Annotated in this window: 204 protein-coding genes, 1 pseudogene, 1 CRISPR repeat array and 1 riboswitch (2 of these 207 running past the window's edge); of the genes and pseudogenes, 140 read left to right on the plus strand and 65 right to left on the minus strand. The window is 65.2% G+C overall.

Features of this window, described 5'->3' with window-relative positions; genetic code table 11:
- The 10 genes from P9A16_RS15905 to P9A16_RS15950 form a co-directional block, all read left to right on the plus strand.
- Window positions 1–95, plus strand: partial view of an ABC transporter permease gene (locus tag P9A16_RS15905; protein WP_023515424.1) — the end only. 895 nt of this gene lie to the left of the window's left edge; 95 of the gene's 990 nt are visible here — the last part of the coding sequence; its start codon lies beyond the left edge, outside the window; it ends in the stop codon at window positions 93–95.
- A 1-nt stretch (window position 96) separates the two neighbouring features.
- Entirely contained in the window at window positions 97–1104 is a 1008-nt protein-coding gene (locus P9A16_RS15910) for a sugar-binding transcriptional regulator (RefSeq protein WP_023515425.1), read from the plus strand.
- Entirely contained in the window at window positions 1101–2096 is a 996-nt protein-coding gene (locus P9A16_RS15915) for an aldo/keto reductase (RefSeq protein WP_023515426.1), read from the plus strand. The genes P9A16_RS15910 and P9A16_RS15915 overlap by 4 nt, the downstream gene beginning before the upstream one ends.
- A 12-nt stretch (window positions 2097–2108) precedes the next feature.
- Window positions 2109–3857, plus strand: coding sequence for a glycerol-3-phosphate dehydrogenase/oxidase (locus P9A16_RS15920; protein ID WP_023515427.1), 1749 nt, complete (start codon window positions 2109–2111; stop codon window positions 3855–3857).
- Complete coding sequence (locus P9A16_RS15925; RefSeq protein WP_023515428.1) at window positions 3830–4672, plus strand: class I fructose-bisphosphate aldolase; 843 nt, start codon at window positions 3830–3832, stop codon at window positions 4670–4672. The genes P9A16_RS15920 and P9A16_RS15925 overlap by 28 nt, the downstream gene beginning before the upstream one ends.
- Before the next feature lie 30 nt (window positions 4673–4702).
- Window positions 4703–6232, plus strand: coding sequence for an FGGY-family carbohydrate kinase (locus P9A16_RS15930; RefSeq protein WP_023515429.1), 1530 nt, complete (start codon window positions 4703–4705; stop codon window positions 6230–6232).
- Window positions 6233–6249: 17 nt separating this feature from the next.
- Entirely contained in the window at window positions 6250–7854 is a 1605-nt protein-coding gene (locus P9A16_RS15935; protein ID WP_156032095.1) for a GMC family oxidoreductase, read from the plus strand.
- A gap of 71 nt (window positions 7855–7925) precedes the next feature.
- Window positions 7926–8174 carry a hypothetical protein gene (locus P9A16_RS15940; protein WP_024271381.1) on the plus strand — a complete coding sequence of 83 codons (249 nt, stop codon included), beginning with the start codon at window positions 7926–7928 and terminating at the stop codon, window positions 8172–8174.
- The gene (locus tag P9A16_RS15945; RefSeq protein ID WP_023514809.1) at window positions 8171–8584 is read left to right on the plus strand and encodes a type II toxin-antitoxin system VapC family toxin; all 414 of its coding nucleotides are present in this window, start codon (window positions 8171–8173) and stop codon (window positions 8582–8584) included. Before P9A16_RS15940 ends, P9A16_RS15945 begins: the two co-directional genes overlap by 4 nt.
- Window positions 8585–8810: 226 nt before the next feature.
- Window positions 8811–10859 carry a putative bifunctional diguanylate cyclase/phosphodiesterase gene (locus P9A16_RS15950; protein WP_023514810.1) on the plus strand — a complete coding sequence of 683 codons (2049 nt, stop codon included), beginning with the start codon at window positions 8811–8813 and terminating at the stop codon, window positions 10857–10859.
- A 12-nt stretch (window positions 10860–10871) separates the two neighbouring features.
- Here P9A16_RS15950 and P9A16_RS15955 read toward each other — a convergent pair whose 3' ends face one another.
- Entirely contained in the window at window positions 10872–11534 is a 663-nt protein-coding gene (locus P9A16_RS15955; RefSeq protein WP_023514811.1) for a GntR family transcriptional regulator, read from the minus strand.
- A gap of 244 nt (window positions 11535–11778) precedes the next feature.
- Between P9A16_RS15955 and P9A16_RS15960 the strand changes: the two genes are divergently transcribed.
- The 5 genes from P9A16_RS15960 to P9A16_RS15980 all read left to right on the plus strand — a co-directional run bounded on the left by P9A16_RS15960 (window position 11779) and on the right by P9A16_RS15980 (window position 18046).
- The gene (locus P9A16_RS15960) at window positions 11779–13044 is read left to right on the plus strand and encodes an NRAMP family divalent metal transporter (RefSeq protein WP_023514788.1); all 1266 of its coding nucleotides are present in this window, start codon (window positions 11779–11781) and stop codon (window positions 13042–13044) included.
- A 74-nt stretch (window positions 13045–13118) separates the two neighbouring features.
- Window positions 13119–13886, plus strand: coding sequence for a LamB/YcsF family protein (locus tag P9A16_RS15965; protein WP_023514789.1), 768 nt, complete (start codon window positions 13119–13121; stop codon window positions 13884–13886).
- A 9-nt stretch (window positions 13887–13895) separates the two neighbouring features.
- Entirely contained in the window at window positions 13896–14705 is an 810-nt protein-coding gene (locus tag P9A16_RS15970) for a putative hydro-lyase (RefSeq protein WP_023514790.1), read from the plus strand.
- A 7-nt stretch (window positions 14706–14712) separates the two neighbouring features.
- Window positions 14713–16305: a 5-oxoprolinase/urea amidolyase family protein gene (locus tag P9A16_RS15975; RefSeq protein ID WP_023514791.1), complete on the plus strand. Its 1593-nt coding sequence runs from the start codon at window positions 14713–14715 to the stop codon at window positions 16303–16305.
- A 10-nt stretch (window positions 16306–16315) separates the two neighbouring features.
- Complete coding sequence (locus tag P9A16_RS15980; RefSeq protein ID WP_278025756.1) at window positions 16316–18046, plus strand: acetyl/propionyl/methylcrotonyl-CoA carboxylase subunit alpha; 1731 nt, start codon at window positions 16316–16318, stop codon at window positions 18044–18046.
- Window positions 18047–18086: 40 nt separating this feature from the next.
- On the opposite strand, the gene P9A16_RS15985 is transcribed toward P9A16_RS15980, so the two are convergent.
- The 19 genes from P9A16_RS15985 to P9A16_RS16075 all read right to left on the minus strand — a co-directional run bounded on the left by P9A16_RS15985 (window position 18087) and on the right by P9A16_RS16075 (window position 34800).
- Entirely contained in the window at window positions 18087–18932 is an 846-nt protein-coding gene (locus P9A16_RS15985; RefSeq protein WP_023514793.1) for a cupin domain-containing protein, read from the minus strand.
- 28 nt (window positions 18933–18960) lie between these two features.
- Window positions 18961–19527, minus strand: a complete 567-nt coding sequence (locus tag P9A16_RS15990) for a TetR/AcrR family transcriptional regulator (protein ID WP_023514794.1) — start codon at window positions 19525–19527, stop codon at window positions 18961–18963.
- 32 nt (window positions 19528–19559) lie between these two features.
- Window positions 19560–20645: a Gfo/Idh/MocA family protein gene (locus P9A16_RS15995; RefSeq protein WP_023514795.1), complete on the minus strand. Its 1086-nt coding sequence runs from the start codon at window positions 20643–20645 to the stop codon at window positions 19560–19562.
- A gap of 29 nt (window positions 20646–20674) precedes the next feature.
- Entirely contained in the window at window positions 20675–21514 is an 840-nt protein-coding gene (locus tag P9A16_RS16000) for a carbohydrate ABC transporter permease (RefSeq protein WP_023514796.1), read from the minus strand.
- Between the two features lies 1 nt (window position 21515).
- Entirely contained in the window at window positions 21516–22424 is a 909-nt protein-coding gene (locus P9A16_RS16005) for a carbohydrate ABC transporter permease (protein WP_023514797.1), read from the minus strand.
- A 1-nt stretch (window position 22425) separates the two neighbouring features.
- Window positions 22426–23499 (minus strand): ABC transporter ATP-binding protein, encoded by a 1074-nt coding sequence (locus tag P9A16_RS16010; protein ID WP_023514798.1) that lies wholly within the window; start codon window positions 23497–23499, stop codon window positions 22426–22428.
- Window positions 23496–24440, minus strand: coding sequence for an ROK family protein (locus P9A16_RS16015; protein WP_024271380.1), 945 nt, complete (start codon window positions 24438–24440; stop codon window positions 23496–23498). The genes P9A16_RS16010 and P9A16_RS16015 overlap by 4 nt, the downstream gene beginning before the upstream one ends.
- Window positions 24437–25222 (minus strand): 6-phosphogluconolactonase, encoded by a 786-nt coding sequence (locus P9A16_RS16020; RefSeq protein ID WP_024271379.1) that lies wholly within the window; start codon window positions 25220–25222, stop codon window positions 24437–24439. Before P9A16_RS16020 ends, P9A16_RS16015 begins: the two co-directional genes overlap by 4 nt.
- Window positions 25219–26094: a sugar phosphate isomerase/epimerase family protein gene (locus P9A16_RS16025; protein WP_023515410.1), complete on the minus strand. Its 876-nt coding sequence runs from the start codon at window positions 26092–26094 to the stop codon at window positions 25219–25221. Before P9A16_RS16025 ends, P9A16_RS16020 begins: the two co-directional genes overlap by 4 nt.
- Before the next feature lie 126 nt (window positions 26095–26220).
- Window positions 26221–27489, minus strand: coding sequence for an ABC transporter substrate-binding protein (locus P9A16_RS16030; RefSeq protein ID WP_023515409.1), 1269 nt, complete (start codon window positions 27487–27489; stop codon window positions 26221–26223).
- A 143-nt stretch (window positions 27490–27632) separates the two neighbouring features.
- The gene (locus P9A16_RS16035) at window positions 27633–28808 is read right to left on the minus strand and encodes a glycerate kinase family protein (RefSeq protein ID WP_024271378.1); all 1176 of its coding nucleotides are present in this window, start codon (window positions 28806–28808) and stop codon (window positions 27633–27635) included.
- 145 nt (window positions 28809–28953) lie between these two features.
- Window positions 28954–30432, minus strand: coding sequence for an SLC13 family permease (locus P9A16_RS16040; protein ID WP_024271377.1), 1479 nt, complete (start codon window positions 30430–30432; stop codon window positions 28954–28956).
- A gap of 34 nt (window positions 30433–30466) precedes the next feature.
- Window positions 30467–30814 (minus strand): hypothetical protein, encoded by a 348-nt coding sequence (locus P9A16_RS16045; RefSeq protein WP_023513822.1) that lies wholly within the window; start codon window positions 30812–30814, stop codon window positions 30467–30469.
- A gap of 178 nt (window positions 30815–30992) precedes the next feature.
- Complete coding sequence (locus P9A16_RS16050) at window positions 30993–31709, minus strand: DUF6065 family protein (protein ID WP_023513821.1); 717 nt, start codon at window positions 31707–31709, stop codon at window positions 30993–30995.
- 89 nt (window positions 31710–31798) lie between these two features.
- Window positions 31799–32107, minus strand: a complete 309-nt coding sequence (locus P9A16_RS16055; RefSeq protein ID WP_023513820.1) for a DUF6958 family protein — start codon at window positions 32105–32107, stop codon at window positions 31799–31801.
- Entirely contained in the window at window positions 32100–32636 is a 537-nt protein-coding gene (locus P9A16_RS16060; RefSeq protein ID WP_023513819.1) for a GFA family protein, read from the minus strand. The genes P9A16_RS16055 and P9A16_RS16060 overlap by 8 nt, the downstream gene beginning before the upstream one ends.
- Window positions 32587–33267, minus strand: coding sequence for a TetR/AcrR family transcriptional regulator (locus P9A16_RS16065; protein ID WP_023513818.1), 681 nt, complete (start codon window positions 33265–33267; stop codon window positions 32587–32589). The genes P9A16_RS16060 and P9A16_RS16065 overlap by 50 nt, the downstream gene beginning before the upstream one ends.
- Window positions 33268–33520: 253 nt before the next feature.
- Window positions 33521–34261, minus strand: a complete 741-nt coding sequence (locus P9A16_RS16070; RefSeq protein ID WP_024271376.1) for an anti-sigma factor family protein — start codon at window positions 34259–34261, stop codon at window positions 33521–33523.
- Entirely contained in the window at window positions 34258–34800 is a 543-nt protein-coding gene (locus P9A16_RS16075) for an RNA polymerase sigma factor (RefSeq protein ID WP_023517513.1), read from the minus strand. Before P9A16_RS16075 ends, P9A16_RS16070 begins: the two co-directional genes overlap by 4 nt.
- 110 nt (window positions 34801–34910) lie before the next feature.
- On the opposite strand from P9A16_RS16075, the gene P9A16_RS16080 reads away from it, so the two are divergent.
- Complete coding sequence (locus P9A16_RS16080; RefSeq protein ID WP_024271375.1) at window positions 34911–36299, plus strand: S8 family serine peptidase; 1389 nt, start codon at window positions 34911–34913, stop codon at window positions 36297–36299.
- Here the strand turns inward: P9A16_RS16080 and nadE are convergent.
- The 6 genes from nadE to P9A16_RS16110 form a co-directional block, all read right to left on the minus strand.
- Window positions 36296–37285: an NAD(+) synthase gene (gene nadE, locus P9A16_RS16085; RefSeq protein WP_023515751.1), complete on the minus strand. Its 990-nt coding sequence runs from the start codon at window positions 37283–37285 to the stop codon at window positions 36296–36298. The genes P9A16_RS16080 and nadE overlap by 4 nt on opposite strands.
- Window positions 37282–38808 (minus strand): class I adenylate-forming enzyme family protein, encoded by a 1527-nt coding sequence (locus P9A16_RS16090; RefSeq protein WP_023515752.1) that lies wholly within the window; start codon window positions 38806–38808, stop codon window positions 37282–37284. The genes nadE and P9A16_RS16090 overlap by 4 nt, the downstream gene beginning before the upstream one ends.
- Before the next feature lie 13 nt (window positions 38809–38821).
- A complete protein-coding gene (locus P9A16_RS16095) occupies window positions 38822–39076 on the minus strand; it encodes an acyl carrier protein (protein ID WP_023515753.1) in 255 nt (84 codons plus the stop codon).
- A gap of 2 nt (window positions 39077–39078) precedes the next feature.
- The gene (gene asnB, locus P9A16_RS16100) at window positions 39079–41034 is read right to left on the minus strand and encodes an asparagine synthase (glutamine-hydrolyzing) (RefSeq protein WP_023515754.1); all 1956 of its coding nucleotides are present in this window, start codon (window positions 41032–41034) and stop codon (window positions 39079–39081) included.
- A gap of 3 nt (window positions 41035–41037) precedes the next feature.
- Window positions 41038–42114: a hypothetical protein gene (locus P9A16_RS16105; RefSeq protein WP_245290449.1), complete on the minus strand. Its 1077-nt coding sequence runs from the start codon at window positions 42112–42114 to the stop codon at window positions 41038–41040.
- A 180-nt stretch (window positions 42115–42294) separates the two neighbouring features.
- A complete protein-coding gene (locus P9A16_RS16110; RefSeq protein ID WP_023517106.1) occupies window positions 42295–43077 on the minus strand; it encodes a glutaredoxin family protein in 783 nt (260 codons plus the stop codon).
- Window positions 43078–43128: 51 nt separating this feature from the next.
- Here P9A16_RS16110 and P9A16_RS16115 point away from each other — a divergent pair, with 51 nt between their 5' ends.
- The 8 genes from P9A16_RS16115 to P9A16_RS16150 all read left to right on the plus strand — a co-directional run bounded on the left by P9A16_RS16115 (window position 43129) and on the right by P9A16_RS16150 (window position 52511).
- Window positions 43129–43533: a MerR family transcriptional regulator gene (locus tag P9A16_RS16115; RefSeq protein ID WP_023517105.1), complete on the plus strand. Its 405-nt coding sequence runs from the start codon at window positions 43129–43131 to the stop codon at window positions 43531–43533.
- A 231-nt stretch (window positions 43534–43764) separates the two neighbouring features.
- Window positions 43765–44883, plus strand: coding sequence for a sugar ABC transporter substrate-binding protein (locus tag P9A16_RS16120; RefSeq protein ID WP_023517104.1), 1119 nt, complete (start codon window positions 43765–43767; stop codon window positions 44881–44883).
- Between the two features lie 59 nt (window positions 44884–44942).
- Window positions 44943–46493: a sugar ABC transporter ATP-binding protein gene (locus P9A16_RS16125; protein WP_023517103.1), complete on the plus strand. Its 1551-nt coding sequence runs from the start codon at window positions 44943–44945 to the stop codon at window positions 46491–46493.
- Between the two features lie 3 nt (window positions 46494–46496).
- Entirely contained in the window at window positions 46497–47468 is a 972-nt protein-coding gene (locus tag P9A16_RS16130) for an ABC transporter permease (RefSeq protein ID WP_023517102.1), read from the plus strand.
- Between the two features lie 12 nt (window positions 47469–47480).
- Window positions 47481–49016: an FGGY-family carbohydrate kinase gene (locus P9A16_RS16135; protein ID WP_024271373.1), complete on the plus strand. Its 1536-nt coding sequence runs from the start codon at window positions 47481–47483 to the stop codon at window positions 49014–49016.
- Complete coding sequence (locus P9A16_RS16140) at window positions 49013–49789, plus strand: DeoR/GlpR family DNA-binding transcription regulator (protein WP_023512106.1); 777 nt, start codon at window positions 49013–49015, stop codon at window positions 49787–49789. Before P9A16_RS16135 ends, P9A16_RS16140 begins: the two co-directional genes overlap by 4 nt.
- Window positions 49790–49827: 38 nt before the next feature.
- Window positions 49828–51516 (plus strand): glycerol-3-phosphate dehydrogenase/oxidase, encoded by a 1689-nt coding sequence (locus P9A16_RS16145; protein ID WP_051758789.1) that lies wholly within the window; start codon window positions 49828–49830, stop codon window positions 51514–51516.
- On the plus strand, window positions 51513–52511 hold the full coding sequence (locus P9A16_RS16150; RefSeq protein ID WP_023512108.1) for a hypothetical protein: 999 nt from the start codon (window positions 51513–51515) through the stop codon (window positions 52509–52511). Before P9A16_RS16145 ends, P9A16_RS16150 begins: the two co-directional genes overlap by 4 nt.
- An 82-nt stretch (window positions 52512–52593) precedes the next feature.
- Here P9A16_RS16150 and P9A16_RS16155 read toward each other — a convergent pair whose 3' ends face one another.
- From P9A16_RS16155 to P9A16_RS16165, 3 genes are all read right to left on the minus strand, one after another.
- On the minus strand, window positions 52594–59379 hold the full coding sequence (locus P9A16_RS16155) for a beta strand repeat-containing protein (RefSeq protein ID WP_278025757.1): 6786 nt from the start codon (window positions 59377–59379) through the stop codon (window positions 52594–52596).
- Window positions 59380–59566: 187 nt separating this feature from the next.
- A complete protein-coding gene (locus P9A16_RS16160; RefSeq protein WP_023512110.1) occupies window positions 59567–61582 on the minus strand; it encodes a beta-N-acetylhexosaminidase in 2016 nt (671 codons plus the stop codon).
- 5 nt (window positions 61583–61587) lie between these two features.
- The gene (locus P9A16_RS16165; protein ID WP_023512111.1) at window positions 61588–62064 is read right to left on the minus strand and encodes a GNAT family N-acetyltransferase; all 477 of its coding nucleotides are present in this window, start codon (window positions 62062–62064) and stop codon (window positions 61588–61590) included.
- A 163-nt stretch (window positions 62065–62227) separates the two neighbouring features.
- Here P9A16_RS16165 and P9A16_RS16170 point away from each other — a divergent pair, with 163 nt between their 5' ends.
- Window positions 62228–64522: an FdhF/YdeP family oxidoreductase gene (locus P9A16_RS16170; protein ID WP_023512112.1), complete on the plus strand. Its 2295-nt coding sequence runs from the start codon at window positions 62228–62230 to the stop codon at window positions 64520–64522.
- Complete coding sequence (locus P9A16_RS16175; RefSeq protein WP_023512113.1) at window positions 64519–64806, plus strand: hypothetical protein; 288 nt, start codon at window positions 64519–64521, stop codon at window positions 64804–64806. Before P9A16_RS16170 ends, P9A16_RS16175 begins: the two co-directional genes overlap by 4 nt.
- On the opposite strand, the gene P9A16_RS16180 is transcribed toward P9A16_RS16175, so the two are convergent.
- The 8 genes from P9A16_RS16180 to P9A16_RS16215 all read right to left on the minus strand — a co-directional run bounded on the left by P9A16_RS16180 (window position 64799) and on the right by P9A16_RS16215 (window position 77217).
- Window positions 64799–66889 (minus strand): caspase family protein, encoded by a 2091-nt coding sequence (locus P9A16_RS16180; RefSeq protein ID WP_197032960.1) that lies wholly within the window; start codon window positions 66887–66889, stop codon window positions 64799–64801. The genes P9A16_RS16175 and P9A16_RS16180 overlap by 8 nt on opposite strands.
- A gap of 86 nt (window positions 66890–66975) precedes the next feature.
- Window positions 66976–68853: a methyltransferase domain-containing protein gene (locus P9A16_RS16185; RefSeq protein ID WP_024271372.1), complete on the minus strand. Its 1878-nt coding sequence runs from the start codon at window positions 68851–68853 to the stop codon at window positions 66976–66978.
- Between the two features lie 8 nt (window positions 68854–68861).
- Window positions 68862–71081 carry a glycosyltransferase gene (locus P9A16_RS16190; protein ID WP_023514740.1) on the minus strand — a complete coding sequence of 740 codons (2220 nt, stop codon included), beginning with the start codon at window positions 71079–71081 and terminating at the stop codon, window positions 68862–68864.
- Window positions 71078–71461 carry a hypothetical protein gene (locus P9A16_RS16195; protein ID WP_156032092.1) on the minus strand — a complete coding sequence of 128 codons (384 nt, stop codon included), beginning with the start codon at window positions 71459–71461 and terminating at the stop codon, window positions 71078–71080. Before P9A16_RS16195 ends, P9A16_RS16190 begins: the two co-directional genes overlap by 4 nt.
- A 170-nt stretch (window positions 71462–71631) precedes the next feature.
- Window positions 71632–73248 (minus strand): heparinase II/III domain-containing protein, encoded by a 1617-nt coding sequence (locus P9A16_RS16200; RefSeq protein WP_023514738.1) that lies wholly within the window; start codon window positions 73246–73248, stop codon window positions 71632–71634.
- Window positions 73249–73691: 443 nt separating this feature from the next.
- Complete coding sequence (araH, locus tag P9A16_RS16205) at window positions 73692–74642, minus strand: L-arabinose ABC transporter permease AraH (RefSeq protein WP_023514737.1); 951 nt, start codon at window positions 74640–74642, stop codon at window positions 73692–73694.
- Window positions 74639–76153 (minus strand): L-arabinose ABC transporter ATP-binding protein AraG, encoded by a 1515-nt coding sequence (gene araG / locus P9A16_RS16210; protein WP_023514736.1) that lies wholly within the window; start codon window positions 76151–76153, stop codon window positions 74639–74641. The genes araH and araG overlap by 4 nt, the downstream gene beginning before the upstream one ends.
- Before the next feature lie 80 nt (window positions 76154–76233).
- Window positions 76234–77217, minus strand: a complete 984-nt coding sequence (locus tag P9A16_RS16215) for an arabinose ABC transporter substrate-binding protein (protein WP_024271371.1) — start codon at window positions 77215–77217, stop codon at window positions 76234–76236.
- Between the two features lie 188 nt (window positions 77218–77405).
- Here P9A16_RS16215 and P9A16_RS16220 point away from each other — a divergent pair, with 188 nt between their 5' ends.
- Genes P9A16_RS16220 through P9A16_RS16230 form a run of 3 tightly spaced genes read left to right on the plus strand, consistent with a single transcriptional unit; the run spans window position 77406 to window position 80148 of the window.
- A complete protein-coding gene (locus P9A16_RS16220; protein ID WP_050744842.1) occupies window positions 77406–78176 on the plus strand; it encodes a FadR/GntR family transcriptional regulator in 771 nt (256 codons plus the stop codon).
- Between the two features lie 35 nt (window positions 78177–78211).
- Window positions 78212–79360 (plus strand): galactonate dehydratase, encoded by a 1149-nt coding sequence (dgoD, locus tag P9A16_RS16225; protein WP_278025758.1) that lies wholly within the window; start codon window positions 78212–78214, stop codon window positions 79358–79360.
- Window positions 79361–79371: 11 nt separating this feature from the next.
- Window positions 79372–80148, plus strand: coding sequence for an SDR family oxidoreductase (locus P9A16_RS16230; RefSeq protein ID WP_023516309.1), 777 nt, complete (start codon window positions 79372–79374; stop codon window positions 80146–80148).
- A 243-nt stretch (window positions 80149–80391) separates the two neighbouring features.
- On the opposite strand, the gene P9A16_RS16235 is transcribed toward P9A16_RS16230, so the two are convergent.
- On the minus strand, window positions 80392–81597 hold the full coding sequence (locus tag P9A16_RS16235; RefSeq protein WP_023516310.1) for an ROK family transcriptional regulator: 1206 nt from the start codon (window positions 81595–81597) through the stop codon (window positions 80392–80394).
- A 220-nt stretch (window positions 81598–81817) separates the two neighbouring features.
- On the opposite strand from P9A16_RS16235, the gene P9A16_RS16240 reads away from it, so the two are divergent.
- From P9A16_RS16240 to P9A16_RS16265, 6 genes are all read left to right on the plus strand, one after another.
- Window positions 81818–83056, plus strand: a complete 1239-nt coding sequence (locus tag P9A16_RS16240) for an extracellular solute-binding protein (protein ID WP_023516311.1) — start codon at window positions 81818–81820, stop codon at window positions 83054–83056.
- 69 nt (window positions 83057–83125) lie between these two features.
- The gene (locus P9A16_RS16245; RefSeq protein ID WP_023516312.1) at window positions 83126–84010 is read left to right on the plus strand and encodes a carbohydrate ABC transporter permease; all 885 of its coding nucleotides are present in this window, start codon (window positions 83126–83128) and stop codon (window positions 84008–84010) included.
- Window positions 84010–84855 carry a carbohydrate ABC transporter permease gene (locus P9A16_RS16250; RefSeq protein ID WP_278025759.1) on the plus strand — a complete coding sequence of 282 codons (846 nt, stop codon included), beginning with the start codon at window positions 84010–84012 and terminating at the stop codon, window positions 84853–84855. The genes P9A16_RS16245 and P9A16_RS16250 overlap by 1 nt, the downstream gene beginning before the upstream one ends.
- 2 nt (window positions 84856–84857) lie before the next feature.
- Window positions 84858–85874: an SIS domain-containing protein gene (locus tag P9A16_RS16255; protein WP_023516314.1), complete on the plus strand. Its 1017-nt coding sequence runs from the start codon at window positions 84858–84860 to the stop codon at window positions 85872–85874.
- On the plus strand, window positions 85875–86798 hold the full coding sequence (locus P9A16_RS16260) for a carbohydrate kinase family protein (RefSeq protein WP_023516315.1): 924 nt from the start codon (window positions 85875–85877) through the stop codon (window positions 86796–86798).
- Window positions 86795–87859 (plus strand): ABC transporter ATP-binding protein, encoded by a 1065-nt coding sequence (locus P9A16_RS16265; RefSeq protein ID WP_023516316.1) that lies wholly within the window; start codon window positions 86795–86797, stop codon window positions 87857–87859. The genes P9A16_RS16260 and P9A16_RS16265 overlap by 4 nt, the downstream gene beginning before the upstream one ends.
- A gap of 3 nt (window positions 87860–87862) precedes the next feature.
- Here P9A16_RS16265 and P9A16_RS16270 read toward each other — a convergent pair whose 3' ends face one another.
- The 5 genes from P9A16_RS16270 to P9A16_RS16290 form a co-directional block, all read right to left on the minus strand.
- A complete protein-coding gene (locus P9A16_RS16270) occupies window positions 87863–88768 on the minus strand; it encodes a siderophore ABC transporter substrate-binding protein (RefSeq protein ID WP_278025760.1) in 906 nt (301 codons plus the stop codon).
- 44 nt (window positions 88769–88812) lie between these two features.
- Entirely contained in the window at window positions 88813–91122 is a 2310-nt protein-coding gene (locus tag P9A16_RS16275) for a TonB-dependent receptor (RefSeq protein WP_023516318.1), read from the minus strand.
- A 133-nt stretch (window positions 91123–91255) separates the two neighbouring features.
- Window positions 91256–92227, minus strand: coding sequence for a FecR family protein (locus P9A16_RS16280; protein WP_278025761.1), 972 nt, complete (start codon window positions 92225–92227; stop codon window positions 91256–91258).
- 93 nt (window positions 92228–92320) lie between these two features.
- Complete coding sequence (locus P9A16_RS16285; protein ID WP_023514760.1) at window positions 92321–92833, minus strand: RNA polymerase sigma factor; 513 nt, start codon at window positions 92831–92833, stop codon at window positions 92321–92323.
- A gap of 229 nt (window positions 92834–93062) precedes the next feature.
- Window positions 93063–93938: a helix-turn-helix transcriptional regulator gene (locus P9A16_RS16290; protein WP_081870759.1), complete on the minus strand. Its 876-nt coding sequence runs from the start codon at window positions 93936–93938 to the stop codon at window positions 93063–93065.
- 189 nt (window positions 93939–94127) lie between these two features.
- Here P9A16_RS16290 and P9A16_RS16295 point away from each other — a divergent pair, with 189 nt between their 5' ends.
- The 18 genes from P9A16_RS16295 (at window position 94128) to P9A16_RS16380 (ending at window position 112896) form a co-directional block, all read left to right on the plus strand.
- Complete coding sequence (locus tag P9A16_RS16295) at window positions 94128–96329, plus strand: TonB-dependent siderophore receptor (RefSeq protein ID WP_023514758.1); 2202 nt, start codon at window positions 94128–94130, stop codon at window positions 96327–96329.
- On the plus strand, window positions 96329–97936 hold the full coding sequence (locus P9A16_RS16300; RefSeq protein ID WP_278025762.1) for an alpha/beta hydrolase-fold protein: 1608 nt from the start codon (window positions 96329–96331) through the stop codon (window positions 97934–97936). The genes P9A16_RS16295 and P9A16_RS16300 overlap by 1 nt, the downstream gene beginning before the upstream one ends.
- Window positions 97937–98035: 99 nt before the next feature.
- A complete protein-coding gene (locus P9A16_RS16305) occupies window positions 98036–98335 on the plus strand; it encodes a DUF2218 domain-containing protein (protein ID WP_023514756.1) in 300 nt (99 codons plus the stop codon).
- A gap of 33 nt (window positions 98336–98368) precedes the next feature.
- Window positions 98369–99271, plus strand: coding sequence for a siderophore ABC transporter substrate-binding protein (locus P9A16_RS16310; protein WP_023514755.1), 903 nt, complete (start codon window positions 98369–98371; stop codon window positions 99269–99271).
- Entirely contained in the window at window positions 99268–100245 is a 978-nt protein-coding gene (locus tag P9A16_RS16315) for an ABC transporter permease (RefSeq protein WP_023514754.1), read from the plus strand. The genes P9A16_RS16310 and P9A16_RS16315 overlap by 4 nt, the downstream gene beginning before the upstream one ends.
- Complete coding sequence (locus tag P9A16_RS16320) at window positions 100238–101179, plus strand: iron chelate uptake ABC transporter family permease subunit (RefSeq protein WP_024271431.1); 942 nt, start codon at window positions 100238–100240, stop codon at window positions 101177–101179. The genes P9A16_RS16315 and P9A16_RS16320 overlap by 8 nt, the downstream gene beginning before the upstream one ends.
- Entirely contained in the window at window positions 101176–101934 is a 759-nt protein-coding gene (locus P9A16_RS16325) for an iron ABC transporter ATP-binding protein (RefSeq protein WP_023515916.1), read from the plus strand. The genes P9A16_RS16320 and P9A16_RS16325 overlap by 4 nt, the downstream gene beginning before the upstream one ends.
- A gap of 66 nt (window positions 101935–102000) precedes the next feature.
- Window positions 102001–103281 carry an NAD(P)/FAD-dependent oxidoreductase gene (locus P9A16_RS16330; protein WP_023515915.1) on the plus strand — a complete coding sequence of 427 codons (1281 nt, stop codon included), beginning with the start codon at window positions 102001–102003 and terminating at the stop codon, window positions 103279–103281.
- A gap of 107 nt (window positions 103282–103388) precedes the next feature.
- Window positions 103389–104162, plus strand: coding sequence for an SDR family NAD(P)-dependent oxidoreductase (locus P9A16_RS16335; protein ID WP_024271430.1), 774 nt, complete (start codon window positions 103389–103391; stop codon window positions 104160–104162).
- Between the two features lie 10 nt (window positions 104163–104172).
- On the plus strand, window positions 104173–104922 hold the full coding sequence (locus tag P9A16_RS16340) for an SDR family NAD(P)-dependent oxidoreductase (protein WP_024271429.1): 750 nt from the start codon (window positions 104173–104175) through the stop codon (window positions 104920–104922).
- 108 nt (window positions 104923–105030) lie between these two features.
- The gene (locus tag P9A16_RS16345; RefSeq protein ID WP_278025763.1) at window positions 105031–106119 is read left to right on the plus strand and encodes a D-TA family PLP-dependent enzyme; all 1089 of its coding nucleotides are present in this window, start codon (window positions 105031–105033) and stop codon (window positions 106117–106119) included.
- A 73-nt stretch (window positions 106120–106192) separates the two neighbouring features.
- A complete protein-coding gene (locus P9A16_RS16350; protein ID WP_023513952.1) occupies window positions 106193–106585 on the plus strand; it encodes a RidA family protein in 393 nt (130 codons plus the stop codon).
- A 199-nt stretch (window positions 106586–106784) separates the two neighbouring features.
- Entirely contained in the window at window positions 106785–107324 is a 540-nt protein-coding gene (locus P9A16_RS16355) for a flavin reductase family protein (RefSeq protein WP_023513953.1), read from the plus strand.
- A gap of 123 nt (window positions 107325–107447) precedes the next feature.
- Entirely contained in the window at window positions 107448–108800 is a 1353-nt protein-coding gene (locus P9A16_RS16360; RefSeq protein ID WP_037409281.1) for an LLM class flavin-dependent oxidoreductase, read from the plus strand.
- 9 nt (window positions 108801–108809) lie between these two features.
- On the plus strand, window positions 108810–109661 hold the full coding sequence (locus P9A16_RS16365; RefSeq protein WP_023515041.1) for an ABC transporter permease: 852 nt from the start codon (window positions 108810–108812) through the stop codon (window positions 109659–109661).
- Between the two features lie 35 nt (window positions 109662–109696).
- A complete protein-coding gene (locus tag P9A16_RS16370) occupies window positions 109697–110671 on the plus strand; it encodes an ABC transporter substrate-binding protein (RefSeq protein WP_023515040.1) in 975 nt (324 codons plus the stop codon).
- A gap of 8 nt (window positions 110672–110679) precedes the next feature.
- Window positions 110680–111450, plus strand: coding sequence for an ABC transporter ATP-binding protein (locus tag P9A16_RS16375; protein ID WP_023515039.1), 771 nt, complete (start codon window positions 110680–110682; stop codon window positions 111448–111450).
- A 129-nt stretch (window positions 111451–111579) separates the two neighbouring features.
- Complete coding sequence (locus P9A16_RS16380; RefSeq protein ID WP_023515038.1) at window positions 111580–112896, plus strand: replication-associated recombination protein A; 1317 nt, start codon at window positions 111580–111582, stop codon at window positions 112894–112896.
- Window positions 112897–112899: 3 nt separating this feature from the next.
- On the opposite strand, the gene P9A16_RS16385 is transcribed toward P9A16_RS16380, so the two are convergent.
- A complete protein-coding gene (locus P9A16_RS16385) occupies window positions 112900–113496 on the minus strand; it encodes a CDP-alcohol phosphatidyltransferase family protein (RefSeq protein WP_023515037.1) in 597 nt (198 codons plus the stop codon).
- A gap of 119 nt (window positions 113497–113615) precedes the next feature.
- On the opposite strand from P9A16_RS16385, the gene P9A16_RS16390 reads away from it, so the two are divergent.
- The 5 genes from P9A16_RS16390 to P9A16_RS16410 are packed head-to-tail and all read left to right on the plus strand — an operon-like array spanning window position 113616 to window position 118707.
- Window positions 113616–115352: a bifunctional alpha/beta hydrolase/class I SAM-dependent methyltransferase gene (locus P9A16_RS16390; protein WP_023515036.1), complete on the plus strand. Its 1737-nt coding sequence runs from the start codon at window positions 113616–113618 to the stop codon at window positions 115350–115352.
- A 7-nt stretch (window positions 115353–115359) separates the two neighbouring features.
- A complete protein-coding gene (locus tag P9A16_RS16395) occupies window positions 115360–116694 on the plus strand; it encodes a phosphatase PAP2/dual specificity phosphatase family protein (protein WP_023515035.1) in 1335 nt (444 codons plus the stop codon).
- Window positions 116691–117128 carry a hypothetical protein gene (locus P9A16_RS16400; protein WP_023515034.1) on the plus strand — a complete coding sequence of 146 codons (438 nt, stop codon included), beginning with the start codon at window positions 116691–116693 and terminating at the stop codon, window positions 117126–117128. Before P9A16_RS16395 ends, P9A16_RS16400 begins: the two co-directional genes overlap by 4 nt.
- Window positions 117125–117778 (plus strand): lysophospholipid acyltransferase family protein, encoded by a 654-nt coding sequence (locus P9A16_RS16405; RefSeq protein WP_023515033.1) that lies wholly within the window; start codon window positions 117125–117127, stop codon window positions 117776–117778. Before P9A16_RS16400 ends, P9A16_RS16405 begins: the two co-directional genes overlap by 4 nt.
- Window positions 117778–118707, plus strand: a complete 930-nt coding sequence (locus P9A16_RS16410; protein ID WP_050744871.1) for a phosphatidate cytidylyltransferase — start codon at window positions 117778–117780, stop codon at window positions 118705–118707. The genes P9A16_RS16405 and P9A16_RS16410 overlap by 1 nt, the downstream gene beginning before the upstream one ends.
- Before the next feature lie 27 nt (window positions 118708–118734).
- Here P9A16_RS16410 and P9A16_RS16415 read toward each other — a convergent pair whose 3' ends face one another.
- Together P9A16_RS16415 and P9A16_RS16420 are read right to left on the minus strand one after the other, a co-directional pair.
- Window positions 118735–119646, minus strand: coding sequence for a carbon-nitrogen hydrolase family protein (locus P9A16_RS16415; protein WP_023515031.1), 912 nt, complete (start codon window positions 119644–119646; stop codon window positions 118735–118737).
- Between the two features lie 20 nt (window positions 119647–119666).
- Window positions 119667–120209, minus strand: a complete 543-nt coding sequence (locus P9A16_RS16420) for an Lrp/AsnC family transcriptional regulator (RefSeq protein WP_023515030.1) — start codon at window positions 120207–120209, stop codon at window positions 119667–119669.
- 279 nt (window positions 120210–120488) lie between these two features.
- On the opposite strand from P9A16_RS16420, the gene P9A16_RS16425 reads away from it, so the two are divergent.
- The 18 genes from P9A16_RS16425 to cas2 all read left to right on the plus strand — a co-directional run bounded on the left by P9A16_RS16425 (window position 120489) and on the right by cas2 (window position 141579).
- Window positions 120489–121982 (plus strand): APC family permease, encoded by a 1494-nt coding sequence (locus tag P9A16_RS16425; RefSeq protein WP_024271428.1) that lies wholly within the window; start codon window positions 120489–120491, stop codon window positions 121980–121982.
- The gene (locus P9A16_RS16430; protein ID WP_023517218.1) at window positions 121979–122851 is read left to right on the plus strand and encodes a universal stress protein; all 873 of its coding nucleotides are present in this window, start codon (window positions 121979–121981) and stop codon (window positions 122849–122851) included. Before P9A16_RS16425 ends, P9A16_RS16430 begins: the two co-directional genes overlap by 4 nt.
- A gap of 97 nt (window positions 122852–122948) precedes the next feature.
- On the plus strand, window positions 122949–123902 hold the full coding sequence (gene speB, locus P9A16_RS16435) for an agmatinase (RefSeq protein ID WP_023517217.1): 954 nt from the start codon (window positions 122949–122951) through the stop codon (window positions 123900–123902).
- A 2-nt stretch (window positions 123903–123904) separates the two neighbouring features.
- A complete protein-coding gene (locus P9A16_RS16440) occupies window positions 123905–125527 on the plus strand; it encodes a 5-guanidino-2-oxopentanoate decarboxylase (RefSeq protein ID WP_278025764.1) in 1623 nt (540 codons plus the stop codon).
- Window positions 125528–125537: 10 nt separating this feature from the next.
- Complete coding sequence (locus P9A16_RS16445; RefSeq protein ID WP_278025765.1) at window positions 125538–126983, plus strand: aldehyde dehydrogenase family protein; 1446 nt, start codon at window positions 125538–125540, stop codon at window positions 126981–126983.
- A gap of 118 nt (window positions 126984–127101) precedes the next feature.
- On the plus strand, window positions 127102–128556 hold the full coding sequence (locus tag P9A16_RS16450; RefSeq protein WP_037409276.1) for a biotin carboxylase: 1455 nt from the start codon (window positions 127102–127104) through the stop codon (window positions 128554–128556).
- Between the two features lie 6 nt (window positions 128557–128562).
- Window positions 128563–129579 (plus strand): C45 family autoproteolytic acyltransferase/hydolase, encoded by a 1017-nt coding sequence (locus P9A16_RS16455; protein WP_023514075.1) that lies wholly within the window; start codon window positions 128563–128565, stop codon window positions 129577–129579.
- 123 nt (window positions 129580–129702) lie between these two features.
- The gene (locus tag P9A16_RS16460; RefSeq protein WP_023514074.1) at window positions 129703–130950 is read left to right on the plus strand and encodes a D-amino acid dehydrogenase; all 1248 of its coding nucleotides are present in this window, start codon (window positions 129703–129705) and stop codon (window positions 130948–130950) included.
- 57 nt (window positions 130951–131007) lie between these two features.
- The gene (locus tag P9A16_RS16465) at window positions 131008–132801 is read left to right on the plus strand and encodes an alanine racemase (protein ID WP_023514073.1); all 1794 of its coding nucleotides are present in this window, start codon (window positions 131008–131010) and stop codon (window positions 132799–132801) included.
- 22 nt (window positions 132802–132823) lie between these two features.
- Window positions 132824–133162: a RidA family protein gene (locus tag P9A16_RS16470; protein WP_023514072.1), complete on the plus strand. Its 339-nt coding sequence runs from the start codon at window positions 132824–132826 to the stop codon at window positions 133160–133162.
- Between the two features lie 180 nt (window positions 133163–133342).
- On the plus strand, window positions 133343–135595 hold the full coding sequence (locus tag P9A16_RS16475) for a CRISPR-associated helicase/endonuclease Cas3 (RefSeq protein WP_023514071.1): 2253 nt from the start codon (window positions 133343–133345) through the stop codon (window positions 135593–135595).
- 28 nt (window positions 135596–135623) lie between these two features.
- The gene (gene cas5c, locus P9A16_RS16480) at window positions 135624–136292 is read left to right on the plus strand and encodes a type I-C CRISPR-associated protein Cas5c (RefSeq protein WP_023514070.1); all 669 of its coding nucleotides are present in this window, start codon (window positions 135624–135626) and stop codon (window positions 136290–136292) included.
- Entirely contained in the window at window positions 136289–138061 is a 1773-nt protein-coding gene (cas8c, locus tag P9A16_RS16485) for a type I-C CRISPR-associated protein Cas8c/Csd1 (protein ID WP_023514069.1), read from the plus strand. Before cas5c ends, cas8c begins: the two co-directional genes overlap by 4 nt.
- Window positions 138058–139008 (plus strand): type I-C CRISPR-associated protein Cas7/Csd2, encoded by a 951-nt coding sequence (gene cas7c / locus P9A16_RS16490; protein ID WP_023514068.1) that lies wholly within the window; start codon window positions 138058–138060, stop codon window positions 139006–139008. The genes cas8c and cas7c overlap by 4 nt, the downstream gene beginning before the upstream one ends.
- A gap of 241 nt (window positions 139009–139249) precedes the next feature.
- Complete coding sequence (locus P9A16_RS16495; RefSeq protein ID WP_024271425.1) at window positions 139250–139423, plus strand: YegP family protein; 174 nt, start codon at window positions 139250–139252, stop codon at window positions 139421–139423.
- 185 nt (window positions 139424–139608) lie between these two features.
- The gene (gene cas4, locus P9A16_RS16500; RefSeq protein WP_023516716.1) at window positions 139609–140250 is read left to right on the plus strand and encodes a CRISPR-associated protein Cas4; all 642 of its coding nucleotides are present in this window, start codon (window positions 139609–139611) and stop codon (window positions 140248–140250) included.
- Complete coding sequence (cas1c, locus tag P9A16_RS16505) at window positions 140247–141281, plus strand: type I-C CRISPR-associated endonuclease Cas1c (protein WP_023516715.1); 1035 nt, start codon at window positions 140247–140249, stop codon at window positions 141279–141281. Before cas4 ends, cas1c begins: the two co-directional genes overlap by 4 nt.
- A gap of 7 nt (window positions 141282–141288) precedes the next feature.
- Window positions 141289–141579: a CRISPR-associated endonuclease Cas2 gene (gene cas2 / locus P9A16_RS16510; protein ID WP_023516714.1), complete on the plus strand. Its 291-nt coding sequence runs from the start codon at window positions 141289–141291 to the stop codon at window positions 141577–141579.
- Window positions 141580–141786: 207 nt separating this feature from the next.
- A CRISPR array of direct repeats spans window positions 141787–143722; the repeat unit is 31 nt; unit sequence GTCGCCTCCTTGCGGAGGCGTGGATTGAAAC.
- Window positions 143723–143808: 86 nt separating this feature from the next.
- On the opposite strand, the gene P9A16_RS16515 is transcribed toward cas2, so the two are convergent.
- Complete coding sequence (locus P9A16_RS16515; RefSeq protein ID WP_024271424.1) at window positions 143809–145125, minus strand: aspartate aminotransferase family protein; 1317 nt, start codon at window positions 145123–145125, stop codon at window positions 143809–143811.
- A 2-nt stretch (window positions 145126–145127) separates the two neighbouring features.
- Entirely contained in the window at window positions 145128–146177 is a 1050-nt protein-coding gene (locus P9A16_RS16520; protein ID WP_023514361.1) for a phosphotransferase, read from the minus strand.
- A 183-nt stretch (window positions 146178–146360) separates the two neighbouring features.
- On the opposite strand from P9A16_RS16520, the gene P9A16_RS16525 reads away from it, so the two are divergent.
- The 6 genes from P9A16_RS16525 to P9A16_RS16550 all read left to right on the plus strand — a co-directional run bounded on the left by P9A16_RS16525 (window position 146361) and on the right by P9A16_RS16550 (window position 152368).
- Window positions 146361–147041: a GntR family transcriptional regulator gene (locus P9A16_RS16525; RefSeq protein ID WP_023514360.1), complete on the plus strand. Its 681-nt coding sequence runs from the start codon at window positions 146361–146363 to the stop codon at window positions 147039–147041.
- Window positions 147042–147113: 72 nt separating this feature from the next.
- On the plus strand, window positions 147114–147854 hold the full coding sequence (locus P9A16_RS16530; protein ID WP_023514359.1) for an SDR family NAD(P)-dependent oxidoreductase: 741 nt from the start codon (window positions 147114–147116) through the stop codon (window positions 147852–147854).
- A gap of 231 nt (window positions 147855–148085) precedes the next feature.
- Entirely contained in the window at window positions 148086–149114 is a 1029-nt protein-coding gene (locus P9A16_RS16535) for an ABC transporter substrate-binding protein (RefSeq protein WP_051758797.1), read from the plus strand.
- Between the two features lie 219 nt (window positions 149115–149333).
- Window positions 149334–150407: an ABC transporter ATP-binding protein gene (locus tag P9A16_RS16540; RefSeq protein ID WP_051758796.1), complete on the plus strand. Its 1074-nt coding sequence runs from the start codon at window positions 149334–149336 to the stop codon at window positions 150405–150407.
- Window positions 150404–151582, plus strand: a complete 1179-nt coding sequence (locus tag P9A16_RS16545; RefSeq protein ID WP_023514356.1) for an ABC transporter permease — start codon at window positions 150404–150406, stop codon at window positions 151580–151582. The genes P9A16_RS16540 and P9A16_RS16545 overlap by 4 nt, the downstream gene beginning before the upstream one ends.
- Before the next feature lie 3 nt (window positions 151583–151585).
- Window positions 151586–152368: an ABC transporter permease gene (locus P9A16_RS16550; RefSeq protein ID WP_023514355.1), complete on the plus strand. Its 783-nt coding sequence runs from the start codon at window positions 151586–151588 to the stop codon at window positions 152366–152368.
- Here P9A16_RS16550 and P9A16_RS16555 read toward each other — a convergent pair.
- Window positions 152365–153765, minus strand: a complete 1401-nt coding sequence (locus P9A16_RS16555) for an aminotransferase-like domain-containing protein (RefSeq protein WP_023514354.1) — start codon at window positions 153763–153765, stop codon at window positions 152365–152367. The two genes, P9A16_RS16550 and P9A16_RS16555, sit on opposite strands and share 4 nt — an antisense overlap.
- A gap of 196 nt (window positions 153766–153961) precedes the next feature.
- On the opposite strand from P9A16_RS16555, the gene P9A16_RS16560 reads away from it, so the two are divergent.
- From P9A16_RS16560 to P9A16_RS16570, 3 genes are all read left to right on the plus strand, one after another.
- Entirely contained in the window at window positions 153962–154825 is an 864-nt protein-coding gene (locus P9A16_RS16560) for a DMT family transporter (protein WP_037409247.1), read from the plus strand.
- A gap of 130 nt (window positions 154826–154955) precedes the next feature.
- Complete coding sequence (locus P9A16_RS16565) at window positions 154956–155975, plus strand: GlxA family transcriptional regulator (RefSeq protein ID WP_023514352.1); 1020 nt, start codon at window positions 154956–154958, stop codon at window positions 155973–155975.
- Between the two features lie 88 nt (window positions 155976–156063).
- A complete protein-coding gene (locus P9A16_RS16570) occupies window positions 156064–156390 on the plus strand; it encodes a hypothetical protein (protein WP_023514351.1) in 327 nt (108 codons plus the stop codon).
- Window positions 156391–156490: 100 nt separating this feature from the next.
- Here P9A16_RS16570 and P9A16_RS16575 read toward each other — a convergent pair whose 3' ends face one another.
- Window positions 156491–156796: a hypothetical protein gene (locus P9A16_RS16575; RefSeq protein WP_023514350.1), complete on the minus strand. Its 306-nt coding sequence runs from the start codon at window positions 156794–156796 to the stop codon at window positions 156491–156493.
- Between the two features lie 174 nt (window positions 156797–156970).
- Here P9A16_RS16575 and P9A16_RS16580 point away from each other — a divergent pair, with 174 nt between their 5' ends.
- The 3 genes from P9A16_RS16580 to P9A16_RS16590 are packed head-to-tail and all read left to right on the plus strand — an operon-like array spanning window position 156971 to window position 162358.
- A complete protein-coding gene (locus tag P9A16_RS16580; RefSeq protein ID WP_024271423.1) occupies window positions 156971–157732 on the plus strand; it encodes an ImuA family protein in 762 nt (253 codons plus the stop codon).
- Window positions 157644–159167, plus strand: a complete 1524-nt coding sequence (locus P9A16_RS16585) for a DUF6504 family protein (RefSeq protein ID WP_037409245.1) — start codon at window positions 157644–157646, stop codon at window positions 159165–159167. The genes P9A16_RS16580 and P9A16_RS16585 overlap by 89 nt, the downstream gene beginning before the upstream one ends.
- Complete coding sequence (locus P9A16_RS16590) at window positions 159164–162358, plus strand: error-prone DNA polymerase (RefSeq protein WP_023517171.1); 3195 nt, start codon at window positions 159164–159166, stop codon at window positions 162356–162358. The genes P9A16_RS16585 and P9A16_RS16590 overlap by 4 nt, the downstream gene beginning before the upstream one ends.
- 55 nt (window positions 162359–162413) lie before the next feature.
- Here the strand turns inward: P9A16_RS16590 and P9A16_RS16595 are convergent, their stop codons facing one another.
- Window positions 162414–164414, minus strand: coding sequence for a CocE/NonD family hydrolase (locus P9A16_RS16595; RefSeq protein ID WP_023517172.1), 2001 nt, complete (start codon window positions 164412–164414; stop codon window positions 162414–162416).
- Between the two features lie 241 nt (window positions 164415–164655).
- On the opposite strand from P9A16_RS16595, the gene P9A16_RS16600 reads away from it, so the two are divergent.
- The 19 genes from P9A16_RS16600 (at window position 164656) to P9A16_RS16690 (ending at window position 186328) form a co-directional block, all read left to right on the plus strand.
- Entirely contained in the window at window positions 164656–165927 is a 1272-nt protein-coding gene (locus P9A16_RS16600) for an ABC transporter substrate-binding protein (protein WP_023517173.1), read from the plus strand.
- Between the two features lie 88 nt (window positions 165928–166015).
- Entirely contained in the window at window positions 166016–166900 is an 885-nt protein-coding gene (locus tag P9A16_RS16605; RefSeq protein WP_081870758.1) for a carbohydrate ABC transporter permease, read from the plus strand.
- 1 nt (window position 166901) lies between these two features.
- On the plus strand, window positions 166902–167747 hold the full coding sequence (locus P9A16_RS16610; RefSeq protein ID WP_023513660.1) for a carbohydrate ABC transporter permease: 846 nt from the start codon (window positions 166902–166904) through the stop codon (window positions 167745–167747).
- A complete protein-coding gene (locus P9A16_RS16615; protein ID WP_023513661.1) occupies window positions 167744–169780 on the plus strand; it encodes a DUF5107 domain-containing protein in 2037 nt (678 codons plus the stop codon). The genes P9A16_RS16610 and P9A16_RS16615 overlap by 4 nt, the downstream gene beginning before the upstream one ends.
- A complete protein-coding gene (locus P9A16_RS16620; RefSeq protein ID WP_278025766.1) occupies window positions 169780–170916 on the plus strand; it encodes an ABC transporter ATP-binding protein in 1137 nt (378 codons plus the stop codon). The genes P9A16_RS16615 and P9A16_RS16620 overlap by 1 nt, the downstream gene beginning before the upstream one ends.
- The gene (locus P9A16_RS16625) at window positions 170913–171788 is read left to right on the plus strand and encodes a DeoR/GlpR family DNA-binding transcription regulator (protein ID WP_050744894.1); all 876 of its coding nucleotides are present in this window, start codon (window positions 170913–170915) and stop codon (window positions 171786–171788) included. Before P9A16_RS16620 ends, P9A16_RS16625 begins: the two co-directional genes overlap by 4 nt.
- On the plus strand, window positions 171785–173848 hold the full coding sequence (locus P9A16_RS16630) for an ROK family protein (RefSeq protein ID WP_278025767.1): 2064 nt from the start codon (window positions 171785–171787) through the stop codon (window positions 173846–173848). The genes P9A16_RS16625 and P9A16_RS16630 overlap by 4 nt, the downstream gene beginning before the upstream one ends.
- Entirely contained in the window at window positions 173845–175137 is a 1293-nt protein-coding gene (locus P9A16_RS16635) for a class II D-tagatose-bisphosphate aldolase non-catalytic subunit (RefSeq protein ID WP_278025768.1), read from the plus strand. The genes P9A16_RS16630 and P9A16_RS16635 overlap by 4 nt, the downstream gene beginning before the upstream one ends.
- Entirely contained in the window at window positions 175134–176279 is a 1146-nt protein-coding gene (gene nagA / locus P9A16_RS16640; RefSeq protein ID WP_130514498.1) for an N-acetylglucosamine-6-phosphate deacetylase, read from the plus strand. The genes P9A16_RS16635 and nagA overlap by 4 nt, the downstream gene beginning before the upstream one ends.
- 394 nt (window positions 176280–176673) lie before the next feature.
- Window positions 176674–177405 carry a FadR/GntR family transcriptional regulator gene (locus P9A16_RS16645; RefSeq protein WP_023513667.1) on the plus strand — a complete coding sequence of 244 codons (732 nt, stop codon included), beginning with the start codon at window positions 176674–176676 and terminating at the stop codon, window positions 177403–177405.
- Window positions 177406–177407: 2 nt separating this feature from the next.
- A complete protein-coding gene (locus P9A16_RS16650) occupies window positions 177408–178607 on the plus strand; it encodes a mandelate racemase/muconate lactonizing enzyme family protein (RefSeq protein ID WP_023513668.1) in 1200 nt (399 codons plus the stop codon).
- A gap of 72 nt (window positions 178608–178679) precedes the next feature.
- On the plus strand, window positions 178680–179372 hold the full coding sequence (locus tag P9A16_RS16655; protein ID WP_023513669.1) for a GntR family transcriptional regulator: 693 nt from the start codon (window positions 178680–178682) through the stop codon (window positions 179370–179372).
- Window positions 179373–179418: 46 nt separating this feature from the next.
- A complete protein-coding gene (locus P9A16_RS16660; protein ID WP_037409257.1) occupies window positions 179419–180393 on the plus strand; it encodes a sugar ABC transporter substrate-binding protein in 975 nt (324 codons plus the stop codon).
- A gap of 68 nt (window positions 180394–180461) precedes the next feature.
- Entirely contained in the window at window positions 180462–181445 is a 984-nt protein-coding gene (locus tag P9A16_RS16665; protein WP_023513671.1) for an ABC transporter permease, read from the plus strand.
- Window positions 181442–182173, plus strand: a complete 732-nt coding sequence (locus tag P9A16_RS16670; protein ID WP_023513672.1) for an ATP-binding cassette domain-containing protein — start codon at window positions 181442–181444, stop codon at window positions 182171–182173. The genes P9A16_RS16665 and P9A16_RS16670 overlap by 4 nt, the downstream gene beginning before the upstream one ends.
- A gap of 7 nt (window positions 182174–182180) precedes the next feature.
- The gene (locus P9A16_RS16675) at window positions 182181–182936 is read left to right on the plus strand and encodes an SDR family oxidoreductase (protein ID WP_024271420.1); all 756 of its coding nucleotides are present in this window, start codon (window positions 182181–182183) and stop codon (window positions 182934–182936) included.
- Window positions 182936–183829 (plus strand): aldose 1-epimerase, encoded by an 894-nt coding sequence (locus P9A16_RS16680; protein ID WP_023512328.1) that lies wholly within the window; start codon window positions 182936–182938, stop codon window positions 183827–183829. Before P9A16_RS16675 ends, P9A16_RS16680 begins: the two co-directional genes overlap by 1 nt.
- A gap of 199 nt (window positions 183830–184028) precedes the next feature.
- Window positions 184029–185183 carry a CaiB/BaiF CoA transferase family protein gene (locus tag P9A16_RS16685; RefSeq protein ID WP_023512329.1) on the plus strand — a complete coding sequence of 385 codons (1155 nt, stop codon included), beginning with the start codon at window positions 184029–184031 and terminating at the stop codon, window positions 185181–185183.
- Window positions 185183–186328, plus strand: a complete 1146-nt coding sequence (locus P9A16_RS16690) for an extracellular solute-binding protein (RefSeq protein ID WP_024271419.1) — start codon at window positions 185183–185185, stop codon at window positions 186326–186328. The genes P9A16_RS16685 and P9A16_RS16690 overlap by 1 nt, the downstream gene beginning before the upstream one ends.
- 45 nt (window positions 186329–186373) lie before the next feature.
- On the opposite strand, the gene P9A16_RS16695 is transcribed toward P9A16_RS16690, so the two are convergent.
- Entirely contained in the window at window positions 186374–187165 is a 792-nt protein-coding gene (locus P9A16_RS16695; RefSeq protein WP_023514812.1) for an IclR family transcriptional regulator, read from the minus strand.
- A 158-nt stretch (window positions 187166–187323) separates the two neighbouring features.
- Here P9A16_RS16695 and P9A16_RS16700 point away from each other — a divergent pair, with 158 nt between their 5' ends.
- The 10 genes from P9A16_RS16700 to P9A16_RS16745 all read left to right on the plus strand — a co-directional run bounded on the left by P9A16_RS16700 (window position 187324) and on the right by P9A16_RS16745 (window position 197029).
- The gene (locus tag P9A16_RS16700; protein ID WP_023517358.1) at window positions 187324–188640 is read left to right on the plus strand and encodes an ABC transporter substrate-binding protein; all 1317 of its coding nucleotides are present in this window, start codon (window positions 187324–187326) and stop codon (window positions 188638–188640) included.
- A 293-nt stretch (window positions 188641–188933) separates the two neighbouring features.
- Window positions 188934–189830 carry a carbohydrate ABC transporter permease gene (locus P9A16_RS16705; protein WP_023515204.1) on the plus strand — a complete coding sequence of 299 codons (897 nt, stop codon included), beginning with the start codon at window positions 188934–188936 and terminating at the stop codon, window positions 189828–189830.
- Window positions 189831–189845: 15 nt separating this feature from the next.
- Entirely contained in the window at window positions 189846–190712 is an 867-nt protein-coding gene (locus tag P9A16_RS16710) for a carbohydrate ABC transporter permease (RefSeq protein WP_023515205.1), read from the plus strand.
- A gap of 3 nt (window positions 190713–190715) precedes the next feature.
- Window positions 190716–191813: an ABC transporter ATP-binding protein gene (locus P9A16_RS16715; protein ID WP_023515206.1), complete on the plus strand. Its 1098-nt coding sequence runs from the start codon at window positions 190716–190718 to the stop codon at window positions 191811–191813.
- A gap of 1 nt (window position 191814) precedes the next feature.
- A complete protein-coding gene (locus P9A16_RS16720; protein ID WP_023515207.1) occupies window positions 191815–192933 on the plus strand; it encodes a mandelate racemase/muconate lactonizing enzyme family protein in 1119 nt (372 codons plus the stop codon).
- Window positions 192934–192936: 3 nt separating this feature from the next.
- Entirely contained in the window at window positions 192937–193266 is a 330-nt protein-coding gene (locus tag P9A16_RS16725) for an L-rhamnose mutarotase (RefSeq protein WP_023515208.1), read from the plus strand.
- Window positions 193267–193439: 173 nt separating this feature from the next.
- Window positions 193440–194507, plus strand: coding sequence for a Gfo/Idh/MocA family protein (locus P9A16_RS16730; RefSeq protein ID WP_023515209.1), 1068 nt, complete (start codon window positions 193440–193442; stop codon window positions 194505–194507).
- A gap of 13 nt (window positions 194508–194520) precedes the next feature.
- Window positions 194521–194970, plus strand: coding sequence for a MaoC/PaaZ C-terminal domain-containing protein (locus P9A16_RS16735; RefSeq protein WP_023515210.1), 450 nt, complete (start codon window positions 194521–194523; stop codon window positions 194968–194970).
- A gap of 19 nt (window positions 194971–194989) precedes the next feature.
- On the plus strand, window positions 194990–195724 hold the full coding sequence (locus P9A16_RS16740; protein ID WP_023515211.1) for an SDR family oxidoreductase: 735 nt from the start codon (window positions 194990–194992) through the stop codon (window positions 195722–195724).
- Between the two features lie 30 nt (window positions 195725–195754).
- Window positions 195755–197029 carry an L-fuconate dehydratase gene (locus tag P9A16_RS16745; RefSeq protein WP_023515212.1) on the plus strand — a complete coding sequence of 425 codons (1275 nt, stop codon included), beginning with the start codon at window positions 195755–195757 and terminating at the stop codon, window positions 197027–197029.
- 44 nt (window positions 197030–197073) lie between these two features.
- Here the strand turns inward: P9A16_RS16745 and P9A16_RS16750 are convergent, their stop codons facing one another.
- The 6 genes from P9A16_RS16750 to P9A16_RS16775 form a co-directional block, all read right to left on the minus strand.
- The gene (locus P9A16_RS16750; RefSeq protein WP_278025769.1) at window positions 197074–198117 is read right to left on the minus strand and encodes a C45 family autoproteolytic acyltransferase/hydolase; all 1044 of its coding nucleotides are present in this window, start codon (window positions 198115–198117) and stop codon (window positions 197074–197076) included.
- Window positions 198107–198835 carry a glutamine ABC transporter ATP-binding protein GlnQ gene (gene glnQ / locus P9A16_RS16755; RefSeq protein WP_023515214.1) on the minus strand — a complete coding sequence of 243 codons (729 nt, stop codon included), beginning with the start codon at window positions 198833–198835 and terminating at the stop codon, window positions 198107–198109. Before glnQ ends, P9A16_RS16750 begins: the two co-directional genes overlap by 11 nt.
- Window positions 198832–199488 (minus strand): glutamine ABC transporter permease GlnP, encoded by a 657-nt coding sequence (gene glnP / locus P9A16_RS16760; protein ID WP_023515215.1) that lies wholly within the window; start codon window positions 199486–199488, stop codon window positions 198832–198834. The genes glnQ and glnP overlap by 4 nt, the downstream gene beginning before the upstream one ends.
- Window positions 199489–199602: 114 nt before the next feature.
- Complete coding sequence (gene glnH / locus P9A16_RS16765) at window positions 199603–200343, minus strand: glutamine ABC transporter substrate-binding protein GlnH (protein WP_023515216.1); 741 nt, start codon at window positions 200341–200343, stop codon at window positions 199603–199605.
- A 21-nt stretch (window positions 200344–200364) separates the two neighbouring features.
- Complete coding sequence (locus P9A16_RS16770) at window positions 200365–201702, minus strand: aspartate aminotransferase family protein (protein ID WP_023515217.1); 1338 nt, start codon at window positions 201700–201702, stop codon at window positions 200365–200367.
- A complete protein-coding gene (locus P9A16_RS16775) occupies window positions 201699–202583 on the minus strand; it encodes a MurR/RpiR family transcriptional regulator (RefSeq protein ID WP_023515218.1) in 885 nt (294 codons plus the stop codon). Before P9A16_RS16775 ends, P9A16_RS16770 begins: the two co-directional genes overlap by 4 nt.
- 91 nt (window positions 202584–202674) lie before the next feature.
- Here P9A16_RS16775 and P9A16_RS16780 point away from each other — a divergent pair, with 91 nt between their 5' ends.
- Window positions 202675–203514, plus strand: coding sequence for a 3-keto-5-aminohexanoate cleavage protein (locus P9A16_RS16780; RefSeq protein WP_024271639.1), 840 nt, complete (start codon window positions 202675–202677; stop codon window positions 203512–203514).
- 249 nt (window positions 203515–203763) lie between these two features.
- A pseudogene (locus tag P9A16_RS16785) lies at window positions 203764–205179 on the plus strand (NAD(P)-dependent oxidoreductase); the annotation flags it as partial.
- A gap of 50 nt (window positions 205180–205229) precedes the next feature.
- Here P9A16_RS16785 and P9A16_RS16790 read toward each other — a convergent pair.
- The 4 genes from P9A16_RS16790 to P9A16_RS16805 are packed head-to-tail and all read right to left on the minus strand — an operon-like array spanning window position 205230 to window position 209196.
- Window positions 205230–206366 carry a DmpA family aminopeptidase gene (locus tag P9A16_RS16790; RefSeq protein WP_023517317.1) on the minus strand — a complete coding sequence of 379 codons (1137 nt, stop codon included), beginning with the start codon at window positions 206364–206366 and terminating at the stop codon, window positions 205230–205232.
- Between the two features lies 1 nt (window position 206367).
- Entirely contained in the window at window positions 206368–207198 is an 831-nt protein-coding gene (locus P9A16_RS16795) for an ABC transporter permease (protein WP_023517316.1), read from the minus strand.
- A gap of 11 nt (window positions 207199–207209) precedes the next feature.
- Complete coding sequence (locus P9A16_RS16800) at window positions 207210–208112, minus strand: ABC transporter permease (RefSeq protein ID WP_023517315.1); 903 nt, start codon at window positions 208110–208112, stop codon at window positions 207210–207212.
- 1 nt (window position 208113) lies between these two features.
- Window positions 208114–209196, minus strand: coding sequence for an ABC transporter ATP-binding protein (locus P9A16_RS16805; RefSeq protein ID WP_024271638.1), 1083 nt, complete (start codon window positions 209194–209196; stop codon window positions 208114–208116).
- Between the two features lie 164 nt (window positions 209197–209360).
- Between P9A16_RS16805 and P9A16_RS16810 the strand changes: the two genes are divergently transcribed.
- The 7 genes from P9A16_RS16810 to P9A16_RS16840 all read left to right on the plus strand — a co-directional run bounded on the left by P9A16_RS16810 (window position 209361) and on the right by P9A16_RS16840 (window position 215848).
- Window positions 209361–210431, plus strand: a complete 1071-nt coding sequence (locus tag P9A16_RS16810; protein ID WP_023516422.1) for a polyamine ABC transporter substrate-binding protein — start codon at window positions 209361–209363, stop codon at window positions 210429–210431.
- A gap of 56 nt (window positions 210432–210487) precedes the next feature.
- Complete coding sequence (locus tag P9A16_RS16815; protein ID WP_023516423.1) at window positions 210488–211342, plus strand: MurR/RpiR family transcriptional regulator; 855 nt, start codon at window positions 210488–210490, stop codon at window positions 211340–211342.
- 26 nt (window positions 211343–211368) lie between these two features.
- Window positions 211369–211601: riboswitch (cobalamin riboswitch) on the plus strand.
- A 156-nt stretch (window positions 211602–211757) separates the two neighbouring features.
- Window positions 211758–212801, plus strand: a complete 1044-nt coding sequence (locus P9A16_RS16820; RefSeq protein ID WP_023516424.1) for an ABC transporter substrate-binding protein — start codon at window positions 211758–211760, stop codon at window positions 212799–212801.
- Window positions 212798–213826 (plus strand): FecCD family ABC transporter permease, encoded by a 1029-nt coding sequence (locus P9A16_RS16825; protein ID WP_023516425.1) that lies wholly within the window; start codon window positions 212798–212800, stop codon window positions 213824–213826. The genes P9A16_RS16820 and P9A16_RS16825 overlap by 4 nt, the downstream gene beginning before the upstream one ends.
- The gene (locus tag P9A16_RS16830) at window positions 213823–214626 is read left to right on the plus strand and encodes an ABC transporter ATP-binding protein (RefSeq protein ID WP_023516426.1); all 804 of its coding nucleotides are present in this window, start codon (window positions 213823–213825) and stop codon (window positions 214624–214626) included. Before P9A16_RS16825 ends, P9A16_RS16830 begins: the two co-directional genes overlap by 4 nt.
- Window positions 214623–215072, plus strand: a complete 450-nt coding sequence (locus tag P9A16_RS16835; protein ID WP_023516427.1) for a pseudoazurin — start codon at window positions 214623–214625, stop codon at window positions 215070–215072. Before P9A16_RS16830 ends, P9A16_RS16835 begins: the two co-directional genes overlap by 4 nt.
- Window positions 215072–215848, plus strand: a complete 777-nt coding sequence (locus tag P9A16_RS16840) for a class I SAM-dependent methyltransferase (protein WP_023516428.1) — start codon at window positions 215072–215074, stop codon at window positions 215846–215848. Before P9A16_RS16835 ends, P9A16_RS16840 begins: the two co-directional genes overlap by 1 nt.
- Here the strand turns inward: P9A16_RS16840 and phnF are convergent.
- Entirely contained in the window at window positions 215826–216581 is a 756-nt protein-coding gene (phnF, locus tag P9A16_RS16845; RefSeq protein WP_023516429.1) for a phosphonate metabolism transcriptional regulator PhnF, read from the minus strand. The two genes, P9A16_RS16840 and phnF, sit on opposite strands and share 23 nt — an antisense overlap.
- A gap of 105 nt (window positions 216582–216686) precedes the next feature.
- On the opposite strand from phnF, the gene phnG reads away from it, so the two are divergent.
- The 14 genes from phnG (at window position 216687) to phnN (ending at window position 229091) form a co-directional block, all read left to right on the plus strand.
- Window positions 216687–217154 (plus strand): phosphonate C-P lyase system protein PhnG, encoded by a 468-nt coding sequence (phnG, locus tag P9A16_RS16850; protein WP_024271637.1) that lies wholly within the window; start codon window positions 216687–216689, stop codon window positions 217152–217154.
- A complete protein-coding gene (gene phnH / locus P9A16_RS16855; RefSeq protein WP_023514469.1) occupies window positions 217154–217762 on the plus strand; it encodes a phosphonate C-P lyase system protein PhnH in 609 nt (202 codons plus the stop codon). The genes phnG and phnH overlap by 1 nt, the downstream gene beginning before the upstream one ends.
- Window positions 217763–217765: 3 nt before the next feature.
- Window positions 217766–218866 carry a carbon-phosphorus lyase complex subunit PhnI gene (locus P9A16_RS16860; protein ID WP_023514468.1) on the plus strand — a complete coding sequence of 367 codons (1101 nt, stop codon included), beginning with the start codon at window positions 217766–217768 and terminating at the stop codon, window positions 218864–218866.
- Window positions 218863–219747: an alpha-D-ribose 1-methylphosphonate 5-phosphate C-P-lyase PhnJ gene (locus tag P9A16_RS16865; protein ID WP_023514467.1), complete on the plus strand. Its 885-nt coding sequence runs from the start codon at window positions 218863–218865 to the stop codon at window positions 219745–219747. The genes P9A16_RS16860 and P9A16_RS16865 overlap by 4 nt, the downstream gene beginning before the upstream one ends.
- The gene (gene phnK, locus P9A16_RS16870) at window positions 219744–220520 is read left to right on the plus strand and encodes a phosphonate C-P lyase system protein PhnK (protein ID WP_023514466.1); all 777 of its coding nucleotides are present in this window, start codon (window positions 219744–219746) and stop codon (window positions 220518–220520) included. The genes P9A16_RS16865 and phnK overlap by 4 nt, the downstream gene beginning before the upstream one ends.
- A gap of 2 nt (window positions 220521–220522) precedes the next feature.
- Complete coding sequence (phnL, locus tag P9A16_RS16875) at window positions 220523–221230, plus strand: phosphonate C-P lyase system protein PhnL (RefSeq protein WP_023514465.1); 708 nt, start codon at window positions 220523–220525, stop codon at window positions 221228–221230.
- Window positions 221227–221841 (plus strand): DapH/DapD/GlmU-related protein, encoded by a 615-nt coding sequence (locus P9A16_RS16880; RefSeq protein ID WP_023514464.1) that lies wholly within the window; start codon window positions 221227–221229, stop codon window positions 221839–221841. The genes phnL and P9A16_RS16880 overlap by 4 nt, the downstream gene beginning before the upstream one ends.
- Before the next feature lie 164 nt (window positions 221842–222005).
- Window positions 222006–222854 (plus strand): phosphonate ABC transporter ATP-binding protein, encoded by an 849-nt coding sequence (phnC, locus tag P9A16_RS16885; protein ID WP_023514463.1) that lies wholly within the window; start codon window positions 222006–222008, stop codon window positions 222852–222854.
- Window positions 222855–222936: 82 nt separating this feature from the next.
- Window positions 222937–223842, plus strand: coding sequence for a phosphonate ABC transporter substrate-binding protein (gene phnD / locus P9A16_RS16890; RefSeq protein ID WP_023514462.1), 906 nt, complete (start codon window positions 222937–222939; stop codon window positions 223840–223842).
- Between the two features lie 219 nt (window positions 223843–224061).
- A complete protein-coding gene (gene phnE, locus P9A16_RS16895; protein ID WP_037409650.1) occupies window positions 224062–225024 on the plus strand; it encodes a phosphonate ABC transporter, permease protein PhnE in 963 nt (320 codons plus the stop codon).
- Window positions 225025–225033: 9 nt separating this feature from the next.
- Window positions 225034–226536: a phosphonate ABC transporter, permease protein PhnE gene (phnE, locus tag P9A16_RS16900; protein ID WP_023514460.1), complete on the plus strand. Its 1503-nt coding sequence runs from the start codon at window positions 225034–225036 to the stop codon at window positions 226534–226536.
- 104 nt (window positions 226537–226640) lie between these two features.
- Window positions 226641–227348, plus strand: coding sequence for a DUF1045 domain-containing protein (locus P9A16_RS16905; RefSeq protein WP_023514459.1), 708 nt, complete (start codon window positions 226641–226643; stop codon window positions 227346–227348).
- Window position 227349: 1 nt separating this feature from the next.
- Window positions 227350–228489 (plus strand): alpha-D-ribose 1-methylphosphonate 5-triphosphate diphosphatase, encoded by a 1140-nt coding sequence (locus tag P9A16_RS16910; RefSeq protein ID WP_023514458.1) that lies wholly within the window; start codon window positions 227350–227352, stop codon window positions 228487–228489.
- 2 nt (window positions 228490–228491) lie between these two features.
- A complete protein-coding gene (gene phnN / locus P9A16_RS16915; RefSeq protein ID WP_023514457.1) occupies window positions 228492–229091 on the plus strand; it encodes a phosphonate metabolism protein/1,5-bisphosphokinase (PRPP-forming) PhnN in 600 nt (199 codons plus the stop codon).
- A 65-nt stretch (window positions 229092–229156) separates the two neighbouring features.
- On the opposite strand, the gene P9A16_RS16920 is transcribed toward phnN, so the two are convergent.
- Both P9A16_RS16920 and P9A16_RS16925 read right to left on the minus strand, forming a co-directional pair.
- On the minus strand, window positions 229157–230596 hold the full coding sequence (locus P9A16_RS16920) for a cryptochrome/photolyase family protein (RefSeq protein WP_023514456.1): 1440 nt from the start codon (window positions 230594–230596) through the stop codon (window positions 229157–229159).
- Window positions 230597–230603: 7 nt separating this feature from the next.
- Window positions 230604–230686, minus strand: partial view of a YbaN family protein gene (locus tag P9A16_RS16925; protein ID WP_023514455.1) — the 3' portion only. 283 nt of this gene lie beyond the right edge of the window; only the last 83 of its 366 coding nucleotides appear in the window; its start codon lies off the right edge, out of view — the gene reads right to left on this strand; the stop codon is at window positions 230604–230606.

Consider the following 230686-nt stretch of genomic DNA (forward strand, 5'->3'; position numbering starts at 1 on the left):
ACGTCTCGGTCTACTGGCAGGACATGATCAAGGGCTGCATCCTGCTTTCCGCCGTCTCGATCGACCATTTCCTGCACAAGCGGAAGGCTTCCTGACATGCCGATCGCCAAGCTGAAACCCAAGACGACAGCGGCGCGTGAAGAGATCGTCATCGCCCGCCAGATGCACCAGGCGCTCGTGCTGCATTTCCTGGAAGGCCTGACGCAGGCGCAGATCGCCGACCAGCTCGGCCTGTCGCACGCCACCGTCAATCGCCTCATCAAGCGCGGCCGCCAGCTCGGCCTCGTGGAAATCAAGATCAAGTCGCCGGTCGAGCCGCTGGTCGATATGGAGGAACGGCTTCTGGCGCTCGGCGGCATCAGCCGCGCCGTCGTGGTGCCGACCGTCTCCGACAACCCGCAGACCGCCTTGCAAGCGGTGGGGGAGGCCGCAGCCCGGCTGCTGCTCGAAGAGATCGCCGATGGCGACACGATCTGCATCACCGGCGGCAAGGGCGTCAGCGCCGTCGTTGCCGGTCTGCAGGCCGCGCGACGCTTCGATGTCGAGGTCATTCCCGCAACGGGCTGTGTCCAGGGCAAACACTATACGGACGTCAACCACGTCTCGACGCTGATGGCCGAACGGCTCGGCGGGCGCTCCTACCAGATCCACGCACCGCTCTTTGCCGACGATGCCGAACAGCGCGCAATGCTGATGAACATGCGCTCCGTCGCCGACGTCTTCCAGCGGGCACGCGAGGCGAAGGTGGCGGTCGTCGGCATCGGCTCGATCATGAGCACGGATTCGACCTATTACGACCTGCATCCCTCATCGAGCGAAGACCGCAAGGCGATCGAGCATTCCGGCGCAAGCTCGGAGCTGCTGGCCCATCTGCTCGACGGCGAGGGCCGGATCTGCGACTACAGCCTCAACCGTACCCTGGTCTCGCTGACGCTTCCGGAGTTCGCCTCCATCCCGACGAAGATCGGTGTCGCGAGCGGCTTCAACAAGGCCGGTTCCATTCTCAGCGTCCTGCGCGGCGATCATCTCGACACGCTCGTCACCGACGAGGCGACCGGTGCGCGCATTCTTGAACTGGCATCCGAAGAAGGAGTTTCCGCATGAGCGGCGAACAATTGATCCGCGACATCGGGCGCTCCGGCGTCAAGGCCTCGGCCGTCGGCCTCGGCACCTGGGCGATCGGCGGCTGGATGTGGGGCGGCACGGACGAGGCGCAATCCATCGCCGCGATCCAGTCCTCGCTTGATGCCGGCGTAACGCTCATCGACACGGCCCCCGCCTATGGCCTCGGCCGCTCGGAGGAAATCGTCGGCAAGGCCATCGCCGGGCGCCGCGACAAGGCCGTCATCGCCACGAAATGCGGTCTCGTCTGGCACACGCAAAAGGGCACTCATTTTTTCGAACAGGACGGTAAGCCGGTCCACCGCTATCTCGGCCGGGATGCGATCATCCATGAGGTGGAGGAGAGCCTGCGCCAGCTCGGCACGGACTACATCGACCTCTACATCACCCACTGGCAGGACGCGACGACGCCCATCGGGGAGACGGTTGCGGCGCTCGAGGACCTGAAGAGAGCGGGCAAGATCCGCGCCATCGGTGCAAGCAACGTCAATAGGTCGGAGCTTGCGCAGTATATCGAAACAGGGTCGCTCGATGCGATCCAGGAGCGGTTCAGCATGATCGATCGCGAGATCGAGGCGGACCTGCTGCCGTTCACTGTTCCAAACGGCGTGTCGACGCTCAGCTATTCTTCGCTGGCGCTCGGCCTGCTCTCCGGCAGGATCGGCCCGGATCGCGTGTTCTCCGGCGACGACCAGCGCAAGGACAATCCGCGCTTCTCCGTCGCCAACCGGCAGAAGGCGAAGGCCTTTTCCGATGCGATTCGCCCCGTCGCCGAGCGCCATGGCGCGAGCATCGCCCAGGTCGTGATCGCCTGGACGCTGGCGCAGGAGGGCGTGACCTTCGCGCTCTGCGGCGCCAGGAACCCGGCACAGGCGCTCGACAATGCGCGGGCCGGCACGCTGCGGCTTACGGCGGACGATCTGGCGGCCATCGACACCGCCATCGCGGCACACCTCGTCTCCATGGACGGATAACGGACTGCCATCATGAACCGGAAACAGACTTTGGACGGGCTCCGCCAGAGCCCGAAGGTGGACGTGTGCGTCCTCGGCGGCGGCATCAACGGGCTCAGCGTCTTTCGCGAGCTGGCGCTGCAGGGCGTCAACGTGCTCATCGTCGAGAAGGCTGACTACTGTTCCGGTGCGAGCGCCGCCCTCTCGCGCATGGTGCATGGGGGGCTGCGCTATCTCGAAAACGGCGAGTTCAGCCTCGTCAAGGAATCTCTCGCCGAGCGCGACCGCCTCTTGCGCAATGCGCCGCATTACGTCGCGCCACTGCCGACGACGGTGCCGGTCTTCGACATCTTTTCGGGCCTTGCCAATGGCATCGTGCGTTTCCTCGGCCTCACCCGCCGCCCCAGTCGCCGCGGCGCGATCGCCATCAAGGCGGGACTCGGCATCTACGATTTCCTCACGCGCAAACGGGCGCTGATGCCGAAGCACCAGTTCCGCAGCCGCAAGGCGACCCTTGGAAAGTGGCCGGCGCTCAATCCGGCGATCCGCAACTCGGCGACGTACTACGACGCCTGGGTCAGCCATCCCGAGCGTATCGGCATCGAGCTTCTGCGCGACGGCCTTTCCGGCGGCGAGCAGGCGCGGGCTCTCAACTACGCGACGATCGAGGAGGCGAGCGACGGGCGTTACAGGCTGCACGACGGCCTCACCGGGGAGACACTTGCCCTCCAGCCGCGGCTCATCGTCAACGCGACGGGCGGCTGGATCGACATTGCCAATGCCAGCCTGTTTCCCGCGGAGGCACGGCCCGAGCCGCTGATGGGCGGCACGAAGGGCTCGCACCTCATCATCGACAATCCCGCGCTGCGCGACATGCTCGACGGGCACATGATCTACTACGAGAACGAGGACGGGCGCATCTGCATCCTCTTCCCCTATCTCGGCAAGGTGCTGGTGGGCTCGACGGATATCCGCGTCGACGATCCAGGCATGGTGCGCTGCGAGGCGGACGAACGGGACTACATCCTGCAATCGCTGGCTTTCGTTCTGCCCGGCATCCGCATCCGTCCGGAGGAGATCGTCTTCCAGTTTTCCGGCGTACGCCCGCTGCCGGCGAGCAAGGACAGCTTTACCGGCCGTATCCCCCGCGACCATTTCTGCACCGTCCTCGAAGGGCGCGACGGCGGGCCGCCGGTGCTCTGCATGATCGGCGGCAAGTGGACGACGTTCCGTTCCTTCGGTGAACTCTCCGCCGACATGGCGCTCGACAGGCTCGGCCTGCCGCGCCGCATCGACACGGCGGAACGCCCGCTCGGTGGCGGCCGGGACTACCCCGAGAATGGTGGTGACTGGACGCGGGCGCTCTCGGCCTCTACAGGCCTTCCCGCAGAACAGACAGCGGCGCTGTTTTCGCGCTACGGCACGGATGCGCGTGACATCGCCCGCTTCATCGCCGCCGGGCCGGATCACGTCCTGCCTCATCCGGCCTACAGCGCTCGCGAACTTCTCTATCTCATTCGCTCCGAAGCCGTCGAGCATCTGGACGACCTCCTTCTGCGCCGCACCGCGCTCGCCGTTACCGGCGAACTCTCGCTTGCCATGGCGGAGGCCGCGCTCGACGTGCTGGCAGCCGAAAAAGGCTGGCCCGCGGCGCGCAGGGCCGAGGAGCGCACCCGTTTTCTGACCCTCATGCGCGAGCGCCACGGCGTCGCGGAGGAAAACCTTTCCGCAAGGAACGAACAAAGGAGTGATGTATGCGAAACAACCGCAAGGTCCGGATGAACCGGCTGTTCGGCAACGGTCGTTGCCTGGACGTGGCGATCGATCACGGCGTGTGCAACGAGCCGTCCTTCCTCGACGGGCTGGAGAATATGCCGGCCGTGGTGAAGGCGCTGGTCGATGCGAGGCCCGATGCGATCCAGATGAACTACGGCCAGGCCGACCTTTTGCAGGGCCTTCCCGGCAAGGACAAGCCTGCCCTCGTCATGCGCATCGACATGGGCAATCCCTATAACCGCATTCGACACCGCGACATGTGGGCTGTCCTGCAGAACGAGGCGGAACCGCTGATCGGTGCGCTGGAGATGGACGCCGCCTGTGTGGTGGTCAACCTTTTCATGCTGCCGGACGAGCCCGATCTTTTTCGCCAGTGCGTGCAGAATATCGCGCGCGTCCGAGCGGATTGCGAGAAGTACGGCATGCCGCTGATGATCGAGCCGCTCGTCATGCAACCCGTCACGGAGCGCGGCGGCTATATGGTTGACGGTGATGCGGAGAAGATCGTCACCCTGACGCGGCTTGCCCGCGAGATGGGTGCGGATATCATCAAGGCGGATCCGACAACGAATGCCGAGGATTTCCACCGGGTCGTCGAGGCGGCGCGTTGCCCGGTCCTCGTGCGCGGCGGCGGCAAGGAGGATCTTCGCGCCGTCTTCGACAAGTCCGCAGCCTTGATGCGGCAGGGCGCCGTGGGCATGGTCTATGGACGCAACATCTACCAGCACGCCAACCCGAGCGCCGTGGTGCGCGGGCTGATGGCGATCATCCATGCGGATGCGAGCGGCGAAGAGGCTTTCGCGCTCTATCAGCAGGGGTAAGATAGACCAGAACCTTGGGAGGGGTTCAGCATGCAGGAATATCTGTTGGGGCTCGATGCGGGCAACACCGTGATCAAGGCGGTGATCTTCGACCGGACGGGCCGGGAATTGGCGCATGCGGGCGAAGAAGGCCATAGCCGCATGCCGAGTCCCGGCCATGTCGAGCGCGATCTCGGGGAGCTCTGGGCCAATGCGCGGCGTGTCATCCGTACCTGCCTCGACCGGGCGGGCATTGCGGCGGGCGACATTGCCGCCATCGGCTGCGCCGGCCATGGCAACGGGCTCTATGCGCTCGATCGGGCGGGCGAGCCGCTTGTCGGCATCCAGTCGCTCGACACGCGGGCGACCGGCCTCGTCGAGTCATGGCTGGCAGAAGGCGTCGGCGAACGGACCTATCCGATCGCTCGCCAACGCCCCTGGCCGTCGCAGACGCCGACCCTGCTCTCCTGGCTGAAGCGTCACCGGCCGGAACTCTTCAAGCGCATCGGCACGGTGTTCTTCTCGAAGGACTTCGTCGTCAATCGGCTGACCGGCCAGCGTGTCAGCGAGGTCTCGGATATGTCCGGCGCCGGCCTGCTCGATCTTGCCGCGCGTCGCTACGACAAGGCGTTGATGGAGGCCTATGGCCTCGGTGACTGCATGGATCTCCTGCCGCCGCTCATCGAAAGCGCCGATATTGCCGGGTACGTGACGGAGGCGGTGGCCGCGGAGACTGGCCTTGCCGCCGGCACGCCGGTCATCGGCGGGCTCTTCGACGTCGTCGCTTCGGCACTCGGTTCGGGCGTCTCGCGCACCGGCAGCGCGTCCGTCATCGCCGGCACCTGGAGCATCAACCAGGTCGTCATCGACGGCCCGGATCTTAACGGTCCGGTCTTCATGTCGTCGACCTTCGATCGTACCCGCTATATGGCGATGGAAAACAGCGCCACCTCGGCCGCCAATCTCGAATGGCTGGTGCGGGAGTTCTTCGAAGACGACCACACCGCCGACGTCTCGCCCTTCGACGCCTGCTGCGCGCATGCCGCGGCGGTGGAGCCTGCAGCGGATGATCCGCTCTACCACCCCTATCTCTACGGCGCCCAACAGGACGGCCATGCGCGGGCGGGCTTCTACGGCATTGCCGGCTGGCACACCAAGGGACATCTGGTCCGTGCCCTGCTCGAAGGCGTCGCCTTCGGTCATCGCCAGCATGTCGCGACGATCCGCAAGGCCGGGGCGACGTTCGAGGAGGCGGTCCTGTCGGGCGGCGGCTCGCGCAGCAGGCTCTGGCCGCAGATCTTCGCCGACGTGCTCGGCGTCCCTGTCTCCGTCGCCATGTCACGCGAGACGGGCGCGCTCGGTGCGGCGATTGCGGCAGGCACCGGGGTCGGTCTCTTTGCCGATTTCACCGCAGGCGCCAATGCCATGGTGCGGACCGACCGGCACTACAGGCCGAATGTCGCGCTTGCCGCCCACTACGACCGTCGCTACGCCCTCTACAGGGATATTGGCGAGGCCATGACGCCGCTTTGGCGGCGCCTTACAGCTTCGCAGGAGATGGCAGCAGGAGTTGCAGCGTGACCGTCAGGGAACAGGAAATGCCGGTGGACGAGGGCAGCTACGACTTCATCGTCGTCGGTGCCGGCTCGGCCGGCTGCGTTTTGGCGAACCGGCTTTCGGCCGACCCGAAGAACCGGGTGCTGCTCATCGAGGCCGGCGGCTCGGACCGCTACCACTGGGTTCATGTGCCGATCGGCTATCTCTATTGCATGGGCAATCCGCGCACGGACTGGATGATGAAGACGGCCGCAGAGGCTGGTCTCAACGGCCGCGCGCTCAATTATCCGCGCGGAAAGGTGCTTGGCGGCTGCTCGTCGATCAACGGCATGATCTACATGCGCGGCCAGGCCGCCGACTATGACGGCTGGCGGCAGGCGGGCAATGCCGGTTGGGGCTGGGACGACGTGTTGCCCTATTTCCTGAAGTCGGAAGACAATTATCGCGGAAAAACCGGCATGCACGGGGCCGGCGGGGAGTGGCGCGTCGAGCGCCAGCGACTTTCCTGGCCGATCCTCGACGCCTTCCGCGATGCGGCCGAGGAACTCGGCATCCCGAAGACCGACGATTTCAACGACGGCGACAATGAGGGCTCCGGCTATTTCGAGGTCAACCAGCGCCGCGGGCTGCGCTGGAACACGACGAAGGCTTTCCTGCGGCCGGCGATGAAACGGCCGAACCTGCGTGTCCTCACCGGCGCGGAAACCGAGCGGCTGGAATTCGACGGCCGGGCGGTGACGGGCGTGCGCTTTCGTCAGGGCGGGCGTGCCCGCCTTGCTCGCGCCACGCGGGAGGTCGTGCTGTCGGCGGGCGCGATCAATTCCCCGAAAATCCTGGAGCTGTCGGGCATCGGCCGGCCGGAATTGCTTTCCGCGCTCGGCATTCCCGTTCACCACGCGCTGCCCGGCGTCGGCGAGAACCTTCAGGATCATCTGCAGATCCGCACGGTCTTCCGGATCGAGGGTGCGCGCACGCTGAACCAGCTCTACCACAACCTGTTCAGCCGTGCCGGCATGGGGCTGCAATATGCCTTCCGCCGCTCCGGCCCACTCTCCATGGCACCGAGCCAGCTCGGCATCTTTGCCAAGAGCGATCCTGCCGTCGCCACGGCCGATCTCGAATATCACGTCCAGCCGCTCAGCACCGACCGGCTCGGCGAGCCCCTGCATCGCTATCCCGCGGTCACCGTTTCGGTGTGCAATCTCCGGCCGGAAAGCCGCGGCACGGTGCACATTGCGACCCGCGACCTCGCTCTTGCGCCGGAAATCCGGCCGAACTACCTCTCGACGGTCGGTGACCGTTTGCTCGCCGCAAAATCCATCCGCCATGCGCGCAGCCTCATGCAGGCAAAGGCCATTGCGCCCTTCCGTCCGCAGGAAATGCTGCCCGGCCGGGAGTATGACAGCGACGAGGAGTTGATCCGCAAGGCTGGCGACATCGCCACGACCATCTTCCACCCCGTCGGTACCTGCAAGATGGGAAGCGATCCGATGGCAGTGGTCGATACGAAGCTCCGTGTGCACGGCCTGGACCGGCTGCGCGTCGTCGATGCCTCGATCATGCCGACCATCGTTTCCGGCAACACCAATTCGCCTGTGATCATGATTGCGGAAAAGGCGGCGGAGGCGATTCTGGCACACGCTTGATGGCTTGCCATCCCCTGCCATCTTGATGGCGTGAAGGCGAGGGGTTATATTTCCCCTCGAAGGAGACCGTCATGGCAGAACCGCAACTTTCCGTCCGCAGCGCCCGCGCCCGCGATCTCGCTCATCGCCTTGCCCGGCGGGAAAACCGCACGGTCGCCGACATCGTCGAGCGGGCGCTGGAGGCCTATGAGGTGCGGGAGGCCGGCAGTGAGCCGGCGGCCCATTTCTACCGCCGGCTTGCCGCCGATTTCGGCGCGGAAGTCGACTTGGAGGCCGTGATCCGCGAGCATCGCACGCCGCACAAGGGTCTGGACCTTTGATCTTCCTCGACACGAATGTCGTGTCCGAGACGCTGAAGAAGGCGCCCTCGGAAAACGTGCTCGCCTGGCTCGTGCGTTTCGACGCCGAATTGGCGCTGCCGACGGTGACGATTGCCGAGATCGCCTTCGGCATCCAGAAGATCAGGCCGGACGAGCGGGCCGTGAGGTTGGAGCAGGGGCTGGCCGAATGGCGGCGGCGCTTTGCCGGGCGGATTTTCGGCCTGACCGAGGCGGCGGCCCTTGCCTATGGCGAGATCATGGGGCAGGCGGTGCGGGAAGGACGCCCGATGTCGGCGCCTGACGGTATGATTGCCGCGATCGCCCGCGTCAACGGCGGTCGGCTTGCGACCCGCAACACGCGTGACTTTACCGGCACCGGCATCGAGGTCGTCGATCCCTGGGCCTTCTAGCGTCCCGAACCGGGGCGCAAACGTGTCGATAGGGTGCAATCTCGTGGTTGTATTAGGGGTTTTCTCACACTCTTGTGTTCCACTCGTCCGTACCGAAGCGATGGTGCGGTTGCCGGTTTCCGGGCGCCTGCGCGCAAGGGACAAATGTGGTGAGACGGGTACGGCCTTTGGACAGGACGACAGCGATCGCGAATGACGGGGTGTGCCGCATCGGGGTCGAGGTCATATGCCCGCACACGAGCCGGGCCGCACGGTGCCGGTCATGATGCGGTCTCCTCGAAGCACGCTTCGCCTGATTTCGGTCGCCTGGCCCTTCGTGCTGATCGTTGTGCTGCAGACCGCGCTTGCCACGTTCAGCCTGCAGGTCAGCACGTCGCTGCGCGCCTTTGTGACGGGTGAGAGCCTGTGGTCGAAGGGTCAGCACGACGCGCTCTATTACCTCAACCGCTATGCCGACAGCGGCAACCGTTCCTTCGTCGATCGCTATCGGCAGGCGATGGCCATCCCGCTCGGCGACCGGGCGGCACGGCTCGCGCTCGAGGCCGATCAGCCCGACATCCAGGCGGCCTATCAGGGTTTCCTGAAGGGCGGCAACCATCCGGATGACATTCCCAACGTGATCTGGTTGTTCCGTTATTTTCGCTGGCTTCCGGTGATGGAGGCCTGCGTGCGCGACTGGCGCACGGCGGAAGGGGTGCTGATGCAATTGTTGCCGATCGGCGAGGCGATCGACACGTCCCCCCATATCAGCGAGGCCGACCGCCGCGACATTACCCGCCAGCTCGACGAGATCAACGCGCTTGTCACGCCACTCACCAAACGTTTCTCCGATCGCCTTGGCGAGGGAACGCGGCAGGTCCAGACGGTGCTTCTTGCGGCCAATGTGGCGATGGCACTGCTCTTCATCGTGCTGACCGTCTGGCGGCTCAACAGTTTCCTCATCCACCGGCGCAGGATCGAGGAGCAATTGTCTTTCAGCGCCAATCACGACGATATGACGGGGCTTGCCAACCGCCGGTTGTTCGAGCTTGAGCTGGAGCGCATGCTGGCAGGGCCGAAGACCCGCCACGCACTGATGTTCATCGATCTCGACCAGTTCAAGGCCGTCAACGACAATGGTGGCCATGCGGCCGGCGACGCGCTGCTGCGCCGGGTTTCGCGCGATCTCGTCAACGCCATCCGGGGTACGGATCTTCTGGCACGGCTGGGTGGCGACGAGTTTGGCATCATCCTGCCGAACTGTGTGCCGGAGGATGGGCTGCGCATTGCCATGCGCCTGCGCGAGATCACGGAAGCGATCGACTTCGTCTGGAACGGCCATCGCTATTCGATCAGCGCCAGCATCGGTGTGGTGCATCTGGCCGGGCGCAACTACACGCTTGAGGAGGCGCTGCGCGCCGCCGACATTGCCTGCTACATGGCCAAGGAAAAGGGCCGCAACCGCGTGCACGTCTTCGAGACGACCGATGCGGCACAGACCCAGTTCACGGCCAATCTCAACTGGGTACAGCGCCTGCACCGGGCGCTGGAGGAGGACCGCTTCCGGCTGTTTTCGCAGGCCATCGCCACCCTGCGGGAAGGTGGCGAGACGGGCGAGCATTGCGAGATCCTGCTACGCCTCGAAGAGGACGGCACGCTGCTGTCGCCCGGCGCGTTCATCCCCGCTGCCGAACGTTTCGGCCTGATGCCGGCGCTCGACCGCTGGGTCGTGCGCCATGCGCTGGACATCATCGGTCGCCGCAAGGGCGCGGCTTCCGGCACCTATTCCATCAATCTCAGCGGCCTGACGCTGAAGGACGAGACCTTCCTGCCATTCCTGCGGGAAGCCCTGCGCCGCAGCCGGGTGCCGGCCGAAGTGCTCTGCTTCGAGATCACCGAAACCAGCGCGATCGAGAATCTTGACGAAGCCATCGCCTTCATGAACGCCATGCGCGCCATGGGCTGCCGTTTCGCGCTTGACGATTTCGGCGTCGGCATGTCCTCGCTCACCTATCTCAAACGCCTGCCGGTGGACTATGTGAAGATCGACGGCAGTTTCGTGCGCGACATGCTGGCGGACAAGGCGGACTGGATGACCGTCGAGATGATCAACCAGATTTCTCACCTCGCCGGCCGCAAGACGATCGCGGAGTTTGTTGAAAACACGGAGATTCTTGCCGCGCTGCGCACGATCGGCGTGGATTATGCGCAGGGCTTTTCCATTGGTCGCCCGGAGCCCTTCCTGCCGGAAACGACAGGCCTTGCCGCACCGCTGCGCCGCGCCGACGTCGCATAGGTTCCACTGGCGCTAGGCCAGTTCCGAAGCCCGCTCGAGTGCCTTGAGCATCGTGCGTTCGGCGAGGTTCAGATAGATCTCCATCTGCGCCGCAGCCTCATGCGGCTGGTTCTTTTCGACGAGAGTCGTAATGGCGTCGTTCATGTCGACGAAGGGCGCGTGCAGGTGTTCCGGGTCGTTGAGAAGGCCGAAGCAGAGGCGCAGCTCCGCCGAGATCCGCTCATAGAATTCGTTGAGCCGCGCGCTATCGGAAAGGTCGATGACGGCGGTGTGGAACATCATGTTGGCGCTGCCGACACCGATCCAGTCGCCCTCGATACGCCGCTCCCGGGCCATCTCCACCGCCGCGCGCATGGCCCGGATTGCCGGATGCTTCTGCCAGGCCTGGCGCAGTGCGCCGCATTCCAGCATGCGTCGCACGCGGTAGATGTCGATGATCGAGGCCATGGAGGGCACGGCGACGAAAACACCGCGATTGGCCTCGTGGCGCAGCAGGCCATCCTTGGTGAGCAGGCGGAAGGCCTCGCGCAGCGAATTGCGCGAGACGTCGAAACGGTCGCTGAAGGCGGCTTCCGAGAGACGCTGGCCGGGGGAGAGTTCGCCCGAGATCAGAAGCGTGCGAATGCGCCGCGCCAGTCGATCCGCCAGCGGCAGGCCTTCTCCGTCATCGGTCATGGTCTTCTCCCCGGCCCGATTCCGTTTGCTTCGGGCACCCTCTTTCCTGGCTGGGCATAGCATGAATGGGTGAGCGATGGGGCCGAAAAGTGTGGCGAATCCAGTGCTATGTGATTGGTAAAACGGCAGGAATAAGGAACGATATGGAAATATTGTTGAACAATCTTGACATTTTTGTGTAGCGGTTCATCATTTAACGATGAACCACTCGCGAGGGGCGGGTGCGTGAGAGCGGAGAAATCTCATGGAACAGAATGCTGCTGTGCCTGCCGGCCAGAGTGTGGTCGCGCAGGGCCTTCAAACCGTCAAATCCCGTCGCTCGGCGCTGATCGCCGCGATCTTCCTGATGGCGACCTCCGCCATCGGCCCAGGCTTCATCACCCAGACGGCGACTTTCACCACGAAGCTTGGCGCTGCCTTCGCCTTCGGCATCCTCGCCTCCATCCTCATCGACTTCGTCGTGCAGCTGAACATCTGGCGCATCGTGACGCTGACGCGCATGCGGGCTTCCGACGTCGCCAATGCCGCCATTCCCGGCTCCGGCTACCTTCTGGCCATTCTCGTCATCGTCGGTGGCCTGTTCTTCAACATCGGCAATATCGGCGGCACCGGCCTCGGCCTCAATGCGGTCTTTGGTCTCGATCCGAAGATCGGCGGAGCGATCAGCGCCGTATTCTCGATCGGCATCTTCCTGTCGAAGCGCGCCGGCCTTGCGGTCGACCGCTTCATCATCTTCGCCGGCATCCTGATGATCGTGCTGACGCTCTACGTCGCCTTCGTGTCCGGCCCGCCGGTCGGCGACGCGCTGTTCCAGACCGTCCTGCCCGACACGATCGACTTCGCCACGATCACCACCATCGTCGGCGGCACGGTCGGCGGCTACATTACCTATTCCGGCGCACACCGCCTGCTCGACCGCGGCATGGTCGGCCAGGAGCACCTGCCGGCTGTCACCCGCGCCGCGCTCACCGGCATCGCCGTGACCGGTCTCATGCGCTACGTCCTCTTCCTCGCCATCCTCGGCGTCGTCGCCAGTGGCGTCGTCATCGACACGGCGAGCCAGGCCGCCAACCCGGCCGCCCAGGCCTTCCAGGCGGCAGCAGGCGATGTCGGTCTGCGCCTCTTCGGCATCATCTTCTGGGCAGCGGCCATCACCAGCGTCATCGGCGCGGCCTATACCTCGGTTTCGTTCATCACCGTCTTCAAGCAGGATATCAGCGAACACGCCCGCAATATGGCGACGGTCGTCTTCATCGCCATCTCGCTGGTCTCCTACCTGCTGATCACCACGCCACCGGCGGCCATGCTGGTCTTCGTCGGCGGTCTCAACGGCCTCATCCTGCCGATCGGCCTCAGCATCTTCCTTTTTGCCGCCTGGAAGCGCGAGGACCTGATGGGGGGCTACCACTATCCGCGCTGGCTGCTCGCCCTTGGCGTCCTGGTCTGCCTGTTGACATGGTATATGGGCTACAAGTCGGCCGGCACCATCTTCGGACTGCTTGGTCTCTAGAGCTATTCCAGCAAACGTGCGAAGCGGTTTTGCGTTCGGAACAGCGGCAAAACTTAAGAAAGGGAGAGGAAACAATGGCAGCGATCGACCTCAACAGCGATCTCGGTGAGAGCTACGGTGCGTGGCGCATGGGCGATGATGCGGCGATGCTCGCTGTTGTCTCCTCCGCCAACATCGCTTGTGGTTTCCATGCGGGCGACCCGGCGGGCATCTACCGCACGGTGCAGGCTGCCGCGAAAAACGGTGTCGTCATCGGCGCCCATGTCTCCTATCCCGATCGCGTCGGCTTCGGCCGACGCGACCTCGACGCCACGTCCGAGGAGCTGATCGCCGACGTGATCTACCAGATCGGCGCGATCAAGGGCGTCGCCGCTGCGGCCGGCACCACCGTGCGGTACGTCAAGCCGCATGGCGCGCTCTACAACCGCATCGCCTATGATGCCAGGCAAGGCCAGGCCGTTATCGACGGCATCAAGGCGGTCGATGCCTCGCTGATCCTGATGGGCCTTGCCAATGCGCCAATCCTCGATCTCGCCCGCAAGGCCGGCCTTGCCGTCGTCGCCGAAGCCTTCGCCGACCGCGCCTATACGCCGAAGGGCGAGCTCGTCTCGCGCCGCGAGCCGGGTGCCGTGCTACACGACGAGGCGACGATCGCCGACCGCATGGTGCAGCTCGCCCGCGAGGGCACGCTGGAAGCCATCGACGGCAGCACGATACGCATCGAGGCGCAGTCGATCTGCGTGCACGGCGACAGCCCCGGCGCGGTGGCGATTGCAGAGGGGATCCGCCGCCGCTTCGAGGCGGAAGGCATCGCCATCCGCTCCTTCGCTGACAAGGCGTAAGGAGCGGCCATGACGATCCCGACCGCCTTCCTGGATCATGCCGACGCCACGGCCGCCCGCAAAGCGCGGTCCACCTACCGGGATGGGCTCGTTGCGCCCACTTCCGGCATTGCACCAGGCTTTACACAGGCCAACATGATAGTACTGCCGCGCGACTGGGCGTTCGATTTCCTGCTCTACGCGCAGCGCAACCCCAAACCATGCCCGGTGCTCGATGTCTCTGACCCCGGCTCGCCGACGACGCTTTTGGCGCCCGGCGCGGACCTGCGCACCGACCTGCCGCTCTATCGTATCTGGCGTGACGGCAAGCTTACCGAGGAAACGCCGGATGCGTCGGCGGCCTGGGCGGAGCGCGACGATCTCGTCGCCTTCCTCATCGGCTGTTCCTTCACCTTTGAAACGCCGATGGTCGAGGCCGGCATCGAGATCCGCCACATGACGGACAAGACCAACGTGCCGATGTACCTGACCAACAAGGCCTGCCGGCCCGCCGGCCGCCTCAAGGGCAACATGGTCGTCTCCATGCGGCCGATCCCGGCCGCGCGCGTTGCCGACGCCGCCACCATATCCGGCCGCTTCCCGGCGGTGCACGGCGCGCCGGTTCATGTCGGCGCACCCGAAGACATCGGCATCAGCGACCTCGCAAAACCTGATTTCGGCGATGCGGTGCGCATCGAGCCCGGCGAAGTGCCGGTCTTCTGGGCCTGCGGCGTCACTCCGCAGGCGGCCGTGATGGCATCGGGCGTGCCCTTTGCCATCACCCATGCGCCGGGCCACATGTTCATCACCGATATCCCCGATTCCGCCTATCACGCGTGAGGGTTCGATGCGCTTTCTTCCCGTCAGCCTGACCACCATCCTCGTCGAGCTCGCCAATCTCGACGAGACGCTTGCTCTCTTTGCTGCACTCCAGGCCGATCCCATCGATGGCATCGAGGAAATGGTGCCGGCCGCGCGCACGCTGATGATCCGCTTCCGCCCGGAAAAGGTGGCTGCGGCGGATCTTGCAGCCCGGATCGGCATTCGCGACCTTTCTGCCAAGATCGCACCGTCGGAGCATCTGGTCGAAATTCCCGTGCGGTATGACGGCGAAGACCTGCGCGATGTTGCGGAGCTGACCGGCCTCAGTGTCGAGGAGGTCGTCCGCCGGCATACGGAAAGCGAATTCACCGTGGCTTTCTGCGGCTTTGCGCCGGGTTTCGGCTATCTCGTCGGCGGCGATCCGGCCTTGCATGTCCCGCGCCGCAAGAGCCCGCGCACCCGCATTCCGGCCGGCTCGGTCGCCCTTGCCGGCGCCTTCAGCGGCGTCTACCCGCAGGCAAGCCCCGGCGGCTGGCAGATCATCGGCACGACGCCGGTGAAGATGTGGGACATCGATCGCGAGCCTGGTGCACTGTTCCAGCCCGGCTATCGTGTGCGCTTCTTCGATATGGAGGCGACGGGCCGGACGGTCAGCCTTCCCGTACCGGCCGCCAAGGCGGATCGCACCGTCGTGGCGGATGCGCCGCAGTTCAGGGTTCTGGCCGCACCGATGCCGGCTCTCTTCCAGGATCTTGGCCGCTTCGGCCAGACGGGGCAGGGTGTTTCCGCCTCCGGCGCACTGGATCGCGGCGCGTTCAATGCCGCGGGCCGCGTCGTCGGCAATCCGGCCAACACGCCGGCGCTCGAACTCACCCTCGGCGGCTTCTCCTTCGAAAGCAACGTGCGCGCCGTGATCGGTCTTGCCGGTGCCGCCTGTCCCGTGACAGTCCGCGATGTGGACGGCCGCGCCCAAGACTTTTCGATCCTGCAGCCTATCGCGCTGGAGCCGGGCGACGTCGTGACGATCGGCCATCCGAAGGCGGGCATGCGGGCCTATCTTGCCGTGCGCGGCGGCTTCGATGTCGCGTCGATCCTCGGCAGCGCGGCCACCGACACGCTGGCCGTCGTCGGCCCCGAGCCGGTCACGGCCGGGACGGTGCTCGCGCTGGGTGGCCGCAAGGATGGACTGGCGAGCGTTTCGACCGATGAGCTTCCCGCTCTCGGGCTGCCCTCGGCCGGTGATGTGGTGGTGCTCGACGTGGTGCTCGGCCCGCGAACGGACTGGTTCACGCAGAAGGGCATCGAGACGCTGACGAGCCAGCTGTGGCAGGTGACGCCGCAATCGAGCCGCGTCGGCATCCGCCTTGCCGGCGAGGCGCCGCTGGAGCGCAAGGACAGCGCGGAGCTGCCGAGCGAAGGCACGGCGACGGGCGCCATCCAGGTGCCGCACAGCGGCCAGCCGGTGCTCTTCCTCGCTGACCATCCGCTGACTGGCGGCTATCCCGTCATCGGTGCCGTCGCCGAATACCATCTGGACCTCGCCGGCCAGATCCCGATCAATGCAAAAATCCGTTTCCGCCCGATCGGCCCCTTCGCCGACATTGCCGCGACCCGCTAGGAGAACCGCCATGAAGAAAGTGCTGATTGCCAATCGTGGCGAGATCGCCGTGCGCATCGCGCGCGCCTGCCAGGACCATGGCCTCCAGTCCGTGGCCGTCTATGCGGATCCGGATGCGGACGCGCTGTTCGTGCGCCTCGCCGACGAAGCCTATGGGCTCGGCGGCGTGCGTCCGGCGGAAACTTATCTCGATATCGAGAAGTTGATCGCTGTCGCAAAACGTGCCGGCGCGGATGCAGTTCATCCCGGTTACGGTTTTCTCTCCGAGCGTGCCGAATTCGCACGGGCCGTGCAGGACGCGGGCCTCATCTGGATCGGCCCCGATCCGTCCGTCATCGAAGCGCTCGGCGACAAGGTCGAGGCACGGCGTATCGCGCAGAGCGTCGGCGCACCGCTGGTCGCCGGCAGCGATGGCCCGGTGTCCTCTGCAGCCGAGGTCGTCGCCTTTGCGGAGCTGCACGGCCTGCCGGTCGCCATCAAGGCCGCGCATGGCGGCGGCGGGCGCGGCCTCAAGGTGGCCTGGAAGATGGAGGAGGTCGCGGACCTCTACGAATCCGCCGTGCGCGAGGCAACGGCGGCCTTCGGGCGTGGGGAGTGTTTCCTCGAGCGCTTCCTCGACCGGCCGCGCCACATCGAGGCGCAGGTCATCGCCGACAAGCACGGCAACGTGTTGGTGCTCGGCACCCGCGACTGCTCGGCCCAGCGCCGCAACCAGAAACTCATCGAGGAGGCGCCGGCGCCCTTCCTCTCGGACGAACAGCGCCAGAAGATCCACACCTCGGCAAAGGCGATCTGCGCCGCCGCCGGTTACTCCGGCGCCGGTACCGTCGAGTTCCTGCTCGGCGTCGACGGCACGATCTCCTTCCTGGAGGTGAACACCCGTCTCCAGGTCGAGCATCCTGTCACGGAAGAGACGACCGGTATCGATCTCGTCATCGAACAGTTCCGCATCGCCGAAGGGCTGCCGTTGCGTGTGCTGGAAACGCCGGAACCGCGCGGCCACTCCATCGAGTTCCGTATCAACGCGGAAGACCCCGGCCGCGGCTTCCTGCCGACGCCGGGCGCGATCACGGTCTTCGATCCGCCCTCCGGCCCGGGCGTGCGCCTCGACAGCGGCGTCGTCAGCGGCTCCACCGTACCCGGTGTCTTCGATTCGCTGGTCGCCAAGCTGATCGTGACCGGCGCGACGCGCGACGAGGCCCTTCGCCGCGCCCGCCGTGCGCTGAAGGAGTTCCGCATCGAGGGTGTCGCGACGGTCCTGCCGTTCCACCGTGCCGCCATCGACACGGCTGACTTCATCGGCACGGATGGGTTCAAGGTGCATACGCGCTGGATCGAGACCGATTTTGCCGCCATGCCTGATGCCATGGCCCGGCCGGAGCCGACCGAAGACTCCACGCTGGTCCGCACCCATCTCGAAATCGACGGCAAGCGCGTGTCGCTCGCCCTTCCGAGCGTGCTGCTCGCCGGCCTCGGCGCGGCAGGGCAGGGCGCTGCATCGGCCGCAGGCAAGGGCGGGCGTCCTGCCGAGGACGGCATCGCCGCTCCGGTTTCCGGCACGCTGCAGGCGTTCAAGATCGCCGATGGCGCCACCGTCGCGGAAGGCGACCTTGTGGCTGTCATGGAAGCGATGAAGATGGAAACGCAGGTCCTCGCCCCCAAGGCCGGCCGGCTTCGCCTGCGCGTCAAGGAAGGTGACTACCTTCAGGCTGGCGATACGCTGATGGTGTTCGAAGGCTGAAACAAAAAGGGCTCTCGGTTTTCGAGAGCCCTTTTTCAGATCAGAAATCCGGCGCCACGCCGAAGACGAATTCGCAAGGCGTGTGCGACATGTTGAAATACTGGTGGTCGAACCCGGCGGGGATGTAGAAGCCGTCGCGCGGGTTGAGTTCGAACCAGGCCTGGCCCTCGGCATCCGGGATATGGATGTTGAGCACGCCGGAAACGACATACAGGCATTCGTCGCCCTTGTGGCGTTCGATGCGGGTGCGCTTGCCGCCGAGCACCGTCGTCTTGCCGACCGTCAGCTGGTCCGTCGCGCAGTAGAACCCGGTATAGGCGCCCTGCGTTGCGGCATCGAGGCTCCAGAGCATGTCGGCATCGCGCTTGGGATGGATGGTGCGGGCCTTCTCCTGCGCGGCCGCCTCCATCGGCCAGCGACCGAGGAATTCGTCCTGGATGTAGCGGTTTTCCGATAGCAGCGGCTTGGTGCGGGCATAGGGGCCCGACGTGCCCTTGGCCGGCGGCGGGGCAAAGAATTCGAGAACGCGCACCTGCTCCTCGCCGAGATTGAAACCGTGATGCCAGGTGTCCTTACGGAAGAACAGTGCTTCGCCCTGTTTGGCGATGCAGACTTCGCCTGTTTCCGGATTGGCGAGCCCCAGCGTGCCGCTGATCACATAGAGCAGCTCGTCGGCGCCAAAAATGGTGCGGAAGGCATCGGTGTGCTTGAAGCAGCCGCCGGGCTGCATGCCGAAGACGATCTGGTGGATGTTGTCCGTCGAGGCATAGATCCAGTCGTCGACGAGGCCGGCATTCTCCTCGCCCCACAGATGGCGTGTCACGCCGGCATAGGGAATGTGGCTTGGCCGGTCGAAGACGGGGCGGGGGGACGGCTTGTAGCCCATGGAAATCTCCTCTTCATGATATGGAAAGCTAGGGGGCGGCGCCCGCCGGGCGCGTGCGCGCAATCAGCCGGTCGATGACGGCCTGTTTCGTGGCGGGGTCGAGATGCATGACGTTGAACACTTCGGCCATCCACATGCCCTCGATGGCGAGGCGGATGATCGTCGCTTCGATCGGGTCCAGGCCGTCCGCTTCGACGGAAGCCTGGCAACGGATGTTCTGCTGGTGGACGATTTCGAGCAGGTCGGGAAAGTTCGACAGCGCTGCGGTGATGCTGGCGCCGAGACGGTCGTACTGGTCGCCGGTGCTGGCGGCCCCGCCCATGGTGGCCTTCACATAAGCGCGGGTGTAGCGGCCATGGGGTTCCTCGTCCTCACCTTCGAGGCCGGAAAGACCGGTCTCGAAGCGATAGACGAAGCGTTCGACCATGGCGCGCACCAGCGCATCCTTGCTGGCGAAGTGATAGAGGATGCCGCCCTTCGAAAGCCCGGTCACCTCCGCCACCTTGTCGAAAGTGAGCGAGGAAACGCCTTCCTTGACGATGATTTCCTCAGCGGCGCTGAGAATGCGTTCCCGGGCGGTGCCACGTCTTGCCATGTCGAACCTCGATGCTGTTGCTGGTCTTCCCGCTATAGCGACGAACTTTCGCGCAGGCGACCGACGATTTCCGCCATCAAAGCAAGGTCCTGGCGGGAATCGCCGAGTGTCGTCTTCGGCGCCGTGCCGTTCACGAGATGATCGTGGAAGGCGCGCAGTTCGATGGCGAAGGGGTCGGTATAGTTCGGGCCGAAGGTGCGGGTTTCGGTTTCCGTGTCGGTCGAGTCCGTGACCTCCAGCGATGTCGGCAGGTTGCGGATGTACGGCGTGTCATAGCCGAAGCTGAGACGGCGGCGGTCGGAATAGACCTCGATGCGGGCGTCGAAACGCGCGACATTGTCGATCAGCGCTTCGTAGATCGCAGTGAAGTGGCCGTAGTCGAAGAGCGCGACGATCTGCTCGCCGTTCTGCTTGTGATGGGCGGCGATGACCCGCTGCGGCAGGCCGATCAGTTCGCGCATGGCCGAGAGGCTGTGCGAGGAGAGGCCGGTCAGCACCTGGTAGGCGCGCATCAGGCTGGGTGAAGCGTCCTTGCCGGCGACGTCGCGCAGAAGCGCTTCGGTCTCGGCGCGGGACTGTGCAAGGAAGGCGCCATCCAGGTCGTTGGGGTAGAAGATGTTGCGCGTCTGGCGGATGAAGAACGGGCCTTCACAGATGAGGTCGCGCACGCGCACATAGCGCAGCTCCTCCTGCGCCGGCATCATCTCCCTGGCCTTCAGGAAGCTTGCCGAATAGCGCCGCATATAGGCGACGAAGACGAGGCGGCCGGATTTTTCGGCAAGCGGCAGGACGTCGTCGATCTCGCCGAGCGTCAGGCAGGCGGGCTTTTCGAGGAAGACGTCCTTGCCGGCCTTCAGCGCCAGGTCGAGATAGTGGCGGTGCGTCTGGTCGGGCGTCAGGATGAAGACGGCGTCGATATCCGATGCCGCGAGCAACGCTTCGGCGCTCTCATACGCGCGGGCGCCCGGATAACGGCCTGCGCAGTGCGCGGTGAGGCTCGGCGAGACATCGAAGACGCCGGCGACCTCGAAGAGGTGACGATGATCGGCGAGGATCGGCAGGTGCATGAGCTGGCTCACCTCGCCAAGGCCGATGAGGCCGACACGGACGATACGCATGGAAAAGACCTTTCTGCCCCGGAAGGGGCCTATCCCTTGACCGCCCCGGCCGTGAGGCCGGAAACGATGTATTTCTGGAAGAGCAGTGCCAGCACGATCAGCGGCACGGTGACGATGGTCGACGCGGCCATGATCGCGCCATAGGGGAACTCGTAGCGGCTGGAGCCTGAAATGAGGGCGATGGCCACCGGTACGGTGCGGTTTTCGTCCGTGAGGATAAAGGTCAGCGCGAACAGGAACTCGTTCCACGAGGCGATGAAGGCGAGCAGGCCCGTCGAGATCAGCGCTGGCCCCATCATCGGCAGGAAGATGCAGCGCACGATGCGCAGCGGCGAGCAGCCGTCCATGATGGCGGCCTCCTCGATCTGTCGCGGCAGGCTGCGCATGAAGGTCGTCAGCACCCAGATGTTGAAGGGCAGCGTGAAGATCATGTAGGCGAAGATCAGCGAGCCGAGCGTGTTGTAGAGGCCGAGCCAGCGGATCATCTCGAAGAGGCCTGACAGCAGGGCGATCTGCGGGAACATCGAGACGGCGAGGAAGAGGAACATGATCGGCGAGCGGCCGCGGAAATCGATGCGGCCCAGCGCATAGGCCGCCGCGATTGCCAGCCCCAGCGAGAGCGCCACGACGGAGGCGGCGACGATGAGCGAATTCAGCAGGCTGCGCAGGAACACGCCGTCCGACAGGATCGCCTCGTAATTGTTGAACTTCAGGTCGGGCAGGAAGGTGACGTCGAAGATCGCCTGGCCGGATTTCAGCGAGGAGGCGATCATCCAGTAGAAGGGAAACAGCGTGTAGAGCGCGACCACGGCAAAGAGCGTGTAGATTGCGATGCGATGAAGGCGCCTGCCCGTTGAACTGCGCACCATGTCACACCCCCAGGAGCTTGCGGTTGAGCCGGAAGACGGTCACGTAGATCGCCGTCACCACGGCGATCATCAGGAAGATTGCGGCGCTTGCCGCCGAGCCGACGCCCATGTCCTGGAAATTGACCAGTACCTCGCGGGCGTAGATCGACACGGTCTTGGTGTCGTCGCTGTTCGAGGACAGCACGAAGCTGAGGTCGAACATGCGCAGCGCATCGAGCAGCCGGAACAGCACCGCGACGGCGATGCTGGGCGCAAGCAGCGGCAGGGTGAGCGCGGTGAACTGCCGCCATTCCGACACACCGTCGATCGAGGCGGCCTCGTAGATGCTTTTGGGCAGCATCTGCAGGCCGGCAAGGATGAGCAGCACCATGAAGGGCGTGGTGATCCAGACGTCGACGGCGATGATGACGGGCATCACGAGATCGGGATTGGCCGTCCAGGCGATGCCGTTGTCGATGAGGCCCATGAGCTTCAGCACATGGTTGAGGATGCCGAACTGGTCATGCAGCATCCACTGCCACATGCGCGCGCTGACGACGACGGGGATGGACCAGGGAATGAGGATGACCGCGCGCATGAAGCCGCGGCCGGAAATGTGGGCGTTCATCAAAAGCGCGATGGCAAGTCCCAGCGCTGTCTCGATGGAGACCGAAATGACGGTGAAATAGAGCGTGTTGCGGACCGACTGCCACCACAGCGGATCCTCGAACAGCGTGAAATAGTTTTCGAGGCCGATATAGTCGTAGATGTCGGGTTCGGTGAGGAAGGCATCGGTGAAGGAGAAGAGGAAGGTCCGCCCGAGCGGCCACAGCGCCACGGCGAAGAGCACGAGGAGGCTCGGTGCGAGGAACAGCCAGGCCGTACGCGCCCGCTTGGCATTGAGGCCGATGCGTATCGCTCCCGTCGCCATGTCACATCCTCCCCGGCTTGATCGTGCACTCTTCCTTGTCGAAGAGATGCGCACGCGCGTGGTTCCAGCCGACGGCGATGGTGGTGCCAGACCGGATTTCCGGCTTGCCCTGTGCCTTGACGACGATCGAACGCCCATCGCCGACGGTGAGATGGACGAGGGATTCCCCGCCGAGCGGCTCGACGAGCAAGACTTCGGCCTCGAGCGTCGCCTCGCCGCCACCGAGGATCAGGTCTTCCGGGCGGATGCCGAGGCTGACGTCGCCGGCATAGTCATGGGCGGGAAGGCGATAGCTTCTGCCGGATAGCGACAGCACGCTTTCCTCACCTTCCCGCCCCAGCGTTCCCGGGAGGAAATTCATGCGCGGTGAGCCGATGAAACTGGCGACGAAACGGTTGGCCGGACGCTCGTAAAGCTCCATGGGGGTGCCGACCTGCGCGATGCGGCCGTCCTTCAGCACGACGATGCGGTCGGCGAGCGTCATTGCCTCCATCTGGTCGTGGGTAACATAGACCGTGGTGGCCTTCACCTCGCGGTGGATGCGGGCAATTTCCACGCGCATCTCCATGCGCAGGTCCGCATCGAGGTTGGAGAGCGGTTCGTCGAACAGGAAGAGCTTCTGCTGGCGCACGAGGGCGCGACCGATGGCGACACGCTGCTGCTGTCCGCCGGAAAGCTGGGCGGGGCGGCGGTCGAGCAGATGGTCGATCTTGAGGAATTTTGCGGCCTTCGTGACGCGCTCGCGGATTTCGGCGGCGGGAAGCCGGGCGGTTTCCAGGGCGAAGCCGAGATTGCGTTCGACATTCATATGCGGATAGAGCGCGTAGGACTGGAAGACCATGGCGATGTTGCGTTTTGCCGGCGGCGTCTCGTTCATACGGCTATCCGCGATGCGCAGCTCGCCATCGGAGATTTCCTCCAACCCCGCGATCATGCGCAGCAGCGTGGACTTGCCGCAGCCCGAGGGGCCGACGAAGACGACGAACTCGCCCTCGGCAATCTCGAGATTAACGCCGTCGATGACCGTCAGCGCGCCGAACCGTTTGACGACATTGATGAGATCTATACCGCTCATGGCCGTTCCATCTTGCTGAGTGTCTTTTTCGCTATTTTTTCGTGCGCCCGGGCTGCCAGCGCTGCCACGCCGATGGCGCAGGCCGTGTCACCGATGAGGCTCGGCACGATCGGCATGTCGCGCGCTCCGTCCGCCCAGATGAATTCGCGCGTCAGTGCGGCAAGCCGCGGCGTCACCTTGGGGGCGCTGCCGATGCCGCCGCCAAGGACGAGCAGGGCGGGGTCGAGCGTGTTGATGAGCTGGCCGAGATAGGAGGCGAGCGAAAGGAGCGCATTGGCGACCATCTCCGCGGCGCGCGGGTCCGTCGCCTCGGCTTCGAAAAGCGCCAGCGCGGAGGCATCCGGGCGCCCGGTGATCGCACCATAGCGCTCGCCGAGCGCCTTGCCGCCGGCAAAAAGTTCCAGATTGTGCCGCACCGCGCGGCCCTTGTCGTCAAAGGCGACGATATCGCTGCCGGAGAAATGGATGGCGAAGCCACGGGCGCCTTCATAGGGCGTGCCGCCGATGACCAGCGAATGGGAGAGGCCGGTGGAGATGGTGGCGTAGACGAAGGGATCGACGCCCCTGCCGGCGCCCATCCAGCCCTCGGCGAAGGCGGCGGCGCGCACGTCGCTGTCGATGTGCAAGGGGGCGAAGGCGCCGAGCCGGGTGCGGTAGTCGAGGCCGCGCCAGTCGAAATTCCAGGCAGAGGCCGGCTCGCCGTCCCGTGTCACGAGTTCCGGCAGGCAGATGCCGAGGGCTGCGATGTCGAGGGTCTGCCCGCGTGCGCGATCCTGCATGGTTGCCGCGAGGTGGCAGACGAGATCGAGCACCGCGCTGCCGCCGTCCTGGCAGGGCGTCGCCTCGGTGCGCTCGGCGACGACCGCGCCGTCCGAAAGCCTGACGATGCAGGCCTTCGTCTTGGTGCCGCCGACATCGACCCCGATCGCGTGCCGTGTCATGGTTGTGCTCCGGCGGCCGTATCGGCGTGGAGCTCGCCGTTCCGGCACTCGGCGAGAATGGTTGCCGGCCAGGACGGATCGTAGGCTTCTGCGCCCGAAAGGCGGCGGAAGGCCTCGCGCTTGCCGTCACCCCAGACGATCATCGCGACGGCCTTGGACAGCGCGGCGATGGAGCCGATGCCGATGGTGAGACCGTGGGTCGGCACGTCCTCGATACCGCGGAATTCCGGGAAGGTCGCAAGATTGTCGCGCCGCGTCTGCTCGGCGAGCGTGACGATGCGGGTGCGGCTGTCGCGGGCGGAGCCGGGTGGGTTGAAGGCGATATGGCCGTCGCCGGCGCCGGAGGCGAGCAGGAACAGGTCGATGCCGCCGAGAGCTGCGAGCATGCCGTCATAGGCTTCCGGCTCGGCGATGGCAGGCATGTGGAAGTTTGCCTCCGGCATGCGCAGGCCGTCCGGCAGCGCCCGGTTGATGCGACCGACGATCTCCCGTTCGCCGAAGCCGCGGCAGGAGTAGTGCGCGCTGGCGGCTGGAGGAAAGAGGCCGGCGCCACCGGGCAGCAGATATTCGTCCATCATCGCGATGACGAGATGCGAACAATCGATGGGCGCGGCGGCGAGCTGGCGCTCCAGCGCCTGATAGACCGGCATCGGGCTTCGCCCGCCCGGGCAGCCGAGCACATAAGGTCGCCCGGCGGCATTGGCGGCACGGATCTCCGCGAGGATGCGGGCGGCGAGATGCGCGCCGATCGCCTCGGGCGTGTCGTGGATCAGGGTCTTCATCGGCCGCTCCGTCCCGCAAGCAGGGTCGAGACGAAGGTGAAGTTGCGCGTGGCGATCGCCTCCGGCGTCTCGGGGTGTTTCGGCGCAAGATCCTGTTCGACGACCAGCGGGCCGTCATAGCCGCTCGCCAGCAGCGTCTCGAGAAAATCGGCGATGTCGACGGCGCCGCGGTCGAGATCCGTCATGATGCCGTCCTCGAAGGCGCGGTCGCAATGGATGTTCTCCGCCAGCACCCTGTCGCGGAAGGTGCCATCGACATTCTTGAGATGGATGGCATTGATGCGTGCCGTGTGCCGCAGGAAGAACACCTTCGGATCGGCTTTCCAATAGGCGTGGTGGCCGGTATCGAGGCAGAGGCCGACGAGATCGGGATCGGTCTCCGCAAGAAGCCGATCGATCTGGTCCTCATGTTCGACGCAGGTGCCGACATGCGGGTGGAAGCTGAACTGCAGGCCGTAGTCCCGCACGATCCGGGCGGAGAGCAGGGTCAGTTCGACGACGGTGCGCCAGCCGGCCTCGTCGACAATACCCATCTGGTCCTTCGGGTAGAATTCGGATTCATCCATCAGGATGAAATGCGTGCCGCCGACGGCCGTGAGCAGAGAGCAGATCTGATGCGTCCGTTCCGCAAGGGCGTCCGCGGTCCCCGCATCCGCCAGCGTGTGGACATGGGCCGCTGCGACCATGGAGAGGCCGCGGCTGGTCAGCTCGCGTGACAGCACTGCGGGATCGGTGGAGAAGTAGCCGTAGGGGCCGAGTTCGGTATGCCGGTATCCGGCCGCGACGATGCGGTCGAGATAATCGGCCCAGCCGAGGTCGTTGCCGGTGGGCCAATAGACGCCCCAGCAGCACGGTGCGATCGCGATATTCACTGTCTTTTCCTTGGGTTTCCCCGAGCGTTTCGACTGTTCCTCGAACCGCCGAAACGCTCGGGCTTCTGTTTCGCGCAACTCCGGACCAAAGGCGCTATGCCGCCCTTCCGGAATTGCCCACGGCGGTTACCAGCCGCGCTTCTTCAGCCTTTCCAGGTCGCTGCTCACCTTGGCGAGCGCGTCTCCGGCGCTTTCCTTGCCGCTCAGAACGTTGTGAACGCCGTTGAAGATGCGCTGCGAGACGCGGTTGTACGAGGCGCCCGTGACCTGCGACGGCCGCGAGGCGCTTTCCGCATAGGCCTTTTCGGCAAAGCGCAGCGAGGGGTTCTTTTCCAGGATTTCCGTATCCTGGTAGAGCGCCTTCAGCGTCGGGCTGTAGCCCTGCAGGGCGCGGCGCTTCTGTTCCTTGGCGTTGGTGAGGTATTGTACCAGACTGACGGCCGCATCGACATCGTCGGCATATTTCGAGACGCCGAGAAGGCCGGCACCGTAGCAGCCGCTGGATTTCTCGCCTTCCGCGCCGACCGGCAGCGCCATCACGCCGACCTTGCCGAGCAGCGACGAGCCTTCCGCCTGGCTGGTTCCCCAGACATAGCCCCAGTTGCGGTGGAAGATGGAATTGCCCGCCTCGAAGACGCCGCGCGAACCTTCCTCGTCATAGTTGAGTACGCCTTCCGGGCTGATGCCGCCGATCCAGGTGCGGGCGAGTTCCAGCGCTTCGATGGCCTTCGGATTGTTCGCGGTGATCTCGCCGTCCGGCGAGATGAAGGTGCCGCCGCCATAGGAGGCGACCCATTCGAGCGCGTCGCAGGTCAAGCCTTCATAGGCGCGGCCCTGCCAGACGTAGCCCCACATGTCCTTGTTGCCGGCGGTGCGTTCCTGTTCCTGGACGGACTTTGCCGTCTCGGTCAGTTCCGCCCAGGTCTTCGGCTCGGCCTTGCCGTATTTTTCGAGCAGGTCCTTGCGGTAGAACATCAGGCCGGCATCGACGAACCATGGCATGGCGAGCAGCTTGCCCTCGATGGTGCTGTCGGCGAGCGCAGCCTCGAAATGTCCCGAAAGCTCCTCTGCCGACACTTTTTCCTTGAGATCGACCAGATGCGAGGCGAGTGCACCGACCCAGATGTTGTCGAGCGTCAGAACGTCGATGTCGCCCGATTTGCCGGCGAGAAGCTGCTGGTAGAGCGGCAGGGCCTCGCCCCAGTTCGCCGGCATCTTGTTGATCTTGACCGTGTTGCCGGTCTCTTTTGCCCAGGCCTCGGAGGCCGATTGGCAGAGTTCGAGTTCGGCCCCGGCCGAGCTGCAGAAGATCGACACTTCCGCCGCTGCCGCAGAGCCACCCCACAGGACGGCGCCGATGAGCGCCGTCGTTCTCAGAAATCCATCCCGCTGCACTGTGTTTCCTCCCACACCGCGTTAAGCACGAGAAATTACTATACCGTCTGGTCGGTAAAGTAAAGCGAGCGGAATGCCCCTTTGCGAAGAGTGTGGACAATGTCAGGATACTCTCGGTGCGGTCCCGTGGTGCGTCTCCAGCGTCATGCGGCCCTGTCGAGGCGATCGCGCAGGCTCATGCCGACCATCACCATGCGCGCGGCATCTTCCGCCGCCCGGGCCAGGAGCTTCGGGGCGCCGGAAATTGCGTCTTCCAGCGAGCAGGGGCGGCTGAGGATGGAGGCGAAGGCATCGATGCCGTGCTCGAAATTGAGCCGTACACCCTTGCCGAGCGTGCCGGCGAGCGCGATGACGGGCACGCCCATCTGCTTTGCCCGGTGGGCCACCTCGGCCGGTACCTTGCCGAAAGGCGTCTGTCCGTCGAGGCTGCCTTCCGCGGTGATGACGAGGTCAGCGGTCGCCATGAAGCGATCGAGTTCCAGATATTGCATGACGATGTCGTAGCGGGGATGGAGCCTTCCGCCGAGAAGGCCGAGCACCGCTGCGCCAAGCCCGCCGGAAGCGCCGGCACCGGGCGCCGTGCCGACCTCGATGCCGGTCGTGCGCTGGATGGCGCCGGCATAGATCTCCATCGCGCTTGCAAGGACCTCGACTTGCGCCGGGGTTGCGCCCTTCTGCGGACCGAAGACCCGGGCGACGCCGCGCTCGCCGAGCAGCAGGTTGTGCCAGTTGACGGCCGCGTCGATGCGCACGCGGTCGAGGCGCGGGTCACGGTTGGCCATGTCGATGGCGGCGAGGCGGGCGAGGGCTGCTCCGCCGCGGGGCAGGGGCGCGCCCGTATCGTCGAGCAGCCGGATGCCGAGCGCCTCGGCCATGCCCGCGCCGCCATCGTTGATGCCGCTGTCGCCGCAACCGAGCAGGATACGGCGGGCGCCGCGGTCGAGTGCGGCGCGCACCAGTTCGCCGACGCCGTAGCTTGTGGTGAGGCAGGGGTTGCGCCGGTCGCGCGGCACGAGGCTGAGACCCGCGGCCGCGGCCATCTCGATGACGGCGGTCGGCTCGCTGCAACCGCCGAGGAAGCCGAAATGGGCCTCGACCGGTTCACCGATCGGACCGGTCACCGAGAGGTTATGCAGTGTGCCGCCGGTCGCCTTGACGAGCGCCCTGGTGAAGCCTTCCCCGCCATCGGCCATCGGTGCCTTCAGGATGGTGGCGTTCGGGAAGGCGCGGTGCACGCCCGTTGCGATGCAATCGGCTGCCTCATCCGCCGACAGGCTTTCCTTGAAACCGGAAGGGGCGACAAGAACCGTGAAAGACATGGAGCGTTCCTTTTCTGCTGTGACAACCATGTGACAGGGGAGGAACGGGCGCGCGCGCGGTCTATTCCATCGGGTCAAAAAAAATTAGTCGGCTAAATAAAAAAAGGCCGCCAATGGCGGCCTTCTTCCCTCGTGTTGCGCTTGTTTAGCGCAGCGGTACACCCTGCAAGGGCCAGATCAGCGTTGCGAAGACGACGAGCAGTCCGACGAACGGCACGATCAGGATGGCGGCGAGGCGGAAGAGGTCGGCCTGGCCGAAGGCCGGCGGATCCATGCCGCCGAAGAGCGCCACGGGCTTTGCCGACACCATCAGCGTCTGGCAGAAGCCGCTCGCCAGCGTGACGACCATGACGAGAGCGACGGGATCGGCGCCAAGGGCGGCCAGCGGCAGGGCGAGGGCGGGAATGAGCACTGTCGCCCGCGCCGTGCGGGAGGTGATGATGAGATGCGACAGCGTCGCGGCAATTGCCGCGAAGGCGATGACGAGGGCGGGCCAGGCCGCGATACCCTCACCGGCAAGTCCGACCACCCGCTCGGCGAGCACGGCCGCCGTTCCGGTCTCGAGCAGCGCTTCGCCGATGACGAGCGTGCCGGCGAGGAACAGCAGGAGGTTCCATTCGACGCCCTTCAGTGCGGCCTTCAGGGAAAGGCCAGAAATGCGCTCGGTCGTCAGCAGCAGGGCGGCGGCGATGCCGATCAGCGCCATGCCGATGCCGTGGAGCTGCTGCGTAGCAAAAAGGAGGACCATTGCCGCGGCGATGGCGAGCACGGTCCACTGGCGCCGTGTCATGCGAGTGGGTGACGCTTCCGCGGCAGGGCGGGTGAGCGCCATGCTGCGCTCCTCGGGGCTCAGGAAGAGACGCAGCAGCGCCGCGCAGGCGATCAGCGAGCAGAGGAGGGAGAACGGGCCGGCGAGCGCGAGCCAGCCGAGGAAGTCGGGGCTTTCGCCACCCGTCTTCTTCATCATGTCGGCAGCGACGAGATGGGCGCCCGCGCCGATAAGCGATGCGCCGGCGGACAGCAGGATGACGGAGGGAAAGAGCAGCGCCAATGCACGGTTCACCCGCCCGTTGCCGATGGCCGCCGACAGGCCGAGATAGACCGGTGCCAGCATGGCGGCACGCGCCGAGGTGGAGGGAATGACGAAGGCGGTGGCGAAGATGAGGAGCGTCAGCGTCCAGAACAGGCTCTGCACGGTGTTGAGCCGGGCGAGCAGGCGCGCGATGACCTGTTCGACCACGCCGACCTGCCGCAGCACACCGGCAACGACGAAGGCCGCCAGCATCAGCCAGACGATATCGTTGCCGAGCGAGCGGTAAAGCACGTCCTCGTCGATGGCGCCGACGGCCGCCAGCACGGCCGCGCCGGCCAGCGCCACCGGCGTATCCGGCAGATCGAGAATAGTCCAGGCCGTGATTGCGGCGACGAAGACCGCAAGGGTCAGCCGCATAGGCAGCGTCAGGCCGTCGATCGCCAGGAAGATCAGCATGGCGCTGAAGGCGAGCACGATCGCCGCAACGATCTGCTTGACGCGGGCGAGCGGGACGGTGGCTTGCGAAACCGGGGACGGTTCCCCACGCCGGGCGGCGTGGGGTGCGGGCGGGGCGATTGCATAAAGGGCCAAGATCTGCCCTCCTTTCGGTCTTTCAGGCGGGGTCTCAATCGTCGTCGGACGAAGAGTTCGACGAGGAGTTCGAGCTCGAATTGCTCGAGGAGTTGGAAGAGCTGTTCGAGGAGGAATTGCTCGACGAATTGGAACTCGAATTGGAGTTGGAGTTCCGCGAGGAATTCGACGAGCTGTTGGAGCTGCTGTTGGAATTGCGGTTGGAACTCCAGCTGCCCCGGCGGTCGTCGTCCCGGTCACGATAGGCGCGACTGTGGTGCGCCTTGTTGCTGCGCGTCATCTTCTGCAGGAACCGCTGGACCGGATCGTCCGCGACGGCAGGGGCCGGCGCTGCCGCACCGACCACGAGGAAGGTGCCGAGGATTGCGATGAGTTTCTTCATGGCATGTCTCCTTTGAATGACAGCCTTGCCGGCTGCAAAGGAGGAACGGCGGGATAGGGTGTCTATTCCCAAAAAAACGAAATATTTTTCAATTGCATAGATCGTTTTTTCGTCCATGCGGCATCGCCGCCGCTGCATGCGCAACGGCGGTGAAAGGGCAGTTTTCGTCTTCTGCGGGCTATCGCTGTGCGCGTGCGAACTTGCGGTACCAGCCGTCGGCAGCGAGTGTCTTGCGTAGGATCGTCTTGCGGACCGTGCCCTCCGCCTCGCACTCGGCGCGGATGTCAGCGTCGAGGTCGGAGGTTTCGCGGCGGAAGGGGATGATCTGTACGAGGGGCGTGCCGCGTTCGAGCACATGCAGGCCGTCCTCGCCGGTGGCGAAGAAGGGGAAGTGGATTTCCGACTGGTAGGTATCGGTGTCGACGACGCCGGCCACGACCTCGAAGACGCCGTTCGGCCGGTTGAGCGGCGGCACGAACAGGCAGCTCCAGCCCGGCGGCGTGCGGATGGTCCAGTAGTTGTGGAATTTGCAGGGCGGCAGGGGCTCGCGCGGATTGCCGGCGACCTGGTGGCTCGCATGGTTGCTGACCAGCGTGCGATCGAAATCCCAGCCGCAATCCACGGTCCTGCCGCCATCGGATATCTCCATGCGGACCGTGCCGGAAAGCCCGATCACCCATCCCGCCGCCATGGCGTCGAGAAAGGGCATGCAACGCTTCACCGTCAGGCCGCTGTTCGTCGGAGAGACATGGGCGGCATCGACGGGTGGCAGCTTGCGGAACCAGTCGGGCAGGGCCGTCTTGGCGCGCACCGGGGCGGGGATGACACCCTCGTCCTCCTTGCGGCAGAGGAAGGTCAGCCGGGGCTGCGGTTTCTTCAGAAGGGCGAGTGCCATCGCTGTTCTCCTCATCGTTCGATTGAAGGAGGAACGGCGCCGACTGCAGTCTATTCCCGGCATCCCGAAAAAATGCCGGGAGATGCCGTTCAGCCGGCCACAGCGGCAGCAAGGCGGTAGAGCTGCACTGGCTTGCGCGGTGCACGCCGGATGACGCCCTTCGCCTCAAGGTCGAGTTGCACGGCCTTCATCCACCAGCCCGCCTTCTGCTGCTCCGGAAAATCCGTTTCCGAGAGGAAGGGCAGGAGGGCGGCCTGGGCCTCCGCCACCGTCATGCCAGGCGCGGTGTCCGGCAGGGCGGCGAGAAGCGCCTTGCGCATCGCCATGTATTTCGTGTGGTCCACCCGCTCCGTGCGGCCGGGAATGTTGACGTTCTCGATTTCGATTTTCTCAGGCATCGACGGTTCCTCCCACGGTGATTTTCGGATTGCGGAAGCCCATGGCGATCCATGCCGCCAGAAGCTTGGCATAGAAGGCGACGGTATGGGTCTTGAGGTTCGGCATGTCGGCCGGCAGGCCGGACGTATTGGCAAGGTCGCCGGTCATCGTGCGGAACGTCGCCTTTGGCCGTGCCGCCTCCGGCCACAGATGCAGGTAGAGGCTCAGCCAGTGCGCGCCCTTCATCTCCAGGAAAACAGGTGTGTTGCAGCAGGTCGCGATCACCCGGCGCGAGCCAGCGCCGGGGGAGAGGCGAAACTCCCGGAGGGTTTCCGCGCCGGAGAGGAACTGTATCCGGTCCTTGCGGTACTCCGCCGCGGGTGTCGCCTGGTAGGCGGTCAGTGTGTTCTTCGCGCCGGGAAGGGCGGCGAGCCTGCCGGCGGCGGCCCGGCAGCTGTTGCACAGGCACTCCGAAACGAGGATCGGGTCTCCCCGCAGTTCAAGGCATGTCCGCCCGCAGGCGCAGCCGATCTGGGTCGCTCTCATCATGCGCGTCATCCTCCATGGCATTGAACAGGTGTCGTATGTATCGCTCCAGATGATCGAGGCTTTCGCGCGCGAGCACGGGGTCGTTGCCGGCCTTGGCAAGGACGAAACCGCCCTGCAGCACGGCCTGCATGTGCCGTGCCAGACTGTCGGCCGACCAGTCCGCGGCGATGCCGCGCTCTTGCCGCGCCGTCTCGATATCGGCCTCCAGCGTCGCCGTATGACCGAAGATGCTGCGGCCGCAGGCGTCGCGAATATCGGGCGCGCTCGCGTGCACCTCCTGCGCCATCGTTCCGACGAGGCAGGTGAAATCCTTCAGCGCGCCCGTGATGATCGCCTTGCGGAACGCCACATAGGCAAGGACCCGGGCGAGCGCGTCGTGCGGCGCATGATAGGGCGCGGCTGCAAAATAGGCCGTCGTCGTCTCCGTCCAGAACTCTGCAACCGCCACGCCCAGCGCCTCCTTGCTGGCGAAGTGATGGAAGAAGGCGCCCTTGGTGACGTCGGCTGCCTTGCAGAGATCGTCGACGCTCGTTGCGGCAAATCCCTTCTCGCGGATGATGTCGCGGGCCGCTTCGAGGAGCCGGGTTCGTGCATTGCCGCGTTCGGGGGCGTGTTTGGTCGGTCTGGACATGTTGGAAACATACCATACGGTTGGTATGTGTCAAGAATAGATTGATATCAATCTATTTGGCTGTACCGTCCCATATGCCCTGAGCAGTGCGTTACGTCCAAAACGCCTTGTCTGCCGGCCTTTCCGATGTGGGAGCGGAGCCGTTCGGGGCCTTATGACTTGTCGATTTTCGATCTGCCGCAAACTGCAGGCAAGGCTCCCTCCCTTGTTGGGAGGAGCCGCCGGCCACCCGGAAGGCGGTATAAGTAGTTTTTCAGGGAGAAAGCGCCTTGCGCTCCTCTTCGGCCGAAAGCGGCGCGCCTGCCTGGATGGAGGCGAGGTAGGCGTCGACGGTCTCCTGTGCGGAGGCGGGCACGTAGCCTTCGGCCTGCGGCGTCGTCAGCGCGAGCCGCGTGGTCCAGGCGCCGTCCTGACGGCAGGCAACGGTCTGTGTGTTGCTTGCCGGCTGTGTCAGCCGGTATTCCCGGCAGAGCTCGCCGCGCTCGTCGCGGAAGGTGGCGACGACATGCAGCACGGAAGTGCCGAACGTCACGTCCCGGCCGGATGCCTCACGATCGAGGGCGGCGGCGATCTCTGCGCCGGAATCCGTCGCTGAAGGGCCCATGCGCCCGAGCGTGAAGCCGACGACGCCGGTGATGACGGCGACGAGGCTCGCCGCGATCGGCATCATCCACGACCGCGCCACCGGCCGGACGGGCTCCGGATGTGGCCTTGCGGGGAAGGAGACGACATTGTCCTGCGGCGGTGCTGATTTCTGTCCCGCCTCCTGCACCATGCGCTGCACCGCAACGGTCAGTGCTTCCGGCACCGGCTCGTCGATCAGCGGCTTGAGGGTGTCGCCGACCAGACGGCGGCTGTCGAAAAAGACGGCGAGCCGTTCGGCGAGGGCCTCGTCGTCGGCGAGCGCCTCTTCCAGGGCGAGGCTCTGCGCCTCGTCCAGTTCGCCATCGGCAAACGCCATCAATGTTTCGTCGTCGAATTCCTGTTTGCTCATAGAACGCCGCCTTTCGTATCGGACGAACGCCCGTCGCTGAAACTTATTCCCGTGAGTTCCATCAAATTTTTCCGTGCACGGGCAAGGCGGCTCATCACCGTGCCGATCGGAATGGCCAGCACTTCCGCGGCATCGCGGTAGCTCATGTCCTCCACGCAGACCAGAACCAGCACTTCGCGCTGTTCCGTCGGCAGCTTCTGCAAGGCGGCGGCCACGCCGGCGAGGTCCATGCGCGCATGGGCGGCCGCCTCGCCCGAGGGCACGGAGACGTCGAGCGCCTCGTCGATGTCGTCATGCGGGCCGGCCGTCTTCTGGCGGCGCAGGTGGTCGATCCACAGATTGCGCAGGATGCGGAACATCCACGCGTCGAAGCGGCTGTCGGGTGCAAAGCTGTCTGCGGCGAGGATCGCCCGCTCGCAGGCGGCCTGCACCAGGTCGTCGGCCAGTTCCCGTGAACGGCAGAGAGAAATCGCAAAACGTCTGAGGTTCGGCAGGAAGGCCACAAGCCGTTCCGGCACCGTCGGCATGGTGTTCGTCATGCAATTTCTTTGGCACGCCATGGAATAAGCTGTCGAGTCAAACGTATGTCAGGGATGACTATCAACAGAAGGCGGCACCGATGAACCGGTGTCGCCACGGGAGACGGACCATGCCGAGCCGCCTTATGGACAGAACCGTACGCCTTTCCCTCCTCGCTGCGCTGGTCATGGCCGGGGTCGTTGCCCTGCCTGCGCCGCAAGGTAGCCTGGCGCCGGGCGTGGCCATGGCCCTTGCCGACGACGACGACGGTGATGACGATGACGACGGCGGCAGCAGCCATCGCGGCGGCCGCGGGGATGACCGCCGCATGGAGACGCCGCGTATCCTGCGCCCGCTGTTCTCCCGTCCCGAGCGCGAGGTCCGGCGCGTGCCCGTGCGCCGGCCGGTCGTGGTGCCGGAGCGGGCGCAGAACGAGATCGTCGCGACGGGCCTCGATGAGGGCGCGCTTGCCGGCCTGACACAGGACGGCTTCGTCATCGACAGCCGCATCGAGGTCGCGCTGGTCGGCGGCGAGATGGTTCGCCTCATCGTTCCCCGGGGCATGACACTCGAGGCTGCGCGCGCCGCCGTCTCGGCCCGCAGTGCCACCGCGGCGGTGGATTTCAACCATTTCTACCAGCCGCAGGCGGCAGAGGCCGAAAAGGCGGCCTGCGTGCGGGAAAGCTGCGGCCTGGTGCGCCACATGGTCGGCTGGCCGACCGGAGGTGACGGCAGCGGCATGGCCTGCCTGAAGCCGCAACGCATCGGCCTCATCGACACGGCGATCAATGCCGACCATGCCGTTCTGGCGAAGGCGCGGCTGGAGGTGCTCAGCCTTGGCGACGAAAAGGGTGCGGCATCGGGCGAGCAGCACGGCACGGCCGTCGCGGCCCTGCTGGTCGGCGCACCCGGCAGCCGCGTGCCGGGCCTGCTGCCCGAGGCCGAGGTCGTCGCCGTGGATGCTTTCCAGCGTTTTCGCAAGACCGCCGACATCGCCAATGTCTACGACCTCGTACGTGCGCTCGACCTTCTCGTCCAGCGTGACATCCGGGTCGTCAACCTGAGCCTCACGGGTCCGGCCAATATGCTGCTGGAGCGGGCGGTGGCGGCCGCCGCCAGCCGGGGGATCATCATGGTTGCCGCTGCCGGCAATGACGGGCCGAATGCCGAGCCGGTCTATCCCGCCGCCTATGAGCACGTGATCGCCGTGACGGCGGTCGACAAGGCGCGCAATCCCTATCGCCGCGCAGTGCGGGGGGACCATATCGATATCGCGGCGCCCGGCGTCGGCGTGTGGACGGCGGCGTCGGTTTCCGGTGCAAGGCAGAAGAGCGGCACCTCGTTCGCCGCCCCCTTCGTCACCGCTGCCGTCTCCGTTCTCCTGACCGCCAAGCCCGGCCTTTCGCCGGACGCGGTCGAGGCGGAGCTGATGAAATCCGCCGAGGACATCGGCAAGCCCGGCAAGGATGCCGTCTACGGCTGGGGATTGCTCAACGCCCGCGCGTTGTGCGGAACCTAGTCCGCACCATCGAAGACGAGCGGCGGGCAATGCAGGTAGCGGGCAACCTTTCGCTTGGCGGCGATGTCCGTCCAGACCAGTTCGACGTCGCTTGCCTTGAGGCCCGTTGCTGCGGCGATCTCCGCTGGCGGCACGGTGTTCTCCAGCCCGTAGAGGCAGATGTCCATCTTGTCGTAGGGCAGGGCGAAGTAGAACTCTTCCTGGGTCTGCGGCAGGGAATAGGTGTCGGTGGTGGGCGGACGCGACAGGATGTCGGCCGGGACGCCGAGATGGGCGGCAAGCTGGAAGACCTGCGACTTGTAGAGGTGGGCGATCGGCTTGATATCGGCGGCGCCGTCGCCGTTCTTGACGAAGAAGCCCTGGTCGTATTCCAGCCGGTTCGGCGTGCCGAGCACGGCGAAGTTCAGCCGGTCGGCGTGGTAGTACTCGAGCTGCTTGCGGGTGCGCTGCTTCATGTTCGTCGCCGCGACGATGCCGAGATAGGCATTTGCCGACAGGCGCACCTTGCGCATTTCGCCGTCGGGCGCGCGCACGACGAGGGAGGAGATGTTGTAACCGCCCGTCGTCATCGGGTTGTCGAAGACGATCTTGGAGGCCCAGCCCGCCTCGTATTCCGGCACGGCCTCGCGGATGAAGGCGTCGCGGCGCGTATAACAGCCCATGGCGGCGAGCGATGGGCCGATATCCTCGACGATGCTCTCGATCCCGAAGGTTTCGGCGACGCTGCGCCCGAGGCGCAGGCTTTCCGGATCGGAATCGTTTTCCGGCATGAACAGGGCGAAGACGTTCTTTGCGCCGAGCGCCTTGACGGCGAGCGCTGCGCAGAGGCTGGAATCGATGCCGCCGGAAAGGCCGAGCACCAGGCCGCGCTTGCGCAGGTCGAGGCGCAAGCGCTCGCGCATCCAGCCGGTAATGCGTTCTACCTCTGCAGCGGGATCGAGCACGAGCGGGGCAAAGGTGAGCGTGTGGGACTTCGGCGCGGTCATGCAGGCGATCCTGTCTTTTGGCCAGTCGTAATGGCGGGTTCGGCGGCAAGCCGGCGGCTTGCCTTGCCGGAATCGGTCTTGGGAAGGGAATCCCGGAATTCGACTTGCTTCGGGACCATGTGGTCCTCGAGATGGCGGGCGCAGAAGCGCAGCACGTCCCGTTCGGTGAGGGCCGGGTCCGAGGTGACGACCACAGCCTTGACCGCCTGCCCGAGGACCTCATGGGGAATGCCGACGACCAGCGCTTCCGCGACGCCCGGCATGCGGCAGAGCACGTCTTCCACGGCTTTCGGCGCGACCTTCTCGCCGCGCGACTTGATGATGTCGTCCATGCGGGAGACGAAGGTGAGGTAGCCGTCCACATCCGCGGTGAAAAGGTCGCCGGTGTGGAGGCGCAGGCCATCCATACGCGGATCGGGCCGCAGCGCGCGGCGTGTCGCGGCCTCGTTCTGCCAGTAGCCGCGCATGACATGCGGCCCGCTGATAACCAGTTCGCCGACCGTGCCGGGCGACACAGGCGCGCCTGCCTCATCGACGACCTCGGCCCGGCCGCCCGGTATGGCGATGCCGACAGAACCGCGCCGGGCATCGATATCGCCCGGCGGCAGCCAGCTCGCACGGGTGCATTCGGTCTGGCCGTACATCGAATAGAGTTTCACTTGCGGCAAGAAGGCGCGCAGCCAGTCGAGATGGGCGAGCGGCATGGGCGCGGCGGCGCTGGTGACGTAGCGCAGGCTTGCAAAGAGCGACGCGTCGAGGTCGCGCGCCTGCATCATCATGGCGGCCATGGCCGGCACGAGGGGAAATCCGGTGACGCGCTCGTCGCGGATCCTCTCGAAGATCGCCTGCGGAAAGGCGAAGGATTTCTCGATGACCAGGGTCGCACCGCAGCGCATGGCGGTGACGAGCTGGTTGAGGCCGTAGCCGAAGGACATGGGCAGCACGACGAGAATGGTGTCGGCGGCGGTGTTCTCGAGATAGGTGGTGATCGCGCGGGCAGCGGCGTCCATGTTCTCATGGGCGAGCATCACGCCCTTCGGTTCCCCCGTCGAGCCCGATGTGTAGATCAGTGCCGCGAGATCCGTGTCGGGCAGGGGGTCGGCGATGAGCGGCGCGGCATCGAGCGCTGCCTCGAAGCCGCCGCCTGCCACGATGCGAGGTGTCGCGGCGATCTCTGGCGTTTCATCGAGCAGCCTTTCGAGGCGGCCTTCCACGAAGACCAGCGCGGGGGTGCAGTCGCGGGCGATCTGCGCGAGCCGCGTGCTCTTGGCCGCGGGGTTGACGGGGCAGACGACGGCACCCGCAATCCAGCTCGCGAGGACGGCGATGGCGGTCTGCCAGCCGTTGTCCAGGAGGATGAGAACGCGGTCGCCGCGTTCGACGCTGCGTGTGTGCAGCGTCGTTGCCATGCGTGTCGCAAGATCGAGGAAGCGCGCGTAGCTGAGCCGCACGTCGCCCGAGACGATCGCGGTCTGGGCGCCGTCGCGGGCTGCGCTGTCCTTGAGATATTGCTCGATCCGCATGGCCGGCTTGCCGTCAGGCCGCCTGCTTGCGGTCGATAAAGCCGGCGATGCGCTCGATCGTGTCGAGGTTGGTCGGGACGATGTCGGCATCGGCGACCTGGATGCCGAAGCGTTCTTCAAGGAAGCCGACGAGTTCGAGGATGCCGGTGGAATCGACGAGGTCGTTGTCGATCAGCGACAGGTCGGCCGGCAGCGGATGGCTGTCGTCGCCGAACAGGAAGTTTTCCACGATGAAGGTGCGGATTGCGGCTTTGGTCTCGTCGGACATGGTCAGCTTATCCCAATGCTGGATGCAGGTTCTGTGGATCGCGCGGCGCCGGTGCCGCGCAGGAGCTCGGTGGAGAGGATGCCGATGAAGGCCGTGTTGTCGCGGAAGCCGGAGACCTGTCCGTTGCGAACCTTCTCCTTCAGCTTGCCGACGGCCTGGACATTGAACAGCCCACCCTCGGCAAGCCGCTCCGGCGACAGCACGGTGTCGAGATAGGCCGGCGTGTGCGGGGCGGCGAAGCTCTCGCTGTCCGGCGCGCGATAGGGCTGTTTCGGACGGTCGATGATGGCCTCGGGTACGAGGCCGCGGGCGGCTTCCTTGAGAATGTGCTTTTCACGAAGGCCGAGCAGCTTCGTATCCGGGGCAAGGCCGGCGGCGAAGGCGACGACCCGGTGGTCGAGGAAGGGGAAGCGGCCTTCAACGGCATTGGCCATCATCACCCGGTCGCCCTGGCTGGACAGGATATAGCCCGGCAGCAGGAAGGCCGTTTCGAGATATTGCGCCTGGTGCAGCGGATGCCAGCGGCGGAAATCGGCCGGCAGCTGCGCTGCAAGGTCCTCGGCGGCGTCGTAGTTGCCAAGCGCCTCCTTGAGGCCGGCGGAGAAGAACAGCTTTGCCGCCGCCGTGGAGCGGAAGCGCGGGCGGTGGGAATAGAGCGGATCGTCGAGGGCTTCCGAGCCGAAGGCGAAGAAACGCGCGAGATATTCCGGCGTCTGCTGTTTGAGGCCCGGCAGATAGGGGTAGAGCCGCTGGAAGAGACGGGGGCGGTGGACGGATCCCGGTTGCCGGCCGCAGAAGCGCCGGACGCGTGCCTCACGGAAAAGGTCGTAGCCGGCGAAGATCTCGTCCGCACCCTCGCCGGTCAGCACGACCTTCATGCCGCGCTCGCGCACGCGGGCGGCAAGCAGGTGCAGCGGCACAGGGGCAGCGCGCAGGATCGGTCGCTCGATATGGCCCATCACTGCGGGCAGGTGGTGTGCGATCGCCTCCGTCGAGCATTCGACGCTGTCGGCGGCCGCATCGAGCGTGGCTGCCATCTGCCGCTGCCAGGCGCTTTCGTCGTGTTCCTCGCTGCGGAAGGTCAGGGAAAAGGTGCGAAGGCCGCGCGTCACGCTGCGCGCAGCAAGCGCGGCGATGATGGAGGAATCGATGCCGCCGGAAAGATAGGATCCGACGGGCACGTCGGCGCGCAGGCGAATGCGCGTCGCATCGGCGAGAAGCGCGCGCAGCTCCTCGACCTGGCTTTCGAACCGGCTGGCCGGCGGGACGTCGCCGCGATCGGGGAAGGAGAGTTGCCACCAGGGTCGGACCGTCTGGCGGTCGCCCTCGACGGTCATCAGGTGCCCGGGCGGCAGTTCGAAGATGTTGCGGTAGGCGGTGCGCGGCGGGATCGGGCACCAGAGCGTAAAGATCTGGTCGAGCGCCACGGGATCGATCTCGGCGACCATGCCGGGCAGGGCCAGCAGCGCGCCGATCTCTGAGGCGAAGAACAGCGCGCCTTCGTGCCGCGTATAGAACAGCGGACGCACGCCCATGCGGTCGCGGGCAAGCACAAGCCGACGGTTCTTCGCATCGTGGATGGCGAAGGCGAAGTCACCGTTGAAGTCCGCCAGGCAGGAAGGTCCCTTTTCCGCAAAGGCCGTGAGCAGAACCTCGGTGTCCGACGTGGTGCGGAACCGGTGGCCGCGGGCCGTCAGATCGTCGCGCAGCTCCACATAGTTGAAGATCTCGCCGTTGAAGGAGAGCGCGAGCGCCCCGTCATCCGTCGCCATCGGCTGGGCGCCGTCGGCAAGGCCGACGATGGAAAGGCGCGTATGGGCAAGGCCTGCATCGCTGCGGATGAGGATCCCTTCACCGTCCGGACCGCGATGGCGAAGCGCGGCGACCATGCGGCGCAGGTGGTCCGCCGCCCGTTCCGGCGCGATGTTTCCCCCGTAGTATCCAGCGATCCCGCACATGGCTTACCCGAACCGGTCGCCGATGAGGCGTGTCCAGCCTTCGCCGGCAAGGCCGTTGAGAAATGCCTTGCCGTTCGTCATCGCCTCCAGCAGTGCGGGGTCGCGGGTATGCACGATGGTCGAGGAGGTGTGCAGGAAGGCGCATTTCTTGCCAAGCATTGCCTGCAGCAAGGCCGGCTGTGTGCGGCCGCGGATGGCGACGAGGCCGCGGGCGTGCGCATTTCGTATCAGGCAATCGATGATGATGGATTCATGGCCGGGTTCCGCCATGATCTGGACCGTATGGCCGATACCGCCCGGGCCGCCATAATAAAGGTAGGCGCCCATGGCCTTGCCGGATCGGGTCTTGACGGCATGTTGGACACGTTCGCCATGCATCGCCTTGCGCGCGGCGTGCTGCAGCATCGTTTCCAGCATCGGTCTGTCCCAGACCGGACGCAGCGGGAAATGGCTGGAAAATTGCCTGCAAAGGTTGGCAAATTCATCATCGGGCACCGGCTCGTCGATGAAGGCGTCCGCCTTGCTTGCCTGCGGCGCGTAATGGGACCAGGTCTGCTTTTCGCTGCGCCGGGAAACGATGGCATCGGCGGCGCGGGCGATCGGGCGGAACAGTTTCAGGGCGGAATGGCGTCCGGCTGCGACCTCCAGCGAGAAGGCGGCCGGCTTGAGGATGCGCAGCCATTCGAGGCTGTAGGGCGCAAGGACCGTGGCGCGCGCCTTGCGCCACATGTCGGTGGAAATCGTGTTGGACGTCTCGGTGAAGGAGAAGTCCTGGGGTCCGGAGAACACGTCGCGCAGCAGGCGCGGAGCGGCGAAAGGGTCGCTGTCCCGGTCGTCGCAAGCGAAAGTGCCGCAGTTGGCGACCTTCAGGCGGCGGCCCTCGAACTCCATCTCCATCGGCAGGACACCGAGGAAACCTGAAACGCTGCCATCGGCGCGCACATGCACGCGGGAGCGCAGCTCCGGTTCTTTCTCGGAAAAGTCGATGAAGAGGGTGCGCAGATAGGTTTTCAGATCGTCGTTCGCCGGATCGGCGGTCTTGCGCAGCAGGCGCTGGAACAGGTCCGCGACCGCATCCACATCCCCTGCTTCAAATGAACGAACGCTCGACATCGATACCCACCCGGCCCTGTCCCATTCCGGGCCTCGTCCTGTTCTGCTTACGCGAGGAGCGTGAAGAAAAGGTCAAGAAAGCATTCTGGGTTGGTGACGTAACGTAAGGAGCGTGCCATGCGGCAACATGGCACGCTCCCCGGCAGACTACATGGCGTGACCACCGGCATAACCGAGGCTGGCTGCCGCCATCCAGACCGCCATGGCGATCATCATCAGGTTCTCCGTCAGCGAGATGAAACCGAGCGGCACGTTGCTGGAGCCGCCGACGCAGGCGCATTTCAGTTCACGCTTCTCGATATAGACCGCCGTGAAGACCGACACGGCGCCGATCGTGCCGATGAAGAGCGCGATCGGGATCGACAGCCCGTTGAGCGCGCCCGCCACCATCAGGATGCCGGCAAGACCCTCGGCATAGGGATAGATGTAGCTGTAGGGCACCCAGCGCTTGGCGAGCAGGTCGTAATTGAGGAACATGGTCGCAAAACTCTCGACATTCTGCAGCTTCAGCATGGCGAGAGCGACCATCGAGAAGGCGATGAACCATTCCGCGGCCCTGAGGGTGAAGGGCGTGCCGCTGACAGCGTAGCTTGCGGCCATTGCCATCAGCGCCGTCAGGGCGAAGAGCACGATGACGGGGCGGTAGGTGGTGGCCTTCGGATCGACGACGGGCTTGCCGAGATAGCGCCTCAGGTCGTCGTAGCCGCCGACGCGCACGTCGTCGATGAAAACCTGCGGCGTGGTGGGAACGGCGTGTTTCGCCTTGAAGGCGTCTGTTTCTCCGCGGCTCGTCAGGTGGCGGTCGTCGACCTCGTAGCCCGAGCGCTTCAGCAGGTCCTTCGCCTTCAGGCCATAGGGGCAGGTGTGGCCGGGCATCACCATGCGATAGAGGATGGCCGTGCGGCCGGCCTGATCGTTTCTGTCCAACATCTCACGTCTCCTGTCTTGTGAAATCGTTGGCAGGACTATAAGTTCCGTACCATGGTACGGAGTCAAGCCCCTGATGAACTGACGATCGGAAAACTTGCGGCGGCAGGCAATGTCGGCGTGGAGACCGTGCGTTTCTACCAGCGCAGGGGATTGCTCGCGACGCCCAGACGCCTCGACGGTATCCGTCGATACGGGCCGGCCGATGTCAGCCGTTTGCGGTTCATCCGGCAGGCGCAGGCCGCCGGCTTCACGCTGGAGGAAATCCGCCAGCTGCTCGCACTCGATTCCGGCGAGGACAGGGCGGCGGTGCGCGTCCTGGCGGCGAAGCGCCTTGCAGAACTGGAGGCCCGGATGGCGGAGCTTCAGGAGGCACGGCTGTCGCTGCAGAAGCTTGTCTCGGAATGTGCGGTCGGCAAGACCGGCCCCTGTCCCATCCTGAAATCCTTCAAGGCCTGAGCAGTCAGCCGCTCGGACGACCGGTTTACCCGTGGCTGCCCCGGCTGGGGCCGTATGTTTTCAATCCTGTTTTTCGAATTTTCTTCTGCGGAGAGGTGACCGCGGCGGCGCATGCCTTCCTGTGTGCAGAAATAGGCATCTGGAAAATTTGTAACATCTATTGACGATATTATAACGACTATATACGTTACAAATAGCGCTGGACGAAGAGGCGCATTCGGAGGAGAATCCATGAAAACCAGGACTTTGCTGGCAGGTCTGTCAGCGATGACGATCGCCCTTTCTCTGTCCACCGCCGCCGTGGCGAAGGACAGCTATCGCGTTGCCGTGATCCGGTGGGAGCCGAACGACATCTATTTCAACGGCGTGCAGCTCGGGCAGGAGATCGAGAGGAAGCGCATCGAGGAAAAGGATGGCGTGAAGATCGAGTTCACGGTGTTCGGCGCCAATGACGTGAGTGCGCAACGCAATGCGCTCGACGCGCAGATCGCCCGCGGCGTCGATGGCGTGCTCCTGGTTCCGTGGCGCGGCGAGGCGATGATCAAGGTGGTCGAGGACCTCGCCGCCAAGAACGTTCCGGTCGTCGTTTCCAATGCCTTCGTGCCGAAGTCCAAGTCGACCTTCGTCGCCTTCGACAACGAGACGGCCGGCCGCAAGGGCGGCGAGGCGATCGTGAACTGGCTCGACAAGAACCGAGGCGAGAGCTGGCGCAAGCAAGAGGGCGTAATCATCGAGCTGCGCTGCATCATCACCGCATCCTTCGACATCGGCCGCAGCGCCGGCTATCATTCGGCCTTCGATCCGATCGTCAAGGACAACCCGAACATCAAGATCGAATCCCATGAGGCGGGCTGCGACGGGTCCAAGGCCCGCAAGGTCGTCGACGACATGATCTCGCGTTACGGCAAGGACAAGATCCTTGCGGTCGCCAGCATCGACGGCACGATGGGTATCGGCGGTGCGATTCCGGCCTTCGGGGCGCAGGATATGCTGAAGAAGTCGGACGATCCGGCGCATATCCCGGTCGCGACGATCGACGGCACGCAGCCGGAACTCGCAGCGGTGGAGAAGGGCGATCTCACCCACGTCTCGGTGCAGCCGGCGACGGGCGAGGGCATCGTCTCCATGCGTCTGCTCTACGACATGATGAAGAGCGGCAAGCTTCTCGACAAGTCGGCTTCCGCCGGTACCTTCCCCATCGAGGGCGAGGAGCTCTGGGCGCCGGTCGAGATCGTGCCCTCCGAGGCCTTCGACGGCGACTGGTACAAGATCCAGGCCTATTCCGTACCGGAAGACGTGCCGGCGGCCGACGCCCGCAACTGGGCGAACCAGATGAAGGCCGCGAACTGATTGAGTGCCGGGCGGCGGCATGTCGGCCGCCGCCTTCCTTCCCGACCACGAGTAGAACCATGATCCAATCCGCCGCCCTCCCGGCGACCGGGACGCCGTCCTATCGCCTTGCCGGGTTGACCAAGAGCTTCCCGGGCCTCACCGCCGTCGCGGATGTCGATCTTTCCGTGCGCCGCGGTGAGATCCACGGCATCATCGGCCGCAACGGTGCCGGCAAGTCCGTGCTGATGAGCCTGATTTCCGGCGCGCAACAGGCGACGTCGGGCACGATCGAAATCGGCGGCGCGCCTGTCGCCATCGCCGACTACAATCCCGTGCGTGCCCACGGGCTCGGCGTTTCGCTCGTGCCGCAGGAGCCGAAATTCGCGCCGCGCCTGTCCGTCGTCGACAACATGTTCATGGGCCAGCCGCTGACCCGCAGGCTCGGCTTCCTGCGCCGTGCCGACATGCGACGCAAGGCCGTCGAGGTTGCCGAGGCCGTCGGGCTTTCCATCGATCCGGACGCGCTGATGCTGACGCTGCCCATCGAGAGCCAGCAATTGCTTGCCTTTGGCAAGGCGCAGTTCATCGACGAGGCGAAGGTCATCCTGCTGGACGAGATCACCGCTTCGCTCTCGCGCGAGCGCAAGACGATGCTGCTGTCGCTGCTGCGCGATCTCGTGCGCCGCCATCCCGACCGGTCCTACACGCTGATCTCGCACCACGTTTCCGAGATCATGGAATTCTGTGACCGCGTCACGGTCATGCGCGATGCCCGCGCCGTCGCCACGCTCGACGTCGCCGCCACCACCGGTGCGGAACTTGCCAACTGGATCGTCGGCGACATTCCCGTGATGAGCCTTGATGGCCTCGCGCGCGCCGTGCCCGAAGATCAGTCGCACCCCATTGCCCGCATTTCCGGCCTCACCCGTCACGGTGTCTTCGAGGACGTTACGCTGTCGCTCGGCACGGGCGATGTCATCGGTTTTGCCGGGCTGGACGGGTCCGGCAAGGACGAGGCGGCCGAAGCCCTGTTCGGCCTCGGCGTGCTTGACGCCGGAACCTTCGAGATGGAGGGCAGGGCGCTGCATCTTGCATCGCCCGGCGAAGCGATGAAGCACCGTATCGCGCTGCTGCCGAAACATCGCGAGCGCCAGGCCGTCATCCAGGGCCGCTCGATTGCCGAAAACACGCTGATTTCCAGCTACCGCCAGTTCTCCACCGCGCTCGGCCTGATCGATAGCCGCCGCGCCCGTCAGGTGACGGCCGACAAGATCGTCGAGTTCAAGGTCAAGGCCAAGGGGCCGGAGATCGGTATGAGCGGCCTTTCCGGCGGCAACAAGCAGAAGGTTCTGATCGCGCGCCTGACGCTGAACGCGCCGCGCCTGCTCATCCTCAACGAACCGACACGCGGCGTCGATCTCGCCACGAAACCCGAAATCCTCAAGGCGATCCGCACCGATCTGTCGCGCGACAGTGCGGTGATCATGCTGACGGAGAGCGAGGAGGAGATGATTACGGTCTGCGACCGCATCTATGTCTTCTTCCGTGGCCGCATTATCGCCGTCCTCAAACGCGGCGAGGAGAACTTCACCGTCTCCGCGCTCTACAAGACCATTCAAGGAGTTTGAACGATGTCCAGCACAGTCCGGCTGTTCTCCCGTCTGATGGAGCGCCACCTCATCTGGGCGCTGCTTGCCGTTCTCGTCGCCGTCGGGCTCACTGTTCCCGGTTTCGCCTCGCTGCAGAACATCACCAACGTGCTCTGGGCGGCAGCGCCGCTCGGCTGCATGGTGCTCGGCCTCTTCCTCGTCCTGCTCATCAAGGAGGTCGATCTCTCGCTGGAATCGAGCTTTGCCTTTGCGCCGGCCGTTGCCATCGTGGCGATGACGGTCTGGGCGCCTGATGTGGTCCATCCCGTTCTCGCCGTCATCCTGACGCCGGTTGTTGGCCTGCTTGTCGGCCTTGCAGCAGGCGCCTTCGCGGTAAACCTGCGCGTCAACGCCTTCCTCGTGACGCTCGCGACGCTGCTCGTGATGCGCGGTGCCGTGGTCTTCCTCATTCCCGAGGGTGTCTACTACCTGCCAGCCGAGTATACCTATCTCGGCGAAGCACGCTGGTTCGGCATTCCGGTTGCGATCTTCGTCTGGCTCGTGCTCTACGGCGTTGCCTATATCTTCATGGAGCGCCATCGCATCGGCAAGGAGATCTACGCCATCGGCAACAACGAGGAAGCCGCCTTCCTCGCCGGTGTAAAGGTGCACCGCACGAAAATCCTCTGCTTCGGCATTGCCGGCCTTGCCGCCGCCGTCGGCGGCCTCCTGGAAGTCGGGCGCCTGCAATCGGTCGTCGCCGATCTCGGCGAAGGTGACATCCTCATGGTCTTCGCCGGCACCATTCTCGGCGGTACCAGCCTTAATGGCGGCATCGGGCGGCTTTCGGGCGTGTTCGGCGCGGTCATCGTCATCGCCATCATCGAGAACCTGATGAACCTCACCGGCATCGAGCCCTCGATCCGCCAGATGGTCTTCGGTTGCGTGCTGCTCGTCGCGATCTATCTTGCCAGCCTGCAGGACCGTTTCGCCCTGCATGCAAGCCGGAACTGACGGGAGAGAACGATGGCGCTGCTTCTGGGCATCGATAATGGCCTCACGGTCACCAAGGCGGTGATTTTCGAGGAGGACGGCACGCCGGTCGCCGTCGCGCGGCGGCGGGTGCCGCAGTCTTTCCCCGAGCCGCGCCATGTCGAGCGCGACATGGCGGGCCTGTGGACCGCGACCGCCGAGGCGATCCGTGAGGCGATCGAGAAGAGCGGCCGGCCGGCCGGCGATATCACGGCCATCGCGGCCACCGCCCATGGCGACGGTCTCTACCTGCTCGACGGTGACAAGCGCCCGCTCGGCGCCGGCATCCTCTCGCTCGACAGCCGCGCCGGCGGGATCATCGATGCGTGGGAGAAGGACGGCGTGGCGCGACGCGCGCTGGAGCTGACCGGCCAGACCGCCCACGCCTCGGCGCCCTCGGCCCTGCTTGCCCATATCCGGCAGCACGAGCCGGAGCGCTACCGCGCCATCGGCCATGTCTTCACCTGCAAGGACTGGCTGCGCTTCTGCCTGACCGGTGTCGTCGGCACCGATCTGACCGAGGCGAGCACGAGCTTCACCAATGTGCGCACGCAGGCCTTCGACAGGGCGGCGCTGGAGGTCTTCGGCCTCGGCGACCTCTGGCCGGCCCTTCCACCTGTTGCGCGGCCGGATGAGATCATCGGTACGGTAACGCGCGACGCGGCGGCAGCGACCGGCCTCCTCGAGGGCACGCCCGTTGCCGCCGGCCTGCACGACGTGACGGCCTCGGCGCTCGGCATCGGCGGCCATGCGCCGGGTCTGCTGGCGGTCGTCGCCGGGACCTATTCGATCAACGAGCTGGTCACCGAGGAACCGATGGCCGATCCGCGCTGGTTCTGCCGCAACGGCATCCGCAAGGGCTGGTGGAATTCAATGGCCATCTCCCCGGCCTCCACCGCGAACTACGACTGGTTCCTCGACAATTTCTGCCGCGACCTTTCGGAAAGGGCCGAGCACGAGGCGACCGACATCCATACGCTGCTGCAGCCGGAACTTGCGCGAGCGCTGGAAAAGCCGTCGGACATCGTCTTCCATCCCTTCCTCTTCGGCTCGCCCTTCGGCAGCGGTGCAAGCGCCGGCTTCTTTGGCATGCACGGCTGGCACGAGCGCGGAGACCTTCTGAAGGCCGTGCTGGAAGGCATCGTCTTCAATCACAAGCTCCATATCGACGACCTCCTGTCGCGCGTGCCGGTGGAGCGCATGCGCATCAGCGGCGGTGGCGCGCGCAGCCCGGTTCTGGCGCAGATGTTCGCCGACGCGACGGGGCTCGCCGTCGACGTTTCCTCCGCCGACGAGGCGGCCGCCTGGGGCGCGGCGCTCGTCGCCGGTACTGCGGTCGGGCTCTATGCGAGCCCGGAAACCGGCGCGGCAGCGACGACCCGTATCCTGCGTTCCTACCAGCCGGATACGGTGCGCAGCGCCCGGCTTGCCGAGCGCTACAATCTCTATAGACAGCTTGCGGACGGGATGGCGCCCCACTGGCGGGCCATCGAGGATCTTGCAAAACGGTCAAGGGGAGTGGACGGATGAAGGCGGAAGCACGGCGCGAGGAGATTGCCGACTACATCATGAGGGCCGGCCAGGCGCGCATCGAGGATCTCGTCGAGCATTTCGGCGTGTCGCGCATGACCATTCACCGGCATATCGACGCGCTCGCCCAGCAGGGTGTGCTGCGTAAGCTGCACGGCATGGTCACAGTCCAGCCTTCCGGTCTTTACGAAAGCACGTTCCGCTACCGCGAGACGGTGGGCAAGGGGGAGAAGGAAGCGCTCGCCCGCGCCGCCATGGCCTATGTCGAGGCCGGACAGGCCGTGATGCTCGACGATTCTTCCACGGCCTGCGCACTTGCGGACCTCCTGCCGGAGGCCCATCCGCTCACCGTCATCACGAACAGCTACATTTCGACGGGCAAGCTGATCGAGGCCGAAGAAGTGGAACTGATCAGCCTCGGCGGCAAGTACCACCGCAACTACAACGCCTATATCGGCATCACCTGTGAGAAGGCGGTATCAAGCCTTCGGGCGAACGTTCTCTTCTGTTCCGCCTCTGCCATCGACGGCGTGACGGCGTTCATCCAGGACGCGCAGGTCACCAAGGTCAAGCAGGCGATGATGGCCTCGTCGAGCCGCAAGATCCTGCTCGTCGATTCCTCGAAATTCGGCAAGGTCGCCCTCAACGTGCTGAGCGATCTGACCGCCTTCGACGTCGTGCTGACGACGGATCGGGTCGACGAAGCGGTGAGGGCGCGTCTGAAAGACGCCGGCGTCAAACTCGAAATCGTGAAAATGGGCAAGAGTACATGAATGCGACAGCAGCAGGCGCCGCCGCCTTTCCCGGCGGCATGGGCGAACGGATGGTGGCGATGGCGGCGCGCGGCACGGTCGACGTTCTCATCGTCGGGGCGGGCGTCAACGGCGCGGGCCTTTTCCGCGACCTGACGGCCCAGGGGCTCGACTGCCTGCTGATCGAGAAGAACGATTATGCCGCCGGCACCAGCGCGGCGCCCTCCCGTCTCATCCACGGCGGGCTGAAATATCTCGAGACGGGCGAGTTCCGCCTCGTCGCGCAGTCGACGCTGGAGCGCAACCTGCTGCTCGCCAATGCGCCGCACTACGTCAAGCCGCTGCCGACGCTGATCCCGATCTTCTCCTGGACGAAGGGCATCGGCGCGGCGCTGCGCACGCTGTTCGGCTCGAAGAGCGCCCCGCGCAGCCGCGGCGCGCTGCTCGTCAAGATCGGCCTGATGCTCTACGACTTCTATGGCGCGCGCCACCGCGTCATGCCGCGCCATTCGACGGCAAGCCGGGCTGCCTCGCTGCGCGATCTGCCGGCGCTGACGCCCGATATCGTGGCGACGGGCACCTATTACGACGCCACCGTCACCCATCCCGAGCGCCTGATCCTCGAACTCGTGCGCGACGGCCTTGCCGACAGCCCGCGGTCCGCGGCGCTCAACCATGTCGGGCTGGAGCGCGCCGCGGACGGCGCCCTGACGGTCAAAAGCCTCACCGGCGAGGCGGCGGCGACGATCCGACCGAAGATCGTCGTCAACGCGGCCGGTCCCTGGATCGACGAGGTGAACGCCATCCTCGGCGAACCCTCGCGCATGATCGGCGGCACCAAGGGGTCGCATATCCTGCTCGACCATCCTGACCTGTTGAAGGAATTGAAGGGACGGATGATCTATTTCGAGGCGGATGACGGGCGCATCTGCCTGGTCTTCGAATATCTCGGCCGTGCCCTTGCCGGCTCGACCGACATCAAGGCGGCCAATCCCGATACGGTGCGTTGCGAGCCCGACGAGGTGGAATACCTCCTCGAAAGCCTGCGCAGGCTCCTGCCGAAGCTTCGCTTCTCTCGCGACCAGATCGTCTATGTCTATAGCGGTATCCGCCCGCTGCCGGCTTCCGATGCGAAGGATCCGGGCCTCATCACCCGCGACCACGCGACGCCGGTCCTCGAACCCGCCGCCGGCCGGCCCTATCCGGTCTATTCGCTCGTCGGCGGCAAGTGGACGACCTTCCGGGGCTATGCGGAAGAAGTGGCGGACATGCTGATGAAGCGCCTTGGCGCAAGCCGCAAGGCTTCGACCCGAGACCTCGCCATCGGCGGGGGGCGTGACTATCCGAAGACCGAGGCGGGAAAGCAGGCGTGGATTGCCGGTCTCGCGCGGGAAACCGGGCTTGCGGAGAAGCGCGTCGGCGATCTCTTCGCCCACTACGGCACCACGGCGCGGGTCGTTGCGGCGCATGTCGCCGCGGTTCCGGCCGATGCGCCGCTTCCCGACGCTCCGGACTACAGCACCGGCGAGGTGGATTACGTGCTGCGCAACGAGCAGGTCGGCTCGCTGGCGGACCTGGCCTTCCGTCGCACGACGCTTGCCGTGACCGGCCGTCTGACGGCGCGACTGGTCGAGGCGCTCGCCGTCCAGGCGGGCGAGATGTTCGGCTGGGATGCGGCCCGCCGTGCCGATGAAATCGCCGCCGTTCGCGCGCGGCTGAAGACCTTCCATGGAGTTGATCTGACATGATGCCCAAGAGCTACGACGAGAAGATGGCGCGCATCCGCGCCGGCACCTACCGATCGGGTGATTTCATCCTCGTCGATGCCAAGGATGCCGACATTTCCGGCGGCATCCTGACGACGGGTTTTCGCCGCGGCGCAGACGGGATCGCGGCCGGCAGCCGCACGCGCCGGGAGTTCCTCGCCGAGATGGAAACCCTTATCGCGGAAAAGGCCGTCGATGTCATGCTGGGCTCTGCGAGCAACATCGAGCGGCTCGTCGAGCGCGGCAGCTTCGACGGCAGCCCCGTGACGCCGGCCTTTCGTGCCAACGAGACGACCGACGTCTGGCTCAACATCCGCGGCGGCCGCTATCGCGAGACGCCGGCTCAGCCCTATCGCGGCGCCGATCTTCTGCGCACGCAGGCTGAGCTCTGCCTGTTCTCGATGACCTTCAACAACGATGCCGTTGCAGACGTCGCCATGCTGGAGGCCTACCGGACCTTCCGCGCCGACGCACGCACCGCCGGCAAGCGGCATTTCCTCGAAGTGTTCAATCCGAATGCCGCAACGGGCTTCGGCGTTGCCGAGACCGGCGCCTTCGTGAACGACTGCATCGTACGGGCTTTGGCGAGCCTCACGCGCGCCGAGCGGCCGGAATTTCTGAAGATCGTCTATAACGGCCGCCGCGCGCTCGAAGAGCTGGTCGCTCATGACGACACTGTCGTCGTCGGCGTGATGGGCGGGGCGAGCGGCACGCATCGCGATGCGATGGAAATGGTCGCCCGCGCCGAGGCGAGCGGCGCCCGCCTCGCCATTTTCGGCCGCAAGATCAACCTTGCCGAACACCAGCTGTCGCTGACGACCTGGATGCGCGCCGTCGCGAACCGAAACGTGACGCCGGCGGAAGCCGTGCGCGGCTATCACGGCGACCTGCAGCGGTTCGGCCTGAAGCCGGACCGCGCGCTCGACCTCGACAACACGATCACCGATGCGGCACTGAGGGAAGACGGTAGCCCGTAGCCGTCTGCGCAGAAGCGGCCGATCCAAATGCAGTTCGCCCCGGCTTGCCGGGGCGAACGTGTTTTCAGGCTTTGTCGCTTGATCAGACCGTGAGGTAGGAGGAGATGATCGACGCGATCTCCGATTGCGCATCGCTCTCGGCCTTGGGCTCTGCAGAGCTCGGATCTTCCGCTGCAGACTCGTCGCTCATGGGCGGAGAGGCGAAGTTCTGTGCGCCCCCGCCACCTTGCGGCAGGGCGTTGATCTGTGCCGAGGTCATGGCGGCAAGCTGGCCGGGCGTGAAGGCGGCAGCCTGCTCGGTGGAAAGACCGGCGAGTGTCGCCGTGCCGAGGCCGGAAATCGCGCTTGAGCTCAGCGAGATGATATCCTCAGCCGAGAACGTGGCTAGGTCGTCGGCACCGAGGGCCGCGGCCTGTGTCGCCGTCAGCGCACCGATCTGGTCGGACGAGAGCGCCCCCACCTGCTGGGCGCCGAGTGCCGACATCTGGCCATAGGTGAGAGCGGCGACCTGAGCCGTCGACAGGGCTGCGATCGACGCCGTCGACAGTGCGCCGATCGTGCCGCTCGAAAGCCCGCGGATGGCTGCCGTGCCGATGGCCGCCAGCTCCTCGGAGGAGATGGTCTGCATCTGTGCGGAGGTGAGGCCGGCAATGCCCGGCAGGCTCAGCGCGGCGATCTGGGCCAGCGACAAGGCCTCGACCTGTGCGGTGCTGAGTGCTGCGATCTGGGCACTGCTGAGGCCGGAGATCGCTGCCGTGCCGAGGGCGGCGATTTCACCTTCGGAGAGCGTTGCCATATAGCCCGGCGGCAGGCCCTTGATCGCGCTGGCGCTGATCGCGGCGAGCTTGCCGTGCGAGAACGTGTCGAGCGCCTCGGTCGAAAGGCCTGCAAGGGCGGATGAACCGAGGGCCGCGATCTGGCTTGTCGTGAGCGCTTCGACCTGTTCCAGCGTCAGGCCGCCGGTCTGCGTGCTGGTAAGACCGGCCACACCGCCTGTGCTGAGCGCTGCGATCTGGGCAGGCGTCAGTGCGCTGACGTCGATGGCATCGAGGGCGGCAACCTGCTTGGAGGTGAGGGCTCCCAGCTGCTGGGTGGAAAGCCCGGCGACCTGAGCGGAGGTGAGGGCGGCGACCTGGCTTGTGGTGAGCCCGCTGATCCCCGCAGCGCTGAGTGCGGCGATCTGGCTGGCCGAGAAGCCGGCAAGCACCGCCGGCGACAGGCCGGCAATCGCGCTCGAGCTGATGGCCGCCATGTCGGCCGTCGAGAACAGCGCGATGTCATCCGCATCGAGCGCCGCGATCTGCTGCGAGCTCAGGGCGCCGACCTGGGCGCTTGTCAGCGCCTCGACCTGGTCGGCGGTCAGCGCGCCAATCTGGGCGCTCGACAGGCCGGAAATGCCGGAGGGGCTGAAGGCGGCGATCTGCTCGGGGCTAAGCGCGGCGAGCGTTGCCGTCGACAGACCGGACATGGCCCGTGAATTGATCGCGGCAAGATCGGCCGTCGAGAACAGTTCGAGGTCTTCGGCCTCAAGCGCTGCGATCTGATGCGAATTCAGCGCGGCGACCTGCTTGCTGGTCAGGGCCTCCGCCTGGCTGCTGGAAAGCGCTGCGACCTGCGCGGTGGAAAGGGCGGCGATGCCGGCCGTGCCGAGGGCGGCGATCTGCTCGGGCGAGAGGACTGTGATGTCGTCCGTACCGAGCGCGCCGATCTGTGCCGATCCGAAGGCGGCGAGCTGGGTCTTGGTCAGCGCCTCCAGCTGGTCGCTGCTGAGGGCGTTGACCTGTGTGGATGTCAGGCCGGCCCCGTTCAGCGCTGCGATCTGCGCCGTCGTCAGGGCCGCGATGGTTGCCGCCGACAGGCCGGAGACCGCGCCTGATGTGATTGCGGCCATCTCGGCGGCGGTGAAGGTCTCCATCGTGTCGGCGCTGAAGGCGGCGACCTGGCTGGAACTCAGTGCGGCGATCTGGCCGCTGGTCAGCGCCTCGGCCTGGCTGGTGGACAGGACGGAAATCTGGTCCGTGGTGAGGCCGGAAACACCGGCCGAGCCGAGGGCGGCGATCTGCGCCGGCGAAAGGGCGGCGATGTCGTCCGTGCTGAGCGCTGCGGTCTGCTTCGACCCGAGGGCGGCGAGCTGGGCCGTGGTGAGCGCACCGACCTGATCGGTGGAAAGGGCGGCGATCTGGCTGCTCGTCATGCCGGAAAGGCCGGCCGGGCCGAGCGCGGCGATCTGGCTCGTCGTCAGCGAGGCGAGCATGTCGGTCGACAGGCCCGACATCGCGCTGGAGCTGATGGCGGCCATGTCGGCGACGGAGAAGGTGTCGAGGTCGTCGAGATCGAGCGCCGCGATCTGGCGCGAGGTGAGGGCGGCGACCTGCTTGCTGCTCAGGGCCTCGGCCTGGGCGGTGGAGAGCGCCGCGATCTGGTCGGTGGAGAGGCCGGCAATGGCGGCCGTGCTGAGGGCGGCAACCTGCTCCGTCGAAAGCGCTGCAATGTATTCCGTGCCGAGCGTTGCGATCTGCCGGGCATCGAGGGCGCGAACCTGGGCAGGCGACAGGGCGTCGAGCTGGGCGCTGGTGAGGGCCTGGATCTGGCGGGTTGCAAGGCCGCCGATCGCAGCGGTGCTGAGGGCTGCCACCTGCGCCGTCGAGAGGTTTGCGATTGCGGCCGTCGAGAGGCCGGAGACCGCGTTCGCGCCGATGGCGGCGATCTCGCGCGTCGAGAAGGTAGCGATGTCGTCGGTCCCGAAGGCCGCAAGCTGCGCCGAACTCATCGCGCCGATCTGGGTGCTGGTGAGCGCCTCGGCCTGGGCGACGCTGAGCGCTTCGAACTGCCGTGCCGTCATGCCGCCGATACCGGCGGTGCTGAAGGCTGCGATCTGGGCGGTCGAAAGGGCCGCGAGCGTTTCGGTCGAGATACCGGCAATGGCGTTCGAGCCGATGGCGGCGATATCCCGGGTCGAGAAGGTGGCGAGGTCATCGGCACCGAAGGTGGCGAGCTGGGCGGAGCTGAGGGCCGCAACCTGCTGGCTGGTCAGGGCTTCGGCCTGCGCCGTGGAGAGGGCGGCGAGCTGCTGGGCGCTCATCGCGCCGATGGCGGCGGTGCTGAAGGCGGCAATCTGTGCCGTCGAGAGCGCGGCGATTGCGGCCGGAGACAGCCCGGCGATGGCGCCGGAGCTGATCATGCCGATATCCCTCGGCGAGAAGGTGGCGATGTCGTCGGTGCCGAGTTCGCTGATCTGGTCGGATTTCAGGGAGCCCACCTGCGCGCTGGTCAGCGCTTCGGCCTGGGCGGTGGAAAGGGTGGCGAGCTGTTCGGAGGTGAAGCCCGCGATGCTGCCGGCATTGAGCGCGGCGATCTGAGCCGTGGTCAGCGCCGCCACGTTGTCGGTTCCCAGCGCGGCGATCTGCGCGGAGGAGAGTGCCGCCATCTGGCGGTTGTTGAGGGCGTTGATCTGCGTCGTGGTGAGTGCCGCGATCTGATTTGCGGTCAGGCCGGAAATGCCGACGCCGCTGAGCGCATTGATCTGCGCGCTCGTCAGCGAGGCGATGTCGGCGGGGCTGAGGGCACCGACCTGTCCGGAGTTGAGCCCGCCGATCTGTGCCGTGGTCAGGGCCGCGACCTGCTCGGAGGTGAGGCCCGCCATCTGGTTCGTGGTGAGGCCGCTGATGGCGGCCGGGTTGAGACTGGCGATCTGCGCGGTGGAGAGGACATCGATGTCGTCGTCAAGGCCGGCGAGCTGGGTGGCGTTCAGCGCCCGCAGCTGGGCAGTGGAGAGCTGGCTCACCTGCTGCGAGGTCAGCGCATCGAGCTGGCTGCTGGTCAGGCCCGTCATGCTGCTCGTGCTGAGCGCGGCAAGCTGATCGGAGGAGAGCGCGGTGATGGAGCCGGCACTCAGGCCGGGAATGGCGCGGAAGGAAAGGGCGGCGACCTGCGCGGTCGAAAGCGCCCGGATGTCTTCCACCTCGAAGGCGCCGGCCTGCGTGGGGGTGAGGCTGGCGATCTGGGCGGTGGTGAGGGCGGCGATCTGGGCGGAGGACAGCGCCTCGATCTGCCGGGCGCTCATGCCCGGGATCGCATAGCGGTCGAGAGCGGCGATCTGGCTGGCCGAAAGGCCGGTGAGCACATCGGCATCAAGCCCGGAAATCGCCCGGCTGCTGATGGCCGCAAGGTCGGCGCTCGAGAAGGTCGCTATGTCGGCCGCGGTCAACGCGGCAAGCTGGTTGGCGCTCAGCGCCTTGACCTGGGTCGGGGTCAGGGCCTCGATCTGTGCCGTGCTCAGCGCTTCGATCTGGCTGGGCGAAAGGATAGCGATGACACTGGCACTGAGGGCTGCGATCTGGCCGGTGGTGAGCGAGGCGAGGACCGTTCCGTCCATCCCGGAGAACTGCTTGGCGGAAAGGCCGGCGATCTGCGCGGTCGACAGCGCGCCGACCTGCTCGTCCGAAAGCCCGATGAAGGCATCGGACGTGATGCCCTGCATCGCCTTGGTATTGATCGCCGCTATGTCCTCCGTCGAGAAGGTGGCAAGGTCGTCCGCGCCGAGGAACGCGATCTGCTGGGCGCTGAGCGCGCGGACCTGCACCGGCGAGAAGGCCTCGACCTGCTCGGGGGTGAGGGCGGCGATCTGCGTCGACTTCAGGCTGGCGATGGCGCTGGTTCCGAGGGCCGCGATCTGGTCGGTGGAAAGCGCGGCGATGGCCTCACTGCTGAGGCCGGAGATGGCCTTGGCATTGATCGCGGCGATATGTGCTTCGGTGAGCATCGCCATGTCTTCGGGGCCGAGGGCTGCAAGCTGTGTCGCGCCGAGTGCCGCGACCTGGGCGGTGGAAAGCGCTTCGATCTGTTCGGCTTCGAGGGCGCGGATCTGCGCACCCGTGAGGCTGCCGAGCGCGCCGCCGCTGAGCGCGGCGATCTGGTCGGTGGTGAGGGTCGCGACGGCGGCCGTGCTGAGGCCGGAAATGCCGCGATTGCTGATGGCCGCCATGTCCGCGGTCGAGAAGGTGGCGATGGCGTCCGGCGCCAGTGCGGCGAGCTGGACGGCGCTCATGGCGCGGACCTGATTGGGCGTGAAGGCCTCGACCTGCTCGGTGGTGAGCGCGGCGAGCTGCGACGATTTGAGGGCCGTGATCTGGCCGGTCGTCAGTGCCGCGATCTGCTCGGGGGTGAGGCGGGAGATGGAGTCGCTGCCGAGGCTGGAAAGCGCGTTGACCGAAAGCGCGGCGATATCGGCGGTCGAGAAGGTTTCCAGCGCCTCGGGAGAGAGAACGCCGACCTGCCGGGCCGTCAGCGCCTTGACCTGCGCGACCGTGAGGGCTTCGGCCTGTGCGACTTCGAGCGCGGCGATCTGCTGCGTCGAGAGGCCGGGGATCGATTTCACGCTGAGCGCGGCGATCTGGTCGGTGGAAAGGCTGGCAATCGTGCCGGTGGAAAGGCCCGTTACGGCGCTCGCCGAGAGGGCGGCGATGTCGGCGGTCGAGAACACCGCAAGGTCATCGGCTTCGAGCGCGGCGATCTGGGTTGCGGTGAGCGCCTTGGCCTGCACCGGCGAGAGGGCTTCGACCTGGTCGCTGGCGAGGACGGCGATCTGGGCGGTCGTCAGGCCGGGGATGGCGCTGCTGTTGACGGCGGCGATCTGGAGCGTGGAGAACAGCGCGATGCCGGCGGTGCCGAGCGCGGCGATCTGTCTTGCGGAAAGCGCGTTGATCTGCGCCGTCGACAGTGCCTCGATCTGCGCCTGCGAAAGGGCGGCGACGGCGGCGGTGTTGAGCCCCTTCAGCGCGGTGTTGTTGATGGCGGCGAGGGCGTCGCTGGAGAGCGCGGCGATATCGTCGGCACCGAGCGCGCCGATCTGCGCCATGTTCATCCCGCGCACCTGGGTGGACGTGAAGAGCTCGATCTGGGCCGGGCTGAGGGCATTGATCTGCATCACCGTCAGGGCCTGGATGGCGGACGGGCTGAGCGCCTCGATCTGGTCGGCGGAGAGTGCGGCGATGACGCCGATGCTGAGGCTGGGAACGGCACGGCTGGAGATCGCCGCGATATCCTGGCTGGAGAAGGTGGCAAGGCCGGACGATCCCATGGCCGTAAGCTGCTGGCCGGTAAGCGCGCGGACCTGCGCCGGGGTCAATGCCTCGATCTGCGCGGTGTTCATGGCGCTGATCTGGGTCGATCGGAGACCTGTCAGCGCGCTGGTGCTGAGCGCTGCGATCTGTGTCTCGCTGAAGGCGGCAACCGCTTCGGCGCTGAGTGCCGCGATCTGCGTCGGCTTGAGGAGTGCGACCTGCGCAGTCGTGAGTGCTGCGATCTGTTCCGGGGTCAGCGACGTGGTCTGCGCCGGCGTGAATCCCGCGATGGCGAGCGGCGTCAGGGCGCTGATCTGTTCGGAGGAAAGGGCGGCGATGGCCGCGGTGCCGAGAAGCTGCACGGCCTTGTAGCTGATGGCGGCCATGTCGTCGGTGGAGAAGGTCGCGATATCCGCGGGGTCGAGGGCGGCGAGCTGGGCGGCGCTCAGCATGCGGACCTGCGAGACCGTCAGCGCCTCCGCCTGCTCGGACGACAGGCCTCTCATCTGGGTCGCGGTGAGGGCGGCGACCTGGGAGGGGGCAAGGTTCTCGATGGCGATTTTGTCGAGAGCGCTGAGCTGGTCGAGCGACAGGCCGATGATGGCGCTTTGCGAAATGGCGCTCAGCTGTCGGGTGTTGAGGGTCTCGATGTCCTCCACTTCCAGCGCTGCGATCTGCTTGGAAGAGAAGGCATTGAGCTGGCTCGTGGAGAGCGAGGCGACGTCCTCCGTCGTCCAGGCCAGGATTGCCGAAGTGGAGAGTTGCTTGATCTGGGCGATGCTCAGGGTGGGCACGATCGACGTCATGGGCAAAGTCCTGAAATATGGAATCGAAAGAACAGCAAATTCACCATTCGGCTGATTTTCGATACAATCGCGAGCTTGCCTGAACCTGTACGTGGAGGTTGCGGGGCGGAATGCCTGAATTCCCGGGAGTTTGCGGGCTTTCCTGCCCGCGCGGGACGGCCGAAGGGTGCGCCTGCCGGCCGGTGTTCTACGCGGCGCCGTAAAGCACCGGCATGAGGCCTGCGGAAGCCTGGAAACGCAGCCAGGATTTGTGTTCCGGTCGGGTCCAGCCGGTTTCGGCGACGGCCGAGAGGCGGGGGAAGACGAGACGGTCGAAGACGGCGCGGTCGAGCATCGGCTCTGACCAGATGCAGGCCTGCACGCCGAGCAGCCTGGCCTTCTGCGCCTCGTTCCAGCCGGAGACGGGATCGAAGGCGTAGGTCATTTCTGGCGTCGAGGCGCCCGCCCAGCTTGCTCCCGGCTCGTCCCAGTCGGCCGAATGCGCCATGTCGAGATAATAGGCCTGGCCTGGGCAGACGACCATCGTGTAGCCCTCGTCGGCAAGTGCCGCCGAGGCCGCGACGTCCCGCCAGCCGCAGAGATAGGTCGTGTTCTTGTCGATGACGTTGCCGTGCGCGGCTTCCTGCCAGCCGCCGGTGGTGCAGCCTTGCGCGGCGAGGAATGCCTGGATGCGCCTGAGGAAGATCGCCTGCAACGCCGCCGCGCCGGACCCTTCGATGGCATCGGCGCCGTGCGTGTTGGTGATCACGTTGAGCCGTTTCGCATGGGCTTCGCTCATGTCCCTTCCGGCGATTTCGGACAGTTTCGCGAGCGCCTCCGGCGAGCCGGACCACGCGCCGATCGGGACTTCGTCTGCACCGATGTGGATGGTTCGGAAGGGGAAAAGCGCGATCAGTTCCGCAAGGATTGTTTCGACGACACGGTAGGTCGTCTCGCGTGCGGGGTTGAGGCAATTGTCGGCAAAGCCCTGGACTGAATGATAGCTGCCCCGCTCGTCGGGATCGCGGAGCTCGGGGATGGCTATTTGCAGGGCGTGGCAATGGCCGGGCATGTCGATTTCCGGCACGATCTCGAGGCCGTAGTCCTGGGCATGTCCGACGATGTCGCGGATGGCAGCCTTGCTGTAGTAGCCGCCGCTGCGTTCCGCGCCGGTACCGAGCAAAGGCGGAATGGCAAGACCTTCGCCGCGCCATGCGCTTGTTGCCGTCAGTGCCGGATAGGCATCGATCTCGACCCGCCAGGCCTCGTCGTCGGAGAGGTGCCAGTGGAAGCGGTTGAGCTTGTTCCAGGCGAGAATGGAAAGCAGCCGCCGGATTTCCGCTGCGCCGTAGAACCGGCGTGCCACGTCGAGATGCAGCCCGCGCCAGCTCATCGCCGGCGCATCGGCGATCTGTCCTTCTGCCGGAAACCCGAAGGCGTGCGGATAATGATGCGCGCCGCGCCAGATCTGGCCGAGCGTGATGAGCCCATAGAGGAATCCGGCCTGCCCGGAGGCGTGGATGGCGACGGAGCCGGGTGTGAAGACCAGTTCATGCGCCTCGGCGGCGAGCGTTTGCCGTATGTGGAAATGCACCGGCAGTCCGCCCTCCTCGGCAGCGCGGACGATGCCTTCGACGGCGAAAAGTGCTTCGGTCAGCCGCCGGAATGCTGCCGCCGCCGCCGTTGCCATGGCATCTTCCGCAAGAAGCGTCAGGCCGGCGGGGGCGGAGCCGAGGCGGGTGAGCGCGACATGGTTCGGCCAGGGGATGACCGAAACCGGTGCCGGTGGTCTGGCGGGCACGGGATAGGGTTCCATGCCCCGTTTCGGCGCAGCGTTGCCGCCCATGCGCCTCGTCGGCGTGGTGGCGACCCTGCGCGTGCTGCCGTCGGGAAAGAGCAGATAGGCGCCGCGTGCACCGTCCGTCCAGTGCTGGAATGGCCAGGACAGGCCATGGATGGTGACGGTCCAGCTTGCGCCGGCGCCAAGCTCCAGCCCCTCCGGCGGCAGCAGCTCCGTGAAGGTGGAAAGCCGCCGGCCGATATGGCCGCCCTCCGCGGTTGCCGTGGCATCGACCTGACAGGGGCCGCTGAAGCACAGGCGGAAATTGCCGATGGCGGTCGCCCCGTCGTTGTGCAACGTGAGCCGGTAGGCCATCGCCTGCTCTCCCGCGGCCGGGATCCAGACGGTTTCGAGCGTAAGGCCGTGGGGGTCATGCGCCGGCATGGCAATCATCCCTGGACCGGCAGCATGCCGGCATAGATACCGGGCGCCGAGTCCGGGATCGGCATGGCATTGACCGTCTTCTCATAGAAGGCCGAAGGTCCGACATCGCCGATGATCGCGTAGCCGTATCCCATCGCCTTCAGGTCGAAGAGGCTGGCAAGCAACAGGGCATGGCCGATGCCGAGCCCGCGCGCGTTCGCTTCCACCCCCGTCGGTCCGAAAAAGCCGCGGGCGATCGCTTCATGACAGGCGAAACCGACGAGCCGGCGCTCGCGGGTTGCGATGAAGACGGTGGGCGGCTGGCGCGTCAGCGCGACCGCGGTCTCGCTGGCCCAGCCATTGCCGAACGTATCCGCCACCCAGTCGGTGACGAGCCTGGCTTCGGGCGCAAGGGCCCTGCGGATCGTCACGCCGGCCTGCGCCATCCGGGCATCGAGCGCCGGGTCGGGATCAAGACGCGAGAGATTGACGAGATAGTCCAAGGCCACGCCTCCGGTTCGGTGATCCCCTTAGAGGATTGGTAGTCAATCGCCGTGATTCAGGCAAACTGCCAGATTTTGTGTGGCCGATGGCGATAGGAATTCCCTATCAAGCCATTCGAACTGGCCCCTTGATCAATCCTGACGAATGGCAAATACCTGATTTATGGATACTCGTTTTATCGGAAAGAAATCCTCCGCGGCCGGTGGCTGGGGGGCGTTGAAAAGCTGTGGCAAGCGACTGCTTGAAAGCGGCACGCCGCTGTCGGGCGCCAGGGCCATGCTGAAGGCGAACCAGCCGGACGGGTTCGATTGCCCGGGCTGCGCCTGGGGGGATCCCGAGCACGGCTCTTCCTTCGAATTCTGCGAGAACGGCGTGAAGGCGGTTGCCTGGGAGGCGACGGAAAAGCGGGCCACGCCCGCCTTCTTCGCCGCCCATACGGTCGCGGACCTGCGCAAGCTGAGCGACTACGAGCTGGAACTCCATGGCCGCCTCACCCATCCGATGCGCTATGACGCGGCGAGCGACCGCTATCTGCCGGTCGCCTGGGACGATGCTTTCACAGAGATCGGCAACATCCTGAAGAGCCTCGACAATCCTGATCGTGCGGAGTTCTACACTTCCGGCCGCGCCAGCAACGAAGCGGCCTATCTCTATCAGCTCTTCGTCCGCCTCTACGGCACGAACAATTTTCCCGATTGCTCGAACATGTGCCACGAGGCGAGCGGCGTCGCGCTGCGCCAGGCGATAGGCGTCGGCAAGGGAACGGTGTTGCTCGAGGATTTCGAGGCGGCGGACGCGATCTTCGTGATCGGCCAGAACCCCGGTACCAATCATCCGCGCATGCTGGGCGACCTGCGCCGGGCGGCCCTGCGCGGTGCGCGCATCGTCGTCTTCAATCCGATCCGCGAGCGGGGCCTGGAGCGTTTCTCCGATCCGCAGGACAAGATCGAGATGCTGCGTGGCGGCTCGACCGACATTGCCAGCCACTATTTCCAGCCGCAGCTCGGCGGTGACATGGCGGCCGTGCGCGGCATGGCAAAGGCGGTGCTTGCAGCGGAGGACGCGGCGATTGCGGCGGGCCTGCCGCCGGTGCTCGACCATGCTTTCCTTGCCGAACATTGCGTGGATTTTTCCGCCTATCGTGCCGCGGTCGAGGCGACCGGCTGGTCCGAGATCGAGGATCAGTCCGGCCTGACACGGGCCGAGATCGAACGTGCGGCGGCGGTTTACATGCAGGCCGAGCGCGTCATCTGCACCTGGGCGATGGGCGTGACGCAGCATGTGCATTCCGTCGCGACGATCCGCGAGATCGCCAACTTCATGTTCCTGCGCGGCAATATCGGCCGGCCGGGAGCAGGTCTCTGCCCGGTGCGCGGTCATTCCAACGTGCAGGGCGACCGCACGGTCGGCATCAACGAGAAGCCGCCGGAAGCTTTCCTCGATGCGCTGGAGCGGGAGTTCGGCTTTTCCCCACCGCGCAAACACGGGCACAATGTGCTGTCGGCAATCGGTGCCATGCTGGATGGCTCGGCGGAGGCCTTCATCGGCCTCGGCGGTAATTTCGCCCGCGCGACGCCGGACAGCACGCTGGTGGAAACGGCGCTGCGCCGGCTCAAGCTGACGGTGAACATCGCCACGAAGCCCAACCACTCGCACCTGATGCCGGGAGAGGTGTCCTTCATCCTGCCCTGCCTTGGCCGCACCGAGATGGACCTTGCGCCCGGCGGCAATTCCCAGCTGATCAGCGTCGAGGATTCGATGAGCATGGTGCATGGCTCGGCCGGTATCAACCGGCCCGCCTCGCCGCATCTGAAATCGGAAGTGGCGATCATCGCCGGCATCGCCGAGGCGACGGTCGGCAGCGGCATCGTGCGCTGGAGTGCGCTTGCGGAAGACTATGACCGCATCCGCGACCATATCGAGGCGACCATTCCGGGTTTTACGGATTACAACACGCGCCTGCGCAAGCCGCGCGGCTTCCTCCTGCGCAATGCGGCGTCGCACCGGGAATGGGATACGCCTGCCGGCAAGGCCTCCTTCTTCTCCGGCCCGCTGCCGGAGGAGACGGTGCACCAACGGGCGCGCAAGGCCGGCGGGCGCTTCGCGCTGCAGACGTTCCGCTCGCACGACCAGTACAATACGACCGTCTACGGCCTCGACGACCGCTACCGCGGCGTCTACGGCGAACGGCAGGTCATCTTCATCCATCCCGAGGACCTGAAGGCCATGGAGGCGGAAGCCGGCGACCGGGTGGACGTCGTCGGCGCTCACAACGACGGGATCGAACGCGTGGCGCGCGATTTCCGCTTCGTGCCCTATGACGTGCCGCGCGGCAGCATCGCGGGCTACTATCCGGAGCTGAATGTGCTGGTGCCGCTCTCCAGCGCCGGGGAGGAAAGCGACACGCCGACCTCCAAGTCGATCATGGTCTCCTTCCGCAGGCGCGAGGCCGCGTGAGCGGCGAGGCGAGGGAGGCCGGGGATTTCCTGGCGCTTGTCGCCCGCGTGCAGGGCGAGGATCCTCGGCTGACGGGCATCCAGGCCGCGCTCGTCGCGGCCGCTCGCATGGGCGTCGCGAGCGACAGCCGCACGTTCGCCAACCGCCTCGGCCTTGCCCACGCCCTCGTGCTGAGGGAATTGAACGCGTTGGCCGAGCGCGGTGTGGTCCGTATCGACGGGCGGGATGCGCGCACGATGCGGACCCGCTATTGCCTCGGACCGGCCGCAGTCGGGCCTATTTGACGGCCGTGGGCTGGAAGCCGGCCGCGAATTTTTCAGCCTTCCTGACGGCCTTTCCTCCGAGCTTTTCGCCGAGCGCCGCCACCATTTCGCCGGCCCGTTCGACGCCGTTGGCCTTTGCCAGCGTGAACCAGTTGAGTGCCTGCCCGGCATCTTTCTTGAGGCCGGTGCCGTCGAGATAGAGCGTGGCAAGCCGGAACTGTGCCTCGTTGTAGCCCTGTCTTGCCGCTTTGCCGACCCATTCGGCGCCGGCGGCGGGATTCTTTTTCAAGGCGCTGCCGTCGAGATAGAGGTCCCCGAGCCGGAGCTCGGCATAGATATGGCCCATTTCCGCGGCGCCTGTCAGCAGGATCTCCGCCTGGGCGACGTCCTTCGGCACGGCCTTGCCGTCGAGGTAATAGGCCGAGAGCTTCTCCATGGCGGGCGCGAATCCCTGTTTTGCCGCCCGCCAGAGCCAGTAGGCCGCCTTCTGCGGATCGGCCGTCACGCCGAGACCGTTCTCGTAGATCAAGGCAAGGTTGAATTCGGCGAAGACGTTCTTCTTTGCCGCCCCCAGCACATACCAGTAGCGGGCTTCCGTCAGGTTCTTCTCGATGCCGCGGCCGTCGCGATAGACGTCGCCCAGCGAACGATAGGCGATCGGAAAGCCGGCACTGGCGCCGGTCCGGTAGATTTCCCGGGCCTCGTCATGTCGGCCGGCGGCATCGATGGCGCGGCCGTAGTTCATGAGGATGCGCAGGCTGTCGGGAAACTGCTTGAGCGCCGTCATGCAGGCCGGCACCGCGGTTTCCGGCTTGATCTGCTTGAAATAGACGCCGACGGCGGGGTCGGCGATCTCCTGCACATGGCCGGCCTCGCGGTCGCAATCGGTGATCTCGGGGTAGAGCGGGTTCTGGGCGAATTCCTCGTAATTCGCCGTGATGCGGCCGGAGATCGCCGGCACGGTCTCGTCGGAGCCCTTCGTCGCATCTTCCAGCCGCAGCCGGGCGAGCTTGGCGAAGACGCCCTCGGGGAATTTTTCGAGATAGCCGCGATACTGGTCGGCGGTGCCGTTCGCCTGGATGCCGTTCCACATCAGAAGGTCCTCGGCCGCATTGATGCTGCGATCGACCGGCAGAGCCGCAACCTCCTGTTCCTTCTCCTCCTTCGGCTTGTTCGCTTCGGTCAGCGTATCGACGCGCATTTCGGCGATGTCGGCAAAGAGGCCCTGGGGGAAAGCGGCGAGGTAGGATTGGTAGCTTTTGGTCGTGTCGCCGTCGGCGGCTGCCTGCCAGGCTTCGGCATCCTTGGTTGCTTCCGCGGAGAACTTCGGCACTTCCGGCAGGGCGTCGGTGAAGAAGAAGTCCTTGGTCAGCGAGGAATTGTCCCACGGTACCTGCTCGCCGCCGGTCTCCTCGACAACCCGCTCGCGCACCCGCTTGAAGACCTGCTCGATGGGCAGGCCCGGCGCGGTGATGAAGTCGGCGAGTGCCCGCGTGAAGGGACTGTTACCCTTCGTGCCGTCCGTCGCGACCTTTCCCGGTGCGGTGGCGAAGGCGATGAAGGTGCCCAGCGGCCCGGTGGCACGCGCAAGGCCGCGTGTTGCGCCGTCATTGGCCGCCGTGCCCGCCGAGCGGTTGGTCTCCAGCGGATTGTTGCGACAGGCATCGACGATGAACACGGCGATGCGTGGGCGGGCGCGCTCGATCTGCTCGGTGATCATCTTCAGGCTGAAGGCTTCGAGCGGCAGGTCGGAAGAGGAGGTGAGCTGGCTGTCCGTCGGGATCAGATAGTTCTCGTCGGCGAACTGGATGCCGTGGCCGGCATAGTAGACGACGAGATTGGTTTCCGGCGTCAGCGCCTCGGTCAGGCTCTTCAGCGCGCGAACCATCTGCTGGCGGTCGCCGTCGATGACCGAGACGATCTTGAAGCCGGCGGCGGAGAGCGCCTTTTCCATCAGCTTGGCGTCGCTCTGCGCATTGGGCAGGCGCGGAAGATCGGTATATTTGCCGTTGCCGATCACCAGCGCGACGCGGTTGTCTGCGGCGGCGAACGCCGCGGTCGCCATCGAGAAAAACAGAACGAGAAGAAGACACAATCTTTGCATGAGCATCGCCACCCCATGAAGATCCTGGCAGGAGGCTAGCATAGTCCTCCGGCCCGATACTGGACAAGACGGGATGCAGCCCGGCGTTATTCTGCGTCCCTGTCCTCAAAACTGCCTTCCAGCATGCGCGCCAGCGTTTCAGCGCCGTTCCGCCAGCCATCTCCGGCCTCGGCGATGCCTGCGCACGTCGTTGCCAAATTAGCTTGCACGTCGGCACGAAGCAGTCTGCCGAGGGCGGCGGAGAGGTGCGCCTCGTCGTCCGCAACGCGATGCAGCAAGGCGGCACCGCGGCTCTCGGCCCAGCGTGCGCGATCGACCTGCCGGTCCATGTCCGGGCTTTCGTCCGGCGCGAAGAGGGTGGGAATGCCACCTGCAATGTTCTCATGGAACGTGTTGTAGCCTGCCCGCACGATCGCGGCGTCCCAGGCGCGGCTTACGGCATAGGCGGGGTGGCGCATGAGCCGGTGGTGGCGTTCGGGATGGCGGGGCGCGGTCTTTCCGGTCAGGGGGGATTGTAGTTCCAGCACATGCAGGTCGGCCCTCGCAAGGAGGTCGTCCAGCAGCCGGGTGTGAAGACGCATGAGATCGGGATTGGCGGAACGGGAGAGGTCGAGAAGGATGACGGTGGCTGTCTGTGGCAGGCCGAGTGTTTGTCGCGCCGCATCACGTGCCAGGCGCTCCGACGGGTCGATCAGCAGCATCGGAGGCACCAGCCGGGTCTTTGCTCGGTCGGCGGCGGTCGGCCCGCCATCGCATTCGCCGGCATAGTCGTCCGGTTCGATGATGATGGGGAAATGCGCGCCGGCACCGATATAGCTCTCATGGTGTGCCGGCCACATCCCACGCCGGATCCAGATGGCCTGCACGCCGGGATGATGGCCGAGGGCCTGGATGACGCCGTCGAAGACGAAATTGACGTCGTAGACGAGGGTGGTGGCGTGATGGGCTTCGAGCAACAGACCGATTTCCGCGGCGAGCCGGTCGTTCCAGGCGGCGGGCTCCTCGCCGGTCAGCCCATGATGCGGCACGAAATGCACGGGAAAGCCGAGATCGCGCACGATGCCTGCGCTGTAGCTCATGGTCAGGAAGGCGGCCGGGCGGTGTTTCAGCCGTCTTGCGACCGCAAGCTGGCGAGTGAGATGGCCCTGGCCGATGCCGTTCGCCGAGACGAACAGGATGCCGTCGGGACGATCAGAGAGAGGGACAGGGCTTGCCGGCTGCGCCGTTGCCGCCCGCTCATCGAGGGTTGGCCGATCCTCCAGCCTTTCGATGAAGAAGACGGCACTGTTGTTGAAGCCGCGCCAGGCCGTTTCCGGGACGTTGATGGCGAGAAGCCGTTCTGCGGGAACGAGGCGGGTCGCGTCGTAATCCGCGGGCAGCGGCAGGACCGCGCCGAGCGTATTGGCGAGATCCTCCGGGGAGAAGATGCGCATGTGATCCGACTGACCGAAGCGTGCTGTGCGCTCGGCCCCGGTGTGCCCCTCCAGCGCCTCGCGGAACCCGCCTTCGAGGAAGGGGATGCTGAAAATATGCAGGCCGCCGGGTTTCACCAAACGGTGGAGGCCGGCGGCGACGGCGCGATAGTCGCAGGCGACGTGTTCGAGCACATGGTTGTGCAGCACGATATCGAAGGAAGCCGGGGCAAGGGTTGGAAGATCGCGGCAGAGATCGAGACGGGTGACGGCGAAAGGGAATTGGCCCGGGTCGATGTCGGCGCTGAGATAGCTGCTGCCGAAGCGGTTTCGAAAGGGGGTGGCGAGGCACTCTTCGGGAGCAAGGTGCAGGATGCGGCGATTTCCCGACAGGAGGCCGCGCAGGCGCAGCACCTCGAAGATCAGCCGGTGACGCTCCAGCGAACCGCAACCCTCGCAGCGCACGTTTCGGCGCAGGAAGGCGCTGTCCTTCTCGGCATAGGTATCCCCGAAGTCCGGACTGCCGCAGATGTTGCAGGTTGGCGAGGCCACCGTCGTCCTCACAGGCTGTCGAGCTTGGTGATGTCCCAGTCGGTCCGGACGATCCGGGCATGGTCCTCCACGTAGCGGGCGATGTCGCGGGCGCCGTTCGTCCAGGCGATAGACCGGCAGCGGCGCACCACGCTCTCTCGTTCCACCGGATCCAGCAGGCGCTCGACATGGGCCGCGGCAAAGCCGAGGTCGTAGTCGCGGCGCATCAGCCAGCCGCGGCCGGTGAGTTCCGCCCAGCGGGCGCGGCTTGCCTGCAGGTCCATCTCGTCGGCTTCGTTGGGCACGAACAGTGTCGGGACGGCGCCGAGCACCTGTTCGTGAAAGGTGTTGTAGCCGGCCGCGGTGATCGCCGCGTCGAAGGCGTTGCTGAAGCGGAAGCTCGGGAAGAGCTCGACCACCCGGTGCCGCTCGCCCAGCCTTTCGAGGTCGGCGGCGTCGGGCGTGATCGGCGAGCGGATCTCGAGCGCGATCGTGTCGGGGCGGCGCAGCACTTCGGCGAGCAGCGCGCTGCGAATATCCCGCATGTCGAAATTGGCGCCCGAGCCGAGCTGGAAGGCGACGACGGTTATGCCTTCGGGCAGGCCCAGCGCGGCCCGCGCGCTTTCGCGTGCCATGCGGTCGGCCGGGTCGAGCTGCAGGACGGGCGGCACGAGGAAGGTTTCCTTGCGGCAGGCCGCGGTTGGGCCGTGATCGAAGGTCTCCGCCAGCTCGCCGGGTTCGATCACCGCATCGAAATGGTCGGTGAAGTCGAGAAACACCCGGTGGGATTCCCGCCAGAGCGGTCGCCGCACCCAGATCTTGAAGAGATCGGGAAACGCGCCGAGCGCCCGGGTGACGCCTTCGAAAACCGCCGTCGCATCATAGGCGAAGACAACGGGGCGCAGATGGGCGATGAGTTCGAACAGCTCCTCGGCAAGGCAGGTGTTCCAGTCCTCGGGTTCGGCATCGAGGATGCGGTGATGCGGCAGGAAATGCGCCTGGTAGCCCTGCTGTACGGCCGCCTTCATGGAGTAGGACATGGTGGCGAAGACCGGTTTCAGACCCGACGGCAGCCGCTGCGCGACGGCGAGCTGCTGGGTGAGGTGTCCGACGCCGATGCCGTTGCTGGAGGCAAAGAGCACATTGCGCTGTGGCAGGGCCGGGAAAAGTTCGCCACCGGGGGGGCTCGCCTCTTCCGGCGTCCCCATGATGCGGTTGAGACGGTCGGCATAGATCGCCGCGTCGTGGTTGTTTTCGACGAAGCGGCGGGCCTGCATACATTGCGACCGGTAGCGCTCCGGGTCGTTCACGAAGCCATCGATGAGGCGCTCGACATCTTGAGGTTCGCCGTAGATCGCTGCCTTTCCGAACAGCAGCGCGAAATGCGGGGGCAGGATGACGACAAGACCAGTCGCGAGCGCTTCGAGGATCGTCCGCCCGAAGGCCTCCGACCAGGCCGGATCATGGAAGTAGACATAGAAATCGAGCGTGCCGAGGAAGGCCGGAACACCGTCCCAGGTGAAGGGCACCAGCTCCCAGTTCGGCGGGATCGCGCCATATTTTTCAGTGAGGAAAGTATCGGCGCCGAGCGCGCGCACGCGAAACCGTGAACCGTCGGCCGGGTAGGCGAGCAGCACGTCCTCGGCGGTCGGCCACTTCAACGGGTCGGGGCGTGAGTGCCGCCCGATGACGACGGGATAGGCGGGCTCTCGGGCCGGTTTTGCCGCCCAGTCGTCAAGGTCGATGAGATTGCCCCAGTCCTCCTCCAGTATAAGCGCATAGGGCGGCAGGCGGCGCGGAAGGCTGTCGCGCACGACGGCGCTGACCGGCGCCAGGAACACATCGCTGCCGAAGGCGTCGCAGGCATGGGCAACGACGCGTTCGAGGTCGTACTGTCGGCGGCCGTCTCCGTCATACATCGGGTGGTGCAGGATGATCAGCAGTTTGTCCGTGGTGATCGACAGCGGGCGCGTCGGGCGGTTCTCGACGATCGTCGGGTGATGGATCAGCACGAGGCGGGCGTGGAGGCGCATGTCGGGGTCGATGCGCTCGGTCAATCCTTCATCGATCAGGCGCCGCAGGTCCGGGTGCATGGGGAAGGGCAGACCGAGCAGCGGTCCTTTGACGGCGAGCAACCCTGTGCGCAGGCCTGCGCGTGCGGCGGTACGGATTTCCACGGCGAGTGCCGTCGACGTCCCTCCCTCGAAGCGAACATCCGCGACGAAGAGGACGTCGAGCGCCGTGCTCATCGATTGGTCCGCGCCGTCATTGCAGGGGCTGCGGCAAGGAAGGCGTCGATGTTCTGGCCGTAGCTGATGACATGCACCGGCTGCCATTTCGACATGAGGAGACGCCAGCGTTTGGCCAGATAGGCGTTCCAGGAGATTTCGGCGGCGTGCAGCTTCTGTTCGAGGACGGAGGGCAGGTATTCGAAGATGGCGTTCCTGTCGCGGAACCGCATGAAGTCGAGGCTGTCGGTGAGATAGACGATCTTGTGCTTCGTGCCGAAGCGACGGGCCGTCACGTCGATGATCTCGTCGATCTGCTCCGCCTCGACGCCGATGAGCGTAACGATGATCGTGCTGAGCGCCGGTTGCGAGGCGTAGATGGCGAGGGTTTGCGCCGGCATTTCGTCCGGTGTGGCAGGCTTAGGGCCGCGTTGCGGCAACCAGCCGAAGATCCCCATTTCGCCTCCCCCTCGATCCCGCCGGGGCGGGCCTGAAAGCGCCTCTGGATGAAGGCTATTGCCGGGACCCGGCGCTGTCAACGAAGGGCGAATGGAAAAAGCGGGGTGAGGGATCAGGAGGCGAGCGGCCAAGCGGCAATGGCAGCGGGGCGCCATAGCGACGGCCGGCCGGCGGCGAGACGCACGACGACCGATTGCGTTCCGGTGGTCGCAGGAACGGGGAAAAACAACCGGCCGAAGGCGGCATTGCTGCTCTCGCCGGCGGGGGAAGGGGCGGGCTCGAACGACCAGACGAGGCCGACCGGTGCCAGGATCTCAGCCGTCACTGTCACGCCGTCGAGGGTGAGCCGGGCGCAGGCGCCATCGAGATCGACGGTGGCTTCGCTGTAGAATTGCCAGAGGCCGGTCGGGGTGGCGGCGCCCTCCTGCTCCAGCTCATCGACGATGAAGGCGGTGTCGGTGCCGTCAAGGGCGACGCCTCGGCGCCAATCGACCGGCCAGCCGTCATCGCCCATGGCATAGGCGGCAAAGCGGCGGCCGTCCCGCTGTCCCACACCGAGGAGCCTTGCAAAGGCCGTGGTCGATTGCGGTGCGCCGTCGATCAGCACGGTGCTGTGAGCCGCGGTCTGCGTGCGAAAATAGTCGAACCGACGCGCGGGCTCGAAATAGCCGGGAAGGGCATAGTTTTCCCGGCCGAGTTCGCTGGCGAAACGCCGGCCGGCCATCTCCAGCACGAAGGTGCCGAGGTCGAGATGGGCGTGGTTGACGTCGTTGCGCCCGCCTTTCAGGGCGAGCCAGGTCGTGCCGGTCCGCAGAACCGCAACACCTGCCGGCTCGTAGGCGGTCGGTGCGTCATCGGCCGGCTGGGGCCCGGCCTCCGGTGCGCACCACAGGAGGTCGAAAGGGTGCGGATCGCCGGGAGCGGTGTGTTGCCAGGCCGTTGCGGCCGGTTCGCTCGCGCGGCCGGCGAGCCAGCCGAGCACGGGCGCGCGGCGCGGCTGCTCCGTCGCGTCGCCGAAATTGAACACCCGGCCGCTGGGGCCGGTGAGGTCGCGGCCATATCGCCAGGTGCGCGTGATTGCGTCCGGCATATCCGTCGCAAGGCCGAGATCGTCGAGAAGGGCGTGGGCGAGCACGGCGTAGCGCGTGGCATATTCCCAGTAGTCCGGCCCCTCTTCATAGCTGCCATCGGCGCCGAAGGCGGACAGTCCATGTCGCAGGGCAGGCCGGAAACACGCCAGCACGTCCCCGGAGAGGGTGGCGTCCGTGTCGGCCATGGCGGCGGCACCGGCGATCATGCCGGTGCAGCAGACGATATTCCAGTTGTTGCTGACCGTCATCCAGGACGCCCCGGCTGCCGCGGCGGCAAGGCCTGGGGCAAGCCCCTTGGTGGCGATGGCCGTGGCGATCGTGTCATGGTCGGCACGGGTCAACAGCGGCCTCGTCCAGCAAAGGCCGAGCGCCATGCCGGTCGTCATCTCCGCGGTGTCGAGGAAATGGGTCGGGTTCCAGTCGGTGAATACGGCAGCGTTCAGCAGTTCGCGGATCGCCCGCCGGCGAAAGGCGCTGCCGCCGACAAGGCAATCGGCAACGGCCAGCGTTGCGATGCGGTCGAAAAGCTTGCGGCTCGTCGGTAGAATGACGTCGCGTCCATCCTCCCGTTCCAGTTCAAGCAGGGGGGCGGTGTGGATATCGCCCGCGGTCTGCAGGACCCAGTCGGAATAGCGCATGCCAGCAGCGGACGACCGGGCCGAAGACCGGATCTGCCCCGCATCCAGAGAAAGGATCAATAATTCCTGGCCCCGCGCGTGGCGCTTGACGTATCGATATGTGCCTTCTTGGCGACCTTGCAGGGCACCTGCTTGCCCTTGACGGTACAGACTGTCGGTTTACCTGCGCTCGTCTCGCAGCCGCTCAGTAAAACGGATGCCGACAGAAGTGCTGCCAGCGAAGTCCACCTTGCTATTACGAATCTGGTCATGGTCCTGTCCACCCGAAATTAGCAAGTCTTCATGGAAAGCGACAAGACGGGTAAAGTCAATATCCCCGCTGCCCAAAACAGGGTGTTTCCTGCGACTGGGCGACAGGGGTGGCCGGAATTCGATCCCGGCCACCCAGGCTACAGTGACCTGCAAAGGATGAACCCGGCACTGCCGCGCTGCGGAAGGTGCAGTCAGGTGCGCCGGCCGGCTGCGGCCGAGCGCAGGTTGTCGAGCAAAACGGCGAGCAGGAGGATCAGGCCACGCACGACATACTGGTAGAACGCCTGGATGTTGAGGAGGTTCATGACGTTTTCCGCAATGCCCATGATCAGCACGCCGACGATGACGCCCGTCATGGCCGCCCGGCCGCCGGCAAGCGACACCCCGCCGAGCACGCAGGCCGAGATGACCGAGAGTTCTAGGCCTGTCGCGGCATTCGGCTGGCCGGAGGTGATGCGCGAGGCCAGCAGCACGCCGGCAACCGCGCAGACGAGGCCCTGCAGTGCGAAGATCCAGATGCGCATGTTCGAGACGTTGACGCCGGCAAGGCGCGAGGCCTCGGGATTGCCGCCGATCGCCAGCGTGTTCTTGCCGAAGACCGTGCGGTTCAGCACGAAGCCGAAGACGATGAAGAAGGCGGCCATGACCCAGATCGGCGTTGGGATGCCGAGGAATTTCGACAGGGCGAGCTGGTAGAAGCCCGGATCGTTGATGCCGACGGCGCGGCCGTCCGAGGCGATCAGCGCGAAGCCGCGCACGATCTGCATGGTGGCGAGCGTCGTGATCAGCGCGTTGATGCGGAAGCGGGCGATCACCACGCCGTTGACGAGGCCAACCGCGCCGCCGCAGATCAGTGCGGCGATAAGGCCGACGAGGATCGACCCCGAGGCATTGGACGCCATGACGGCGACCATGCCGGAAAAGGCGACGGTGGAGCCGACCGACAGGTCGAAGTCACGCGAGGCGAGGCAGAACATCATCGTGCAGGCGACGATGCCGATGGTGACCACCGATTGCAAGAGGCCGAGCATGTTGCGCTCGGTCAGGAAGTTGGGCACCGTCAGGGCCACGATGGCGAAGGCGACGGCGAAGATGACGACCAGACCCTGTTCGCCGAGGAGGAGTTTTTTCAAGGACGTCATCGGGACTTGACCTGCTGGTTGGGAACATCGGGAAGGGCGGCGGCGAGGATGCGGCGTTCGTCGAAATCGGCCCGCTCGATGTCCGCGGCGACACGGCCTTCGCACATGACCATGATGCGGTCGGTGATGCCCATCACCTCGGGCAGTTCGCTGGAGATGACGATGATCGCCATGCCCTGGCCGGCGAGCTCGTAGAGGATCTCGTAGATCTCGGATTTGGCGCCGACGTCGATGCCGCGTGTCGGTTCGTCGATGATGAGGACCTTGACGCCTTGCTCCGACAGCCAGCGGCCGAGAATGACCTTCTGCTGGTTGCCGCCCGAGAGGTTGACGATCTCTTGTTTGCGGGAGGGGGTGCGCACGCGCAGCTTGGCGATGAAGCGGTCGGCAAGCTCGGCCTCCTTCTTCGGCTGGAGGATGCCGAAGGGGGAAAAGTGCCGGCGCGAGGAGATCGCCATGTTCTCCTCGATGTTGCGGCCCTGCACGATGCCGTCGAACTTGCGGTCTTCCGGGCAGAGCACGATGCCGGAGCGGATCGATTGCGGTGGACTGTCCGGTGCAACGGCCCTGCCGTCGACGGCCACCGTGCCTCGCGAACGGCTGTCGGCGCCGTAGACGAGACGTGCCATTTCGCTGCGGCCGGCGCCGATGAGACCGAAGAAGCCGAGGATTTCACCCTGGCGCACGGAGAAATTGATCGGCGTACGCAGCTTGCGCCCGGCGAGGTCCTTAACCTCCAGCCGCACGGCGCCGCGCTCGCGGGGGCGAAAACCCCAGATGTTGGCGATCTCGCGGCCGACCATCTCGGAAATGATCTGGTCGCGCGTCACGGCGGCGATATCGGGGTGATGGGCCGCCAGCTTACCGTCGCGCAAGACCGTGAGGCTGTCGCACAGGCGAAAAATCTCGTCGAGGCGATGCGAGACGTAGAGGATGACCTTGCCCTGCGCGCGCAGGCGGTCGATGAGGGAGAAGAGGATTTCGCTTTCGCGCGAGGAGAGGGAGGAGGTCGGTTCGTCGAGCGCGATGACGCGCGCGTCGGCCATCACGGCCTTGGCGATCTCGACCATCTGGCGTTCGCCGATCGACAGCGACGCGACCTTGGCGGCGGGATCGATGTCGATGCCGATATCCTTGAGCTTCGCCTTCACCACGCCGAGGAGGCGCGTGCGGTCGATGACGCCGGCCTTGCCGGGAAAGCGCCCGAGCCAGAGGTTCTCGGCGACCGTCAGCTCGGGCACGAGCTGCAGTTCCTGGTGAATGACGATGACGCCGGCTTCGAAGGCGTCGCGCACCGAGCGGTAGTGCTGCGCCTTGCCGTCGATCAGGATCTCTCCGGTATCGGCGGACTGATCACCCGAGAGAACGCGGATAAGCGTCGATTTTCCCGCGCCATTTTCGCCCATCAGGCCGTGCACGGCGCCCTTCTTCACGGAGAAGGAGACGCCGGCGAGCGCCTGCACGCCGGGATATCCCTTGGATATCGCGTTGAATTGAAGGAAGTCCTGCATCTCTCCACCCCCGAAAAGAAGCCCGGCAGCCCAAAAGCCTTCAACTGCGCCGCCGGGGTGATGTCATCTTGGGAGGATGATTATTCGATGCCAAGGTCCTTGCGGACGGTCTCATAGTTGTCGCGCAGAGCGACCTGGCCGGCCGTCAGGGTCAGCTTTTCCGGTTCCTTGCCGTTGGCGACCCACTCGAACATGTTGAGCGCGGTCTCGTAGCCGTGACGCTTCGGCGAGATGATCACGGTGCCGAAGAAGCCGGTTGCCGTGGGCTTCTTGAACTCGTTGATCGCCGAATCCGCACCGCCGATGCCGACGCCGATCATGCTGTCGGCGGCAATGCCGACGCTTTCGGTGGCGCGCACCGCGCCAAGCACGGCTTCGTCATTGAGGCCGACGGCGACCCAGTGCTTGATGCCGGCATTCTTGTTGAGCACGACGGTCGAAGCGTTGAGCGCCGCTTCCGTGTCGGTCTTGGCCTGCGGGGCGTCGAAGATGTTGGCTTCCGGGAAGCCGGCGGCCTTCAGCACGGAGAGCGCGCCTTCGACCCGGTCGACAGCGGTCGGCAGCTGGTCGTAGGAGACGCGGATCGCGCCGACGTCCTTCATGTCCCAGCCGCGCTTCTTGATTTCCGCGACAATGGTCTCGCCGACGGCCTCACCGATCTTGGTGGCCGAGATGCCCATATGCGGCACGTCTTCGATCGGGCTGCCATCGGCATTGACCAGGCGGTCGTCGACGGTCATCAGCTTGAGATCGTTGGCGGCGGCCTTGGCGACGATGCCGGGCCCAAGCTTCACGTCCGGCGTGCAGATGATGAAGCCCTGGGCGCCCTGGGCGCCGAGATTGTCGATGGCCGACTGAACCTTCTCGCCGTCCTCGGCGCCGATCTTGACGAGGGTGAAGCCCTTCTCCTTGGCGGCGACGTCTGCGAACTTCCATTCGTCCTGGAACCACGGCTCTTCCGGCTGCTTCACGATGAAGCCGATCTTCACATCGGCAGCGAAGGCGGAGGTTGCGGCGAATACGGCGACGGTGCCAGCCAGGATGGCTGCTTTGATAAGGCCCATTGTCTCTCTCCCAAGTTAACTGCGCCTGCAGTGTGCCTTGGTGTAGTGTCTTTCATCATATTCGTCAATTGCGTTTGTATGATGAATTAAATAACAGTGTATGATAGTAACGTCGCGATGACGCGAAGCGGGCCGTCGCCATCGGGCGCGAAACGGGATATGCATCGCGGACGGAAATGGGGTGGAGAATGATCGTGCAGGAACAGGACGGGCGCTCGGGCGTGGCCGATGGCGAGGGCGGCGTACGGCGTCCCCGGGTGCAGAAGAACATCACGCGGGCGATTGCCTCGGATATCTGCGCCGACATCTTCCCGGTCGGCGGGTTCCTGCCGACGGAGAACGAGCTGTGCCTGCGCTACGGCGTCAGCCGCACCGTCATCCGCGAGTCGCTGAAGATCCTCGAATCGAAGGGCCTGGTGCGCGGCCGCTCCCGGGTCGGCACGATCGTCTGCCCCAAGGAGGAGTGGAACATCCTCGACCAGCAGGTGCTGGAATGGATCGGCCCGCGCATCTTCGAATTCGACCTTCTCACCTGCGTGCTCGACGCGCGCCGTGCCATCGAGCCCTTTGCCGCCGAACTCGCCGCCGAGCGCGCGACGGTGCAGGATGTCGCGGAAATCGAGCGCGCCTGGGAACGCATGCGCGAGGCGGAGAGCGATCTCGATGCCTTCTCGCAGGCGGACTTCGCTTTCCATGCGGCGCTGCTCAAGGCCAGCCACAACCAGGTTTTCATGCAGCTCGCCAGCATCATCCAGGCCGCGCTCGAATTCTCGCTGCATGCCTCCGCCGAAGCGGCGGATGCCCGGGACGAAGCGCTGGAGGTCCACAAGCGCCTCGTGGATGCGCTGCGCATGCGCGACAAGGCGACGGCGCGTGAATGTTCGCACCGCCTGCTTGATCTGGCCGCGCGCGATCTGGCGATTGCCGTCAAGAATCATCCGACGCCTGCGGGCGCCTGATCCAATCCCCTTTCTGTTTCCAGACGAGTGTCCCCATGAAGATCACCAAGCTCACGACCTATATCGTTCCGCCTCGCTGGCTCTTCCTCAAGGTGGAGACGGACGAGGGCATCGTCGGCTGGGGCGAGCCGGTGGTGGAAGGTCGCGCGCTGACGGTGGAGGCGGCGGTGCACGAGCTCTCCGACTACCTCGTCGGCAAGGATCCGCTGCTCATCGAAGACCATTGGCAGGTCATGTATCGCGGCGGCTTCTACCGCGGCGGGTCGGTGCACATGTCGGCCATTGCCGGCATCGACCAGGCGCTCTGGGACATCAAGGGCAAAGCTTATGGCCAGCCCATTCACGCTCTGCTCGGCGGCCAGGTGCGCGACAAGATCAAGGTCTACAGCTGGATCGGCGGCGACCGCCCCGCCGATGTCGCCAACAATGCCCGCGAGGTCGTCGCCCGCGGCTTCAAGGCGATCAAGCTCAACGGCTGCGAGGAAATGCAGATCGTCGACAGCTGGGACAAGGTGGAAAAGGCGGTGGAGACCGTCGCCATCATCCGCGAGGCGATCGGTCCGCATGTCGGCATCGGCGTCGATTTCCATGGCCGCGTGCACCGGCCCATGGCCAAGGTGCTCGCAAAGGAGCTCCAGCCTTATAATCTGATGTTCATCGAGGAACCTGTGCTTTCGGAAAACCGCGAGGCCTTGAAGGAGATCGCCAACCATTGCTCGACGCCGATCGCGCTGGGCGAACGGCTCTATTCGCGCTGGGATTTCAAGTCGGTCCTGTCGGACGGCTATGTCGATATCCTCCAGCCGGATCTTTCCCATGCCGGCGGCATCACGGAATGCCGCAAGATCGCCGCGATGGCGGAGGCCTATGACGTGGCGCTGGCGCCGCATTGCCCGCTGGGCCCGATCGCGCTCGCCGCCTGCCTGCAGGTGGATGCGGTCTCCTACAATGCCTTCATCCAGGAACAGAGCCTCGGCATCCACTACAACAAGGCCAACGACATCCTCGACTACATCTCCAACAAGGAGGTGTTCCACTATGCCGATGGTTTCGTTTCGATCCCGCAGGGACCCGGGCTCGGCGTCGAGGTGGACGAGGCCTATGTCATCGAACGGGTAAAGGAGGGCCATCGCTGGCGCAACCCCGTGTGGCGGCACGAAGACGGTAGCGTCGCCGAGTGGTAGGGGGAGCGGAGATGGCAGGACGTCTTGACGGAAAACGGATCGTCGTCACCGGTGCGGCGCAGGGTATCGGACTTGCCATCGCCGAATGCTTCCTTGCCGAGGGGGCAAGTCTCTTCCTCATCGATCGTGACGGCGATCTGCTGGCCGCGGAAGCAGGCCGGCTTCGTGCCGCTGGCGGCAAGGTTGGCCATGCGGCGGCTGACATCACCGATGCCGATGCCATCGCGCGGGCGGTGGCTGCCGCGACAGCCGAGATTGGCCGGCCGAATGCGCTGGTCAACAATGCCGGGGTCAATGTCTTCTTCGAGCCGCTGAAGCTCTCGGATGCCGACTGGCAGCGCTGCTTCGACATCAACCTCAAGGGCGCCTGGAATTGCAGCAAGGCCGTTCTGCCGGGCATGATCGAAGAGGGGGGCGGGGTCATTCTCAACATCGCCTCGACCCACGCCTTCACCATCATCCCGCACACTTTTCCCTATCCGGTGGCCAAGCACGCGCTGCTCGGCATGACCAAGGCGCTCGGCCTCGAATATGCGGGGCAGGGCGTTCGTGTGAACGCGCTGGCGCCCGGCTATGTGCGCACGCAGAAGGCCGTGGAATACTGGAACAGCTTTCCAGATCCCGTCGCGGCAGAGGCTGAAACGATGAAGCTTCATCCCGGCGGGCGTATCGCCTCGCCGGAGGAGATCGCCAAAGCCGCGCTCTTCATGGTTTCGGACGAATGCCCCTTCATGAACGCCACCTGCCTGACGGTGGATGGCGGGATGAGCGTGCTGCATCACCCCTGAGCGGATGGGATTTTCGACAGCGGAAAAAAAGAGGCCCCGCACGAAGCGGGGCAGCGAGCGCCACGGTTGGCTCCCAATGACGCGGGGAAGCTCGCGGGTTGCGCGAGTGATATCTGAGTAGGGTTTTGCTGGGACGCAGGGAAGGTCTGATTCGGCGATTCCGGTACGCTCGTGCAAATAAACTGCAGATGCAGCGGTTTTGGCCGGGTTGCGGACGGGAAATGCCTGCGAAACAGGCAGCCGTCAGGACGCCGTTTTCAGGATCGCGGAGAAGCGGGGATCGAAAGCCCGGCGGATCGGCTCGGCCGCGGCACCCAGCGCGACCGCCCACGGGCCGATCATGCCGAGCTGCAGGCGCGGCAGCGTGCGGTCAGGTCGGTCGGCGTTGGAGGAGATGAGCGGGAACATGGCATCGAACAGCCGCTTTGCCAGCGGCTCCGGTGCGCTGCCCGAGAGAATGACGGTCTGGGGATCGAAGATGGTCTCGACCGTGTGCACGGCCTGGCGCATGTCGGCCGCCGCGCCGGCCAGCCAGTCGAGAATGCGCGGATCGTCCGCAAGCGTCCGCCGCTCGACCTCGGCATAGGCCTCCGTGGTCGCCGAATCGAGGCCGAGATGCTGGAACAGCGAAGCGAGCGACGAGCGGTGTTCGAGCGGTGACTGGCTGCCGCCGCGCGAGAACAGCACCATGCCGATCTCGCCGGCATTGCGGTTGCTGCCCGTATAGAGCTCCCCGCCGAGGATCAGCCCCGCCCCGATACCGTAGCCGAAATAGATGCAGACGGCATGGTCGAGGCCGTCCGCCGAGCCGTTCATCCGCTCGGCTGTCGCGCAGGCGGTGGCGTCGTTCTGCAGGCTTGTGGCCAGTCCCGTGCCGGCGGCCAGCGTTTCGACGAGCGGGAAGCTCTGCCACGGCGCCATCATCCAGGCATTGTCCTCGGACGGCGGAAGGCCGAAAGGCCCGGGCATTGCAAGGCCGAGCCCGGCAAGCCGGTGTGTCGATTCGGGGATGCGCTGTGCCAGGTCGCTGCGCATGGTCTCGATGAGGCGAAGGATCAGCTTGCAGCCCTCCACCGGGCCGCCCGGCGGAAGGTTGGCGACGGCGCGGGCGACTTCCCGCCCCATCAGGTCGACGGCGACGAGGCGCGTGAGGTGCCGGTCGATCTGCACGCCGAGGGCAAAGGCGCCTTCCGGAACAAGGCGATAGGGCGTTGAGGGCTGGCCGCGCCCGCCGCGCACCACCTCCTCCGACGCGACGAGCCCGTCCACCTCGAGGCTTTCGACGAGATTGGAGATGGTCTGCTTGGTCAGTCGCGTGGCGCGGGAAAGATCGGCGCGCGACAGGGGGCCGTTCAGCCGGATGGCCTCGATGATGACGCGCCTGTTATGGGCGCTGGTGCCTTCCTGGTTGGTTCCGCTCTTGGCGCGGATCGTCCGCAGTTCGTTCATCGATACCCCCCTCTTGACACCATTTGAATAATACAGAACACTTAAGTCAAGATATTTGACTTAATAAGGAGCCGAAGAGCTCCGGGGAACGGCGGCGGGTCTCCCGCCTTGATCCGACAAGGAGCTGTCAATGGTCCTCAGGGGCCGAGGCGGCCCGAAACGACCAGGGGTGCCCACAGGGTGCCCTCGGATGCATGAACCAAAAAAGGAGGACGCAATCATGTTGAAATCGATAAAGAAGACCTTGCTCGGCGCGGTGCTGGTTGCCGGCGTTTCCGTTCCGCATGCCTTTGCGGAAACGACGCTCAACGCGCTCTTCATGGCGCAGGCCGCCTATAGCGAGGCGGACGTGCGCGCCATGACGGACGCCTTCACCAAGGCGAACCCCGACATCAAGGTGAACCTGGAATTCGTTCCCTACGAGGGCCTGCACGACAAGGCGGTGCTCGCGCAGGGTTCCGGCAGCGGCTACGACGTCGTGCTTTTCGACGTGATCTGGCCGGCCGAATATGCGACCAACAACGTGCTGGTCGATGTCTCGTCCCGCGTCACCGACGAGATGAAGAAGGGCGTGCTGCCGGGCGCCTGGACGACCGTCAATTATGACGGCAAGTCCTACGGCATGCCGTGGATCCTCGACACCAAATACCTGTTCTACAACAAGGAAATCCTTGAGAAGGCCGGCATCAAGGCGCCGCCGAAGACCTGGGCCGAACTCAATGAACAAGCAAAGGTCATCAAGGACAAGGGCCTGCTGGCGACCCCGATCGCCTGGAGCTGGTCGCAGGCCGAGGCCGCGATCTGCGACTACACCACGCTTGTCAGCGCCTATGGCGGTGAATTCCTGAAGGACGGCAAGCCGGCCTTTACGGAAGGTGGCGGTCTCGATGCCCTGAAGTACATGGTCGACAGCTACAAGTCCGGTCTCACCAACCCGAACTCCAAGGAGTTCCTCGAAGAGGACGTGCGCAACCTCTTCCAGAACGGCGAGGCGGCCTTCGCGCTCAACTGGACCTATATGTACAACATGGCCAATGGCGGCAAGGACAGCAAGGTCGCCGGCAAGGTCGGTGTCGTGCCCGCACCGGGCGTCGAGGGCAAGAGCGAGGTCTCGGCCGTCAACGGCTCGATGGGCCTCGGCATCACCACGACCAGCAAGAGCCCGGATGAGGCCTGGAAGTACATCGTGCACATGACCTCGCAGGAGACGCAGAACGCCTATGCCAAGCTCAGCCTGCCGATCTGGGCGTCGTCCTACGAGGATGCCGCCGTCACTGCCGGCCAGGAAGAGCTGATCGCGGCCGCCAAGCTCGGTCTTGCCGCCATGTATCCGCGGCCGACCACGCCGAAGTACCAGGAGCTTTCCACGGCCCTCCAGCAGGCCATTCAGGAAGCCCTGCTCGACCAGGCATCGCCGGAAGATGCGCTGAAATCGGCGGCCGACAACAGCGGTCTTTGACCTTCGGCCTTGCGGGCGGCTTCGGCCGCCCGCACACTCCCCTTTCCTGAAATCGATGAAGAGGACGCTATGTCCGGCACCTGGATGACGACCCGGGCATGGCTTCTCATGCTGCCGCTGCTGGTGATCATGCTCGCCGTGATCGGCTGGCCGATGGTTGATACCGTGCGGCTCTCCTTTACCGATGCCAAGTTGATCGGTTCCGGCGGTGCTTTCGTCGGTTTCGACAACTACCTGAAAATGCTGTCGAACAGCAATTTTCAGCGCGCGCTCTATGCGACGACCTGGTTTGCCGTGGTCTCTGTGACGGCGGAGATGGTGATCGGCGTTCTGGCCGCTCTCCTGCTGAACCAGCGGTTCTACGGCCGCACCGTGCTGCGCGCCCTGCTGATCCTGCCTTGGGCGTTGCCGACGGTGGTCAATGCGACGCTCTGGCGGCTCATCTACAATCCGGAATACGGCGCGCTGAACGCGGCGCTGACACAGGTCGGTCTTCTTGACAGCTACCGCTCCTGGCTCGGCGAGCCCGGCACCGCCATGACGGCGCTGATCGTCGCCGACTGCTGGAAGAACTTTCCGCTCGTCGCCCTCATCGCGCTTGCCGCCCTCCAGGCCGTGCCGCGCGACATTACCTCCGCCTCGCTGGTCGATGGCGCAGGCCCCTTCGCACGCTTCCGTTTCGTCATCCTGCCCTATCTCGCCGGCCCCCTGATGGTGGCGCTGGTCCTGCGCACCATCGAGGCCTTCAAGGTGTTCGATCTGATCTGGGTGATGACGCGCGGCGGCCCGGCCAATTCGACGCGCACCCTGTCGATCCTCGTCTATCAGGAGGCCTTCTCCTTCCAGCGTGCCGGCTCCGGCGCCTCGCTCGCCCTCGTCGTCACCCTCATCGTGACGGTGCTGGCAATCGGCTACGGCATGCTCGTGCGGCGCACGGCGGGGAGTGCCGCCTGATGGAACGCCGCAGCCTTCTCGTCTCGATCCTCATCCATGCCGCCGCGCTGCTGCTGGCCGCCGTTATCGTCGCGCCGATCTTCTGGCTCTTCGTGATGAGCATATCGCCGGCGGCCGACCTCGTGGCGCGCCCGCTGCGCTGGTGGCCGAGCACGGTCGATTTCTCGCGTTACGCCACGCTGCTTTCGACCATTCCGAACAGTGCGGGTGCAACCTTCGTCGCCTCGCTCGTCAACAGCATCCTCGTGGCGGGCATGGCGACGGTTGCCGCCGTCCTGCTTGCCGTGCCGGCGGGCTGGGCGGTCTCGCGCACACCTTCGGTCGGTTGGTCGCTCTCGCTGGTCATCGCCACCTACATGCTGCCGCCCGTCGCGCTCGCCGTGCCGCTCTACATGGCGCTCGCCGCCTTCGGCCTGCTCAATTCTGTCTTCGGCCTGGCGCTCGTCTACCTCACCATCCTGGCACCTTTTACCACCTGGCTGATGAAATCCGGCTTCGACGGCATTCCGCGGGAAATCGAGCAGGCGGCGATGATGGACGGCGCAAGCCTTTTTGCGACGCTGCGCATCATCACCCTGCCGCTTGCCATGCCCATCGTCGCGACCTCGGCGCTCTTTGCCTTCCTGCTTGGCTGGGACGAGTTCTTCTATGCGCTGCTTTTCACTTCGGACCAGCGCGCCCGCACGCTGACAGTCGCCATTGCCGACCTCGCGGGCGGCCGGGTCTCCGACTACGGGCTGATCGCGACGGCCGGCGTTCTGGCAGCGCTGCCGCCGGTTCTGGTCGGCCTCCTCATGCAACGGGCCCTGATTTCGGGCATTACCAGCGGCGGTGTGAAAGGATGACGATGGACACGACTGCATCCCGGCCGGAAGGTCTCAAGGCGATCGATCGCGAAATGGCGCGCCAGCATGCCGATGCGCTCGCCTCGTTCCGCAACACCGGCGCAATGGCTGAAAGGGCCGCTGCCAGCCTGAAGCGCACCGGCCGGCTGCTGCTCCTCGGCATGGGCGGCTCGCAGGCGGTCGGTCGCGCCGTCGAGCCTCTTTACCGCCGCCTCGGCATCGACGCGATTGCCTTGCCGCTTTCCGAGCAGCTCGGCGCGCCGCTCGCCCTCGACGGGCGCACGATCTTCGTCACCTCGCAGTCGGGGGAAAGCGCGGAGGTGCTGCGCTGGTTCGGGGAGACCGGTGGCAATGAGGACACATTCGGCTTCACGCTCGAAGGCGGCTCCTTCCTTGCGCGCACGGCGCCCTGCCTCGTCGGCCACGGCGGCACGGAGCAGGCCTTCGCCGCGACCCGCAGCCTGACCGTGAGCTTCGCGCTCCACCTTGCGATCCTCGCTGCCCTCGGCGAAGACGTCGCGTCTGCGGTCGGTATCCTGGAAACCCCGCAGGAGCCTTCCATCGATGCGGCGCTGGCCATGTTGCGCGGCGTGCGCTCCGTCGTGACGTCCGGGCGGCGGCTGCAGGGGCTTGCCGAGGCCATCGCGCTCGGTTTCACGGAACTGTCGCGTCTGCCGTGTTTTTCGCTGGAAGGTGGCCAGCTGCGCCACGGGCCGATGGAGATGCTCTCGCCAGAGGTGGGCGTGGTCCTCTTCCGCGGTGACGACGCGACGACGGATCTCGTGACGGCGATGGCGACGTCGGTCGTCGAGGCGGGCGCAAGGCTCGTCATGTTCGACGCGTCCGGCCGGCCGCCGGTCGAGGGCGCGGCGACGATCGCCTTCTCGCCGCTGACCGGGCTTGCTGCCGTCTTCGCCATGCTGCCGACGGCGCAGCGGCTGATGATCGCCTTTGCTGCGGAGTGTGTCACCGATGCCGGAACGCCGGTGCGCACGACCAAGATTACCCGGAGTGAATGAGTGAAGCCGCTTGCCGTCATCGGAAACGTCAATGTCGACCTGATCATGGGACCGGCTGCGCCCTGGCCGCAGCCGGGCACGGAAAGCATCGTCGATCACGACGAGCTGCGTGTCGGCGGTTCGGCGGGCAATGCCGCGCTCGCCTGGATGGCGCTCGGCACGCCCTTCGAGATCGCCGCCAGCATCGGCCGCGACCAGTTCGGCCGCTGGCTGGCGGAAAGTTTCGGCGCACGCGCAAGCACCTGGCCGGTGCACGGCGACAGCACGACGCTCTCCGTGGGCATCACCCATCCGGACGGTGAGCGGACCTTCTTCACGACGCGCGGGCACCTGCCGCTGTTCAGCCTGGAGGACGTCCTTTCGGTGCTCGACGGACCGAGGCTTTCCGGCGGCATTGCGCTCCTTTGCGGCTCGTTCCTGACGGAGCGGCTGGTGGAGGACTACGACCGGTTTTTCGACTGGGCCGATCGGCATGATATCGCCGTCGCCCTCGATACCGGCTGGCCGCTGGACGGCTGGACGGAGGCGAACAGGCGGGCGGCGAAACGCTGGCTGTCGCGCTGCCGGATCGCGCTGTTCAACGAGGTGGAGACGACCAGTCTTGCTGGTGTTGCCGATCCCGCGGAGGCGGCACGTATCTTGCGGCAGGGCATGCCGGAGGGAAGCTTCGTCATCGTGAAGTGCGGCCCGAAGGGGGCCATCGCCGTGGATCCCGACGAGCGGGTTTTTCACGTCGCTGCGCCTTTCGTGCAGGTCGTCGATACGATCGGCGCGGGCGACGTGTTCAACGCAGCTTTCCTTGCTTCCCACGCAGTCGGCGGAGGGCTTGAGGCAAGCCTTGCCGCCGGCACGGCGGTGGCCTCGCGCGCTATTTCCACCCATCCCCGAAGCTACACACCGACCGGGCAGGACACTACGGCATGAGCACGCTGACCATTGACGCCATCCGCAAGAGCTACGGCGCCGTCGAGACGCTGAAGGGCATCGACATCGCGCTCGAAAGCGGGGAGTTCCTCGTGCTGCTCGGCGCCTCCGGCTGCGGCAAGTCCACGCTGCTCAACATCATCGCCGGCCTTGCCGAGCCGACGAGCGGCGACATCCGCATCGGGGACCGCTCGATCGTCGGGGTGCACCCGAAGGACCGGGACATCGCCATGGTGTTCCAGTCCTACGCGCTCTATCCCAATCTCACCGTGCACCGGAACATCGGCTTCGGCCTCGAAATGCGCAAGGTGGACAAGACGGAACGCGATAGGGCCGTGCATGAGACGGCGAAGCTCCTGCAGATCGAGAACCTTCTGGAGCGCAAGCCCGGCCAGCTCTCGGGTGGCCAGCGTCAGCGCGTCGCCATCGGCCGCGCGCTGGTGCGCAATCCGAAAATCTTCCTTTTCGACGAGCCGCTGTCCAACCTCGATGCGAAGCTGCGCATGGAAATGCGCACCGAGCTGAAGCGCCTGCACCAGATGACGAAGACGACCGTCGTCTATGTCACGCATGACCAGATCGAGGCGATGACGCTCGCCACCCGCATTGCCGTCATGCGCGGTGGCCGGATCGAACAGCTCGATACGCCGGAGGCCATCTACAACCGGCCGGCGACGCTCTATGTCGCGACCTTCGTCGGCGCGCCGCCGATGAATCTTCTGGCCGCTACCGCGGTCGAGGACGGCGTGCGAATCGACGGCACGGACATCACCGTGCCTGTGCCGGGTCTCAACGGCGTCTCGTCCGGGCGCCGGCTCGTCCTCGGCATCCGGCCGGAGGCGGTCGAGCGGACGGGCGAAGGCGTGTCGCTTACGGCGCGCTGCGAGGTCGCGGAATTGACCGGGCCGGAACTGGTCGTCACGGCGGTCATGGGCCGCCAGCGCCTCGTCGCCGCCCTGCCGGCCACCGCCCGCATCGCCGCCGGCGACGAGATCGCCCTTGTCGTTGCGCCCACTGCCTTCCATGTCTTCGACGCTGAGACGGAGCAGCGGCTGAACTGACGGTTACTTCGCCGCGGCGAAGGCTTCGGCGATGGCGGAATAGACGCGGATCATCGCCTGCGCGCCACCGGCGGCGATGTAGAAATCGCCGGACGGCAGATAGACGACCTGACCCTTCTTCCACGCCACCGTCTCGGCGACCAGCTCGTTGTCCAGCGTGATCCTGGCGTTCTGCTCGTTGGAGCCGATCGCGGCGGCGCGGTCGAGCACGATCAGCCAATCCGGGTTGGCCTCGCGGATGAATTCGAACGAGACCGCCTCGCCGTGCGTTGCCGCCTCTACCTCGGTGATCGCCGGCGGAAGATCGAGCGAGCGGTGCAGCCAGCCGAAGCGCGAGCCGGGGCCATAGGCGGTGACCTTGGGCCCGTTGGTCATGACGATCAGCGCTTTGCCCTTGCCGGCAACCGCGGCACGGGCCGTTTCGATGGCGCCGTCGAGTTCCTTGCGCGCGGCCTCGGCCTCGGTTTCCTTGCCGAACAGCCGTCCGTAGGTGGCGATCCGCGCGCGGGCATGGTCGATGAGGTCGTCCCCGTCCATCGTCATGTCGATCGTCGGAGCCACCTTGGCCGTGGCGTCCACCTTGGTGGAGGAGCGGCCACCGAGAATGATGAGATCGGGTGCGAGCGCGCTCAGTGCTTCGAGATCGGGTTCGAAGATGTCGCCGACCACAGTCGCACCGTCGCTCAGGCGCGACAGTTCCTTCAGGTAGAGATTGGACGGCAGGCCTGCCGGCCTGATGCCGAGTTTGTCCAGCGTGTCGATGGCGGCGATGTCGAAGACGGCGACGGTGGCGACAGGGGTTGCAACGGTCTTCCGGCCGGCCGCCGTGTCGATCGAGATATCGGCGGCGCCGGCAGTGCCGGTGGCAAGGAGGACTGCCGCAAGGGCGAGGGACTTCAGGCGTTTCATGTCTGTCTCCGGTAAGGCCCCGGCGGTCGGCCGGGGCCATGACGTCAGAACGTGGCGCGCACGCTGAGGAGGAACGCGCGTCCGGGCTGGTAAAGCGGCTTCACCTCGCCGAACTCCTGGCCATAGGTGGCGCGGTCGGCATAGGTCTCGTTGAAGATGTTCTTCACCTCGGCACGCAGCGTCAGGTTCTGGTGGCTCGGCGGCTTGTACTCGACGAAGCTGTTGACGACCTGATACGCCTTGAAGGCAGGGCTTCCATCCGGCACCTTGTCGTATTTCGGCGCGATCTCGATATCGCCGCCGACGGTGAGGCCCCAATCGGCGAAGGTGTGCGCGGCGGAGACCGTGATGATCTCACCGACCGGTGTCGTGAGGTAAGTGCCGGTATCGGAATCGGCCGGCTTCCCGTCGATCAGCGTGTCGATATTGGCATATTTCACGCGGATGTAGCCGTCGGTCCAGTCATAGCCGGCGCCGATCGAAAAACCTTCCGATTCCACATGCCGTCCCTCGAAGGCATATTTGTAGCGCGCCGCGCGGGCATTCTCCATTTCCGTGCGGAACACCGAGCCTTCCAGCGAAAAGCCGGCATATTTTGCGACGAGGCCGACCGTGTAGTTGTCGGAGGTCGTCGGCTCCGGCTCGGGCGAATAGACCCAGGCGGGGTTCATGATGAAGTTCTCGGCAAGCGGAATGCCGGCCCAGACATGGGAGTACCCGGCCTTCGCGGTCAGGAAATCCGGGATGAGGTCGTACTCGCCGGAAATGTTGCCGCTAAGGCCGGCATTGTCCCATTCCTCGCCGGTCGTGCCGGTGAACCATTGCCGGTCCGCGCGGCCGCCGAAGGACAGGCGGGCACGCTCGAAGGGCTCGAGGCGCGCCTGGACATAAGCACCGATATTGCGCGCCTTTTCGGTGGCGGGCTCGTAGAGGTCTTCCACCTCCGCCTTGTCGCTGTAGAAGTCCACGCCGGCCGTCACCGTGCCAAGATCGAAATGGAAGCGGTTTTCGAACTTGCCGTTGAAGGTGCCGGTGATGCCGGTGACCGGATAGGTTTCCGGTGCGCTGCCGGGTTTCAGGTAGACGGTCGTGCCGACCTCCGTCTGGCCGTAGGCGAGCACAAGCTTCGGATCCCACCAGCCCTCGGGCGTGGCGTCCGTATAGGTGAGGACCGTGTTGGTACGGTCGAGCGCGTAGTCGCGCACCAGCGGCTCCCACGGTTTGGCCCCCGTCGTCGTGCCCATGTTGGCGCGGAACGGGCGCGGTGCGTTGTCCTTGATCGCCTCGTGGCTGAGTTCGATGCGGTCGCCGCTTTCGAATTCATAGGCAAGCTTGCCGAGGCCGCTCTGGAAGTGCGTCCGGGTGCCCAGCACCTCGTCACCGTTGCCGGCGGAGAATTCGCTGCCGCGGCCAATGTTGAAGTAGCCGAGATATTCGAACCCGTCCTGCTTGCCGAAGGTCGAAAGGCCGGTGCTGAAAATGTTGCCGTTGGTGTTGAAGCCGGAATTGACGAAGCCGCCGTAGCCGTTGCCCTGGAGGAAATCGCCGACATCCTTGGTCTCGTAGACGATGGAGCCCGCGAGCGCGCCCGGGCCGGCATCGGCCGGCGCCACGCCCTCGTCGACGCTGACGGCCTTCAGCAGCGTCGGGTCGATCAGCGTCGTCGCATTGTGGTGGAATACCTTGTTGTTCTGGCGGCTGCCGTCGATGGAGATTGCGAGGTTGGTTTCCTCGATGCCGTTGACATAAACCTTCTGCGACATGGGCAGCGAGGAGCCCACCTTGACGCTCGGCTCTTCGCGGAAAACGTCCTGGATTGTGGCGGGGTTCTTGCGCTCGAGATCCTTGGCGGAAATGTTCAGTTCGCTGACGTCGCCCTCACCGACCTGTTCGCCCTCCACCGTGATCCGGTCGAGCGTCGTCGAGCCGTTTTCCACGGAACCGGTGACGAGCGGGGAGAGATGCGAGGCTGTGACGATCGCCGTGCCGTCGGTGGTGACCGAATGGCGCGTGTCAGTGCCCTCGAGAAGCCGGGCAAGCGCTTCCTGCAGCGTGAACGTGCCCTTGACCGGGCGGGAGGTCAGCCCGCGCGAGGTGGCGGCGGCGAGCGAGACCTGCAGGCCGGATTGCCGGCCGAAGCTGTTGAGGGCGCTCGCCAGCGGCTGTGCGGGAATGTCGAACGCCATGGTGCCGATGCGGGCGGATTTCGCCTGGGCTGCTGCCGGCTGTAGGGCGGCCTGCGGCAGGCTGAAGACGAGCGCCGCCGCCGTGGAGACCATCAGCCTGGTCATGAAGACGGTGCGCGTGCGCGCCTTGGCGCGCGACGTGGTCGATCGATCGATATGCAAACGCATTGTACCCCCGGTATCATCCTCGGGATGCGCTGCTCCTGAAGCGCGCATTCCCGGTGCAGAAACGATCGCCTCGGGAATCTTTTTCACGCTTCCGGCAAATTTCCTGAATTTTTCGGAAAACTTTCCGAAAGGCTCAATAACGAGAGACGATCCGGGTATAGGAGGAAATCGCGCGCACCTTGCCGCCATAGGGTTTGACCAGGGCCGTCAGTGCCCGGTCCGGGTCGCGAAGGTCGTAGAGGCCGGTCACGCGCTGGCGGCCGAGCGTGCGGTCCGGCACGCTGATCCAGGCGGGATGGTAACGCTGCAGGCGTGCAACGACGCTGTCCACGGTGACGTCATTGACGAAGAGCAGGCCGCTCCGCCAGGCACCGATCTCCTCCAATGGAATGGTCGCGTGGCGGATCGCGCCGGTCGCGCCATCGACCGTCGCCATGTCGCCGGGCGCCATTTCGGCAACGGCCTGGCTGTCGCCTTCGCCGGAAATACCGACCACGCCGCGGGCGAGTTGCACCGTGGTTGCGGTATCGTCGAGCGCCACGTCGAAGGCGGTCCCGAGCACGACCACCCGGGCATTGCCGGCCTCCACGGTGAAGGGGCGCTTGCCGTCATGCGCCACGTCGAAGAAGGCCTGGCCGGCGAGGAGGCGCACATGGCGGCCCTCCGGCGTCAGCTCGACATCGATGGCGCTGTCGGCGGAAAGGTTGACGGCGCTGCCGTCGGCGAGCGTCACCATGCGGCTTTCGCCCGTGCCGGTGCGGAAATCGGCCTTGAGCCAGATCATCAGGGCCGGCGCGGCCAGCACGACGAGGAGTGCGGCGGCAAGGGCCAGGGCGATGCCTGCCGCAAGGGGCCGGCGGCTGCGGCGGGGCAGGGGCACGACCGGGCGGGCCGGCCACAGGTCGGCGTGGCGCGGCCGTATCTCGCCGAGGGCATCCCACGCCTTCAGTGCATCGCGCCAGGCGGAACGGTTGGTTTCCGCCCGCGCAAGCCAGTCCTCCACATCCCGGGCGGCCTGCGGACAATCGGGATCGGCCTTCAGCCGCAGCAGCCAATCCATGGCTTCTTCGATCGCGCGGCGCTTTTCGCTGTCGTCCTGAATCAAGTTCTTACCCGTGCCCCGGCTCCCCACGCCATGCCTGGCGTTCTAGCCGAATATCAAATTGCTGCGTAGGGACGATTTGCGCGCCGATTTTTTTCACGGGGCGTCATTGCCGAGCCGAAGCGCGATCTCCACCAGCGCGGCGCGGACATGGCGATGAGCAGTGGCGACAGAGATCCCGAGATGGGCGGCGACCTCCTCCAGCGTGTAGCCGCCGAAGCGGTGCATTTCGAGTGCAACGCGGACATCCAGCGGAAACCGGTCAAGAATCCCGGTGATGGCCCGCACCTCGTCGGAGACGAGCACGGTCTCCTCCGGCGTCTCGACGGCGCGTGGCATGGACCAGAACGGCGGCTCGCTGTCCTGTTCCCTCATCTCGATCTTGCGCCGCTTGATGAGATCGAGGCAGAGATTGCGCACGATGCGATAGAGATAGGCGAGTGTCTGGCTGGCGGAAGCGCCATAGGTGTTAGCCGGAGAGAAGCGCAGGAAGGCGTCCTGCACGATATCCTCCGCCGCCTCGCGTGAGCCGAGGATCCGCGTCGCATAACGCACGAGGGCAGGGCGGTGGGCGGCGTAGAGCAGTGAGGTGGCATCTCCTTCCTTCACGGCACAGCCTTTTCGAGGCGGGTCCAGCGGGAGGCCGTCGGCAGGAGTCCGACCCGGCACGTCAAGCCGCGCGCCAGAACCTTTCTCGCTCGTTTTCCGGCATCGCCGCACGTCGCCGCCATTGCCAATCCTTCAGAATCGCCGCGCCTCAGGCGGCAGCCGTGTGTCCATGAGACATATCTTAACTTGATTTATAAGGTCAAGTTTGTCTCGGGAGCGTGGCCGCCCGTCATGCCCGCCGATGCTTCGGCGTCACGCCATAGGCCTTCTTGAAGGCGGTGGTGAAGCTCGATGGGTTGCGATAGCCGGCGAGGTAGGCGGCCTGCGAGATCGGAATGCCGTCCCGCTCCAGCGCGGCGCGTGCCGTCTCCAGCCGCTCCTGCCGGATGAAGTCTGAAACGGTCGTGCCGAAATGCTCCTTGAAATGGCGCTGGATGGAGGATGTGCTGATGCCGACTTCGCGCGCGATGCGGTCGAGCGTCAGGTCCTCGCAAACATGGGCGAGGATGTAGTCGCGCACCTTCTCGCTCTGCCGGCGGCTCAAGGCCGTCGGCTGGTGCGGCGCGGCCGCGTCGGCCTCGACCAGAACCGTGCAGGCCTGGCACATGATGTCGAAGGCGTGCGAGTTGCGGTAGAGTGTCAGGAGTTCGCCCGCCATGGTGCCTGGCGGTTTGAGGATGTGTTCGGCGATCTGGATGAGGTGACGGTTCGGGGCAAAGCTGAATTCGGCGAGGTGCCGGGCGAAGAAGGCGCGCAGCTTCGGCATGCTCGTCGGCTGCGAGCGCATCAGCCGGTCGATCCAGGGCAGGGGCGCGGAGATCATGACCTTGCGCAGCGGCGTCGTGCTTTCATTAACGAACTGCAGCTTGCAGTCCCGCCCGACATTCAGCATGAAGACGGTCGGTTCCGGGGTTGCCGCATCGCCGGCATCGATGCGGAAGTGCTCCCCGTCCATCACGAAATGCTGCTGGCCTTGCAGAAGCACCATGATGAGGAATTTCGGCCAGACGTCATAGAGATTGTCGTCCGGCGTGCAGCTCGCCGGGCCATCCATGGCGCCGACGAACAGGTGTTGGGGAACTTCCGGTTTGATCCTGATGTTCAAGACGCCGCCCTCTTGCATCGCCTTTTTCCGCGCGAGCTGACCTCGGCTGCCGCTTCCGCAAAGTTTTCTGCGGCCTCCGCGAAAGTCTTTGCGGTCGACAGCCGATCCAAGCTACTGGCATAGTTGACTTCGTTAATCAAGTTTAATTGCCGGCCGCCATGCCGGCCTTGTCGTATGTGGATTCAGGAAATGTGGGGCACTCTTTCGCCGTCGATCGGACACCGTCGTATCATGCTGCTTGCCGCGGCCAGCGCCCTGGCACTGAACGCAGCCGTCGCGCAGGATCAAGGGACCGGCCAGGGCAGCACCGCGCTGGAAGCGGTCGTTGTGGAGGGCGGCGCCGGCGAGCGGGGCGATGGACCGGTTGACGGCTACGTCGCCAAGAAGAGCCTCGCCGGTACCAAGACGGACACGCCCGTTTCCAAAACGCCGCAGACCGTCAGCGTCGTTTCCAAGGAGCAGATCGAGGACCAGAGCGCCCAGTCTGTCGCCGAGGCGCTGCGTTATACGCCGGGCGTGCTGACCGACTACCGCGGTGCCTCCAACCTGCGCGACGAGCTTTTCGTGCGCGGTTTCTACTATGTGCCGAAATATCTCGACGGTCTCTTTCTTGGCGGCGACCTCTCCTATGCGAAGATCGATCCCTATCTTCTGGAGCGGGTGGAACTGATCTCGGGGCCTGCTTCCGTCCTGTACGGGCAGGCCAATCCCGGCGGTATCGTCAACATGGTCAGCAAGAAGCCGACCGATACGCCGCTGCGCGCGGTGGAGCTTTCGGTCGGCACGGACAAGTATCTTTCCGCCGGCTTCGATATCTCCGATACCTTCGACGATGCTTTCGGTTACCGCGTCGCCGCGAAGGGGCTTGGGCGCGACCTGCAGGAAGATTACGCCGCGAACCGCTCCTTCGCCATCGCGCCATCCTTCACCTGGTCGCCGGACGAGGGTACGTCGCTGACGATCCTTGGCGGCTACCAGAACGAACCGGATGCCGGCTATCGCAACTTTCTCGATGCTGCCGGCACCGTCACGCCGATCCCGGGTTTCGGCTTCGTGCCGCGCGATTTCTTCGTGTCCGATCCGGATTTCGAGCGCTCGGAACGCAAGCAGGCCTGGATCGGCTACGAATTCAAGCACGAGTTCAACGACAATCTCACCTTCCGCCAGAATGCGCGCTACCACCATGTCGACTGGCTGCACCACACGCTGGTCTATGGCAGTGCCGGCCCCGATCCGGTGACCGGCAACAACACGATCGTCAGCCGCTCGGCGAGCGGCGGCACGGACACCTGGAACCAGTTCACCGTCGATAACCAGCTCGAGGCGACATTCTCGACGGGGGCGGCAGAACACACGCTGCTCGGCGGTGTGGATTTCCAGTATCGCACCCGCGACTACAAGTGGGGCCGTGCCGCAGGGCCGAGCATCGACCTTGCCGATCCGCGCTACGGTGATTTCGACTTCTCGTCGCTGGTGCTCGCAACCACTGATCTTCAGGACCTGACGGCCCGTCAGGCCGGCGTCTACCTGCAGGACCAGGTGGAGATCGGCGCGCTCAACCTCCTCGCCGGCATCCGCTACGACCGCGCCAAGACCGAGATCGACGACCGGCTGGGCACCAACGACCAGTCCTATGAGGACGGTGCCTTCACCTGGCGGGCCGGCGCGCTCTACGTCTTCGATAACGGCCTCTCGCCCTATGTCAGCTATGCGACCTCCTTCGAGCCGGCGCTCTACATGCCGCCTGCCGGGGCGTCGGCCTTCTCGCCCACGACGGCCGAGCAATTCGAAGTCGGCGTCAAATATGCGCCGGAAGGCTCCGGCCTGCTGCTGACGGCCGCCTATTACGATCTCAGGCAGAAGGACGTGGTGGCCGGTACCTGGGACCCGGACCTCGGCCAGACGGTCTATTCGCAGGTCGGCAAGATCCACAACCGCGGCATCGAGCTTTCCGCCCGGGCGGAGGTGACGAACAACCTCTCGCTGATCGCCGGCTACAGCTACATCGACTCGATCGTCAAGGAATCCGTCAACACCAGCGAAGTCGGCAAGATGCCGCCGCGCATTCCGCAGCACCAGGCCTCGCTCTGGGCGACCTACACGGCCGATGAGGGTGCACTGGAGGGGCTGACCGTCGGCGGGGGGCTGCGCTACATCGGCACGAGCTGGGGTGATGGCGGCAATTCGTTCAAGGTCGGCGCCGTCACGCTGTTCGACGCCATGGCTTCCTACGATTTCGGCGCGAAGAGCCCGGACCTGAAGGGGCTCTCGCTCCAGCTCAACGTCAAGAACATCGGCGACGAGCGTTATGTCGCCTCTTGCGCCAGCGCCTATGCCTGCTTCTATGGCGAAGGCCGCAGCATCGTCGCGACGCTGAAGAAGGAATGGTGATGCGCAGGATAGTAGGATCGGGCGTCGTGGCCCTGATCCTCTCGGTGACACTGCTGCTCGCCGCGGAAACGACACACGCCGTGCCGCTCGCGGTCGGCGCGGCGGTAACGGGGAAGGCTGTGGCGGCCGGGACAAGGCAGGTCTTCGATCCCGAGGCGGCTGCGGGCGACTATGTCAAGGGGACGCTTCGCGTCGAGGCTGGCGTGTTCGATCTCGATCTCGTCGACAACGGGGGCCGGCACCTGCGCCGCCTCGCGGAAGGGGCGGGGGGCGTCGCGGAGTTCCAGCTCGTTGCCGAAGGTTCTGGCGAGCGGCTGGTCGTCACGGCTGACCGCGAGGGCACCTATGTGCTCGGCATCGAGCGCAAGGTCGGCGTCGCCGACCAGCGGCCGGCGCCGACCGCGTATCTGAGCCCTGCCATCGCCGGGATCGCCGCCGCGGTCGCGATGGGTGGAACGACGGAGGCCTTCTGGGCGATGGTCACGGACCGCGGCACGCCACTTGTCGAGGACGGGCAGGACGGGCGCAAGGTCGTCACCTTCCTGGGGCGCGGTGCAAAGCGCAACATCCGCCTGTTCGGCGCACCGAGCGGCGATCACGAGGAGTTGCAGCGCCTTGGCGGCTCGGACATCTGGTTCAAGAGCTTCGAGGTGCCCGACGACACGCGGTTGTCCTATCAGCTGGCTTTCGATGTGCCTGATGTGCCGGGCACCGCGCGCGACCGGCGCGTCGCTATCCTTTCGACGGCCAAGGCCGATCCACTGAACCGGCACGGCTGGCCGGCGGAGGCGAAAGACGCCTATAATCAGGATTCCGTGCTGGAACTGGCCGGTGCCCCGCCGCAGCCGTTCCTGGCGGAGAAAGGCAACCCGCAGGGCCGGCTGAACACGCTGTCGATCGAAAGCCGTCTGCTCGGCAACCACCGCGACATCACGTTCTACTACCCGCCCGGTTTCGACCCGGCGCACAAGGACACGATTCTGCTCTTCGTCTTCGACGCCGACCAGTATCTCGGCCGCGTGCCGGTGCCGCGTATCCTCGATAACATGATCGCCGCCGGCGCCGTCCCGCCGGTGGTCGCCGTCTTCGTCGCCAATCCCGACCGGGCGGCGCGGGCGCGGGAACTCCCGGCCAATCTGGCCTTTGCGGATTTCATGGCCACCGAGCTCCACCCGCTTGTCGCAAAGGAAACGGGGCTGGCGGTTCCGGCCGCGCGTACGGTGCTGGCCGGTTCCAGCTATGGCGGGTTGGCCTCGGCCACCGTCGCCATGCGGCATCCGGAGGTCTTCGGCAACGTGCTCGCCATGTCCGGCTCCTTCTGGTGGAGCCCGCCGGGTACGCCGGAGGACCGCCGGGAGCATGTGGCGGGGCTGATTGCCGTAGGCCCGGCGCTGCCGTTGCGCTTCTTTCTTTCGGCCGGGCTTTTCGAAACGGGTGCGCAGGGCACCGCGGGTATCCTCGAAACCAGCCGGCATCTGCGGGACGTCCTGCAGGCCAAGGGCATTTCCGTCATCTATCGCGACTATGCCGGCGGCCACGACTACCTCGTCTGGCAGGGCGTCATCGCGGACGGGCTGATCGCGCTTTTCGGTGGGGACCGGCCCTGACGGCCGGCTTCCCTTGTTGAGAAAACATGAGTAAAGACGTTATGTTTTCGGTGCGTCGGCAGGAGAGCCGACCGCCGGACAAGAATGAAAGGGAAGGCCATGCTTGAATCCGTCGCCTATCTGGAAACCGCCCACGGCCGGAAATACCTGGCTCAGCTGTGCAAGCACTTCGCGCACAAGATCGAGGTCACTGCTTCGGAAAACCACGGTGAATGTCACTTCGCTTGCGGCCTCGGCATTCTCGATGCCGATGACTATGGCCTGCGCATGACCGCCCGGTCGGAAAACGGCGAGGATCTCGCCCAGACCCAGTCGGTGATCGAATCCCACCTCGCGCGCTTCGCCTTCCGCGAAGAGCTTCAGCCGCTCGACTGGCAATGGCAGAACAAGGCCGGCTGAGCGCTCGCATCCATCCAGCATGACAGGTAGACCATGAAACAGTTCCGCCCGCTCGCAGCTTTCGCCGCGCTTGCCCTTTCCATCCTGCCCGCCAGCGCCATGGACGTGACGACGGCACGGGGAACGGTCGCGGTGGACGGCGTGCCGAAGACCATCGCCGTCTATGACATGGCTGCGCTCGATACGCTCGACCGTCTCGGCATCCGCCCGGCGGGCGTGCCGGACAAGCTTTATGTTCCCGCGCTGGAGCCGATCAAGGCGGGTGCAACCACGGTCGGCACCCTTTTCGAGCCCGATCTCGAGGCGCTGAGCGCGCTCGGTCCCGATCTCATCATCGTCGGCAGCCGGTCCGCCGCAAAGGCGGATGTTGTGGCCAAGGTCGCGCCGACGATCGACATGACGATCGATGGCGACGATCTGGTCGGGCAGGCCAAGCTGCGCCTTCAGGCCTATGGTGCCCTGTTCGGCAAGGCGGCTGAGGCAAAGGCGATTGCCGGCGAGCTGGACACGAAGCTTGCTGCTGCCAAGGCTGCTGTTGCGGGCAAGGGCAAGGCGCTGATCGTCATGACCAACGGGCCGAAGGTCTCCACCTATGGCCCCGGCTCGCGCTTCGGCTGGGTGCATGCGGCGCTCGACCTGCCGCCGGCAATCGCCGAGATCGAGACGGCGACCCACGGCGAGGCGGTGTCCTTCGAGTTCATCCGCGAGGCGAACCCCGACTGGCTGCTGGTGCTCGACCGTGCCGCCGCCGTCGGCTCCAACGAGCAGGCCGCGAGGGTGACGCTCGACAACGAGCTTGTCGCGGAAACGACGGCGTGGAAGAAGGGCCAGGTCGTCTACCTGCCGGCATCGGACTTCTACATCGCGGCCGGCGGCGTACAGTCGCTCGAACGCGTGCTTGCGATGGTCACGAAGGCCTTTTCCGCCGCGAAATGAGCGCCAGCGCCCTGCACCCATCCTTGCGGACCGGAACGATCGCGGGCCTCGGGCTCGCGGTCCTTTTTGTGCTGAGCCTTGCCGTCGGCGTCAGTCCGCTGCCGCTCGGCCGGGTGCTGAGCGATCCCGAAGCGCTCCAGCTCCTCCTCGTCAGCCGCCTGCCGCGCACGCTTGCCGCGGTCCTGTGTGGTGCCGGGCTGGCGATCGCCGGGCTCATCATGCAGACGCTGGTACGCAACCGTTTCGTCGAGCCAGCGACCGCAGGCACGGCCCAGAGCGCCGAACTCGGCATCCTCCTCGTCACGCTGCTCTTTCCCGCCGCCGCGCTGCCGGTGAAGACGCTCGTCGCCAGCGGCGCGGCCCTTCTCGGTACCTCGATCTTCCTGGCGACCGCCCATCGCCTGCCGCCCGCCCAGCCCTTTCTCGTGCCGCTCTTCGGCATCGTCTATGGCGGGGTCATCGGCGCGGCGGCGACCTATGCAGCCTGGCAGGCTGATCTCCTGCAGTTCCTCGCCGTCTGGACCAACGGGGACTTTTCCGGCGTGCTGCGTGGGCGCTACGAGCTCCTGTGGATCGCTGCCGTGATGGTCGCCATCGCCTGGGTGGTCGCCGACCGGCTGAGCATCATGGCACTCGGGCGGGAGGCGAGCATCGGGCTTGGCATCGACTATGCCCGCATGATGCAGATCGGCCTCGTCCTCGTCTCCGTCATCACCGCGCTGGCCGTTGCCGTCGTCGGCATGATCCCCTTCGTCGGGCTTGCCGTGCCCAACATCGTCTCGCGCCTGATGGGCGACAATGTGCGCGGCACGCTGGGCTGGGTCGCCGCCGGTGGAGCGGGACTGGTTCTCGCCTGCGACATCGTCGGGCGCCTCATCCGCTATCCCTACGAAATCCCGGTCGGCACGGTGATGGGCGTGGTCGGCGGCGCGATCTTCCTCTGGCTGCTCTTCCGGCGTGGCGGCCATGCCTGACCGTCGTCTTCTCGCTCTTGCCGCGGCAGCCCTTGCCGCCGCCGCCGCGTTCCTGGCGATCGGCCTCAAGGGCAACATCGCCTTCGTGCTGGAACTACGGCTGCTGAAGCTTGCAGCTCTGGTGCAGGTGGGCGTGGCGATCGCCATTTCCACCGTGATCTTCCAGACCGTCACAGGCAACCGCATCCTGACACCATCGATCATGGGCCTCGATGCCCTCTACCTCTTCGGCCAGATGCTGATGGTCTTCCTGCTCGGCGGGGTCGGTTACGTGACGCTCGATCCGCAGCTGAAATTCGGCCTGGAGGTGCTGGTGCTGATGGCGCTCGCCTCGGCGCTGCTGCTGCCCATGCTCAAGAGCCGCCTCGACATGGGGCTGATGCTGCTGGCCGGCGTCGTCTTCGGCGTCCTGTTCCGCAGTCTGCATTCGCTGCTCGCGCGCCTCATCGACCCCAACGAATTCTCCGTCGTGCAATCGGCGAGCTTTGCCAACTTCAATGCCGTGCGTACCGACCTCCTGGTCTTTGCCGCCATCGTCACGGTCGTCGCCGCCGTCATCGCCTGGCGCGCGCGCCACGTGCTCGACGTCATCTCGCTCGGGCCGGATACGGCGACGGGGCTCGGCGTCGGCTGGGCGGGCACCGTGACGGGCCTGCTGCTGCTCGTCTCCGCGCTGGTCGCCGTCTCCACGGCGCTCGTCGGGCCGGTCGCCTTCTTCGGTCTTCTGGTGGCGGCGCTCGCCGAGCGCATCGTCGATACCCGCCGTCACGGCGTGCTGCTGCCGGCAGCAGCCCTTGCCGGCATCGCCGTGCTTGTTGGCGGGCAGACGTTGTTCCAGCACGCGCTCGGCAATGCCACAGCACTCGGCGTCGTCATCGAATTCGTCGGCGGGCTTGTCTTCCTCCTGCTGCTGGTTCTCGGGAGCCGAAAATGATCCGGATCGAAAACGTCTCCTTCAAACACCGGACAACGCCGATCCTCACGGATGTCAGCCTGACGATCCCGAAGGGCGGCGTCGTGGCGCTGATCGGACCGAACGGCGCGGGAAAATCCTCGCTTCTTTCGCTCGTTGCCCGCCTGCAAGCGCTCCAGACGGGTACCATCGACATCGACGGCCTGCCGGTGGACACGACGCCCGGCCGGGAACTTGCCCGCGTCATCGCCATCCTGCGGCAGGACACGACGGTGGCAAGCCGCCTCAAGGTGCGCGAGCTCGTCGGCTTTGGCCGCTTTCCCCACGGCCGTGGACGCCTTACCGAGACCGACCACGCCATCATCGACGCGGCCATTGCCCAGTTCGACCTCGCCGACCTTGCCGACCGCTTCATCGAGACGCTGTCCGGCGGCCAGCGCCAGCGCGCGCTGGTCGCCATGGCCTTCGCGCAGGGTACGGACTACCTCCTGCTCGACGAGCCGCTGAACAATCTCGATATGTACTATGCCCGCGAGCTGATGCGTTCGCTGCGCAGCGCCGCCGACGGCAAGGGCAAGACGGTCGTCATCGTGCTGCACGACATCAACCAGGCGAGCGCCCATGCCGACCGTATCGTCGCGATGAAGGGCGGCCGTATCGTTGCGGACGGCGCACCGACGGAGATCCTGACGCCGGAAATGCTCGAAACCGTCTTCGGCTTCCGCATGCGGGTGGAGACGATCGAGGGAAAGCCCTTCGTGCTGCATCAGCTTTAGGGCTGATTGACGAACGGGCACGGGATGCGCATCAGTCCCTCCCGTCGCAGGCCGAGGGGGAGCAACATGGTCTATCCGGATACCTATTATCGCCGCACCATGACGGATCAGGTGGTGCGTCCGGCGCTCTCCGGCACCGTCGAGTGCGACGCGGTGATCATCGGCGGCGGTCTTGCCGGTCTTTCGACGGCTCTCCAGCTCGCGCGGGCGGGGCGGAGCGTCGTGGTGCTGGAAGCGGAAAGCATCGGCTTCGGCGCCTCCGGGCGCAATGGGGGCTTCGTCAGCGCCGGTTATGCGACGGGGGAGGACAATATTGCCCGCATGGCCGGCCCGGCCGTGGCGCACGACCTGTATCGCCTGTCGACGGAGGGCGTGGAGTTCGTCCGCGACAACATCCGGACCCTCGGCCTTTCCGATGCAGATCTCCGGCCCGGCCTGATGAGCGTGCTGCGCTACGATGACGGCGCGCGTCTCAGGGCCGATGTGGAGGAGGCGCGCCGGCGCTATGGCGAAGACATCGCCTACATGGATCGCGACGCCGTGCGCGCGGTACTGAAATCGGATCGCTACCATCAGGCGGTGCGCCACGGGGCTGCCTTCCACATGCACCCGCTGAACTATCTGCGCGGCATTGCCCGCGAAATCGAGCGCCTCGGCGGTCGCATCTTCGAGCAGTCTACGGCGACAGGCAGCGAACTGGACGAGGCGGAAAAGCGAGTGAGGACGGCGGGCGGCATGGTGACGGCGCGCGACGTCGTCTTTGCGACGGGTGGTTATACCGGGTCGCTGAATACGCGGCTCCAGCGTGCCTTCCTGCCGATCGCCACCTATGTGATGGTCAGCGAGGAGGCGCCCGACCTTCTCGCCTCGGCAATCGCCACCCGCGACGCCATCGGCGACAACCGCCGGGCGGGCGACTATTACCGCCTCGTCGATGGCGGCCGGCGGCTGCTCTGGGGCGGGCGTATCACCACCCGCGCCGCTTCGACCGCCGGGCTGGTGCGCGAACTGCGCGCCGAAATGGTCGACACCTATCCGCAGCTTGCCGGCCTCGGGACGGAGCTCGCCTGGTCGGGTCTGATGTCCTATGCCCGCCACCTGATGCCCCAGATCGGACGCATGGCACCGGGCGTCTGGCATTGCACCGCCTTCGGCGGCCACGGCCTCAACACGACGGCGATCGGCGGCAAGGTCATTGCGGAGGGCATTCTCGGTGAAAGCGAGCGCTACAGGCTCTTTGCGCCCTTCGGCCTTGTCTGGGCCGGCGGCCTTGCAGGGCTGGCGGTGGCACAGCTGACCTACTGGAAACTGCAGGCACAGGACTGGTGGCGCGAACGCGCGGCCTGAGACGACGGCCGCCACTGAGCGGTGGGTTGCCTGAATTGCGGTGTTGACTATCGATGCCGTCGCCCATTCTTCTTCCGGGAGGATATCGCATCGGAGCAGAGACACCCATGACCGACCAGACCCGAGTAGCGCTCATAGCCGGTGGGGCCGGCGGCATGGGAGCGGCGATTGCCACGCGGCTTGCCGCCGACGGTTACGCTGTCGTTCTCGCAGACCTTGAATCCGAACGCCTGACGGCCGCGGCGGAGGCAGTGCAAGTCGGGGGCGGTGCCGCGCTTGCGGTGCCGCTCGACATGCGCAAGGTCGCCTCCTGTGCCGCTGCCGTGGAGAAGACGCTCGCCTGGCGCGGGCGCCTCGACGCCCTCGTCAATGCCGCCGGCGTCTGGCGCGAGGGTGCGGCCGGAACGATGACGGAAGAGGACTGGGACATCGTGCTCGACGTCAATCTCAAGGGAGCGTTCTTCCTCATCCAGGCGGCCATTCCGCATCTGGAGAACGGCGCCTCCATCGTCAACATCGCCTCGGATGCCGGCCTCGTCGGCAACAACGGCGCGTCGATCTACTGTGCCTCGAAGGGCGGGCTGGTTCTGTTGACCAAGGCGCTGGCGCTGGAACTTGCGCCGCGCCGCATCCGCGTCAACGCGGTCTGCCCTGGCGACGTCGCAACGCCGATGATCGAGTTCCAGGCGGAACGCTATGGCGGAGGCGACCCGGACGGCTACAAGGCGAAACTCCTGTCCAACTATCCCCAGCAGGAAACCGCCCGCTTCATCCGGCCGGAGGAGATCGCCCGCATGGTTGCCTATCTCTGCGAGCCGGATGCCGCGCCCATCACCGGGGCCGCGCTCTCCATCGATTTCGGCGTGACGGCCGGCTACTGAGGAGGGACGGATGCAGCGCAAGACGGCGATCATCACCGGAGCAGGGGCCGAGGACGGCATCGGCCTTGCCTGCGCACGGAGCCTGGCGGAGGAGGGCTATGCCGTCCACCTCGTGGCAACGAGCGATCGGATTTTCACCCGTGCCGCGGAGTTGAGGCGCGACGGGTTCTCCGCAACGGGCCATATTTGCGACCTCACCGTCAAGGCCGATGTCGAGCGCCTGCGGCAAGCGACGGGGCCGGCCGCGGTGCTCGTCAACAATGCCGGCATGGGCAGCCTCGCGCAGCCGGCACTGCAGCGCGACTTTGCGATGCTGGAGGAGGCGGATTGGGACCGCGGCATCTCCGTCACGCTCAAGACGACGTTCCTTTCGACACGCCTCTATTTGCCGGACATGCTGGCGGACGGCTACGGCCGCATCGTCAATGTGGCGTCGGTGACGGGTCCCTATGTCGCCAATCCCGGCGAGACGGCCTATTCCGCCGCCAAGGCCGGCATGGTCGGCCTCACCCATGCACTGGCGCTCGAAGCCGGCCCGCATGGCGTCACGATCAATGCCGTGGCGCCAGGCTGGATCGATACCGGCGCGTCGACGGAGGAGGAGCGCCGCGCCGCCATGGCGACACCCTGTGGCCGCGCAGGCCGGCCAGACGAAGTGGCGGCCGCCGTCGCCTTCCTTGCCTCACCCAAGGCGAGCTATATCAACGGTGCCGTGCTGGTGGTCGATGGCGGAAACATTCTTCAGGAGCGCAAGGCCTGAGATGTTACCGAGGCAGGCGCGGGGATTTCGGTTTTGCCCCGCCACTGTTTTCATCATAGTGACCACACCCCAACAGGCGCTGCAGGCGCCAAGACTGGAAGGCTTCCCATGACCGATCCCTGGCCCACTGCCGGCACGCCGCTCGACGATGTCCTCACCCCGATGCCCGTCATCGATGAGGACCGGCTGGCCGCCAACATCGCCCGCGCGCAGGCCTATTTCGACGGGCACGGCAAGGCCTTCCGCCCGCATATCAAGACCCACAAGATCGTCGCCGTCGCCGAGGCGCAGCGCGCGGCCGGCGCCGTCGGTCTCAATTGCCAGAAGATCAGCGAGGCCGAGGTTTTCGCCGATGCCGGTTTCGAGGACATCCTGATCACCTACAACATCCTCGGTGCGGCGAAGCTCGGGCGCCTGCGCGGGCTGCATGAGCGGGTGCCGCGTCTTGCCGTGGTCGCCGACAGCGCCACGACCGTGGACAGTCTTGCCCGCGCCTTCGATGCCGCCCGTCCGCTGACCGTGCTTGTGGAGTGCGATACGGGCGGGCGCCGATGCGGCGTGCAGACACCGGAGGCGGCAACGGAACTGGCGGCCCGCATCGCCGCCGCGCCGGCCCTCCGCTTCGGCGGCATCCTCACCTACCCTGCAACCGGCGGCGCAAGCGCCGTGGAGGCTTTCATCGCCGGGACCATGGCGCTGCTGGCGGCAAGGGGGCTCGATTGCCCGGTGCGCTCCAGCGGTGGTTCGCCGGACCTCTGGAAGGCCCATCTCGTGCCTTCCGCCACCGAACACCGCGCGGGAACCTATGTCTACAACGACCGAAGCATGGTGCGCGCCGGCCATTGCACGCGGCAGGATCTTGCCATGCATATCCTTGCGACCGTCGTCTCGCGCCCGGCAGAGGATCGTGCGGTGCTGGATGCCGGTTCCAAGGCGCTGACCTCGGACCTGCTCGGTTTCAGCGACTACGGCGAGATCGAGGGCCACGAAGGCGCCCGCATCGTCTCGCTCTCGGAGGAGCATGCGGTGGTCGATCTCAAGGATTGCCGGGGAGAGTTTCCCGCCATCGGCAGCGTGGTGCGCATCGTGCCGAACCACACCTGTGTCGTCAGCAACCTGTTCGACCGTATGGTCTTCCACCGCGGTGGCATCGTGACGCGGGTCGAGGCAGTCGCCGCACGCGGCACGGTCTGGTGAGGCCGGATTTCGGTTGACGGCGCGCGGCAAAGCCGCTCGTGCTGGCCGGCAAACGCATTCAAGGAGAATCGCCATGGCTGACAACGACGCCCCCTTCTTCATCGAGGATACCGACGAGACGGAGATCTCCTCCGACACCGCCGGCCTCGGCAACCTCCTCGTCACCACGCATATCCCGCTGCGCGCCGACGGATCGCTGGAGACTGGCGATATCAGGACGCAGAGCATCGCGACGCTGGAGAGCCTGAAGGCGTCGCTGGAAAAGGCCGGAAGCAGCCTTGCCGACGTGATCCACCTGACAATCTACCTCACCGACATCAACGAGCGCCCGGCCTTCAACGAGGTCTATTGCGCCTATTTCAAGAAGCCCTATCCGGTGCGTTGCGCCGTCGGGGTCGCCGCGCTCGCTGATCCCGATATGCGCGTCGAGGTGACGGCGATGGCGGCGCGGCGCGGGCGCGCCTGAGCCGATGCCGGACGCATCGCCTGGTTTTGCGGTGCGTCTGGCTCTGCTCTCGTCGGTCGGCGCGTGCATCCACGGGCGATGCGCAATTGAAATTCATATTTTCTATAAAAATAGTGAAATAAGGAATGGCGTGCCTGCTATCCCGGGCTTCCGCTTGTTATCCCTATCAGCATCAAGGGTCTCAAGCGGAGCGGGAACGATGAACGCCCATGTCGAAAACACACGTTTCAACCTTCACGGCACGTCACTGATCAAGCAGCCGGCCGACGCCGACACGCTGAAGGCGGCGCTGCGCACGCTCGGCGGCGGCGTCAGCATCATCACGGCCGGCGAGGGCGAAACCCGCACCGGCGCGACCGTCACGTCGGCGACCGCGCTCTCCGTCGAGCCGGCGCGCATGCTGGTCTCCCTCAACCGCACCTCGTCCACCTGGCCCATCGTCGAACGCTACGGCCACCTCGGCATCAACATCGTCGGCAGCGCCCATGAGGCCCTTGCCAACCAGTTTGCCGGCCGTGGTGGTCTTCGTGGCGCCGATCGCTACCACGGCGCGGACTGGACCACCGCCGTCAGCGGCGCGCCGCTTCTGGTCGATGCCGTCGCGGCAATCGACTGCATTATCGAGGAAGCCATCGAACGGCACAGCCACGTCATCGTCATCGGCAAGGTTCTGGCGATCCGCCTCGGCGCCGGCCATTCGCTGCTCTATCAGGACGGCCGCTATCATGCCCTGTCCTGACGCCTGCTGAGCGGCGCCCGCCGCACCGACATCCACATCCGAGTACTGCCGTACCCCGCCGCGGGCGGGATCGGACCCCTGTGGCCGACGCGGCCCTCTCCAGATGCGATGAAAGGAAACATGATGACACGCAAGATCAGGCTTGGCGCATTCCTTCCCGGCGGCGGCCAGCACGTCGCCTCCTGGCGGCACCCGGACCAGCCGGCGGACGGCGCCACCAGCTTCGAGTTCCACAAGCAACTCGCCCAGACTGCGGAGCGCGGCCTGTTCGACGCTTATTTCCTGGCGGACAACCTTGCCATCGGGTTCGGCGGGGCGCGGGAAGGGGGCAATGCCCGCGTCGCTGGCTTCGAGCCGGTGACGCTGTTTTCGGCGCTTGCGCCCTTCACGAAAAATCTCGGTTTCATCGCCACCGCCTCGACGACCTACGAGGAGCCCTACAACACGGCCCGCAAATTCGCCTCGCTCGACCTCATTTCCGGCGGGCGTGCCGGCTGGAACGTCGTCACCACGACGGGTGATCCGACCGCGCAGAACTTCAACCGCGAGACCCAGTTGCCCCATGCCGCGCGCTATCGCCGCGCTGCCGAGCATGTCGATGTGGTCAAGAAGCTCTGGGACAGTTTCGAGGATGACGCCTTCCTGCGCGACAAGGAGAGTGGCGTCTTCTACGATCCGGAGAAGCTGCACGAGAGCGACCATCGCGGCGAACATTTTCAGGTGCGCGGGCCGCTCAACGTCGCCCGTTCGCCGCAGGGCCATCCTGTCATCGTGCAGGCCGGCCAGTCGGATGACGGCCGCGGGCTTGCCGCCGCGACGGCGGAAGTGATCTTCACCGCCCACCAGCACATCGGGACGGCACAGGAATTCTACCGCGACATCAAGGCGCGCGCCCGCGGCCTTGGCCGCAATCCGGACCATATCCTCATCATGCCCGGCGTCTCGCCCTTTGTCGGCCGAACGCTGGAGGAGGCGCGCGAAAAATACGACCGCCTGACCGCGCTGATCGTCGAAGCGGATGGCGTCGGCCTCCTCAACGGGCTCACCGGCGGCACGCTCGATCTTCGTGGTTACGACCTCGATGGTCCGCTGCCGCCCGCACCGCCGACCGAGGGCATGAAGAGCCGTCAGGCGCTGATCCGCCAGATCGCCGACGAGAACAATTTCACCATCCGCCAGCTCTACCAGTGGATCGCTTCCGCCCGTGGCCATTACACCGTCGTCGGTACGCCAGAGACGATCGTCGATACGCTGCAGGAATGGTTCGAGAACGAGGCCGCCGACGGTTTCAACATCCTGCCGCCCTGGCTGCCGACGGCGCTCGACGACTTTGTCGATCTGGTCATCCCCGAACTCCAGCGCCGTGGCCTGTTCCGTACCGCCTACGAGGGCACGACGCTGCGTGAAAACCTCGGTCTGCCGTTCCCCGTCAACCGCTGGGCCGGCGCACGCGCCGCCGTCCAGGCCGCCGAATAGGAGACGACGATGTCCTATGAAAACGTGAACTCCACACTCGGTGCGGATTTTCGCCTTGCGAACCGGCCGCCGGCGGCGCCCTGTCTTGCGACACGGTTGAATGCGCTGTTGCCGTCGTTCCTCGCCCGCTACGGACTGGTTCTGGCCTTCCTGGCGCTCTGGCAGATTTCGAGCACGCAGGGCTGGGTCAATCCCTCCGTCTTCCCACCGCTCCACATCATCGTCTCGGCTCTCTGGGACAGCCTTGCCAGCGGCGCGCTTCTCGATGATATCGCCATCAGCCTCCAGCGCTCCGGTATCGCCTTTGTCGCCGCCGTCGCGATCGGCATCCCGCTCGGCCTTGTCATGGGGCAGGCGAAGATCGTCGAGCAGGCGCTTGATCCCCTACTGCAGTTCTTCCGCCAGACCTCGGCGCTCGCGCTCTATCCCGTCTTCATCCTGCTGCTCGGGCTCGGTGAAACGTCAAAAGTCTTCGTCATTTTCTGGGCGACGCTCTTCCCGATTTTGCTTGCCACGATCGGCGGCGTGAAGGAGGTCGACAGCAAGTTGATCGAGATGGCGCGGACCTATGGCGCAGGGCGTTTGACGATCTTCCGCCGCGTCATCCTGCCGGCCTCGGTTCCTGCGATCTTTGTCGGCCTGCGCCTCTCCGCCACCACGGCGCTGCTGCTCCTCATCGCCGCCGAGATGATCGGCGCCAACAAGGGCATCGGCTTCCAGGTGATGAACGCCCAGTACAATTTCCAGGTCCCGCTGATGTTCGCCGCCATCCTGCTTCTGGCGCTGCTCGGCCTCCTCGCCAATGCGGTGCTGGTCCTCCTCCAGAAGAAACTCTGCCGCTGGTCGCAGCCGAACGCCTGAACCTTCCGCATTTCTCTTTGTCAAAGGACACCGCCATGACCTTCCACTCGCGAAAACTTCTCCTCTCCACCACCCTCTTCCTGGGCCTTGCCGGCACGGCCTTCGCCGAGGATGTGAACCTGCGGTACCTCGCCAGCCAGGGCGGTCTTTCCGCCCATGAGCTTGCCGCCGAACTCGGCTATTTCAAGGGAACCGGCATCACGATCGAAAATGTCGGTTATGCCGCCGGCGGCCCGGCCTCGCTGATCGCGCTCGCCTCCGGTGATGTGGAGCTCGGCAGTGCGGCCACCTCCGCCGTTCTGAACTCGATCATCGGCGGCAACGATTTCGTCGCCGCCTATCCCTCGAACGGCATCAATGCCGAAGTCCAGTCGATCTTCTATGTGCTGGAAGACAGCCCGATCAAGGATATCAAGGACATTGCCGGCAAGAGCATCGCCGTCAACACGCTGGGCGCCCATCTCGACTATACGATCCGCGAGGCGCTGCATTCGGTCGGCCTGCCGACGGATGCAGCCAACCAGGTCGTCGTGCCCGGCCCGCAGCTCGAGCAGGTGCTGCGCTCCGGCCAGGTGGACATCTCGGCGTTCGGATACTGGCAGACGACCTTCGAGGGTGCGGCCAGCAAGAATGGCGGCCTGCGTGCGATCTTCGACGATACGGACGTGCTCGGCGAGATCGCCGGCGGCTTCGTGGTGCTGCGCCGTGATTTCGTCAAGGCGCATCCCGAGGCGGCAAAAATCTTCGTCGAACAGTCGGCCCGTGCGCTCGATTATGCCCGCGAGCATCCCGAGGAGACCCGCAAGATCCTCGCAAAGGCCTTGCAGGAACGCGGCGAGAACCCTGATATCGCGCAATATTTCCGCGGCTATGGCGTTCGTGCGGGCGGCCTTCCGGTCGAGCGGGACGTGCAGTTCTGGATCGACGTTCTGGTCCGCGAAGGCAAGCTGAAGGAAGGCCAGCTCGCGGCCAAGGACGTGCTCTATTCGCCCGACGCGGCAACGAACTGAGGTTTCCCATGAGCCTTGCCCCTGCAACGATCCGCGGAGAGGTGACGATCCGTCACCTCTCGAAATCCTACACGCTCGATGGCCGGCCGCTGCCGGTCCTCGATAACATCAACCTGAAGATACGCTCCGGGGAAAGCCTTGCCATCGTCGGTGCCAGCGGCTCCGGCAAGACGACGCTGCTGCGTATCCTTGCCGGGTTGGAGGATGCCGATGGCGGCGAGGTGCTGATCGACGGCAAGGCCGTTTCGGGCGTCGGCGCGGAACGCGCCGTGATCTTTCAGGAGCCGCGCCTGCTGCCCTGGCTGACCGTGCTCGAAAACGTCGCCTTCGGTCTCGATACGCGCGGGGCCTCCCGCGAGGAAGCGAAGGCCCGTGCGCGGCGCTATGTCCAGCTCGTCGGCCTGCAATCCTTCGAAAACGCCTATCCGCGCCAGCTTTCCGGCGGCATGGCGCAACGCGTCGGCATCGCCCGGGCGCTTGCCGTGCAGCCGGAGATCCTGTTGCTGGATGAACCGCTCGGCGCGCTCGACGCCATGACGAAGATCGGCATGCAGCAGGAGCTGACGCGCATCTGGCGCGATGAGGACGTTACGACCATCCTTGTGACACACGACCTGGAGGAGGCGATCTATCTTGCCGACCGCATCCTCATCCTGCCGCGCGAGAAGAACGCCGCGCCGCGGCTGATCGAGATCGACCTGCCGCGTCCGCGCGACCGCAGCGCGCCGGAATTCGTCCGTCACCGCGAGGAGCTGCTGACCCTCTTCGGTCTGCACTGAGCGCCATCGCGCACGATTGCCTTTGACCCCGCCTGCTCCGGCCGATAGACGAACGTCATCCGGCCGGGCAGGCGGGCTTTTGCGTCAGGCCGCCGGGTTGGACAGGACCGTTTAAGACCGGAGGATGCCATGACCGATCTTTTCGACGCTGCGCCGCGCTCCGGCGTCATGCCGCTTGCCGCGGAGCTGCGCCCGGCGACGCTGGACGACGTGATCGGCCAGGAGAAGGTCATCGGCGAGGGCACCATGCTGCGCCGGCGCATCGCCGCCGGAAGGCTCGGCAGCATCGTGCTCTACGGCCCGCCCGGCCTCGGCAAGACGTCGATCGCGCGTGCCATCGGCAACATGCTCGGCAAGAGTTTCCGCCCGCTGCACGCCGCGCACAACAACGTGGCCGACATCCGCAAGATCGCCGACGAGGCGCGCATGCGGCCGACCCTGCTCTTTGCGGACGAGGTGCATCGTTTCAGCGCGACGCAGCAGGACCATCTCCTCGCGCTCTGCGAAGAGGGCGTCGCCGACTTCATCGGCGCAACGACCGGCAATCCCTACCACACGCTGACGCCGGCACTCATCTCCCGTTCGACCATCTTGAAACTGGAGCCGCTGACGCTCGAGGAGATGGAAGAGGTGGTGCGGCGGGGTCTTCGCCATCTTGCGGCGCGCGGCATCGCGGTTGAGCTGGAGCCCGCCCAGCTACGCCGCATCGCCGGCCGGTCCGGCGGCGATGCGCGGCGGGCGCTGACGGTGCTCGAAAGCCTTGCCGTCGGGCACGCTCCGCGAATACCTGTCGTCATCACCGAGGCGATGGTCGAGGAGGCCTATGCCGCCGCGCCGGTCAACCACGACCGGTCGGGCGATGCGCATTACGACGTCGTCTCGGCCTTCGTGAAGTCGATGCGCGGTTCCGATCCCGATGCGACGCTCTACTGGCTTGCCCGGCTGATCCACGGCGGCGAGGACCCGCGCTACATTGCGCGCCGCATCATGATCCACGCCTCCGAGGATGTCGGCCTTGCCGACAATACGGCGCTGCAGACGGCGGTGGCGGCGTTGCATGCGGTGGAGAAGATCGGTTATCCCGAGGCGCAGATTATCCTCGCCCATGCCGCTCTTCACGTCGCCCGGGCGCCGAAATCGAACTCCGCCTGCCGCGGCATCTCGCTGGCACTTGCCCATGTGGCAAAGGAAGCGCCGTCGTCGGTGCCGCTTCATCTGCGTGACGCGCACTACAAGGGTGCGGCGGCGCTCGGCCATGTCGGTTATGCCTTTCCGCATGATGACGGACGGGGCTGGAGCGAGCAGGTTTACGCGCCGGAGGTGCCGCGCGGCGCCTTCTACCAGAGCGACGCCCGCGAGGCAGGAACTTTCGAACGGCGCGCCGACGAGCACTGGGACCAGATCACCGGCCGGCCGACACCACGCCGCTTCGGCGAGAAGCGCTGACGGCTATGGGGCGGTGAGGCCGGCCCGAACCCGGTTGACGACCGTCCAGGCGAGCAGCACGCAGGCCATCGGCTGGATATGCCATGTCCAGGCGGGTAACGTGCCGAAACCGGCGACGAGCGCGCCGAGCGCCCCGAAGAGGACGGCCCGGTCGCTCTTGCCCATCGGCCCCTCGTAGCTGCGTCCGTTGCCATGGGCGACGCCGAGCACGCCGGCGAACTCCGTCAGCGCGGCGAGAAAGACGATGGCGGTCAACCACGGCAGGGAAAAGGGCGCGACCAGCGCGAAGGGCACGTACAGCGCGGCGTCGGAGACGACATCGGTGATCTCGTTGAGATAGCCGCCGAGCGGGCTCTTCTGGCCGTGTTCGCGCGCGAGCATGCCGTCGATGGCGTTGAGTCCCATGCGCAACAGCATCCAGACCGGAACGAGCGCGAAAAGGGCGGGTACCGGATTGACGAGAAGCAGCGCGCCGATCCCCACTGAGACGATCGCGGCGATCAGTGTCACCTGATTTGCCGTGACGCCCATGGCCGCCAGCCGTCCCACCAGGGGGCGAAGCAGGTTCTGGAAGGACGATTTCAGTTTATAGATCGACATGTCAGCTCGAATCCGCTCGATTGCGTGCCACAAAAGAGGATGCAAATCGTATGAAATCAACTGCAAACATGCGTCCTCATCCGTATAGGTGCTGAGGTTTCTACAGGAGAGATGACAGCATGATCGAATCCGCCTTTGCGAGCCATGACGGCGTGGAGCTTTTCTACCGTGCCTGGCCCGCCCGTTCCGGCACGGCGAAAGGCGCGATCGTGCTTTTGCACCGCGGCCATGAGCACAGCGGCCGGGTGGCGCATATCGCCGAGGAGCTCGGGCTCGACGACTTCGCCTTCTACGCGTGGGATGCGCGTGGCCATGGCCGGTCCCCCGGCGAGCGCGGCCATTCGCCGTCCTTCGCCCATTCGGTGCGCGATCTCGACTGCTTCGTCCGCCACATCCGCGAGACCGGCGGCTTTGCCATGGACCAGATCGCCGTCGTCGCCCAGAGCGTCGGTGCGGTGCTCGCTTCCACCTGGGTGCATGACTATGCGCCGGATATCCGCGCGCTGGTGCTGGCGTCGCCCGCCTTCGACGTGAAACTCTACGTGCCCTTCGCCCGGGAGGGCATCGCGCTCTGGCAGAAGCTCAAGGGCACGTTCTTCGTCAACTCCTACGTCAAGGCCCGCTTCCTGACGCACGATCCTGCGCGCATTGCTTCCTTCGAGGCCGATCCGCTGATCACCCGTCCCATCGCCTCCAACATCCTCCTGGAGCTCTACGAGGCGGCGGACCGGGTGGTCGGCGATGCGCGTGCCATCACGGTGCCGACGCAGCTTCTCGTTTCCGGCAGCGATTTCGTCGTGCGCCATGCGCCGCAGCACCGCTTCTTCGAAAATCTCGGCAGCACGATCAAGGAGCGCCATGTGCTGCCCGGCTTCTACCACGACACGCTCGGCGAGCGGGACCGGGCCAAGGCGCTTGAAAAGGTGCGGACCTTCCTCCTCCAGCGTTTCGCCGAACCGCCCGTGGTGGCCGACCTGCGGCGTGCGCATCTTTCCGGCTACACCCGCGACGAGGCCGACCGGCTGGCGACACCCTTGTCGCTGTTCTCCCCGCGCGGGCTCTACTGGGCACTGACGCGGGGCTCGATCCGCCTCGGGAGCCTTTTTTCCAAGGGCATAGAGACGGGCGTGCGCACCGGCTTCGATTCCGGTTCCACGCTCGACTATGTTTATGAGGACGAGGCCCGCGGTCTCGGCCCCGGCGGCCGTCTGATCGACCGGCAGTTCCTCGATGCGATCGGCTGGCGCGGCATCCGCCAGCGCAAGGTCCATCTGGAAGAGCTGATCGGCAAGGCGCTGGCACGCCTGAAGGCCGAGGGACGGCCGCTGCGTGTGCTTGACATCGCCGCCGGCCACGGGCGCTACGTGCTCGACGCGGTTGCGGGATCCGAAGCCAAGCCGGAGAGCATCCGCCTGCAGGACTATTCGCCGATCAACGTGGACAAGGGCGCGGCGCTGATCGCCGAGCGCGACCTGAGGGACGTGGCGGAATTCCACAGGGCCGACGCCTTCGACACCGAAGGGCTTGCCGCGATCACCCCGCAGCCGTCGCTCGCGATCGTCTCCGGCCTCTACGAACTCTTCCCGGACAATGCCCCGATCGAGGCCTCGCTGGCCGGGCTCGCCCGGGCGATGGAACCGGGGGCGCTGCTCCTCTATACCGGCCAGCCCTGGCATCCGCAGCTCGAGATGATCGCCCGGGCGCTGACCTCGCATCGCGGCGGCGAGGCGTGGATCATGCGGCGGCGCACCCAGCAGGAGATGGATCAGCTGGTGGCCGCGGCGGGTTTCCGCAAGGTCGAGCAGCGCATCGACAAGTGGGGCATCTTCACCGTCTCGCTGGCCGAGCGTATCTGAGGCGATCATGGGGGAGGGCGTCGCATCTGTTGCTGCCGTCGATCGCCGCGCGGTTTTTCGCGCTGCGGCGCTGTGGCTCGCCTTCCTGGCACCGTTCTTCTATCTGACTTACGGTTTCTCCAACTGGCTGGCCGCACAGCGGGCGGATGTGCCGAATCTCGCTTTCGGCTGGGAGCAGCACATCCCCTTCCTCGCCTGGACGATCCTGCCCTATTGGTCGATCAACGCCTTCTATGCGCTCTCGCTCTTCGTCAACGAGACCCCGGCGGAGGTCGGCCGGCTGGCGCGGCGTTATCTCACGGCGCAGGTCGTTGCCGTCCTTTGCTTCATCGCCTTTCCGCTGCAGGCGATTTTCGTGCGGCCGGAAACGCATGGGCTGCCGGGTTTCCTGTTCGACGTGCTCGGCGGCTTCGACAAGCCGTTCAACCAGGCGCCCTCGCTGCATATCGCCCTGCTGGTGATCATCTGGGAACATTGGCGCCTGCGGTTGCGCGGAGCGATGCTGGCGATCTGGCATGGCTGGAGTTTCCTGATCGGCATCTCCGTTCTCACGACCTGGCAGCATCACAGCATCGATATTCCGACCGGCGCGCTGCTCGGCCTTTTCGCCCTCTGGCTCTTCCCGGCCGGCCGGCCGTCGCCGCTGGCAGGGTTCCGCCTGACGCTCGATACGAAGGCGCGGCGACTCGCCGTCTGTTATGCCGCGGGCGCGCTCGTCTTCCTGTTCCTCGCCGTGTGGACGACGTTCGATTCAGGGGCGGGCCTGCTGCTGCTCTGGCCGGCACTTGCGCTCGCCCTCGTCGCGCTCGCCTATGCCGGTGCGGGGCCGGATGTGTTCCAGAAGCGGGCCGATGGCCGCATCAGCCTGGCGAGCCGCTGGCTGCTGATGCCCTACAGGCTGGGCGTGCGGGCGAATGTCTGGTGGTGGACGCGGCGCCTGCCCGATGCCGTCGAGATCGCCGACGGCGTTTTCCTCGGCCGGGGGCCGTCGCAACGCTCACTTTCCACCTATGCCGCCGTTGTGGATATGACGGCGGAAAGGCCGGGCCTTGTCGTTCCCGGCCTTTCCTGGCGTGCTTTCCCGACGCTCGACCTGCTGCCCGTCTCCGCCGCCCGGATCCGCGAAGCGGCGCTCGCCGTCGAGGAGGCGGGGCGGCATGGGCCGGTCCTTGTCTGCTGCGCGCTCGGCTTCCAGCGCAGCGCGCTCGTCGCTGCCTGTATCCTGATGCGGACCGGCTTTGCCACCACGGCAGCGGCGGCGGTCGCCCAGATCCGGGCGAAGGGCCGGCCGGTGCATCTTGCGCTGGAAACCTATGCCGCGATCGAGGAGGCGGCGCGATGACGGACTGGCAGACGGTTGTTGCAGATGCCGTCCGGCGCCTTCGGCGCAACGGCCTTGCCGGCGGGGTAACTGCTTTGCTGATCCTCGCCGTGGCGCCGCCGACGGCCGGCGCCCACGGTTTTACCGGGCCGCTCGCCTGGGGGCTGCTGCTCGCCTTCTGCCTCGTGCCGCTGGCACTTTCGGTGCATCTTCTGTTCGACGCCGCGCTCTTCCGGCTCGCCGCCTCCCATGACGGGGAAACGGCAGGGCTTGCTGCCATCGACGACGTGCTGGCGCGCATGGGGCTTCGCGCCCGGGGAAGCGTTTCGGCAACGCTGCCGGAGCGTCTGCAGGGATGCCGGCGGCTCCTCTGGCTGCAGCGGATCGCATTGCTGATCGCCATCGCACTCTACTTCGTCCTGCTCCTCGACGGGATGGAGGGAGGCGGGGCATGAGCGTGAGCGGCGTATCGCTTTTGCAGAGCGTGTCGGGGGCGGCGCTTGCGGGGCTTTCGCGGGCGGTCACCGGCGTTCGGCCGATATGGGCGGGCTCGGCGCCCTATGGCCGGCAGCGCATCTATTTTGCCAATCATGCAAGCCACGGCGATTTCATCCTGATCTCCACCTGCCTGCCCTTTGCCGAACGACGCCGAACGGCCGCGGTCGCGGGGGCGGACTACTGGAATGCCGGCCCGGTCCGCCGCTTCATTTCGGGCAAGATGCTGCGCACGGTGCTCGTGGAGCGCAACTGGGTGGAACGCACCGCCGACCCGATGCAGGTGATGCTCGCCGCCCTGGACAAGGGGCAATCCCTGATCTTCTTCCCCGAGGGCACGCGCAACATGACGGAGGAGCCGCTGCTGCGCTTCCGCTCGGGCCTCTACAATCTTGCGGCGCTTCGCCCGGATATCGAACTGGTGCCCTGCTGGATCGAGAACATGTCGCGTGTCCTGCCGAAGGGCGCGCTCCTGCCGGTTCCGCTGCTCTGCCGCGTCGTCTTCGGCGCCCCGCTGGTTCTTCAGGCGGGGGAGGAGCGGAAAGTTTTCCTTGATCGCGCCCGCGAAGCGCTTCTCGCCCTTGCGCCCCGAAAGGATGGAACCCGTTGATGAGCGACGACACGCGTCTTTTCCTCGGCCTCGTCTCCGTGCTCGTCATTGCGAGCCTCGTTGCGGGCGTGCTCTCCTGGCGCAGTGAAAAGCCGCTGCCGGCGACGCTCGAAAACCTCAATGCACGCATCAAGGCCTGGTGGATCATGGTCGCGGGTATCAGCGTCGCCTTCCTCTTCGGCACGGGCGGCGTGATCCTGCTCTTCGCCTTCGTTTCCTTCGCGGCGCTACGCGAATACGTCACGCTTACCAACACCCGCCATGCCGATCGGTGGACACTGCTCGGCATGTTCCTGATCATCGTACCGACGCAGTATTACCTGATCTGGATCGACTGGTACGGGCTCTATTCGATCTTCATCCCCGTCTACTGCTTCCTCGCCATGCCGGCGCTGACGGCCCTGCGCGGCGACACGTCCCGTTTCCTTGAGCGGGTCAGCGAGCAGCAATGGGGCATCATGCTGTCGGTCTATTGCATCAGTCATGTGCCCGCGCTGGTGACGCTGCCCATTCCCGGCAACGAGGGCCGGGGCTTGCTGCTCATCGCCTTCCTCATCGCTACCGTGCAGGGCAGCGACGTGCTGCAGTACATTTTTGGGAAGCTTTTCGGCCGGCACAAGGTCGCGCCGAGCATCTCGCCGTCAAAGACCTGGGAGGGGCTGATCGGCGGCATTGGCAGCGCCTCGCTGCTCGGGGCCGGGCTCTACTGGCTGACGCCGTTCTCGCCGCTCGAAGCGGGGGCGCTCGCCGCGCTCGCCTGCATCATGGGCTTCTTCGGCGGCCTTGTCGCTTCCGCCATCAAGCGCGACCGCGGGGTGAAGGACTGGGGCCACATGATCGAGGGCCATGGCGGCATGCTCGACCGCGCCGACAGCCTCGTCTTCGCCGCGCCGGTCTTCTTCCACATCGTCCGGTACGCGTGGACCTGAAACGATCCCGGCAAAAGGGCGCGGCGGTTACCGCCGTTTGGCCATGGGGGTCAGCGGGCCGAGGCTGTCGAGATAGGCCGAGGCGCCGCCGTTCTCATAGGTGCCGAAGGCGACATTGCGGTCGCGGTAGGATTTCAGCACCTGGCCGAGCCCGTTGGCGCCTTCGGCGCGCACCTGGCGCACCAGGCCGAGATCGACATTGATCGGAAAGATTTCCGCGACCTGCCCGCACTGGTGCACGACATTGCCTGTCGGGTCGGCGACCAGCGAGCGGCCGACGCCGCCGGCATCGAGCCCGTTCACGTCGATCACGTAGCAGGAGAACATCACTGCCGTGGCCTGCACGATGGCCAGCTCGGCCTTGCGGTCGGTCGTGCCCGTAAGGACAGGATGGAGGAGCACTTCCACGCCTGCCGAGGTCAGCGTGCGCGTCGTTTCCGGGAACCAGATATCGTAGCAGATGGACAGGCCGAAGCGGCCGACATCGGGCACGTCGAAGATCAGGAAGTCGGTACCGCCCGTGACCCCGGCCTCGAAAGGCATGAAGGGGAACATCTTGTCGTAGCGCCCGACGATCTCCCCATCCGGGTTGATCACGATGGAATGGTTGTAGGTCCGGCCTTCGCGGTGCACGAAGTAGCTGCCCGGTATGATCCAGACACGGTGCTTGGCGGCAAGCGCCTGGAAGGCGGCTTCGTCGACGGCAGGATCCTCCGCCGCGCAGGCATGCAGCGGCCCGTGCATGGCGAGTTCCGAAAAGACGATCATGTCGGTGCCCGGATAGAGCGCCATGGTCTTTTCCACCTGGATGGTCATGGCCGGAATGTTGCGGCCGCCGATCGGCACCGGCATCTGGATGCCGGATATCAGGAAACGGGAATTGTCCCGCCGGCCGCCGGACGGCAGCATTGCATTGGCTTCAAGGGAAGAGGCTGACATGGGGGACGATCTCGCTTGAACTACTTGCCCGTGCGCGCGGCCGGCCGCGTCGTCACGCCGCGCGGCGAGGGCGACACCAGGTCGTCGAAGGCCACGCCGCGGTAGGGCTTGCTGGATTTCAGCACGATATAGCTGGAAAGATTGCCGATCTTGGGGCCGAGCCGCAAAAGCTCGTCCGACAGCATCTGGTAGGAGGCGATGTCGGGGCAGACGAAGCGCACGAGATAATCGATCGGGCCGCTGACCTTGGTGCATTCCACCACGTAGCGCATGTCCTCGACCATCTGTTCGAAGATCTGGAAATCCTCGAGCCCGTGGCTGTTCAGGGTGACCGCGGCGATGACGTCCACATGCCGGCACACCTTTGCTAGGTCGATGCTGGCATGGTAGCTGTTGATGACGCCGGCCTTCTCCAGCCGCTTCACCCGCTGCAGGCAGGGGCTTGGTGATAGCCCCACCTCATCGGCCAGTTCCTGGTTGGTCATGCGTGCATTGGCCTGCAGACAGGCCAGAATCCGCAAGTCGATCTGATCGAGCCGGATCGACCCGTCTTCGTCCTTCATTCATTCGCCCCCTGCTGCACGGACCGGGCCATGCTGTCTCATGATGAGCGTGGCCTGGCGGCCCTGGCCATATGGATACTTTTGGCCCGACCCTGTCAAGCTGGCCCCCGTGCGCGCATTTCCCGGCCGGCAAACCTTGCTCCGGCCGCGCGATAAAAACTGTCGCCAGGGATGGGCCAGGCAGCAGCAAGTGTCGGAAGAGGATCGAAATACGGCAGCACCTTTGCCGCATCCGCCGCTACAGTTCTGGCATGTGAGGAGACATCGGAGGGGAGGACGATGGCATCATCTATCTTTGAGCAGATCACGCGCAAGAAGCCGGTCGATCGGCTTGTAGCGGATACGTCGGGCGGGGGCGACGGGCATGGCCATCTCGGCCGCTCGATCACGCTGTTCCAGTTGATCATGTTCGGCGTCGGCGCGACGATCGGCACGGGTATCTTCTTCGTGCTGAGCGAGCAGGTGCCGGTGGCAGGCCCCGCCGTCGTCATTGCTTTCGTCATCGCGGCGGTCGCGGCCGGGCTTTCGGCGCTCTGCTATGCGGAGATGAGTTCGATGATCCCGGTCTCGGGCTCGTCCTATTCCTACGCCTATGCGACGCTCGGCGAGGGCATCGCCTTCTTCGTCGCCGCCTGCCTGGTGCTGGAATACGGCATTTCCGCTGCCGCGGTGGCGGTGGGCTGGGCCGAATATGTCGAAAAGCTGCTCGCCAACGTCACTGGCATCGTGCTGCCGGGCTGGATGATCAAGGGGCCGATCACCGTCGTCGACGGCGACCATCCCTTCGCCATGGCCTTCTTCGCCGAAGGTTCCGGCCTCATCAACCTGCCGGCCGTCATCCTCGTCATGCTCTGCTGCGTCCTGCTTTTGCGCGGCGCCAAGGAATCGGCGCGCGCCAACGCCATCATGGTGCTGGTCAAGCTCGCCGTGCTCACGCTCTTCATCGTCATTGCCGGCAGCGCCTTCAACAGCGCGAACTTCACGCCCTTCTTCAACGACAGCGGTTTCAACGGGGTGCAGGCGGCGGCGGCGTCGATCTTCTTCACCTTCGTCGGCCTCGACGCCGTCTCGACGGCGGGCGAGGAGGTGGTCAATCCGCGGCGCAACCTGCCGATCGCCATCATCTCGGCGCTCGTCATCGTCACCGCCTTCTATGTGCTCGTCGCCTTCGCCGCGCTCGGCGTGCAGCCGGCAAGCGCCTTCGAGGGACAGGAAGCGGGCCTTGCCACGATCCTGCAGAACATCACCGGCTCCACCTGGCCGGCGAATCTTCTGGCCGCCGGCGCCGTCATCTCGATCTTCTCGGTGACACTGATCGTGCTCTACGGCCAGTCGCGCATCCTCTTCGCGGTGTCGCGCGACGGTCTTCTGCCCTCGATCTTCCACCGGGTCGATCCGCGCAGCATGACACCGGTCGCCTGCACTATCATCGTCGCCGTCTTCGTCTCGCTGATCGCCGCCTTCGTGCCGTCTGGCCTGCTCTGGGACCTGACGAGCATGGGCACGCTCACCGCCTTCACGGTTGTGTCGGCCGGCGTGCTGATCCTGCGCTACACCCAGCCGGACATGCCGCGCGGCTACCGAGTGCCCTTCGGGCCGGTCCTGCCGGTTCTGTCCATCGCCGCCTGCCTCTATCTCATCTTCAAGCTGAGCTGGATGGTCTATGCCATCACCGGCGTCTGGGTGGGGATCGCCGCCCTCGTCTATTTCGGCTACTCCGCCCGCAATTCGCGGCTCGAAAAGCCTGAAGGTCTCGGCGAGGCGGCGGAATGAAGATCCTCGTCGGACTTTCCGCCGACCAGGGCGGGCAGGAGGCGCTCGCGCTCGGCGCGGTGCTGGCCCGCTCCTGCAACGCCTCGCTCGTCGCCTGCACGGTGACGCCCGATACCTGGGGGCATCCCTCGCCGGCACGCGTCGACGGTGAATATGGCAGCTTCCTTGCCCGGCACACCGCCACGCTGCAAGCCGAGGCGAAGGCATCGCTTCCTGCTGATGTCACGGCGGAGTTCCTTGCCGTTTCCGCCTCCTCGGCCCGCGAGGGCCTGATCCGGGCCGCCTCGGAAACCGGTGCGGACTGCCTCGTGCTCGGCTCGGCGCGTGAGGCTCCGCTGGGCCGTTTCGGCGAAGGGGGCGTTACGACGGAACTGCTGCGTTCGGCGCATCTGCCGATCATGGTGGCGCCGCACGGCTATTCGGCCGGGCCCGAGACCCGCATCCGTCGCCTCAGCGCCGCCTATTCGGGTTCGTCCTCCGCGCCCGACATCGTCGCCCGCAGTGCGGCGCTCGCCCACGACTATTCGGTGCCGCTGCGTCTCGTCACCTTCGTGGTGCGCGACAAGCAGATGTATCCGACGGGTGCCGGCTACGATGCGGAACAGTTCGTTTCCAACGTGCTGCGCGAGCAGGCGCGCGATGCGCAGACGGCCTTGCTTGCCGGGCAGGCGGGGCTCTCCGCGGAGATCGCGGATGGGGCGAGCTGGAAGGCGGCGTTCGAGTCGCTCGACTGGCAGGATGGCGAAGTTCTCGTGCTCGGCTCCAGCAAGCTCGGGCCGCTGCTGCGCGTCTTCCTCGGCTCGAATGCCCGCAAGATCGTGCACAATGCACCGGTGCCCTGCCTTATCCTGCCGCGCGGCGAAGAATAATCGAAAAGAGGTATTTTAGCCGCTCGGACAAGTCTCGTAGAGTGCCATGCAGGGTGGGGCAAAAGACCCAGACACACGCCCCGCCGGAGGAAGAAAAATGACGACAAGAACCTTCAACCAGCCGCTCGGCGGCAACGAAATGCCGCGCTTCGGCGGCCCCGCCACCATGATGCGCCTGCCGACGCAGCCGACCGCCGAGGGACTTGATGCCTGCTTCGTCGGCATCCCCATGGATATCGGCACGTCCAACCGTCCGGGCACGCGCTTCGGGCCGCGGCAGATTCGCACCGAGAGCTGCATGATCCGCCCCTACAACATGGCCTCGCGTGCCGCCCCCTTCGAAAGCCTGCAGGTGGCCGATATCGGCGACGTGGCCATCGACACCTTCAACCTGCCGAAATGCGTCGACATCATCACCGATGCCTATCGCGGCATCATCAAGGACGGCTGCATCCCGCTGACGCTCGGCGGCGATCACACGCTTTCCTATCCGATCCTGCGGGCGATGGCGGAAAAATACGGCCCCGTCGGCCTCATCCATGTCGATGCCCATTCGGATATCAACGAGCACATGTTCGGCGAGCCCATTGCCCACGGCACTCCGTTCCGTCGCGCCGTCGAAGCCGGCGTGCTCGACACCAAGCGCTGCATCCAGATCGGCGTGCGTGGCACCGGCTATGCGGCCGACGACTTCGACTGGTCCCGCGAACAGGGTTTCCGCGTGGTGCAGGTGGAGGAGTGCTGGCACAAGTCGCTGACGCCGCTGATGGAGGAAGTCCGCGCACAGATGGGCGACCGGCCGGTCTACCTCTCCTTCGACATCGACAGCCTCGACCCGTCGATCGCGCCCGGCACCGGCACGCCTGAAATCGCCGGCCTCAACACCATCCAGGCGCTCGAAATCATCCGCGGCTGCTGGGGGCTCAACCTTGTCGGCTGCGACCTTGTCGAGGTCTCTCCGCCCTATGACCCCTCCGGCAATACGGCGATCACGGCGGCGAACCTTCTCTTCGAAATGCTTTGCGTCCTTCCGGGCGTGCAGAGGCGATAAAAATGGCAGACACCCGATTGACCACTGGCGAATACCTCGTCCGTCTCCTGGAATCCTACGGCGTCGAATTGATCTTCGGCATTCCGGGGGTTCACACGGTGGAACTCTATCGCGGCCTGCCCGCGACCAACATCCGCCATATCACGCCCCGCCACGAGCAGGGCGCAGGCTTCATGGCCGACGGCTATGCCCGCGTGACCGGCAAGCCGGGTGTCTGCTTCATCGTCACCGGCCCCGGCATGACGAACATCGCCACCGCCATGGGCCAGGCTTACGCCGACTCCGTGCCGATGCTGGTCATCTCGGCGGTCAATTCCCGTGGCGAACTCGCCATGGGCCAGGGCCGCCTGCACGAGCTGCCCTCGCAGCGCAACCTCGTTTCCGGCGTTGCCGCCTTCAGCCACACGCTGCTCGACCCTGCGCAGCTTCCCGAGGTGATGGCGCGTGCTTTCACCGTCTTCAACTCCGCGCGCCCGCGCCCGGTCCATATCGAAATCCCGCTCGACGTCATCGTCGCGGAGGCGCAGCACCTTTCGGCAGACGCATGGCCGCTGCCCGGCCGCGCCGCCGCTGATCCCGCGGCCATTGAAAAGGCCGCCGCGATCCTCAAGGCCGCAAAGCGCCCGATGATCGTTGCCGGCGGCGGGGCTGCCGATGCGGCGGCCGAGATTGCCGCTATTGCCGAAAAGCTCGATGCGCCGGTCTTCATGACCATCAACGGCCGCGGCATCCTGAAGCCGGGTGACCCGCGCACCATGACCGGCAATCTCAGCATGCCGCCGCTGCTGGAAGAGCTGGCCGCCAGCGACGCGGTCCTCGCCATCGGCACGGAATTCGGCGAGACGGAAATGTATCCCGAGCCGAAGGCGCTGACCTTCGGCGGCCCGCTGATCCGCATCGACATCGACCCCGCGCAGATCGTCACCGGCCTGCGCGCGGACGTGCCGATTGCCGCCGATGCGAAACTCGCCGCCGCCAGCCTCAACGCCGCCCTCGGCGACGCGCGGCCGGCCGGCGAAGGCGCGGCACGCGCCAAGGCCGTGCGCGAGAAGGTCGCGGCCTTCCTGTGGCCCGCCTGCCGCACCCATGGCAGGCTGATGGAGGTGATCACCCGGGCGCTGCCCGACGCCACCGTTGCGGGCGACCAGACCGAGCCGGTCTATGCCGTCAACCAGTTCTACCAGGCGCCGCAGCCGCGCTCGTTCTTCAACTCTTCCACCGGCTACGGCACGCTCGGCTACGGCCTGCCGGCCGCCTTCGGCGCAAAACTCGGCGCGCCGAACCGGCCCTCCGTCTGCCTGATCGGCGACGGCGGCCTGCAATTCTCCGTGCAGGAACTGGCGAGCGCCGTGGAGGCGGGCATCGCGACCGCGGTTGTCATCTGGAACAACACCAGCTACGGCGAGATCAAGGCCTTCATGGCCGAGCGCGACATCCCGCAGATCGGCGTCGACATTTTCACGCCCGATTTCGTGGGCCTCGCCAGGGCCCTCGGCTGCGAAGCCTCGCGCCCGGCCTCGCTCGCGGAGCTGGAAAGCGAGCTTGCCGCCTCGGCAAAGCGCAAGGTGCCGACCGTGATCGAAATCCAGGCGGGCTCCCCGCTTGCCGCAGCCCTGACGGCGTGAGGTGACGACGATGCGGCACCAGCTCTTCATCGACGGTCGCTGGCAGGATCCCATCGAGCCGGGCCGCATTCCCGTCTTCGATCCCTACCGCGGCACCGTCTATCATGAGGTCTCCGCCGGTGGTCCGGCGGATGTGGACAAAGCTGTTGCCGCCGCGAAGGCCGCGTTCCCCGCCTGGCGCGATGCCGGCGGGCGGGGACGCGCCCGTTATCTCGCGGCCATCGCCGCACGGTTGACCGAGCGCGCCGAAGAGCTGGCGCGCCTTTCCTCCCGCAACAACGGCAAGCCGCTTGGCGAGGCGCGCATCGACATGGCCGATGTGGCCGCCTCCTTCGCCTACTATGCCGAGCAGGCCATCGCCTTGCAGGAGAGGCAGGACGCGGATGTCGCGCTGCCCGACGACGGTTTTCACGCCCGGCTGCGGCAGGAGCCGGCGGGTGTGGCAAGCCTCATCGTGCCGTGGAACTTTCCCCTCGTGACGACCTCCTGGAAGGTCGCGCCGGCGCTTGCCGCAGGCTGCACGGTGGTGCTGAAACCCTCGGAGATCACGCCTGTCGTGGAGCTGGAACTCGGCGCGATTGCCGAGGACGTGGGCCTGCCGCCCGGCGTGCTCAACATCATCACCGGCACCGGCGAGCGCGTCGGCGCGCCGATGACGACGCATCCGGATGTCGCCAAAATATCCTTCACCGGTTCGAACGCCGTCGGCGCCCGCGTCATGGCGGCCGGCGCGCAGGGCGTCAAATCGGTCAGTCTGGAGCTCGGCGGCAAATCGCCCATCGTGGTCTTCGCCAATGCGGATTTCGACGAGGCGGTGGACTGCGTGCTCGGCGGCATCTTTTTCAATGCCGGGCAGATGTGCTCGGCGACATCGCGCCTTCTGGTGGAAAGATCGATTGCGCCGAAGCTAATAGACGCCATAATCGCCGGTAGCCGGGCGCTGAACCCCGGAGATCCGCTGGACGAGCGGACGACGATCGGTCCGATCACCATGAAGGCGCAGCACGACAAGGTGCTTTCCTACATCGAACGCGGCAAGGCCGAGGGCCTGACATTGCTTGCGGGCGGCGGAAAGCCGGCCGCGGCCGGTGACGGCTGGTTCGTCGAGCCGACGATTTTCGGCGACGTGCCGACGACCAGCGCGCTCTGGCGCGAGGAGATATTCGGGCCGGTGCTCTGCATCCGCACTTTCGAGAGCGAAGAGGAGGCGATCGCACTCGCCAACGACTGCGACTTCGGCCTCGTCGCCACCGTTGTCAGCGGCGACGACGTGCAGGCGAACCGCGTGGCAAACGCCATCGAGGCCGGTCACGTCTGGATCAACAGCCCGCAGGCGATTTTCGTGCAAACGTCCTGGGGCGGCTTCAAGGCGAGCGGCATCGGCCGCGAGCTCGGGCCCTGGGGCATGTCGTCCTACCTTGAAGTCAAACACGTCACGTCACGCTTGAAACGTTAACCGCAACGACGGACCGGGGGGCATGTCGAAAAAGAAGAAAGATCGGAAGAAAGACGAGAAGAAACAAAAGAAGCGCGACAAGCGCCAAAAACGTTCCAGGAAACATGAGGGGTACATCATGGAAACCATTCGCAACGTTGCCGACCTGCGCGTCGTCATGCATCGCAATGAACGTCCGATCTATTTCATCTCGGCGACGAACTTCAACCTGATCGGCATCGACGAATGGGTGCGGAACTTCAAGTTCGTCAGCTATATCGACTGCTTCGACGGCCGCCATCCGAACGTCTTCGTCCCCTCCGAAATCCCTCATGCCGAATTCGAGAGCATCGAGGACATCAACAACTACCTGCTGCAGCACAAGGAAGTCATCGACTACATCACGAAACGCGGTGGCCGTGCCGTCGCCACCTTCCTGATGTTCGACGAGACGACGGAAGAAATCTGCAAGGAACTCGGCATCGAGATCTGGTTCCCCAAGGCAAAACTGCGCCAGCGCTGCGACAACAAGATGGAGACCGTGCGCATCGGCAACAAGGCCGACGTGCCCTCCGTGCCAAACACGCTCGCCCCCGCGCGCACCTATGAGGAGCTGCTGGAGTCCGCGAAGAAAGCCGGCATCGGTAAAGACCTCGTCGTGCAGACCGCTTTCGGCGACAGCGGCCACACCACCTTCTTCATCGCCAGCGAGGAAGACTACAACCGTCACGCTGCGGAGATCTCGGCGGAAGACGAAGTCAAGATCATGAAGCGCATCAAGTGCCGCGGCGCGACCATGGAGGCCTGCACGACGGCATCCGGCACGCTCGTCGGCCCGCTCTTGACGGAAGTCGTCGGCCAGCCGGCGCTGACGCCCTACAAGGGTGGCTGGTGCGGCAACGAGATCTTTCCGGGCGCGTTTTCGGAAAAGATCAGGGCCAAAGCGCGCGACATGGCCTACCGCTTCGGCAACCAGCTTCGCGAGGAAGGCTATCGCGGCTATTTCGACCTCGACTTCCTCATCGACGTCGAGGACAACGAGGTCTATCTCGGCGAACTCAACCCGCGCATCTGCGGCGCCAGCTCCATGACCAACCACGCCGCCTTCGCCTATGCCGATGCGCCGCTCTTCCTGTTCCACCTGATGGAGTTTTCGGGCATCGACTACAAGATCGACGTCGAGGAGCTGAACGACCGGTGGGCGCGAAAAGAGTTCATCGATTCCTGGGCACAGGTGGTGATCAAATCCACCGAAGACCTTGTCGACATCGTCACCCATGCGCCGTCGTCGGGCATCTACCGCATGGCGCCGGACGGCAGCGTGTCCTATGATCGCTTCGACTATCACCGCCAGGCGATCGAGAGCGACGAGGAGGCGTTCTTCCTGCGCATCACCGGTCCCGGCGACTACCGCTACGAGGGCGCCGACCTCGGCATCCTCATCACGCGCGGGCGGGTGATGAACGACGAGTTCGAGCTGAACGAACGCGCCAGCAACTGGATCAAGGGCATCAAGCGCCTTTATGCCAGCAAGCCGCTCACCGAGATCCAGCGGGACGAAGCGCCGGAAGCCGGCTCGTTCAAGATCCTGTAGGGTGCCATGGACCTCCAGTTTGAAGCCATCGACGAAGACAGACCCGGCCCGAAATGGCGCCGGGTGTTCGATCGCCATTGGCACGCCTACAGCCGCTGGTTCGTGCGCGACGGGGTTCGTTCGCGCCCGACCTACTTCATGAGCCTCAAGGCGCTGCGCAGCCACATGCCGGAGCTGCTGCCGACCTACGAGGCGATCGTCGAGGCGGCCGGCGGCGGCGACCTTGAGGCGCGGTTCCTCTCCATGTGGTGCCCGCCCTTCTATGTCGGCGGCTGTTCGCAGGCGATCGTCACCGGTAAGGAACCGGCGCTGATCCGCAACTACGACTACAGCCCGCGCCTGCTCGAAGGCACCTGGCTCGCCTCCCGCTACAACAAGCGGGTGGTGGCGGTGGTCGATTGCCTGTGGGGCGTGCTCGACGGCATCAACGAGGATGGGCTGGCGGTCTCGCTCTCCTTCGGCGGGCGCACCGCCGCGGGGCAGGGGTTCGGCATCCCGGTCGTGCTGCGCTACGTCCTGGAATTCGCCAGCACCACGGCGGAAGCCGTGGCGCTGCTCCAGCGCATTCCCGTGCACATGTCCTATTCGATCGCCGTCATCGACCGGCAGGACAACCACGCGACGGTCTATGTCAATCCGGATCGCCCGGCCGAAGTGGTGGAGCGGCGCGTCAGCACCAATCACCAGCACGGCGTCGAATGGGCCCGCCATGCCGAGACCACCAAATCGGTGGAGCGCGAGGCGGCGCTGGAAAAGTCGCTGGCGGGATCGGCGGATGTCGAAAAGGTGCTGTCCGGCTTCCTGCGCCCGCCGGTCTACCAGACGTCCTACGGGCGCGGCTACGGCACGCTCTACACGGCCGTCTACCGGCCGCTCGATGCCTCGGTGGACCTGGTCTGGCCCGGCTCGGTCTGGCGGCAATCCTGCGCCGATTTCCAGGACGAGGTGCGCACCATCCGTTTCAACGACGGCGATTCTGGCGGCTTCGCGCCGACCTTCAAGCAGGGCGCGGTCAGCAGCTAGGAGCAATTTCAGCAAAAGTGTGAGCGGTTTTGCGTCCGGAATTGCGTGGAAACAAGAACAAAAGGCCGGACCCGTTTCGCAAAACGAGGAAAAGCGGAACGTTCTCGGGGTGAGGGGAGCATCATGAAAGTAGTCGTTCTGGGGGCCGGCGTCGTCGGCACGGCGGCGGCATGGTATCTGTCGAAGGACGGCCATGACGTGACCGTGCTGGAGCGCCACGAGGACGTGGCGCGCGGCACCAGCCAGAGCAATGCCGGCCTCGTTTCGCCGGGTGATTCCACCGCCTGGGCCTCGCCCGCCGCGCTCACCACCTTCATCAAATCGCTGTTCCGCTCCGATCTCGGCATCAAGGTGCGCTTCAGCCTCGATCCGCAGTTCATCTCCTGGTGCCTGCGCTTCCTCATGCAGTGCACGCAATCGCGCGCCCATGCCAATACCGAAGTCAAGCTGCGGCTGGCCTTCTATGCCCGCGAGTGCATCAACGCGCTGCAGCAGGAAACCGGTATCTCCTACGACGACCGGCGCAAGGGCATCCTCTATTTCTACCGCTCGCAGCAGAGCATGGATGCCGGCGCAAAACACATGCAATACATCGCCGACCGCGGCCTTGCGATCGAAGTGGTCGACCGCGAGCGGCTGGTGGCGCTGGAGCCCGGCCTTGCCGCCGTCAAACACCAGCTTGCCGGCGGCGTCTATTCGTCGATGGACCAGACGGGCGACTCCTCGCTCTTCACCTGCAGCCTTGCCGAGCAGGCGCGGGTGCGCCATGGCGTCGACTTTCGCTTCAACACGGTAGTCACCGGACTGGATGTGCAGGGCAACAGGGTCGGGGCCGTGCTGACCGACAAGGGGCCGGTCGCCTGCGACGCGGTCGTGTTGTCGCTTGGCCCCGAGAGTTCACTGCTCGCCCGCAAGATCGGGATCGACGTGCCCGTCTATCCCGTCAAAGGGTATACCGCGACGCTCCCGATCGATGCGGACAAGGGCCCGACCATGGGCGGCGTCGACGAGGACCGGCTGATCGCCTATTCGCGCCTCGGCAACCGTCTGCGTCTTGCCTCCACCGCCGAATTCGCCGGCTACGACCGCTCGTTCGAGCCCGCCGACTTCAAAACCATGTTCCGGACGGCGCACGACCTCCTCCCCGGCGCCATCGACGAGACGAAGGCCGTGCTCTGGTCGGGCCTCAGGCCCATGATGCCGGGCTCCGTGCCGGTGCATGGTCGGGCACGCTACGAAAACCTCTTCCTGAATACCGGCCACGGCCATGTCGGCTGGACCATGGCCTGCGGCTCGGGAAAGCTTGTCTCCGACCTCGTCTCCGGCCGCAGGCCCGACATCGACACGGCGGGGCTGCTCTATCGGAATTGAGCCTTTACCGGAAAGTGGACCCGGTTTCGTCCGGAAATGCGACAACAAGGGATTGCCATGTCCGATCCGCAAATCTCCATCGACCTCGCCCGCATCGAACACAATGCCCGCACCGTCGTTGACCTCTGCCGCGCCTCCGGCATCACGCCCTTCGGCGTCACCAAGGGCACCTGCGGCATGCCGCAGGTGGCGCGTGCCATGCTGCGCGGCGGCGTCAGGGGCATTGCCGAATCCCGCTTCGAGAACATCCGCCGTCTGCGCGATGCGGGCATCGACTGCCCGATCATGCTGTTGCGCAGCCCTCCGCTGACGCGTGTGGAAGAGCTGGTGCGCACCGTCGACATCAGTCTGCAGTCGGAGCTTCAATTGATGCGCGAGATTTCGCGTGTCGCCGAGCGGCTGGGCCGGGTGCACGACATAATCCTGATGATCGACCTCGGGGATCTTCGTGAGGGCATCTGGCCGAACGATCTGGTGCCCACCGTGGAGGCCATACTGGAGCTGCCGGGCGTGCGCATTGCCGGCGTCGGCACGAACCTCACCTGCTTCGGCGCCATCATTCCGACCCGGGAGAACCTGACCCAGCTCGTCGCCCATGCGCAGACGGTGGAGATCATGACCGGCCGGCCGCTCGATTGGGTTTCCGGCGGCAACTCTTCCTCGCTGCCGCTGCTGCTGGCCGGCGGCATGCCGTCCGGCATCAACAACCTGCGTGTCGGCGAGGCGATCCTCCAGGGCGGCCGCGACACGTTCCTCACCGAACCGTGGCAGGCGCTCGACCGCGACGCCTTCGAACTCACCGGCGAGCTTCTGGAGGTGAAGACGAAGCCCTCCCTGCCGATCGGCCAGTCCGGCATCGACGCCTTCGGCAACGTTCCCGTCTTTGTCGACGAGGGAGACCGGCTGCGCGGCATCGCCAATATCGGCCGTGAGGACGTCATCGCCGAGGGGCTGATCCCGACGCGGCAGGGCGTGCGGGTGCTCGGTGCTTCCAGTGACCATCTGGTGCTCGATCTCACCGAGGCCGACCCACCCCTTGCCGTCGGCGAAAATGTCAGCTTCCGCATGAACTACGGTGCGCTGCTCACGGTCATGACATCAGAATATGTGGAGAAGGTGCCGATGCGGGATGTGCGCGAGACGGGCGAGGCGAAGACCTATGCGATCGAGACGGACGCGATCGGCGGTGCGCTCGTGGTGGTGCAGGATGTTGCCCAGCGTATCGAGCATCTCGGCTTCGAGCGGGGGGCGGAGGATGCGGACAAGACGCTCACGCTCTCCATCCGCGCACGCAAGCGGGATGTGCTGCCGTTCGTGGAGGAGGCTGGCCGTCGGCATGATGCACTCGGCCTCATCTGGATCGATTCCGATGCAGCGATGATGCCGGATGGCGAGGCCGGTCTGCCGCCACCGGAAAACGCCGTGCTCAGCCGTATGCTCACCCGCCTGCCGCCTCATATCGCGCCGGAAAACATCGTCCTGATCGGCTTGCGCAATGCGGCGCCGGAGGAGGCGGCCGTTCTGAAGGCCTCGCGCCTGCGTGTCTTCACCATGGCAGAAATCGATGCGGTAGGCCTGCGCCAGGCGATGCGCGACGCGATCACGCTCGCCTCGGCCGGCACGCGCGGCTTTCACCTGTGTTATGCGCCGACCGCCACCGACATGTCCGGCTGGAGCGGCGGCATCGGCGGCATCACGGTGCGCGAGACCCATTCGGCAATGGAAATGGCGGCGCTCAGCGGCAAGTTGCGCTCGCTCAGCATTTCCGGCATTGATGCCGCGCTGCCATCGCCGATCGGCGCGGAATGCGCCAATTTCATCCTGTCGGCTTTCGGCAAAACCATTCTTTGATCAACAACATGGGAGATTTCCGATGATCAAGCGTATCAAGCCCGGCAAGCGGTTCTGCGAAGCCGTCGTCGTCAACGGCGTCGTCACCACGGCCGGCGTCACCGGCGATGGTGACGACGCCGTCGCCCAGACCCGCGACATCCTCGCGACCATCGACGGCCTGCTGGCCGAAGCCGGCACCTCCAAGGCCAAGCTGATCAGCGCCAACATCTGGCTGCGCGACATTGCCCATTTCGCCCAGATGAACGAAGTCTGGGACCAGTGGGTCGACCCGAACAACCTGCCGGTCCGTGCCACGGTCGAGGCGCGCCTTGCCGCACCGGAACTGCTGGTCGAAATCCAGGTCACCGCGCTCGTCTGAGCCCTTTGACGACCCGCTTGCCGGGTGACGAAGCGGGGCCGCGTGCATGCGGCCCTTGCAACCCTTGATATCTATCAGGTCGGCCCCGGTTTGGCCCTGTGGAAAACATCCGGATCGGCCCGCACGGCACTTTCCCCATTTTCTTGAAGCGGTATTCTCTCACTGGTTGTGGGGGTGATCGTGTCCTGGTACGCGCATAGCACGGCAGACCAGAGCAAGGTGGACTGGCAGTTGCTCTCGGAGCATTGCTTCGGCGTCGCCGTCCTTGCCGCCGAAATGGCCAAACCGCTGTGCCTCGAACGCGCGGCCTTCTTCGCCGGTCTGTTCCACGACCTCGGCAAATACTGCATCGATTTCCAGCTGCGCCTCGAAGGCAGGGATGTGCCGGTCGATCACTCGACCGCAGGCGCCCAGGTGCTGTCCGGCCTTGCGCAGGGTTCGGACAAGCTGGTGGCGCATCTCCTTGCCTATGCCATTCTCGGCCACCATGCCGGCCTGCCGGACTGGCTGAACGAGACGGATGCCTGCTGCAACATGCGCCTGAAGCGGCCGCTTGCGCTTGATCCCGCGTGGCAGGATGAGTTGAGGCCGGAAGTCTCCGACCTGTTGCCGGACATGGTGGCGCAGCTCGCGAAAACCCCGCCGGAGCAGGCTTTCGCCTTCGCCTTCATGACGCGGATGATTTTCTCGTGTCTGGTGGACGCGGATTTCAAGGATACGGAAAGGTATTACAGCGCACGCGGTGATGTCGTCCCGGACCGCGATTGGCCCGCCTTACAGGATCGTCTCGACGATTTCCTCTCGCGTTTCGAGGTGCATATGGCGAAGTTGAATGCTGGCGGCAGTGAACTCAACGATCTGCGTGCTGCAATCCTCGCCCATGTTCGCGCGGGAGCGGAACGGCAGCCGGGGCTGTTCACGCTGACCGTGCCGACCGGTGGTGGCAAGACCCTGGCCTCACTTGCCTTCGCGCTGGACCACGCGCGGCGGCATGGACATACCCGCATCATCTACGCGATCCCTTTCACATCCATCATCGACCAGACGGCGGCGATCTTTCGCGATGTCCTGGGCGAGGAGAACATTCTCGAGCACCACGCCGCCATCGACGAGGAACGCCTTGACTCGAAGGAGCGCAAAGAAAAGGAGGCTAAGGAAAAGTTGCGCCTTGCCATGGAAGACTGGGCGGCGCCGGTGGTGGTGACCACCACGGTGCAACTGTTCGAAAGCCTGTTTTCCGCCCGCCCTTCCAAGGCGCGCAAACTGCACAACATTGCCAACGCCGTCATCATCCTCGATGAGGCGCAGACCCTGCCGCGCGGGCTGCTCCTGCCGATCCTGCGCGCCCTGGAGGAGTTGGCCACGCACTACGGCTGCACCGTGGTTCTCTGCACGGCGACCCAGCCTGCCCTGGAGCGGCGCGAGGCTTTTCCAAAAGGCCTTCCACTAGCCGGTCGGGAGCTGGCGCCCGATCCACCGGGGCTTGCGCAAAAATTCGCCCGCGTGCGCATCCGGCATGGCGGGGACATGGACAATGATGCGTTGATCGCTGCCCTGCGGGACCGCGAGCAAGTGCTCGTCATCGTCAACAGCAGGCGCCATGCGCTGGAGCTTTTCCAGCAGGCGCAGAGGGAGGGGCTTGGCGGTCTCGTTCACCTCACCACGCGGCATCATGCGGCTGATCGCCGCCGTATCCTGGAGGATATCCGCGCCCGGTTGAAGGCACATGCGCCCTGCCGGCTGATTGCCACCAGCCTGATCGAGGCGGGGGTGGATGTGGATTTCCCCGTCGCCCTTCGCGCGGAGGCAGGACTGGACCAGATCATCCAGGCGGCCGGCCGCGTGAACCGCGAGGGGCGCCGCCGCCGGGACGAGAGCATCGTGACCGTCTTCAAGGCGCCCGACTATCCACCGCCGGCCGAAATCCGCGGGCTCGTCGGCGATATGAAGCGGATCATCGACAGGCATGACGACCTCACCTCGACCGCCGCGATCGAGGATTATTTTGGCGAGGTCTATTGGCGTTTCGGGGCGAAGGGGCTCGATGCCAAAGGCATCCTTGACCGCTTCACCCTCAGCCGACAGGGCAGCAATTTTGCCTTCCGCACGGTGGGCGATACGTTTCGCATGATCGAAAGCGGCATGGCTCCGGTGATCATAGCCAGCGAAGCGGAGGCGCAGAAAGCGGTGGATCAACTTTCGATTGAGGGGATCCCCTCTGGAAAGCTTGCCCGGAACCTGCAACCCTTCGTGGTGCAGGTGCCGCCGAAAGCACGCGATGTGCTCATTCGAAACGGGCATGCGGCGTTTGCTGCGCCGGCTTTGCGCGGCGATCAGTTCGTGGTTCTCCACAAGATGGAGTTTTATCGGCCCGATGTCGGTTTGATCTGGGAGAATGCCGACTATCTGGCGGCGGAAGACATGCTGATCTAAGGAAAATGAAGGGCGGCAAGGGGGAGTTGTGGGGTACGGAATTCGTCTCAAGGTCTCGGGTGACTATGGCTGTTTCACGCGCCCGGAAATGAAGGTCGAGCGCGTCTCCTATGACGTGCTGACGCCGTCGGCAGCGCGGGGTATTCTCGAAGCGATCCACTGGAAGCCGGCGATCCGCTGGGTGGTCGATGCGATCCATGTGCTTTCTCCCATCCGCTTCCAGACCATCCGGCGCAACGAGGTGGGGCACAAGGCGCCGGCCGGCAAGATCAAGTCTGCCATGAAGCGCGGCGACCTGGAAGGCCTGAACCTGCTCGTCGACGAGGATCGCCAGCAGCGCGCCTCGATCGTGCTTGTCGCGCCTGCCTATGTCATCGAGGCGCATTTCGAAATGACGGCGAAGGCCGGCCCCGACGACAACGAGGGCAAGCATCTCGATACGTTCAACCGCCGTGCGGCGCGGGGACAGTGTTTTCACCAACCCTGCCTCGGCACGCGTGAGTTTTCCGCGCGTTTCGAGCTGCTCGATCCGGCTGCCCCGACGCCGGCCGCCATTCCCGAAAGCCGCGACCTCGGTTTCATGCTGTTCGACATCGATCACCAGGCGCCGGGCCGCCCGGCGATGTTCTATCGCGCGGTCATGCAGGAGGGTGTCATCAAGGTGCCACACCCGGCCTCCCTGGAGGTGCGGCGATGAACATCCTGTCCTCCCTGATGGCGGCCTACGAACGCCTGCCGGATGCTCCGCCTTTCGGTTACTCGACGGAAAAGGTCGGCGTCGTGGTCGGGCTGAACGAGGACGGCACCGTTGCCACCGTGACGCCCTGGCTGGAGGGCGAGGGCCGCAAGCGCAAGCCACGTCCCATGCTGGTGCCGCAGGCGGTGAAGCGTACGGCGGGCATCGCGCCGAATTTTCTGTGGGACAAGACGGCCTATGTGCTCGGCGTGACGGCGGGCGAGGGCAAGCGCACGGCGGAGGAGCATCGCGCCTTCGTGGAACGCCATCTTGCCGACATCGGCGACAGCGAAGATGTTGGCCTTCGCGCCCTGAAACGCTTCCTGGAGGCGTGGACGCCGGACCAGTTCGCCGAGCCACTCTGGACGGACGAACTGAAGGACCAGAACGTTGTCTTCGCCCTTGAAAGCGAGCGGCGGAGCGGCACGAACCTGCACGATCGGCCGGCCGCGAAAGCCCTATGGAACCGCGCTGCCGGCGCGGCAGGCGATGCGGCCGAAATCTGCCTGGTGACCGGTGAGCCTGGCCCCGTTGCGCGCCTGCATCCCTCGATCAAGGGCGTCTGGGGCGCGCAGTCCTCTGGTGCCGCGCTCGTCTCCTTCAATCTCGACGCCTTCACCTCCTATGGCCGCGAGCAGGGCGCCAATGCCCCCGTCTCCGAGGCCGCCGCTTTCGCCTATACCACCATGCTCAATCGTTTCCTGGAGCGCGACAGCGGCCATCGCCTCCAGATCGGCGACGCCTCCACGGTATTCTGGGCGGATGCCTCGGGCAGGGGGGCAGAGGAGGCGGAAGCGCTCTTTGCCGCCTATCTCGACGACGTGGGCGACGCGCGGGCCGAGGAGAAGATCTCCGCCGAGCACATTCGAGGGCAATTGGCCCGCATCCGTGCTGGGGACCATCTTGAAGACATCGAGCCGGATCTCGCGGACGGCGTCGATTTCTACGTGCTCGGCCTTGCGCCGAATGCCGCCCGGTTGTCCGTTCGTTTCTCCTATGCCGGCAGCTTCGGCGATATCACCCGCAACTACCAGAAATTCGTGTCGGACATGCGGATCGAGCCGCCCCCGCGCGACGGATATCCGCCGCTCTGGCGCTACCTGCTCGAAACGGCGGTGCTCGGCAAGCGCGAGAACGTCTCCCCCAATCTTGCCGGCGACTGGATGCGTGCCATTCTCTCCGGAACCCCGTATCCCCTGTCGCTGATGGCTTCCGTGCTGACGCGCATCCGCGCGGACGGTGAGGTCAACGCCTTGCGCGTCGGCATTCTCAAGGCCCTGCTCATTCGCAATTTCAAGAAGGAGGCAACACCCGTGGCACTCGATCCGGCAAACACGAACAGGGGCTATGTGCTAGGGAGACTGTTTGCGCTCTATGAGGAAATTCAGCGCGCGGCTTTGGGCGGGCGGGTGAATGCGACGATCAAGGACAAGTTCTACGGTTCCGCCTCGGCCACGCCGCGCAAGGTTTTTGCCGTGCTGGATGGTGGCTCGGCCAATCACCTGGCAAAAATCCGCAAGCTGAACATCGGGCGCGAGGTGAACCTGCAAAGGCAGTTGCAGGCGCTGATGGACCTCATGTCGCCGTCCGACGATCCGGCGCTCGACCCCTTTCCTGTCTCGCTGACGGCGCAGGAGCAGGCCTATTTCGGCCTCGGCTACCACCATCAACGCAGCGATTTCTTCAAGAAAGCATCTGAAACCGCATCCGCCGGGGAGACCGAAGCATGACCATTCTTGCCAACCGCTATGATTTCGCCCTGATCTTCGAGGTCGTCAACGGCAATCCGAACGGCGATCCCGATGCCGGCAACATGCCGCGGCTGGATCCGGAAACCAATCGCGGCCTGGTGACGGATGTCAGCCTCAAGCGCAAGATCCGCAACTATGTCGATCTCGCCCGCCATGGCGAGGACGGGTTCCACATCTATGTGGAGGAGGGCGCGATCCTCAACGACAAGCACCGCCAGGCCTACAAGGCCCTGCGGCCGGATGACGCCAAGGCCGCCAAGGACGCCAAGCTGAATCCGAAGGACGATGCGGAGGCAAAGGCGCTCACTGCCTTCATGTGCCGCAACTTCTTCGATGTGCGCACCTTCGGCGCGGTCATGTCCACGGGGGTCAATTGCGGCCAGGTGAAGGGACCGGTGCAGATGAGCTTCGCCCACTCGGTGGAGCCCATCCTGCCGCTCGAGATCTCCATCACCCGCATGGCCGCCACCAACGAGGCGGAAAAGAAGCAGAAGGCCGAAGGCGACGATACGAACGAGCGCACCGACAACCGCACCATGGGCCGCAAGCACATCGTGCCCTACGGCCTTTATGTCGCGCACGGCTTCATCTCGGCGAAGTTCGCCGAGCGCACCGGCTTTTCCGAAGAAGACCTGACTCTTCTCTTTCAGGCGCTTACGACCATGTTCGAGCATGACCGGTCGGCTGCCCGCGGTGAAATGGCAACCCGCAAGCTGATCGTCTTCAAACACGAGAATGCGCTTGGCAACGCCCCCGCCCACACCCTGTTCGACCGTGTGCGCATCGGCCGCAATGTCGACGGTGAATTCCGCGTGATCGACAGCCGGCTCGACAATCTGCCCCCCGCCCGTGCCTTTTCCGACTACGTCGTCACGATCGATCGCGATGGTCTGCCGGCGGGAGTGGAGGTGATGGAGTTGCTATAGAAGACTTCTCTCTGATTGGCTTTAAACGGCTTTGCCGATTAAAGCCAAGTTTTTTCGTTGACATGTTGCGGGAAGTCTGTGCAATCTCTGCTTGCGGTAAAACGCAAAGAAGCCGAGCACACGGGAATGTGCTCGGCTTCAAAAACAGAGGCAGGCTCCGTTCAGCTTTTCAGCGAAATTAAGTTAGCGGCTCCTGTCGGCAATATCAACTCAGTGCTTTGTTGCAGCCGAAAGGATCAAGATGTTTGAAATTTTCTACAGTAGCCAAAATCGGGGATATTGGTGGCATTTGAAAGCCGCAAACGGGGAAATCCTCTGCCATTCCGAGATGTACACCGCCAAGCAGTCGGCCCAGGTGGGTATTGATGCCGTGAAGCGCCTGGCACCAACATCTCCGGTTTTTGACCGCACGTGACTCGGTAGTTCAGAGGTAGTCAGAGCGCTTGAGTTTTGACGGCAAATCTGGACATTGACAACGCCGAGTATGACTCGGCGTTGTCGCCTACCCTCCGCGGAGGCGTGGATTGAAACTCTCTTATTGGTGTTTAACGGCTTTTGCCAACGAGGCCGGCCCATTGGGCCGGCCTCAAGGAAAGCATCATGGTTGAAGCGGACGACCCCATTCCCCTTTCGGCCCTGCAACACGCCGTCTACTGCCTGCGGCAGGCGGCCTTGATCCATGTCGAGCGGGTCTGGGCTGACAACCGTTTCACGGCGGAGGGGCATGTGCTGCATGCCGTGGCGGACAAGGCCGGCAGCCGGAAGGCGCGGGGGCTGCGGCGCGTCATGGCGCTTCCGCTCGCCTCGCGCCGCCTGAACGTGACGGGGGTTGCCGACGTCGTGGAGTTTCTTCCCGGAGCGGATGGCGAGACGGCCTTTCCGATCGAATACAAGCGCGGAAAACCGAAGCTGCATCGGGCGGACGAGGTGCAGCTCTGCGCTCAGGCGCTGTGCCTGGAGGAGATGACCGGCCGGCCCGTGCCCGAAGGCGCGCTGTTCTATGCCGAGACGAAGCGGCGCGTGATCGTACCCTTCGATGTGGAGCTTCGGAACCTTGCCGAGGAGACGCTGGCGGCGCTTGCCGCGGTGCTGGCGTCCGGCAGGACGCCGCCGCCCACGCCACGGCGCGAGCGCTGCCGCGCCTGTTCGCTGCTCGACCTCTGTCGCCCTGATACGGTCGCCCGCCCCGTCAAGGCGTGGCGCAGCCGCATGGTGGAGCGCTGTCTCGGAGAGACACCGTGAAGAAGCTGCTCAACACGGTCTATGTGACGAGCGAAGGGGCAGCGCTGCGCAAGGATGGCGAAAACCTCGTTGCGGAGGTGGAGGGTGCGGAACGCAGCCGCGTGCCGCTGCACATGCTGTCGGCGGTCGTCGTCTTCGGCGCGATCCATGTTTCGCCGCCGCTGATGGCAGCGTTGGCCGGGGCGGGCATCATGCTGACCTTCCTCGACCGCAACGGCCGCTTCCAGGCCCGGCTGGAGGGGCCGGTGGCCGGGAACATCCTGCTGCGGCGCGCGCAGTACCGTGCCTGCGACCGGCCTGAGGAGATCGTGCGCTCGATCGTCATCGGCAAGGTCGCCAACCAGCGCGCGGTGCTGATGCGTTCGCTGCGCGACTATGGCGCGGAGCAGGCGCCGGAGGACCGGGGCGCTCTTGACAGGGTTACGGACCGCCTCGCCCATATCCTGCGCCGGGTGGAGCGGGCGGACGAGACGCTGGACCAGCTGCGCGGTTCGGAAGGGGAGGCGGCGCAGCTCTATTTCTCCGTCTTCGGCCAGCTGATCCGCGCGCCGGACGAGGCGATGCGCTGGACCGGCCGATCCCGCCGGCCGCCGCTCGATCCGGTCAATGCGCTCCTGTCTTTTCTCTACACGCTGCTTGCCCACGATTGCCGGTCGTCGCTGGAGGGTGTCGGGCTTGATCCCGCCGCCGGTTTCCTGCATCGCGACCGGCCCGGTCGCCCGAGCCTTGCCCTGGATCTGATGGAGGAGCTGCGGCCGGTGCTGGCCGACCGGCTGGCGCTGTCGCTGATCAATCGCCGTCAGCTGCGGGCCCGTGATTTCGAAACCCGCGATGGCGGGGCGGTGATGATGGGCGAGGAGGCGCGCAGGACCGTGCTGACCGCCTGGCAGGAGCGCAAGCGGGAGGAGCGCCTGCACCCGTTCCTGGAGGAAAAAGTGCCATTCGGCCTCGTCCCTCACGTGCAGGCCCAGATGCTCGCCCGTCATTTGCGGGGCGATCTCGATGCCTATCCTCCGTGGTTCTGGAAGTAGGTGTCCTATGTTGGTTCTGGTGACCTATGATGTGCGTGTGAGCGAAGGAAAGGGCGCAGCCCGGCTGCGGGCTGTGGCAAAAGCCTGCCGGGATTTCGGCCAGCGCGTGCAGTATTCCGTCTTCGAGATCGAGGTCGACCCCGCCCAATGGGTCCGCCTGAAGGCGCGGCTGGAGGGTATCATCGATCCGGCGGTGGACAGCCTGCGCTACTATCATCTCGGCGCGAACTGGCAGCGCCGGGTCGAGCATGTTGGCGCCAAGCCCGCCACGGATCTCAACGGCCCGCTGATCATCTGACGGCCCTGGCGATCTCACCCGGCCTGCCCGTGCGAACCCCAAGCGTGCCGCGAAATCCCGCGACGTTCGCACCGCCTCCCAGACGTTGAAATTCCACGCTCTTCCTCTCCAGCCCTTGGGGAGACCCGGAGGAACCCGTCCCGGTTCCCCTCGTTCCGCACATCCAGCCCTTCCCGCCGAGCAAAATCCATGGTCTACAACCAGCCAGTCGCCTCTTTGCGGAGGCGTGGATTGAAACGCAAAAAGCCGCCTGGAGCACCGCGAAACAAAGCGAGTCGCCTCTTTGCGGAGGCGTGGATTGAAACATAGAAAACGAACACGGCAACGATCACGAGGCCTTGTCGCCTCTTTGCGGAGGCGTGGATTGAAACATGGACGATGTATGGCGGGAACCGGAAGCCAATGTCGCCTCTTTGCGGAGGCGTGGATTGAAACCATCTGGCGGATGGCGAGTTACCATCCTCGTCCCGTCGCCTCTTTGCGGAGGCGTGGATTGAAACCTCGTCGATAGCCTGGATCGAGATCTGAACGGAGGTCGCCTCTTTGCGGAGGCGTGGATTGAAACGGGTGAAACAGACAGGCGTCGAGGTAGATCAGGCGTCGCCTCTTTGCGGAGGCGTGGATTGAAACTTCTCCAGCCCTTCATGCTCGCGCCCGTGTTGCCGTCGCCTCTTTGCGGAGGCGTGGATTGAAACCTCCGCTCTGAACGCGTCAAGGAAGTTCAGCGGCTCGTCGCCTCTTTGCGGAGGCGTGGATTGAAACTCGATGCCGAAACGAAAGGGTGTCATGCCGGAGTAGTCGCCTCTTTGCGGAGGCGTGGATTGAAACTGGCGGTAGCCCGTCGAGGCCGCGCCGATGAACGTGTCGCCTCTTTGCGGAGGCGTGGATTGAAACGTCTACTTCATGCGTGGATCCGGCAAGGAGATGCCGTCGCCTCTTTGCGGAGGCGTGGATTGAAACAAGGTCTATCGAGATTGCATCACGACGCCGCGCGAGTCGCCTCTTTGCGGAGGCGTGGATTGAAACACCCGAAACCAGCAGGTGATGCATGACGATGGCCTGTCGCCTCTTTGCGGAGGCGTGGATTGAAACAACACGTTCTGGGCCTCATACCCGCGCCGCATTTGTCGCCTCTTTGCGGAGGCGTGGATTGAAACATCTCCTTGCGCCAAGACGCTCGAAAGCCGCTGGAAGTCGCCTCCTTGCGGAGGCGTGGATTGAAACCACGGTGCGGGAATGGGCCAGACCGGGCAAGGAGCGGGTCGCCTCCTTGCGGAGGCGTGGATTGAAACGTCACCGATGACCTGAATGTTGACCGGCAGGCCGAGTCGCCTCCTTGCGGAGGCGTGGATTGAAACTCCAAGTAATGGCATCCTGCATTACATCCGCCACCGTCGCCTCCTTGCGGAGGCGTGGATTGAAACCTCCGGCCAGGAGCTGGTTTCCAAAACGGCCGGTCGCCTCCTTGCGGAGGCGTGGATTGAAACTATATAGGCCCGCTGCAGATTCTTGCTCTGCGCCAGGTCGCCTCCTTGCGGAGGCGTGGATTGAAACATCACGACGCGGTCGAAGATCGGCTCCGGGTCCACGTCGCCTCCTTGCGGAGGCGTGGATTGAAACAGGGCCCATATAGCCTGTCGATTGCCGCCCAGCGGTCGCCTCCTTGCGGAGGCGTGGATTGAAACTCGGCATGGTCAAGCTGATTTTGCAGGCTGGTGTGTCGCCTCCTTGCGGAGGCGTGGATTGAAACGGCAAGGGTTTCGGAGATATGTCAGAGGCACTGGGTCGCCTCCTTGCGGAGGCGTGGATTGAAACATGTCGCGCTCCCAATAGGCGCGCCCGCCGAAGATGTCGCCTCCTTGCGGAGGCGTGGATTGAAACGCCATATAGGTCGCCGCCTCGCCGCTGCTGCCCGCGTCGCCTCCTTGTGGAGGCGTGGATTGAAACGCATGCGAAAACTTGACGATGCCGAAAGGGTCGGGCCGCCTCCTTGCGGAGGCGTGGATTGAAACCAGATCACGAGCCGCCGAGAGTATGAGCGCCTGGGTCGCCTCCTCGCGGAGGCGTGGATTGAAACAACCGTATAAGCAAGGGCTGGCAGCATGACCAGGGGTCGCCTCCTTGCGGAGGCGTGGATTGAAACGGTGCCACCGGCATGGGCTGGATGGTCGCCGTCTGGGGGGCGCCCCAGCGCCGGAGCGGGGAATGTCCGCTCCGGCGTGCCTTCCGTCAGCCGGCCTTCAGTACGTCGGCAAGGGCGTCCACCAGCATGTCGGCGTTTTTGCGGGAGAAGACGAGAGGGGGGCGGATTTTCAGGATGTTGGCGTTGGGGCCGGAGGCGCTGATCAGGATGCGGCGGGCGCGCAGGCCGTTGACGATGCGCGCCGTCAGGGTGGCGTCGGGCTGTTTCGTCGTGGGATCGGCGACGATCTCGACGCCGATAAAGAGGCCCGAGCCGCGGACGTCGCCGAGGGCCGGGTGGAGGCGGGAGAGCGCCTTGAGGCCGTCCATCAGGTATTGGCCGACATCGAGGGCATTCTGCTGCAGGCCCTCCGTCCGGATGGTTTCCAGCACGGCCTTGCCGGCGGCGGCGGCAATGGGGTTGCCGCCGAAGGTGTTGAAGTAGCGGGCACGGGGGCCGAAGTCGGCGACGACTTCGGGGCGCAGCACGATGCCGGCCATCGGGTAGCCGTTGCCCATCGGCTTGCCGATCGTCACCATGTCGGGGGATACGCCGTGGCGCTCGAAGCCCCACATGGTTTCGCCGGTGCGGCCGAAGCCGGGTTGCACCTCGTCGGCGACGAAGAGGCCGCCGGCTGCGTGGATCGCGTCCACGGCCGGTCGCAGAAACCCTTTTGGGCCGGGGAAGATGCCGTCGCTGGAAAAGATCGTGTCGGTGATCAGCATGGCCGGCTTGATGCCGTGACGCTGCAGGTCGGCGATGGCGGTTTTGACGTCGCGGCCGAACTTTTCCATCATTTCTTCCGGCGTGTGGCGGTAGCTGTCCGGCGCCGGTACGGTGCGCACATGCGGGCCGAGCGTCACGGATTCTCCAAGCGAGGGCGAGAATTCGGCGACCGCGCTCGTCAGGCCGTGATAGGCGAGTTCCGTCGCGATGATGCCGGTCCCGCCTGTGACGAAACGGGCGATGCGCACGGCAAGGTCGTTCGCCTCGCTGCCGGTACAGGTGAACATCACCTGGCTGAGATCGTCCGGGAAGGTGGCGGTCAGCGCTTCGGCATAGTCGATGATGCCTTCGTGCAGATAGCGCGTATGGGTGTTGAGCACGGCGGTCTGGCGGGTGATCGCCTCGACGACGCGCGGGTGGCAATGGCCGACCGAGGCGACGTTGTTGTAGGCGTCGAGATATCTTTCGCCGGCCGCGTCATAGAGGAAGACGCCTTCGCCGCGCACGAGATGCAGCGGCTTTTCGTAGAACAGGCGGTAGGCGGGGCCGAGCACCTTCTCCCGGCGGGCGACCAGCGCCCGTTCGCTCTCGTCGAGCCGCTCGAAATCCTCGCGCGAAAATGCATTCACCATCGACATGGTCAGGCCTCGGAAAGGTTGGGCACGAGCCTCTTCAGCCCGGCCGGGGTAAGGTCGCCTACGTTCTGCAGGCCGCGCCAGGCGGTGGCGTGGTTGCGCATGATATAGTCCCGGTTTTCCGGAAAGCGGGCGGAACGCCATTCGGCGATGATGATCGACATGGCGAGGCGGCAGCGCGTCAGGAGTGGCAACAGCTCGACCTCGCCGGGTTCCAGCGCGCGCGCTGACAGGAAGCCGGCAAGGAAGGCGCCGGTGCGCGCCGCCCAATTGTCCGTCGCCAGATGATAGGAGAGGGCGACGGCGAGGTCGTTGACCAGCGGCGCATGCACCATGTCGCCGAAATCGATGATGCCGACCACCCGTGTCGGTTCCGCCGGATCGAGCAGGATATTGTGCGGATTGAAGTCGTTGTGGATGATCTGCCGCCGCGCGAGGCTGCTCATGGCGGGCAGTGCACGCTCGAATTCGGCGAGAATGGTTTCCACCCGCGCCCGGCGCTCGGGCGCGACATTGTCGACGACCGCGCAAAGGTCCAGCGTGTGGGAAATGTCCCACATCAATTTTCCGGCCGGCGGGCGGCCATCGTAGTTTTCGAGGCCAAGGCCGAGTTCCGCGAGTGCGCGGCCGACATTGCGGCTCTGTGCTTCCGATGCCGGCGTGCGATATTGCAGCTCACCGTCAAGGAAGGTGAGGAGGCGCACGATGCGCGGGCCGTCGCCGGTGGAAAGCGTGTGGCTCGGCCCACCCTCCGTCGTCAGGACGAGGCGCGGCACCGGCACGGCGGGGGCGGCGGCGGCAAGGTGCAGCAGGGCGCCGTCCTGGAATTCCAGAGCTGCAGGGTCTTCGGCGGGGTTGGCGATCTTCAGGACGAAGTTCGTGCCGTCGTTTCGCGTGAAGAGGAAAGTCTCGTCCCGCTCGCTGGAAAGCCGCTTCACGGTTCCAGCAAGGCCATAGATCGCCGCAACGGCGGCCTCGGCGTCGGGAAGCGCGGTCGCGCTCCAGGTTGCCGACATCGAATCCGTCTTCTTGTTTGCCGGCGCTGGCTGCGTCATGCTTGCTCCGTAGCGGTTTCCCGCGGGTTTTTTCGATCCTTGCGCGCCGTCTGCCAACGACGGTGCCGGTGCGATTGCCGTCGCCCGGCATTTGGCAGAGGATGCTCCGTGACGGGTTCTACTTGAAACATATCAAAAAAGATGCATCAAGTATCTTATTACTCGATTTTGCGGATCAGTGCCATGGCCGAATTCACGACGCTGGAACATGAGAACCTCAACAGCGTCGTTTATGGTGCGCTGTGCGACGCGCTGATGCAGGGGCGGTTTCAACCGGGCGACCGGCTGAAGATCCGTGACCTTGCCGAGCAGTTCGGCACCAGCGTCACGCCGATCCGCGACGCCATCCTGCGCCTGGCCAATGACGAGGCGATCACCTTCCGCTCGCCGCGCGACATCCGCATCGCCGGCCTCAGCGAGAGTCGCTACCGGGAGATCCGGGCGATCCGCGTCCGGCTGGAAGGGCTGGCGGCGGAAACCGCCGCGCAGGTGGCGACGAGCGCGGATATCCAGGCGCTGGAGCAGATTTTGCGGGAAAACGAGCAGGCAATCGCGGCCGGGGACCGGCTCAAGGGCACACAGCTCAACCAGGCCTTTCACTTCCTGCTGCCGCAGATTGCCGGGCTTCCGGTGCTGACAACCATCCTCAGGCGACTTTGGCTGCAGATGGGCCCGCATATTTCCGATGCCTATATCGCCGGTGGCCGGGCGATGATCGATCATCACTATCCGGTCGTGGAGGCGCTGAAACGCCACGATCCGGCATCCGCCTCGATGGCGATCGTCGACGATATCCTGCTCGGCGGCAAGCCGATCCTGGAGCGCATCGAGGGGAGCGGAGAGAGGGAAGTGCGCCGGGCGTAGCCTTTCACGCGGAGGGGCTTGCAATTCGGAAATGGCCGATTACGATGTATCAAGCATCAAAGGAGAGTGCGCATGACCGAAGAACGCCGCTACATGTTGCTGACGGGGGCGAGCCGCGGCATCGGCCATGCGACGGTCAAGCTCTTCCAGGCGAAGGGCTGGCGTATCCTGACTGTCTCCCGTCAGCCCTTTTCCGAGGAGTGCGCCTGGCCGTCCGCGCGTGAAAGCCATATCCAGGCGGACCTTGCCGACCTGACGCAGATCGACCGGCTGGCCGCGACGGTGCGCGAGCGGCTGCCGAACGGCCGGCTGCATGCGCTCGTCAACAATGCCGGCATATCGCCGAAGGGGCCGGGTCGCAGCCGTCTCGGTGTGCTCGATACCGATGCCGACGTCTGGACGCAGGTGCTCAACGTCAATATCGTTTCGACGGCGCTGATCGCCCGCGCACTGATGCCCGAGCTCGAAGCGGCGAAGGGCTCGATCGTCAACGTCACCTCGATCGCGGGTTCGCGCGTACATCCCTTCGCAGGCGTTGCCTATGCGGCCTCAAAGGCGGCGCTTGCGGCGCTGACGCGCGAGATGGCGCATGAGTTCGGCCGCCGCGGCGTAAGGGCCAATGCGATCGCGCCGGGCGAGATCGAGACCTCGATCCTTTCGCCGGGCACCGATGCACTGGTTGCGGCGGAGGTGCCGATGGGGCGGCTGGGTGAGCCGCGCGAAGTCGCGGAGACCATTCATTTCCTGTGTACCGAGCAATCGTCCTACATCAACGGTGCGGAAATCCACATCAACGGAGGGCAGCACGTCTGACGACCGTCAAGCGGGGAAAATATCCCGTTGACCGGCGAGACCCGGAATGCATCAATCGGCCGTAACGCCCAGGGGAAAGGGTGCGACGACCGGAGAGGCTGCAAGCGCTGATAGGCCAAAGGCCGCGGCGGATCAGCAGTCCGACAGGAGATCGTCATCGGGGCCGGGCCATCCGGTTCCTTCACAAATGAAGAAAAGGGGAGTGCAATGAAGACTGTCTTTAAATCCGGAATGCTCACGGCTGCCGCCATCGTGCTGTCGGCTGGCCTTGCCGCGCCGTCCCTCGCACGCGACCTCACCGTTGTCTCCTGGGGTGGCAACTATCAGGACGCGCAGCGCAACATCTACTTCAAGCCGTTCGCCGAAAAGTCCGGCAAGCCGGTGCTCGACGAGGCCTGGGATGGCGGCATCGGCGTCATCCAGTCAAAGGTCAAGGCCGGCGCGCCGAACTGGGACGCCGTGCAGGTGGAGGCGGAGGAGCTGGCGCTCGGCTGTGCGGATGGCCTCTACGAGAAGATCGACTGGGACAAGATGGGCGGCAAGGACAAGTTCCTCGACAGCGCAGTCAACGACTGTGGCGTCGGCGCGATCGTCTGGTCCACGGCGATCGCCTATGACGGCGACAAGCTGAAGGAAGGCCCGGCCAACTGGGCGGATTTCTGGAACGTCAAAAAGTTCCCGGGTAAGCGCTCGCTGCGCAAGGGGCCGAAATACACGCTGGAATTCGCGCTGCTCGCCGATGGCGTCTCCAAGGACGAGCTCTATGACGTGCTCGGCACGGAAGAGGGCGTCACGCGGGCCTTCAAGAAGCTCGACGAATTGAAGGCGAACATCGTCTGGTGGGAATCGGGTGCCCAGCCGCTGCAGTTCCTCGCTTCGGGCGAAGTGGCGATGACCTCGGCCTATAATGGCCGCATCACCGGCATCAACCGCACGGAAGGCAAGAACTTCAAGGTGGTCTTCCCCGGCAGCATCTACGCGGTCGACAGCTGGGTCGTGTTGAAGGACGCGGAGAACAAGGACGCTGCGCAGGACTTCATCGCCTTTGCCAGCGAGCCCGACAACCAGGCGAAGCTGCCGGAGTTCGTGGCTTACGGCCTGCCGGTCAAGGAGGCCGCGGCCAAGGTTCCGGCCGAGTTCGCCAAGGACCTGCCGACCGACCCAGCCAACATGACGGACTCGATCGCCCTCAATGTCGACTTCTGGATCGACAATGCGGAAACGCTGACACAGCGCTTCAACGCCTGGCTGGCGCAGTAAGGCTGCCGTTTGCGGGGCGGAACGGCCCCTCATCCCGCTTGCGGCGACCTTCTCCCTGCAAGCGGGGAGAAGGCAATCCCCGCAAGGCCCGGGCACAAACAGCCCCGCAGACATGTGTTGAGGAAAACGGCGCAGTACACCTTCTCCCTGCTTGCAGGGAGAAGGTGCCGGCAGGCGGATGAGGGGCGCTTGCCCGCCAGCGACCGTTGTGATGGAGTCATGATCTTGGCCGAATTCATCCGTTTCGACCGCATCACCAAATTCTACGGCCCGCTCTGCGTGGTCGAAAATCTCGATCTCGGCATCGACAAAGGCGAGTTCGTCAGCCTGCTCGGCCCGTCCGGCTCCGGCAAGACGACGCTGCTGATGATGCTCGCCGGTTTCGAACAGCCGACATCGGGCAACATCCTGCTCGACGGCACGGCGATCAACGACGTGCCGACCCACAGGCGCGACATGGGCGTCGTCTTCCAGAGCTACGCGCTTTTCCCGCATATGTCGGTCGGCGAGAACGTCGCCTTTCCGTTGCAGATGCGCGGCATGGGCAAGGCGGAGATCGAGGGGCGCGTCAAGCGGGCGCTGGACATGGTGCAGCTGTCGGCCTTCGCCGACCGTCGCCCCTCGCAGCTTTCCGGCGGCCAGCAACAGCGCGTGGCGCTGTCGCGTGCGCTGGTCTTCGAGCCGCGCGTCGTGCTGATGGACGAGCCGCTCGGTGCGCTCGACAAGCAGTTGCGTGAGCAGATGCAGCTCGACATCCGCGACCTGCACCGCCGGCTCGGCCTGACGATCGTCTTCGTCACGCACGACCAGTCGGAGGCGCTGACCATGTCGGATCGCGTCGCCGTCTTCAACAAGGGCAAGATCGAGCAGATCGGCACGCCGCGGCAAGTCTATGACGAGCCGGCGACGCGTTTCGTCGCCGAATTCATCGGCGAGACCAATCTGGTCGAGGGCGTCGTCGAGGCGGTCGAGGGGGCGGAGGCGACCGTGCGGCTGCCATCTGGCGCGCAGATCGTTTCGGCGGTCTCTGGCAGTGTCGCCTCCGGCCAGCCGGTCTTCCTCTCCATCCGGCCGGAACGGGTCGATCTCAGCGAGACCCGGGGCGATGCGCGCAACTGTCTGGAGACCGAAGTCACCGATAGCGTCTATCAGGGCGATCACCTGCGCGTGCAATTGCAGAACGCCGCCCACCCGCTGATCGCCAAGCTTGGCCGCCGGTCCCGCGAATTCCCGCCGGGCACGCGGGTCTATGCGGGCTTTTCAGCCGGCGATTGCCGGGTCATCGCGCCATGAGTGCAGGCTCCTCCCGGACCGGGCGGTCGCTTCTCCTGCTTGCGCCGCTGCTTCTCTTCCTCGTCGGCTTCTTCGTCTGGCCGCTGATCAGCATGATGTCGCAGGCCGTGTCGGATCCGGCCGTGCTGCGCCTCCTGCCGCGCAGTGCCGAAGTGCTGGCCGACTGGGACCGCGCCTCGCCGCCGACCATGCCCATGCAGGCGGCGCTGATGGAGGACCTGAAGGCCGTCGACGACGACCAGGCACTCGGCGACATGGTGCGTCGCCTCAACAGCGCCCGCTCCGGCTTCCGCACGCTGATGGCGAAGACGACGAGCGCACTCGGTGACACGGCCAACCCGCCCGCCAACCTCGTCTCCATCGATAAACGCTGGGAAAAACCGGAATTCTGGCTGGCGATCGCCGATGCGCTCTCGCCCTATACCGACCGAAACCTGCTCGCCGCCGTCGATCTCGGCCGCAATGCCGCAGGCAGCATAGAACACCTGCCGGCCGACCAGTCCGTCAACCGGGTGATCCTCGTGCGCACCTTCTGGATCGCCGCGCTCGTCACCTTCGCCTGCGCCTGCATCGGTTTTCCCTATGCGATCATCGCCGCCTCGCTGACCGGCTGGAAGCGTGACCTGATGCTCGGCGCCGTACTGCTGCCGCTCTGGACCTCGCTTCTCGTACGCACCGCGGCCTGGTTCATCCTGCTGCAGGAGCAGGGGCTGATCAACGATCTCCTGCGCTGGCTGCACATCATCGACGCGCCGCTGCCGCTGATCTTCAACCGCACCGGTGTCATCATCGCCATGACCCATGTGCTGCTGCCCTTCATGGTGCTGCCGATCTATTCCGTGCTGATCACCATTCCGAAGAACCTGATGCCGGCCGCCGCCTCGCTCGGCGCGCCGCCCTTGCGGGCGTTCCTGCGCGTGCTTCTGCCGCTGAGCCTGCGTGGTGTCGCTTCCGGCAGCCTGCTCGTCTTCATCTCGGCGATCGGCTACTACATCACCCCGGCGCTGATCGGCGGGCCGGGCGACCAGATGATCTCGTCCATCATCGCCTTCTACGCCACAGGCTCGGCGAACTGGGGCATGGCCGGCGCCCTTGGCGTCGTTCTGCTCGTCGCAACGCTGCTGCTCTACAGCGTCTATGCGCGGCTCTCCTCCGATGAACCGGGGAGGCGCTAGGCCATGTCGATGAAATTCGCCAAGATCACCTTCGCCACGCTGGCGATCCTCTTCCTCGTCGCGCCGCTCATCGCCATCCTGCCGCTCGCCTTCACCTCGAGCGTCATCCTCACCTATCCGATCCCGTCCTGGTCGCTGCGCTGGTTCGAGGAACTGTTCACCGCCGATGCCTGGCGGCGGGCGATCATCAACAGCCTGATCATCGGCACGGGCACGACGCTGCTTGCCACGGTGCTCGGCACGGCCGCCTCGCTCGGGCTGCGCAACCGTCTGCTCTTCTTCCGCGGCTCGATGCGCACGTTGTTCCTGCTGCCGATGGTGGTGCCGGCGGTCGTGCTCGGCGTCGGCATGCAGGTGCTGCTTGCGGGTTTCGGCCTGACGAACAGCTATGCCGGCGTCATCATCGCCCATACGGTCGTCGCCGTGCCCTTCGTGGTGGTCAGTGTCACCGGCGCGCTCGCCGGTATCGACGAGCGGGTGGAGCTGGCGGCGCAAAGCCTCGGCGCATCGCCCGCCACCGTCTTCCGGCGCGTGACGCTGCCACTTGCCATGCCCGGCGTGCTCTCCGGCGCGGTGCTCGCCTTCGCGACCTCGCTCGACGAGGTCGTGCTGACGCTCTTCGTCGCCGGCCCCAACCAGCGCACGCTGGCCCGGCAGATGTTCTCCAGCATCCGCGAGAATATCAGCCCCGCCATTGCCGCCGCGGCCTTCCTCTTCATCGCCGCGACGGTCGCGATCGGCCTCATCGTGGTGCTGTCGCGCTCCATGCTGGCGAAACGGCGTTAGGCTATGCGTTTCAGCGTATTGGCCAGAACCTGGTAGATGCGCGGTTCCAGCATGTGCGCCACATTGAAGCGCATGAAGCCGGCGGCGCTCTGCGACACGCTGAAGACGTTGCCGGGGGCCAGCACGACACCCTCGGCAACGGCTGCCTGTGCGATCTCGCTGGAATCCAGCCCCTCCGGCAGCCGGCACCAGAGGTTGAAGCCGCCGCGCGGCTGGAGCCAGGGCGTGATGCCGAGCCGCGAAAGCCGTTCCGCCACCTCGCGCCGGGCGCGCACCAGCTTGCGGCGCAGCTCCTCCATGTGTTTGCGGTAACCACCGCCGGCAAGCATATGGGCGATGATCTCGCTGGACATCGGGCTCGGCCCGCCGAAATTGGTGGCGATCTGCAGATCGACCAGCCCCTCGATCCAGTCCGGCCGCGCGGCGATGTAACCGCAACGCGCCGAGGCGGAGAGTGTCTTGGAGAAACTGCCGATGCGGATGACGCGGTCGAGCCCGTCGAGCGCGGCAAGCCGGGTGGAGGGCTCTGGCTCGAAATCGGCAAAGATGTCGTCCTCGACGATGATCGTCTCGCTGCCGGCGGCAGCGTTTAGCAGCCGGTGCGCCACCTGTGGCGACAGCGTAGCGCCCGTTGGATTGTGGATCGCCGAATTGGTCACATAGAGGCGCGGCCGCTCTGCCGCGAGCACGGCCTCGAAGGCGGCGATGTCGGGGCCTGACGGCGTATAGGGCACGCCGATGACCGTCACCTGGTGGGCCTTCAGCAGTGCCTGGAAATTGAAATAGCAGGGGTCGTCCACCAGCACCGTGTCGCCCGGGCGCAGCAGGAAACGGCCGATCAGGTCGAGCGCCTGCGTGCCCGTGCTCGTCAGCATCAGCTGATCCGGCCCTGCGGCAATGCCTTCCTCCGTCAGCCGGCCGAGCAGCAGCCGGCGCAGAAACGAAGAGCCGCGCGTGCTGCCGTAGTAGGCGATGAGATCGCTGTCGCCGCGCGCAAGGCTGCGGATCGCGCGGCGCAGCGCCTCGTCCGGCATCCAGTCCGCCGGCAGCCAGCCGCAGCCGGGCTTGAGCACCACTGTGTCGGCATCGAGCGATTGCCGCGACACCCAGAACGGATCGACCGCACGCGCCTTCGGTGTCGCCGCTTCCGCCAGCTTCAGTGGGGGCAGAGCGCTCTGCGAGACGTAGAAGCCGGAACCGCGCTGCGCCCGGATCAGCCCTTCCGCCGCCAATCGGTCATAGGCCTCCACGACGGTGGAGGGCGAGACACCCATGCTCGCGGCGAACCGGCGGATGGACGGCAACCGATCACCCGGCGTGAGCGCACGGCTGGCGATGCGGTGGCCGATGGTCGCCATGACCTCCGAAATGCGCGTGTGCGGTGTTGTGTCAGTCATGATTTCTCATTTTTGTACTGGTTCGCATGTGGGTACAGTTTGGAGAAATTGTACTGCACTGTTTCTGTCTTTTCCAGCCTTGCAAGCCTAGGAAGGCAGGACTGTTCCTCTGGAATAAAGCCGCTTCCGCAATGTCAGTCAGGAAGAGGTTTGACGCTCCATGGCAACAGCTCTGCACAGGAAAGGCATGAGATCGATGAGAACATCCATGGAAGGCTGGGGCAGCGGGCTGACCGGCGTCATCATTTTCAGCGGTTCGCTGCCGGCGACCCGCGTGGCGGTGGCGGATTTCTCTCCGCTGTTCCTGACGTCGGCGCGTGCGGTCATCGCGGCTCTTCTTGGTGCGGCGCTGCTCCTTGCTCTGCGCCAGCGGAAGCCGTCGCGCGACACGCTCTTTTCGCTGGCGATCGTCGCGCTCGGCGTCGTCGTCGGTTTTCCACTGCTGACGGCGCTGGCGCTGCAATATGTCACCTCCGCCCATTCCATCGTCTTCGTCGGGCTGCTGCCGCTGGCGACTGCCTTTTTCGGCGTCCTGCGCGGCGGAGAGCGGCCGAAGCCGCTGTTCTGGCTGTTTTCCGGCATCGGCAGCGCCACGGTGGTGGGCTTCGCGCTGAGTTCGGGCGGGGACGTCTCGCTCGTCGGCGACCTGCTGATGGTCGCCGCCATCATCGCCTGTGGTCTGGGCTATGCGGAAGGGGCGAAACTTTCGCGCACGCTCGGCGGCTGGCAGGTCATCTCCTGGGCGCTGATCCTCTCTCTGCCGTTGATGGCGGTGATCGCCCTCTTCTCGCTGCCCGCGACATTCTCCGGCATTGACGGCGCCGCCTGGGCGGGGCTTGCCTATGTCTCGGTCTTCAGCATGCTGATCGGTTTCGTCTTCTGGTATCGGGGCCTTGCGCTTGGCGGCATCGCGGCCGTGGGGCAGCTACAGCTGCTCCAGCCCTTCTTCGGTCTCCTGCTTGCCGCCGGCCTGCTGCATGAGCGTGTGAGCCCGTTGATGCTGGTCACGACGCTCGCCATCGTGCTGTGCGTTGCCGGCGCGCGCAAATTCGCGCGGTAGCGAAAGCTGCCCGGGACCTGCAGCCCGCGGCGTTCGGGGAATGGAGGTGGCGGGTGAAATCTGCTATGGCTCTTGCCAGCGGCTCGTGCCTTCGGCGATAGTGTCGGGCGGAACGGCCTGGGAGAGCTGGATGGCGGCAGATGTTCGGACGTCGAAGGAGATGAACGGTGCCCTGGCGCCGAAGGCGCTGCGCGTCGGCTTCATCCTGTCGAAAAGTTTCACCCTGTCCGCCTTCGCGCTGTTCGTTGATACGCTGCGGCTGGCCAGCGACAGCGAGGATCGCTCGCGCCGCGTCCATTGTGACTGGGACGTTTTGAGCAGCACACGCAACTTCATCACCTCGTCGAGCGGCATCCAGGTCGCCCCGACCGCGCCCTTCGCCGATCCCTCCTGTTTCGACTACATTGCCGTCGTCGGCGGTCTCCTGTCGGTGGAAGAGCCCATAGACAGCTATGCCCAGGCCTATCTGCGCAAGGCGGCCCAGGCCGGCGTCGGGCTGATCGGCCTCTGTACGGGCAGCTTCATCCTGGCCGAGGCGGGCCTCCTCAAGGGGCATACGGCCTGCGTCAGCTGGCTGCACCACCGTGATTTCCGCGGCCGTTTTCCCGATATCGAGGCGACGTCGGAGCAGATCTTCCGTTTTGACGGCAAGGTTGCCACCTGTGCCGGCGGCAGCAGCGTTGCCGATCTTGCCGCAACGCTCGTGCGCCACCACGTCGGTGAGGCGGCCGAGCGCAATGCGCTGGAAATCCTGCAGATCCGCCACCGGCGTGATGCGACCGACGTACAGCCGCGCAACCCGCTCGGCCTTGAAGCCCGCGACCGGCGCGTTCACCTCGCCATCATGATGATGGAACAGCACACCGAGGACCTCCTGTCGATCGACAGCATCGCCACCATGACGGGCGTCTCCCGCCGCCAGCTCGAGCGGCTGTTCGAGGGCGATATGGGGGCTTCGCCGAGCGCGATCTACATGAAGATCCGCATGGCCGCCGCGCTCACCATGGTGATGCGCACCAACAAGCCGTTGATCGAGATCGCGCTTGAGACCGGTTTCGAAAGCCTGTCGCATTTCACCCGCCGCTTCCGTGCCGCCTTCGGCGATACGCCCTCGCAGATCCGCCGCGACGGCCGCCGCCAGGCGGGCTGAGGGGCAAAACGCCCGGCCGCCGGGAACCAAGCCGCGCGAAAACCGTTCGGTCTCTATTGCTGACAAGAGACTGTAACGGGAGACCGCAATGGCAAGCACCAACGACGTCCAATCCCAGATTTCCGCCCTGCGCGCAGAGATCGCCCAGCTCCAGAAGGACCTTGGCGAGCGCGGCAGCGAAGCCTATGAGACCATCCGCGACCGCGCCGGGAATGCCGTGGAGGCTGCTCGCCCGGCCGTTCGTTCGGCAACGAAATATGTGCGCAACGAAGGTGCCGCCGTCGCGCAGGCGGCGCGCGAGCATCCCGCGGCACTCTCCACGGTCGTCTTGACCGCAGGCCTTGCCGGTGTCGTCCTCGGCTATCTGCTCGGCTCGCTTGAAAGCGAACCGCCGCGCCGGCAGCGCTGGTTCTGAACCGACAAAAACCCGGCTTGGCCGGGCTTTTTCATGCTGTGAGGAAACGGGGGCAAGACGCGGGTTTCCCTGGTTTTCCCCGTATCCCCGGGCACGCATGTCACCGGTGGCGAAGACCGAAGAGATAACCGATGAAGGCGGCGCCGGCCAGCGCGGCGAGCGGGTTGGCCTGAATGGTCTGGCGCACCTCGTCCCGCAGCGATTCCGCCTTGGCGACCGCCAGCTGGCCGGTTCCTTCGGCGATCAGCCCTGCGGATTCCTTCAGCCGGCTGATTTCCGCCTTCAGGGCCTCGATCTGCTCGTTCACCGTCGCTTCCGCTGCTGCCGCGCGGGCGTCTTCCGAAATGCTGTCGCGCCCCTCAACGACGCCGAGCGTACGCTTTCCGGTGCTCTTTTCGTCAGCCATGGACATGTCTCCTGGATTTGATGGAATGGCGAAAGGGAGAACTTTTGCCGCGCCACTTGGTTCCCGCCGATGATTCAAACTGTGATCTTTCCGGCGCGATCAGGCGATTGACTCTTACGGAATTTGAGAACAAAAAGAGAACATATAGCCTTTCAACAGGGAGCTGCCAAGCCGATGTCCGCCTCCGCCCATGCCGTTGTCGCGGACCTGCGCGACCGCATCCGGCAGTTCGACGGCCGCGCCCAGCGCGACCGGGCGGTGCTGCCCTTCGGTGTGCCCGAAATCGACGAGCGGCTGCCGGGCGGCGGGCTGGCGCTGGCCAGCCTGCACGAGATCTGCGGTGGCGGTGACGATGCCGTCGAGGCCAGCGCCGCCATGCTCTTTGCCGCCGGCATCGCCGCGCGCACCAAGGGGCAGGTGCTCTGGTGCCTGACGCGGCCAGATCTTTTCGCGCCGGCGCTGGCGCAGGCGGGGCTAGCGCCGGGCCGTGTCCTCTATGTGGAGGCGGGTGACGAGAAGAGCCTGCTCCTCTGTTTCGAAGAGGGGCTGCGCCATGGCGGGCTCGGGGCCGTCGTTGCCGAGGTGGCGCGCCTGTCGATGACCGCCTCGCGCCGCCTGCAGCTTGCCGCGGAGGCCGGCGGCACGCTCGGTCTTGCCCTGCGCCGCTTCCGCCACAGCAAGGAGACGGAAGCCCTTGCGCAGCCCTCCGCCGCGGTGACGCGCTGGCGGGTCTATATGCGGCCCTCCGTTTCCCTTCCCGTGCCCGGCATCGGCCGGGCGCAATGGCTGCTGAAACTGGCCCGTTGCCGGGCCGGCGAGGCGGCGGACTTTGATGTGGAGGCCACCGATGCCGAGGGTCGTATCGCTTTTTCTTCCCGGCTGGCCGATCGATCGCCTGCGGCGGGCGCTCGGCACTTCGGCGCCGCCGCCGGATAGCAGGCTCGTGCTTGTCGGCCGTGACGGCGCGCGCCGCATCCTGACGGCGGTGAGCCGGCCGGCCGAGCAGGCGGGCCTACGCGTCGGCATGCCGCTCACCAAGGCCCATGCGCTGCTGCCCGGGGTCCTCAGCATGCCGGCCGACCCCGTGGCCGATGCCGCCGCCTTGGGCCGCCTCGCGCTCTGGGCGCTGCAGCACTATGCACCCATCGTCGCCCCGGACGCGCCCGACGGTCTCGTTATCGATACGACCGGTGCCGATCACCTGCATGGCGGCGAAGCGCACATGCTGACCGGCCTCGTCAATCGTCTTGCCGCCTCCGGCATCTTTGCCCGCGCCGCCATCGCCGACAGCTGGGGCGCGGCCCATGCCGCCGCCCGCTTCCTCGCCGATCCTGTCTGTATCATTCCGCCGGGCAGGGCAGGTGAGGCCGTGTCGCCCTTACCGGTCACGGGATTGCGGATAGCGCCGGAAACGGTGGCTGGTCTCCACGTGCTCGGCTTCTCTACGATCGGTGAGGTGCTGGCCGTGCCGCGCGCGCCGCTCGTTCTGCGCTTCGGCCCGCTTCTCGGCCGCCGGCTCGACCAGCTCCAGGGCCGGATTTCGGAACCCGTCGATCCGCTGCGCGACCCGGAGCTCGTCACCGTCCGGAAGGTTTTCGGCGAGCCGATCGGCGCACCCGAAACCATCGCGCGCTACACGGCCAGCCTCGTGCACGATCTCTGTGCGGCGCTGGAAAAATGCGGTCTCGGTGCCCGCCGGCTCGATCTCCTCTTCCATCGTGTCGACAATTCCCTCCAGGCGATCCGTATCGGCACGGCACGGGCCGTGCGCGACGAAAGACAGCTCATCCGTCTCCTGACGGACCGTCTCGAGACGATCGATCCCGGCTTCGGCATCGAGATCATGGACCTGACCGCGACGCTGGCCGAACCGCTCGTCCTGCAGCAGGCCGTCTCCTCCCTGATTGAGGCGGAGGAAGCGGACCTTGCCGGCCTTGTCGACGTGATCGTCAACCGCATCGGTGCCGCGCGCCTCTACCGCATCGCCCCGGTCGAAAGCGACGTGCCGGAACGTTCCTTCCGCCGCATTCCGCCGCTTTCGCCCGAAACCGGGGTGACCTGGCCAAGCCGCTGGCCGCGTCCTGCGCGCCTTCTGGCCCGGCCGGAGCCGGTCGAGGTCATGGCGCTCCTGCCCGACCATCCGCCCGCCTCCTTCACCTGGCGGGGCGTGCGGCGGCTGGTCAAGCGGGCCGATGGGCCGGAGCGCATCTTCGGCGAATGGTGGAAGCGCGATGCGGAACTGGCGGCCGTGCGGGATTATTTCCAGGTGGAAGACGCCGAGGGAGCGCGCTTCTGGCTCTTCCGCTCCGGCAATGAAGAGCAGGCGGCAAGCGGGGCCGGTCGCTGGTTCCTGCACGGGATTTTCGCATGAAACCGCGTTATTCCGAGCTTCAGGTCACATCCCATTTCTCGTTCCTGCGCGGGGCGAGCAGCTGCGCTGACCTGTTCGCGCAGGCAAGCGCCCTTGGCATCGAGGCACTGGCCGTCGTCGACCGCAACAGCCTTGCCGGCGTCGTCCAGGCCTTCAAGGCGTCGCGCGAACTCCCGGCGAATGCCTCGAAGGTGCGGCTGGTGGTCGGCTGCCGGCTCGACCTTGTCGATGGCATGTCGCTGCTCGTCTACCCGACCGACCGCGCCGCCTATGGCCGTCTCTGCCGCCTGCTCACCATCGGCAAGAAGAAGGCCGGCAAGGGCAAGTGCCATCTCGACTGGTCCGACGTCGTCGACTGGAACGAGGGCCTTCTTGCCGTGCTGGTGCCCGACGAGGCGGGCGAGACCGCCGCCTTTCATCTGCGCCGCCTGCGCGAGCATTTCAGGGACCGCTGCTACCTCGCCCTCACGCTCCGCCGCCGGCCGAACGACCAACTGCGATTGTTCGACCTCTCCAACCTCGCCGCCCGCCATGGCGTTCCCACCGTCGTCACCAATGACGTGCTCTATCATGAACCCGCCCGGCGCATGCTGCAGGACATCGTCACCTGCATCCGCCACAACGTCGCTATCGACAATGCCGGCTTCCTGCGTGAACGTCATGCCGATCGCTACCTGAAGCCGCCGGAGGAGATGCACCGGCTTTTCAAGCGCTATCCGGAGGCGCTGCGGCGGACGCTGGAGATTGTCGAACGCTGCCGGTTCTCGCTGGCCGAGCTGAAGTACCAGTATCCGGACGAGAAGGAATATTCGCATCTGACGCCGCAGGAGGCGCTTGAGAAATATACCTGGGAGGGGGCGGCCAGACGCTATCCCGGCGGTGTGCCGGAGACGGTGCGCGACAAGCTTCTCTACGAATTGCGGCTCATCGAGAAAATGAAATACGCGCCCTATTTCCTCACCGTGAATTCCATCGTCCACCATGCCCGCAACCTGCCGGTCCCGATCCTCTGCCAGGGTCGGGGATCGGCTGCAAACAGCGCCGTCTGTTTCGTCCTTGGGATCACGGCGATCGACCCGATGGAGAATGGCAGCCTTCTCTTCGAGCGCTTCGTCTCGGAACAGCGCGGCGAGCCGCCCGATATCGACGTGGATTTCGAGCACGAGCGCCGGGAGGAAGTGATCCAGTGGATCTACGATACCTACGGTACGGACCGCTCGGCACTCTGCGCCACCGTCATCCGTTATCGCTCGCGCGCGGCCATGCGGGATGTCGGACGCGCGCTCGGCATGCCGGAGGACGTGTTGAAGGCACTCTCTTCGCAAGTCTGGGGCTGGTCGCACGACTTGCCGCAAGGCCATGCCAATGCGGTCGGGCTCAATGTGGACGACCGCCGTATCCGGCTGCTGTTCGAGCTCGCCCGCCAGTTGCTCAACGCGCCGCGCCACCTCTCGCAGCACCCCGGCGGTTTCGTGCTGACCCGCGACCGGCTGGATGATCTCGTGCCGATCGAGCCGGCGGCGATGGATGCGCGCCAGGTGATCGAGTGGGACAAGGACGACATCGAGTATCTCAACTTCATGAAGGTGGACGTGCTGGCGCTCGGCATGCTCACCTGCATGCGCCGCGCCTTCGACTTCCTGCAAGAGCACAAGGGCGAGAGCTATACGCTGGCCACCATCCCCGCGGGCGATGCCGCGACCTACGAGATGATTTCAAAGGCCGACACGATCGGCACTTTTCAGATCGAGAGCCGGGCGCAGATGTCCATGCTGCCGCGCCTCAAGCCGAAGGAATTTTACGACATCGTCATCCAGGTGGCGATCGTGCGGCCGGGGCCGATCCAGGGGGACATGGTGCATCCTTATCTGCGGCGGCGGCAAGGCTTGGAGAAGGTGGAATATCCCAAGGCTGCTTTCGAGAAGGTCCTCAAAAGAACCCTCGGCGTGCCGCTGTTTCAGGAGCAGGCGATGCAGGTGGCGATCGAATGCGCCGGCTTCGAGCCAGGCCGGGCCGATCAACTCCGCCGCGCGATGGCGACCTTCAAGCAAACGGGTGGCGTGGACAAGTTCCGGGACGAATTGACCAATGGCATGGTTGGCAAAGGATACACCCGCGACTTTGCCGAACGAATGTGCCGCCAGCTCGAAGGGTTCGGCTCCTATGGTTTCCCGGAGAGCCATGCCTACAGTTTCGCGATCATCGCCTATGCCTCTGCCTGGGTGAAGTGCCATCACCCGGAGATCTTCTGCGCGGCCCTGCTCAATTCCCAGCCGATGGGATTTTACGCCCCGGCGCAGATCGTGCGCGATGCACGCGAGCATGGGGTGGAGGTGCGGCCGGTTTGTGTCAATGCCAGCCGCTGGGATTGCACGCTGGAGCCGGCAGAGGCGGGGCGCCTTGCTGTTCGACTCGGATTACGGCTTGTGAAGGGCCTTGATAACAAGGAGATAGCCAGATTTGTTGCGGAAAGAGGTGAGGAGCCGTTTGCCTCTGTCGATGATCTGTGGCGCCGCACCAAGCTGGCATCCGACACGCTGGTGCGGCTCGCCGAGGCGGATACCTTCCGGCCGTCGCTCGCACTCTCCCGCCGCGAGGCGCTCTGGGCGCTCCGTGGTTTGCGGGACGAACCGCTGCCGCTGTTTTCCGCGGCGGCCGAGCGGGAGGCCGCGGTCGTGCCGGAATTGACGGAGCCGGTGGTGACGCTGCGGCCCATGGTGGCGGGCGGCGAGGTGGTGGAGGACTACGGCCGCGTCGGCCTGACGCTCCGGGCCCATCCGGTCAGCTTCCTGCGGGAGAGCCTTGCGCGCCGCCGCCTGCTTTCCTGCGCCGATGCGACGCGGCTTCGCGACCGCCAGAAAGTCGAGGCGGCCGGTATCGTGCTCGTCCGCCAGCAGCCGGGCTCAGCCAAGGGCGTCATCTTCGTGACGATGGAGGACGAGACGGGCATTGCCAATCTGGTTGTCTGGCGCAAGGTTTTCCTCGCCTATCGTCCCATCGTGATGAGTGCGCCGATGATCGCCGTCAAAGGATATATCCAGCGGGAGGGGGAGGTGGTGCACATCGTCGCGCAGCACCTCACCGATCTTTCGGCCGACTTCGCCACCATCGGCCGGCGTGGCGATGCGGCCCAGCCGGAAACCCGCGAGGCAGTGCAGACCATCCGCGTCAAATCCCGCGACTTTCATTAGGAAACTCGCGCAAGCCGCTGATAAACGGTTTTTTTTGGTGGAAATTGTCGCTCCTCTACATGAAGTCGCGCGGGACCGCCCGTTCGAACGTCTTCTCGAAGATCTGCACCTCCCCCTCATAGGCGCGCACGCTGGCCGAGATCAGCCAGTCCGTCGCCGTGCAGGCGATGGTCGCGGTCGAGAGGGTGCGCACGAACCAGCCGGGGCGTTGCATGTCGCAGGTCCAGACGGCGGTGCCGGTCATCGAAAGCGGATCGTTTTCGGCGATCGACCAGAGTTCGTCGCGCAGCTGGCGGGTGGCAAGGCCCGTGCCGGGGTGCTCGTAGAGGCCGGTGTCCTCGTAGATCGTATATTCGGTGAGGCCGTTCGTCAGGTCGCGCTCGACCCCGCGGACGGTCTCGGCGGGGGCAAGCTCGGTATATTTCGGCAGCGGATCGGGATTGGCCGGTTCGGGGAGTGCGATGACCCGGTGGGCGCCGAGCTTCGGCAGGGCGAGGCCGAGCGAGGCAAGATCGATCGTCACGCCGGCATTCGTCGGCGGCGGCAGCACCATCGGCCAGTAGGAGGTCGAGAGCGACAGGCGGATGCGATGTCCGGCGCGGAAACGGTAGCCCATGGCGTCGAGCATGAGACGGACATGGACTTTTTTGCCCCTCGGCATCGCCTTCGGTTCGGCGTTGCCGTCGCGGTGGGCGAGGTTGAGCACGCCGAAGGTGACGCGCGTCGCCGTTCCGTCCGGATGCAGATCGACGAGGCGGGCGCAGAGATTGGCGATATCGGCGTCCGTTGCGATGTCGAGTTCCAGCACTGGCTGGCCGAGGAAGTCTTCGGCTACCGTGAGCGGCGCGGTTTCGATCACCAGCGAGCCGGCGTCATCGAGGCGCTGGTCGAGCGCCATCTCCGCATCCGGCTTCAGCGTAAACCATTCGCCGGCCATGATGCCGGTGTCGAGCGGGGATTTCAGCGTGCGGTCGTAGCCGCTGGCGCCGGCGATCGGCATGCCGGGGGTTAGGGTGCCGTATTGCTCGACGTAGAAGGTCGCCATGTCGGGCGCCTCCCAGCGATCCTTGGCAATCCAGAAGCCGGGATCGGCCTCGCGGCGGAGCGCCGGGCGGGGGGCGTCCTGGATATAGGCGCGCACCTGCGGTGTTTCCTCCGCCCCGTTCTCTTCGCCGCGCAGCCAGCGGTTCCACCAGGCGATGGCTTCCGCATGGAAATCCATGCGCGGCTTCGGCCAGGCGAAGTGCGGATATTTATGCACCCAAGGGCCGATCAGCGCCTTGGCCTTGTCGCCGAGACCCTCGACGGCCTTCAGCGGCGTGCTGCGATAGCCGTCCGCCCAGCCGGCGATGACGAGGGCTGGCACCGGGAAGCCGGCGAAATCCTCGCAAATGGAGCCGTGCTTCCAGAAGGCGTCGCGGCGCTGGTGCTGCAGCCATTCCTCCAGGAAGAAGGGTTCGTTCTCCAGCCGCTCCAGCCACATCGCCTTCCAGCGTTCGCCGACGATGGCAGGGTCGGGCGAGCGGGACTGATAGGCGAGCATGGTGGCGGCCCAGGAAAGCTGGGCCGAAAGATGCGTGCCGTTCTTGTAGTGGATGTCGTCGTTGTAGCGATCCACGGTGGAGGCGATGGAGATGACGGCCTTCAGCGCCGGCGGCTTCAGGGCGGCGACCTGAAGGCAGTTGAAGCCGCCCCAGGAGATGCCCATCATGCCGACCGATCCGTTCGACCAGGGCTGCGCCGCAATCCACGCGATCAGTTCGCAGGCATTGGCGAGCTCCAGCGGGGTATATTCGCCGTCGATGACGCCGTCGGATTCGCCGGAGCCGCGGATATCGACGCGCACGCCGGCAATGCCGGCGGCGGCGAAGACGGGATAGGTCGATTCATCGCGCGGGCTCGTGCCGTCGCGCTTGCGGTAGGGCAGGAATTCGAAGACGGCGGGTACGGGATCCGCCTCCGCGCCGTCCGGCATCCAGATGCGTGCAGCCAGCCGGGTGCCGTCGGCAAGCGTGATCCACTGGTTTTCGATGACGGTGAAGGGGCGATCGGTCATGGACGGTCCGTTCTGAGGAGGGCGCGGCAAGAAGCATTGCCTCGAGCATGCCCGATTTTCACGCGGGGCGTCGAGCCGGATGCGACCTTTGCCCCCGCCAAATCGTCAAATGTAATAAAACTACAAAACTGAAAGTTTGCGAGATTTTTATGTTGCAAAATTTCAGATTCTCCCTCTAACTGCCCCCACGAAGCCGCGCATAGCAGGACAAACCGGCGCGCTTTCGATTTGGGAGGAGTGAATGGTGAACACGATCTTATGGCGCTCTGCCGCCGCTGCCGCGCTGTCGCTCGGCATGATGGCGGGCATCGGCGCCGCCAATGCAGCCGAACTGGTCTTCTGGTCGATGTGGAACGAGCCCGAGCCGCAGGCCGCCGCTCTGCGCAAGGTCATGGACAACTATACCAAGGCGAACCCGGACACGACCTTCAAGGTCGTCTGGAACGGTCGCCAGAACCAGACCAAGCTGCGCGCGGCGCTTCAGGCCGGCACGCAGGTCGACTTTGCCGACCAGGATGGCGACCAGCTGGCTGGTGGTTTGCAGAAGGAAGGGCTTGGCTACGAGATCGCGGCGGAGCTTGGCGATACGAAAGCAGCCCTCCTGCCCGGCGTGCTCGATCTCTACGCCACCGGCGGCAAGATCGTTCAGGTTCCCTACATCTACAACACCGTCAACATCTGGTACAACAAGGAGATGATGACCGAGGCCGGCGGTAGCGTTCCGCAGACCCTCGACGAGCTCTTCACCCTGTGCGGCAAGCTGAAGGAAAGCGGCAAGCATGCGCTGGTGACCGAGGGCAATGTCGGCTTCTACCAGGTGCTGTACTTCTCGCATCTCCTGTCGCGTGCCAAGGGCTCGGATGCCATGATCAAGGCCTTCGAGGTCAAGGACGGCTCGGGCTGGTCCGATCCGGCCGTGCTTGAGGCTGCAAAGACGGCCCGCAAGTTCTGGGATGCCGGCTGCATCGCGGAAGATGTGCGCGGTTTCCAGTATCCGGCCGGCCAGCAGACGATCGCACTCGGTGACACGATGGGCGAACTTGTCGGCTCCTGGCTTCCGACGGAGCTGACGGAGACGGCCGGTGCCGATTTCCCCTGGGGCGCCTTCAATTTCCCGGCCGTTGCGGGCGGTGCCGGCAAGGTGACGGATATCGAGGTCGGCCTCGTGTCTGTGATGGTTCTTAAGAATTCGCCGAACGCCAAGGAGGCTGCCGGTTTCGTCAATTATCTCCTCAGTGAGGAGGCGCAGTCGATCCTCGTTGCCGATGGCGGCGTTGGCGTGGTGCGTGATGGCGTCGAATGGCCGCCGGTGCTGGCGGATGCCTATGCCTCGGCGAAGAACGCGACGGCACTTTCCGGCTTTGGCGGCGGTCTCGGCGTCTCCTATCCGGAATTCAACGCGACGGTGCTGACGCCCGAATTCAGCAAGATGTTCCTTGCCCAGTCCACGCCGGAGGATTTCGTCAAGATCCTCGTCGAGCGGACCAAGGCTCATTGGGCAAGCCAGCAATAAGGCCCTTGCAGCAAGCCGGGGTGATGCGCCTGCGCCGCCCCGGCCGGCCTTGTGACGATCAAATATCTTGCCCAATGGAGACGACGCGATGATGAGGCGACGCATGGTGGTGGCGTTTTTGGCGCCCGCCCTCATCCTCTATCTCGGCCTGCTGATCTTTCCGGCGCTGCAGGCCTTCTATCTCAGCCTGTTCAAGACATCAGGCTTCGGCGACACGCCGGTCTGGGTCGGGCTCGGCAACTATACGCGTCTCCTCGCCGATCCGATCTTCTGGCAGGCGCTGCGCAACATGTCGCTGATCATGGTCGTGGGTGGCATCGCCACCTTCGGGCTCGCCTTTGTCTTCACCATGCTCCTGAATTCGGGGCTGTGGGGCAAGAAACTGTTTCGCGCGCTGATCTTCCTGCCGAACATCATCGCGGTCGTCGCGATCACGACCTTCTGGTCCTTCGTCTTCATGCCGCGCTACGGCCTGTTGACCAGCCTCCTGAAGGCGCTCGGCCTCACGGGACTTGCCTCCATCTCCTGGACGGCGCCGGAGAACGTTTTCTTCGCCATGATGGTTGGCCTTGTCTGGATCTCGGCGGGCTTCTACACGATCCTCATCCTCGCCGGTGCGGACAAGGTGCCGATCGACATGTATGAGGCCGCGCGGCTCGAGGGTGCGAGCACCTTTCAGATCTTCCGCCTCATCACCCTGCCGATGATCTGGGACGTCATCCTGATCACGCTGGTGCTGTGGTCGATCCATGCCATCAAGATCGTCGAGTTCCCCTACGCTTTCGGTGGCCCGAACATCGACCAGAACCTCTATACGCCCGCGATCTACCTCTACATCATGGGTTTCGGCCAGCGTGAACCGGTCTATGCGCTCGGCTATTCGACCGCCATCGGCGTCGCGCTCTTCTTCCTGACTCTCGTCACGATCGTGCTGCTGCGCGTCGTCTTCAAGCGCGAACGCGTGGAGTATTGAGATGAGCAAGCTTCTGACGTTGCGCGGCGCAAAACGCGGGTTTTCCTATCTCGTGATCGGCGGCTGGTCGGCCCTTTCTGTCTTTTTCGTGCTCTGGATCATTCTCGCCTCACTGAAGCGCAACCGTGATCTTTTCGGAAAACCCTGGTCGATCCCGCTTGATCCCGCCTGGGGCAACTACGTCAAGACCTGGGTGAACAGCCGCTTCGGCGACTATTTCCTCAACAGCCTGATCGTCACTTCCGTCTCGGTCATCGCCCTGCTCCTCGTCTCGGTACCGGCCGCCTATGTGCTGAGCCGCGGGCGCTTTGCCGGGCGGGCGGCGCTGTCGAACTTCTTTGCCTTCGGCATGGGTGTGCCGATCCCGCTGCTCTTCGTGCCGCTCTTCGTCATCATGACGACGCTGAGGCTCGGCGACAGCCTGACGGGGCTCTCCCTCGTCTATGTGGCGCTTTCCATTCCGTTCAGCATCTATGTGCTGGAAGGCTTCTTCGCCTCGCTACCATCCGAACTGGAATCAGCGGCGATCATCGACGGCTGCTCGGATTTCCAGGTGTTCCGGCACGTCATGCTGCCGCTCGCCGGCCCCGGCATCGCCACGGTCGCGATCCTCAACTTCGTCGGCCTGTGGAACGAGTACCAGCTCTCGCTCGTGCTCCTCAACAGCCCGGAGAACCGGACGCTCTCGCTCGGCATCTATTCGCTGATCACGTCCATGCAATATTCGGGCGGCGACTGGGCCGGCCTCTTCGCCGGCGTCACCATCGTGATGGTGCCGACGATCATTCTCTTCATCATCCTCTCCGAGCGGATGATCAGCGGTATCACCATGGGAGGCGTCAAGTGAACCGGACCCTGCAGAAACCCAGCGCCGAGGGCGTCACGACAATCGAGCAAACGGTCGTGACCCTGCCGATGTCTCATCTTGGCGGTCCGAGCCGGCTGCCGCGCCTGCGCTGGCAGCAGCCGATCCCGGACAAGGCGACACCACCGTCGCGCGGCCTTACCGCGGAAGAAAGCGCCAACGCCTTCGACTGGGGCAAGGATTCCATCCTGCCCTACCGCGTCTATGACGACTACGACCGCGCACAGCAGCCCGCAGACATGCCGCTGATCGTGCTCGACAACGGCCGGCTGCGCATCGCTGTCGCCCCGCAATATGGCGGGCGCATCATGCAGCTCTACGACTACGCGCTCGGCCGCGATCTCGTCTTCCGCAATCCCGTCTTCCAGCCGGCCAATCTGGCTGCGCTGAACGCCTGGTTTTCCGGCGGTATCGAGTGGAACGGGCTTATCCCCGGCCATACGCCCTTCACCGCGGCTCCGGTCTTTGCCGGCGTCGTCGAGACGGAGCGCGGCCCGGTGCTGCGCATCTACGAGTTCGACCGTATCGTCGAGGCCACCTGGCAGATCGATCTCTTCCTGCCGGCGGGCGAGGACCGGCTCTATGTGCATGGGCGCATCGTCAATGCAGCGCCGGTGGAAAAACACGCCTATTGGTGGACCAATGTCGCCGTGCCGGCGAGTGCGGGCATGCGCGTCATCAGCCCTGCGGATTATGCGATCGAACATGTCCTGCCGGGCAACGAGCTTGCGCGCTTCGCCTTTCCCGATCCGGCGCGCTTCGATGGCTCCTATCCGGGCCTCTGGAAGGGGGCGACATCGGTCTTCTTCCGCAAGCCTGATGCAAAGCGCCTGTTCATTGCCGCCCTCGACAAGACGGGCACCGGCCTTGCGCAGACGGCGACATCGGGCCTGAAGGGCCGGAAGTTCTTCTATTTCGGCACGGCGGCCGGCGGGCAGCACTGGATGGACTATCTCGCGCGCAAGGACGAGGGCGACTACATCGAGATCCAGGCCGGCATCACGCCGACGCAGAACCAGCGCTTCGTGTTGGCTGCGGAAAGCGAAACGCGCTGGACCGAGGTCTATGGCGGCCTGTCGGTCGATCCGGCCGCAGCCCATTGCGAGAGCTATGCGATCGCTGAACGCGCGACGGCGGAGGCGGTGGATCGGCGTTTCCCGCAGGCCGACCTCACGGAAGTCGACGGGTTCCTGACGCGCCTGTCGCAGATGCCGGTCGATCGTCGCCTTGCCGCGGGCTCGCCCTGGGGCGGCCGGCAGGAAAAACTCACCGGCAAGCTGCTTGCCGCAGGCCTCGATTTCTCCGTCGACCGGCCCGCCGACCTCTGGGACGACCTTGCAGAAAGCGGCAAGATCTCTGCAGCCAACCTGACCCGTGTTCCCGCCGACCTTGCGGTTTCGGACGCCTGGGTCGCGGCGCTGGAGCGCAGCGCCGAAGCACAGGGGAAGACATGGCTGCATGAGCTGTTGCTCGGCATCGCCGCGCTCGACCGCGAGAACGTGGCAACGGCGCGCGACCTGTTCGCGCGCTCGACGGCGGCGCACCCAAGCTGGCTGGGGCTGCGCCAGCAGGCTCTGATCACGGAGAACGGCGCGGAGGCCGAGCGGCTCTATCTTGCCGCCTGGAAGGCCGAGGATGCCCCGGCCGAGCTGGCTGTCGAGATCGTGCAGTTCCTGCTGCGTGCCGACCGGTCCGCCGCGCTTGAAACCTTCCTGGCCGACCTTCCGGAGGCCGTCGCAGCGCAGGAGCGCATCGTGCTCGCCCGCGCCTCGGTGGCGGCGGCGCGGGGTGATCTCGATACGCTGGAAGCGCTGCTGGCGGTCGAGTTCGCGACCATCCGCGAAGGCGAGGATCTTTCGGCCGACCTCTGGCACGCCCTGCAGACGGGTCGACTGGAACAGCGGCTGGGCCGCGCGCCCACTGCCGCCGAACTGGAAACGCACAACAGGGCCAACCCTTTGCCGGAACATCTCGATTTCCGCATGCGGGTCGTGCTCGAAGACGGGACGAACTGATGACGACGGTCGAGATCCGCGAGCTTCGCAAATCCTATGGCAGCCTGGAGATCATCCGCAGCGCCGACCTTGCCATTTCGAGCGGCGAGTTCGTCGTGCTGGTCGGGCCGTCGGGCTGCGGCAAGTCCACGCTGCTGCGCTGCATTGCCGGGCTGGAGCCGATCAGCGGCGGCACCCTCGCCATCGACGGTGAGGACATGACCGCGGCCGATCCGGTGAAACGGGGCGTCGCCATGGTCTTCCAGTCCTACGCGCTCTATCCGCACATGACGGTCGCCGAGAACATCGGTTTCGGCCTGAAGATCGCGGGCACGCCGAAACCGGACATCCGGGCGCGCGTGATCGAGGTGGCAAAACTCCTCAAGCTGGAGGCGCTGCTCGACCGCAAGCCGAAGGCGCTTTCCGGCGGCCAGCGCCAGCGCGTGGCGATCGGCCGGGCGCTGGCACGCAATCCGCGCATCTTTCTGTTCGACGAGCCGCTGTCCAATCTCGATGCCTCGCTCAGGGGCGAGATGCGCGTCGAGCTGGCCAAGCTCCACGCCAAGCTCGGCAACACCATGATCTACGTGACGCATGACCAGGTGGAGGCCATGACGCTTGCCGACCGCATGGTGGTGATGCGGCAGGGGATTATCGAGCAGGTCGGCGCGCCGCTCGAACTCTTCAACAACCCGATCAACCGTTTCGTCGCCGGCTTCCTTGGGCAGCCGCCGATGAACTTCATCCGCTTCGCTTCGGCTGCCAATGAGGGGCGGAGGGTGACGGGTACGCTTCCCGGCGCCGGGCGTGTTGCCCTCGACCTGCCGCCCTCGGCCGTACCTTCACCGTTGGAGGGGCTGGAGCTCGGCGTCCGCCCGGAGGATATGACCGTGTCCGACGGCGGCGAACTGAGCGCGACGGTTGAGGTGGTGGAACAGCTTGGCGGCGAGACCATCGTCTACGGCCGGCTGGCGGACGGCCAGGCCCTGACGGCAAAGCTTGCCGGCCAGGCGGGTGTCAGGGCCGGCGATCGGCTCTCCTTCACGCTGGCGCAGGAGCGCCTGCAACTCTTTGATGCGATGGGCCGCAACTTGCGTTACCGGATGCGAGAGGCCGGTGCGCAGCCCGGCAGTCCGGTCGAAAGGAGTGTGCCTTGACCTCTGTTCCCCCACCCGGCCAGACCCTGATCGAGACCGTTTCCGCCGATTTGCCGGAACTCAACAAGACCTTCCGGCGGGTGGCTCAGTACATGCTCGCCGCGCCGGAGGGCTTCATGCACAAGCCGGTGCAGGAGATTGCCGCCGCCGCGGAGGTGAGCGAGCCCTCCGTTATCCGCTTCTGCCGTCGCTACGGTTACAAGGGCATTCCGGATTTCCGCATCGCGCTTGCCATGGCGCTGGCGAACGGGCCGGCAGCCGAGCGCAGCTCGTTCCTCGAGCCGCAGATAACCGACAAGGCCGTGGTCAACCTCGCACTGAAGCGTGCCATTGCGCGCCACGCGCGCACGCTGATCGGCACGGACCGCTCGATCATCATCGATTCCGGTTCGACCGCCCAGCTCTTCGCTGAAACGCTTCGCGATGCCGACCCGCTGGCGGTGATGACCACCGGCCTCAACATCGTCGATGCGCTGCGCGGGGCGACGCAGCATTCCATCATGCTGCCGGGCGGCGTGCTGCGCCATGAATCGCGTTCGCTCTCCGGCCGCATGGTGGAGAACACGCTTGCCAATATGCATTTCGACGCCGTCTATCTCGGTGCCGACGCCATCGATCCCGCCTCCGGTCTCAGCACCTTCAACGAGGACGAAGCGCACCAGAACACGGCGATGATCCAGGTTTCGCGGCGTGTCGTCGTGCTGGCGGATTCGACGAAGTTCCGCGCGCCCGGCCTGCACCGCTTCTGTGAGATCGAGCGCATCCACACGATCATCACCGATACCGGTCTTGGCGACGACGTGGTCGCCGCGATCGAGGCGCGGGGCGTTGCCGTTCACCGCGTGGAACCAATCGAAGAGACTGCAAAATGACGTCGCAAAGTGCTTCCACCGCCATCCCCGGCCTCGACCGCTGGGACACCACACGGGAAATCCGCCAGCAGCCCGCGGTCTGGCGGGCTTTCGCCCCCGAACTTGCCGGCATTGCCGCCGAAATCCGCCCATGGCTGGCAAGCCGCGCGCATGATGAGGTGTGGTTCTGCGGTGCCGGCACCTCCGCTTTCATCGGCGAGACGCTGGCATCCTATCTCAACCGCGCCGCCGGCCCTGCGCGCTTCCGCGCCGTGCCGACGACGGACCTCGTGTCGAGCCCGTTGAGCTTCCTGAGGCCCGGCGCACGCAGGCTGGTCGTTTCCTTCGGCCGCAGCGGCAACAGTTCGGAAACCCTCGGCACCCTCCGGCTGCTGGATGCGCATGCGCCAGAGGCAGACCGCCTGCACATCACCTGCAACGCCGAGAGTGCTTTGGCGCGGCCGATGGGGCTGGGGCCGGGCGAACAACGGACGATCCTGCTCCCGCCGGAAACGAACGACCGCGGCTTCGCCATGACCTCCAGCTACACGACGATGTTGCTTTCGGCGCTCGCCTGCTTCGATCCCGCCCCGCCGGACGAGCCGACCGCGCTGCTGGCGCGCCTTGCCGATGCGGCGGAGGGACTGATCCGCCGCGGTTTTGCCGATCTTGCTAGGCTCGCCACGCCCGAGCGCGTCGTCTTCCTCGGTTCCGGTCCGCTGATTGGCTCGGCGCGGGAATGTGCACTAAAAGTGCTGGAGCTGACGGCCGGCAGCATCGCCACGTCCTGGGATTCGACGCTCGGCTTTCGCCACGGCCCGAAGGCGGTGGTGAACAAGAATACGCTGGTCTTCGTCCTGCAATCGGCCGATCCGTTCACGCAGGCCTATGACATCGACCTTGCCCGGGAGATTGCCGTGCAGTTCGGTCCCCAGGCCATCGTCCGGCTCGGCCCGGCGACGGGCGGCGCTGATATCGACGTGCCCGCCATCGGTAACGATGCCTGGGGTTCCGTGCTGCATGTCATCGTTGCGCAGATGCTGGCCGTGATCTGGTCGGACCGGCTCGGTTTTGCGGTCGACGACCCCTTTGCCGGCCGGAACCTTACCCGTGTCGTTGCCGGCGTGACGCTCTACGACCTGCCGAAGCCCGCCCCGGCCGCCTATGGCGCCATCGATGTCGGTGGTTCGAAGATCGAGGCGGCGTTGTTCGGGGACGACTTGCAGCCGATCGAAAAGCGCAGGATCGATACCCGCAAGGACAGCTACGACGACCTCGTGGCGGCGATTGCCGAGCAGGCCGGCTGGCTCGAGGCAAAAGCCGGCAACCTTGCCGCCATCGGCATCGGCCTGCCGGGACTGATCGATGCAGCGACCGGGCTTTCGGTTACCTCCAATCTGCCGGCGACCGGGCGCAGCCTTGGCGCCGACGTTTCGGCGTGCCTCGGCCGCCGCGTGCCGGTGGAGAACGACTGCAAGTGCTTTGCCCTGTCGGAAGCCAATGGCGGAGCGGGCGCGGGCCATCGCACCGTCTTCGGTCTCATTCTCGGCACGGGCGTCGGTGGTGGTGTTTGCGTCGATGGCCGGCTGGCGAAGGGCCTCAACGGGCTTCCCGGCGAGGTCGGCCATTTCGGCCTGCCGGCCGAGCGTGTGGCGACGTACGGCCTGCCGCTCGTCGCCTGCGGTTGCGGACGCACCGGATGCTACGAGACCTACGTGTCCGGCCCCGGCCTGACGCGCATCGCGCAGCACGTCGCCGGCCGGCCGCTGCGGGCGGAGGAAATCGTCGAGGCTGCGGCCGGAGGCGATGCGGCGATGCGGTCCGTGCTGGACATCTGGCTCGACCTGCTCTGCGAACTCGTTCACACGATCCAGCTGACGATCGACGCGGACTGCGTCGTGCTCGGCGGCGGCCTGTCGCGCATGGCTGGCCTTGCCGACGACCTTGCCGCGGCCTTCGAGGCGCACAAGTTGACGGGCGTGCGCAGCCCCGTCTTTCGGATTGCGCTGCATGGTGATGCCAGCGGAACCCGGGGCGCGGCCATCCTTGCCCGCCAATCGCTGCGGGAGGGCCGGCCATGAAGGAGCTGCGTGCTCTGATCGCCCGCAACCGCGCGGGTTCGGGGGAGACCATGCCCTCCGTGTGCTCGGCGCATCCGGATGTCATCGCCGCCGCACTTCTTCTCGCCGAAGAGCATGGGGTGCCATTGCTCGTCGAGGCGACGAGCAATCAGGTCAACCAGTTCGGTGGCTACACCGGCATGCAACCGGCCGATTTCATCCGCTTCGTGCACGAGATTCGCGATCGCGTCGGCGCATCGGGCCAGCCGTTGCTCTTCGGCGGAGACCATCTCGGGCCGCAGGTGTGGCGCAGCCAGCCGGCCGATGTGGCGATGGCGCATGCGCGGGGCCTCGTGGCGGCCTATGTGCGTGCCGGTTTTACCAAGATCCATCTCGACTGCTCAGAAGGCTGCGCGGGTGAGCCTGCCCAGGTGGCCGATGCGGTCAGCGCCGCGCGGGCGGCCGAACTCGCCGGCGTCTGCGAGGCTGCCACTGACGACCCGTCGTCGCTGAGCTACATGTATGGCACGGAAGTGCCGCCGCCCGGCGGTGCCCGGGCGGAGGAGGGCGGACAGGGAATCGCCCCGACGACGCCGGAAAGCGCAGAGGCCACCATCGCGGCGCATCGCGATCATTTCGAGGCCCTGGGGCTTCATGGTGCCTGGCAACGGGCAGTGGGCCTCGTGGTCCAGCCGGGCCTGGAGTTTGCGCCGGACCACATCCATGCCTTCGATCCGGCAACGCCCGATCGCCTGTCGCCGGTGCTGCGCGATCGTCCCGGCCTGAGTTTCGAGGCTCATTCCACAGATTACCAGGCGCCGGACGTCTATCCCGAGCTCGGGCGGCGTCATTTCGCGGTGCTGAAGGTCGGTCCGGCGCTGACCCATGCCTATCGCCAGGCGGTCTATGCGCTGGAAGGTGTGTCGGACTGGATCGGTGCGGAGCCGGATCGTCCGCGTGTTCCTGCCGTCATGGAGGACCTGATGCTGGCCGATCCCGCGAACTGGCGCAAACATTACAGCGGTGGCGAGGCACAGCTTCGCCTGCTGCGGCACTTCAGTTATGCCGACCGCATCCGCTACTACTGGACCCAGCCGGCGGCGCGGCAGGCGGTGGAGCGCCTGATGTCCCTCCTCGGCGAGACCCGGCCGCCGCGCATGGTGCTGGAGCAATATTTCGCGCCTGGCGTTCTTGCGCGTGCCGATCGCCTGGCATCGCGCGTGCGCGACTGGCGGTTGGCTCTCGTCTATGCGCAGATCCAGGCGGCGCTTGCGCCCTACTATGCGGCGTCTGCGAGGTCCGCGGGATGACGGTCATCGCCGGGCAGGACGTGGCTCCCTTCGATATCGACGCGACCGAGGCGTGGTGGCTCGTGCCGGAGAGGCTTTTCGACGGCGAGACGCTCGATACGGGCCGCGCCGTGCGCATCGTGGCGGGACGCATCGACGACCTGCACCCGGTTGTGGAGGCGGGGCGGGACGACCTGCCCGTCTGGCGGACGAACGGCCTCGCATCGCCTGGATTCTTCGACGTGCAGGTCAATGGCGGCGGCGGTGTCATGGTCAACGGCACGCCGACGGCCGATGGTCTCCGCGCCATCGCCGCTGCGCATCGGCCGGGCGGCACGACGGCCATCCTGCCGACGCTGATCACGGATGCGCCCGAGGTGATGGAAAAGGCCGTCTCAGCCGTGATCGCCGCGGTCGGGCGGGATGGCATCGTCGGCGTTCATCTCGAAGGCCCGCATATCAGCGTGGCACGCAAGGGGGCGCACAATCCACGCTTCATCCGCCCGATTGACGACGATACGCTTTCCTGTGTCCGGCGCCTGCGCGCCGCCAATGTGCCCGTCCTCCTGACGCTCGCGCCGGAATGCGTGCCGCCGGGAACGATCGCGTCGCTGCGCGCGATGGGCGTCGTCGTCTCGCTCGGCCATACCGCGGCCGATGCCGCGACGACGCGGGCCGCGATTGCGGAGGGCGCGCGAGCGGTGACCCATCTCTACAATGCGATGACGCCCATCACCTCGCGCGAGCCGGGTGTCGTGGGCGCCGCGCTCGACAGCGATCTTTATTGTGGCTTCATTGCCGACGGGCACCATGTGGACGATGCGGTGCTGCGCCTGGCAATCCGTTCCCGTCCGATGGTCGGGCGCATGGTGCTCGTCTCGGATGCCATGTCGACGTGGAACGGGCCGGATCATTTCACCCTCTATGGCGAGACCATCCGCCTTGAAGGCGGCAAGCTGGTGAACAGTATCGGCTCGCTGGCCGGCGTGCATACCGACATGGCGACCTCGCTGCGGCGGCTGGTCGATGTCGTGGGTGTTCCTCTCGAGGACGCGTTGAAGATGGCAACGGCAAATCCGAGCCGCCTCATGAGGCTGGAGGCAAACGTCGGCTTCCTCAGGCCGGGCATGCCCGCCGATATCGTCCTGCTCGGCGGCCTGTAAGGCCAATTGATACTCAGCCGATGCCGGTCTGCAAATGGCGAATTTCCGCGCTTCCGGTGCTCGCGCACCGAAAGGACGCTGCGCTGTGGATCGTAAAAACATCAGGCTTGGGTCTGGCCGCTTCATCACTCGATAGCCCGGTTGTCGGCCGGGTCTGTATGTCCGCGCTGCGCGGCCTGTGACGGTGGGCGTATTAGCCGCCGATGTGCGCCCAGCAGAGTGCGTGTTTCCCGCCGGACCAGATGACATCGTTGGCGGCGATGCTGGCCGTAGTGCATCGGATTCCCGTCTCCAAGCGCCGCTCTCCCTATCCATGAAATTTACGTTGACAATAGCTGGCGGTAAATCTATTTCGAGGTATCTAGTAACCTATATGATAGGTAAGGGCGGCGCGATGGAATCGAAGTCGGAACCGGATGCGGTCAGTGGTCAGAAGGGCGGCGAGGGGCTGCTCGGCGGCGTCATGGATGCCGTCCGGATCCATATTCGCGAAAATGGCCTGCAGGTCGGCGATTGGCTGCCGAGCGAGGGGGCCTTCGCGGAAAAACTCGGCGTTTCCCGTGGCATCGTGCGCGAGGCCTATCGGTCGTTGTCCGCACTGACGCTGATCGATGTCGGTAACGGCCGGCGCCCCCGGGTGGCGGCGCCCAGGGCAGACGTGCTGGCGCTGGTCACCGATCATGCCGTGCACACCGACCAGGTGACGATCCAGCAGATTTTCGATGTCCGCCGCACGGTCGAGCGCCGGACGGTCGTGCTTGCTGCCATGCGCCGTACCGACCGCGAGGCGGCTGCAATCGTCGCGCTGGCCGAGGCGATGCAGCGGGATTTCGAAGAGCCGCAAAAGGTCATGGAGCACGACATCGCCTTTCACGAGGCGATCGGCGCGGCGTCGCGCAATCCGATGTTCTCGCTGATCGTCGGCTCGTTCCATGTGGTGACGCGCCAGACCTGGCCGATCGGCTGGGCAAGCCGCGCCAGCAACGAGACGCGGCAGGAAAGCATCGACGGTCACATGACCATCGCCCAGGCCATCGCCAATGGCGATCCGACGACGGGTGAGCAGGCGATGGTCGAGCATTTCGACCTGACGGTGAAGGCGCTGCTGGCAGCGGGAGTGTACTGACCATGAAGATCACCGCGTTTGAAACCGTCCGCGCCCGCGACTTTGCCAACATCCTCTGGGTGCGCATCCACACCGACGAAGGCCTTGTCGGGCTTGGCGAGACCTTCTTCATGGCTGCGACCGTGGAGGCCTACATCCACGAGGTCGTGGCGCCGAAGCTGCTCGGCCGTGATCCCCTTGAGATCGACCGTATTTCCAAGGATCTGACGGGTTATCTCGGCTTCCGTTCGACGGGGGCGGAAATGCGCGGCAATTCGGCCGTGGATATCGGTCTCTGGGACCTTTTCGGCAAGGCGACGAACCTGCCGATCGCCCAGTTGCTCGGCGGCTTCTCGCGGCGCGAGATCCGCACCTACAACACCTGCGCCGGTAACACCTACATGCGCGAGGCCAAGGGCCAGCAGACCGACAATTACGGCATCGGCGGCCCGCGGCGCGACTATGACGACCTTAACGGCTTTCTGGAGCGGGCGGACGAGCTTGCCGAAGACCTCCTGTCGGAGGGCATCACGGCCATGAAGATCTGGCCGTTCGACATCGCGGCGGAAAAGAGCGGCGGCCAGTACATTTCCGGGCCGGATCTGCGCAAGGCGCTCGAACCCTTCGAGAAGATTCGCAAGCGCGTCGGCGACCGCATGGACATCATGGTCGAGTTCCATTCCATGTGGCAACTCACCCCGGCCATCCAGATCGCCCGGGCGCTGGAGCCCTATGCCACCTTCTGGCACGAAGATCCGATCAAGATGGATTCGCTCTCCAGCCTCAAGCGTTATGCGGCGGCAAGCCGCGCGCCGCTCTGCGCCTCGGAGACGCTTGCCACCCGCTGGGCCTTTCGTGATCTGATGGAGACCGATGCTGCCGGCGTCGTCATGCTCGATCTTTCCTGGTGCGGAGGCCTTTCCGAGGCCAAGAAGATCGCCACCATGGCGGAAGCATGGCACCTGCCGGTGGCCCCGCATGACTGCACCGGCCCCGTGGTGCTCGCCGCCTCGACGCACCTGTCGCTGAACGCGCCGAACGCGCTCGTGCAGGAAAGCGTGCGCGCCTACTACAAGACCTGGTACGCCGACCTGACGACGCAACTGCCAACCGTGACGAACGGCATGATCACCGTGCCGCCCGGACCGGGCCATGGCATTGATCTTGCGCCGGATCTCGACCGCAAATTCGACGTCTCGCGCCGGACTTCGGCGCTGGAGTGACCGGCACGGCGCTGATCGCTTGACTCGTATGGTAGTAGGCTAGTAGCCTTTGACGGAGTGAGGGAGGCTGGAATGCAGAACATCAAACCGCAGCGCGTTCTCTCGGTCGCCGAGGCCGTCGGGCCGCAGGTCTATCGCATCCTGCGCGAGCAGATCATCCAGGCCGAGCTGATGCCGGGCGAGCGCATCTCGGAGGCGGAGATCGCCAAAAGCCTGTCGGTCAGCCGCCAGCCGGTGCGCGAGGCCTTCATCAAGCTGTCGGAGGAGGGGCTGGTGCAGGTCCTGCCGCAGCGCGGCACCTATGTGACGCGGATTTCCACCGCTTCCGTAATGGACGTGCGCTTCGTGCGCGAGGCGATCGAGGCCGATATCGTGCGTCAGGTCACCGCAGAGCATACGGCCGAGACCGTGCGGGAACTGCGCGATCAGATCGCAAGGCAGAAGCAGGTGCCGCAGGACGACCGCGCCACCTTCCTGCGGCTTGACGAACTCTTCCACCACACGCTCGCGGCGGCGGCCGGCCGCGCCTATGCCTGGAGCGTCATCGAAAGCGTCAAGGCGCAGATGGACCGCGTGCGCTTCCTCAGCGTCGACGATATCCAGATCGGCCGGCTGATCGGGCAGCACGAGCGCATTGTCGATGCGATCGCTGCGGGCGATGTCGGCAAGGCCGAAGCGGCGCTGCGCACGCATCTGCGCGAGATCCTCAAATCGCTGCCCGAGATTGCCCGGGCGCGGACGGAATTCTTCGACGGCGTGGAGTGACGCCGGGACAACCACGATTGATGTTCAACGGGAGGTACGCATCATGATGATCCGGAAATTTCTTGCGGGAACGGCCCTCGGCCTGGGGGTGATGGTCTCGGGCGCCAGCGCGGAAGGCCTCAACATTGCCTTCATCAGCCATTCGTCCGCCTCGAACACCTTCTGGCAATCGGTTAAGAAGGGCTATGACGACGCCTGCGAGAAGGTCGGGGCCTCATGCCAGTTGATTCTGACGCAGACCGAAGGCGCGGTCGAGCAGGCCGTCGCCAACCTGCAGGCGGCGATCGCCACGAAGCCGGATGCGATCTTCGTCGCGATCGTCGACAACAAGGCCTATGACAATGTGATCAAGGAAGCCGTCGATGCCGGCATCCTCGTGCTTGCCGTCAATGTCGACGACAGCGAAGGCGCCAAAGGCAATGCACGCAAGGCTTTCATCGGCCAGGGCTTTACGGCGGCCGGCTATTCGCTTGCCAAGGCGCAGTCGGAGAATTTCCCCAAGGAAGGCCCGCTCAGCCTGCTGGTCGGCGTCAACGCGCCGGGCCAGACCTGGTCCGAACAGCGCGCCGGCGGCGTGATGAAGTTCCTGGAAGAATACAAGGCCGCCCATGCCGATCGCGAGATCACCATCACGCGCATCGATTCGGCCACCGACCTCGCGCTGACCGCCGACCGCATCGGCGCCTATCTCAATGCCAACCCGAACACCACAGCCTATTTCGACACTGGCTACTGGCATGCCGGCGTCGCCAAAGTGCTGAAGGACCGGGGCATCGAGCCCGGCAAGGTGCTGCTCGGCGGCTTCGACCTCGTGCCGGAGGTTCTGCAGCAGATGGAAGCCGGCTACGTGCAGGTGCAGGTCGACCAGCAGCCCTACATGCAGGGCTTCATGCCGGTCATGCAGGCCTATCTGTGGAAGACGGCCGGCCTGACGCCGTCGGACATCGACACGGGGCAGGGCATCGTCACGCCCAAGGACGTGCCGACCATTCTCGAAATGGCAAAGCAGGGCCTGCGCTGATCCGGCGCTCCTATGGGAAAACCGGTGCCTTGCCTATGCGGCGGGGCACCGAAGCACGAGTGGAGCCCATGAAGCGGTTTCTGAAAATCTATCTCGACAAGCCGGAGCTTGCCGGCCTCGCCCTCCTGATCATCCTTCTTGCCGTCTTCCAGGTGAAGTCGAACGGCGTGCTTCTCTCCGTCGAGAACGTACGCGGCGTCATGGGGCTTCTGCCGGAAATGGCGCTCGTCGCCATCGGCGTGACGATCCTGATGATCTGCGGCGAGTTCGACCTGTCGGTCGGCTCCGTCTTCGCGCTGATGCCGATGTCGATGGCGGTGATCCTCAATTCCGGTGTGCCCTTCGCCGCCGCCGTGCTGCTCGGCCTTGCCATCTGCGCGGTGATCGGCTTCATCAACGGCTATGTGACGCTGCAATTCTCAATCCCGAGCTTCATCACCACGCTCGGCATGCTGTTCATCGCCCGCTCGCTCACCATCGTCATATCCGGGGGCTTTCCGCCGCTTCTGCCGTCCGATCTGCCGACCTGGCTCTTTACGGATTACATCTGGCAGGGCGCGCTCTTCCGCATGTCCTTCGTCTGGTTCGTCGGCATTGCCGTTCTTGCCGCGGCGCTGCTGTCGCTCACCAATTTCGGCAACTGGATCCGCGCCACCGGCGGCTTCAACGAGGCGGCGGCCTCGATGGGCATTCCCGTCAAGCGCGTGAAGATCGCCTGCTTCATGCTTTGCTCGGTGCTGGCGGGTTTCGCCGGCCTGCTCCAGGTGCTGCGCCTCGGCTCGCCGCTGCCCTCGATCGGCGAGGGGCTGGAGCTGCAGGCGGTCGCGGCGGCCGTCATCGGCGGCACGGCGCTTGCCGGCGGCATAGGCACGGTTTTCGGCGCAATCATCGGCACTCTGCTCATCCGCACCATCGACAACGGCCTGGTGCTGTCGCGCGTCGATGCCAACTGGTTCAAGTTCGCCATCGGCGTGCTCACCATGTTTGCGGTCATCGCCAATGCCTGGATGGGCAAGATCTCCCGCAAGATCAAGGTGGAGGCGCACAAGTGACGACACCGGTCATCGAATGCCGCAACCTGCAGAAATGGTACAGCGGCGTGCACGCGCTGAAGAATGTCAACCTTACCATCCATCCCGGCGAGACCGTCGGCCTCGTCGGCGACAACGGCGCGGGCAAGTCGACGCTGATCAAGATCCTTTCCGGCGCGCACCATCAGGATTCCGGCGAGGTGCTTATCGAGGGCAAGACCGTCGATCTGCGCAGCCCGAAGGACGCGATGCGTCACGGATTGGAGACGATCTATCAGTACAATTCCATGGTGCCGACCATGTCGATCGCCCGCAATCTCTTCATCGGCCGCGAGCCGTTGAAATGGTCGGTCTTCGGTGTCGGCCTCATGGACCAGAAGCGTATGCGCGCCGAAAGCATGCAGGCCATCGCCGATGTCGACCTGCACCTGCGCTCGCCGGATGCCTTGGTCGGCGAACTGTCCGGCGGCCAGCGGCAGGGCGTGGCGATCGCCCGCGCCATGCATTTCAAGTCCAAGGTGCTGATCCTCGACGAGCCGACCAACCATCTTTCCGTCAAGGAGACGGACAAGGTGATCGGCTTTGTGCGCGGCCTGAAGGCGCAGGGCCTCACCGGCATCTTCATCTCGCACAACATGCAGCACGTCTTCCAGTCCTGCGACCGCATCGTCGCCATGGCGCGTGGCGAGATCGTCTTCGACAAGCCGACCGCTGCAACCTCGATCGACGAGGTCCATGCCCTTCTGTGAGGAGACCATGACAGAGCTTTCAGGAAAGACCGTCCTCATCACCGGTGCGCTCGGCACGCTCGGCCGCGCCCAGGCCGCGCGGCTCGCCCGTGCCGGCGCCAGCCTGCTGCTGCTCGACCGGCCGGGCGCCGAGGGCGGCGCGGCCTTCGCGGCGGATGTTGCCGTAACCCATGGCGTTACGGCTACCTATGTCGGTGAGGACCTCAACGACCTTGCTGCGGCGGAGCGGCGGGCGGAATCGCTTTCGCGCGCGCATGGCGGCATCGACATCCTCATCAACAATGCGGCGCTGATCATCAACAAGCCGTTCGAGGATTTTTCGCTGGAGGAATACGAGGATCAGGTCCGGGTCAATTCCTCCGCCGCCTTCGCGCTTGTCCGGGCCGTCGCGCCGGCGATGAAGGAAAAGCGCTACGGCAAGATCGTCAATTTCTGCTCGGTCACCCTGAATGGGCGCTGGGACGGCTATGTGCCCTATGTCGCCTCGAAGGGCGCGATGCTGGGCCTTACGAAATCGCTGGCGCGCGAACTGGGTCCGCATGGCGTGCGCGTCAACGCGGTGTCACCGGGCGCGGTGGTGTCCGAGGCGGAGGCGCGCGTCTTCGCCGATTGCCTGCAACAGTACAATGACTGGATCCTCGAGAACCAGTCGCTGAAGGCGCGTATCCAGCCGGCGGATGTCGCCGATCTCGTGCATTTCCTCGTCTTGCCGGCCTCAGACATGATTTCCGGCCAGAACATCGCGATCGACGGAGGCTGGTAATGGGGATCGAACTCGACAATGGAGCAGCGCGCATCTGCGTTCGTCCCGACCTTGGCGCCGGCCTGACCTGTTTCGATGTCAGGCAGGATGGCGTCTGGCAGCCGGTCTTTCGCACCGTTGATCCTGCAACGGACCATCCCTTTGCGCTCGCCAACATCCTCCTCGTGCCGTTCTCCGGGCGGGTCTCCGGCGGCGGGTTTTCCTTCGACGGGGCCTTTCACGCCCTGCCGCGCAATGTGGAGACGGAGCCCTATCCGATCCACGGCAACGGCTTCTCCGCCACATGGACGGAGGCCTCCCGGAGCAGCGATTCCATTACCCTGACCCTGTCGTCGGACGGGCCGGGGCCGTTCCGCTACGATGCGATGCTGTCCTATCGTCTGGAAGGCGCCGGCCTCGTGATGGAACTGAGCCTCGTCAACCGCGCCGAAACACGCCTGCCATATGGTGCCGGCTTCCATCCCTGGTTCGTGCGCGATGCGGATACGACGCTCACTGCGCCGTCGAAGGGCGTCTGGCTGGAGCAGTCCGATCATCTTCCGAAGGCTCATGAGCCCATCGCGAAGCATCCGGATATGGACTTCAACGCGCCAAGGTCCCTGCCGCCGCGGTGGATCAACAACTGGTTCGACGGCTGGGACGGCAAGGCGTGGATCGACTGGCCGGCGCGTGGTCTGCAGGCCGATATCGAGGCAAGCGAGGTGCTGGACCAGTATGTGGTCTTCTCGCCTGCCGCCGATGCCGATTTCTTCTGTTTCGAACCGGTCAGCCATCCCGTCGATGCCTTCAACCTGCCGGACCGGGCCGACGCCTACGGCCTGAAAGTGCTTTCTCCCGGCGAGACGCTGGACATCTGGACCCGCATCGCCGTTTCGCCACGCAAACCGGCCTGATCCCCGCAAGACATTCGATCTTTCCACCCTGGCAATCGAGGGGGTGCCGGGGCCGATCGCGTGGCCGCGGCGGGGGGGCATATTCATACGTGAGCCGTTGACAGGCTTGCGAGGCTTGAAACGGCAATCCATATATGAAAGAATAATTTAAATAAGAATTGCACGGGCGCGACTTCGGGGAGCGCAGGAGGACATGCGCATGCAGGATGAGACAGGACTTCTGGCCGGCCTGACGGTGGTCGATATGAGCCAGTTCCTCTCCGGCCCCTATTGCTCGTTGCGGCTGGCCGATCTCGGCGCCCGCGTGATCAAGATCGAGCGGCCGGACGGCGGTGATCTCTCCCGCCGGCTCTATCTCAGCGACACCGAGGTCGGGGGGGATTCGACGCTCTTCCACGCCATCAACCGCGGCAAGGAAAGCCTCGGCATAGACCTGAAGAACGCCGACGACCTTGCCTTCCTGCGCCGGCTTCTCGGCAAGGCCGACGTGCTCATCCAGAATTTCCGTCCGGGCGTCATCGAACGCCTCGGGCTCGACTATGCGGCCGTCAAGGCGATCAACCCGGCAATCGTCTATGCCTCGATCAGCGGCTATGGCGAGGATGGCCCCTGGGTCATGCGGCCAGGGCAGGATCTCCTGGCGCAGGCACGCTCCGGCCTGATGTGGCTGAACGGCGACGCGGCACAAGGACCGGTGCCCTTCGGCCTGGCGGTCGCCGACATGCTCGCCGGCGCCAATGCCTGCCAAGGCATTCTCGCCGGCCTCGTGCGTCGCGGTATTTCCGGCAAGGGCGCCCATATCCAGACGAGCCTGCTCGAAAGCCTCATCGATTTCCAGTTCGAGGTGCTGACCACCCATCTCAACGACGGCGGCCGCAAGCCGAAGCGGTCGGATTTCCGCAGCGCGCATGCCTATCTTTCCGCACCCTACGGCGTCTATCCGGCGAAGGACGGCTATCTTGCGATCGCCATGACGCCACTCGGCCGCCTGCAGGATCTGCTGCAGATCGAGGCGCTGGCACCCTATCGCGACGACAGCAAGGCCTGGTTCACCGCGCGCGATGCGATCAAGAGAACCATCGCCGAGCGCATTGCGAGCGAAACCGTCGACCATTGGCTCTCCATCCTGGAGCCCGCCGACATCTGGTGCTCGAAGGTGCTAGAATGGCCGGAGCTTCTGGCCAGCGACGGTTTCCGCATCCTCGATATGCTGCAGACGGTGACGCGTGAAGATGCGGTTTCGATCGGCACGACCCGCTGCCCTGTGCGGGTGAACGGTCAGCGCCCGGCCGGCCATCGCGCCGCGCCGCGCATCGGCGAACATTCGGCGACGATCCGCGCGGAGTTTGCGTGATGATCGCGATCACGCTCAGGGGCATGACCTGGAGCCATCCGCGCGGCTATGATCCGATGGTTGCCTGTGCGCAGGACTGGCTTGCCAGAACCGGTGTCATCATCGAATGGGACAAGCGCTCGCTGCAGGATTTCGAGAGTTTTCCGGTCGAGGATCTCGCCCGCCGCTACGATCTCATTGTCATCGATCATCCCCATGTCGGCCAGATCACGGCGGAGAGCTGCCTCGCACCACTTGACCTGCCCGGCCGCGAGGCGGCCTTCGCGGCGCTTGCGGGCGGTTCCGTCGGCCTCTCGTTCCCGAGTTACAACTGGCGGGGCCGCCAATGGGCCTTCCCGGTCGATGCCGCCACGCAGGTGCTGGCCTTCCGGCCAGACCGGTTGGCGGCGGCACCGGGCTCGTGGGCAGAGGTTGTTGACCTTGCAAAAGCCGGGGAGATGCTGCTGCCGCTGCGCCCGCCGCATTCCCTGATGTGCCTTTTCACGCTTTGCGGCAATCTCGGCCGACCCTGCTCGGTGGAAAGGGACGTGCCTTTCGTCGATGTCGAAATCGGCGTGCAGGCAATCGAGATGATCCGGGAACTGGCCGCGCTCACCGATGCCGCCTGCACCGAAATGGACCCCATCGCCGTGCTGGACCGGATGGGCGAGGCGGGGTCGCACTACAGCGTCTCGCCACTGATCTACGGTTATGTCAGCTACGCCCTTGCAGGCTTCCGGGAAAATCGCATCGCCTTTGCCGATATGGCGGTTGCCGGCGGTGCGGGACCGGTCGGCTCCGCGCTGGGCGGCACGGGCATCGCCGTGTCCGCCTTCTCGGCGCATCGTAAGGTGGCCGTGGACTTCGCCTACTGGATTGCTGCAGGGCCGCAGCAGGCGGGTCGCTACTGGCAGACCGGCGGCCAGCCCGGTCATGCGGCGGGATGGGAGGACGAGGCGGCCAATGCCGCAACGCTCGGCTTCTACCGCAACACGCGCCGAACGCTGGAGGGTGCCTGGCTGCGTCCTCGCCACGATGGCTACATGCCCTACCAGGAGGCCGCGTCTGAGCGCATCAATCAGGCCGTGACGGGCCGTGAACCGGCGGGAAAAGCCATAGCGGATCTCAACGCGCTCTTCCTGAAGAGCTTTGCGAGGAACGGATGAGCCGATGCTTGGGGTGCTGGCGAATCACGCGTTCAGATACGAGGCCTATTGTTCCTCGGCATTGAAGCCGGCGCCCGCCATTTCTGACAGCCTGCGCGTCGTCTCGCCGAGCAGTTGGATGGTCGTCGAGATGTCAGGCGCGACCGGCGCATTGATCAGGGTGATGTAGGGGATCGTCAGGGCGGCGATCGCCCTGCCGTCCGCACCGAGCACGGGCGCGGAGAGGTTGATGACGCCCGCCGTCTGGGCGCTTGGCATCATTTCGTAGCCGCGGGAGCGGATGAGGTCGAGCCGTGCGAGGAATTCCGGCGTCACGCGCACATCCGTGCCGCCGTCGCCGACATGCTCGGCGATCATGCGCAGGCGCTCTTCCGGCGAGCGGAAGGCGAGCAGCGCGTGGCCGGAGCCCGTGTCGAACAGGCCGATGCGCGAACCGACGCGGATCGAGATGCCCCAGTAGCCGGGCGCTTCCTGCTGGGCGATGACGACGGGATTGCCGCGGTCGAAGACGACAAGCTGGTTGGCCTGGCGCGAGGTTTCGGCCAGTTCGCGCATCAGCGGTACGGCGAAGGAGACGAGTCGGCGCACCGGCGCGTGCAACTGCGCGAGGCCGAAGAGTTTCAGGGTGAGGGAGAAACGGTCGCCGTCGATGCGGGTGACGTAACCGCGTTTCACCAGTCGGTCGAGCATGCGGTAGAATTCGTTGGGGCTGCGATCGAGCCGCTTGGCGATTTCCGCCTGGGTGAGGCCGCCGTCGACGGCGGCGAGAAGTTCCAGGATGTCGAGGCCCTTGTCGAGCGCTGGCGCCCTGTAGCGATCGTTTTCCTCGTCCGTCACCTGAAATCCTCTAGTGAATGAGCAAATTCATATACGCAGAAACAAGGCGTGACAATCCCGGGATGCTGATTTCCGCTTGACGATATGTGAATAATTGGTTTGTATATGAATGAAGCTCTTATCGGTAAGGGCTGGCGAAAAGCCACTGGGAGGAGAAGATGACAAGATTTCTAACCGGCGTTGCCGCCGGTGCCGTGATCTGCGCGTGGGCTGGCTCTGTGCTCGCAGCCGATCTGCCGGGAAAATTCGAAGGCGTGACCGTCGATGCGAAGCTCATCGGCGGCCAGCAGTATGAAGCGCTCTATGCGCGCATCGCCGAATGGGAGAAGGCGACCGGCGCGAAGGTGAGCGTTCTTTCGAAGAAGAACCATTTCGAGCTGGACAAGGAGATCAAGTCCGATATCGCAACCGGTAACATCACCTGGTGCGTCGGCTCGAACCACTCGTCCTTCGCCCCGCAGTATCCTGATATCTACACCGATCTTTCGGCGCTTTTGCCGAAGGAGGAGATCGACGCCTTCGTGCCGGCCAACATCGCGTCCTCGACGCTCGATGGTAAGCTGGTGATGCTGCCGCGCGCGCAGTTCGACGTTTCCGCGCTCTACTATCAGAAGAGCCTCTATCAGGACGACGCGAAGAAGGCGGCGTTCAAGGAGAAATACGGCTACGATCTCGCCCCGCCGGACACCTGGCAGCAGGTCACCGACCAGGCGACGTTCTTCTCCAATCCGCCGGATTTTTACGGCACGCAGTATGCCGGCAAGGAAGAGGCGATCAACGGCCGCTTCTATGAGATGCTGGTGGCCGAGGGCGGTGAATATCTCGGCGCCGACGGCAAGCCGGCCTTCAATTCGGACGCTGGCGTTCGCGCGCTCGACTGGTTCGTCAATCTCTACAAGGCGAAGGCCGTGCCGGTCGGCACCACCAATTATCTGTGGGATGATCTCGGCCAGGGCTTTGCGTCGGGCACCATCGCCGTCAATCTCGACTGGCCTGGCTGGGCGAGCTTCTTCAACGACCCGAAATCCTCGAAAGTCGCCGGCAATGTCGGCGTGAAGGTGCAGCCGGCGGGTTCCTCCGGCAAGCGCACCGGCTGGTCCGGTCACCACGGTTTCTCGGTCACGGAAAGCTGCGCCAACAAGGAAGCCGCCGCCTCGCTCGTCTGGTTCCTCACCAACGAGGACAGCCAGAAGCTGGAATCCTCTGCCGGCCCGCTGCCGACGCGCACGGCCGTCTGGGATTACAACATCAAGCAGGCGGAAAGCGACGCGTATCGCAAGGAAGTCCTGACCGCCTTCCAGGAGGCGGCCAAACACGCCTTCGCCGTACCGCAGACGCCGTCCTGGATCGAGATCTCCAACGCCGTCTATCCGGAGCTGCAAGCCGCCATCCTCGGCGACAAGACCTCCAAGGAAGCGCTGGACGCGGCAGCCGAGAAGGCGACGCAGATCCTTGAGGATGCCGGCGCGCTCTGAGGGTGGTTGCCCCTCACCCTAACCCTCTCCCGCCAAGCGGGGAGAGGGGACGTGCCCCACGAACGGTTCCTGGTTGGGGAAACCGGCGCAGCATATCCCTTCTCCCCGCTTGCGGGGAGAAGGTGGCGGCAGCCGGATGAGGGGCGACGCCTATCCGCACCCTAGACCATCCGCTCTTTACGCCTTTGGGTGGGGCAAACAAACAAACTGGCGGCCGCCTTGCGCGGCCGCTTCTTGAAACGCGGCCGCGTCCCGGAAAAGACGGCCGGTCAGCGCATATCCAAGAGGCACATATGAAAGGCTGGAGGCCACCGGCGCCGTTTCTGCTTCTGCTGCCCGCCATCGTGGTGCTCGCGGCCGTCGTCATCGTCCCGCTCATCCTGTCGCTCTATTCGAGCTTCACACCCTTCCGGCTGACGCAGCCCGCCTCGCTCTATACGTTCGTCGGCTTGCGCAACTATGCGCGCATCCTGACCGACCTCGAATTCTGGACGGCGTTCGGCCGCACCGTTCTCCTGCTCACCGTCGCGCTCAACGTGGAAATGCTGCTCGGCCTTGGCCTTGCCATGCTGGTGGAGAAGGCGACGCGCGGCCAGCGCGTGCTGCGCACCATCATGATGTTCCCCATGATGTTCTCGCCGATCCTCGTCGGCTTCCAGTTCAAGTTCATGTTCAACGACAATATCGGCCTCGTGAACAACGCGCTGCAATCGCTGGGCCTGACGGACCAGGCGATCCCGTGGCTGATCGACGGCTCGCTCGCCTTCACCGCCATCCTCGTCGCCGAAATCTGGTCGTCCACCTCGGTCTTCGCCATCCTCATCCTCGCCGGCCTGCTCGCCATGCCGAAGGAGCCGATCGAGGCGGCGCGCGTCGACGGCTGCACGCCCTGGCAGACGTTTCGCTACGTCACCTGGCCCTTCATCATGCCCTTCGCCTATATCGCCATGACCATCCGTTCGCTCGACGTCGCGCGCGCCTATGACATCGTGAAGATCATGACGGACGGCGGCCCGGCCAAGCGCACGGAACTGCTTTGGACGCTCGTCTCGCGCACCGCCTATGCCGACGCCCGCATGGGTCTTGCCAACGCCATGGCCTATGTCGCGATCCTGCTCTCCATCCTCTTCACCGTCTATTTCTTCCGCAAGCTTGCAGCGGCGCGGACCCAGATCGCGGCCGAATGGTAAGGGGGAGTGGTAAAAATGAACGAGAACGCAAAAGCCCGCCTCAACGGCCTTCTCCTGTCCGCTGCACACAAGATCGGCCTGTTCCTGGCGATGACCGTCATCTGCCTACCGGGCCTGTGGATCGTGCTCGCCTCCTTCCGCCCGACGGTCGAGATCATGGCGAAGCCGCCGGTCTGGATCCCGCAGGATCTCTCTTTCGATGCCTATGTCGCGATGTTTTCCGGCGTGGGGCAGGGCGGCATTCCGGTTATCGACTATTTCCGAAATTCGCTGATCGTCTCCGTCACCTCGACGGCGATCGCGCTCGCCATCGGCATGGCCGGCGGCTACGCCTTCGCGCGCTTCCGCTTCAGAGCGAAATCCTCGATCTTCCTCGGCCTGATGCTGACGCGCACGGTGCCTGGCATCGCGCTCTCGCTGCCGCTGTTCTTCGTCTATTCGAAGCTCGGCATCATCGACACGCATTTCGGGCTGATCATGGCCTATGTGGCGCTCAACGTGCCCTTCACCATCTGGTTGATCGACGGCTTCTTCCGCCAGGTGCCGAAGGATCTGGCCGAGGCCGCGCAGATCGACGGCTGCACGCGCTGGCAGGCCTTCTGGCAGGTGGAGTTTCCGCTTGCCGGCCCCGGCATCGCGTCGGCCGGCATTTTTGCCTTCCTCACCTCCTGGAACGAGTTCGCGCTCGCCTCGCAGCTCACCCGGTCCGTCAATTCCAAGACGCTGCCCGTCGGTCTGCTCGACTACACGGCGGAGTTCACCATCGACTGGCGCGGCATGTGTGCGTTGGCGGTGATCATGATCATCCCCGCCCTCGTGCTGACCTTCATCGTGCAGAAGCATCTGGTGTCCGGCCTCACCTCCGGCGCAGTCAAAGGATAATCCATGGCAACCGTTTCCCTCGAAAAGCTGGTCAAACGCTACGGCGCGGTCGAAGTGGTGCATGGCATCGACCTGGAGGTCGCCGACCGGGAATTCATCGCCCTCGTCGGCCCGTCCGGCTGCGGCAAGTCGACGACGCTGCGCATGATCGCCGGGCTGGAGCCGATCTCCGCCGGCAATCTCAGGATCGGCGGCAACATCGTCAACGACCTGCCGCCGCGCGCGCGCAACCTTGCCATGGTCTTCCAGTCCTACGCGCTCTATCCGCACATGACGGTACGCGAAAACATGGGTTTTTCGCTGAAGATCGCCGGCCAGAAACCGGAGGACATCGCCCCGCAGGTGGAAGAGGCGGCGAAGACGCTCGACCTGACGCATCTTCTCGACCGCCGCCCCTCGCAGCTTTCGGGCGGCCAGCGTCAGCGCGTCGCCATGGGCCGCGCCATCGTGCGCCAGCCGGAAGTGTTTCTCTTCGACGAGCCGCTGTCGAACCTCGATGCGAAGCTGCGCACCCAGATGCGCGTCGAGATCAAGAAGCTGCATGCGAAAGTCCAGTCGACGGTAATCTACGTCACCCATGATCAGGTCGAGGCGATGACGCTTGCCGACCGCATCGTCATCATGCGCGATGGCCATATCGAGCAGGTCGGCACCCCCGAGGATGTCTTCCAGCGCCCGCAATCGAAATTCGTCGCGGGATTCATCGGCTCGCCGCCGATGAATTTGAAGGACGCCGAGGTGACGGACGGCCAGCTCGTCTTCGAAAACGGCGACCGCCTGCCGCTGCCCGCCCGTTTTAGGGAGCGCGTGACGGCCGGCCAGAAGGTCACCTTCGGCTTGCGCCCGGACGATCTCTATCCCGCCGGCCACGGCATCCATTCCGGCGAGGATGCCGACGTGCACCGGCACGAGCTTCGCGTCATCCTCACCGAACCGCTCGGCAATGAGACGCTGGTGTTTTCCGCGTTCGGCGGCGCCGAATGGGTCGGCCGCATGCTGAACCCGCGGCGGCTCGCGCCCGGCGAGACGCTGCCGTTTTGTTTCGACCTGTCGCAGGCCCATCTCTTCGACCGCGACAGCGGCCGCACGCTCAGGGGCTGACATGGCCAGGATCGAACGCATCGAACTGAAAATGGTCGACCTTCGCCCGAAGGTCGAGCGCACCGACGCCATCCAGAGCTTTGTGAGCCAGGAAACGCCGCTCGTCACCATCACCGACGCCGACGGTGCGGTCGGCACCGGTTACAGCTACACGATCGGCACCGGCGGCTCCTCCGTCATGCGGCTTCTTGCCGATCATCTCGCGCCGCGCATCCTCGGCCGCGATGCCGATCGGATCGAGGCGATCTGGCACGAACTGGAATTCGCCACCCACGCCACGACCATCGGCGCCATAACCTCGATCGCGCTCGCTGCCGTCGACACCGCGCTGTGGGATCTTCGCGCACGAAAACAGAACCTGCCGCTCTGGAAGCTCGCCGGCGGGGCCAAGGACCGCTGCCCGCTTTACACGACCGAGGGCGGCTGGCTGCATATCCCGGTGGAGGCGCTGGTCGAGGATGCGCTGGACGCCAAGGCGGAGGGTTTTTCCGGCTCGAAGGTAAAGATCGGCAAGTCGCACGGTTCCGAGGATTTTGCCCGCCTTGCGGCGGTGAGGAAGGCGGTCGGTGACGGCTACGAGATCATGACCGACGCCAACCAGGGTTTTACCGTTGACGAGGCGATCCGCCGTGCCGAGCGCCTGCGCGACCTCGATCTCGGCTGGATCGAGGAGCCGCTGCCGGCCGACGATATCGACGGCCACGTCCGCCTCAACCGCGCAACGGCGACCCCCATCGCCATCGGCGAATCCCTCTATTCCATCCGCCATTTTCGCGAATACATGCAGAAGGGCGCTTGCTCGATCGTGCAGGTCGACGCCGGCCGCATCGGCGGCATCACGCCCTGGCTGAAGGTGGCGCATGCGGCGGAAGCCTTCGACATGCCGGTCTGCCCGCACTTCCTGATGGAGCTGCATGTCAGCCTCACCTGCGCGGTGCAGAACGGCAAATATGTCGAATATATCCCGCAGCTCGACGACATTACCGCCTCGCGCCTCAGGATCGAGAACGGCATGGCGCTCGCACCCATGACGCCGGGTCTTGGCATCGACTGGGACTGGGATGCGATCCGCAGCCGGTCGATTGCTGAATTCCAGCACGAGATCAGCAAGGGAGCCTGAGACATGCAGCGCATCGGCATGGTGATCGGCGTGAAGCCGGAGACGGTCGAAGAATACAAACGCCTGCACGCGGCCGTCTGGCCGGAGGTGCTGGCGATGATTTCCGCCTGCAACATCCAAAACTATTCGATCTTCCTGAAGGAGCCCGAGAATCTTCTCTTCTCCTTCTTCGAATATCACGGCACGGATTTTTCTACCGACATGGCAAAGATGGCGGCGGACCCGAAGACGCAGGAATGGTGGGCCGTCTGCATGCCCTGCCAGGCGCCGCTTGAGACGCGGAAAGAAGGGGAGTGGTGGGCTGGCATGGAGGAGGTGTTCTTTCATGCTTGAGCGCAAGGACCTACCCATCACCCCAACCCTCTCCCCGCAAGCGGGCAGGGGGGACGTGCCCCGCATGACGGAAACGTATGCGGAAAACGGTGCGGCATATCCTTCTCCCCGCTTGCGGGGAGAAGGTAGCGGTAGCCGGATGAGGGGCGGACATGCGCGACAGGGGATGAACCGTGACTTTTGACCCCCGCACGCTCGCCCAATCCTGGCCGCTACCCTCGAACCCACGCCCCATCGTCACCTTCGGCGCCGGCTCGATCGTCGGCGACGCGCACTACCCCGCCTATCGCAAGGGCAGCTTTCCGATCGCCGGCCTCTACGATCCCGACCACGACAAAGCGAAGGCGCTGGCCGAAAAATGGGGCGTCGCCGCCTACCGCACCGTCGAGGAAGCCGCGTCTGTCGAGAACGCGGTCTTCGACCTCGCCACTCCGCCGGCCGCCCATGCCAAGGTGCTGGCGGCCCTCCCGGACGGTGCGGCGGCGTTGATTCAGAAGCCGATGGGCGCCGATCTTGCGGCGGCGACGGAAATCCTGAAAATCTGCCGCGATAAGCAGCTCAAGGCTGCCGTCAATTTCCAGCTTCGCTTCGCGCCGATGATGCTGGCGCTGAAGGATGCCATCGCCAAGGGGCTGCTCGGCGAGGTCGTGGACTTCGACGTCTATCTGGCGCTCGATACACCCTGGCAGCTCTGGTCCTTTCTCGAAGGCCTGCCGCGCATCGAGATCGCCATGCACTCGATCCACTATCTCGACGTCATCCGCCAGGTGCTGGGCGATCCGCAGGGTGTGCACGCCAAGTCGATCGGCCATCCGAGCCACCGGATGGCGCAGACCCGCACAACGGCGATCCTCGACTATGGCGACCGCGTCCGTTGCGCCCTGTCGATCAACCACGACCACAGGTTCGGCCGCCGGCATCAGGCTTGCGAGTTCCGCATCTCCGGTGCGGACGGCGCGGCCTATCTCCAGCTCGGCGTCAATCTCGACTATCCGCGCGGCGAGCCGGACATTCTGGAAATCTATCCGAAGGGCGGCGATGGCTGGGTGCCCGTGCCGCTGGAAGGGACGTGGTTTCCGGACGCCTTCGTCGGCCGCATGGCGAACCTCCAGCGCTTCGTTTCCGACGAGGATGCCGAACTGGTCTCCTCGGTCGAGGATGCATGGATGACGATGGCGCTGGTCGAGGCGGCCTATGCCTCCAGCGCCGCACCCGCGACGCCGCTCGCCGCACGGCCCTAGACAGGAACGGGACATGGAACTGGTCAAATATTTCGAGGACTATGCCATCGGCGAAGGGCGCAAGACGAGCGGGCGCACCATCACCGAGACCGATTTCGTCGTGCATGCCGGCCATACCGGCGATTTCTTCCCGCACCACATGGATGCGGAATTCATGAAGACGCAGCCCTTCGGCCAGCGCATCGCCCATGGCACCATGGTTTTCGCGATCGGCGTCGGATTGACGGCGAGCATCATCAATCCCGTTGCATTTTCCTACGGTTATGATCGCATGCGCTTTATCAAGCCCGTCTTCATCGGGGATACGATCCACACCCGCGTGACGATCTCGGGCAAGGAGGATGATCCGAAGCGTTCGGGTTTCGGCCGCGTGATCGAGCGCACGGAGGTCGTCAACCAGAAGGGTGAGGTCGTTCTCGCCGCAGACCATATCTATGTCGTCGAGCGCCGGCCGAGCGCCTGACACACCAAAAGGAGCCATCATGAGCCTTTCCATCAAAGACAAACGTGTCCTCATCACCGCAGCCGGCCAGGGTATCGGCCAGGCGAGCGCCATCGCCTTCGCCCGTGCAGGTGCAAAGGTCGTCGCGACCGATATCAATGCCGAAGCGTTGAAAAGCCTTGCCGGTGAAGCCGGTATCGAGACCCAGGTGCTCGATGTGCTGAGTGAGGAGGCGGTGAACCGGGTGGTGTCAGTGACCGGCCCATTCGACGTGCTCTTCAACTGCGCCGGCTTCGTGCATGCCGGCTCGATCCTCGACATGCCGGACAAGGACCTCGACTTCGCCTTCGATCTCAACGTGCGCGCCATGGTGCGCACCATCCGCGCCGTGTTGCCGGCGATGCTGGAGAAGAAGGACGGCGCGATCATCAACATGGCGTCGGTCGCCTCCAGCGTGAAGGGCGTGCCGAACCGCGCCGCCTACACCATCACCAAGGCGGCGGTCGTCGGGCTCACCAAGTCGGTAGCGGCCGACTACGTCGCGCAAGGCATCCGCTGCAATTGCATCTGCCCCGGCACGGTCGAAAGCCCGTCGCTGCAGGATCGTTTGCGCGCGCAGGGCGACTACGAGGCGGCACGCGCGGCCTTCATAGCCCGCCAGCCGGTCGGTCGTATCGGCACGCCGGAGGAGATCGCCGATCTTGCCGTCTACCTCGCCGGCGCCACCTATACGACCGGACAGGCCTACGCCATCGACGGCGGCTGGACCATCTGAGACACGTCTATCATCGCAAGGGCCGCACCCATGACCAAGATCACCAGCCTTCGTTCCATCGACCTGCGCTTCCCCACCTCGCAGAGCCTCGACGGCTCGGACGCGATGAACCCTGACCCGGATTACTCCGCCGCCTATGTGGTGCTCGGCACGGATGCGCCCGGCCTCGAAGGCCACGGCCTGACCTTCACCATCGGCCGCGGCAATGACATCTGCTGCATGGCGATCGAGGCGATGAAACATCTGGTGATCGGTCTCGATCTCGCCTGGGTGCGCGAAAATCCCGGCCGTTTCTGGCGCCATGTGACGAGCGACAGCCAGCTGCGCTGGATTGGCCCGGACAAGGGCGCGATGCATCTGGCAACCGGCGCGGTGGTGAACGCCGTGTGGGACCTCCTGGCCAAACAGGCGGGCAAGCCCGTCTGGCGGCTTGTCGCCGAGATGAGCCCGGAGGAGATCCTCTCCATCGTCGACTTCCGCTATCTGACGGATGCGCTGACGCCGGAGGAGGCGCTTGCCATCCTGAAGAGGGCAGAAGCGGGCAAGGCCGACCGTATCGCGACGCTGGAGAGCGAGGGGTACCCCTGCTACACCACCTCGGCCGGCTGGCTCGGCTATGACGACGAAAAGCTGCGCCGCCTCTGCCAGGAGGCCGTCGATCAGGGGTTCACCCATATCAAGATGAAGGTCGGCCGCGATCTGGAGGACGACAAGCGGCGCCTGCGCATCGCCCGTGAGGTGATCGGCGACGAGCGCACCATGATGATCGACGCCAACCAGATCTGGGAGGTGGGGCAGGCGATCGACTGGGTGTCGGAGCTGAAGCCGTACAAACCCTTCTTCATCGAGGAGCCGACGAGCCCGGACGATGTTGCCGGCCACAAGGCGATCCGTGAGGCCGTTCATCCGGTCAAGGTGGCGACGGGCGAAATGTGCCAGAACCGCATCATCTTCAAACAGATGATCGCCGGCGGCGCGATCGACATCGTGCAGATCGACAGCTGCCGCATGGGCGGGCTTAACGAGGTGCTCGCGGTTCTGCTGATGGCGGCAAAATATGGTCTGCCGGTCTGGCCGCATGCTGGTGGCGTCGGCCTCTGCGAATATGTCCAGCATCTCTCGATGATCGACTATATCGCCGTTTCAGGCACCAAGGATGGTCGCGTGATCGAATATGTCGACCATCTGCACGAGCATTTCATCGATCCCTGCCGTATCGAGAATGCTGCCTACATGCCGCCCACGCTGCCGGGCTTTTCGATCGAGATGAAGCCGGAATCGATTGCCGCTTACACGTTCGGCTGACGCGGCCGGGGCGACCGTCTCCGCCGCCCCGTTCCAGATGGAGATCAGGAAACAGGCTTCAGGTTTCCGTCCATCACAAAACGCGGCGCTTCTTCCGGGCGGTCGTAAACTTGCCAACGGATGCTGTTCGCGCCGACGTGGAACACTGTGGTTGCCAGCGTGTTCTCGTGGTCCGGGTCGTCCGGCTGCGCGCGATAGATGGGCAGCGGCGATACGGCCTTGTCCCACAGGATGGTACGCGGATCCCGCAGGGTTTCGCCACCTTCGGCGACAAGACGGTCTCCGCGCTGCTGCCGCGCCCCGGACGAGCCGGTGATCACCTGCCGCTCGCCAGCCATACGGGCATGAACCAGATGATTGGAATGGCATTGCGGGCGGTCAAGCGTGATGGCGGAGCATTGCCCATGGGTGAATTCCACGCTGACGAGCCGCGGATCGCCCCTTTGCCCGAGCGTCATGTGAAAGGCACCGGCCCGTTCCGTGGTCTCCAGCAGATGGATGGCCGCATCTATCGACGGGCAGTCCAGCAGGGCGCGCCCGAGCACCATGCGCGGGAGGCCGGTGCCGATACCGCGCGAGCGGATGTTGTTGACGGTCTGAACGAGGCCCGCCGCCGTCACCGCAAAGGTGTGGCCGGGGATCGAGGCCGGATAGACGAAACTGGTGAAGGCCGTGCCGCCCTCGGGGCGGATATGGGCGAGCGCGCAATACCCGCGAAAGCCGGGATCGCCGTCCTCGTTATGGGCGAGCAGCGGTTCGGCGCCGGGTATCTGCACGGTCGTGCAGCCATCTGGCGCGAAGGCCCAGAGGTCGCCGCGGCAATTCCACAGGAAGACGTCGTCGAAGGGAAGATCGAGGCCGAGGGCGAGGCCCTGGAGTTCCGCCCAACAGGTCGGGAAGCGGGCCTCCACCATCCGGCGCATCGCGGCAACGCGCGGATCCGCGCGAAAGGCGAGGACGGAGGCCCAGGCATGGCCGTGCACCAGATGCCGATGGACGATATCTCGACCGAAACGACCGAGCTGGAGGCCGATCTCCCGCGGCCTGCCGGCAATTTCGATGAAACCCAGCCTGGTGTCAGTGGACATGCTGCAAAAACTCCCGCAGGCGTGGATTTTCCGGGTTGGCGAGCAGGTCGGCCGGTTTGCCGTCGACGGCTATCTTACCGTCCTCCATGAAGATCAGCCGCGTGCCGACCTGCCGGGCGAAGGCCATTTCGTGCGTGACGACGATCATCGTCATGCTCTCCTCGGCGAGCGCTTGCATGACGCGCAGCACCTCGTGGCGCAGTTCCGGGTCGAGGGCGGAGGTCGGTTCGTCGAACAGCATCAGCTTCGGCTTGACGGCCAGCGCCCGGGCAATCGCCACGCGCTGTTGCTGTCCGCCCGAAAGCTCGGCCGGGTAGTGGTGGCCGCGCTCGGCGAGACCGACTTTGGCGAGCAGCGCCCGCGCCTGTTCCTCGGCCTCGGCGCGGCTGGCGCCGCGCACGCGGCGGGGGCCGAAGGCGACGTTTTCCAGCGCCGTCATCTGCGGGAAGAGGTTGAACTGCTGGAAGACCATGCCGGCCTCCTGGCGAATGAGGCGCACCTGTGAGCGGCCGGCCTTGACGCTGATGTTGTCGACGACGAGATCGCCGCCATTGATTTCCTCCAGCGCGTTGATGCAGCGCAGCAGCGTCGATTTTCCCGAGCCGGACGGGCCGATCAGCACGACCACCTCGCCCTTGTCGATGTTGAGGTCGACCTCGCGCAGCACCACGACGGGTCCGAAGGTCTTCGTGACGTTTCGAAATTCCACGATGCTCACAGGATCCGCATCCTCTTTTCGGTGACGCGCAGGATCAGCGTCAGGGTTCCGGTCATCAGCAGGTAGAGGATCGCCACCGCGCTCCAGATTTCGACCGCGCGAAAATTGGCAGCCATGATCTCCTGGCCCTGGCGGGTGAGTTCGCCGACACCGATGACGATGAACAGCGAGGTGTCCTTGAGGCTGACGATGAACTGGTTGCCGAGCGGCGGGATCATGCGCCGGAAGGCGACGGGGCCGATGATGTAGACCAGCACCTTCCACAACGGCAGGCCGAGCGCCAGACCGGCCTCCTTCAGACCCCTGTGCACGGACAGGAAGGAGCCGCGCACGATCTCCGCGATATAGGCGCCCGCATTGACGACGATCGCCGTGACGGCGGCAGTCATCGGGTTGACGCGGATATCGGCGAGAACCGGCAGCGCGAAATAGATGAACATCACCTGCACGACGATCGGCGTGCCGCGGATGAGCTCGATATAAGTAAAGGCGATGGCGTTCAGCAATGCGTTGCCATAGGCGCGCATCAGACCAGCGACGAAGCCGACGACAAGGCCGCCCACAAGGCCGGCGAGGGTGATGAGGATGGTGAGGCGTGCGCCGCTCAACAGGGCGGGCATGGCCTCGCCGATGACGGACCAGTCGAATTCCATAAAGGGCTCCCCAGCGTGAGGAGGGTGCGCCGGCATGCCGGCGCGCCCGGCGAGAGCAGGTTCAGCAAGTGGGCGGGGCGGTTTGCCTGCCGAAACTTGCCGAACGCCGAGACATCAGAGTTTCGGTTCGGTGCCGAACCACTTCTTGTAGATCTCGGTGTAGCGTCCGTCCTTCTTCATGTTGGCGAGCGCGGCGTTCACCTTGACGACGAGCTCACTGCCCTTCGGAAAGCCGATGCCGTATTGGTGGGCCATCATCTGCTCGCCGACGGCCTTCACCTTGCCGCCGCCGGCGGTCTTGACGTAGTAGAGCACGTTCGGCGTGTCGTGCATGGCGGCATCGACGCGGCCGGTCTGGAGTTCCAGATAGGCGTTGTCGATGTTCGGGAACTGGCGCAGCTCCGTTTCCTTGAAGTGCTCCTTGGCATAGTCCGTTGCCGACGTGCCGGTCTTGGTGGCAAGGATCTTGCCCTTCAGGTCCTCGGCGCTCTGGACCGTGCTGTCCGCCGGCACCATCAACAGGAAGCCGCTGTCGTAGTAGCCGTCGGAAAAATCGATCGCCTTCTTGCGCTCGTCCTTGATGGTGATGCCGGCAAGCGCCACGTCCACCTGCTTGGTCTGGAGAGCGGGAATGATGCCGTTGAAGTCCATCGGCTGCAGCGTGTAGGTAACGCCGATCTCCTTGGCGATGGCATCCCACATGTCGATGTCGAAGCCGACATATTTGTCGCCTTCTTTGAACTCGAAGGGCACGAAGGCCGTGTCGGTGGCGACCACCAGGTCTTCGGCATGCACGCCCTGGCCAAAGGCAAGGGCCGATGCGAAGGCGGCAAAGAGAATGGTACGCAGTTTCATGGTTGTTCCCCTTTTGCTTGGTTATGCGTTTGGAAGTGTGCCGATAGCGGCGTCGATTGCGTCGCCCAGCCTTTCGACGATGCGCGCGATGTCCGCGCGCTCGACGATGAAGGGCGGGGCGATCAGGACATGGTCGCCCTGCCGGCCGTCGATCGTGCCGCCCATCGGGTAGACCATCAGGCCGCGCGCCATGGCTTCCTTCTTGATCAGGCCGTTGAGCTTCAATTTCGGGTCGAAGGGCCGCTTGCTGACGCGATCCGCCACCAGTTCCACCCCGCGGAAAAGACCGCGCCCGCGGATGTCGCCGACATGGTGGTGATTGCCGAGGCGCTCGACGAGCTGGCTTTCCAGTTCGGCGCCCATCGCGACGACATTGGCAAGGAGATTTTCACGCCGGATGACCTGCTGGACGGCAAGCCCGGCGGCAGCGGCCATCGGATGGCCCATATAGGTATGGCCGTGCTGGAAGAAGCCAGAGCCGCTGGCGAAGGCCTCGAAGATCTTTTCCGAAAGCAGGACGGCGCCGACCGGCTGGTAGCCGCCGCCAAGCCCCTTGGCGATGGTCATCAGGTCGGGCGCGACACCATCCTGCTCGCAGGCGTGCAACGTGCCGGTGCGCCCCATGCCGCACATCACCTCGTCGAGGATCAGCAGCACGCCGTAACGGTCGCAGATGGAGCGGATGCGCTTCAGATAGTCGGCAACGGGCGGGACCGAGCCGGCCGTGGCGCCGACGACCGTTTCGGCGACGAAGGCGATGACTTCGTCTGCGCCCAGTTCCAGGATCTTGTCCTCAAGCTGCCGGGCGGCGCGGGCCGCATAGGCCTCGTCGCTCTCGCCCGTTTCCTGCAGGCGGTAGGCGTAACACGGGTCGATATGGTGGGTTTCGACGAGCAGCGGCTTGAACTGCGCCCGCCGCCACTCGTTGCCGCCCGCCGCGAGCGCCCCGAGCGTGTTGCCGTGATAGCTCTGCCGGCGTGCAATGATGTGACGGCGCTGCGGTTCGCCCTTCTCAACGAAGTACTGCCGCGCCATCTTCAGTGCCGCCTCGACCGCTTCCGAGCCACCGCTGACGAGATAGGCGTGGCTCAAGCCTGCCGGCGCATCAGCGATCAGCAACTCCGCCAGCGCCTCGGCGGCCTCGGAGGTGAAGAAGCCCGTATGGGCATAGGCGAGCCGGTCAAGCTGTTCGTGCAGCGCGGAAAGGACAGCGGGATGGGCGTGGCCGAGGCAGGAGACGGCGGCGCCGCCCGAGGCGTCGATATAGGCCTTGCCCTCGGCGTCGAACAGTTCGATGCCCCTGCCGCCCACGGCGACCGGCATGCGGGAATGGATGGTGCGATGCAGGAGGCGGGTCACGGACGCTTCACCCTTGTCTTGAGATGGATGTTGAGGGCCGCCGACTGCCGGTCGACGGCAGCAAGCGCGGCTCCTGCCGCATCCCCGGCCTGGCCGGCGACCAACGCGCCGAGCACTTCGGCGACGACGAAGGCAGGCGACATCGTGTGCAGGAACGAGGGGCTTTCGGTCGGCACCACCAGCGTGCAGGCGGCTAGCTGGGCGAGAGGGGCGACGAGGCTGTCGGTGATGGCGATCAGCGGCACGCTCGCCTCGCCGGCGTAGTCGGCGATTTCGATCGTCTGGCGCGTATAGGGCAGAACGCTGACAGCGACCATCACGTCCTCGGCGCTCGCGCTGCCGAGCGCATCGGCGCCGATGCCGCCGACGGCATCCAGCATGATCGAATGTTTTCCCGCGAGCGACAGGATGTAGTGCAGATGCCAGGCCGGCGAATGACTGGAGCGCAGGCCAAGGCAGTAGATGCGTCGCGCTGTGCCGAGCAGGCGGGCGGCCTCTACCAGCATTTCCAGCGATTGCGGCTGCGAGAGCTGGCTGACTTGCGCGGCGATGCCGCCCAGCATGTCGGCCGCCAATACCTGGTCACCCTTCAGCTTCTGGCTTTTCGCCTGTGCGCCGACGCGGCCGGCAAAGCCCGTGACGTCGCCGCGCATGGCATCCGCATGGCGCTGGCGGATATCCTCATAGCCGGCGAGGCCGAGATGTTTGGCAAGCCGCGTCATGGTGGCGGGTTGCACGCCCGCCTGCCTTGCCTGTTCGCGCATGGAGAGCAACGCAACCTCGTGCGGCTGGTTCAGCACATATTGCGCGGCGGCCTGAAGCTGCTCCGACATCGTGTCGAAGGCCTGGACGATCTGATCTGCGAGAGGGCTGGTTTGCATGGCGATCGAATACACCTTTCCAAATCTCTTTGCAACATGTGTTTCATTTGTGTAGATATATGATCCATATGAATCATTTTATGGATGCACGATGACAGATTCTTCCGTACTGCGCCGCGTGGCCATCGCCGTGGCCCCGAACGGCGGCCGCCGCACCAGAGTGGACCATCCTGCTATTCCGCTGACGCCTGCCGAACTGGCGGATACCGCCGCACGCTGCCTGGAGGCGGGTGCCGCGATGATCCACGCCCATGTGCGCCGGCCAGATGGCCGCCATCTCCTTGACGCCGATGCCTACGGGGCGGCGATTGCGGCCGTCCGCGCGGCGGTGGGCGATCGCCTGGTCATCCAGATCACCACGGAAGCGCTCGATCTCTATACGCCAGCAGAGCAGATCGCCGTGCTGAAGGCGGTGAAGCCGGAAGCGGCCTCGCTGGCGTTGCGGGAACTCGTGCCGGATGCGGCTGCCGAACCCGCCTTCGCCGACGTGCTCCTCTGGATGAAACGGGAAAACGTCCTGCCGCAGATCATCCTCTACGAGCCGACGGAGGCGGTGCGCCTCGCCGAAATGATCCGGCGCGGCCTCGTGCCCTGGCCGGATATTCCCGTGCTCTACGTGCTCGGGCGCTACACCGTCTCCCAGACCTCGCAGCCTGCGGACCTGCTGCCTTTCGTGGCACCGGAGACGCCGCGTTTTTCCAACTGGAGCGTCTGCGCCTTCGGTCGCCATGAAGCGGCCTGCGTCACCGCCGCCGCCTTGCTCGGCGGCCATGCCCGCGTCGGCTTCGAGAACAATCTCTTCAGGCCCGACGGCAGCCGCGCGATGTCCAATGCCGATCTTGTTGGCGCGGTCACGCTGGCCCTCGGCCATCTCGGTTGCACACCGTGCACTGCTGACGAAGTGCGCAAGGGTCTCGGCACTCCAGCCTGATGTATTTTGTCAGCATTGATGCTCAAGCCTTTGCGATATCGTCAAAAATATCTTCATAAAAATTGTAGAGGCCGCGATATCTTTGCCGGGCAGTTGAACTCGGCGGTATCCTCTTCGCCCTTGCGCTCTTTGCGGCGCTTGTCCCGGTATGCCGGGCAGCTTGCGAGGGTCGGGAAACTCGCATACGGAAGGAAGGGGACACGTAGGAGGGGTATCATGCAGGATCGAAACACGGCTTTGCAGGAGAGTGTGCGGCTCGACGATCCCGAACGTGCCTACCGTGTCCTGATTGCCGATCTGGTCGGCCTGCGCTTCGATGCCGAAGGGCGCCCCGATTTCAGCGAGGTCGCAGCCTATATCGAGGAAAGAGGCGGTACGTTCCATGACGCGGCCTTCGCCGGCGAGGCCCTACCGCCCGGCATCCACTTCTTCTACCAGCCGGATATCAGCACCGAGGCAGAGATCCTGGCGCAGACCTCACGCGGGCAGTACGATGCGCTCATCGCCGCGGCGACCTTCATTCCGCGGCTGGCGGTCTTTCCCCTCGGCGGGGTGCGCATTGGCGCGGGGACCGGCAATATGGGCTCGCTCTCCTGGGGCGGCGGCAACGGCGAGGGTGGCATCGCGCCGCTGATGAACACGCCGGGCATCAACAGCCGGGCGACGGCGCAGATGGTGATGAAGGCGTTGTTGAAGGTGTCGCCGGATCTGCCGGTCGGCCTCATGCATGAACGCGTTGCGAACGGCGATTTCGACACCGGCCGCGACCTCAAATCCTATCCGACCGCCAAGCTGGAGGGGTGCCGCATGGCGGTCATCGGCTATGGCAACATCGGCCGCGAAGTCGCCAAACTCGCCCGCGCCTTCGGCATGGAGGTGGCCGTTCATGCGCGCGCAAAACATCGCCAGTGGATCGAGGCGGAGGGGTTCGAGTATGCATCCTCTCCGACGGATGCGGCGGCGGGGGCTGATGCACTCAGTGTCCATGTCGGCCTCGGACGGCTCGATCCCGTGACACGCGCCTATGCCAATGCCGGCATCATCAACGACGCCGTGCTCTCGGCGATGAGCCGCGGCGCCGTCGTCGTCAACTATGATCGTGGCGAGGTGGTGGATGCCGGGGCGCTCGACCGGGCGCTCGCCTCCGGCCAGGTGCGCCACGCTGCCATCGATGCCGATCTCTTCAAGGATGCGGCAAGCAGCGCACTCAGCGGGCCGATGCTGCCCTATCTGACGCTCGCTGCCCGCCATCCCGGAAAGCTCGAGCTTCTGCCGCATGCGGCAGCCGACACGGACCATCCCTCGCGTGTTGCCGGGGCCTGCCAGGCGGTCGACCAGATCATCGACGTCATCCGCTATCGCCGCATCCGCAACCTCAAGGGCGACCTGCCGGAAGGCTATGTCGACGCGGGGGCGAAGGTGCCGCACGGCATCGGCCGCGTGTCGACCGCGACGCTTGCTGCCGCCGTCGCCGATCGGCGGTTCTCCGAACTTCACGGTGTCTCGCGTGAAATCTTCGATACGCTGGAGGCGATCGTCGAGGCGGTGGACGAGGGCATGACGCACCAGCCGGCGGCCGGCGACGTCGTTGCGCTCACCCATCTGCTTTTGCGCCAGCGGCGGCTTCTCGAAGCCCTCGGGCTGGACGGCCCGGCAGAAGCCTGAAACCGTACTTTGAGCTGCCTCCTGCTGCGGGCGCCCGATGCTATCGACAATCAGGCGCTGGTCTGCGTTTCTCCGAACCGGCCATAGCGCTGCATGACGGCCACCAGCTCGTCGTGCCTGATGGCATCGATGCGAAACCGGTCATGTGGCGTGCCGCCGCTGTCCTTGGCCGCCAGCATGGCGTTGACCACGGCCTCCTCCACGCTTTGCACCGCCGCCTGGTAGATCGGATCGAGATATTCGTCGTTGACCATGCCGAGGCCGAGCATGAGCGGCGCGCGATGCGCCATCGGCTGCGGATTGGCGGTGGAGAAGGCGAGGAAGATATCGCCGGAATTGTTACCGCCGGGCGTGCCGTTGCGGCCGATGCCGATGGCGGCGCGGCGGGCAAGGCGTTTGAGCTGGTGCGGGGCCAGCGGCAGGTCGGTGGCGATGACGACGATGATCGAGCCGCGCTCCTGAAGCTGGCTTTGCGGCGTGTTGTCCTTGATATGTTTTCCGACCGGCACGCCGCAGACCGTCAGCCAGTCGCGTTGGCCGTGGTTGGCCTGCACCAGCGTGCCGATGGTGTAATCCCTGTCGCCGAAGGAGACGATACGCGACGCCGTGCCGGTGCCGCCCTTGAAACCGTAGGCGATCATGCCCGTGCCGCCGCCGCAATTTCCTTCCGCGACGGGGCCGAAGGAAAGATTGTTCAGCGCCGCGCGGGCATCGGCTTCCGCGACCGGCATGGCATTGATATCGCTCAGCACGCCGTCATAGGTCTCGGCGACGACGGGCATCAGCCAAAGGAAATCGCCGATCTCGTAGGTCGAGGCGTAGCGCTCCAGCATCCAGCGGATTGTCGCATGATGGGTGATGCCGATGGCGTGGGTGTTGGTGATCATCACCGGACCCAGAAACGTGCCGCCGTCCTCGATCCAATGGGTGCCAGTCATCTCGCCATTGCCATTGAAGCGGTGAATGCCGGCATAGACCGGGACGGGCGTTTCGCTCTCGGCATGCGGCAGGATGGCGGTAACGCCGGTGCGCACCGGCAGTTTGCGGCCGGGTCGCGGGGTCTCTTCGACAATGGTCTGGAAGCCGACGGCGATGCCTTCGACGTCGGTGATGGCGTTGAAGGGCCCGGTGCGGCCGGTGAAGGGCAGGCCGAGGGCGCGGGCGCGGGGTTTTACGGTCTGGGTCATGTCATTTCTGCCGGGAACGAAGGTAGAGGCCGAGCGAGGCGACGACGAAGGAGAAGGTCAGCATCATCACGGCGATGGCGTTGATCTCCGGCTTGATGCCGCGCCGGAGCATGGCGAAGATGAACATCGGCAGGGTCGTCACATCGACGCCGGCGATGAAATAGGTGATGACGAGGTCGTCCATCGAGATGATGAAGGCGAGCAGCGCGCCGCCGACGATGCCGGGCAGGAGCTGCGGGAACACCACCTTGCGGAAGGTCGTCCATTCGTTGGCGCCGAGATCGGCCGAGGCGTTTTCCAGCGTGCGGTCCATGCCGGCGAGCCGGGCGGAGACGACGATGAAGACATAGGAGATCAGGAAGGTGCACTGGCCGATGATGATCGTCTTCATGCCGAGATTGACGCCGGCATTGACGAAGAAGATCAGGAGCGCGATGCCGAGCACGATATCCGGCATCAGCATCGGCATGAACATGACGGTGCGGTAGAAGCGACGGCCGAAAAAGTCGAAGCGGTAGAGGGCGATGGCGATCGCCGTGCCGAGCACGGTGGCGATGGTCGTCGTCGAAGCGGCGATCAGCAGGCTGTTCCAGACGGCCTGCACGAGCTGGTCGGTCGATTCGATGTAGAGCGCGTCTTCGGAGATCGTCGTCTTGAAACCGAGAACCTGGGCGTACCATTCGGTGGTGAAGCCGGTCCAGGTCATCATGTTGATCGGGTTGGCGTTGAACGAATAGACGGCGATCAGCACCAGCGGGATATAGATGAAGGCGAAGAACAGCGCGGTGTAGGCGATCAGGCTGCCGCGGGCGAGGGAGGCGAAAATCTTCATCGAAAACCTCCTCAGCGGCCGGTAGCAGTGTCGAGGCCGCGGCGGCCGGACGCGATGACATAGGCGAAGAGCAGCACGAGCATGACGCACATCACCATCATGGCGAGCGCCGAGCCGAAGGGCCAGTTGCGCGCGGCAAGGAACTGCTGCTCGATGAGGTTGCCGAGCATCATCACCTTCGCCCCGCCCAGAATGGCCGGCACGACAAAGTTGCCGAGCGCCGGAATGAAGACGATCACCGCCCCGCCGGCGATGCCCGGCGCCGTCAGCGGCAGGATGACGCGCAGGAAGGTGCGGATCGGCCCGGCGCCGAGATCGAGCGAGGCGCGCACCAGCGTCCAGTCGAGCTTTTCGACGCTGGCATAGACGGGCATGAACATGAAGGGGATGAAGACATAGACCATGCCGAGCACGATCGCCCCGTCCGTATAGATCAGCTCCAGCGGGCGGGCGACGACGCCGGTGCTCAGCAGTACGGAATTGACGAGGCCGGTCTGGCGGAGGATCAGCACCCAGATGAACAGCCGCACGATGAGGCTGGTGAAGAAGGGCAGGGTGATGAGGAAGAGGCAAAAGTTCTTCCAGCGCTCGGAAAGCCGGCTGATGCAGAAGGCGGCCGGATAGCAGACGAGCAGCGTCGCGACCACCGTCAGCGCCGCGATCTTCAGCGAGCGCAGGAAGATGGCGATATAGACCGGGTCGAAATCCTCGAACATGGGATCGGCAAAGCCGAGGATGCGGCCGTAATTGTGCGGATACCAGGTCCATTCCACGCCGCCGTAGAGGCCGGGCGCGAGAAAACTCGTCACGATCATGATGGCGAGCGGGCCGAGGAAGAAGACGGCGAGGAACAGCGAGACCGGCCCGAGCAACAGGCCGAGCTGGGCGCGGCGACGAAAGGCGATGGACGACATGTCAGGCGGCCTCCGCCGGGATGAGATGCACCGCCGCAGGATCGTAGGCAAGGCGCGCGCGGCGCGATTGCTCGATCTCGCCGACGAGGCTGCGGCGTGCCGCCGGGATTTCCGCGATGACACGCCGGCCGGTTGCCGTGCGGCCGAACAGTTCGAAGGTGGAGCCGACGAAGACGATCTGTTCGAGGTCGACGTCGAGGGCGGGGGCGGTGTCTTCCTGCTGTGCGAGGAAGAATTGTTCGGGGCGGATGAGGGCGGTCGCCGTACCCGTCGTTTGTGCCGTGGCGTGTGTGATGGAGAGGCCGTCCGTCGTCAGCAATTGTCCGCCGATCGCCTCGCCTTCGAAAAGGTTGCTCGCGCCGACGAAGGTGGCGACAAAGCTGTTCTTCGGCTGGTCGTAGATGGCGCGCGGCGTATCGAGCTGCTGGATGCGGCCGCCGGAGAGGACAGCGACCCGGTCCGACATGGTCAGCGCCTCCTGCTGGTCGTGCGTGACGAAGATGAAGGAGATGCCAAGCTCGTGCTGCAGCGTCTTCAGCTCGATCTGCATGGCCTGTCGAAGATTCTTGTCGAGGGCGGAGAGCGGCTCGTCGAGCAGCAGCAGTTTCGGACGCGCGATGATGGCGCGGGCGAGCGCCACGCGCTGCTGCTGGCCGCCGGAGAGCTGGCGCGGCTTGCGGCCCTCCATGCCCTCAAGGCCGACCATGCGGAGCGCCTCGGCAACGCGCTTTGCCCGCTCCGTCCGCGCGACGCCGGCCACTTCCAGCGCATAGCCGGTGTTCTCGCCGACCGTCATATGCGGAAAGAGCGCGTAGTTCTGGAACACCGTGTTGACCGGCCGGCGATAGGGCGGGCGGTCCGTCATGTCCTCGCCGTCGATCAGGATGCGGCCGGAATCGAGCTCCACGAAGCCGCTGATTGCCTGGAGCAGGGTGGTCTTGCCGCAGCCGGACGGGCCGAGCAGCGTCAGGAATTCGTTGCGGCGCACATCAAGGTCGATCGCGTCGAGCGCCGTCACTGTCTGACCCTCGGGCGTGCCGAAGGCTTTCGCCGCCTTCTCCAGGCGGACTATCGAATCTCGCATCGTCGTTCCCCAAAATGTTATTAAAATAACGCTTGTGCGATTTCGATAGTTGGATACCATTTACCCATTCAAGTCAACGGCCGAAAGAAGCCGGGACAGGAACATCCGGCGCAAAGGAAAACGCCGGGGCCGTGACGGGCCAAACCATCAGAGGAGATCATTCGATGACGAAATTTTACCGCGGCGGCCCATTCGGCCTTGGCAAATGGACGCGCCGCACCGCCTTTTCACTCGCCGCCCTCGCGGCGACGGCCGGCATGGCGAACGCCGCCGAACTCAACATCTACAACTGGGGCGAATACATCAATCCGGAGGTTTTGAAGAAGTTCGAGGAGGAGACCCAGATCAAGGTCAACCTCTCGACCTATTCCTCCAACGAGGAGATGCTGGCGAAAATCCAGGGCGGCGCGACGGGCTACGACATCGTCTTCCCCTCCGTGCACATGCACGACATCATGGCCAAGCTGGAGCTTCTGCAAAAGACCGACATCAACACGTTCGAGGGGTTCAAGAACATCGATCCCGCGTTCCTGCGCGCCAAAAGCGACCCGAAGGGCGAATATTGCCTGCCCTATGCCTGGGGTTCGGTCGGCATTTTTTACAACCGCACGATCCTCGGCAAGGACGTCACCGGCTGGAAGGACCTGATCGAGACGGTGAAGGCCAAGGGGCTGAAGTTCACGCTGCTTGACGACATGCGCGAGGTGCTGGCGGTCGGCCTGATGCTGAACGGCCACAAGATCAACTCCACCGATCCGGCGGAATTGCAACAGGCGGCGGAAACGATCATTGCCATGAAGCCCTATGTGGCAGCCTTCACCTACGACACGCGGCCGATGGTGCAATCCGGCGACGTCGCGGCCGGCCACTTCTTCGTCGGCGCGATGGTCGATGTCTTCGGCGACGAGAAGGACCTTGGCTATGTCATCCCCGAGGAGGGGGCGACGATGTACCAGGAGGATGCCTGCGTCCTGAAGAGCGCGCCGAACAAGGAGAACGCGATCAAATTCCTGCAATTCTACACCCGCCCGGAAATTGCCGCGCTCAACGTCTCGCAGCAGACCAACGGCACGGCCAACGTGCCGGCGCGGCAATTGACCCCGGAAAAGATCAAGAATAGCAAGGAGATCAATCCGCCCGCCGAGACCATGGCGCGTCTCCAGATCTTCGAGGACCTGGGCCCGGCGCTCCGCCAGCTCGACCGGGTCTGGACGCGGGTGAAGACGGCGCAGTGACCATGCGCGATCCCCGCCCGTCTTTTCGGCGGGCGGGATTTTTGGGAGAGGGCGACGTGTCGAAACGCATTCTGAAGCTCGTTCAGTCCGACGATCTCAGGCGGTCCAAATCCGACAAGCTGATCGCCCACTATATCGAGCGCAACATCGCCGATCTCCCCTTCGAGACCGCGCGCTCGATCGCCCAGCGGCTTCAGGTCTCGCCGATGACCATCGGCCGGTATCTGCGCCGCATGGGTTTCGACGGCCTCGACGAGTTGAAGAGCGAGCTGCGCCGCGGCGGTTCCAATCCGGCCTGGGAGGTCAAGGCCCAAGTCGCTTCGCTGGAACAGGACCGCAAGGAGGGAAAGCTCCTCGCCGGCCTCATCCAGCAGCAGATCGACAATCTCGGCCAGATCTATGCGATCACCGGCGCACCGGAATGGCAGCAGACGATCGACGCGTTGATCGGCGCAAGCGAGGTCTATGTCGCCGCCTATCAGAATGTGCGCGGCATCGCGCAATATTTCGCCAGCCAGCTTTCCTATACGCGCCCGCGCGTGCAGTTCGTCGATGGTCTCAACGGCACCTATGCGGAATTGCTCGATGGTTCCGTCGAGGGGAGGGTGCTGTTCCTGCACGACGTGCGCCGCTTTGCCGCCAAGGCGCGGCCGCTGGCGCTGGAGGCCCGGCGGGCCGGCGTCAAGGTCGTGCTGCTGACCGACGAATTCTGCCCCTGGGGGCCGGATGTTTCCGATATCTGCCTCGTCGTGCCGGGCTCGCACGGGCCGCTCTGGGATGGCGCAGCCACCATGACCGCGGTCATGGACCTCATGCTCAGCAATATCATTGTGCTCATGGGCGAAGCCGTGAGCGAGCGCGTCGATACGCTTACCCGCCTCCAGGACATCTTCGGAGATTTCGAGAGCTGAGCGCCTTGACGCTGCCGAGCGCGGCGGATTAAGGATGGATCGACGGTTTCCCGAGGGATGACTCCCAGGGGATTAATAGGGAACACGGTGCGGACGACCCAACAGGGACCCATTCCGTGGCTGCCCCCGCAACTGTAGGCGGATTGCCGCCTGTCCTCGGACGCGTTTTCGCGTCATGCCACTGCGGTTTTTCCGCGGGAAGGCAGACAGGCAGCAGATATCCGTGAGCCAGGAGACCTGCCGTCGTCGAGAAAAATCCAAGTCACGGGCGGGGATGCCCGGAACAGGAGACCCTATGACGACCCTGGCTGCCGGCAACGGCGGAATTCCAATCGTTTTCTCCCGACCGCAATCGGCGCGCGCCTGTCGGCGCGTCGGCTGAGCCCGCACGCTTTCATTCATTCGGGAGAAACCCATGACCATTCTGCCTGCGGCCGTGCGCGCCGCATCCCTCGTTTCCGCGCTGGCCGGTGCCGCCGTGTTTGCCCTGTCAGCGGGCGCCGCGCAGGCGGCCGCGACGCAGTATCCGCTGACGCTGGAAAATTGCGGCCGCAAGGTCACCTTCGAGAAGGCGCCGGAACGGGCTGTCTCGCTCGGCCAGAGCTCGACCGAAATCCTGTATCTCCTCGGCGTTGGCGAGCGCATGGTCGGCACGGCGGTCTGGATCGGCCCGGTGCTGTCGGGTTACGAGGACGCCAACGCCAAGGTCGAGCGCCTTGCCGACAACGATCCGAGCTTCGAGAGCGTCGTCGCCAAGAAGCCGGACCTTGTGACGGCGCAGTTCCAGTGGCATGTCGGTCCGGAGGGCATCGTCGCGACGCCAGAGCAGTTCGATGAACTGAAGATCCCGGTCTACACCTCGCCGGCCGATTGCATCGGCAAGGACAATTCCGGTGGCGGCGACGGGGTGCGCAAGACGGTCTTCACGATGGAGCTGATCTACAAGGAAATCAGCGAATTGGCGCAGATCTTTGATGTGCAGGATCAGGGCGAGAAAGTCATCGCCGACCTCAAGGCGCGCGAAGACGCGGCGCGCAAGAAGATCGCTTCGGCGGATGGCAAGCTTTCCGCCGTCTTCTGGTTCTCCAGCGCCGAACTCGACATCGACCCCTATGTCGCCGGGCGCAACGGCGCGCCGGGCTACATCATGTCGGCGCTCGGCATCCGCAATGTCATTGAGAGCGACGAGGAATGGCCGACGGTCGGCTGGGAAACCGTTGCCAAGGCCGATCCGAGCATCATCGTCGCCGGCAAGATGGAGCGCCGCCGCTTCCCTGCCGATGACGTCGCGGTCAAGCACACGTTCCTCAAGGAAGATCCCGTCGCCAGCCTGATGCCGGCCGTGAAGAACGGCCATGTCGTCGATATGGACGCCCAGGCGATGAACCCGACGATCCGCACGATCGAGGGCATCGAGGTGCTTGCCGACGCCATCGAGAAGGCTGGCCTCGCGAAGTGACGGCTGATCGCCCCATCCTGCTGCGCACGGGTGTCGCTCTTGCGGCGCTCGTGCTGCTTGTCGCCGCGCTCGGGGTGGGCGCGGCGGTGGGCGAGACCGCTATTCCGCTCGACGTCGTGGCAAAGACCGTGGCGAACCGCCTCTGGCAGGCGGGGCACGCCATCGAGCCGATAGACGAGGGCATCGTCTGGAACTACCGGCTGAGCCGCGCCGTGGTTGCGGCCTGCTGCGGATCGGCGCTCGCGATCTGCGGGGTGATCCTGCAGTCGCTGCTGCGCAACGCGCTGGCCGATCCCTACATTCTCGGCATTTCCGCCGGTGCCTCCACGGGCGCTGTCGCGGTGGCGATCCTCGGCATCGGCGCCGGTATCCTGACGCTGCCGATCGGTGCCTTTATCGGGGCGCTCGTCGCCTTCGGTCTCGTCAGCGCGCTGGCGGTTCGCGCAGGCCGCGGTACGGGGGCGATCATCCTTGCAGGGGTCGCCGGTTCGCAGCTCTTCAATGCGCTGACCTCCTTCATCGTCACCAAGGCGGCCAATGCGGAACAGGCACGCGGCATCATGTTCTGGCTGCTCGGCAATCTCTCGGGCGTGCGCTGGCCGGATGTCTGGCTGGCGCTGCCGGTTGCGCTTCTCGGGCTTGTCGTGTGCCTCTGGCATGCGCGCGCGCTCGATGCCTTCACCTTCGGCACGGAATCGGCGGCCTCGCTCGGCATTCCGGTGCGCCGGGTCTATGTCGTGCTGATTGCCGTCTCGGCACTGATGACCGCCGTCATGGTCTCCATCGTCGGGTCGATCGGTTTCGTCGGCCTCGTCATTCCCCATGCCGCGCGCATGGTCGTCGGTGTCCGCCACGGGTTGCTGCTGCCGGCCTCGGCGCTGATCGGCGCCATCTTCATGATCGCCGCGGACGTGCTGTCGCGGGTCATCATTCCCGGCCAGGTGCTGCCCATCGGCGTCATCACCGCGCTGTTCGGCGCGCCGGCCTTCGCGCTCATCCTCAGCCAAAGGAGATCGGCCCTGTGACCCTTTCGGCAAAAGGTCTTTGCTGGTCGGCCGGCGGTGCGACCATCCTCACCGACGTCTCGCTCGACGTGCGTCCCGGCGAATTTCTCGGCATCATCGGACCCAATGGTTCGGGCAAGACCAGCCTGATGGCGTTGATGGCGGGCATCCGCAAGCCGCAGGCGGGTCTGGTAACGCTTGAGGGCTCGCCGCTTTCGGCCCACGGCCGGCAAGCCATAGCCCGCCGCATCGCCTTCGTCGAGCAGCAGGCGGAGACGACCGAGCGTATCACTGCGCGCCAGGCGGTCGAACTCGGCCGCACGCCGCATCTCGGCGCGCTGACGCCCTGGTCGCGGGCGGATGATGCCATCGTCGACAGGGCGCTGGAGGAGGTCGACATGGCGCACTTTGCCGGCCGGCTGTGGCACACGCTTTCCGGCGGCGAGCGGCAGCGGCTGCACATCGCCCGCGCGCTCGCCCAGCAGGCGCCGATCCTCCTGCTCGACGAGCCGACCAACCATCTCGACATCGGCCACCAGATCGGCCTGCTCCAGCTGGTGCGCGAACAGGACCTGACCGTCGTTGCGGCATTGCACGACCTCAATCACGCGGCCATGTTCTGCGACCGCATCGCCGTCATGCAGGGCGGCCGCATCGTCGCGCTCGGTACACCTGCAAAGGTACTGGAGCCGCAGCGCTTGCACGATGTCTTCGGCGTCACCGTGGATGTCGAGCGCGACAGCGCCGGCGGCTGCTTCATTCGCTATCGCCGGCCAGAGCCCCGGCCTGCCAAACTCAAGCTCGTTGCAGAGGCAAGATGAAAACCCGTTTCCTCCTGGCTGCGGCCATCGCCGTACTTCTCCACGCCGCCCCCGTCGCCGCTGAAACCTTCCGGGTCGAGATGCGCAATCGCGGCGAAAAGGGCTCCATGGTTTTCGAACCGGATTTCCTGGCAATCAAGCCGGGGGACAGCGTCAAGTTCATCGCCACCCACAAGAGCCACAACGCCGCCAGCATCGACGGCATGGTTCCGCAGGGATATGCCGGCTTCAAGGGCAAGATCAACGAGGAGATCGAGGTCACCTTTGATGCCCCCGGTTTCTACGGCATCAAATGCTCGCCGCATTTCGGCATGGGCATGGTCATGCTGGTGAAGGTCGGTGAGGCGGAACTGACGGAGGCGATCCGCACGGTCGAGGTGCCGGCCCGCGCCCGGCCGCGCTTCGACGACATCTTTGCCCGTATCGATGCGGGCGAGGGGCAGTGATGCACGGCACACGCGGCAACAGTCATCTCAAGGAAGACATTCGCGACTACTGGTCGCGCCGCTCTGAGACCTTCGATCTCGCCTTTGGCCACCGCATTCCCGAAGGACCGGAGTTCGAGGCCTGGGCGGCGGCGATCCGCGAAAATCTCGGTCCGGAGCCACGCCGCGTGCTGGAGCTTGCTTGCGGTACAGGTGAGGTGACACGTCTGCTGCTTTCCCTCGGCCATGAGGTGACGGCGCTCGACTTTTCCGAGGCGATGCTGAAGGTCGCACGGAAGAAACACGCCGGTGCCAAGGGCGTGCGTTTCCTGCTCGCGGATGCGGAAAACCCGATGGAGCCGGACGAGAGCTATGACGCGATCGTCTGCCGCCATCTGGTCTGGACGCTGACGACGCCGGTCGAGGCTTTTTCCGAATGGCACCGCATGTTGAGGCCGGGCGGCATCCTTCTGTTCTTCGACGGCGACTGGGCAGCGCCGACCCGGCTTGGCAGGCTGGCGGGCCGGGCCATCGCCCTGCTCGACAAGGTCATCGGCACCGATCCGCACTATGACGGCGCGATGAGCGCGCGCCATGCCGATATCATGGGCCGGCTGCCCTTTGGCGACGGGCTTACCGTTGAACGCGTCCAGCCGCTTCTGGCGGCGGTGGGGTTCCGCGATATCAAGATCGGCTCACATGGCCCGATCGCGAGGGCGCAGCGGCGCACGGCGGACCTGCGCAACAGGCTGCGCACACTGCTTTACCGCCGTTTCATTCTCTGCTGCCGGAAGTAACTCCGTCGGTTTCCGGCTCCACGGTCAGCTTGACGCGGTCGGCGGCAAAACGCGTGCGGGAGAACTGGACCGGAACGCCGTCAAGATCTGTGTTGACGGCCGTCGCCACAAGAATGATCGCCCCCGGTGAGAGCTTCAGGTGGCGGATGTCGTCGCCTTCGGCATGGATGGCGGATATTTCGGTCGAGCGGCGCACATAGTCGGACACACCGAGCTCCTGGAACGCAGCGGTGATGGAGCGTGTCCTTTCGTAGACGGTGTCGATCCCGCTGAAACGGTCCGCGGGGAAATAATGCGTGCCGCAGGAGATGGGCCGCCTGTCGGCGCTGTTCACGGTTTCGAGCCGCACGCAGGGCGCGCCGGCTGCAAGGCCGAGCGCCACGGCAACGGCGGCGGTCGCTGGCTCTGTCGCCGCCGCCAGCAACTGGCCTTCCAGATTGCGCGTCTGATTTCCGAGACCCTGCGAAAATCGGGTACGGCGGGAGATCGGGAAGCGCAGCCGGTCGCGCCGCTCGATGCGCGTGCCGATGCCCTGGATAGGGCGCACGATGCCTTCCTCTGTCAGTGCCGCCATGGCGCTGCGCACCGTGTGGCGGTTCACGCCGAAGCGGGCGGCGAGCGTGATTTCCGGCGGCATCATGCCTGTTTCGTCGAAATCGCCATTGTTGATCGCAAGACGCATGCGGTCGGCGATTTGCCGCCAGAGCGCCACGCCCGATTGTCGTTCCACCATTTTCGCCCCCGCGAAACCCTCTGTCACACCCTTGTCATCCCGGCCCTTTAAGACGAGACTTAGATGTTCGGTTGTCTAGATTAATAGACATTTGGAGAGAAGGCAATGACATCAGTTCAGAAATCTGCCGCAAGCGCGGGGGACGGCCGGCAGAGGGCCATGGGTCTCTTGGCGAAGGCGAGCCGGGTCGAGTTGCAGGCGGCTTTTGACGCGCTGGCGGAACAGCCCGCCGTTCAACCGGTGCGCGGGCCGGAAACGGGCCTCGTCATGATCCGTGGCCGCATCGGCGGCGGCGGTGCGCCGTTCAATCTCGGCGAGGCGACGGTGAGCCGCGCCAGCATCCGCCTTCAGGACGGCACGGTCGGCCACGGCCAGGCGCTCGGCACGGACGGCGCCAAGGCGCGGCTTGCGGCGATCTTCGATGCGCTCTTCCAGCAGCCGGCCCACCAGGCTGAGGTGGCGGCGCTGCTCGAAACCATCGCCGCGCGCATTGCCGGCGAGGACGCCGAAAAGGCCCGCCAGACGGCCGCCACGCGCGTCGATTTCTTCACCATGGTTCGCGGAGAGGACTGATGACATTGGATACGCTCGCTTTTGCCGGCGGTTTTGAGGAGCCGGTGTTCGAGGCCCAGGCCGTTTTCCGCACGCTGATGGACTGCATGGCTCGCCCGGGCACGATCGGCGATGTCGCGGCCTCGGTCCTGCCGCCCGCGCCGCTGAATGCGACGGCCGGCGCGGTCGCGCTGACGCTGTGCGACCATGACACCGCTGTCTGGCTGACCCCGGCACTCGCCAATTCCGCGCTGCCCGGCTGGCTCGCCTTCAATGCCGGCGCAGCCGTCACCGACGCGCGGCAGGATGCCCGGTTTGCCTTCATCGAAAAGGGCGCCATGCTGCCGAACCTCTGCCTCTTCGCGCAGGGCACGCAGGAATATCCTGATCGTTCGACGACGCTCGTCGTCGAGATCGAGGCCTTCGACGGTGGCCGTCCGCTGACGCTGAAGGGACCGGGCATTCGCACGGAAGAAGAGATCGCGCCCGTCGGCTTGCCGGACATGTTCCCGCATTTCTGGTCCGAGAACCGCCAAAAATTTTCGCGCGGCGTCGATCTGATCCTCGTTGCTGGCTCAAGCATCCTCTGCCTGCCGCGCACCACCGTCGTCAGCGTGAAGGAGGCATAGACCATGTATGTTGCCGTCAAGGGTGGCGAAGCCGCCATCTCCAACGCCCACCGCCTTCTTGCCGATCGCCGCCGCGGCGACCGTTCGCTGCCGGCCATCGGTATCGAGCAGATCGTCGCCCAGCTTGGCCTTGCCGTCGACCGCGTGATGGCAGAAGCCTCGCTCTACGACCGCGCGCTTGCCGCGCTTGCCGTCCGGCAGGCCCGCGGCGACATGATCGAGGCGATTTTTATCCTGCGCGCCTACCGCACGACTTTGCCGCGCTTCGGCTATTCGAAGCCTGTCGAGACGGGCGACATGTGCGTCGAGCGCCGCGTCTCGGCGACCTACAAGGACCTGCCGGGCGGCCAGCTTCTCGGGCCGACCTTCGACTATACGCACCGCCTGCTCGACCCGTCGCTGCTGAACGACGAAGCGGTGGATGTGCCGCTGGAGCGCGAGGAGGCCGGCGAGCCGGTCATGCGCGTTTCCGACATTCTCGCCGGCGAGGGCCTTGTCGAGGATGACGGCAGCCTGCCGGACGGTCATGTCGCTGGCGACCTGACGCGCGAGCCGCTGGAATTCCCGATGGCGCGGGACCTGCGATTGCAGGCGCTCGCCCGCGGCGACGAGGGCTTTTTGCTGGCGCTCGGCTATTCCACGCAGCGCGGCTATGCCCGCACCCATCCCTTTGTCGGCGAGGTGCGCATCGGCGAGGTCGAGGTGGAGCTGGACATGCCTGAACTCGGCTTTGCCGTCTCGCTCGGCCGCATCCAGGTGACGGAGTGCCAGATGATCGCCCAGTTCAAGGGATCGGCGAAGAACCCGCCGCAGTTCACCCGCGGCTATGGCCTCGTCTTCGGCCAGAGCGAGCGCAAGGCTATGGCCATGTCGCTGGTCGACCGGGCGCTGCGCGCGGAGGAATTCGGCGAGGACATCGTCGCGCCGGCGCAGGACGAGGAATTCGTCATCTCCCATTCCGACAACGTGCAGGCGACCGGCTTCGTCGAGCACCTGAAACTCCCGCATTACGTGGATTTCCAGGCCGAACTCGATCTCGTTCGCCGCATGCGGCGCGAATACGAGGCCGCGCAAAACATCGATCTTCCGGAGGCCGCAGAATGAGCACGGCAGACCTCGCAACCTACAATTTCGCCTATCTCGACGAACAGACCAAACGCATGATCCGCCGCGCGATCCTGAAGGCGATCGCCATTCCCGGCTACCAGGTGCCCTTCGCCTCGCGCGAAATGCCGATGCCCTACGGCTGGGGCACCGGCGGCGTGCAGGTGACGGCGGCGATCCTCGGGCCGAAGGACGTGCTGAAAGTCATCGACCAGGGAGCGGATGACACCACCAACGCCGTCTCCATCCGCGCCTTCTTCCAGAAGGTCGCCAATGTGGCGGTCACGACCAAGACGCGCGAAGCGACGATCATCCAGACGCGCCATCGCATTCCCGAGGAGAAGCTGACGGCCGGCCAGACGCTGGTCTACCAGGTGCCGATCCCGGAGCCCCTGCGTTTCCTCGAGCCGCGCGAGACCGAGACGCGGAAAATGCATGCGCTGGAAGAATACGGCCTGATGCATGTCAAACTCTACGAGGACATCGCCCGCAACGGCCATATCGCCACGACCTATGCCTATCCGGTCAAGGTCGAGGGCCGCTACGTGATGGATCCGTCGCCGACCCCGAAATTCGACAATCCGAAGATGCACATGTCGGAGGCGCTCCAGCTTTTTGGCGCGGGCCGCGAAAAGCGCATCTACGCCGTGCCGCCCTATACTGAGGTCGTCAGCCTCGATTTCGAGGACCATCCCTTCGAGATCCAGACCTTCGACAAGCCCTGCGCGCTGTGCGGCGCGGAAAATGTCTATCTCGACGAGGTGGTGCTCGACGACAGGGGCGGGCGGATGTTCGTCTGCTCGGACACCGACCATTGCGAAGAACGCTGCGCAGGCGGCCATCGCGGCCATCTGGCTTACAACAAGGAGGCTGCCGAATGACCGACACGCCGCTTCTCAAAGTCCGCGACATCTCGAAATTCTACGGCGCGCGCATCGGCTGCCAGAATGTCTCCTTCGATCTCTGGCCGGGCGAAGTCCTGGCGATCGTCGGCGAATCCGGCTCCGGCAAGACGACGTTGCTCAACTGCCTCGCCACCCGCCTGATGCCGACATCGGGCGCCGTCGAATACCGCATGCGTGACGGCCAGATGCGCGACCTCTCCCGCATGAGCGAGGCGGAACGCCGCTTCCTGATGCGCACGGACTGGGGTTTCGTGCACCAGAACCCGGCCGATGGCCTGCGCATGGCTGTGTCGGCCGGCGCCAATGTCGGCGAGCGGCTGATGGCCGTCGGCGAACGGCACTACGGCAATATCCGCGAGACGGCGGGCACCTGGCTCGGCCGCGTCGAGATCAGCGTCGACCGTATCGACGACCAGCCGCGCGCCTTCTCCGGCGGCATGCGCCAGCGCTTGCAGATCGCCCGCAACCTCGTCACCTCGCCGCGCCTCATCTTCATGGACGAACCGACCGGCGGTCTCGACGTCTCGGTGCAGGCGCGCCTGCTCGATCTCCTGCGCGGCCTCGTGCAGGACCTCGGCCTCTCGGCGATTATCGTCACGCACGACCTCGCCGTCGCGCGCCTCCTCTCGCACCGCATGATGGTGATGAAGGATGGCGTCGTCATCGAACAGGGGCTGACCGACCGCGTGCTCGACGATCCGCGCGAAGCCTATACGCAGCTCCTCGTCTCCTCGATCCTTCAGGTGTAACCATGGCCACACCCCTCGTTGTTTCCGAAGTCGCGAAGAGCTTTACCATGCATCTTCGCGACGGCATTCGTCTGCCCGTGATGTCGAACGTCGCCTTCTCGGTGAAGGCGGGCGAATGCGTCGTATTGGGCGGCCCGTCCGGCATCGGCAAGAGTTCGCTCCTGAAGATGGTCTACGGCAACTATGCCGTCGACAGCGGCCAGATCCTGATCGAGCACGGCGGCCGCCTGCTCGACCTGGCGATCGCCGATCCGCGCACCATTCTTTCGGTGCGCCGCGCCACGCTCGGCTATGTCAGCCAGTTTCTGCGCACCGTGCCGCGCGTTGCGGCCGTCGATGTCGTCGCCGAGCCGCTCACCGCTCGCGGCGTCAATGCCGCCGAGGCGAAGGCGACGGCCGAAGCCATGCTGGCGCGGCTCAACCTGCCGCGCGAACTCTGGCAACTGCCGCCCGCCACCTTTTCCGGCGGCGAACAGCAGCGCGTCAACATCGCGCGCGGCTTCATTACCGATCACCGCATCCTGCTGCTCGACGAGCCGACCGCATCGCTCGATGCGAAGAACCGCGCCGTGGTCGTCGAGATGATCGCTGAGAAGAAGGCGGCCGGTGTCGCGCTCCTCGGTATCTTCCACGACGAAGACGTGCGCGAAAAGGTCGCCGACCGCATCGTCGACGTCTCCGCCTTCTCGCCACGAAAGGCCGCCGCATGACCCGCCTGTCCGAAACGCCGCTGATCCATCCGACTGCAGTCGTGTCCGACACGGTGCTCGGCCGCTACACGGAGATCGACGAGAACTGCCGCGTCAGCGAAGTCGAGATCGGCGATTATTCCTACATCATGAACGGCGGCTCCGTCTGGTGTGCGACGATCGGCAAGTTCGCCAACATCGCCGCCTCAGTGCGCATCAACGCGACGAACCACCCGATGTGGCGGGCGACGCTGCATCATTTCACCTACCGCGCCAACGATTACTGGCCGGATGCCGACCACGAAGCCGACTTCTTCGAATGGCGGCGCGGGCACCGCGTCGTCATCGGCCACGACGTCTGGATCGGTCATGGATCGACCATCCTGCCGGGTGTCACAGTCGGCAACGGTGCTGTCATAGGCTCCGGCGCGGTCGTCACAAAAGACGTCGAACCCTATACGGTCGTCGGCGGCGTCGCGGCGAAAGTCATCCGCGAACGTTTCCCCCGAAGCATTGCCGAACGCATGGAAAAACTCGCCTGGTGGGACTGGGATCATGCCCGGCTGCGCACCGCTCTCGACGACTTTCGTAAACTTGACGCAGAAGCCTTTCTTGCCCGTCACGACGGGTGAGAAAGCGCTTGCCGATGCCGGAAATTCAGGCCTGTGGACTGTTATTTTTCCGACATGAAACTGACATTGCCCCTTCATCAACAGCGTTTAGAGCCAGTCCCGAAAGCGACAGGCCCGGCCTTTGGCCCAGCCTTGATCCGACACAGGACAAAAAGGGATCCACCATGTTTCGACTGAAGAATGTCACCCGCCGCTTTGGCGTGCGCGTAGCGGTCGACGATGTGACCTTCGATATTCCGCAGGGCCAGATGGTCGGCGTCATCGGCCGCTCCGGCGCCGGCAAGTCGACCATGCTGCGCATGATCAACCGCCTTGCCGATCCGAGCGAGGGCACGATCCATTTCAACGATGTGGAAGTCTCCGCGCTGCGCGGCGCGAGCTTGCGCAACTGGCAACGCGACTGCGCGATGATTTTTCAGCAGTTCAATCTCGTGCCGCGTCTCGACGTGCTCACCAACGTGCTGCTCGGTCGCCTCAACCACCGCCCGACGGTCATGAGCGTCCTCAATCTCTTCACCCGTGAGGAGCGCATCATGGCGATCGCAGCGCTCGAGCGCCTCGGCATCGAACAGACGGCGCTTCAGCCTGCCGGCACGCTCTCGGGCGGCCAGCAGCAGCGTGTGGCGATCGCAAGGGCGCTGATGCAGAACCCCAAGATGCTGCTTGCGGACGAACCGATCGCCTCGCTCGATCCGCTGAACGCAAAAATCGTCATGGATGCACTGCGCGACATCAACGAGCGCGAAGGCATCACCGTCATCACCAACCTGCACACGCTGGATACGGCGCGCGCCTATTGCGAACGCATCATCGGCATGTCCGGCGGCCGCGTCGTCTTCGATGGCCCGGCACGCGAGCTTGATGCCGATGCGGTGCGCACGATCTACGGCACCGGCGCCGACGGCGCGGAAATCGACGAAAGCATGACCTCGACGGCGATCCGCAATCCGGCCCGCCAGGACAATGCAAAGGAATCCGCCAGCCCGACACCGCTGGCACTGGCCGGCCTTTAAGCCGGTTGGGATCGAAGGGCCCGCGTGAAGGGCCATCATTTTTAAAGAGCCCCGGCGAAGCCGGTCAAACAGGAGAAAGACCATGCTGAAGAAAGCTCTTCTCGGCGCCGTCGCGCTCATCGCGCTCGCCGGCCACGTACAGGCTGAAGACCTCAAGGAATTCCGCGTCGGCATCATCGGCGGCGAGAACGAAGCCGACCGCCTGCGCAACTACCAGTGCCTCGGCGACCAGCTGAAGGCCGAACTCGGCTTCGAGAAGGTCTCGTTCTTCCCGGCTGCCGACTATGACGGTGTCATCCAGGGCCTGCTCGGCGGCACGCTCGACTATGCCGAACTCGGCGCTTCCGGCTTTGCCAAGATCTACCTTGCCAAGGCCGACGCCGTCGAGCCGATCCTGACGACCGTCCAGACCGACGGCTCGACCGGCTACCACTCGATCATGGTCGCCCGTAAGGACAGCGGCATCACCAAGCTCGAAGACCTGAAGGGCAAGAAGCTCGGTTTCGCCGATCCGGACTCGACCTCCGGCTACCTCGTGCCGCTCGTCACGCTGCCGGAAGCTATCGGCGGCCCGGTCAAGGAGTTTTTTGGTGAGACGGGCTTCGGCGGTGGTCACGAAAACCTCGTCCTCGAAGTCGTGAAGGGCACCTTCGACGCCGGTACGACCTTCGGTTCGGGCGTTGGCGAGTGGAAGGACGGCTACACGTCCGGCAACCTGCACAAGATGGTCGAGAAGGGCATTCTCGACATGAACGACCTCGTCGAACTCTGGAAATCGCCGCTGATCCCGAACGGCCCGATCGTCGTTCGCTCTTCCATGGACGGCGACATGAAGGCGAAGTTCAAGCAATTCATGCTCGACCTGCCGAAGAAGGACGCGGCCTGCTTCGCCGCCGTCATGGGCGGTGACTTCACCTCCTTCACGGAAGTCAATGTCGACTTCTACAAGCCGATCATCGACGCCCGCAAGGCGACGATCGGCGGTTGATAGCCTCGATGTTTCCGGCGCCGGCTGGACAACCGGCCGGCGCTTTTTTGCTGATGCCATTACCCCACTCTCGACGCCATCCTCGGGCCTGACCCGAGGATCCATGCGGCACCTGCGGCCGTGGATGCTCGGGTCAAGCCCGAGGATGACGGAGGGGAGGTTTGCGGCATGTCATCAGCAGCCGGAATTGTGCACAGGGAACCGCAAGGCGGACTGACCATGGCCATGAACACGCTTCACGACGGCTTCAGCGAAAAGGGTGCGCTCATCGAGCGGCACTGGCAGGAGCTGAACGCCCGCCGCCGGCTCTATACCTGGCTCGGCCTTGCCATCCTCGTCACGGCGCTCACCGGTTCGCTCTGGTTCGCCAACGAGACGAATGCCGGAAAATTCTTCGATAGGCTGCCGCATTTCTTTGACTTCGTCGGCGATATGGTGCCGCGCGATGGCCTCGAGGTCTTTCGCGCGCTGTTCGACCTGCCGTCGCCCTACGATGACGGCAGTTTCAAGTACAACTATCCCGAAGGGCGGCTCTACATCACCGAGAGCCTCTATGTGCCGGAATATTTCCACAAGATGCTGGAGACGCTGAACATCGCGATCTTCTCCACCGTGATCGGCATGACCTTCGGCTTCCTGCTCTGCTTTCTGGCGGCAAAGAACCTTGTCGCCAACCGCCTGCTGCGCGGCTTCGTGCGCCGCTTCATGGAAATCCTGCGCGCCTTTCCGGAGGTCGTTCTCGCCGGCTTCTTCCTCGCCATCCTCTCGCTCGGCCCGCTGCCTGCCGTCATTGCCGTGTCGATCCACACGGTCGGGGCGCTTGGAAAACTCTTCTTTGAAGTGGTCGAGAATGCGGACATGAAGGCGGAGGAGGGGCTTCGCGCGGTCGGCGCAAGCTGGGTGGAGCGCGTCTGGTTCGGCATCGTGCCGCAGGTGCTTCCGAATTTCATGAGCTATTTCCTGCTGCGTTTGGAGATCAATGTGCGCGCCTCCACCATCATCGGTGCCGTCGGCGGCGGCGGCATCGGCGAATTGCTACGCCTGTCCATCGGTCAGGGACATCAGGCCAAGACACTTGCCATCGTGCTGCTGCTGCTCATCACAATCATTGCCGTCGATCAGTTCTCCGCCTGGCTGCGCCGCAAGCTCGTCGGCGACCAGGCCTTCCGGCTGGCTCAATAGGAGAGTGCCATGACGACCCTCAATCCCGCACAGATGGATGAGATCGCGGCACGTCATCCCGCCGTCTTCCATCGCTCGTTCTGGCAGCGTTTTCGCGTCGCCATCATCGCCGGCGGCTTCGTGCTCTATGCGCTTTATTGCTGGTGGTTCTTTGCCATCGGCCATGTGCTCGGCACCGCCAACTGGAACATCGCCGGCACTTATCTCGCAGACTGGGTCTCCTACGAGGTGCGCCCTGAAGTGACCATCGACGCCGATGGCGCGATGAAGCTCACCTATCCACGTTTCTCGCCGCTCGGCCCGAATGCCGAGCCCGACTGGGTCGAGATCGAACGCGGCACGATGATCCGCACCACGCCCGCCGCAGGCGGCGCGACGACGACGGAAAAGAAACCCGCCTCGATGGGCTTCATGGGAAGCGGCGGCGCTGTCGGTGGTTCTGCTGCGGCCGCGGAAGCTCTGGCGACCGCGACGACCCGCGAAGAGGAGGTCGTCAAGCGCGCGAAAATCACGCTGAATTCCTCGACGAGCGTCGAAGTTGTTCCTGATCGCGTGACCGTACAGCATTCCGGCGAGACGATGGTCGTCGATCTCTCGGGTGAGGGCGCCAAGGTCGAGGGTGGGCTGCCGGCCTGGGCGACCCAGAAGGCGCCGGGCGAAAAGATCACGCTCGCCTTCGGTGTTGCCGGCTGGGGCGAGATCGAGGCTGATGATATCTCGATCCGCAAGCGCTTCTTCGGCTGGGCCAATTTCCTGTTCGACACCAACTCGCCGTTCCACGGCAGATCGACCTCCGAGGTCGTCTCGCTGCTGACGTCAGGCGATCGCATCGACCCGAAGCAGTCGAACCTCTCGCTCGCCTGGAACAACATTCTCTACAATGCGGAATGGCAGCACCTCGATGTCTGGACGAAGCTGCTCCAGACCATCGTCATGGCCTTTGTCGGCACGCTTTTCGCCATGCTGCTCGCCTTTCCGCTCGCTTTCCTAGCCGCACGCAACATCACGCGCAGCTGGATTTCCAACCAGGTGACGAAACGCCTCTTCGACTTCCTGCGTTCGGTCGACATGCTTATCTGGGCGCTGTTCTTCACCCGCGCCTTCGGTCCGGGACCGCTTGCCGGCATGTCGGCGATCTTCTTCACGGATACGGGTACGCTGGGCAAACTCTACTCCGAGGCGCTGGAGAACATCGACGACAAGCAGCGCGAGGGCGTCAAATCCGTCGGCGCGGCGCCGGTCGCCGTGCAACGCTATGGCGTTCTGCCGCAGGTCATGCCGCTCTTTGCGTCACAGGCGCTTTACTTCTGGGAATCCAACACCCGTTCTGCCACGATCATCGGCGCCGTCGGCGCTGGCGGTATCGGCCTCAAGCTCTGGGAAGCGATGCGCACGAATTCCGATTGGGAGAACGTCGCCTATATGGTGCTGCTGATCCTGATCGTCGTTTTCGTCTTTGACGGCGTTTCGAATGCGCTGCGTTCGCGCCTGATGGGCAAGCCGGCGCATTGAGCGTGGAAGAACCGGTGTGGCGGCATGATGCTGCCACACGAATCCCTTCAAGTTCCGACGCCGCCGGACCGGCGGCGTTGAATGACTGAAACAGGAATGAGCCATTGCGTTACGCCCTCTATTTCACCCCGTCCGCAAGCGACCCGCTGACCCTCGCCGCCCAGCGCTGGCTGGGGCGCAATGCGTTTACGGGTACCGCGCTGGAGCAGCCGGTCGTGAACGGCCTCGACGCGGCTGCGCAGGCCGGCCTGACCGCCGATCCGCGCCGTTATGGTTTCCATGCCACCTTGAAGGCACCGTTCGCGCTTGCCGAAGGTCGCAGCGAGGCGGAGCTTCTGGCTGAAATCGGCCGTTTTGCTGCGGAGGTGGAGCCTTTCGAGATTCCGCAGGCCATCGTGGGGCGTCTCGGTTCCTTCTTCGCGCTGGTGCCTGGCGATCAGTGCGAACCGCTTCAGGCCTTTGCCGGCGAGGTGGTGCGCCGCTTCGAACGGTTTCGTGCGCCGCTCACCTCCGCCGATATCGCCCGCCGAAAGCCGGACGAACTTACCGCCGAAGAGCGCCAGAATCTCGTACAATGGGGCTATCCCTATGTCTTCGAAACGTTCCGCTTTCACATGACGCTGACGGGGCGTGTTCCCGTGGAGCGCCGCGCTGCCGTCGAGGCTGCGCTGCTGACGCATTTCTCCGATTTCCATGAACGCCCGCTGGCGATCGAGGGCCTTGCGCTCTTCCGGGAGCCTTCGCGCGGCGCCGATTTCACCGTTCATTCGCTCTTCCCGCTTGCCGCGGGAGCCAACAGAAAGACCGCCTGACATGACCCGCGAAACCGTTCTTTCCAATGCCCGTATCGTGCTTGAGGACCGGATCCTCGATGGCACGCTGGTGCTCCGCGATGGCCTGATCGCGGACATTTCCGAAGGTGCCTCCACCGTCGGGGAGGACATGGAAGGCGACTTCCTGCTGCCCGGTCTCATCGAGCTGCACACCGACCATCTCGAAGCTCATTATTCGCCGCGCCCCGGCGTGCGCTGGGGCCTGACGGCGGCGATCCAGGCGCATGACGCCCAGGTCGTCACCTCGGGCATCACCACCGTCTTCGACTGCCTGCGCATGGGTTCGGACGAGGACGGCGGCTTCGAAAAGGGCGAGATGCGTTCCATGGCGAATGCCATTGCCGAGGCGCAGGACGAGGATCGCCTGCGCGCCCAGCACCTCATCCACCTGCGCTGCGAAGTCTCGACCGACAACGTGCTCGACCACTATGAGGAGTTCGAGGACGATCCGCTCGTCCGCCTTGTCTCGCTGATGGACCATGCGCCCGGCCAGCGCCAGTTCCAGACGATGGAACAGTACATCCTCTACTACAAGAAGAAGCGCGGCCTGACGGACGCCGAGTTCGACGCATTCTGCAAGCGCCAGCAGGACCTGTCCGCCCGCTATGCCAAACCGCACCGCGACGCCATCGCCGCGTCCTGCGCCGCCCGTGACATCTCCGTCGCCAGCCACGACGACGCGACCCTCGAACATGTCGAGGAGGCGGTCGGCTATGGTATTCGCCTTGCCGAATTCCCGACGAGCTTCGATGCCGCCAAGGCCTCGCACGGCGCCGGTATGAGCGTTCTGATGGGTGCACCGAACATCGTCCGCGGCAAGTCGCATTCCGGCAATATCGCCGCCCGGGACCTTGCCACGATGGGCGTGCTCGACGTGCTCTCCTCCGACTACGTGCCCTTCAGCCTGATGCATGCGCCTTTCATTCTGGCCGACGAGGTCGAGGGCATCGACCTGCCGAGGGCGATCGCCATGGTCTCCTCCACGCCGGCCCGCACCGTCGGCCTCGATGATCGTGGCGCCATCGCAAGGGGTTTGCGCGCCGACCTCGTGCGCGTGCGCCGGCCCTCCGGTGTTCCGGTCGTGCGCTCGGTCTGGCGGCAGGGCAGGCGGGTCGCTTGACTATGGAGGCCGAAATCGTCTCCGCCCGGCCGCTGCCCGTTGCGGCCGGCACGATGGTCGTCGTTGTCGGCCCCAGCGGCGCGGGCAAGGACAGTGTCATGTCCTATGCCGCGCGGCATTTTGCCGGCGAACCGCGTCTCGGCTTCGTGCGCCGCGTCATCACACGCCCGCAGGATGCCGGCGGGGAGGCGCATGAGGCGGTCGATGCGGTGGGTTTTGCGGCCCGGGATGCGGCCGGAGATTTTGCGGTCTCCTGGGATGCGCACGGCCTTTCCTATGGCATTCCGCGGGAAACCTTTGGCCAGCTTGCGAGCGGCATGACGCTGATCGCCAATGGCAGTCGTTCGGCACTGCCTGCATTCGCTGAAGTCTACGGGCGACTGAAGGTCGTGCTGATTACCGCGCGTGCGGATGTTCTTGCCGCGCGCCTCGCCACCCGCGGCCGGGAAAGCGCTGAGGCCATCGCCCGGCGGCTCGACCGCGTGGTGCCCGAGATCGTCGTTGCCGCCGATACGGTAATCATCGACAACAGCGGTGCCTTGGAGGACGCGGGGGATACTCTCGTGCGGCTGCTCACCTCCGCCCTGGCGCGAAGTGATTAGAGTTTGCCAGGGAAAAGTGGAATCCGGCTTTCCCGAAAAGACAAACGAAAACAAAGAAGGCTGGATCAGTCCGCCTTCAGTGATTTGTAGGCGGCAAGCGCCCGTTCGCGGGCGCGGCCATGATCGACGATGGGCTTCGGATAGGTCTCGCCGAGATCGATGCCGGCCGCTTTCAGCGCGGCCTCGGGCGCGGCAAAGGGCTTGTGGATCCAGGCTGCGTCCAGGGTCTCCAGTTCCGGCACGAAACGGCGCACGTATGTGCCGTCGGGATCGAACTTTTCGCCCTGCAGGATGGGGTTGAAGATGCGGAAGAAGGGCGAAGCATCGGCGCCAGAGCCGGCCACCCATTGCCAGTTCGCCGCATTCGACGCCGCGTCGGCATCGACAAGCGTGTCGCGGAACCATTTTTCGCCGCGTCGCCAGTCGATCATCAGGTGCTTGATCAGGAAGGAGGCGGTGATCATGCGCACGCGATTGTGCATCCAGCCGTGCCGCCAGAGTTGGCGCATGCCGGCATCGACGATCGGATAACCGGTCAGGCCGCGTGTCCAGAGCATGAAGGCCTCTTCGCGTTCCTGCCAGGGGAAGGCGTCGAACTTATCGTTCCAGTTCTTTTCCGGGAGTGCGGGGAAGTGGAAGTGCAGGTGGTAGCAGAACTCCCGCCAGGCCAGTTCCTTGCGGAAGTGGACGAGATCGCCCGTCGGTGCGTCGAGGCCGCGGGTTGCGTGCCAGATGCGGGCCGGGGAGATCTCGCCGAGCGCCAGATAGGGCGAGAGCATGGAGGTGGCGTCGAGCGCAGGGCGGTCGCGGTCGGCGCCATAGCCATCGATCGCACCGTCCACGAAAGTTTCGAGGTGTGCGCGCGCGGCTGCTTCGCCGGGTGTCCAGATTTCCCGGAACGGTGTGGCCCAATCGGGTTTTTCCGGTGTGAGATGCCAATCGTCCAGATGCTCTGATGCGACGGCTTCGGGAAGAGCGATCAAGCCGGCCGGCGGCTCGATCGCTTCATGCGGTTCGCCGGACCTCTCAAGAGCCTTCCAGAAGGGTGTGTAGACCCGGAAAGGCTTCTTTTCTCCGGTCAGGAGGCGGGTCGGATCGTGCAGAAGCTGGCCGGCGAAACTCGTGGCCGTAAGGCCGCGCGCCTTCAACGCGGCCTTGATCGCGCGGTCGATCGTCATGCCCAGCGGATCGTGTCGGCGGTTCCATTGGATCGTGTCGGCGCCGGTCTCGGCAATCAGCGTATCGAGGACCTCGTCGGCCGGTCCGCTGCGCAGGGTGAGCGGCGCACCAAGATCGGCCAGCCTGCCGGCAAGTGCGGCGAGGGAATGGTGCAGCCACCAGCGTTGGGCGGCGCCCAGCGGACCGGTTCCGACCTCGGCGGGCTCCAGGATATAGAGCGGCAGGATGGGGCGTCCGGTTTGCGCCGCGGCGGAAAGTGCCGCATTGTCGTCGATGCGCAGATCCCTGCGGAACCAGACGATGACCGGGGCTTGCTTCGTTGCCATCGGAGCCTCACGTCTTTTTTGGCAGGGGGCGTGTCAGGATGAAAAGGGCGCTTGCCGACAGCACGAGGCCCATGATGGCGGCGAGGAGAA

The sequence above is a fragment of the Shinella sp. 838 genome (assembly GCF_029623935.1).
In the GTDB taxonomy this organism is placed as follows: domain Bacteria; phylum Pseudomonadota; class Alphaproteobacteria; order Rhizobiales; family Rhizobiaceae; genus Shinella.

Excerpts from the sequence above, each read along its gene's own strand:
- P9A16_RS15910 (WP_023515425.1), top strand. The coding sequence starts at position 97 with ATGCCGATCGCCAAGCTGAAACCCAAGACGACAGCGGCGCGTGAAGAG.
- P9A16_RS15915 (WP_023515426.1), top strand. The coding sequence starts at position 1,101 with ATGAGCGGCGAACAATTGATCCGCGACATCGGGCGCTCCGGCGTCAAG.
- P9A16_RS15920 (WP_023515427.1), top strand. The coding sequence starts at position 2,109 with ATGAACCGGAAACAGACTTTGGACGGGCTCCGCCAGAGCCCGAAGGTG.
- P9A16_RS15925 (WP_023515428.1), top strand. The coding sequence starts at position 3,830 with ATGCGAAACAACCGCAAGGTCCGGATGAACCGGCTGTTCGGCAACGGT.
- P9A16_RS15930 (WP_023515429.1), top strand. The coding sequence starts at position 4,703 with ATGCAGGAATATCTGTTGGGGCTCGATGCGGGCAACACCGTGATCAAG.
- P9A16_RS15935 (WP_156032095.1), top strand. The coding sequence starts at position 6,250 with ATGCCGGTGGACGAGGGCAGCTACGACTTCATCGTCGTCGGTGCCGGC.
- P9A16_RS15940 (WP_024271381.1), top strand. The coding sequence starts at position 7,926 with ATGGCAGAACCGCAACTTTCCGTCCGCAGCGCCCGCGCCCGCGATCTC.
- P9A16_RS15950 (WP_023514810.1), top strand. The coding sequence starts at position 8,811 with ATGCCCGCACACGAGCCGGGCCGCACGGTGCCGGTCATGATGCGGTCT.
- P9A16_RS15955 (WP_023514811.1), bottom strand. The coding sequence starts at position 11,534 with ATGACCGATGACGGAGAAGGCCTGCCGCTGGCGGATCGACTGGCGCGG.
- P9A16_RS15960 (WP_023514788.1), top strand. The coding sequence starts at position 11,779 with ATGGAACAGAATGCTGCTGTGCCTGCCGGCCAGAGTGTGGTCGCGCAG.
- P9A16_RS15965 (WP_023514789.1), top strand. The coding sequence starts at position 13,119 with ATGGCAGCGATCGACCTCAACAGCGATCTCGGTGAGAGCTACGGTGCG.
- P9A16_RS15970 (WP_023514790.1), top strand. The coding sequence starts at position 13,896 with ATGACGATCCCGACCGCCTTCCTGGATCATGCCGACGCCACGGCCGCC.
- P9A16_RS15975 (WP_023514791.1), top strand. The coding sequence starts at position 14,713 with ATGCGCTTTCTTCCCGTCAGCCTGACCACCATCCTCGTCGAGCTCGCC.
- P9A16_RS15980 (WP_278025756.1), top strand. The coding sequence starts at position 16,316 with ATGAAGAAAGTGCTGATTGCCAATCGTGGCGAGATCGCCGTGCGCATC.
- P9A16_RS15985 (WP_023514793.1), bottom strand. The coding sequence starts at position 18,932 with ATGGGCTACAAGCCGTCCCCCCGCCCCGTCTTCGACCGGCCAAGCCAC.
- P9A16_RS15990 (WP_023514794.1), bottom strand. The coding sequence starts at position 19,527 with ATGGCAAGACGTGGCACCGCCCGGGAACGCATTCTCAGCGCCGCTGAG.
- P9A16_RS15995 (WP_023514795.1), bottom strand. The coding sequence starts at position 20,645 with ATGCGTATCGTCCGTGTCGGCCTCATCGGCCTTGGCGAGGTGAGCCAG.
- P9A16_RS16000 (WP_023514796.1), bottom strand. The coding sequence starts at position 21,514 with ATGGTGCGCAGTTCAACGGGCAGGCGCCTTCATCGCATCGCAATCTAC.
- P9A16_RS16005 (WP_023514797.1), bottom strand. The coding sequence starts at position 22,424 with ATGGCGACGGGAGCGATACGCATCGGCCTCAATGCCAAGCGGGCGCGT.
- P9A16_RS16010 (WP_023514798.1), bottom strand. The coding sequence starts at position 23,499 with ATGAGCGGTATAGATCTCATCAATGTCGTCAAACGGTTCGGCGCGCTG.
- P9A16_RS16015 (WP_024271380.1), bottom strand. The coding sequence starts at position 24,440 with ATGACACGGCACGCGATCGGGGTCGATGTCGGCGGCACCAAGACGAAG.
- P9A16_RS16020 (WP_024271379.1), bottom strand. The coding sequence starts at position 25,222 with ATGAAGACCCTGATCCACGACACGCCCGAGGCGATCGGCGCGCATCTC.
- P9A16_RS16035 (WP_024271378.1), bottom strand. The coding sequence starts at position 28,808 with ATGTCTTTCACGGTTCTTGTCGCCCCTTCCGGTTTCAAGGAAAGCCTG.
- P9A16_RS16045 (WP_023513822.1), bottom strand. The coding sequence starts at position 30,814 with ATGAAGAAACTCATCGCAATCCTCGGCACCTTCCTCGTGGTCGGTGCG.
- P9A16_RS16050 (WP_023513821.1), bottom strand. The coding sequence starts at position 31,709 with ATGGCACTCGCCCTTCTGAAGAAACCGCAGCCCCGGCTGACCTTCCTC.
- P9A16_RS16055 (WP_023513820.1), bottom strand. The coding sequence starts at position 32,107 with ATGCCTGAGAAAATCGAAATCGAGAACGTCAACATTCCCGGCCGCACG.
- P9A16_RS16060 (WP_023513819.1), bottom strand. The coding sequence starts at position 32,636 with ATGATGAGAGCGACCCAGATCGGCTGCGCCTGCGGGCGGACATGCCTT.
- P9A16_RS16065 (WP_023513818.1), bottom strand. The coding sequence starts at position 33,267 with ATGTCCAGACCGACCAAACACGCCCCCGAACGCGGCAATGCACGAACC.
- P9A16_RS16070 (WP_024271376.1), bottom strand. The coding sequence starts at position 34,261 with ATGAGCAAACAGGAATTCGACGACGAAACATTGATGGCGTTTGCCGAT.
- P9A16_RS16075 (WP_023517513.1), bottom strand. The coding sequence starts at position 34,800 with ATGACGAACACCATGCCGACGGTGCCGGAACGGCTTGTGGCCTTCCTG.
- P9A16_RS16080 (WP_024271375.1), top strand. The coding sequence starts at position 34,911 with ATGCCGAGCCGCCTTATGGACAGAACCGTACGCCTTTCCCTCCTCGCT.
- nadE (WP_023515751.1), bottom strand. The coding sequence starts at position 37,285 with ATGACCGCGCCGAAGTCCCACACGCTCACCTTTGCCCCGCTCGTGCTC.
- P9A16_RS16090 (WP_023515752.1), bottom strand. The coding sequence starts at position 38,808 with ATGCGGATCGAGCAATATCTCAAGGACAGCGCAGCCCGCGACGGCGCC.
- P9A16_RS16095 (WP_023515753.1), bottom strand. The coding sequence starts at position 39,076 with ATGTCCGACGAGACCAAAGCCGCAATCCGCACCTTCATCGTGGAAAAC.
- asnB (WP_023515754.1), bottom strand. The coding sequence starts at position 41,034 with ATGTGCGGGATCGCTGGATACTACGGGGGAAACATCGCGCCGGAACGG.
- P9A16_RS16110 (WP_023517106.1), bottom strand. The coding sequence starts at position 43,077 with ATGTTGGACAGAAACGATCAGGCCGGCCGCACGGCCATCCTCTATCGC.
- P9A16_RS16115 (WP_023517105.1), top strand. The coding sequence starts at position 43,129 with ATGGTACGGAGTCAAGCCCCTGATGAACTGACGATCGGAAAACTTGCG.
- P9A16_RS16120 (WP_023517104.1), top strand. The coding sequence starts at position 43,765 with ATGAAAACCAGGACTTTGCTGGCAGGTCTGTCAGCGATGACGATCGCC.
- P9A16_RS16125 (WP_023517103.1), top strand. The coding sequence starts at position 44,943 with ATGATCCAATCCGCCGCCCTCCCGGCGACCGGGACGCCGTCCTATCGC.
- P9A16_RS16130 (WP_023517102.1), top strand. The coding sequence starts at position 46,497 with ATGTCCAGCACAGTCCGGCTGTTCTCCCGTCTGATGGAGCGCCACCTC.
- P9A16_RS16135 (WP_024271373.1), top strand. The coding sequence starts at position 47,481 with ATGGCGCTGCTTCTGGGCATCGATAATGGCCTCACGGTCACCAAGGCG.
- P9A16_RS16140 (WP_023512106.1), top strand. The coding sequence starts at position 49,013 with ATGAAGGCGGAAGCACGGCGCGAGGAGATTGCCGACTACATCATGAGG.
- P9A16_RS16145 (WP_051758789.1), top strand. The coding sequence starts at position 49,828 with ATGGGCGAACGGATGGTGGCGATGGCGGCGCGCGGCACGGTCGACGTT.
- P9A16_RS16150 (WP_023512108.1), top strand. The coding sequence starts at position 51,513 with ATGATGCCCAAGAGCTACGACGAGAAGATGGCGCGCATCCGCGCCGGC.
- P9A16_RS16155 (WP_278025757.1), bottom strand. The coding sequence starts at position 59,379 with ATGACGTCGATCGTGCCCACCCTGAGCATCGCCCAGATCAAGCAACTC.
- P9A16_RS16160 (WP_023512110.1), bottom strand. The coding sequence starts at position 61,582 with ATGCCGGCGCATGACCCCCACGGCCTTACGCTCGAAACCGTCTGGATC.
- P9A16_RS16170 (WP_023512112.1), top strand. The coding sequence starts at position 62,228 with ATGGATACTCGTTTTATCGGAAAGAAATCCTCCGCGGCCGGTGGCTGG.
- P9A16_RS16180 (WP_197032960.1), bottom strand. The coding sequence starts at position 66,889 with ATGCAAAGATTGTGTCTTCTTCTCGTTCTGTTTTTCTCGATGGCGACC.
- P9A16_RS16190 (WP_023514740.1), bottom strand. The coding sequence starts at position 71,081 with ATGAGCACGGCGCTCGACGTCCTCTTCGTCGCGGATGTTCGCTTCGAG.
- P9A16_RS16195 (WP_156032092.1), bottom strand. The coding sequence starts at position 71,461 with ATGCCGGCGCAAACCCTCGCCATCTACGCCTCGCAACCGGCGCTCAGC.
- P9A16_RS16200 (WP_023514738.1), bottom strand. The coding sequence starts at position 73,248 with ATGCGCTATTCCGACTGGGTCCTGCAGACCGCGGGCGATATCCACACC.
- araH (WP_023514737.1), bottom strand. The coding sequence starts at position 74,642 with ATGACGTCCTTGAAAAAACTCCTCCTCGGCGAACAGGGTCTGGTCGTC.
- araG (WP_023514736.1), bottom strand. The coding sequence starts at position 76,153 with ATGCAGGACTTCCTTCAATTCAACGCGATATCCAAGGGATATCCCGGC.
- P9A16_RS16215 (WP_024271371.1), bottom strand. The coding sequence starts at position 77,217 with ATGGGCCTTATCAAAGCAGCCATCCTGGCTGGCACCGTCGCCGTATTC.
- P9A16_RS16220 (WP_050744842.1), top strand. The coding sequence starts at position 77,406 with ATGATCGTGCAGGAACAGGACGGGCGCTCGGGCGTGGCCGATGGCGAG.
- dgoD (WP_278025758.1), top strand. The coding sequence starts at position 78,212 with ATGAAGATCACCAAGCTCACGACCTATATCGTTCCGCCTCGCTGGCTC.
- P9A16_RS16230 (WP_023516309.1), top strand. The coding sequence starts at position 79,372 with ATGGCAGGACGTCTTGACGGAAAACGGATCGTCGTCACCGGTGCGGCG.
- P9A16_RS16235 (WP_023516310.1), bottom strand. The coding sequence starts at position 81,597 with ATGAACGAACTGCGGACGATCCGCGCCAAGAGCGGAACCAACCAGGAA.
- P9A16_RS16240 (WP_023516311.1), top strand. The coding sequence starts at position 81,818 with ATGTTGAAATCGATAAAGAAGACCTTGCTCGGCGCGGTGCTGGTTGCC.
- P9A16_RS16245 (WP_023516312.1), top strand. The coding sequence starts at position 83,126 with ATGTCCGGCACCTGGATGACGACCCGGGCATGGCTTCTCATGCTGCCG.
- P9A16_RS16250 (WP_278025759.1), top strand. The coding sequence starts at position 84,010 with ATGGAACGCCGCAGCCTTCTCGTCTCGATCCTCATCCATGCCGCCGCG.
- P9A16_RS16255 (WP_023516314.1), top strand. The coding sequence starts at position 84,858 with ATGGACACGACTGCATCCCGGCCGGAAGGTCTCAAGGCGATCGATCGC.
- P9A16_RS16265 (WP_023516316.1), top strand. The coding sequence starts at position 86,795 with ATGAGCACGCTGACCATTGACGCCATCCGCAAGAGCTACGGCGCCGTC.
- P9A16_RS16270 (WP_278025760.1), bottom strand. The coding sequence starts at position 88,768 with ATGAAACGCCTGAAGTCCCTCGCCCTTGCGGCAGTCCTCCTTGCCACC.
- P9A16_RS16275 (WP_023516318.1), bottom strand. The coding sequence starts at position 91,122 with ATGCGTTTGCATATCGATCGATCGACCACGTCGCGCGCCAAGGCGCGC.
- P9A16_RS16295 (WP_023514758.1), top strand. The coding sequence starts at position 94,128 with ATGTGGGGCACTCTTTCGCCGTCGATCGGACACCGTCGTATCATGCTG.
- P9A16_RS16300 (WP_278025762.1), top strand. The coding sequence starts at position 96,329 with ATGCGCAGGATAGTAGGATCGGGCGTCGTGGCCCTGATCCTCTCGGTG.
- P9A16_RS16305 (WP_023514756.1), top strand. The coding sequence starts at position 98,036 with ATGCTTGAATCCGTCGCCTATCTGGAAACCGCCCACGGCCGGAAATAC.
- P9A16_RS16310 (WP_023514755.1), top strand. The coding sequence starts at position 98,369 with ATGAAACAGTTCCGCCCGCTCGCAGCTTTCGCCGCGCTTGCCCTTTCC.
- P9A16_RS16315 (WP_023514754.1), top strand. The coding sequence starts at position 99,268 with ATGAGCGCCAGCGCCCTGCACCCATCCTTGCGGACCGGAACGATCGCG.
- P9A16_RS16320 (WP_024271431.1), top strand. The coding sequence starts at position 100,238 with ATGCCTGACCGTCGTCTTCTCGCTCTTGCCGCGGCAGCCCTTGCCGCC.
- P9A16_RS16325 (WP_023515916.1), top strand. The coding sequence starts at position 101,176 with ATGATCCGGATCGAAAACGTCTCCTTCAAACACCGGACAACGCCGATC.
- P9A16_RS16330 (WP_023515915.1), top strand. The coding sequence starts at position 102,001 with ATGGTCTATCCGGATACCTATTATCGCCGCACCATGACGGATCAGGTG.
- P9A16_RS16335 (WP_024271430.1), top strand. The coding sequence starts at position 103,389 with ATGACCGACCAGACCCGAGTAGCGCTCATAGCCGGTGGGGCCGGCGGC.
- P9A16_RS16340 (WP_024271429.1), top strand. The coding sequence starts at position 104,173 with ATGCAGCGCAAGACGGCGATCATCACCGGAGCAGGGGCCGAGGACGGC.
- P9A16_RS16345 (WP_278025763.1), top strand. The coding sequence starts at position 105,031 with ATGACCGATCCCTGGCCCACTGCCGGCACGCCGCTCGACGATGTCCTC.
- P9A16_RS16350 (WP_023513952.1), top strand. The coding sequence starts at position 106,193 with ATGGCTGACAACGACGCCCCCTTCTTCATCGAGGATACCGACGAGACG.
- P9A16_RS16355 (WP_023513953.1), top strand. The coding sequence starts at position 106,785 with ATGAACGCCCATGTCGAAAACACACGTTTCAACCTTCACGGCACGTCA.
- P9A16_RS16360 (WP_037409281.1), top strand. The coding sequence starts at position 107,448 with ATGACACGCAAGATCAGGCTTGGCGCATTCCTTCCCGGCGGCGGCCAG.
- P9A16_RS16365 (WP_023515041.1), top strand. The coding sequence starts at position 108,810 with ATGTCCTATGAAAACGTGAACTCCACACTCGGTGCGGATTTTCGCCTT.
- P9A16_RS16370 (WP_023515040.1), top strand. The coding sequence starts at position 109,697 with ATGACCTTCCACTCGCGAAAACTTCTCCTCTCCACCACCCTCTTCCTG.
- P9A16_RS16375 (WP_023515039.1), top strand. The coding sequence starts at position 110,680 with ATGAGCCTTGCCCCTGCAACGATCCGCGGAGAGGTGACGATCCGTCAC.
- P9A16_RS16380 (WP_023515038.1), top strand. The coding sequence starts at position 111,580 with ATGACCGATCTTTTCGACGCTGCGCCGCGCTCCGGCGTCATGCCGCTT.
- P9A16_RS16385 (WP_023515037.1), bottom strand. The coding sequence starts at position 113,496 with ATGTCGATCTATAAACTGAAATCGTCCTTCCAGAACCTGCTTCGCCCC.
- P9A16_RS16390 (WP_023515036.1), top strand. The coding sequence starts at position 113,616 with ATGATCGAATCCGCCTTTGCGAGCCATGACGGCGTGGAGCTTTTCTAC.
- P9A16_RS16395 (WP_023515035.1), top strand. The coding sequence starts at position 115,360 with ATGGGGGAGGGCGTCGCATCTGTTGCTGCCGTCGATCGCCGCGCGGTT.
- P9A16_RS16400 (WP_023515034.1), top strand. The coding sequence starts at position 116,691 with ATGACGGACTGGCAGACGGTTGTTGCAGATGCCGTCCGGCGCCTTCGG.
- P9A16_RS16405 (WP_023515033.1), top strand. The coding sequence starts at position 117,125 with ATGAGCGTGAGCGGCGTATCGCTTTTGCAGAGCGTGTCGGGGGCGGCG.
- P9A16_RS16410 (WP_050744871.1), top strand. The coding sequence starts at position 117,778 with ATGAGCGACGACACGCGTCTTTTCCTCGGCCTCGTCTCCGTGCTCGTC.
- P9A16_RS16415 (WP_023515031.1), bottom strand. The coding sequence starts at position 119,646 with ATGTCAGCCTCTTCCCTTGAAGCCAATGCAATGCTGCCGTCCGGCGGC.
- P9A16_RS16420 (WP_023515030.1), bottom strand. The coding sequence starts at position 120,209 with ATGAAGGACGAAGACGGGTCGATCCGGCTCGATCAGATCGACTTGCGG.
- P9A16_RS16425 (WP_024271428.1), top strand. The coding sequence starts at position 120,489 with ATGGCATCATCTATCTTTGAGCAGATCACGCGCAAGAAGCCGGTCGAT.
- P9A16_RS16430 (WP_023517218.1), top strand. The coding sequence starts at position 121,979 with ATGAAGATCCTCGTCGGACTTTCCGCCGACCAGGGCGGGCAGGAGGCG.
- speB (WP_023517217.1), top strand. The coding sequence starts at position 122,949 with ATGACGACAAGAACCTTCAACCAGCCGCTCGGCGGCAACGAAATGCCG.
- P9A16_RS16440 (WP_278025764.1), top strand. The coding sequence starts at position 123,905 with ATGGCAGACACCCGATTGACCACTGGCGAATACCTCGTCCGTCTCCTG.
- P9A16_RS16445 (WP_278025765.1), top strand. The coding sequence starts at position 125,538 with ATGCGGCACCAGCTCTTCATCGACGGTCGCTGGCAGGATCCCATCGAG.
- P9A16_RS16450 (WP_037409276.1), top strand. The coding sequence starts at position 127,102 with ATGGAAACCATTCGCAACGTTGCCGACCTGCGCGTCGTCATGCATCGC.
- P9A16_RS16455 (WP_023514075.1), top strand. The coding sequence starts at position 128,563 with ATGGACCTCCAGTTTGAAGCCATCGACGAAGACAGACCCGGCCCGAAA.
- P9A16_RS16460 (WP_023514074.1), top strand. The coding sequence starts at position 129,703 with ATGAAAGTAGTCGTTCTGGGGGCCGGCGTCGTCGGCACGGCGGCGGCA.
- P9A16_RS16465 (WP_023514073.1), top strand. The coding sequence starts at position 131,008 with ATGTCCGATCCGCAAATCTCCATCGACCTCGCCCGCATCGAACACAAT.
- P9A16_RS16470 (WP_023514072.1), top strand. The coding sequence starts at position 132,824 with ATGATCAAGCGTATCAAGCCCGGCAAGCGGTTCTGCGAAGCCGTCGTC.
- cas8c (WP_023514069.1), top strand. The coding sequence starts at position 136,289 with ATGAACATCCTGTCCTCCCTGATGGCGGCCTACGAACGCCTGCCGGAT.
- cas7c (WP_023514068.1), top strand. The coding sequence starts at position 138,058 with ATGACCATTCTTGCCAACCGCTATGATTTCGCCCTGATCTTCGAGGTC.
- P9A16_RS16495 (WP_024271425.1), top strand. The coding sequence starts at position 139,250 with ATGTTTGAAATTTTCTACAGTAGCCAAAATCGGGGATATTGGTGGCAT.
- cas4 (WP_023516716.1), top strand. The coding sequence starts at position 139,609 with ATGGTTGAAGCGGACGACCCCATTCCCCTTTCGGCCCTGCAACACGCC.
- cas2 (WP_023516714.1), top strand. The coding sequence starts at position 141,289 with ATGTTGGTTCTGGTGACCTATGATGTGCGTGTGAGCGAAGGAAAGGGC.
- P9A16_RS16515 (WP_024271424.1), bottom strand. The coding sequence starts at position 145,125 with ATGTCGATGGTGAATGCATTTTCGCGCGAGGATTTCGAGCGGCTCGAC.
- P9A16_RS16520 (WP_023514361.1), bottom strand. The coding sequence starts at position 146,177 with ATGACGCAGCCAGCGCCGGCAAACAAGAAGACGGATTCGATGTCGGCA.
- P9A16_RS16525 (WP_023514360.1), top strand. The coding sequence starts at position 146,361 with ATGGCCGAATTCACGACGCTGGAACATGAGAACCTCAACAGCGTCGTT.
- P9A16_RS16530 (WP_023514359.1), top strand. The coding sequence starts at position 147,114 with ATGACCGAAGAACGCCGCTACATGTTGCTGACGGGGGCGAGCCGCGGC.
- P9A16_RS16535 (WP_051758797.1), top strand. The coding sequence starts at position 148,086 with ATGCTCACGGCTGCCGCCATCGTGCTGTCGGCTGGCCTTGCCGCGCCG.
- P9A16_RS16540 (WP_051758796.1), top strand. The coding sequence starts at position 149,334 with ATGATCTTGGCCGAATTCATCCGTTTCGACCGCATCACCAAATTCTAC.
- P9A16_RS16545 (WP_023514356.1), top strand. The coding sequence starts at position 150,404 with ATGAGTGCAGGCTCCTCCCGGACCGGGCGGTCGCTTCTCCTGCTTGCG.
- P9A16_RS16550 (WP_023514355.1), top strand. The coding sequence starts at position 151,586 with ATGTCGATGAAATTCGCCAAGATCACCTTCGCCACGCTGGCGATCCTC.
- P9A16_RS16555 (WP_023514354.1), bottom strand. The coding sequence starts at position 153,765 with ATGACTGACACAACACCGCACACGCGCATTTCGGAGGTCATGGCGACC.
- P9A16_RS16560 (WP_037409247.1), top strand. The coding sequence starts at position 153,962 with ATGAGAACATCCATGGAAGGCTGGGGCAGCGGGCTGACCGGCGTCATC.
- P9A16_RS16565 (WP_023514352.1), top strand. The coding sequence starts at position 154,956 with ATGGCGGCAGATGTTCGGACGTCGAAGGAGATGAACGGTGCCCTGGCG.
- P9A16_RS16570 (WP_023514351.1), top strand. The coding sequence starts at position 156,064 with ATGGCAAGCACCAACGACGTCCAATCCCAGATTTCCGCCCTGCGCGCA.
- P9A16_RS16575 (WP_023514350.1), bottom strand. The coding sequence starts at position 156,796 with ATGGCTGACGAAAAGAGCACCGGAAAGCGTACGCTCGGCGTCGTTGAG.
- P9A16_RS16580 (WP_024271423.1), top strand. The coding sequence starts at position 156,971 with ATGTCCGCCTCCGCCCATGCCGTTGTCGCGGACCTGCGCGACCGCATC.
- P9A16_RS16585 (WP_037409245.1), top strand. The coding sequence starts at position 157,644 with ATGCCGAGGGTCGTATCGCTTTTTCTTCCCGGCTGGCCGATCGATCGC.
- P9A16_RS16590 (WP_023517171.1), top strand. The coding sequence starts at position 159,164 with ATGAAACCGCGTTATTCCGAGCTTCAGGTCACATCCCATTTCTCGTTC.
- P9A16_RS16595 (WP_023517172.1), bottom strand. The coding sequence starts at position 164,414 with ATGACCGATCGCCCCTTCACCGTCATCGAAAACCAGTGGATCACGCTT.
- P9A16_RS16600 (WP_023517173.1), top strand. The coding sequence starts at position 164,656 with ATGGTGAACACGATCTTATGGCGCTCTGCCGCCGCTGCCGCGCTGTCG.
- P9A16_RS16605 (WP_081870758.1), top strand. The coding sequence starts at position 166,016 with ATGATGAGGCGACGCATGGTGGTGGCGTTTTTGGCGCCCGCCCTCATC.
- P9A16_RS16610 (WP_023513660.1), top strand. The coding sequence starts at position 166,902 with ATGAGCAAGCTTCTGACGTTGCGCGGCGCAAAACGCGGGTTTTCCTAT.
- P9A16_RS16620 (WP_278025766.1), top strand. The coding sequence starts at position 169,780 with ATGACGACGGTCGAGATCCGCGAGCTTCGCAAATCCTATGGCAGCCTG.
- P9A16_RS16630 (WP_278025767.1), top strand. The coding sequence starts at position 171,785 with ATGACGTCGCAAAGTGCTTCCACCGCCATCCCCGGCCTCGACCGCTGG.
- P9A16_RS16635 (WP_278025768.1), top strand. The coding sequence starts at position 173,845 with ATGAAGGAGCTGCGTGCTCTGATCGCCCGCAACCGCGCGGGTTCGGGG.
- nagA (WP_130514498.1), top strand. The coding sequence starts at position 175,134 with ATGACGGTCATCGCCGGGCAGGACGTGGCTCCCTTCGATATCGACGCG.
- P9A16_RS16645 (WP_023513667.1), top strand. The coding sequence starts at position 176,674 with ATGGAATCGAAGTCGGAACCGGATGCGGTCAGTGGTCAGAAGGGCGGC.
- P9A16_RS16650 (WP_023513668.1), top strand. The coding sequence starts at position 177,408 with ATGAAGATCACCGCGTTTGAAACCGTCCGCGCCCGCGACTTTGCCAAC.
- P9A16_RS16655 (WP_023513669.1), top strand. The coding sequence starts at position 178,680 with ATGCAGAACATCAAACCGCAGCGCGTTCTCTCGGTCGCCGAGGCCGTC.
- P9A16_RS16660 (WP_037409257.1), top strand. The coding sequence starts at position 179,419 with ATGATCCGGAAATTTCTTGCGGGAACGGCCCTCGGCCTGGGGGTGATG.
- P9A16_RS16665 (WP_023513671.1), top strand. The coding sequence starts at position 180,462 with ATGAAGCGGTTTCTGAAAATCTATCTCGACAAGCCGGAGCTTGCCGGC.
- P9A16_RS16675 (WP_024271420.1), top strand. The coding sequence starts at position 182,181 with ATGACAGAGCTTTCAGGAAAGACCGTCCTCATCACCGGTGCGCTCGGC.
- P9A16_RS16680 (WP_023512328.1), top strand. The coding sequence starts at position 182,936 with ATGGGGATCGAACTCGACAATGGAGCAGCGCGCATCTGCGTTCGTCCC.
- P9A16_RS16685 (WP_023512329.1), top strand. The coding sequence starts at position 184,029 with ATGCAGGATGAGACAGGACTTCTGGCCGGCCTGACGGTGGTCGATATG.
- P9A16_RS16690 (WP_024271419.1), top strand. The coding sequence starts at position 185,183 with ATGATCGCGATCACGCTCAGGGGCATGACCTGGAGCCATCCGCGCGGC.
- P9A16_RS16700 (WP_023517358.1), top strand. The coding sequence starts at position 187,324 with ATGACAAGATTTCTAACCGGCGTTGCCGCCGGTGCCGTGATCTGCGCG.
- P9A16_RS16705 (WP_023515204.1), top strand. The coding sequence starts at position 188,934 with ATGAAAGGCTGGAGGCCACCGGCGCCGTTTCTGCTTCTGCTGCCCGCC.
- P9A16_RS16710 (WP_023515205.1), top strand. The coding sequence starts at position 189,846 with ATGAACGAGAACGCAAAAGCCCGCCTCAACGGCCTTCTCCTGTCCGCT.
- P9A16_RS16715 (WP_023515206.1), top strand. The coding sequence starts at position 190,716 with ATGGCAACCGTTTCCCTCGAAAAGCTGGTCAAACGCTACGGCGCGGTC.
- P9A16_RS16720 (WP_023515207.1), top strand. The coding sequence starts at position 191,815 with ATGGCCAGGATCGAACGCATCGAACTGAAAATGGTCGACCTTCGCCCG.
- P9A16_RS16725 (WP_023515208.1), top strand. The coding sequence starts at position 192,937 with ATGCAGCGCATCGGCATGGTGATCGGCGTGAAGCCGGAGACGGTCGAA.
- P9A16_RS16735 (WP_023515210.1), top strand. The coding sequence starts at position 194,521 with ATGGAACTGGTCAAATATTTCGAGGACTATGCCATCGGCGAAGGGCGC.
- P9A16_RS16740 (WP_023515211.1), top strand. The coding sequence starts at position 194,990 with ATGAGCCTTTCCATCAAAGACAAACGTGTCCTCATCACCGCAGCCGGC.
- P9A16_RS16745 (WP_023515212.1), top strand. The coding sequence starts at position 195,755 with ATGACCAAGATCACCAGCCTTCGTTCCATCGACCTGCGCTTCCCCACC.
- P9A16_RS16750 (WP_278025769.1), bottom strand. The coding sequence starts at position 198,117 with ATGTCCACTGACACCAGGCTGGGTTTCATCGAAATTGCCGGCAGGCCG.
- glnP (WP_023515215.1), bottom strand. The coding sequence starts at position 199,488 with ATGGAATTCGACTGGTCCGTCATCGGCGAGGCCATGCCCGCCCTGTTG.
- glnH (WP_023515216.1), bottom strand. The coding sequence starts at position 200,343 with ATGAAACTGCGTACCATTCTCTTTGCCGCCTTCGCATCGGCCCTTGCC.
- P9A16_RS16775 (WP_023515218.1), bottom strand. The coding sequence starts at position 202,583 with ATGCAAACCAGCCCTCTCGCAGATCAGATCGTCCAGGCCTTCGACACG.
- P9A16_RS16780 (WP_024271639.1), top strand. The coding sequence starts at position 202,675 with ATGACAGATTCTTCCGTACTGCGCCGCGTGGCCATCGCCGTGGCCCCG.
- P9A16_RS16790 (WP_023517317.1), bottom strand. The coding sequence starts at position 206,366 with ATGACCCAGACCGTAAAACCCCGCGCCCGCGCCCTCGGCCTGCCCTTC.
- P9A16_RS16795 (WP_023517316.1), bottom strand. The coding sequence starts at position 207,198 with ATGAAGATTTTCGCCTCCCTCGCCCGCGGCAGCCTGATCGCCTACACC.
- P9A16_RS16800 (WP_023517315.1), bottom strand. The coding sequence starts at position 208,112 with ATGTCGTCCATCGCCTTTCGTCGCCGCGCCCAGCTCGGCCTGTTGCTC.
- P9A16_RS16805 (WP_024271638.1), bottom strand. The coding sequence starts at position 209,196 with ATGCGAGATTCGATAGTCCGCCTGGAGAAGGCGGCGAAAGCCTTCGGC.
- P9A16_RS16810 (WP_023516422.1), top strand. The coding sequence starts at position 209,361 with ATGACGAAATTTTACCGCGGCGGCCCATTCGGCCTTGGCAAATGGACG.
- P9A16_RS16820 (WP_023516424.1), top strand. The coding sequence starts at position 211,758 with ATGACCATTCTGCCTGCGGCCGTGCGCGCCGCATCCCTCGTTTCCGCG.
- P9A16_RS16835 (WP_023516427.1), top strand. The coding sequence starts at position 214,623 with ATGAAAACCCGTTTCCTCCTGGCTGCGGCCATCGCCGTACTTCTCCAC.
- P9A16_RS16840 (WP_023516428.1), top strand. The coding sequence starts at position 215,072 with ATGCACGGCACACGCGGCAACAGTCATCTCAAGGAAGACATTCGCGAC.
- phnF (WP_023516429.1), bottom strand. The coding sequence starts at position 216,581 with ATGGTGGAACGACAATCGGGCGTGGCGCTCTGGCGGCAAATCGCCGAC.
- phnG (WP_024271637.1), top strand. The coding sequence starts at position 216,687 with ATGACATCAGTTCAGAAATCTGCCGCAAGCGCGGGGGACGGCCGGCAG.
- phnH (WP_023514469.1), top strand. The coding sequence starts at position 217,154 with ATGACATTGGATACGCTCGCTTTTGCCGGCGGTTTTGAGGAGCCGGTG.
- P9A16_RS16860 (WP_023514468.1), top strand. The coding sequence starts at position 217,766 with ATGTATGTTGCCGTCAAGGGTGGCGAAGCCGCCATCTCCAACGCCCAC.
- P9A16_RS16865 (WP_023514467.1), top strand. The coding sequence starts at position 218,863 with ATGAGCACGGCAGACCTCGCAACCTACAATTTCGCCTATCTCGACGAA.
- phnK (WP_023514466.1), top strand. The coding sequence starts at position 219,744 with ATGACCGACACGCCGCTTCTCAAAGTCCGCGACATCTCGAAATTCTAC.
- phnL (WP_023514465.1), top strand. The coding sequence starts at position 220,523 with ATGGCCACACCCCTCGTTGTTTCCGAAGTCGCGAAGAGCTTTACCATG.
- P9A16_RS16880 (WP_023514464.1), top strand. The coding sequence starts at position 221,227 with ATGACCCGCCTGTCCGAAACGCCGCTGATCCATCCGACTGCAGTCGTG.
- phnC (WP_023514463.1), top strand. The coding sequence starts at position 222,006 with ATGTTTCGACTGAAGAATGTCACCCGCCGCTTTGGCGTGCGCGTAGCG.
- phnD (WP_023514462.1), top strand. The coding sequence starts at position 222,937 with ATGCTGAAGAAAGCTCTTCTCGGCGCCGTCGCGCTCATCGCGCTCGCC.
- phnE (WP_037409650.1), top strand. The coding sequence starts at position 224,062 with ATGGCCATGAACACGCTTCACGACGGCTTCAGCGAAAAGGGTGCGCTC.
- phnE (WP_023514460.1), top strand. The coding sequence starts at position 225,034 with ATGACGACCCTCAATCCCGCACAGATGGATGAGATCGCGGCACGTCAT.
- P9A16_RS16910 (WP_023514458.1), top strand. The coding sequence starts at position 227,350 with ATGACCCGCGAAACCGTTCTTTCCAATGCCCGTATCGTGCTTGAGGAC.
- phnN (WP_023514457.1), top strand. The coding sequence starts at position 228,492 with ATGGAGGCCGAAATCGTCTCCGCCCGGCCGCTGCCCGTTGCGGCCGGC.
- P9A16_RS16920 (WP_023514456.1), bottom strand. The coding sequence starts at position 230,596 with ATGGCAACGAAGCAAGCCCCGGTCATCGTCTGGTTCCGCAGGGATCTG.